Consider the following 176,777-nt stretch of genomic DNA (forward strand, 5'->3'; position numbering starts at 1 on the left):
GACGCCGGATATATGTACGCAATCGACTTCCGTGTCCGTCAACTTCCGTTTGCTATTGGGAGCAGTCCATATATGTAGTAGGTCGCTTCCGAGATGCCGTGCTTGCGGCACAGCTCCGCCGGCTTCAGGCCAGCCTCGGCTTCCTTCAAGATGCCGATGATTTGCTCTTCGGTGAATCGCTTTTTCATTGCCGTTCCTCTCTGGAACGGACTCTACACCGTCACCGTACTAAACGCGGGGAGCAGGTCAGCACGGCATTGTGATCCGCCTCGATCACAAAGCATCGGCCCCTCTCCTGGCCGCTTCCGTCCGGATCTCCTTCCGTAGCGCGCGGGCAACGCCCTGCCCCATATGCTCCGGGTGGACGAATAGCTCACCGGGCGTCGGGAGATCCGAATCTGCCGACAGCCGGATTCAGAACCCGATCACCATCGCTTCGGCTTCGGCGACGTAGTCGATCGATCTTTCTATTGCCTCCGCTGAGATCTCGAGAAACAGGCACGCGACGAAAGTCAGAAAGCAGGTGAGTGCGATCGCCGCCATGCACCATGCGGACGGTCCGGCACCCGCAACCGACTGGCCGGCGGCCGCGATCGCCGTGACGACCGACCAGATGAGCCACGTGAACAGGTGCGGCGGAACGCTGCGCCGGTAGATTGCGCGCGCGTACGGAATGGCTGCCAGCAAGGACGCGGCAGATCCCACGACACCCAGCACTGAAGCGGCACCCTGATCGACAGTCACCATCAACGCCGCCTCGTTCGCATGGCCGGTCAGTATGTGGTCGGGCAGCGCAACGCGCAACTTGGGGCCGGCATGCGGCGTGGTCGATGCTGCGTCGTGTCGTTGGCGCAGCCGGAGGCGATTGAGCACCAACAAACTGCAGAGTGATCACGTGCTCGCAGCCGAATCGATTGCGTGGCCGTCGAATGCGCAGGAATCGCCTCTTGAAGCAAAAGAGAACGGTTCTGCCAGAACTTCCTTTGAAGGCCAACAGCTTGAGCAACCGCACGGCTGCTGAAATTCACAGTGGTCATGCACGTCAGCGTTACCCTTTTGCGCGCTCGCACCGAGTGTGACGCGCGCCCGCGCCGCAATTCAATGCTCCGCCCGCGCCGCATTGACATCCCGCCGAAATGCGCCCGGGCTCGTCCCGGTCCATTTTCGGAACGCGCGATGAAACGCGCTGGGCTCCGTAAAACCGAGTTCCGCCGCGATTTCCGCGACGCTGAGCGTGTGCCCGCGCAGCAGCGACTGGGCCAGTGCACCGCGCAGCTCGTCCTTGATCGACGCGAAGCTCTGCCCCTCGCTGCGCAACCGTCTCCGCAGCGTCGCGGGCGTCGTGCCGAGGCGCACGGCCAGCGTGTCGAAGTCCGGCCATTCGGCGGCCGGTTGCGCCTTGAGATGCGCACGCGTTTTCGCCACCCAGCCGGTGTCGTGCCGATAGCGCACGAGCAGGTTGCCGGGCGCGCCGCGCAGGAAGGGTTTCAGCGCCTGCGCGGAGCGGATCGTCGGCAGCGCGAGGTACGCGGCGTTGAACGCGAGCCGGCTGTCCGGGCGGTCAAAATTCACGGGCACGCCGAAGAACTGGTGGTAGTCGCTGCGCTGGTCGGGGCTCGGGCACGCGAAATCGATGCGCTGTAGCGGAATGCGTCGGCCGATCAGCCAGCAGGCGACGCCGAGCAGGATCAGCCAGAACGTCCGGTACGCGAACGCCGAATACGGTGCGCCCGCCTGCGTGAGGACGATCTGCGCCTGGCCGTCGGCGACCACGAGCTCGCCACGCGGTTCGTCGAGCACCACGCGCAGGAACTGCAGCGCACGCCGCAGCGCCTTCTCGAGCGTGCCCGCGTGCAGCACGGCGTGGCACAGCAGCGTGAAGCTGCCGCGCCGCATCGGGCGGGCCGCGAGCCCGAAGAATTCGTCGTCGATCGCGTTGGCGATCGCCAGCCACAGGCGACCGTACTGTTGTGGCGTGACGGGCTCGCGCACGGTGGCCGGCAGGCCGGCAACGCGCAGCACGGGCTCGGTCGGAATCTGCTGCCGGCGCAGGCTCTCGAGCGCGTCCTCGACGAAATCCGGCGAGATCATCTGCGGCCCCATTTTTTCATGTCCTCCAGACATGGCAAAAGCGATCACGATTCTAGATTCTGTTTGTCATTGATTGCAATGTGACGGCTGTCTACCATCATCGATATACCCCCGGTTCGCCGGCGGACATAACGAACAGGAGACACGCATGCGTGATGGAGCAACCACCCGGGTGGTGCCGGCTTACGCCGACGCCGTTGCCGGCTTCCGTATCGAGACCGCCGCCGCATATCTGCACGGCGACCTGGAGCAGGGCCTGAACGCCTGCGTCGAATGCTGCGACCGGCATGCGGCGGCGGACGCGAATGCGATCGCACTCGACTGGATCGACGTCGGCGGCCGGCACTGCAGCTTCACGTTCGCGCAGATGCAGGCGCTGTCGGCGCGGGTCGCAAACCTGCTGGTCGAGCAGGGCGTGAAGCCGGGTGACGTGGTTGCCGGCCTGTTGCCGCGCACGCCCGAACTCGTCGCGACGATCCTCGGCACGTGGCGCGCGGGCGCCGTCTATCAGCCGCTCTTCACCGCGTTTGGGCCGAAGGCGATCGAGCACCGGTTGCGCATGAGCGATGCGCGGCTGGTCGTCACCAACATCGCGAATCGCGCGAAGCTCGACGAGATCGTCGATTGCCCGCAGGTCGCGACGGTGCGCGATTCGGGCGACGTGCTGCCGGCGCGCGACATCGATTTCCGCGCGGCGCTCGACGCGCAGTGCGACGTATTTGAACCGGTCCCGCGCAAGGGCACCGACCTGTTCATGATGATGTCGACGTCGGGCACGACGGGTTTGCCGAAGGGCGTGCCGGTGCCGTTGCGCGCGCTGCTCGCGTTCGGCGCGTACATGCGCGACGCGGTGGACTTGCGCGCCAGTGACCGCTTCTGGAACATCGCCGATCCGGGCTGGGCATACGGCCTCTATTACGCGATCACGGGCCCGCTGCTGCTCGGCCATGCGACGACGTTGTACGAGGGCGCTTTCACGGTCGACAGTACCTACGACGTGATCGAACGGCTCGGCATCACGAGCCTCGCTGGTTCGCCGACCGCGTTCCGGATGCTGATGGCGGCCGGCACCGAAGCGGCCGCGCGCCTGAAAGGGCAACTGCGGGTTGTCAGCAGCGCGGGAGAACCGCTGAATCCGGAAGTCGTGCGCTGGTTCCACGCGGCGCTCGGCGCGCCGATCTACGACCACTACGGCCAGACCGAACTCGGGATGGTCGTGAACAATCATCACGGGCTCGCGCACGTCGTCCATGCCGGCTCGGCGGGTTTCGCGATGCCCGGCTATCGCGTCGCTGTGCTCGACGAAGCCGGCCGCGAACTCGGCCCCGGCGAGCCCGGCATCCTCGCGATCGACATCGCGCGCTCGCCGCTGCTGTGGTTCGACGGTTACTGGCAGCAAGACACGCCGGCGATCGCGGGCGGCTATTACCGCACCGGCGACAACGTCGAACTCGAGCCGGACGGCACCGTGAGCTTCATCGGCCGCGCGGACGACGTGATCACATCGTCCGGTTACCGGATCGGTCCGTTCGACGTGGAAAGCGCGCTGATCGAGCATCCGGCCGTCAGCGAGGCCGCGGTGATCGGCGTGCCGGACCCGGAGCGCACCGAGATCGTCAAGGCGTTCGTCGTGCTGTCGAAAGACTTCGACGGCACACCGGCGCTGGCCGAAGAACTGAGCCAGCACGTGAAGCGGCGGCTGTCGGCACACGCCTATCCTCGCGCGATCGACTTCGTCGACGCGCTGCCGAAAACCCCGAGCGGCAAGATCCAGCGCTTCATGCTGCGCAAGCTGGAAGCCGAGAAGACCGCTCAATCCTGAATATTGATTATGGACTGCGAATGAACATCAAGGATCGCGTTTTTCTGATTACGGGTGCCGGTTCGGGCCTCGGCGCAGCGGTGGCGCGCATGGTGGTCGCCGAAGGCGGCAAGGCCGTACTGCTGGACGTCAATGAAGACGCCGGTGCGAGCCTCGCGCACGAACTAGGTACGTCCGCACGCTTCGTGAAGACCGACGTGACGAGCGAAGCCGACGGGCAGGCCGCCGTTGCTGCCGCGCGCGACGCGTTCGGCCGCATCGATGCGCTCGTGAACTGCGCGGGCGTCGCGCCGGGCGAGAAGGTCGTCGGCCGCGAAGGCCCGCATTCGCTCGACCGTTTCGCGCGTGCGGTTTCGATCAACCTGGTCGGTACGTTCAACATGATCCGGCTGGCTGCGGAAGCGATGTCGAAGCATGACGCCGACGCGGAAGGCGAACGCGGCGTGATCGTCAACACCGCGTCGGTCGCGGCGTTCGACGGACAGATCGGGCAGGCCGCGTATGCGGCATCGAAGAGCGGCGTGGTGGGCATGACGCTGCCGATCGCGCGCGAACTCGCGCGGTTCGGCATTCGTGTGGTGACGATCGCGCCGGGCATCTTCGCGACGCCGATGATGGCCGGCATGCCGCAGGACGTGCAGGACGCGCTCGGCAAGAGCGTGCCGTTCCCGCCGCGGCTCGGCCGCCCGGAAGAATTTGCGGCGCTGGTGCGCCACGTCGCCGAGAATACGATGCTGAACGGCGAAGTCATCCGTCTCGATGGCGCGCTGCGCATGGCACCGCGCTGACACTGGAGGAATGCAATCATGACGACACAGGATCCGATCGTAATCGTTGGCGCGGCGCGCACGCCGATGGGTGGTTTTCAGGGCGACCTGGCCGCGGCCAGCGCGAGCGAGCTTGGCGCGGCGGCGATTCGTGCGGCGCTCGAACGCGCGAACGTGCCCGCCGAGCGCATCGATGAAATCGTGTTCGGCTGCGTGCTGCCGGCCGGCCAGGGTCAGGCACCGGCGCGGCAGGCCGCGCTGAAGGCGGGCTTGCCGCTGGCGGCGGGCGCGACCACGGTCAACAAGATGTGCGGCTCCGGGATGAAGGCCGCGATGTTCGTGCACGACCTGCTGCTGGCCGGATCGGCGGACGTGGCCGTCGCGGGCGGGATGGAGAGCATGACGAATGCGCCGTACCTGCTGCCGAAGGCGCGCGCTGGGATGCGCATGGGGCATGGCCAGGTGCTCGATCACATGTTCCTCGACGGGCTCGAGGACGCGTACGACAAGGGCCGGCTGATGGGCACGTTCGCGGAGGATTGCGCGCAGGCATATCAGTTCACGCGCGAGGAGCAGGATGCGTTCGCGATCGCATCGCTGACGCGCGCGCAGCGTGCGATTGCAGAAGGACGCTTCGTGTCGGAGATCGCGCCGGTGACCGTGAAGGCCGGCAAGACGGAAGCCGTCGTGTCGATCGACGAGCAACCGGGCAAAGCGAAGCTCGACAAGATTCCGACGCTCAAGCCGGCATTCCGCGAAGGCGGCACGGTGACGGCGGCCAATTCGTCGTCGATTTCCGACGGCGCGGCCGCGCTCGTGATGATGCGTCGCTCGGAAGCGGATCGGCTCGGCCTCGCGCCGAAGGCAGTGATCGTCGGGCATTCGACCTACGCGAACAAGCCGGGCCTGTTCGCGACGGCACCGATCGGCGCGATCCGCAAGCTGTCGGAGAAGACCGGCTGGAACCTGCGCGACGTCGACCTGTTCGAGATCAACGAAGCCTTCGCGGTGGTCGCGATGGCCGCGATGCGCGATCTCGACCTGCCGCACGACAAGGTCAACGTGCACGGCGGCGCGTGTGCGCTCGGCCATCCGATCGGCGCATCGGGCGCACGCGTGATGGTGACGCTGCTGGCCGCGCTCGAAACGTACGGCCTGAAGCGCGGCGTCGCGTCGCTGTGCATCGGCGGCGGCGAGGCGACGGCGATCGCGATCGAGCGGGTCGCGTAACGCGAACGCATTGATGCATCACGCAAGAGACGGCACCCATGCCGTCTCGCGACGCGGGCGGCGGGCATCGTGCCCGTCGCCCGTTTCGCTTTCCGGCGCGCGCGCGATCGCGTTACGCGTTCGCCTCCGGCGACACGGCCCCGCACGCACGAATCACGAGCTGCACGACCTGCTCGGTCTTCTCGGCGAACGCCTTCTGCGTGAACGCACGCTTGCCGCTCAGCGCGCGGATCTGCGCATCGAAATCCGCATAGTGCTGCGTCGTCGCCCAGATCAGGTACATCAACGCGTGTGCGTCGATCGGCGCGAGCAGCCCGCGCGCGATCCAGCCCTCGATCACCTTCACGCGCGTGTCGAACCAGGGCTTCACGCGTTCCGACAGGATGTCCTGCATGTGCGCGGCACCGTGGATGATCTCGTTGGCCCACACTTTCGAGCCGAGCGGGCGCCGTCGCGACAGATCCATCTTCGCGCGCACGTAGCCGCCGATCGCTTCCACCGGATCGTCGCCGGCCTCGAACGAACCTGCCGCGCGATGCCAGTCCTCGAACAGGTCGTCGAGCACGCGACGGTACAGCGCAAGCTTCGTCGGGAAGTAGTAATGCAGGTTCGCCTTCGGCAGGCCCGCACGTTCGGCGATCATCGCCGTGCTCGCGCCGTCGAGCCCGCGCTCCGCGAACACGGCTTCCGCACAGGCCAGCAGATGCGCTTCGTTGGACTCGCGGATATGCGCCTTGCGTCGCCGCAAGGGCATATTCGTTTCGTCGTCGCCGGTGGCTTCGGCGGCCGCTTCGTCATGTTTCATCGTTACCCTCGCGCGGCTTGCATGCCGCGTTGCGCTTCATTCTAGCCGCTGGTTCGCATCGAACGCACGTGCCCGCCCACCTCGGCGCGCGTGATGCTGCAATGCGGTGGCACGTTTCTCGCTCGGTCGATTCACGCAAGAAAGACATTGCGCTGGGCATTTTGATCGTCTAAAACCTGTCCAATCGGACAGGATTTGATGATCGACGGAATGCAGTGCCGGCAATCCGCCGATCGGTCGGACGAATCACACGAACGATGCGCATCTGCACCTTGCCGGTGCGGGCTTGCCCCGACAGCGGCAATGCGTGCACCGGCGGCAACCGGAATGACAACATGACCGACCCCACAGGAGCGATACGAATGAACGCGGTATCGGAAACAGTGAAGCGGGCAGCATTCGACACGTCGATCAAGGTCGACGGCAAGCGGTTGTGGGACAGCCTGATGGAAGTCGCGAAGATCGGCGCGACGCCGAAGGGCGGCGTGTGCCGCCTCGCGCTGACCGATCTCGACAAGGCCGGACGCGACCTGATCGTCGGCTGGGCGAAAGCCGCCGGTTGCACGGTGACGGTCGATACGATGGGCAACGTGTTCATGCGCCGCGCGGGCCGCGTGGCCGACGCGGCGCCGGTCGTTACCGGCTCGCATGCGGATTCGCAGCCGACGGGCGGCCGCTTCGACGGCATCTACGGCGTGCTCGGCGGCCTCGAGGTGATTCGCAGTCTGAACGATCACGGCATCGAGACCGAGCATCCGGTCGAGGTCGTGATCTGGACCAACGAGGAAGGTTCGCGTTTTGCGCCGGCGATGGTCGCGTCGGGCGTGTTCGCGGGTGTGTTCCCGCTCGAGTACGGGCTGTCGCGCAAGGATGTCGACGGCAAGACGATCGGCGAGGAACTCGCGCGCATCGGCTACGCGGGCGACGTACCCTGCGGCGGCCGCAAGCTGCATGCGGCGTTCGAGCTGCATATCGAGCAGGGGCCGATTCTCGAGGCGGAGTGCAAGACGATCGGCGTCGTGACGGACGCGCAGGGGCAGCGGTGGTACGAGATCACGTTCACCGGCCAGGAAGCGCACGCGGGGCCGACGCCGATGCCGCGACGCCGCGATGCGCTGCTCGGCGCATCGCGCGTGGTCGATCTCGTGAACCGGATCGGCCTCGATCACGCGCCGTTCGGCTGCGCGACGGTCGGCATGATGCAGGTTCACCCGAACTCGCGCAACGTGATTCCCGGCCGCGTGTTCTTCACCGTCGATTTCCGTCATCCGGACGACGCGGTGCTCGCGAAGATGGATGCTGCATTGCGCGAAGGTGTGGCGCGCATCGCGGGCGAGATCGGGCTCGAAACCGCGCTCGAGCAGATTTTCTACTACAAGCCCGTCGCGTTCGATCCGGCCTGCGTGGCGGCCGTGCGCGGCGCGGCCGATCGCTTCGGCTACTCACATCGCGACATCGTGTCGGGTGCGGGGCATGACGCGTGCTATCTGGCGCAGGTTGCGCCGACGTCGATGGTGTTCGTTCCCTGCGTCGACGGCATCAGTCACAACGAGATCGAGGACGCGACGCCTGCGTGGATCGAGGCCGGCGCGAACGTGCTGCTGCACGCGATGCTGTCGCGCGCATGCGAGCCGGCTTCATGACGGACCGGATCTAGCGCAGCCGGCAGGCCGCTCATCGCCTGACCGTGGCATTCCCAAGCAGGACCGCCCCGACTGTGCATTCGCAGCCGGCGGGGACGGCTTTGTCTCCACCCAGTCGAAGGAACGCGTATGACCACCAAGCCAACCGGCGATATCGCCGCGCATCGCCTGTCGTCCACGCAACTCTCGTGCGAATTCGCAGATATCGCGCCGCTGCTCGATCCGACTGCCGCCGCGGCCGCCGCCAGCCGCTGCCACTACTGCTACGACGCGCCGTGCGTGCAGGCCTGCCCGACGCAGATCGACATCCCGAGCTTCATTCGCAAGATCGGTAACGGCAACCTGAAGGGTGCCGCGACCGACATCCTGTCCGCGAATCCGCTCGGCGGGATGTGCGCACGCGTTTGCCCGACCGAGATCCTGTGCGAAGGCGCGTGCGTGCGCAATCACCAGGATGCGCAGCCGGTCGCGATCGGCGCGCTGCAGCGGCACGCGACCGACTGGGCGATGGTGAGCGGCGCGGTGCGCTTTACGCGTGCGCCCGATACGGGGCGGCATGTCTCGGTGGTCGGCGCGGGGCCGGCCGGGCTCGCTTGCGCGCACCGGCTCGCGCTCGCCGGGCATCGCGTCACGCTGTTCGACGCGCGGCCGAAGGCGGGCGGCTTGAACGAATACGGGATCGCCGCGTACAAGACGGTCGACGATTTCGCGCAACGCGAAGTCGAGTGGCTGCTGTCGGTCGGTGGCATCGCGTTGCAGACGGGCGTTGCGCTCGGCCGCGACGTGACGCTCGACGCATTGCGCGAGCGGCATGACGCGGTGTTTCTCGCGATGGGCCTGGGCGGCGTGCGCACGCTCGCGATCGACGGCGAGGAATTGAGCGGCGTGATGAACGCGGTCGACTTCATCGAGCAGGTGCGGCAGGCCGACGCGCTGGAGAACGTGCCGGTCGGGCGGCGCGTGGTCGTGATCGGCGGCGGCAATACGGCGATCGACGCGTCCGTGCAGAGCCGCAAGCTCGGTGCGGAGCGCGTGACGATGGTGTACCGGCGCGGCGTGGACGCGATGAGCGCGACCTGGGCCGAACGCGAGTTCGCGCAAAAGAGCGGCGTCACGCTCGTCACGCACGCGAAGCCGGTGCGTATCGCGGGCGCGGACGGACATGTGACGGGTGTCGAATTCGAGGCCGCGTCGGGCGAGCGTTTCACCGTCGACGCGGACATGGTGCTGAAAGCGATCGGCCAGACGCTGGTGCCGGACGGTGTCGCGGCCGCGCTGCTGACGGCGGACGGCACGCGCATCGCGGTCGACGCGGACGGACGCACGGCGTTGCCCGACGTGTGGGCCGGCGGCGATTGCGCGGCGACGGACGGCATCGACCTCACGGTGCAGGCCGTGCAGGACGGCAAGCGCGCGGCGGCGGCGATCGACGCGGCGCTCGCGCGGCGCGCCGCCAAGGCCGCGTGAGCGCGGCATACGCAACGGCATCCCGCGCATCGCGTGCATTGCGCGCGCCACGCGAATCACGATAGACGCCCCATTTTTACGGAGCCGAACATGGCCGACCTTCGCTGCACCATCGCAGGCATCACTTCGCCGAATCCGTTCTGGCTGGCCTCCGCGCCGCCGACCGACAAGGCGTACAACGTCAATCGCGCGTTCGAGGCGGGCTGGGGCGGCGTCGTCTGGAAGACGCTCGGGCTCGATCCGCACGTCGTCAACGTCAGCTCGCGCTACGGCGCGGTGCAGTGGAACGGCCAGCGGATTGCCGGGCTGAACAACATCGAGCTGATCACCGACCGGCCGCTCGACGTGAACCTGAAAGAGATCGCGCAGGTGAAGCGCGACTGGCCCGATCGCGCGCTGATCGTATCGCTGATGGTGCCGTGCAACGAGCGCGACTGGAAATGGATCCTGCCGCTCGTCGAGGATACTGGCGCCGATGCGGTCGAGCTGAACTTCGGCTGCCCGCACGGGATGAGCGAGCGCGGGATGGGCGCGGCGGTCGGACAGGTGCCGGAATACGTCGAGATGGTCACGCGCTGGGTCAAGGAAGGCACGAAGATGCCCTGCCTCGTGAAGCTCACGCCGAACATCAGCGACATCCGGATGGGCTCGCGTGCCGCCTACAAGGGCGGCGCGGACGGCGTGTCGCTGATCAACACGATCAACTCGATCGTCGCGGTGGACCTCGACCAGATGGCGCCGATGCCCACCGTCGACGGCAAGGGCACGCACGGCGGCTACTGCGGCCCGGCGGTCAAGCCGATCGCGCTGAACATGGTCGCGGAGATCGCGCGCGACCCGGAAACGCCGAACCTGCCGATCTCCGGCATCGGCGGGATTTCGTCGTGGCGCGACGCGGCCGAGTTCATGGTGCTCGGCGCCGGCAGCGTGCAGGTGTGCACCGCCGCGATGCATTACGGATTCCGGATCGTGTCGGACCTCGCCGACGGGCTGTCGAACTGGATGGACGAGAAGGGCTACGCGACCCTCGACGACGTGCGCGGCCGCGCGGTGCCGAACGTGACCGACTGGAAATATCTGAACCTGAAGTACGACATCAAGGCGCGTATCGACCAGGACCGCTGCATCCAGTGCGGGCTGTGCCATATCGCGTGCGAGGACACGTCGCACCAGGCGATCACGGCCGAGAAGGACGGCGTGCGGCACTTCGAGGTGGTGGACGCGGAGTGCGTCGGGTGCAATCTTTGCATGCATGTGTGTCCGGTCGAGCAATGCATCACGATGGAGCGGGTCGACGCGGGCGACTACGCGAACTGGACCACGCATCCGAACAACCCGGCGCGTGCCGACGCGGGTGCGAGCCCGGCGGAACCCGCGAAGCATGCGAAGGCGGCCTGACCGGCGGCCGGCGGCGCGGCATCGTCCGCACTGCTGCTTGTGTCCTGTTCTGCCGGCATCGCACGATGCCGGCGCTGACGTTTACGTGGAGCGCGTCCGATGAAACCAGCAGCGATTCCCGCCGATCCCGACAGCGCCGCGGCGCCGGCCGGCAGCCTGTACAACGACGACCTCGCGCCGACGACGGCGTCACAGCGCACGTGGCGCTGGTATCACTTCGCGGCGCTGTGGGTCGGGATGGTGATGAACATCGCGTCGTACATGCTTGCGGCCGGACTGATCCAGGAAGGCATGTCGCCGTGGCAGGCCGTGCTGACCGTTTTGTTCGGCAACCTGATCGTGCTCGTGCCGATGCTGCTGATCGGCCATGCGGGCGCGAAGCACGGGATTCCGTATGCGGTGCTCGTGCGCGCGTCGTTCGGCACGCAGGGCGCGAAGCTGCCCGCGCTGCTGCGCGCGATCGTCGCGTGCGGCTGGTACGGCATCCAGACCTGGCTTGGCGGCAGCGCGATCTATACGCTGCTGAACATCCTGACCGGCAACGCATTGCACGGCGCCGCGCTGCCGCTCGTCGGCATCTCGTTCGGGCAACTTGCGTGCTTCCTCGTGTTCTGGGCGCTGCAGCTGTACTTCATCTGGCACGGCACCGATTCGATCCGCTGGCTCGAGAGCTGGTCCGCGCCGATCAAGGTCGTGATGTGCATCGCGCTCGTGTGGTGGGCGACGTCGCAGGCGGGCGGCTTCGGCACGATGTTGTCTGCGCCGTCGCAGTTCGTCGCGGGCGGCAAGAAGGCGGGACTCTTCTGGGCGACGTTCTGGCCGGGCCTGACCGCGATGGTCGGCTTCTGGGCGACGCTCGCGCTGAACATTCCCGACTTCACGCGCTTCGCGCATTCGCAGCGCGACCAGGTGATCGGGCAGTCGATCGGGCTGCCGCTGCCGATGGCGCTGCTGTCGGTGGTGTCGGTCGTGGTGACGTCGGCCACCGTCGTGATCTACGGCAACGCGATCTGGGATCCGATCGACCTGACGAGCCGGATGACGGGCATCGGCGTCGGCATTGCGCTCGTGATCCTCACGCTCGATACCATGTGCTGCAACCTTGCGGCGAACCTGGTCGGTCCTGCTTACGATTTCTCGAGCCTGTGGCCGAAGGCGATCTCGTACCGCACGGGCGGGCTGATCACCGCGACGCTCGCGATCGTGATGATGCCGTGGAAGATCCTCGCGACGACGGACGGCTACATCTTCACCTGGCTCGTCGGTTATTCGGCGCTGCTCGGGCCGGTCGCGGGCATCCTGATGGTCGACTACTTCCTGATTCGCGGCACGCGGCTCGATACGCGCGCGCTGTTCGACGAGCGCGGCGACTTCAGCTACGCGCGCGGCTGGAACCCGGCCGCGCTGGCGGCGCTCGCGATCGGCGTGCTGCCGAACCTGCCCGGCTTCCTGCACACCGCGTTCCCGGCGTCGTTCCCGAACGTGCCGGCGTTCTTCAACACGCTCTACACGTATGCGTGGTTCGTCGGCCTCGTGCTGGCGTCCGGCGTGTACGGTACCTGGATGAAGTGGCGCGCCGGACAGCGCGCGCAGATCGCGAGCGCTTGATGCGCGAACGCATGCGGCACCCGACAGTCAACGAGGAGGCAACCAAATGGCAATCCTGATTCGCGGCGGCACCGTGGTCGATGCGGACCGCACCTATCGCGCGGACGTACTGTGTGCCGACCCGCAGGACGGCGGCACGATCTTGCAGATCGCGGAGACGATCGACGCGCCGGCCGGCGCGACGGTGGTCGACGCGCACGACCAGTACTTGATGCCGGGCGGCATCGATCCGCATACGCACATGGAGCTGCCGTTCATGGGCACGACGGCGAGCGACGACTTCTACTCGGGCACGGCCGCCGGATTGTCGGGCGGCACGACCAGCATCATCGACTTCGTGATCCCGAGCCCGAAGCAGCCGCTGATGGACGCGTTCCACGAGTGGCGCGGCTGGGCCGAGAAGGCCGCGGCCGACTACGGCTTCCACGTGGCCGTCACGTGGTGGGACGAATCGGTGCACCGCGACATGGGCACGCTCGTGCGCGAGCACGGCGTGTCGAGCTTCAAGCACTTCATGGCGTACAAGAACGCGATCATGGCCGATGACGAGGTCCTCGTGAACAGCTTCTCGCGTTCGCTCGAACTCGGCGCGCTGCCGACGGTGCACGCGGAGAACGGCGAACTCGTGTTCCGGCTGCAGCAGGCGCTGCTCGCGCGCGGGATGACGGGGCCGGAGGCGCATCCGCTGTCGCGACCGCCGGAGGTGGAGGGCGAGGCTGCGAACCGCGCGATCCGCATCGCGCAGGTGCTCGGCGTGCCCGTGTATATCGTGCACGTGTCGGCGAAGGACGCGGTTGACGCGATCACGCGCGCGCGCAGCGAAGGGCTGCGCGTGTTCGGCGAGGTGCTGCCGGGGCACCTGGTGATCGACGAGTCGGTGTATCGCGACCCGGACTGGACGCGTGCGGCCGCGCACGTGATGAGCCCGCCGTTCCGCTCGGCGGAGCATCGCGAAGCGCTGTGGCGTGGGCTGCAGGCGGGGCAGCTGCATACGACGGCGACCGATCACTGCGTGTTCTGCGCGTCGCAGAAGGCGATGGGCCGCGAGGACTTCACGAAGATCCCGAACGGCTGCGGCGGCGTCGAGGATCGCATGTCGGTGCTGTGGCATCACGGCGTGAATCATGGCCGCATCACGCCGAATGAATTCGTACGGATCACGTCGACGAACGCCGCGCAGATCTTCAACCTGTATCCGCGCAAGGGGGCGGTTCAGGTCGGCGCCGATGCCGATCTGGTCGTGTGGGACCCATCCGCGACGAAGACGATCTCGGTGAAGACCCATCACCAGCAGGTCGATTTCAACGTGTTCGAAGGGATGACGGTGCAGGGCGTCGCGACCCACACCCTCACGCGCGGTGCGCTCGCATGGGCCGACGGCGAGCTGCGTGCCGTGCGCGGCGCGGGCCGCTATCTGAAGCGGCCACCCGCGGCCGGCTACTACGAGGCCGCGCGCATCGCGAACCGGCTGCGCGAGCCACATCCGGTCGAACGCGCGGGCTGAGCGGCGTACTGCGTCCGTTGCGCGGGGCGTGTCTGTTCGAACGGCACGCCCCGCGCGCGTTCACGCGGCCGGTCACGTGCATCGCCGGCCCTGCATCCTCTCGGCCCCCCGTCGATTCTCTCAATATATGGGACGAATCGGGCATCGTCACGTCCATCCGATTTCCAGGTACATAGAAGAACTGAGCAAATCGACGACGCAAGCGAGACCGCACGGAGCATGCCATTTTGATTGCGTTGTCGTCATGCATGACGGCGAGTAATATCCACCGACGGCGTCAAACGGGCGTGCCGTTCCGCCTGCCGATCATTCAAATAAACATCGAGAGAAAGGAGTACGAGGTGGATATTCTGCGCAGTCTCCTGGGCATGCTGTTCCTGCTGCTGGTGGCCTATCTGCTGTCGAACAACCGGCGCGCCGTGAGCGGCCGGACCCTGATCGCCGCGCTGCTCACGCAGTTCGCGATCGGCGCGCTGGTGCTGTTTGTGCCGTCGGGCCGCGCGGCGCTGGCGGCGGCCGCGAACGGCGTCAATCGCGTGCTCGACATGGGCAATCACGGCATTGCGTTCGTGTTCGGCGGGCTGGTCGACGCCCGGATGTTCCAGCTGTTCGGCGACGGTGGGTTCGTGTTCGGCCTGCGCGTGCTGCCGATGATCATCTTCGTCACCGCGCTGATCGCAGTGCTGTATTACGTGGGCGTGATGAAGTGGATCGTCGCGATCCTCGGCGCGGGGCTCGCGAAAGTGCTCGGCGTGAGCCGCATCGAGGCGTGCTCGGCCGTCGCGACGATCTTTCTCGGGCAGAGCGAAATGCCCGCACTCGTGAAGCCGTTCGTGCGGCACATGACGGGCGCCGAGATCTTCACGGTGATGGCGAGCGGCATGGCGTCGGTCGCAGGCTCGGTGCTGGTCGGCTACGCCGGTCTCGGCGTGAAGATGGAGTACCTGCTCGCTGCATCGTTCATGGCGGTGCCGGGCGGGCTGCTGTTCGGCAAGCTGCTGTTCCCGACCGTGGAGCCGAGCCGTGTCGTGGTCGACGGGCTCGATTTCGACGACAAGCGGGCCGCCAACGTGATCGAGGCTGCGGCGTCCGGCGCGTCGGTGGGCCTGCGGATCGCGATCAATGTCGGCGCGATGCTGATCGCGTTCGTGGGGCTCATCGCGCTGATGAACCTCATCGTCGGCGGCGTGGCCGCGTTCGCGGGCTTTCCGCAGGTGACGCTGCTGGGCATCATCGGCCACCTGTTCGCGCCGCTGGCGTGGATCATCGGCGTGCCGTGGCACGACGCGGCGCTAGCCGGCAACTTCATCGGCGAGAAGCTGATCTTCAACGAGTTCGTCGCGTACGGCGACCTGTCGCCGTATCTGAAGGGCGGCGCGCACGTCGCGGCGGCCGGCCTGCAGGTGCTCGACCCGAAGACGCTCGCGATCGTGTCGTTCGCGTTGTGCGGCTTCGCGAACTTCTCGTCGATCGCCATTCTCGCGGGCGGCTTCAGCGCGGTCGCGCCGGAGCGCCGCTCGGAAGTCGCGCGGCATGGCTTGCGTGCGCTGACGGCCGCGACGTTGTCGAACCTGATGAGTGCCGCGATTGCCGGCCTGTTCTTTTCGCTGCACTGAGCGAGCAAGGAGACGCAACGATGTTTCTGCCGCAGGAGTTCATTCGCCGCAAGCGCGACCGGCAGCCGCTCGATCGCGACGAGATTGCCGCGTTCGTGCGCGGCGTGACCGACGGCAGCGTGACCGAGGGCCAGGTGGCGGCATTCGCGATGGCTGTGTACTTCAACGACCTGAGCACCGACGAGCGCGTCGCGCTGACGATCGCGCAGCGCGACTCGGGCGACGTGCTCGACTGGCGTGCGCTCGATCTCGGCGGACCGGTGATCGACAAGCATTCGACCGGGGGCGTCGGCGATGTCGTGTCGCTGATGCTCGGGCCGATGGTGGCCGCATGCGGTGGCTATGTGCCGATGATCTCGGGGCGCGGGCTCGGCCATACCGGCGGCACGCTCGACAAGCTCAGTGCGATCCCCGGCTACGACGTGACACCGGACACGGACACGTTTCGTCGTACGGTGCGTGACGTCGGCGTCGCGATCATCGGGCAGACCGCGCGGCTCGCGCCGGCGGACAAGCGCATCTATGCGATTCGCGATGTGACGGCGACCGTCGAGTCGGTCGCGATGATCACCGCGTCGATCCTGTCGAAGAAGCTCGCGGCGGGGCTCGACGGGCTCGTGATGGACGTCAAGGTCGGCTCCGGCGCGTTCATGCCGACCGCCGAGAAGTCGGCCGAGCTGGCACGTAGCATCGTCGACGTCGGAAACGGCGCCGGCATGAAGACGACCGCGATCCTGACCGACATGAACCAGTCGCTCGCGCCGTGCGCGGGCAATGCACTCGAAGTCGCGTGTGCGATCGACTACCTGACGGGCAAGTCGCGACCGGCGCGCCTGCATGACGTCACGATGGCGCTGTCGGCGCAGTTGCTCGTCACCGGCGGGCTGGCGCGCGACGTCGCGCAGGCGCGCACGATGTTGCAGCAGGCGCTCGACTCGGGCGCGGCGGCGGAACGCTTCGCGCGAATGGTGGCGACGCTCGGCGGCCCCGTGGACCTGATCGAAGCGCCCGCGCATCATCTTGCGCGGGCGGATGTGATCGTGCCGGTTCCGTCGCCTGCGAGTGGCGTGGTGAAGCGGGTCGATTGCCGCGCGCTCGGGCTCGCGGTCGTCGCGCTCGGCGGCGGCCGCACGCGCGCGGAGGATGCGATCGACTACCGTGTCGGCCTGACGGCACTCGCGGAGATCGGGCAGCGTGTCGAAGCCGGCCAGCCGCTCGGCTATGTGCATGCCCGCGACGACGTGGCGGCCGCACGTGCGGTGGCCGAGGTGCGGCAAAGCTACGTGCTGGGCGAGACGGGCGAGGCGAACCCGACCATTTACGAGCAGATCGGCTGACCGTGCGCCGATGCCGGCGCGGCGGAACGTGCCGGTGTCGGTGCTCGCCTTACATGACGGGGGAGTATCGTGCCGGCCGGGATGCGTCGTGTCGATGCATCCCCGCACACGACTGGAGGCACCATCGAGATGGAACGAGACGAACTGATCGAACAGGCCAGGGCGGCGCGCGAACGCGCGTATGCGCCGTATTCGCGCTTCAAGGTCGGCGCTGCGCTACAGGCGCGTGACGGAACGGTTTTTCACGGCTGCAACGTCGAGAACGCGTCGTACGGACTGTGCAATTGCGCGGAACGCACGGCGATGTTCGCGGCGATCGCGGCCGGCTATCGTCCGGGGGACTTCACGCGGCTCGCGGTCGTCGGCGATACCGACGGCCCGATCGCGCCGTGCGGCGCGTGCCGTCAGGTGATCATCGAGATCGGCAAGCCCGACATCGAAGTGATCCTGGCCAACCTGAAAGGGGCCGTCGAGGTCACGACGGCCCGCGCGTTGCTGCCGGGCGCGTTCAGTCTGTAACGGACACGCTGCGCGCATCACGCGCCGTCACGCGCGTCCCGGATCGGGATCACGGTGCGCGCGCCGCACTGGCGCAGCAGGTCGCGCAGTTCGTTGATGACCGGAAACACCTCGTGGTTCCAGTCGGCGCCCTGCCGGTCGTGCGCTTCCTGCTCGCGCTCGACGATCCAGCGATCCTCGCGGAAGATCCGCTCGGTGAACCAGACGAGCAGCGGCCACGCGAGATCGAGCGCGAACGGGATGCCGGGCTTGTGGATCGACAGCAGTCCGAACGTGCGGTTGGTACGCTGTTCCGCATCGAGCGGCACGTAGACGATCCACAGGTCCATCACGAGCGTGCCTTCGCTCGAGCGGATCTGCAGCGTCTGGTACGGGTAGCCGGTGCGAACCGTCATCACGCTCTTGTCGGCCTGGTCGCCGGGCTTCTTGCTCGAGCCGAACACGAGCGCCTCGCCGACCGGCTGCTTGCCTTCCATGCGCGCGAACGTGTAATCGACCTCGACCCAGTCGTCGCCGCGGCGCCGGCCGAGTGCGCGCGCCCGCATCTGCCCCATCTGCTTGCGATGCAGGAACTGATGGTTCATGTCCATCAGGTTCTCGTGCATGAACGAGTAGTGGCACTTGACCTCGCGGCCGAAGCGGCGCGTCTTGAATGCGCGGTCGTCCGCCGATTCGAGCGCGGGGAAAGGGCGTTCGTCGGCGAGCGTCGCGTCGCCGGGGAACACGAAGATCAGTCCGTGCGCCTCGCGGCACGGGTACGCCCGCACGCCGTTGGGCAAACGCTCGCGGCCGAGGTAGGGTACGTCGACGCAACGGCCGCTGTCGCACGCATAGGTCCAGCCGTGGTAGCAGCAGCGCAGCGTTTCGCCGCTCACGACGCCCGCATGCAGCGGCACTTGGCGGTGCGCGCAACGATCTTCGAGCGCATACACGGCGCCGGATTCGGTGCGCACGAGCACGATCGGATCGCCGGCGAAGCGCACGCCGAGCGTCTTGCCGCGCTTCAGTTCGCGCGACCACGCGAGCGGATACCAGTGATCGGGATGGATGGGCACGCGGCGCAGGTCGCGCACGACCGCGCCGGTGGACGGTTCTTCGAGGGTGCTGCTGTCAGACAAAGGCACTGCGCGCATGCGTGACGCCTCCTGGCTGGACGGAAGGTCCGGACGCCGCAACAAGCGGCGTGGCTTGGGAGAAGTCTACGCGAAGTTGCACCGCATGTCGGACGCGATGCGGGTTTGCACCGGCACGGCGGGCGCGGTTTGTTTGATGCGGCGCAACCGGGGCGCGGGCGGCGCGGGCGGCGCGCGCGGCATGCGCGGCCGCCCGGCTGCGGCCGGTGGCCGGTCACGAGCGGGCATCGCGCCACAGCACCGGATCGGCGCGGTACAGCGCCGGGAAGTAGTGTTTCAGTCCGGCGACCTTCGGCAGGTCGTTGAACGCGATGTATGGCGCGTCGGGATGCAGCTCGAGGTAGTTCTGGTGATAGGCCTCGGCCGGGTAGAACCCCTTGTAGTCCTCGATACGCGTGACGACCGGCGCCGGAAACACGTGCGCGGAGCCGAGCTGCGCGACGTACGCGGTCGCGACCGCGCGTTGCTGCGCGGTGGTCGGGAAGATTGCCGACCGGTATTGCGACCCTTCGTCTGGGCCTTGCCGGTTGAGTTCGGTCGGATCGTGGGCGACCGAGAAGAACACCTGCAGCAGCCGGCCGTAGGTGATCTGCGTCGGGTCGTAGACGATGCGCACCGATTCCGCGTGCCCCGTCAGCCCGGACCCGACGAGTGCATAGTGCGCGGTTTCGGACGCGCCGCCCGCATAACCGGCCGTGACCTGCTTCACGCCCTTCACATGCTCGAACACGCCCTGCACGCCCCAGAAACAGCCGCCGGCAAGCACGGCCGTCTCGTCGTGCGATGCGCCGGGTGTTTCGTCGAGTGTCGGCGCGGGCACGGTGCGCATCGGCTCGGCAGAGTTGACGATGCGCTGGTAGCCGAACACGGCGGCGGCCGCGACGGCGAGGGCGCCGATGCGGCGCAGCATCGCTGCGCGCCGTCGCGGCGTGGAAGCGCGGGTGGGTGTCGGGTTCATGGTGGGCTCCTTCGGAATGCGTTGGGGAAGACGGCGGTCGGGTGTCGGCCTGGCATGCGTTCAACCGAACGTGAATGCGTACGCATCGACACCCGGATCGAGAAACTCGATCGCGAATGTGCGGTCGGCGATGGCGCCCGGCTGACGGACGAGCTGGTACAGGCGCTGCCCGGTGACCGTGCCGTAGCCCTGCGCGTCGACGTCGGTGCCGTGTGCGGCACCGGGCGCCGCGCCGTCGAGCGTCACGCGAAAGCGCACCGGCTTGCCGTTCGCACCCGGGCCGAGCACGAGGTGCAGGTCGCGCGCATGGAAGCGGTAGACGATCCGGCCGGACGGCGCAGCGAGCGACGCGCGCTCGGCGCCGACCTGCCAGGTGCCGGCGAGGCCCCAGTCGTTCAGGTCGGGGTGGGCGGGCGCGTCGTAGCGGTGTGCCGCGTCGCGCACCACGCCGCCCGGCGACGTGAAGTCGTCCGCGCGCGCATAGCCGACATAGGTTTCGGGCGAGCGGACGTCGGCGCTGTCGGCCGCCGCGAGCGCGCCTTTTGCGGGAGCGCCGGCGAGCCCGAGCGGCACGTTCAGCGCTTCCGGGTGACCTGCCTCGGCGAGCAGCGACTGGATCGCGCGTTCCGACTGCGCGTATTCGCCTTCGCCGAAGTGGTGGCGGCGCACGCGTCCCTGTGCGTCGACGAAGTAGTGCGCGGGCCAGTATTCGTTGCTGAACGCGCGCCAGATCGTGTAGTGGTTGTCGATCGCGACCGGGAAGTCGATGCCGAGGTCGTGCACGGCCTTTTTCACGTTGCCGATGTCGCGCTCGAACGCGAACTCCGGTGCGTGCACGCCGATCACGACGAGACCGTACGGCGCGTACTTGCGTGCCCAGGCCGTGGTGTACGGCAGCGTGCGCAGGCAGTTGATGCACGAGTAGGTCCAGAAGTCGATGAGCACGACCTTGCCGCGCAGGCCGGCCGCGGTCAGCGGCGGCGAATTCAGCCACTGCACGGCGCCGTCGAGCGACGGCAGCGTGCCTTCGACGGGCAGCGCGGCGGGCGCCTTCGGCGCGGGCGTGATCTCCGCCGCGCGCATCATCGCGCCGCCGGACTGCACGGCATCGGCCGTCGCGGCCATCATCGCGCCGCCCGAACCGTTCGCGGTGTGGTCTGCCGAGCCGTTTGCCGGCGAACCCGTCGCGTCCATCGCCGCCGGCGCGCCGTTCGAGCGCCCGCCGAGCCGGTCGACGAGCTTCGTCTCGAGTCCGCCCGTCGTGACGGTCGACAGCTGCGCGAGCGCACCCGTATCGAGGCCGAGCGCGATCGCGCCGACGCTGGCCAGCAGCGCGGCGCCGATCCCGCGCTTGATCCATTCGCCCGCGCCGAGCGAGCGCTTCATCGCGGCGAACACCTTGCCGCCGATCACGAGCGCGACGCCGAGCGACGTCGCCGCGCCGGCCGCATACGCAACGAGCAGCAGCGTCGTGCCGACGCTCGCGCCGCGCAGCGCGGCGCCGGTCAGCACGAGCCCGAGGATCGGGCCGGCGCACGGCGCCCACAGCAGGCCGGTGGCGACGCCGAGCAGCAGCGACGACAGCGGGCCGGCCGGGCGGCCGTCGCGCTGCGCGAGGCCGGTGAGGCGGTTGCCTGCGGCGACGAGCGGGCGCGTCAGGTGTTCGGCGAGGCGCGGCATCAGCAGCGTCAGGCCGAATACCGCGAGCAGCACGATGGCAACCCACCGGCCGGCCTGGTTGGCCTGCGCGACCCAGCCCCCGCCGACGGCGGCGAGCGTCGCGACGACGGCGAACGTGAGCGCCATGCCGGCCAGCAGCGGCAGGCCGGTGCGCACGAACGGCTGGTCGGCGCGCGCGAACACGAACGGCAGCACGGGCAGGATGCACGGGCTCAGGATCGTGAGCACGCCGCCGAGATAGGCAAGGACGATGAGCAGCATGGTGCGTTCTCCAGTCGGTCGAGGATGGGGCCGGATCAGGCGGCGGCCGGGTGGAAGGCGAGCGCGAGCCCGTTCATGCAATAGCGCAGGTGGGTGGGCGGCGGGCCGTCGTCGAACACGTGGCCGAGATGGCCGCCGCAGCGGCGGCAGTGCACCTCGGTGCGGACCATCCCGAACGACGTGTCGGCGTCGGTCGCGACAGCGTGGTCGAGCGGCTTCCAGAAGCTCGGCCAGCCCGTGTGGCTGTCGAACTTGGTGGCCGACGAGAACAGTGCGAGGCCGCAGCCCGCGCACGCGAACGTGCCGGGGCGGTGCTCGTCGTTCAGCGGGCTGCTGTACGGCCGCTCGGTGCCGGCGTCGCGCAGGATCGCGTACTGGGCGGGCGTGAGCCGGCGATGCCATTCGGTGTCGCTGAGGGTGACCTCGTATGGCGCGGCCATCTTCGGCGCGGCCGTCGACGCGGCGAACGCGCGGCTGACCAATGTGCGGCGGCCGGCCGACGACAGCGCCGCGAGCGTGGCGAGGCCGGTGGCGCCGGCGAACAGCAGCAGATGTCTGCGGGTGGGCATGATGGGCTCCTGGAAGCAGGTCCTGAAAACATGCGCCCATCGTAGTCAGCGGCCGGTGTCGAAGTCCTCACGGAAAGTTAAATGAATTGTGATGTTTGCCGGAGGAGGCGGCCGCGTCGACGGGATGGTGTCCGGCCAAGCGCCGGCCGGCCAGGACTCGATAGTCGGCTGCGCCGGGTTCTGCCGTGACCATGAGCAAGAGGCGTCTCCAACTACGGCCATGCATCGAGTATGCGACTGCTTCACGGTGTTCGCTGCGGCAGCAATCAGGCGGGATAAGTCCGGCGGCGGTGTGGCGCAGTCAGGTCCCGGTCGGTTGAAACTGCCGGAGGGTTCGCCGTCATAGGAGGCAAACGCGTTGCAAGGTCACTGTGCGCTGATACACGGCTTTATTGAGCCACGGCACGAACACGTACTCGTCGTATGCGTCGCAGCCGATCAGGATCCAGTGGGACAGGACGTTGGACATGATGGGCCTCCTTGATTTCGCTGGCGTCGTTGTGGCGGGGGCCTATGCATCGCGATCGGCATCCGTCGTGCTCACACCCGGTATACCGGGCGAGCCCGGCGCCTATTCCCGAGGCCGCGCGATGCGCTTCATGCGCAGGATGCCGCGCGTCGCCGGAATAAACGGGACCGCTCGGTGGTATGCCGATCAGGCAGCATCACTCAGCGCACGTTTCGACGGGGAGGTTTCGATGAACGACAAGCCCACGCAAACCCGTGACATCCTGCGCGGAGCGCGGCGCGCTCGCGAGGTTCCCGCGAACGCAGACGAGGCCTCGGCGTCACCATCCTTCCGGGAACACGTCGACATGCGCCCGCCGTCGCACGACCACGCACCGTATCCCGCGCAGCACGCGCACGATGCCGATGCCGGGAAGCCGGCGTCCGCGCATGATGGGCTGCACAAGATAGCGCGGAGGCTGCAACTCGGCTCCGGCATCATGTTGTGGATCTATATTTCCGTTCACATGGTCAATCATGCGCTCGGCATCTGGTCGGTCGACGTTGCCGAGCGTGGCCTGCACCTCGCGATCGGTGTCTGGCAAAGCCTGCCCGGAACGATCCTGCTGTACGGCGCGGCCGGCCTGCATTTCGCGCTGGCGCTCCGCACCGTCTACGGCCGCCGGCACTGGGCGCTGCCGCCGGCCGAATGGCTGCGTCTTTGGGCGGGACTCGGCCTGCCGCTGCTGTTGATCCGCCACGTGGTCGGCACACGCGTCGCAACGTCGTTCTACGGCTTCGAGCCGAACTACGCACGGGTCGTCGTGGCGCTGCTGACGAGCGGCACGCAGGGCCTGCAGATCGCGCTGCTCGCGCCGGGGTGGGTGCATGGCAGCCTCGGGTTGTGGTTTCATTTGCGCCGGCGTGCGTTTTTCCATCGCGCGAGGTTTGTGCTGCTGGGGGTGCTCGTACTATTGCCCGTGCTGTCGGCGGCCGGATTCGTGCAGATGACGCGGGCGGTGGTGCCGGGCAGTCTCGCCGTCGCGGCCCCCGACGCGACGCTGGTGGCCCATCGTGCCGCGCTCGACAGCTGGCGGCATCTTCTCGTCACCGGCTACCTGTCGCTGATCGTCGCTGCGTTCGCCGGCGGGCAGTGGCGAAACCGGTTCGCTGGCGGCGTTTCGCGCGGCGCGCCCCGGGAGCAGTAAGCGGGTGCGCGAACCTGCCGCGTCCGCGCCTGGCAGGCGATCCGCACGAGTCGGCTGCGTCTGCTCGAAGCTCGCGCGGCCGAACATGGCACGCGGCATCTCGACACCGGCCTGCCGCCGGTCACGCCCGTCCCATGATCCGCGTGCCGAGCGAGATGCCGAGTTCGGACAGCGAAGCGTTGTTCGCGAGCTGGGCGGCCTCCCAGCGCGACAGCGCGGCGTCGAATGCGCTTGTGCGCACACCGCCGCGCAGCGCTTCGGCGAGACCAACCGCGTTCTCCGCCGCCTTCGCGACACCGGCGGCCGTATGCGGTCGCACGAGGCAGGCCGCGTCGCCGAGCAGCACCGCGCGGCCGAACGCCATGCGCTCGACCGCGAGATCGAGGATCGCCTGCGCGAACGGCGCCTGGGTCGCCTCGACGAGCGCGGCGAGCGTTGGCGCGAGCAACCGGCGGCCTGTGTCCACGAGTTCGAGCCGGTTGTCGTCGCGCATTGCGCCGGGCGGCAGCGAGCCGTCGCGCTGCGTGCCGTCCTGCGCGAGAAACAGCGACGGCACGCGATCCTGCTCGAGCCGCCGGTACCAGACCCAGTTCACGCGCCGCTTGCCCGGCTCGATCGCACCGTCGCGGCCGGGCACGAGGTAGGTCAGGAACAGATGCGCGTTGCCTTGCTGGAACGTGAACCGATCGCGCAGCACTTGCAGCACCGTGTCGGGAAGCGTGTGCTCGTCGGCGAGCCCGCGCCATGCGACGTAGCCCGCATACGCGGGCCGCGCGTCGGGCAGCAGCTGGGCGCGCACGGCCGAGCGGCCGCCGTCCGCGCCGACCAGCAGGTCGGCATGCTCGACGCGCCCGTCCGCGAAATGCGCGATCACGCGCGCGCCGTCCTGTTCGAACCGCTCGAACGATACGCCAGCGTGCACGACGCCGGCGGGCAGCGCGCGCTTCAGCGCGGTGTAGATCACGTTCCACGCGGTCTGCGTTTGCGGCATGTAAAGGCGCTGCACGATCCGGTCGTGCTCGTCGAGATAGATCCGGTCGACCGAATCGACGCCCGCATCGCGCGGCACCGGCACGCCGCCGAATGCGAACGCGCGCTCGATCGGCGGCTGCAGCACGATGCCGCCGCCGCGGCTGTCGAGGTCGTTGGGCGACTCTTCGAATACCTTGACGCGCCATCCGGCCGCGCGCAGCGCGGTCGCCGTGAACAGCCCGCCCACCGATCCGCCGATGACGATCGCCGACGGGCCCGAAACGTCGCTCATGATTCCCTTCCCGCGATGATTTGTCGCGCGCGGCGAATCACCCATTCCCAATGCTTCAGGAAATCGACCGGCAACGCGTTCACGCGCTCCGGCTGTTCTTCGCGCGCCATCTTGCGCTTGTCGTGGCCGGCGGCCGGCCCGCTGCCGGCGTCGATGTAGTGCTGGCGCCGATCGTTCGCGGTGACGGTGCGATGAGTGATCGAAGACGTGTCGGTGGTCATGTGACGGTCCCAGTGCGGTTCGGTCCGCGGGCGCCCGGACGCGGGCGCAAGTGCCTTTCGAGGATAGGCGAAGCGACCGGCACACCGGATGAATTGTTCTGAATTCGTCGGGCGGCGCGCGGGGCCGCGCTACACGCGGCGGCGTCGCCGCGCGGCCGCGCCGGACGCGAGCTGCTTCAGCGTCGCGGGCGTGCCGTGGAGAAACGCGTCGACCAGCCGTTCGATTTCGGTGTCGAGATCGTCGGGCACCGGCAACCCGTACACCCACTTGCGAACGCCGAAATAGAAGATGCTCGCGTGCAGGCTCCAGACGAGCTCGATTTCCGCGTTGCGCTGGGCCTCCGTCGCCGGCGTGGCGATGTCGTATTCGTGGCGCAGTTCGCGCAGCACCGGCAGGAACACGCGTTCGCGCAGCCGCGACAGATAGCGCGTGTTGAAGCCCTCGCGGCTGAGCCCCGCGAAGATGAAGGTGCGGATCCATTCGCGCCGCAGGATGGTTTGCGCGTACGCGCGGTAGAACGCGACCAGCCGCTCCTGCAGCGGGACCGTGCGATCCGCGATCATTTTTTCCCAGTCCGGGTTCCACGTGTAGACCTCGTCGTACACGCGATCGATCAGCGCTTCCTTGCTCGGAAAGTACCGGTACAGCAGCGGCTGGGTGACGCCGATCTGCCGCGCCAGCTCGCGCGTGCTGCCGGAAAAGCCGTGCGTCGCGAAGTGCTCGATCGCCTTCTCGACGATTTGCCGCTCGCGCGCTTCCGGCGCGAGGCGCCGGCCCGGTGTGACGGCGTTGCCGTCGGCATCCGTCCCGCGCTCGCGGGCTGGCGTGCTGCGTTTTCTTTCGGTCATGCATCGGCTCCTGATCGCGTGCGCTCTTAAGCTATCGATCGAAAAATAACACGATCGGGCCGCGAGGGCCGCTCGGGGCGTGCCTGCCGACGCGATGCGCGAACCGTTGCGCACGTGCCGCGCGTCGCGTCGACCGCGCCGTCCGTCCGGGCGTCCGGGCAGCCAATTCAGGAAAATTCAGGCCCATCGCCATGACATTAAGACGCGCCTTAACTAGTCTTGCTTCCGAACAGCCGTTTGGACCGGACGCCAGTCGGCACCGCCGGGCCGTTCGGCACAACCGGAGCGGAACATGCGTGATCTGATCTCGCCGGACGCAGGCATCGCGTGCGCCGGCGCAACCGTCGCCATCCAGGAGGCCGGGGCATGCCGACGCAGCCGGTAACCGCGGCCGCGGCACCCGATCACGTGCGTGGCGAGGACGTCTTTCTTGCGTCGATCGCCGGCTACGTCGACACACTCGGCTTCGTCGCGCTGTTCGGCCTGTTTACCGCGCACGTCACCGGCAACTTCATCCTGATCGGCTCGGGGCTGGCCGGCGTCGGGCAAGGGCTCGCGATCAAATGGCTCGCGTTTCCGGCCTTCATCGCCGGTATCGTCGGCGCGCGCGTGCTCGATCACCGGATGCGTTCGCTGGGCCACGGCCCGCGCGCGCGTTCGCTCTATGCGCTTCAGGCCGTGCTGCTGGCAGGGTTCATGCTGGCCGGCGTGATGGCGTCGCCGATCGCCGACGCCGATGCGCCGCGCACGATCCTGTGCGGTCTGCTCGGCGCTGCGGCAATGGGTGTCCAGAATGCGCACGGCCGGCTGACGGCCCGCTCGGTCGTCGCCAACACGGTGATGACGGGCAACGTCACGCAGGCGGTGATCGATGCGTTCGACTGGCTCGTGCCGCTTGCCGCGCCGGCCGAACGCGACGCCGCGCGCGCGCGACTGCGGCGCACGCTGCCGCCGGTCGCGGCCTTCGCGCTCGGTGCGGGCGCGGGGGCCGCGGCATACGTATTCGCCGCCTTCTGGGCGCTGGCGCTGCCGCTCGCGACCTTGTGCTTCCTCGCCTACCGATCCGGCCGGCCCGACGACGGTCCGGCATCACGCTGAATCCGCGCGCGACGCACGGCAGCGCTTACCACTTTCAAGGAGAATTTCGATGATTGCACTGAAGTTGCGACAGGTATTGCGGATGACGGCCGCGTCGACGGCCGTGCTCGGCGCATTGCTGGCGACCGCGCCGGCCCATGCGGACGAGACGCGTCTGCTCGAGACCTCGTCCGCGAAGGTGCCGGCCGTCTCGGTCGGCCCGCAATACGACACGACGCACGTGTGCGTCGCGCCGGAAGACTTCGACCGCTTCACCGACAGCTTCGTCGCCACGTTCGGCGGCAAGAAGTCGCAGCAGGGCGTATTCCAGGTCACGCCGACGCCGAGCCAGACGATGTCGCAGCTCGTGTTCACGCCGTCCGGCACGATCTCGGTGTTCGGCTTCAAGACGCCGATCCCATACCCGTTCTGCGAGGAGCGCACCGGCTACCTCGTCACCGACATGGACGTCGCGATGAAGTCGGCGCGCGCGCATGGCGCGGACGTGGTCGTCGACACGTTCCCCGATCCGATCGGCCGCGACGCGATCATTCGCTGGCCGGGCGGCGTGAACATGCAGCTGTACTGGCACACCCAGGCGCCGCACTACGATCCGCTGCAGACCGTGCCGGAAAATCGCGTGTACGTGTCGCCGGAAAGCGCGAGCAAGCTGGTGCACGACTTCGTCGCGTTCTCGCGCGGCAAGGTCGTGTCCGACGTGCGCAAGGCGCCGGGCATCGAGATCGGCCGGCCGAACGACACGTACCGCCGTATCCGCATCGAGTCGGGCTTCGGCAAGATGACCGTGCTCGCCACCGACGGCCATCTGCCTTATCCGTTCGGGCGCGAGATGACCGGCTACGAAGTGGCGGACCTTGCCGCCACGCTGGAGAAGGCCAAGGCCGCCGGCGTGACCGTTCTGGTACCGACCTTCACGTCGGACGGGCGCGATGCGGCGCTCGTGCAGTTCCCGGGCGGCTATGTCGCCGAGATTCACGCGCGGTCGAAGTGATGGACCGGCGGTCGATGAGGCGGTCGATGAAGCGGGCGTGGCGTGGCGCGTTGCCGGCGGCCATGCTGGTGGGCGGCGTCGCGACGCACGCCGGGACGGCCGCTGGCGCCGAGGAAACCGCGGCGCCGGCATCGACCGCCGCCGCGACGTGCACCGCGACGCGTCCTGTGGTGCTGTTCAACCGCTGGCAGGAAGACTGGTCGGTGCTCGCGAATCCATGCGTGCCGCGCAAGCCGCTCGACGGGCTGAAGTACATCCCGCTCGGCGCCGACCCGTCGACCTACCTGTCGCTCGGCGCGAACCTGCGCGAGCGCTTCGAGCTGAACAACGCGCCGCTGTTCGGGCTCGGCGCCGCCCACGACGACAACTACGTGATCCAGCGCGCGACGGTGCATGCGGATCTGCGCTATGCCGGACATTTCCAGGCGTTCGTCCAGTTCGTCGATGCGCGGCCGTTCGGCAAGGATACGGTCGGCCCGGTCGACAAGGATCAGCTCGACATCGAGCAGGCGTTCGTCGCGTATGTCGACCAGTTGGGCGGCGGCACGTTCAAGGCGCGCATCGGCCGGCAGGAGATGGCGTTCGACTTGCAACGGTTCGTGTCGGTGCGCGACGGCCCGAACGTGCGCCAGGCGTTCGATGCGCTGTGGGCCGATTACGAAATCGGCAAGTGGCGGCTGATCGGCTATGTGACGCGTCCTGTGCAGTATCGCAACGACGCGGTATTCGACGACGTGTCGAACCGGCACCTCAGATTCGACGGCGTGCGCGTCGAGCGCAACGATGTGGGGCCCGGTGACCTGTCGGGCTACTGGTCGCGCTATACGCGCGACAACGCGCGCTATCTGGGCGGGGCCGGCACCGAGCGGCGCGACGTGTTCGACATGCGCTACGCGGGCAAGTCTTCCGGGTTCGACTGGGACGCCGAGGCGATGCTGCAGACCGGGCACATCGGGCAGGACACGATCGGTGCGTGGGCGTTCGGCGCGCTGGGCGGCTACACGTTCGCGAAGACGCCGGGCACGCCGCGCATCGGCATCCAGGTCGACGGCGCGTCGGGCGACAAGCATCCCGGCGACGGACGCATGGGCACCTTCAACCCGCTGTTCCCGAACGGCTCTTACTTCACGCTCGCCGGCTATACGGGCTACACCAACCTGATTCACGTGAAGCCGTCGCTGACGTTCAAGCCGGCCGGCAACGTGACAGTGCTGACCGCGGTCGGTTTCCAGTGGCGCGAGACGACGGCCGACGCGATCTACGGGCAAGGGATGCAGGCCGTGCCCGGCACGGCCGGCAAGGGCGGCGCGTGGACGGGCATGTACGCGCAGGCCCGCGTGGACTGGCTCGTCAATGCGAACACGGCGCTGGCGGTCGAGGCGGTGCACTTCCAGCTCGCCGATTCGATTCGTGCGCTGGGCGCGCGCAATGCCGACTATGTCGGCGTGGAGGCGAAGTTCGGCTGGTGACGCGACGTGCCGCGCGGCTCAGTGCTGCGCGCCGGCGAGCGTCTCGACGAAATCGATGAACGCCGTGACGCGCTTCGAGCCGCGCTGATTCGGCAGGTACAGCGCGGTGACGACCGAGCGCGCCGCATCGGGCATGACGTCGTACTGTTCGAAGAGCCTGCGCAAGCGGCCCGACTGGACGTCGGCATCGACCAGCCAGTCGGGCAGCAGTGCGATGCCGGCACCGTCGAGCACGGCATCGCGCAACACTTCGCTGTGGTTCGATTTCAGGCGCCCGGTGACGAGCACTTTCGTCGTGCCGTGCGCATCCGCAAACGTCCACGCCTGCTGGTCGCCGCCGAAATGAAAGCGCAGGCAGCCGTGATCGACCAGCTCGCCCGGCGCCGATGGCGTGCCGTGTGCATCAAGGTAGTCGTGGCTCGCGACGACATAGCGTTGGAACGTGCCGAGCTGTCGCGCGACGACTTCCGCGGACGGGGCCGCTTCGCCGAGCCGGATCGCGACATCGATCCGGCCGGTTACGAGATCGACGCGTTCGTCGGTGAGCTGCAGGTCGAGATCGAGCTTCGGATAGCGCGCGAGGAAGGCCGCGACGTGCGGCGCGATGCGGCGCATGCCGTACGCGACCGGCACCGACACGCGCAGCGGCCCGGACGGCTCGTCGCCGCGATCGGCGACCAGTGCGTCGGCTTCCGCGAGTTCCTCGAGCAGCCGCTTCGCGCGTGCGTAGTACACGGAACCGGCATCGGACAGCGTGACCTGTCGCGTCGTGCGGTTCAGCAGCACGGTGCCGAGCGACGCCTCGAGCGCATCCACCGCGCGCACCACCGACGAGGCCGCGAGATCGAGACGTCGTCCCGCGCTCGAGAAGCCGCCGGCTTCCGCTACTTCCACGAACGCGCGCAGCGCGGAGAACTTGTCCATGTCGTCGCCCTTGTAACTTCGTGACTTCGTGCCTTTGTGCGTATCGTAACGATGCGTTGCGTGCCGTTCGCATTCTATCGCCGGCCCGCAAGCGCTATCTTCAGGACTGGCAATGTACAGGAAGGAGCGTGCGATGAAACCCCTCGAAGTAACGGTGACCTACGATCTCATCTGCCCGTGGTGCTGGATCGCGGAGCACAGGCTCGCGGAAGCGATCGACGAAGCAGGCCTGGCCGGCAACGTGAGCGTCCGGTTCGTGCCGTTCGAACTGAACCCGACGATGCCGGCCGGCGGCATCGACCGCAAGGCGTACCGGAGCGCGAAGTTCGGCAGCTGGGCGCGCTCGCAGGCACTCGACGCGCATGTGGCCGAAGCCGGCCGCGCGGCGGGCCTCGTGTTCGATCATGCGCGGATCGCGCGCACGCCGAACACGCGGCTTGCACACCGGCTCGTCTGGTTCGCCCAGCAACGCGGCAGCGCCGTCGCGCTCGTCGATGCGCTGTTCGCCGCGTATTTCCGCGACGGCCGCGATATCGGCGACGCGGACGTGCTGGTCGAGATTGCGACGGGCGCCGGTTTGCCGGGCGACGCGGTGCGTGCGTTCCTCGCGTCCGGCGAAGGGCTCGACGCGGTGGTCGCGCTCGAAGCGGAGGCGGTGCGTGAAGGCGTCGCTTCGGTGCCGTCGACGCGCATCGGCCTGTCGGTCGTCAGTGGCGCGCAGCCGGCTGCCGTCTTTCGCGATGCATTGATTGACGCGCAGCGCGCGCTCGACCAGATCGCCTGAATCTTGGCCGGCCCGCCGAGGCACGGCTTTCAGAACGATTCATGTCCCGCTCAGGATTATTGCGAACCGGGCCGGTAAGCTCGGTGTCGTGCGCACGTCGCCGGCCGGGCCGGCAAGCCGGCGCGCAATGTCGCAACGTCGATATGCAACCGGGAAACGGACATGAAGAACCTGAATTGGCGCACGCGCGCGGGCGGGATGCTGCTCGTCGCGTGGTGCTTCGGCATCCTCGCATCGGTCGCGTTCGCCGCAGAGCCGGGCGGCGGCGACCAGGCCCCCGGCTTCTATCGGCAGAAGCTCGGCGATCTGCAGATCGTCGCGCTGTCTGACGGCACGCATCCGTTTCCGATCGATACGGTCTTCCGCGATGTGTCGAAGGCCGAAATCCGGCGCGATCTCGATCGCGCGTTTCTCGAACCGCCGGTACAGGGGTCGATCAATGCGTTCCTGGTCGATACGGGAACGAAGCGGATTCTCGTCGATACCGGCGCCGGCGTGCTGTACGGCGACTGCTGCGGCAAGCTGCTCGCCAACTTGCGTGCGGCAGGCTATGCGCCCGAGCAGATCGACGAAGTGTTGCTCACGCACCTGCACAAGGATCACGTCGGCGGCATCGTGTCGAACGGCAGGATGACCTTTCCGAATGCGGTCGTCCGCGTGAACGAGGTCGAGGCGAATTATTGGCTCGATCCGGACAACAAGGCACAGGCGCCGGCGTTCCTCGCGTCGTTTTTCGATGCGGCGGCCGCGTCGGTCGCGCCGTACGTCGCGGCCGGGCGCTTCAAGACGTTTCGCGGCGAAGCGACGCTCGCCCCCGGCATTCGCGCGGTGCCGATGCCCGGTCATACGCCGGGCCATACGGCCTATCTGATCGAGAGCGGTAACGCCGGGCTGCTCGCGTGGGGCGACATCGTGCACGTCGCGGCGATCCAGTTGCAGGATCCGGACGCGACCGTCCAGTACGACAGCGATGCCGACACGGCGCGCCGCACCCGGCGCGATACGCTGAAGCGCGTCGCGGACAAGCGTTATCTGGTCGGTGCCGCGCACATCGCGTTTCCCGGGCTCGGGCATTTGCGCAGGGATGGGGAGCAGTATGACTGGGTGCCGGTCAACTACGACACGACACCGCTTCGATGACGCGAAGGCGCGCGGCAGCAGTGGCCGCGCGTGACGGAATCAGCGCGACAGTTCGCGCCGCCATGCGCCGGGCGGATGGCCGACGATCCGCGCGAACACGCGGTTCAGGTGGCTCTGGTCCGAGAAGCCGCAGGCGACCGCGATTTCCGCGAGCGTCATGTCGGTCGTCTCGATCAGTTGCCGGGCGCGGATCACGCGCTGTTCGAGCAGCCATTGATGCGGCGTGCGTCCCGTCGTTCGCGAGAACGCACGGATGAAATAGCCGCGCGACAGGTCGCATTCACTCGCGACCTCCTCGATCGACACGCCGAGATCCGCCTTTTCCATCAGCAGCTCCTTGGCGAGCGCGGCTTTGGCCGGCGAGAGTACGCCCTTGCGCTGCAGGTCGCGCGTGCGCGTATTGCCGTAGCGGCATGCCAGATGCGTGCCGATCGCGAGGCCCATCTGCTCGACGAACAGCGTATTCAGCGCGCCGGGCGCGTCGAGGCTGTCGGCGACGGCGTGCGCGAGATGGCCCAGCACCGCGTCCTGCACGTCGGGCGCGCAGGTCAGCCCGCCGATTTCCGTGCCGTCGTGCTCGCGGCCGAGGCGGTCGAGGTAGCTGTGCGACAGCTCGACGAGCACGAAGTCGAACTTGCCGTACAGGTCGGCGCGGAAATTCCGGGAAAAGTCGCGAATGTAGATCGAGTTGTGCTGAAACCGCCGCTCGGATTTGCCGGCCCCGCCGTAGATCGTGCGCCGGTGCCCGCCATTGAGCGACACGCCGATCAGGAAACCGCGATCGCTGGCCGCCATCTCGATGCGCTCGAATTGCTCGTCGCGCATGCATTTGCGATGGAGCTTCAGGCCGCCGACCGACCTTTCGATATCCTTGGACAGCAGGCTCGACAGACATCCGAGCGTGTCTTTCGGCGGCGCCGCGGGTGGCGCGACGAGGGGGACTTGCATGGCGGAACAATCCTTCGGTTGGGTACGGCGCGCGGGCATTTTTACGCGCAGTTTATACGGTGCGTCCGGCAGCCCCCAAGATAACTTGAATAAATGTCCGCTGGCTGACGAAATGCTTGCGGCGAACCGATTCGTGCCGCGCCGGCCCGGCAGGCGCGCGAAGGCGCTATTCCGGTCGATGTTGCCCCATTTGTATTTGCGCGACGCGGGTTCGGGGGCGTGCCCATGCGGAGGTCGCCAGTGCATTTTCCTTCAAGATTTTTATTTATACGGCGTTTACACTCGGCCCACTTTTTGAGATATCGCGCCCGGCCTGCAGGGCTGGCCGGGTGCGCACTCCCGCCCCGGTGAACTGCCGTGTTCACATGGCGGTCATCGTGGGGAACCTGGAGGCGGCCATGATCCAGATCGGGACGTTGTCGGTGGATTTCGAGCAGCGAGACATTCGCTGCCACGGCGCGTCGTTGCGTATCGGCGCACGCGCGCTTGACATACTGGAAGTACTGCATCGCGCCAACGGTTCCGTCGTGTCGAAGGACGACATCATGGATGCCGTGTGGCCGGGCCTGATCGTCGAGGAGAACCGGCTGCAGGTCCATGTCGCGACGTTGCGCAAGGCGCTGGGCGCGAACCGCGACCTGATCAAGACGGTGCCGGGCCGCGGTTACCTGCTGATCGCGAATCCCGCCGTCGCGCACGAGGCGCCGCCGCGCGCGACCGCGTTGCCGCAGGACGCCGTCGTCGCTGCCCGTCCGGCTCCGCTGGTCGGACGTCAGGCCGAGATCGAGCAGATCGTCGACATGATCGAACGTGCGCCGGTCGTCACGCTGGTCGGTGCGGGCGGCATCGGCAAGACGAGCCTGGCCGACCGGGTCGCGCACGAACTGCGCAGCCGGTCCGGCGAGCGCGTCTTGTTCGTGGCGCTGGCGAGTGCCGCGACGCGCGACGACGTGCTGCTCGCGATTGCCGCGGAACTGGGACTCGAGACGGACGGCTTGCCGGGCATCGACCGGATCGGCGATGCGTTCGCCGCGTCGCCAGGCCTGCTTGTGCTCGACAACGCGGAGCACGTCGTCGATCTGGTTGCCGACCTCGTCGATACGCTGACGTCGCGCGCCACATCGCTGCGTGTGCTCGTGACGAGTCGCGAACCGCTTCATATCTCGGTCGAAGCCGTGTTTCGCGTGAGTCCGCTGGCGGTGCCGGACGGCGGTGCATCCGTCGACGAGATCGAGCGCTATTCGGCCGTCGAGCTGTTCCTGGCGCGGATCCGTGCCGCCACGCCCGATTGCGCGGTCGATCCGGCCGGCATCCGGCTGATCGGCGACATCTGCCGGCGTCTCGACGGGCTGCCGCTTGCCATCGAGCTGGCTGCCGCGCGCGTCGCGACGCTCGGGCTCGAGATCGTCGCGTCCCGTCTCGACGACAGGCTGAACCTGCTGACGGGCGGGCTGCGCTCGGCGCTGCCGCGCCACCAGACGTTGCGGGCGACGTTCGACTGGAGCTATGTGCTGCTGGATGCGGCCACGCGGTCGCTGTTTCGCCGGATGGCGTGCTTCATCGGCCCGTTTACGTTCGATGCCGCCCGCGAGGTTGCGATGGAGCCCGGCATGTCGGCCGCCGAGATGATCGCGGTGCTCGGCGAACTGGTCGCGAAGTCGCTGGTGACCGTCGAGTTCGACGGCGCGCAGGCGCGCTACCGGTTGACGGAATCGACGCGCGCGTATGCGCTCGAAAAGCTGCACAACGAGGGCGAATTCGACGCCATCGCCGAGCGTCATGCGCGCTACGAGCGCGAGCAGGCGGAAGCACGGATGCAGACGCAGGCACAAGCCGCGGACCTCGCGAGCCTGCGTCCGGCCGCCGGTGCGCCGGCACCGCGCGAGCCTGTGGCGGCCGAGCCGCAGGCGCTGGAGCTGGAGGCGGACGCGTTGGCGCTCGCGTTGCTGGCGCCGGCGCGGATGCGCGAATGTTCGATACCGGCGCGGCGAGCGCTCGACGCGATCGAGGCCGGGGGGGCCGCGTCCGTCGACGCGACGCGCGAGATGCGCTTGCGCGCGGCCTATGCGGCGGCGCTGCTGCATACCGATGGCGATACGCACACGGCGGCCGCGATGTGGGACCGGACGCTCGCGCTCGCGGGCCGGATCGGCGACGAGGCATTCGACGCGCGTGCGCTGGTCGGGCTGTGGAACACGATGCTGACGCGCTCCGACATCCACGAATCGTTGCGCTACGCGACGCGCTTCGAGCGCGCCGCCGAGCGGCGGGGCGACCGGTCGCAGCGGGTGCTGGCGAACGCGATGGTCGCGACCTCGCTGCATTACTTCGGCGAACACGCGCAGGCGCGCGAGCGGCTGGAGGCGGCGACGGACGAGCTGGCCGAGGCCGGCGAACCGTCGTGCGTGGAGGCAGCGCTGGGGATCGACGTCGCGACGCTCGGCCGGACGATGCTGACGCGGCTCGTGTGGATGCAGGGCGATCCGGAATATGCGATGCGACTGGCGGCGCAGGCGGTCGAATGCGCGCGCCGCGCCGGGGCGGGGCTGGCGTTGTGCGTCGTGCTCGGCGCCGCGGCCGTGCCGATTGCATTGCACTATGGCGATCACGACGTGATTTCCGACTATCTCGGCACGCTGCGATCGACCGCCGAGGCGAACGGATTCGACATCTGGCTCAGTCACGCGGAATGTCTGGCCGGGCAGTTCGACATGCAGACCGGGCACCCCGGTGCCGGTCTCGCGCGGCTCGAGCCTGCGCTGCGGCGCATCGAAACGAGCGGATTCCGGCGCGTGCTCGCACCGCTGACCGTCGCGTACGCGGAAGGCCTGACGCGCACCGGCCGCGCGGCCGAGGCATGCACGAAGCTCGATGCGACGCTCGCGCGCTGCCGCGCGCACGGCGAGCATCTGTTCGTGCCCGAACTGTTGCGCGCCCGGGGGCTCGCGATGCTCGAACAGGCCCGCACCGCCGATGCGGACCTCGCGATCGCCTGTGAAGCCGACGGGCACCGTCATCTGCTGATGGGGATCCATACCGCGAACGGGCAAGGGGCAGCCATGTGGGCGCTGCGCGGCATGCTGGATCTCGCCGATCACCTGATCGAGCGTGGGCGTACCGCGCAGGCTTCGTCGCTGGTGGCCAATCTGCCAGGGCATTTCGATCCGCAATCGCGCGCGTTCGATGTTCGCCGGTTGGCGCGCGTGCAGAACTTCGTTCGCCCGGAGACGACGCCGTCGACGGCCCGTACGCGCATGCGGCACGAGGCGGCGGATGCGATGCAGCAGGTGGCGTAACGGCGCGCCGGGCCCGCGCAAGACGCCGCCGCGCCATCGCGCCGCAGCCTGCCGGTCCGATCGTTCAATGTTCAAGGGGGAGTGGATGGTCCGTGTATCGTCAGTCCGGGTGCCTGCCGCGTGCGGCCGTATGCCGGCTTTGGGCGCAAGCAGGAGGCAGGACGGTGCTTAAGGCGACGGAACCCGCGGAATCGGCGGACCTCATCGTATACAACGGCAAGATCGCGACGCAGGACGACCGGCAGTCGTTCGTGACCGCGCTCGCGGTGAAGGACGGCCGGATCCTCGCGGCCGGCAGCGGGCCCGACGTAATGCGCCACGCGCGCGCCGACACGCTTCGCATCGACCTGAACGGCCGCACCGTGATCCCGGGGCTGAACGATTCGCACCTGCACGTGATTCGCGGCGGCCTGAATTTCAACCTGGAACTGCGCTGGGACGGCGTGCCGACGCTGGCCGATGCGCTCGCCATGCTGCGCCGCCAGGTGCTGCGCACGCCGGCGCCGCAGTGGGTGCGCGTCGTCGGCGGCTGGACCGAATTCCAGTTCGCGGAGAAGCGCGGGCCGACCGTGGCCGAACTCAACGCGATCGCGCCCGACACGCCGGTCTTCATCATGCACCTGGGCGACAGCGCGCTCCTGAACGCGGCCGCGTTGCGCGCGATCGGCTATGGCCGCGACACGTCCGATCCGCCCGGCGGCGAAATCCAGCGCGATCGCCTCGGCAGGCCGACCGGCATGCTGATCGCGCGACCGGACATGGCCGTCCTGCACACCGCGCTCGAGAAGGGCCCGAAGCTCGGTCACGACGACCAGATGAATTCGATGCGGCACTTCATGCGCGAACTGAACCGCCTCGGCGTGACGAGCGCGATCGACGCCGGCGGTGATTTCCAGGCCTTTCCGGACGACTACGGCGCGATCCTGGCGCTCGCGAAACGCGGCGAACTGACGGTGCGCATCGCATACAGCCTGTTCGTGCAGCATCCCGGACGGGAACTCGACGACTACGCGCGCTGGGTGACGCTGGCGAAGCCCGGCGACGGCGACGCGTTCCTGCGGATGAACGGCGCGGGCGAACTGCTGGTGTACTCCGCGGCCGACTTCGGGAATTTTCTCGAACCGCGCCCCGATCTGCCCGACGTGCTCGAGGCCGAACTGGCCTCGGTGGTGCGGCTGCTGGTGCGGCACCGCTGGCCGTTCCGGCTGCACGCGACCTACGACGAATCGATCGGCCGCTTCCTGAACGTGCTCGAAGCCGTGAACCGCGACATGCCGTTCGACGGGCTGCGCTGGTTCTTCGACCACTGCGAGACGATTTCGGATGCGAACATCGCGCGCATCGCCGCGCTCGGCGGCGGCGTGACGGTTCAGCACCGGATGGCGTTCCAGGGCGAGTACTTCATTGCGCGCTACGGCGCGGAAGCGGCCACGCGCACGCCGCCGATCCGCGCGATGCTGGCGGCCGGGCTGCCGGTCGGCGCGGGCACCGATGCGACGCGCATCGCGAGCTACAACCCGTTCGTGTCGCTGTACTGGATGGTGTCCGGGCGCACCGTCGGCGGCACGGCGCTCTATCCCGAACACAACCGGCTCAGCCGGATGGAAGCGCTGCGCCGTTACACGGTCGGCAGTGCATGGTTCTCGAACGAGGACGATCGCAAGGGCGCGTTGGTGCCCGGCCAGTACGCGGATTTCGCGGTGCTGACGGACGACTACTTCACGATCGACGAACCGCGGATCAAGTTGCTGTCGTCGGTGCTGACGGTCGTCGACGGCAAGGTCGTGCATGCGGACGACGAGTTCGCGCCGCTCGCGCCGCCGCCGCTGCCGGTCAGCCCCGCGTGGTCGCCGGTGGCCGAATTCGGCGGCGCCGGCGGAATCGGCCAACGTCGTCCGGCCGCTTCGGCGCAGCCGCGCGCGGCGGCCGGCGACGGCCCGGAGGTCGGTTTCGCGCGCGGTCGCGGGCGTCGTTTCGCGCAGCGTCTTCATGTCGCCGCGATGGAAACTGTCGAGCAGTGCGAAGCATTCGGTCAACCCGGTCTCGCATTTTAGGATGGCGTCGGTCAGCGGGCAGGCCGGCTACCCTGGCACGTGTCGCGCGATGAATGAGTGATTATTCGCCCCCGGCGCGGGGCAGAAGGAGACGAGATGAGTTCTGCGCACACCTGCGCACGGGCCGATGACGAAGTCGCCGGCGTCCGCATTCCCCGGACGCCGATGGCGATCGACGCCGCCGAAGCGGCATGCGCGTCGCTACCGCAGGTGATCACCGATCACGCTTGCCGGGTGTTCGTCCTCGCGTCGCTGGCTGCGCGCCGGGCAGGCGAGACACTCGATGCGGATGCGCTGTACGTGGCCGCGATGTACGCGAACATGGGACTGAGCACCGCGTATGGCCGCTCGACCGAGCGCTACGAGCTCGACAGCGCCGATGCCGCGCAGGCGTTCCTGCTGCGCCATCAGACGTCGCAGCGCATGCGCGACGACGTGTGGCGCGCGATCGCACTGCATACGACGCCCGGCGTGGCCGCGCGCATGTCGCCGCTCGCGCGTGCGCTGGCGTCCGCCGTAGCGACCGACCTGATGGCAACCGACTTCGACGCGTATTCGGCCGACGAGCGGCGGGCGTTGCTCGCCGCGTATCCGCGCGGCGACGGGTTCGGTGACGCGTTTCTCGACGCGATCGCACGCGGGGTCGCGCACCGGCCGGCGACGACGTTCGGCACGTGGAGCGCGGATGTGCTCGAGCGGGCCGATCCGGATTTTCACCGGCCGAATTTCTGCGGACGCGTGCTGGGCGCGCGCTGGAAAGACGCCTGAAGGGTTTGTTCCGGACGATCCGGCCGGCTTCGTCGGCCGTCGGGGCGGCCCGGCGATTGTCGCGCCGGGCGGCCGCCGGTGCGGTCGCCGCCATACCAGCCGACTCCAATAACGCAAAGCAGTTTCTACGAGTTCTGCGGATGCAACTCGAGAAGGAAACGAAGCAACTGGAGTTGCTCGGCGTAGCGCGACATGCGGGCGCAAGACGTTGACGATGGCAGTCGCATTGCCGGTCGCTTCAAGTACCACATGATCGGTGGCACGCAGTTTTACCGCAAAGCGTTCCAGTTCATTGCGTCGTAACCCGGTGCGGCCGCTTGCGTGCAGGGTGCCATCCTCCAGGTATGCGGTCTCTGCAACGGAGCGCCCATCTAGCCCAAACCCGGCACAATCCCATCGATCCATCCATCCAGCAAGCCAGGCGATGCGATGCCGCGGGAAATCACGCGCCTGTCGCGTCGGGGTTCCATCGTCCGAGGAAATCCCGGACGGGTAAACACCGATTCGCGATCCGCGCCGGAGACATGTCCTGCCGGCTATAATTTATCAACCGATAAGTATCGAGGAGGAGGAACGTGAGACGTTTCCGTCTCGAAGCTATCGGGAACGTTCCTGTTCGTGATCACGGGTGAACCGGCGAGACGCCGGGAGTCTCGCCGGCGTCCATGGCATCGAAGTTCGGCTTCCATCATCGACTGCCTTGATGCCGGCTGAGGCAGGTGGTCCAGTGACACGTCAGCAATACAAGGCGTCTGTCGCATAAGCGATATTGTTCGGATTACGTATAAATAACAGAAAGCATCCGTTCGCTTTCGACTGAGTCTGGATCGGTCTGTCTAATTTTTCAGTCAAACAAGAGAGGGGATATGTCGATCGCGAGAACAGCATGGATAGTCGCGGCCGTTTTGCCGCTCGGATGGGCGTGTGGCGCGTCTGCGCAAAGCAGCGTGACGTTGTACGGGATCGTCAATCCCGACGTGGTATTCGTCAGCAACGCGCAGTCCGGCAGAGTGGCGGGGGCGCTTCGCGGCGACCGGCAGGTATCGCTTCAGGACGCCACGACGTCGGCCTACGTCGGCAGCAGATTCGGTATTCGCGGACGGGAAGACCTCGGCGCCGGAACCTTTGCGGTGTTCACGCTGGAGAACGGCTTCAGTGTCGCAAATGGTTCGCTCGGGCAGGGCGGCGCACTGTTCGGCCGCCAGGCGTTCGTCGGCGTGTCGAACGAGCGGCTCGGCAGCGTTACGCTCGGCCGTCAGTATTCGCCGGTGATCGACTATCTCGCGCCGCTCACGACGGTCACGCAGTGGGGCGGATTCATCACCGCGCATCCGGACGACATCGACGATCTGGGCCTGACGGTGCGGCAGAACAATGCGGTCAAGATCGCGACGCCCGTCTGGCACGGATTGTCGGCCGCCGCGATGTATGAGTTCGGCGGTGTCGCGGGTCACACGGGCCAGAATCAGGTCATTGCGGCCGGGGCGGGCTATGTGGGCGGTCCGCTGCGGATCGGCGTCGGTTATCTCAACGCGTCCGCGCCGAACGTGTCGATGTGGGGCGGACAGCCGAACGGCGGCGGCAGCGCGGTGAACAATATCGGTTCGTTCGGGTCGGCAACGGCGCCGCAGCGCAACCCCGTGATGGCCGGTTACGCGTCGGCGAGTCGAGAGGAAACGATCGGCGCGGGCGCGAGCTATGCGCTCGGCAATGCGACAATCGGCGCGGCCTATACGAACACTCGCTTCGTCGGGCTGGGTTCGGACTCGGGGCCCAATCCGCGCGGTTATGCAGGCAGCGCGAGCTTCAATACGGTCGAACTCAACGGCAGCTATCGTATCGGCGCTGCCGTATCGCTCGGCGCATCGTATTCGTACACGCTCGCACGCGGGCCGGACGCGATCGGCGCGCATTACAACCAGGTCAACGCCGGTGTGCATTATGCGCTGTCGAAACGTACGGACGTCTACATGATCGCGGTCTATCAGCGTGCGTCCGGCACCGATTCGCTCGGGCAGCCTGCGGTTGCATCGATCAACGGAATGACGCCGTCTGCTTCGCGCCAACAGTTCGTGGATGCCGTAGGGATGGCGCACCGCTTTTGATATACGTGCCACCCACGCCCGCCGGTTCCGCAGCGACGTTTAAGAACATTTCAGGCGGGGTGCGGCGCCGGTGCGGCTAACATCGGATCGTACGCGCCGGCGAACAGTGTGCATGCGGCCGCCGAGCGTTTTCGACACGAACGAGAGTCACATCATGCATATCGATCTTTCCGGCAAGCTCGCCGTCGTCAGCGGCTCGACGGCCGGCATCGGGCTCGCGATCGCGACGGGGCTGGCCGCGTCGGGGGCGAAGACGATCGTCAACGGCCGGACGCCGGCAAGCGTCGATGCGGCGCTCGCCACGATTCGCGCAAGCGTCGCGAATGCTCAGGTCGACGGCCACGTTGGCGATCTCGGTACGCGTGCGGCATGCGATGCCCTCGTCACGACGTTTCCCGCGGTGAACATTCTGGTCAACAACGTCGGCTTCTATGCGCCGGGCACGATCTTCAGCACGGACGACGACGCATGGGAACGCTACTTCCTCGTCAACGTAATGTCCGGCGTGCGGATTACGCGCGGTTATCTGAAAGGCATGATGGCGCGCGGCTGGGGGCGTGTGGTGTTCGTGTCGTCGGAGTCGGCGTTGAACGTTCCGCCGGACATGCTGGCCTACGGCTTCTCGAAGACCGCGCAGCTGAGCATCGCACGCGGCATCGCGAAGCAGGCGGCCGGCAGCGGCGTGACCGTGAACGCGGTCCTGCCGGGGCCGACGCTGTCGGACGGCTTCCGCTCGATGGTCGAGGCGACGGCGGCGCGACAGGGCAAGTCGGTCGAGCAGTTCGGCATCGATTTCGTGCGCGCGCATCGGGGCAGTTCGATTCTCCGGCGGCCGATCACGCCGGAGGAGGTGGCGAACCTGGTCGTCTACGTGTGCTCTCCGCAGGCGTCGGCGACCACGGGCGCCGCGTTGCGGGTCGACGGCGGCGTGGTGGAGAGCATTGCGTGATCGAACGATGCGGCGCGCGCGGCCGGTGGCCGGTCACGCGCGTCCCATGATCCGGGTGCCGAGCGAGATGCCGAGTTCGGACAGCGAAGCGTTGGTCGTGAGCTGAAGCCCTTCCCAGCGCAGCAGCGCGGCGTCGAACGCGGGACCGCGCGCGACGCCGCGCAGCGCCACCGCAAGACCGACCGCGTTCTCCGCCGCTTTCGCGACGCCGGCGGCCGTGTGCGGCCGCACGAGGCAGGCCGCGTCGCCGAGCAGCACCGCGCGGCCGAACGCCATGCGCTCGACCTCAAGATCGAGGATCGCCTGCGCGAACGGTGCCTGCGTCGCGTCGACGAGCGCGGCGAGCGTCGGCGCAAGCAACCGCTCGCCGTCCTCCACGAGTTCGAGCCGGTTGTCGTCGCGCATTGCGCCGGGCGGCAGCGAGCCATCGCGCTGTGTGCCGTCCTGCGCGAGAAACAGCGACGGCACGCGATCCGCTGCGAGCCGCCGGTACCAGACCCAGTTCACGCGCCGTCTGCCCGGTTCGATCGCGCCGTCGCGGCCGGGCACGAGGTAGGTCAGGAACAGATGCGCGTCGCCTTGCTGGAACGTGAACCGATCGCGCAGCACCTGCAGCACCGAGTCGGGAAGCAGGTGCTCGTCGACGAGCCCGCGCCACGCGACATAGCCCGCATACGCGGGCCGTGCATCGGGCAGCAGTTGCGCGCGGACGCTCGAGCGACCGCCGTCCGCGCCGACCAGCAGGTCGGCATGCTCGACGCGCCCGTCCGCGAAATGCGCGATCACGCCGTCGCCGTCCTGTTCGAACCGCTCGAACGATACGCCGGCGTGCACGACGCCGGCGGGCAGCGCGCGCTTCAGGGCCGTGTAGATCACGTTCCATGCGGTCTGCGTTTGCGGCATGTAAAGGCGTTGCACGACCCGGTCGTGTTCGTCGAGATAGATCCGGTCGCCGGAATCGACGCCCGCATCGCGCGGCACGGGCACGCCGCCGAATGCGAACGCGCGCTCGATCGGCGCTTGCAGCACGATGCCGCCGCCGCGGCTGTCGAGGTCGTTCGGCGATTGCTCGAAGACCTTGACGCGCCATCCGGCCGCGCGCAGCGCGGTCGCCGTGAAAAGGCCGCCCACCGATCCGCCGATGACGAGCGCCAACGGGCCTGAAACGTCGCTCATGATGCCTTCCTCCGATGAGCCGTGATGGGTGCGGCGATTCAACCTTCCCAGTGCTTCAGGAAGTCGAGCAGCAGCGCATTCACGCGCTCCGGCTGCTCTTCCTGCGGCAGGTGCCCGCACTGCGCGATCGGTTCGGCACGCAGGTTCGTCGCCATGCCTTCCCACACGGATTTCATGTCGAACATCTTGCCGACCGCATAGAAATCCTCGCCCCAGAGCGCCATGGTCGGGCACGCGATCCTGACGTCCGCGTCGACGAGATCCTGCTTCACGTCCTCCGCGTTCGCACGATAGTCGGCCAATGCGCCGCGCACCGCGCCCGGGCGCCGATACGCACGCACGTAGGTGTCGAATGCGTCACCGGAGATCGCATGCGGGTTGTAGCACCAGTCGGAGAAGAAGTGGCTGAGCCACTCGGCTTCCTTGCCGGCGATCAGCGCTTCGGGCAGGTCCGGCACCTGGTGGAACAGGAAGAACCAGTACGCGCGCGCCGTTTGCGCGGTCATGTTCTGCGCGACGATGCGCGTCGGCACGTTGTCCATCACGACGAGCCGATCGACACGCTCGGGGAAGTCCTTCGAGAAACGCGTCGCGACGCGCGCGCCGCGATCGTGCCCGACGAGTGCGATGCGGCCGATGCCCAGTGTGTCGAGCAGCCCGGCGATGTCGCGCGCCATGTTGCGTTTGTCGTAACCGGCGGCCGGCTTGTCGGTTTCGCCGTAGCCGCGCAGATCGGGCGCGATCACGCGGTAGCGCTGCGCCAGCGCGGGGATCTGGAAACGCCACGCGAAGCTGGTTTCCGGGAAACCGTGCAGCAGGACGACGACGGGCCCGCTGCCGGCATCGACGTAGTGCTGGCGAATGCCGTTTGCGGTGACGGTGTGATGGGTGATCGAAGGCGTGACGGTGGTCATGTTGGGGGGCCTGTTCGGGTTGAGCTGCGCGCAGCGGGGGCATGCGTAAATGCCTTTCGAGGATAGGTGAAGCACCCGGCGCGACGGATGAATTGTTCTGAATTTGTCTTGTGCTGCCGCGCGCACGGCCGATATCGATCGCTTCACGACGACTTCACAACGATTAAGTTGTCGCCGGGGTGCCGGCGACCTCTAATCCACGTGTGAATCGCGCCGCATGCGGCGTACAAGGAGCCCGAGCGTGAAAATGCCAGATGTCGATTCGACTGTCGTCGAGCGGCGCGCGACGATCGCCCGCGATCTACGTGCGATCGTCGGGGACGAATGGGTGCTCGACAGCGAAGCGGAGCGGCGCCCGTACGAGTGCGACGGCCTCACCGCATACAGCGCATTGCCGCTGCTGGTCGTGCTGCCCGAAACGACTGCACAGGTGAGCCGCGTGCTCGCCTATTGCCATGCGGTACACGTCAAGGTCGTGCCGCGCGGATCGGGTACGTCGCTGTCCGGCGGCGCGCTGCCGCTCGAGGATGCCGTCCTGCTCGGCACGGCCCGGATGAACGGGATCCTAGAAGTCGACGCGGCGAATCGCGTGGCGCGTGTGCAGCCGGGCGTGCAGAACGTCCGGGTGACCGAGGCCGTGCGTTCGCTCGGGCTGTGCTACATGCCGGACCCATCGAGCCAGGCGATTTCGACGATCGGCGGCAACGTGGCCGAGAATTCGGGCGGCGTGCATTGCCTGAAATACGGCGTCACGTCGAATCACGTCACCGGGATGGAAATCGTGCTGATGACGGGCGAGGTGCTCACGCTGGGCGGCGCGTTCGTCGGCGGCGCCGACGGCGAGTTCGATCTGTGCGGCGCGCTGATCGGCTCCGAAGGCCTGCTCGCGGTCGTGACCGAGATCGTGGTGCGCCTGACGCCGGAGCCGCCGCTGGCGCGCGTGCTGTCGCTTGGTTTTGCCGACGTCGAGCCGGCGAGCCGCTGCGTCGGCGCGATCATCGCTCACGGGATCGTGCCGGCCGGGCTTGAATTCGTCGATCGCAAGGTGATCGGCGCGGTCGCGTCGCTGCTCGGCGAGCTGCCGCCGCCGGGCGTCGAGGCATTGCTGCTGTGCGAACTGGACGGCACCGAAAGCGAAGTGGACGCGCTGGCTGCGGAGGTTGAGCGCATCGCGCGCGACGCCGGCGTCGTGGACCTGCGGATCAGCCGCACCGAGGCCGAGCGCGAGCAGCTGTGGCGTGCGCGCAAGCTCGCCTTCGGCGCGATGGGCAAGGTGGCGCGCGATATCTACGTGACCGACGGCACGATTCCCCGCGGCCGGCTCGCCGAAATCCTGAGCCGCATCGACAGCCTGTCGAAGCGGCACGGTCTCGACTACGCGAACTGCTTTCATGCCGGCGATGGCAACTTGCATCCGATGGTGCTGTTCGATTCGGCGAAACCCGGTGACCTCGAGAAAGCCGAGGCATTCGGCGCCGACATCCTGCGCGCGTGCGTCGATCTCGGCGGGGTGCTGAGCGGTGAGCACGGCATCGGCGTCGAGAAGCGCGACCTGATGCCTTACCAGTTCGAGCCAAACGACCTCGAGCAGCAGCAGCGGCTCAAGTGTGCGTTCGATCCCGACGAGTTGCTCAATCCGGGCAAGGTGTTTCCGACGCCGTGCCGTTGCGTCGAACTCGGCCGTCTGCGGATGCGCGACGGCAATATGCGGTTCGCCGATGTTCCCCGCTTCTAGGAGGAAGACATGCACGTGACCGACGATCGCACGACGCAGGTGCGCATCTGCCCGCGCGACGCGGCGCAACTCGTCGACGCCGTCGCCGATGCCAACCGTGATGGCCACTCGTTCGAAATCGTTGGTGGCGGCACCAAGCGCGGGTTCGGCGAGCCGGTGCACGCGCACGCGCTGCTCGATCTGTCTGACCTGTCCGGCATCGACTTCTACGAACCCGAGGAACTCGTGATCAAGGTGCGCGCCGGCACGCCGGTCGAGACGGTGCGCGCGGCGCTGGCCGAACATCGGCAGCAGCTCGCATTCGAGCCGCCGGACTACGGCCCGTTGTTCGGCGGCGAACCGGCGCGTGGCACGATCGGCGGCGTCGTCGCCTGCAATCTGGCCGGGCCGCGGCGCGTGCTGTCGGGCGCCGTGCGCGACGCGGTGCTCGGCGTGGAAGGGGTGAACGGTCGAGGAGAGGCGTTCAAGGCCGGCGGACGCACCGTGAAGAATGTGACCGGCTACGACGTGCCGCGCCTGATCACGGGGTCGTTCGGCACGCTGGCCGCGCTGACGGCGGTCACGCTGAAGCTGCAGCCCGCGTGGCCGGACGAAGTCACGCTGCTGGTCGACGGGCTCGACGACGGCGCGGCGACCGGCCTGCTCGCGGACGCGTTGCGGTTGCCGTTCGAGGTCAGCGCCGCCGCGCATGTCGGCGGCCTGCGGCGCGATACGTCGACCACGTCGACGACGGCGTTGCGGCTGGAAGGCCCCGGCGCATCGGTGGCGGCGCGCGGGGCGGAACTCGCGAAGCGGGTCGGCCGCTCGCTGGCGATCCGCACGATCGACGGCGACGCGAGTCGTGCGTTCTGGCGCGCGTTGCGCGACCTGCGGGCGTTCGCGGACGATCGCGACGCATGTATCTGGCGCCTGATGCTGCCTGGCACGCAGGCCGCACGCGTGGTCGCGGCGGTGGGCGGCGATGCAATCTACGACTGGGGCGGCAGCCTCGTCTTCGTGCGCACCGACGCGGCCGCCGTCGCGGCCCAGGCGGCGTCGCTCAGGCAGGCCGTCGCGGCGGCCGGTGGGCACGCGTGCCTGTTTCGGGCGCCGGCGGCGCTGCGGCGCACGGTCGGTGCGTTCCATCCACGTCCGGCCAACCTGCGCGCACTCGGCGAACGCGTGCGCGGCATGTTCGATCCGAACCGCGTGCTCAATCCGGGCCGGCTCGACCCCATCGACACGGGAGCAGCGTGACATGAGAACCCGCATTGGCGACGCGGCACTGGCCGACCCCGACATCGCACTGTCCAACGACATTATCCGCACCTGCGTGCATTGCGGCACGTGCCTGTCGCATTGCCCGACCTATCAGGTCCGTCACGACGAGAACGACAGCCCGCGCGGCCGCATCGTGCTGATGCGCAACATGTATGAGTCGGGCGGCGCACCGGACCCGAAGACGGTCGAGCATCTCGATCGCTGCCTGACGTGCCTCGCGTGCGAGGCGATCTGCCCGTCGGACGTCCAGTATTCGAAGCTGATCGCGCACGGTCGCGAATACGTCGAGACCCATTTCCGCCGGCCGCCGGTGCAGCGCACGATCCGTCGTGCGCTGACCGTGCTGATTCCGAGCCAGCGGTTGTTTCGCGCCGCGCTCGTCGCCGGCCGGCTGTTCCGCCCGCTGCGTTCGGCATTCGGCGGCACGTTGCGCGCGATGCTGGAGATGGCGCCCGCGGTGCCGTTGCCGGTGGAGAGCCCGGTCGACCGCCCGCAGGTGTTTCCGGCACAGGGACCGCGTCGCGCACGGGTCAGCCTGCTGAACGGCTGTGTGCAGACGGTGCTCGACCCCGCGATCAACGAAGCGACCATCCGGTTGTTGCAGCGGCACGGCGTCGAAGTCGTCATCGCGCGCGGTGCGGGATGCTGCGGTGCGCCGGCGGAGCACATGGGGCGCGAGGCGCAGGCGCTGCCGCTGGTGAAGGCGAACATCGATGCGTGGCTGCGCGAGGCAGACCGGCCGGCGGGGCTCGACGCGATCATCGTCAACACGTCGGGATGCGGGACGTCGCTCAAGGCGTACGGTCACGCGCTGCGGCTCGATTCGGCCTGGAAAGACAAGGCGGCGCGCGTCAGCGCGCTCGCGAAGGACATTTCCGAATTCATGGTCCAGCTCGGCTTGCAGGCACCGGTCATCCGGCCGGGGCTGCGGGTCGTCTATCACGCGGCGTGCTCGATGCAGCACGGTCAGCGGATCGTGCATCCGCCGCTCGACCTGCTGCGCGACGCGGGGTTCGACGTCGTCCAGCCGTCGGACAGCTTCATGTGCTGCGGATCGGCCGGTGTCTACAACCTGCTGCAGCCCGAGATCGCGGGCGAGCTGAAGCGGCGCAAGGTCGCGGCGATGCGTGCGACGGTCGCCGAGGTTGCAGCGGCCGGCAATATCGGTTGCATGACGCAACTGGCCGGCGCGGTCGGCATCCCGTTCGTGCACACCGTGCAATTGCTCGACTGGGCAACGGGCGGGCCGGTGCCCGACGCGTTGCGCGACATCGTCGCGGCGCGCCGCACGCGCGATGCCGAGTAACGGCTGCCCGACAGCGTGACGAAAGAGGGCGCGCCGCCGCTTCCGGCGGCGGCCTGCCCGACTCGAATATTGACGAGTAACCGACGTCGTCCTGGACGTCGAACAAGGAGCGTGCCATGCGATTTGCAGTGTATGAACAAGGCGGACGCCGCGGCCTGGCCGTGGAGCACAACGGGCACTGGGCCGGGCTGACCGCCGGGGACACCGCCTATCCGGGCGATCTGGATGCGTTGCTCGCGCAGGGCGCTGATCTTGCCGAGGTGGGCGCGTGTCTCGCGCGCGGCGCGCCGGTCGATCTCGAGGCGGTGCGCGTGTTGCCGCCGTTCGGACGGCCCGGAAAGATCATCTGTGTCGGATTGAACTACCTCGACCACTCGACCGAGACCGGGTTTGCGAAGCAGACCTATCCGACCGTGTTCGCGCGTTTTGCGTCGAGCCTGATCGGCCACGGCGACCCGATCGCGCTGCCGGTGCAGTCGTCGCAGCTCGACTACGAGGGCGAGCTGGTGGCGGTGATCGGCAAGGGTGGACGCGGCATCGAGCGCAAGCGGGCGCTCGATCACGTCGCCGGCTATTCGCTATTCAACGACGCGACGCTGCGGGATTACCAGTTCCGCACGCCGCAGTGGACGATGGGCAAGAACTTCGACGGGACCGGCGCATTCGGGCCATGGTTCGTCACGGCCGATGAACTGCCGCGCGGCTGCAAGGGGCTGAAGATCCAGACGCGCCTGAATGGCGTGATCGTGCAGGAGGCGTCGACGTCGGACATGATTTTCGATGTCGAGACGCTGGTCGCGTTGGTGAGCGACGTGATGACGCTGCAGGCCGGCGACGTGATCGTCACGGGCACGCCCGCTGGTATCGGGATGGCGCGCGAACCGCAGCTCTGGATGAAGGCCGGCGACGTGTGCGAAGTCGAGATCGAGCGGCTCGGCGTGTTGCGCAATCCCGTCGCGCCCGCGGCTGCGGTGCGACGCGACGCGTAGCAGTCGCGCGTGACGCGCCCGCCGCGAGCTGCTTCAGCGCGGCGGGCGTGCCGTGCAGAAACGCGTCGATCAGCCGCTCGATTTCGGTGTCGAGATCGTCGGGCACCGCCGCGGCGCCCGATCACGTGCATGCTGGGGGCGCGCTGGAACGACGCCTGAAGGTGTCGCCCCAGCGCGCCGCCGCTCAGGCGGTCCGGCCCGCCACGTCGTGACGCGCATAGTCGACGTATCCCGCGCGGTCGCCGCCATACCAGCCGACCGTCTTCGGCGTCGCGAGCGGCGCATTCGCCGCGAGGCGTTCGACGAGATCCGGGTTGGCGATGTACGCGCGCGCGAAGGCGACGAGATCGGCGTCGCCCGCATCGATCAGCGCATTCGCGGCATCCGGCGCGATGCCGCCGTTGACGATCAGCGTGCCGCCGAAGTGCTTGCGCGTGTTCTCGACGATGCGCGGCAGGTCGGGCTCGCCGCTCCAGCCGTTGGTGTCTGCCGCGTGCACGTAGGCGACGCCGGCTTCGTCGAGCATGCGGCCGACGTACGCATACGTCGCATCCGGATTGGCGTCGCGCACGTTGTTGTACTTCGCGTACGGTGAGATGCGCACGCCCACCCGGTCGAGCGGCATCACGCCGCCGACCGCATCGACGATTTCCTCGAGAAAGCGCGCGCGGTTCGCGACCGAGCCGCCGTAACGATCGTCGCGGCGGTTCAGCGTCGACGACAGGAACTGGTGCGGCAGGTAGCCGTTGGCCGCGTGGATCTCGACGCCGTCGAAGCCGGCTGCCATCGCGCGGACGGCTGCCTGGCGGAATTCGCCGACCGTCGCGGCGACTTCGTCCGTCGTCATCGCGCGCGACGGCGTCGCGTGAATCTTCGTGTAATAGCCGTTCTGCAATTGCGCCCACACCTGCAAGTGCTCGAGATCGTCGTTGACGCCGGACGGCGACAGCGGCGCATCGCCGCCGAGCAGCGTCAGCGAACTGACCCGGCCGCCGTGCCACAGCTGCGCGAAGATGCGGCCGCCGTTCGCATGGACCGCGTCCGTGATCTGCTTCCAGCCGGCCGCCTGCTCGTCGGTGACGAGCCCCGGCGTCAGTTCGAACGCCGCGGAGGCCGGGCTGACGTTGGTCGCTTCGGTCACGATCAGGCCGGCGGACGCGCGTTGCGCGTAGTATTCGGCCATGAGTCCGGTCGGCTGGCCGCGCGACGGCGCGCGCGAGCGCGTCATCGGGCCCATCACGACACGATTGGGAAGCGGCAGGCCGCGCAGATCGTAGTGGCTGAGCAGGGAAGACATGATGGATTCCTTTTGCGTGGAGCAGGGCGGCGGTGCGTATCGTCCGACGGGCCCTGCGGAAAGTTCGGTTGGGATGCCGGTGACGTGCCGGCAGCGTTCCGGCGCGCGAACGGCCCGGGCGGGATTCGCGCGTGAACCGGTGCCGGCGCTGGTTCAGGCTTGTGCGTGGCGTTCGGCGTGCGGACGCCCGATCACGAGGTAGTGAGCAAGCGCAATGATCGGGAACGCGCCGGCGACGGCGGCGACGAGCGGCCAGCCGCCATGCTCGTACAGCGGGCTCGCGAGCGCGGAGCCGACCGCGCCGCCGACGAAGATGCTCGTCATGTACAGCGCGTTCAGGCGGTTGCGGCTCGCCGCATGCAGCGCGTAGATCTCGCGCTGGCCGAGCACCATGTTCATCTGCACTGCGAAATCGAGCACGATGCCCGTGACGACGAGGCCATACAGGCCGGCGCCGTGGATCAGCGCAACCGCGTACGACAGCGTGCCGGCGACCAGCGCGATCAGCGTTGCCCGCACGGTATGACCGGCATCCGCGAGGCGGCCCGCGACCGGCGCCGACGTCGCGCCGATCGCACCGACGAGCGCGAACAGGCCGATGGCCGATTGGGACAGCCCGTAGTGACGCGTCAGCTCGACGGGCACGGCGGTCCAGAACAGGCTGAACGACGCGAACATCAGGCCCTGGTAGAACGCGCGATGGCGCAGCACCGGCATCGTGCGGACCAGATGCAGCAGCGAGCCGATCAGTTCGAAGTAGGTTGCGCGATGATCGGGCTGGCGCGACGGGATCGTCAGCGCGAGCACGGCCGTCACGAGCGTCATCAGCACGGCGGCGGCCGCGAACACGAAGCGCCAGCCGAACGCATCGGCCACCACGCTCGACAGCGGGCGCGCGAGCAGGATGCCGAGCAGCAGCCCGCTCATGATCGTGCCGACCACGCGGCCGCGCGAATGGTCCGGCGCGAGGTGCGCGGCGAGCGGCACCAGGATCTGGACGGCAACCGAGCTGAAGCCGACCAGCAGCGAAATCGCGAGGAACAGCCCGGGCGTCTGGACGACCGCGGCGGCCGCGAGGCTCGCGATCGACACGACGGCCGTGACGATCATCAGCTTGCGGTTCTCGAGCAGGTCGCCGAGCGGCACGATGAAGAACAGGCCGAGCGCGTAGCCGATCTGCGTCAGCGACACGATGAGGCTCGCGGTTCCGCCGGACATGTGCAGGCTCGGCGCGATGAGTTCGGTGATCGGCTGCGCGTAGTACAGGTTCGCGACGATCGCGCCGCAACTGAACGCGAACAGCAGGATGAGGCCCTGCGTGAGCTTGGTCGCGTGCCCGTGGGCCGCAACCGGGGTGGATTCTGCTGACATGGTCGACTCCTTGAAAAGTGAGGTCGGGTGCCCGTTCATCGGGCGGCGCTACGATTGCCGTCGCGGCGAAACGGACGCCGCTGCATTGCCGTCAAGATTATTGATCGATCGATAACAAGGGAATACGTCCGGGGCGCAATCGAGCATTGCGCGCCACGCAAAGGGGGCAGATCGTGGGCGGGTTCATGCGCGGGCGCCGAGGCCGAGATCGGTCGCGAACCGCACGCCGGCGTCGGCGAGACCGCCGCCGGGGTCGGGCAACGGCCGGTCGCGGCACTCGTGGACGACGACATCGTGGCCGATGCAATTCAGCGTGACGGCGGCGGCCAGGCCGGCGATGGAACCGCCGGCGATCGCGATCTTCATGATGCGCCTCTCGAAACGGGCCTCCGGCGCGGATGTCGCGGATCGCGAAGCCCGATGAGAGCAGTCTGGATCGAGCGGACTGAATAGTCCTAAACCGCGTCTTAATTCACTTGATTCATGCGGTGCGCGCGGCGGCGCGGACGATCGGTTTCAACGGCGGGTTTCGACGACCGGCTTCAACCGCGCTTGCCCTGCAGCGTCGGAATCTGCGCGAACAGCCCCGCGAGCCAGTCGACGAAGACCTTGAGCTTGACCGGCGTATGCCGATTGGGCGGATACAGGATCGAGATCGGCCGGGGTGGCGTGTTGAAATCGGTCAGCACCTCGCGCAGGCGCCCCGATTGCAGATACGGCTCGACCAGGTAGAGCGAGGTCTTGATCAGGCCGATGCCCGCGACGCCGGCTGCGATGTAGGTGTCGGCGTCGTTGACCGCGACCGTGCCGCACATCTGGATGATCCGCGTTTCGCCGTCGACGACGTAGTCCCAGGACCGCGGGCGGCCCGTATCGGCCGAGATGTGGCTGACCGCGACGTGCTGCGCGAGATCGTCCACCGTCTCGGGTGCGCCGCATCGCTCGAGATACGCGGGGGCCGCGCACGTGCAGGTCGTCAGGCTGCCGATCCGTTTCGCAACCAACCCCGAATCGTCGAGCGCGCCGATCCGCACGACGCAATCGACACCCTCGCCGACGAGATCGATCTGGCGATCGGTCACGCCGAGTTCGATCGAGATGCCGGGATGGGCGGCGAGAAACTCGGGCAGGGCGGGCACCATGATCTGCTTGGCCATGGCCGGCGGCAGGTTCACTTTCAGCCGGCCGCGCGGCACGTTGCGCGCCTGCGAGACGGCCGCTTCCATGTCGTCGATCTCGCGCAGCACGCCGACGCAGCGTTCGTAATAGGCCTGCCCGTCCTCGGTCAGCGAAATCCGGCGCGTCGTCCGGTTCAGCAGCCGGCAGCCGAGATGCTGTTCGAGCGTGCTCAGCAGCGCGGACACGCGCGGCGTCGTGAGTCCGGTCGTGTCCGACGCGCGCGTGAAGCTGCCCGTCTCGACGATGCGCGTAAACACGCGCATCGAAAGCAAGGTATCCATCGTTCAGAAATCTCCAGCCTGTTTGTCGCCCGCGCCGGTTCGTGCCGGCGCGATTTGTTGTGGTCGTGTGATGCCGCTACGCGTCGATGCGTTTCCTGAGCCCTTCACCGGCAAACGGCATTTCGCGCAGGCGCTGGCCGGTCGCGTCGAAGATCGCGTTGGCCAGCGCGCCCGCGGTCGGCCCCATCGACGCCTCGGCCGCGCCGAGGAACGGTGCGCCCGGACGATTGACCAGATGCACCTTGATGCTTTGCGGTGCGGCGTCGAAGCGGAGAATCGGATAGCTGCTCCAGTCGAAGCTGCGCACGCGTTGCGTATCGTATTTCAATGCCTCGTACAGCGTCCAGCTCGCGGACTGGATGATGCCACCCTCGATCTGGTTGCGAATGCCGTCGGGCGATACGATCTGGCCGGCGTCGACGGCCGCTTCCGCACGTTCGAGCGTCACCTGGCCGGTTTCCGGGACGACCGACACCTCGACCGCGATCGCCACGTAGGCCATCAGGTTCTTGTATTTGCCGAACGCAAAGCCGACGCCGCGATTGCGTGCACGCGGCGGCCGCGGCCAGCCGAATTTGGTGGCGGCGAGCTGGATCACCTGGCTCGCGCGGTGATCCTGCATGTGGCGCAGCCTGAATTCGACCGGATCGACGCCGGCGGCGTGCGCCAGCTCGTCCATGAAGCTTTCGATCGCCCAGACGTTCGTGTGCGCGCCGAGCGAGCGCATCGCCGACGTCTGCAGGGGCATCGTCGGCGAGAAGTTGTTGACGATGTGCATGTTCGGCAGTGCGTACAGCGGAATCGCGTTGCGATCGCCGCCGCCCTCGGGCTGCAGCATCGGCGTCGACGGCGCGGAGACGAACGGCGGCTCGAGCATGCGTGCGGGCAGCAGCCGGCCGGCATTGACGATGCGCTCGTTGTGCGAGCTGCTCCACAGCGCGTAGTTCCAGTCGACGATGCGGCCGCTCGCGTCGAGCGACGCGCTGAGCTCGGTGACCATCGCCGGCGTGAAGTGGTCCCACGTATGTTCCTGCTCGCGCATCCACTGGACGCGAATCGGCTTGCCGGGCATCGCGGCCGCGATCAGCGCCGCATGCGCGGCCGCGTCGTCCGCACCGTTGTGTCCGTAGCAGCCGGAGCCCTCGGTGTGGATGCAGCGCACGTTCGCCTTCGGCATCGACAGCATCTCGGCGAGCGCGTCGCGCAGCGGATAAACGCCCTGCGAGTGGGTCCACACGGTCAGTGTGCCGTTCTCGAGATGGGCGACCGAGCAGGACGGCCCGATCGAGCCGTGCAGCAGATAGTTCTTCAGGAACGTGGCGGAGAGCGTCTTCGTCGCCGGCGCGGCTTGCGCATGCGTGTTGGCGATCTCGATGCGCTGTGTCGCGATCCGCTTCAGGTCCGCGTGGACCGTCGCGCGATCGGGCAGCGCCCGGCCGGGCGACCAGCGGCAGCCGGCGGACAGCGCGCGCTGCGCGACGACCGCCTGCCATTCGCCCTGCGCGACGACCGCGAGCATGCTGCCGTTGCGCACGATCCGCACGACACCGGGCATCTTCAGGATCGCGGCTTCGTCGAACGACAGCAGTTTCGCGTCGTACACCGGCGGCATCACGACGCGTGCATGCAGCATGCCGGGCAGGTCCATGTCCTGCACGTAGCTGACGCCGCCCGTGACCTTGTTCGGAATGTCCACGCGCGGCAGCGACGTGCCGATCACGGCGAACGTGGCCGGCGGTTTCAGCGGCGACGTCGGCGTGGCGTTGCGGTGCAGGTCGACGGTGCGCACCGCGTCGGCGTAGCGCATCGTGCGGCCGTCCGGCGCCTTGATGACGGCATCGGCGACGGTCAGCGTGCGCGGATCGACGCCGAACTGTTTCGCGGCGCCGTCGACCAGCAGCCCGCGCACCTGCGCGGCGGCGTTCAGCAACGCGGAGCCGCTGTCCGCCATCGTGTGGCTGCCGGCCGTCAGGCCTTCGTCGGGCGACGCGCCGGTGTCGGCGGTCAGGAACGTGATCAGCGAGGGCTTCATGTTCAGCTCCTCGGCGGCCACCTGCAGCAATGCGGTGCGCACGCCGGTGCCGAGCTCGACCTTGCCGGTAAACACGGTGACCTTGCCGTCGGGCGCGATCTTGATCCACGCGTCCAGCAGCGGGTTGGTCTTCAGGCTGCCGGCCAGCGTTTCGGTGGCCTTGGCGACGTGGACGGCGGCGCCTTCGTCCGCGATCACGACCTCGGCGAGCGCGCGCGCGGCCGGCGCGAGGGTGAACGCGACGAAGAGCGCACCGGAAACCATGAAGTGCCGGCGGCCTTCGTCGATGTCGTCGGGTGCGTTCATCAGATTTCCTTGTTGATCATGACGGGCGCCGCAGACGGTTCCGGCTCCGGCAGCCCGGCGACCTGGCGCACGGCCGCCAGGATCCGCATGTGGGTGCCGCAACGGCACAGGTTCGGTTCCATGTGCGTGCGCAGCTCGCGTTCGGTCGGCTTCGGGTTGCGTTCGAGCAGCGCCTGCGCGCGCATGATCATGCCCGCGATGCAATAACCGCACTGCGCCGCCTGATGATCGATGAACGCCTGCTGAAGCTTGCCCGGATGCTCTGCGGTGCCGAGGCTTTCGATGGTCCTGACGCGGCGCTCGCCGATCGCGGCGACCGGGATCAGGCACGAGAACATCGGCTTGTCGTCGACGATCACGGTGCACGCGCCGCATTGCCCGAGGCCGCAGCCGAACTTCGCGCCGTGCAGGTGCAGGTCGTTGCGCAGCGCGTAAAGCAGCGGCGTGGATGGATCGATGTCGAGCGTGTGCCGAACGCCATTCACGGTGAGGGTGATCATTGCGTGCGGTCCTCCTTTCTGAGCTTCGCGGCGAGGGTATCGATGCCGCTCCACGCGGGGCGATCGGAGTACGTCTCGCGGATGTATGCGGCGAGGTCCGCGATCTGCGCGTCGTCGTACTGGTCGATGTAGGACGGCATGTAGTTCAGCGTGTCCTCGCCATGCCAGCCGATCCCGTTGAACATCATCTGGATCGCGTTGCGCGGCGTGTCGGCGGCGATCGCCGTGCTGAACGCGAGCGTCGGCCGCTCGCCGATCGACTGCATCGGCGATGCCGGCCCGTGGCACTGCGCGCACGACGCCTGGAACAGCACCGCGCCGCGCTGGCCGGCAGGTGTCGTCGCATGGCGTTCGGCGGCGGTCGTCGCGGGCCGTGCGGCGGCCGGCTTCTGGATCGACAGGATATAGGCCGCGATGGCCTCGACATCCTCGACCGGCACCGTCGCGAGATCGCGCGTGACGGGCAGCATCGGTCCGGCGGCTGCGCCATGCTCGCTCGCGCGGCCGGTGCGCAGGTACGTGACCAGTTGCGCTTGCGTCCACGGGTGGACCGCGTTGCCGAGCGTATTGAGCGGCGGGGCTTCCCAGCCGTCGACGATGCCGCCGTCGAACGCCTTGCCTGCTTCCTCGCCACCGATCGCGTTGAGCGGCGAATGGCACGACGCGCAGTGTCCGAGGCCGTCGACGAGCAGCTTGCCGCGATTCCATTGCGCGGATTGCGACGGGTCCGGCTGGTACGTGCCTTCGCGCAGGAACAGGATGTTCCAGAACGCGACCAGCGGCCGGAAGTTGAGCGGGAAGATCAGGTCGTTCGCTGGCGACTTCGCTTGAACCGGTTCGCGTGTCATCAGGTACGCGTATGCGGCCGCGATGTCCTGGTCGGACATCCGCGTGAAGTGAATGTACGGAAAGGCCGGGTAGAGCGGATGGCCGTCGCGGGCGATGCCGCTGCGCAGCGCGCGCGCGAAGGCGGCCTGCGACCAGCGGCCGATGCCCGTGTCGGCATCCGGCGTGATGTTGGTCGCGTAGATCGTGCCGAACGGCGTCGCGAGCGGCAGCCCGCCGGCGAACGGCTTGCCGTCCTTCGCGGTGTGGCAGACGACGCAGTCGCCCAGCGCGACCACGCGTGCGCCGGCCTTGATCAGTTGCGGATCGAACGACGCGCGGGCCGGCGGATCGATCGGCGCGATCGACGGCCGATACATGATGCCGATCGCGGCCGCCAGGCCGATGATCGCGATGCCTGCCGCGCTGAACCAGAGTCGTTTGTGCTTCATGCGCGCTCCATGCGGACCGGTTCATCCGGCGTCATTCGACAGGCGGGGCAATGGACGGCGCGTCGGCCGCGTGCGTTCTCGTGACGATTGCACGCGGTACCGCAGATCCGGTTGCCGAGTCGGACGGACCCACATGTGCGGCCCGGCGTGCGTGCGCTCGCGACGTGCGGTCCGGTCGGCGCCGCCGGCTGGCGGTGCGGCATCGCCGATCGATTCGGCCATGTCGGGCCTGCTCGGCGGCAGCGATTCGCGGCGGAGATCATGTCGTTACTCCAGGGATGGGGGCCGCGCGCGGGCCGTGGCCGGCGCGCTCGTTGGTGGAGGCAGTCTACGCGGGCGCCGACGCCATTTCCTGAAGCTGCGCTGAAACGTTCTGAACGGGCGCACGAACCGTTCCGGCGGTTGCGTTCATGCGTCAGCGCGACGTGCCGAGACCGAACGCCGCGGCAAGTTGCGGACCCTTGTCGAGCAACGACGTCACCTCCTCGCGCCGCCGCGTCGACCATTGCGCGAGGCGCTCGACGACGTCGGTCGCGTCCGCCGGCAGCGCTTCGGCGAGCGACACGGCATCGCTCGCCGCCTTCGACGTGCCGGACGCCGTATGGGGGCGCACGGTACAGGCCGCGTCGCCGATCAGCGCGACGCGGCCGTCGACGAAGCCGGGGCTCAATGCGTCGAAAATCGCCTGGTTGAATGGCGCGCGCGTCGCGAGCACCAGTTGTGACAGGGAGGCAGGCAGCCGTTCGACGGCGAGTTGCCGCAGCGTCGCGACGGTGTCGTCGGCAAGCTGCCCCGGATGCACGGACGCGTGATGAACGTTGCCGTTCCGATCGGTCAGGTGGCGGCGCAGCGCGTCGGGATCGGCTTCGTTGCGATACCACAGCCAGTTGAAGCGGCGCGCGCCTGGCGCGAGTGAGCCGTCGAGCGCGGGAATCAGGAACGCCATGAACAGCTCGCCCGGCGCCTTGTGCAGCGTCATGTTCTCGACCAGCGATGCGATCGCGGCGGCGTCGAAATCGGCTTCGTCGACGATGCCGCGCCACGCGAGGTAACCGGCAAACGATGGCGTATAGCCGGGGAAGATGCGCGCGCGCAGGTTCGAACCGGAACCGTCGGCGGCAATCAGCACGTCCGCGCGAATGCGTTCGTCGTCAACGTGCACGTCGACACCGTCCGCGTCCTGGTCGAAACCGGTGACCGTGCGGCCGTAGTGGATGCGCCCGCGCGGCAGCGTCTCGCACAGGGAGCGATAGACGGCGTCCCACGACGAGAACGGCAGCATCTCAGGTTCGTCGCGCGTGACGATGCCGTCGCGATCGATCCAGCGCCGCCGATGCGCCGGCACGCTGATCATCTGGCGGCAATGGCGTCCATGCTGTTCGAGAAACGACATCATGCGTCGCAGCACGGCGACGCCGCCGCCCTGGCCGCGCAGCGGCGTGCGCGAACGCTCGCAGACCGTGACGTCGTGCCCGATGCAATCGAGCGTCAGCGCGGCCGCGAGGCCGGCGATCGAACCGCCTGCAATGACTATCTTCATCGTGCGTGACTCCCGTGTTCGAAACGCGGTGTGCGTTGCAGGCCGGCTTTCGTGATGCGTGGCGTCGCACGCCAGTCCTCACGGTTCGCCGGATGATGCCATGTCCGGCAACGGGCTGCGCCGAGCGTGCAGGCGTCGTCCGACGCCCACGCAACGCCGGTCGGAACGTTCGCGCTAGATTCTCAGCAGCTTGCCCGCGTTGCCGCCGAGGATCATCGAACGCTGTTCCGCCGTCAGGTCGAGGCGGTCGAGAAAGCGGACCGGCTGCTCGTAACCCATGTCGAAACAGTAGTCGCTGCCGAGCACGAGCCGGTCGACCCCGACGTTCTCCATCAGGAAGTTCAGCACGGGGCCCGAATGAGACACCGTGTCGTAGCTGAAGCGCCGCAGATAGCTGCTGGGCTTTTGCGCGAGCCGGCGCGTTTCGGGGCGGGCGGTCCAGCCCGCGTCGAGGCGTCCGAAGAGGATCGGCAACGCGCCGCCCGCGTGCGGCAGCGTGACGTGCAGGGTCGGGTGGCGGTCGAGCACGCCGCCCAGGATCAGGTGCGAGCCCGCGATCGCCGTATCGAACGGATTGCCGAGCAGGTTGCTCAGGTAAAAATCGCCGAGCCGCGCGCCGCCGACCGTTTGCTGCGGATGCAGGAACACGGGCAGGCCCAGTTGCTCGATACGCGCGAACACCGGCGCGAACAGCGGATCGTCGAGATCGCGGTTGTCGATGTTGGTGCCCATGTACACCCCGCGCACGCCCGGCAACTGCGCCGCGCGCTCGAGTTCGTCGATCGCGTCGGTGGCGTTCAGCATCGGCAGCGTCGCGAGGACGACGAAACGCGTCGGGTGCCGTTGGTAGACGCGCGACGCGGCCGAATTCCAGTCGCGCGCGAGCTTCGCGTTGAACGGCCGGTCGCCCCAGTAGGCCATCGGCACGCTGAGCGACAGCGCCTGGACGTCGACGCCGGATGCGTCCATGTCCTTGAGCCGCTGGTCGACGTCGATGAACTTCATCGGCAGCGGCCCGAGGCCGCCGGCGGGCGTCCGGAACGTGAACGACGCATCGTCGCACGTGAACGCGCCGCCGAAGCGCTTGCCTTCGCCGCCGACCAGGTCGCAAAAGCTCTCCGGGTAGTAGTGCGCGTGGATGTCGATCGAACGGGGCCGGTGCGGCGGCACGGCGGCAGGTGCGCTCGCGGTGTCGGCCGCCGATGCGGGGCGTCCGGCGACGGCCGTACCGGCGAGCGCGGCAAACGCGCCGAGCAGGCGGCGCCGCGCCGGCGACATGCAGCAGGTGCAATTCAACATGGTGTCTCTCATGGGATGTCGATTTTTCGGTGCGTGCGGATCAGCCGCGTTGCGTCGCGCCCATTTCGCATGTGACGAGCTGCGTGTCGAACTGCGCGCGTTCTCGTTGCGCACGGGCCGAGCGATCGGTGACGGAGAACAGGACGACGCCGGCGAACGCCGCCGCCATCGAGAACAGTGCCGGATATTCGTACGGATAGACCGCATGCGCATGACCGAGCACCTGCACCCAGACGGTCGGGCTCAGCACGGTCAGCGTGACGGCGGTCGCGAGCCCGGTCAGGCCGCCCAGCACCGCGCCGCGCGTCGTCAGGCCGCGCCAGTAGATCGAGAGCAGCAGCACGGGAAAATTCGAGCTTGCCGCGATCGAGAACGTGAGGCTGACGATGAACGCGATGTTCTGCTTCTCGAACGCGATGCCGAGCAGGATCGCGAGCACGCCGAGTACCAGGGTCGTCCCGCGGGCCACGCGCATTTCCTCACGATCGGACGCCTGACCGCGACGCAGCACGTTCGCATAGAGGTCGTGCGAGATCGCCGACGAACCTGCGAGCGTCAGTCCGGCGACCACGGCCAGAATGGTCGAGAACGCGACCGCGCAGATGAAGCCGAGGAACACGTTGCCGCCGACCGCATGCGCGAGATGGATCGCCACCATGTTCGCGCCGCCCGTGATCGCGCCGGACGCGTCGTGGTATTGCGGGTCCGACGCCACGAGCGCGATGGTGCCGAAGCCGATGATGAGGATCAGCACGTAACCCGCGCCGACGATGCCGGTCGCATAGAGGATGCTCTTGCGGGCCGCCTTGACGTCGCCGACCGTGAAGAAGCGCATCAGGATGTGCGGCAGGCCCGCCGTGCCGAAGATCAGCGCGAGGCCGAGCGACACGGCCGAGACCGGATCGGATACCAGGCCGCCGGGGCGCATGATCGCCGCGTGTTTCGGATGGACGAGAATCGCCTGCGCGAACAGCGCATCGAGGCTGAAGCCGAAACGGCTCAGCACCATGATCGCCATGAAGGCCGCACCGGCGAGCAGCAGCACGGCCTTGATGATCTGGATCCAGGTCGTCGCCAGCATCCCGCCGAAGAACACGTAGACGACCATCAGCACGCCGACGAACAGCACCGCGACCGTGTAGTTCAGGCCGAACAGCAGCTCGACCAGCTTGCCCGCGCCGACCATCTGCGACACGAGATACAGCAGCACGATGACGATCGAGCTCGAGGCCGCGAACGCGCGGATCGGCCGTTGCCGGAGGCGATAGGACACGACGTCGGCGAGCGTGTACTTGCCGAGGTTGCGCAGCGGCTCGGCGATCAGGAACAGGATGATCGGCCAGCTCGCGAGGAAGCCGACCGAATAGATCAGGCCGTCGTAGCCGCTCGTGAACACCAGCGCGGAGATGCCGAGCAGCGACGCCGCCGACATGTAGTCGCCGGCGATCGCCCAGCCGTTCTGGAACGCGGTGATCTTGCCGCCCGCGGCGTAGTGGTCGGCCACGCTGTGGTTCTTGCGCGCGGCCCAGCGCGTGATGAAAAGCGTCGACGCGACGAACAGCAGGAACATGCCGATCGCGACGGGATTGTGCCCGTGCGCCAGCGTCGCGGGGCCGGCCGCGAATGCCGACGCCGTGCCGGCGGCGACGACGAAGAAGATCGATGCGAGGAGCAGGCGTTTCATTGATCGCCTCCGTGACGAATGGACGCGACGATCGTGTCGTATTCCGAATTGGCCCGATACACGTAAAGCGCGACCAGTGCGAACGTGACGACGAACATGCCGAACCCGATCGGGATGCCCCATGGCGTAGGCCGGCCCGGCACGATCGGCTGTCCGAGCAGCGTCGGCGAAAACGCCAGCGTCAGGATGAACGCGAAATAGAGGGTGAGCATGACGAGGGTCAGCGACCAGGCGAACAGCCTTCTGCGCCTGACGAGATCGCGAAAGCGGGCATCGCGCAGCAGCGGATGCGTGGCCTGCGCCGGCGCGTCCAGGTCGGGCGCGGTGCCGGCGGCAGCCGGAATGGGGTGGTTCACGGTGTCTCCTTTTGGTTTGGGTATCCGGGCCGGGCAACGGGCAGAGGGCGCCGCGCGTCGCGCACGCCGCGCCCGTGCCCGTGCCCGCTCAGAAATGCGGCGGAACGGCGGTTTCCCGCATCACGACTTCCGGCGTGCGATAGCGCTCGGCCATTGCGCGTTCGGTGTCGTTCTTCAGTTGCGCCTGCATGTAGGCGCCGAGGTGGCGCGCGTGCTGCACGATCGCGGCACCGAATGCCGTGCGCGTTTCGCTGTATTCGCACAGCGCGTCGAGTGTGTCGGTGCGCGTGGCGAGCGCCGTGACGAGCGCGAGCGCATCGCCGGCTGCCTTCGTGACACCCATTCCGCAATGCGGCCGAGCGACGAACGCGGCGTCGCCGAGCAGCGCGATCCGGCCGAACGCCATATTCGGCACTTCGAGGTCGTAGATCGGCTGGAACAGCGGTTGCGTCGCGCGCGCCACGACCTCGGCGAACTGCGGCGCAAGCAGCGCGTGCGCCGCGTCTTCCAGCTCGGCGAGGACATCGCGCCGGATCAGCGTCGGTGGAATGCCGCCCGCCCACAGCTTGCCGGTCTCGTCGGTCAGCAGGTTCGGCAGGTCGGACGCTTCGCGAGTCGCGCGATACCAGACGAAGTTGTAGCGGCGCTCGCCGGGTTTCGTGCTGTTGCCCTGGCCGGCGACCGGATAGCCGAGGATCTGCTCGTGCGGCGGCAGGCCGAACGCGAATTTATCGAACAGCGTCGCGTGGGTCGCGTCCGACAGGTCGGCTTCGTCGACCAGCCCGCGCCAGGCGACGTAGCCCGCGTACTGCAATTGCGCATCCGGCAGGAATTTCTCGCGGATCGCGGAGCGGAATCCGTCGGCCGCGATCACGAGATCGGCATGCACGATCGAGCCGTCGGACAGCGTGACCGATGCGCGATCCGGTCCGTCCGCGACATCGGTGACGACGCCGCCCGAGTGGTAATGCTGGTCGGGCAGCGCGGCGCGCAGCACGTGGTACATCTTGCTCCACGCGGTGAGCGTCTGCGGCAGCCTGCGTTCCGACTCCACGGTGCCGTCTGCGGCCAGCGTGATGCGCGATTCGACCTTCACGCCGATCGATGCGTCGATGCGCACGCCCGCGGCGAGCATCACGTCGAACAGTTCCGGGTGCGTGACGATGCCGGCGCCGCGGCCCGAGAGCGCCTCGGGCACGCGTTCGAACACATCCACGTCCCAGCCGTTGCGCAGCAGCAGATTCGCGGCAAACAGCCCGCCCAGCGAACCGCCGATGATGGCGGCCTTGCGATTCGTCGAAGTGCTGTTGTTCATGTCAGTCTCCACGGGAGTTGCCGGCCGATGCAGCGGCGGCGGGAAGTGTCAGGCCCGCGACTTCGGCGGCAGGGAAGTTGAGCTCGATCGTCACGCCGGACGGATCCTCGATGAAGACCTGGTGCAGCCCGAGGCCCGGCACCGTGCGGTCGCGCCACGCGACGTTTTCGGCACGCAGCGTGTCCCACATCGCCTCGACGCCGGTCGCGAGGAACGCGATGTGGTCGACGGTTCCGGTGCCCGTTGCGGGAAGATCCTTGTCGCCGAGATAGGCCGCGAGTCCGTCGGGGTTCGCCGGATCGACGCCGATGATGTGGACCGTGCCGAAATCGGCTTCGTCGCCGCCCTTGTAGAGCCATGCGCCGGGAAAGTCGAACGGCGGGCGATAGCCGCGTTTGAAGCCGAGCACACGTTCGTAGAAGCGGCACGATTTCTCGAGATCGAGCGTGCGGATCGAGTAGTGCGCGAGTCGGGATACTGGCATGGCGAACCTCTTGTTTATCGATAGATAAGTTATCGTTCGATAAATACTAGTCGAAAAAAGCGGTGAGAAGAAGCCGCAATCGAACCGTGTTAACCCTAGGCCAGAAACGGTGCCGGATGCCGGTGCACGGTGCGCTACGACGCGATCTCGCCGGCCATGACGTCGTCGGCATAGCACCAGACCCAGCGCTCGCCGGGTTCGATCGAACGCGCCAGTGGGTGAGTCGTTTCGTGGAAATGCCGGCTGGCGTGGCGATTCGGCGACGAGTCGCAACAGCCGACGTGCCCGCAAGTCAGGCACAGGCGCAAATGCACCCACCCGCTGCCCGACTTCACGCATTCCTCGCAGTAGTCCTTGTCGGTGGTCAGGATGCGTGCTTCACCGAGATGGGTGCAGGTCGTGGCCATCTTCCGCTCCAATGCCGGCGCCGGAGATCGCTCGCGGCGCGGCCGGCGCGAAGCTGCGAGCGGGGTTGGATACGGTTCATTGTGGACGGTCGCGTCGCGAGCGGACCTTAATTCTTGTTAAGCGTGTCGGCCGGAGGGCAGGGAGGACGTACAGTCACGAGTGCGGCCGGTGCGACATCCGGCCGGGATCCGACATGGCGATCTTCGGGAGGCGCTTATGACTCAGTCGCAGCATGTCAAGGTAATCGGCTTGCCGAACAGCAAGGAGGCCTACGCAATCCGCGACTTCCTGAAGCGCGGCGTGGTCGAGTACGAATGGTGCGAGTTGACGTCCGACACCGATTGCGTGCGCGAACTGGGCATCGCGCCGCTGCGCGACATCCGGTTGCCGGCCGTCATTTTTCCGGACGGCTCGTGCATCTTCCAGCCGACGCTGCCGGAGATAGCCGCCAAGCTCGGCTGGGTCACCCGGCCGCGTTTCATCGAGTACGACGTATCGATTTACGGCGCCGGTCCGGCTGGCCTGTCGGCGGCCGTCTACGCGGCGTCGGAAGGGCTGCGGGCCGTCGTGATCGAACGCGATGCGATCGGCGGGCAGGCGGGCACGAGTTCGCTGATCGAGAATTACATGGGGTTCCCGGAGGGCATTCCGGGCGCCGAGCTGGCCGAGCGCGCGCGCCAGCAGGCGGTGAAGTTCGGCGTCGAACTGCTGATGATGCGCGAGGGCGTGCACGCGACGTTCGTCGACGGAAAAATTCGCGTCGACCTGGCCGATGGCTCGATCCTGACCGCGCGCTCGAACATCTGCGCGACCGGGATCGAATACCGCAGTCTCGGCCTGCCCGACGAACAGAAGTTTCTCAACGCCGGGCTGTTCTACGGCGCGGGGTCGAGCGAAGCGCCGATGTGCGAAGGCAAGCACGTGTTCATCGTCGGCGGCGGCAATTCGGCGGGGCAGGCCGCGATGAACTTCGCGCGGCACGCGCGCGAAGTCACGATGATCGTCAGGGGCGCGTCGCTGGCGGCGACGCTGTCGCGCTACCTGATCGACCGGATCGAGCGCATGCCGAACGTGACGGTGCGGTACGGCTCGACCGTCGACGCGCTGCACGGCGACGGCCGCCTCGAAGCGATCGTGATTCGTTCGGAAGACGGTGCGAGCGAAGTGCTGCCGGCGACGCACCTGTTCGTCTGCATCGGCGGTGCACCGAACACCGAATGGGCCCGGGATACGAACATCATCCGCAATCCGGGCGGCTATCTGGTGACCGGCAGCGACCTGTACGACTGCCCGGCATTCGAGCGCGTGTGGCCGCTCGAACGCCGGCCTTATTATCTGGAAACGAGTGTGCCCGGTTCGTTCGCGGCGGGCGATGTGCGCTCGGGTTCGGTCAAGCGGGTGGCGTCGGCGGTCGGCGAAGGGGCGATGGCCGTGACGTTCGTGCACCGGTTCCTCGGCGAAGACGCGCATCGGCCGAGTGGCACTTGAGCCCGAGCCGCGCGGCGCCGGTTCCGCCGCGTGCTCGGCCCCTGCGTCAGCGCGTCGTTGAAACCGGCAGCCGGAACGTCAGTACGGTGCCGTTCCCGTCGCGCGGCGCGGCTTCGAGCGTGCCGCCATGCGCTTCGACGATCGATCGGCAGATCGCGAGGCCCATTCCCATGCCGTGCGATTTCGTCGTGAAGAACGGATCGAAGATCCGGTTCGCGATCTCGGCATCGATACCGGCGCCGCGGTCGGCGACGGAGACGACCGCGTAACCGTCGCCGACGTGCGACGCGATCTCGAGTTCGCACGTTGTGGCCAGTCCGTCCATCGCGTCGAGCGCGTTGGTGACCAGGTTCAGGATCACCTGCTGGATCTGGGTGCGATCCGCCATCACGCGGATGTCGTTGCAATGCAGGTCGACGCACAGCGCGACCTGCTTCGCGTCGATTTCGGTCGCGGTGAGGTGCAGCATGTCGCGAATCAGGTCGTCGATCGCGAGCGGCGCCAGCGCGGGCGGTGCCTGGCGTGCGAGCGATCGCAGCGCGCGGACGATGTCGGCCGCCCGCACGCCGGATGCACGAATGTCCTCGAGGCTCGCGAGCGCTTCGCCGAGATCGGGCTGCGTGCCGCGCAGCCAGCGCATGCACGCGCCGACGCTCGACACGATGCTCGTCAGCGGCTGATTGATCTCGTGCGCGATCGATGCGGCCAGCTCGCCCATCACCGTCATGTGCGCGGTGCGCGCGAGCTCGGTCCGCGCATGCCGCAGCGCGGCCTCGGTCTCGAGCCGGCGCGCGTTCTCGTCGATCAGTTCCGCATAGAGCCGGGCGGATTCGAGCGCATTGGCCGCTTGCGGCGCGAGCACTTCCAGCATCGCGATGCGTCGCGGCGAAAACACGCCGTTGGTCAACGCATTCTCGAGATACAGCACGCCGATCAGCGCACCCTGCTTCAACAGCGGCAGGCAGAACAGCGAGCGCGTCGGATGCGCGCGCAGGCTGTCGGCGTGGTCGGGCATGCCTTCGCGCTGCGCGTTCGCGAGCACGACCGGCTTGCGGGTCCGGGCGACGGTGTTCAGGATCGACAGCGGGACATCCTGCTCGGTCGGTTCGCCGCGGGCAATATCGACGATCACGTCGCTGCCGACGACGCGCGCGGTCGCCTCGATCGTCAGCCGGTCGTGCCGGGCGAGCAGCAGCAGGCCATAGCGTGCGCCGGCGTACACGATCATGTTGCGCATCAGTGTCTGGATCAGGCGCTCCAGCACGATTTCTTCGGATAGCGAATGGGCCGCGCGCATCGCGAGCGCGAAATCGAGATCTTCGCGCGCGGGCAGGGCAGGGCCGCCCGGCGACGGGTCCATCACGAGGAACGGATGCTGCGCTTCCATCGCCTGCGCCTTGCCGGTCGCGCCCCAGCGCCGGTAGCACGCATGGGCGAGCCGCAATTGGTGGCGCGCGGGGCCGGCGAGCCCGAGCGACGTGGCGTGATGCGCGGCCAGTTCGTGCGCGAGCGCCTGTTCGTGCACGAAACCGTGTTCCGCCGCGACGCTGGCCGACGCCTCGTACTGCTGCATCGCGACGATATGGTCGCCGCGCACGCGCGCGAATTCGGCGTCGATCAGCGCGAGCTTGTTGCGGAACGTCGCCGGATTGCGTTCGCTCCACGCGGCGAAGCGGGCGCGTTGCGGCGCATGGCGTTCGAGCAGCCGCTCGGGCGGCGTGGCGCCGCGGTCGCTCGCGATGCCGGCCAGTACGCCGAACAGGTGGAAGTCGGACAGCATGATGTGCGCGGGCGTCGACCACGCGCTCGAAGCGGCTGCCTCGAGCGACGCACGCGCCGCGTCCGCATCGCCGAAAATGAAGGCCGCCTGGCCGGCGAGCACGTCGGTCCAGAACTGCAGGACCGACATCGGTGTCTTCGTCGACGGCCGGGCACGCCAGGAGCCGATCGGCCGGTGGTAGCCGAGCTGCAGCGCGTCGATGAATTCGGACTGGGTGGACACGAGATCGACGATGTCGTCGTAACGCGCGCCGCGTGCGATCTGCAGCAGCGGATCGATCTCGTCGCGGATCGCCGGCAGTGCTTCGCCCATCGAGAGCAGATCGCTGACGATATGGTTGCAGCTGTAGCACATCCAGCGCAGCTCGGCGCTCGCATTGCCCGCCGCTTTCGCATCGCGTGCGCGTTCGAGTGCGTAGGACAGCGGCTGGGTCCAGACGCTCACCTGGTCGAGCGCGATCAGCGTCGCGGAGCGGTAGCGCTCGAAGCCGTGGCGATCGACCAGTGCGAGCGCGACCTTCGCGAATTCGAAGCCGTCTTCATACGCGTCGTGATGCCCGACGATGCTGACGCCGTACCACGCAAGCCCCTGCACCGACGCGGCGGTGATGCCGTGGCGCAGGGTCAGCCGGACCATCGTCGCGAAATGCAGCAACATCAGCCCGCCGCTCGGATAGAACATTGCGGCTTCGAGTGCGGTCAGCAGCGCCATCGTGGCTTCGACGCGCGTATCGGTCATCACGGGCAGGTCGACGAGGTCGCGGATGGCACGGCCGTCGAGGGCTTCCCGCACGGCGTCGCAGGCTGCCGCGAGATCGGCTTCGGCCGGCTCGGGCGGCAGTTCCACGCCGAGCAGCGCCAGCCCGGCCAGCGCGACGTCGACGGCCTGCCGGTAGCGCGACTCCACCGTGAGTTGCGCGGCCTTCAGCCGGTGCGCCTCGGCACGATCGGCCGGCGTGCGCGTACGCGCCATGAGCTCGTCGATCGCGTCGGATGCCTGCGCGGTTTCGCCGATCGCGAGCAGCAGGCCGCTGCGCAGGATGCCGATCCGGCTTGCGAGACCGTAGTGCTGCGACCACGCATGAGGACCGAGCAGCGCTTGCGCGGACGCGAGAAACGACAGCGCGCGATCGCGCGCGGCGGCCGGGGCCGCCGCCTCGGCGGCGGCGACCAGGGCATCCGCGAAAGCGAGCGCGAGCACGCTGTCGAGCGGCGCGGTTTTCGCCTGCTCGATCTGGGTGGCGAGTTCCAGCAGGGATTCGGTCGACCGCGCGTTCGCGCGGCCGAGCATCGCGGCGGCGATCCGGGCGTGGGACTGCGCGCGCTCCGCGCGCCCGGCAAGTGCGTGGACGGCTTCGAGGATGCGGTCGTGAACGAAGCGCCAGCGGTTGCCGGAGAGCGACACGAGGCCCGCCTGGCGCGCGGGGTCCAGCCAGAAACGGAGTTCGGCCCACGTCTTGCCGGCGGCGGCGCACAACAGCGCGTCGTCGGCATCGGTGCCGATATAGGCCAGCAGCGACAGCAGCGTTCTCGATTCAGGCGGCAGCCGCTGCATCCGGATCGCGAGCAGGCTCACGACGTTCTCGGTCGGGTGGTGCGCGTCGATGTCCGACGAACGCCACTGCCACGTTTGCTGCATCGGGTCGTAGCCGAGGAGCTGCTCGTCGATCAGCGTGCGCAGCAGGTGCTGGATGTGGAACGGATTGCCGCCCGTCCTGCGGTGAACGATGTCGCCGAGCCCCGACAGCCGGGCCGGCGCCTCCCCGAGCATGCCGGCCAGCATGTGCGTGACGTCGGGTGCGTCGAGCGGCGCCAGCGTCAAGGCCGACAGGCGGACGGGGTCGAGCTGTTGCAGGAAGCGGCGGAACGCCGGTGTGTGATCGTGTTGCGGCCCGCTTCGATAACCGGCCACGATGCAGAAATTGGCCGGCGGATCGACCGCGATCGACGCAAGAAACGCGAGCGTCGCGTCGTCTGCCCACTGGATGTCGTCCAGCGCCATGACCAGCGGTTCGGCCGGCGCCGCGAACGCACGGAAGGCATTCACGACGATCTGGCACAGATGAAATTCCGGAATCGCATCGGTATGGTCGAACGCGACGGGCTCGACATCGAGCAGCCACGCAATCTCCGGGAGGATGCCGGACAGCAGGCTTGCCTGACGGCCCACACAGTCGCGCAGCCGCGCGGCGATCGCCGCGATTTCGTCGTCGGGCCTGGCCAGCGCGCTGCCGAACAGCGCGCGCAATGCCTGCAGCACGGGCGCGTAGGGCCGTGCGGGCTGGAATTGATCGACCTTCGCCGACGTGCACCAGGCCGTGCGCCGCGCCGCTCGCGCATGGCGCATGAAGTCCTCCGCCAGTGCGGTCTTGCCGACGCCGGCCGGCCCGTCGATCAGGACAATGGCCGTTTCGCCGGTTCGCGATACGGCCGCCAGCACCGCCTCGAGCCGGCGGGATTCGGCTTCGCGGCCGACCAGCTGATCGGGCGCGCGCAAGCCGGCGAGCGGATCGCTGCCGCCGAGCGCGAACGGCTCGACGCGGCCTGCGGCCAGCCAGTCGCGCCGGATACGTTCGAGATCGTGCTGCACCGTTTCGCAGGACGGGTAGCGATCGGCGGGCTCCTTGGCGATCAGTTTCAGGATCAGGTCGCTCAGGACGGCAGGCAGGTCGTCGCGAAAGGTGGTGGCCGTCGCCGGCTGCATGGCGACATGCGCGTGGACCCATTCGGACGTCGACGTGGCCTTGTAAGGCATCGCGCCCGTCAGCAGTCGGAACAGCGTGATGCCGAACGCGTACAGGTCGGAACGCTCGTCGACGCATGAGCCGTCGGAGACTTCGGGCGCCGCGTAGGCCGCGAAATCGGTGCGCATCGTACTCGCCACGGCGCGTTCCGTCCGACGGTCCCACGCATGGGCGAACGAGCGGAGCATCACCGTGCCGTCCGGTGCGATGACGAAACTGGCCGGTTGCAGATCGCCATGCAGCCAGCCGCGCCGATGAAGCTCCCCGAGCGTGCGCGCGGCCTGGATCGCCGCGTCGAGAAAGACGTCGAGCGGCAGCCGCCCGTCCGCCAGCGTGTCGAAGCCGCGCACGTCCGGGCGGGGATAGACGAGCACCGGGCCGTCCGCGGCGCGGATCAGCGCAACCGGCATGAGCGCCCACGCCGGCTCCAGCGCTTCGTTCAATGCGTATTCGTGCTCGAATTGCCGGCAGCGCTGGTCGGATTCCCACCCGGTCTGGCACGCGGACCACACCTGGCCCGTTGCTGCGTCGGTCAGGTCGAACCACAGCACGTCGCCCGATCGGACGGCATTCGACAGGCGGGCGCGCGCCAGCCAGTCGGCATCCATTCGCTTCGTGTCGTCCGGGGCGCGCAAGGGTTGGTTCACGGTAGGGGCAGGTTCGGTGGAGCAGGGTGTAACCGGCGCGTCATACGAAATCGGCCGGGCTGGATTGCGCACGTTCGGGCGGCGGCCCGTGCATTGTCCATCAGCCCGACGAACTCTGCAGGACCCCCCCGCGCACCATTCCCGACGACCGAGCCGGCCGGTACCCGACTAAACCTATAGATAATGGCCGGCGCGCCTGCCACGCCATACGATAGGTTCAAGCCTCCCGACACGCATCGATGCGTGTCCGGCGGGCCGAACAGGGGGTGTCGCCTCGCGAGGCGGCGCAAGGTGCGGAGCAGCATAAGCGAGTGCGGATCATGTACACGTTCGGGCGGGTGACGGTTTCCCTTGAGTGCCGCGAAGTCTGCGTCGACGGGCAGCCCCGGTATATCGGCGCCCGGGCATTCGAGATTCTCGAGCTGCTGGTGAAGGCGGCCGGCAGGCTCGTGTCGAAGGACGAGATCATGCAAGCGGTGTGGCCGAACACGATCGTGGTCGAGAACAACATCCAGGTGCACGTCTCGACGCTGCGCAAGCTGTTCGGCGGCAAGCACGGGTGGATACGAACCGAATCGGGCCGCGGCTATCGGCTCGCGCCGCCGGCCGACCTGGCCTATGCGGACCGTCAGCCGGACCGGGTCGAGCCGGCGCGCGGCGCCCGCGCGGGCACCGCGCCGCGCAAATGTCCGCTGATCGGCCGCGAGCAGGAAGCGGCCGAACTGCACGCGCTGCTCGAGCGCGAGGCGCTCGTGACGCTGGTCGGCCCCGGCGGCGTCGGCAAGACGCATCTCGCGCTGGAGGTGGCGACGGCCTGGTCGGCAGTGCGCGGCATCGAGATGGTCCGGATCGATCTTGCCGGCTGGCAGGGCGGCGCGACGCTGGAGTCCGCGGTGCTGGACGCGCTCGACCTGCCGCTCGGCCCGGCCGCCGGGCCGGCCGACGTCGTGCGCGCGATCGCCGCGCAGCGCGTCATGCTGGTGCTCGATAACGCCGAGCAGCACGTCGACGAACTGGCGGACCTCTGCGAAGCGATCGCGGAGGCGAATGCCGGCACGATACTCGTCGTGACCAGCCGCGAACCGCTGCGTGTCGCCGGCGAGCGCGTTTATCGCGTCGGGCCGCTGCCCGTGCCGCCGGCCGGCGCGAACGACGGCGAGATCGTCGCGTGCGGTGCGGTGCGCATGTTTCTGGCCCGGGCGCGCGCGATGGGCACCGACATCCCCGCGGATGCGAAGACGCTGGACGCGATCGCGACCATCTGCCGCCGCCTGAGCGGCCTGCCGCTCGCGCTCGAGCTCGGCGCGGCCCGCGTCGCGTTGCTCGGGATCCAGGGGCTGGCAGCCGATCTCGACAAGTCTGTCCTGTCGTTGTCAGGCGGTCTGCGTACGGCGCATCCGCGCCAGCAGAACCTCAGGGCCACCATCGAATGGAGCTATCGGCTGCTCGACGATGCGGAGCGCACCGTGCTGTGCCGCCTCGCGGTATTTCCGGATGCGTTCCGGCTCGATGCGGCGTGCGCGCTGGCCGCCTGCGACGAACTGGGCGCCGCCCGCGTGCTCGACTGCCTGGTCAGCCTTGCATCGAAATCGCTGCTGGTCGTCCATTCGGTCGGACTCTCGAAGCATTATTCGCTGCTCGAGGTCGTGCGCGCGTATGCGCTCGAGAAGCTGGCGGAGTCGGGCGAAGCCGGTCGCCTGCATGCGCGGTGTGCGTCCTTCGTCGGCGAGGCGCGCGCGGAGACGCTGCCGCCGGCGCAGGCGACGTCCGTGCAACCGCTGCTGGCGGCACGGTCGTGGGCGTGACACACGGGTTGTGCGCGCGTGGCGCGCAGCGGTAACGCCGTCCGACGCGGCGTAAGCTGCATGGCGATGTTCTGGATTGACAAAATTTTCAGGTTCTCATTTCATGGCCATTGTTTGCATCATCGATGACGATGCGTCGGTCCGTAAGAGTCTTGCCAGCCTGCTGAAATCGGCTGGCCATACCGCATTGCCGTTCGCGTCGGGCGAGGAATTCCTCGCGGCCGGCCCGCTGGACGACGTGGTTTGCGTGCTGGTCGATCTGAAGATGAAGGGGATGAGCGGTCTCGACGTCCAGCGTCTGCTGGTCCAGCGCAAGGCGACGCTTCCGGTCATCTTCATGTCGGCGCACGGCGACGACGAGTCGGTCCGTCGCGCGCTTGCGCAAGGCGCGGTCGCGTTCTTGCGCAAGCCGTTTCCATCGGACGATATGCTCAACCTGATCGATCACATCGCATCCGGCGCGCCGCCTGCGTGAGCGGTGGCCCGTCGACCGGCCGCGCCGCAGGCGGCGCGGCGGTTCCGGTCGGCCTTTTCTTAGTTTATCATTCGATAATGAAGCGGATGCCTACACAGGGAATGCAATGGCGAGCACGCCGGATATGACGTCGATCGGCAACCGGGGCGGGGGCGACTCCGCCCCGATCGTCTATGTGGTCGACGACGACGAAACGCTGCGGCGCGCGTTGAGCTCGCTGTTGCGTTCGGCGGGATGGCGTGTCGAGACGTTCGCGTCGTCGCGGGCGTTTCTCGCGTTCGAGCGGCCTGCCGTGCCGAGTTGCCTGATCCTCGACGTGCGTCTTGCCGACGAGAGCGGGCTGGCCCTTCAGGAGGAAGCGGTGCGAGCGGGCCTGAACGTGCCGATCCTGTTCATGACGGGTTACGGCGACGTGGCCACGACGGTAAAGGCGATGAAAGGCGGCGCGCTCGACTTCCTGACGAAGCCGTTCGACGACGATGCGATGCTCGATGCCGTCGGCCACGCACTGGCCCGCGATGGCGAACGCCTCGCGCGCGACCGTGCGCTGGACGCGGTGCGCGCGGCCTATGCGTCGTTGACGCCACGCGAACGCGAAGTGATGAGCCTGGTGGTCGCTGGCCTGATGAACAAGCAGATCGCAGCGAATCTCGGCCTGCAGGAAATCACGGTGAAGGTGCATCGGGCCCAGGTCATGAAGAAGATGCAGGTCCGCACGCTGCCGGATCTCGTGCGGCAAGCCGAGGCGCTGGGCGTGGGCCCGGCTGGCGTGCGCGACTGAGCGGGAGCGCTGGATCGTTCGACGCAACGGCGCCGGCTTCGACGCGGTGCGCCGGGCCGGGACGATGCGGACGACGGCATTCATGCGGCCACTTCGCTGTCGGCATCCGCAGTGTGCGTGACAGCGTGCGCGTCGTGTCGCGCTGCCGGCCCGGCATCGGGGTTGTCGTCGAACGCGGCGACGAGATGTTCGGCGAGCGTTCTGATGCGCGCGGGCAGGTTCCGGCGCGAGTGATAGAGCAGCGATGCGTCGAGGTCACCGACCTGCCAGTCGGGCAACAGGCGAACGAGTGCGCCGTCGCGCTCGAGCGGCCGCGCGAGATGCTCTGGAAGCACCGCGAAGCCGGTGCCGCGGGCTGTCGCGAGAATCAGCGCATCGAGGCAGTTCGAGCGGATCGCGCCGGCCAGCCGTATCTCGGCGCTCGCGCCGGTACGTCGGTGCCGCAGCGGCCATACCGAGCCGCTACCCGGTTTGCCGCCGCGCGCATCCATGCGTTCGAGCGCCTGTGGCGAGTCGGTTACCCCACCCGCGGCTCGATACACCGGGCTCGCGTAAAGGCCCATCGGGATGCGGCCAAGGCGCCGCTCGATGCACGTCAGGCTCGACGTGCGTTCGGTGACGATCGAGAGATCCGTTTCGCCGCTCAGGGCCGCGCTCGGGTGGTCGACCCAGTCGACCCGGATTCGCACGAGCGGATGCTGCCGATTGAAATCGGCCAGCACCGGCACCAGGCGATCGACGCCGAACAGGTTCGACACCTCGATCGAGATGTCGCCTTCCATCTCGCTGGCATTGGCGTGACAGCAATCCGAAAAGTGCTCGTATTGCTCCAGCAACGCGCGCGCCTGCTCGAGCACGTCCTGGCCGACGCGCGTCAGCGTCACCTTGCGCGTCGTACGGTGAAACAGCAGCACGCCGAGCGACGTTTCCAGGCACCGGATCGCGCGGCTGATGCAGGGAACGCCGAGCCGATGGGCTTCGGCGGCTTTCGTGAAGCTGCCTTGTTCGGCAACCGTCTTGAGTATCTCGAGCGTTTTCAGGCGATCCATGACACGTCTCGCTTCAGTGGATTCGGACATGACCAATTTATGCGGCACGCCGGCGCCAGGCAACGCAAAAAACGTTAGGTTAGCTTAAGAGCGATATGAAAATACGTGAGGCCGTTTGAACCGAGGCCGAGGGCGCGTTGATGTTTTTTCAGAACCGGTCTTCGCGATTCGCGACGTTCGCCGGTTTCGCTGCAGGCGGCGCCCATCCGCCGCCCAGCGCGCGCACGAGATCGACCGTCGCGATGGCGAGTGCCTGGCGGCTATGAATCAGCTGGCGTTGCGCGGTCAGTGCGTCCCGGTCCGCGTCGATGACCTCGAGATAACTGACGTAGCCGTGCCCGTAACGGTTCAGCGACAACCGCGCCGCTGCTTCGGTGGCGCGGGCCGCGCTGTCGTAGCGCACGATCCGCTCCTTCTGCGCGGCGATGTCGTTGAGCGCATCCTGGACTTCGCGCAACGCGCCCAGCGCGGTGGCGCGATAGTTCGCGTCGGCGAGTGCCGCGCCGGCCGTCGCGGCGGCCACCGCGGCCTCGCGCTTGCCGCCGTCGAACACCGTTTCGGCCACGCTCGCGCCGAGGCCCCATAGCGAACTGTTGCGATCGAGAAACGTGTGGAGGTCGCGGCTGGCGAATCCGCCCTGGGCGGTCAGCGTCAAGGTCGGAAGCCACGCGGTGCGCGCGACGCCGATTTCGAGTGACGCCGCGTCGACGCGGCGTGCCGCCGCATAGACGTCCGGGCGTTGCGCGAGCAGCGCGGACGGCAGACCGGGCGGCACGTCCGGCACGCGCATGGCGGACGCCGTCGGCGCGACCGTGAAGGCGGTCGGCGACACACCCGTCAGCACGGCGAGCGCATCGACGAGGTTTTCGCGCAGCCGCCGGCTGTCAGCGAAATCGGCGCGAGCCGTATCGAGATCGGCCGCCGCACGCAGCGCGTCGAGATCGCTTGCCGCGCCGGCCCGCACGCGCGCGGCGATCACGTCGAGCGCGGTGCGTCGCAGCTCGATCGCGCGGGCGAGCGTCGCGAGATCCTGCTCGACGAAATGGAGCGTCAGGTAGTCGCTCGCGACATCCGTCGCGACGCGTAGTCGAACGGCTGCACGATCCGCGTCGGCCTGCAGCACGTTCTGCCTGCCGATCTCCGCATCGCCACGCAGGCGCCCCCACAGATCGACTTCATAGCTGGCGTTGAACGGCACCGACCAGTTGTGCATCGTGCGTTTCGGCAATGCGTTGTCGACCGTGCCGGATACGCGCGAGCGGCTGAACGACGGATCGACGCTGACGGTCGGCGCCAGTGCGGCTTCGCGCACACCGAGCAGCGCCTGCGCCTGGTCGACGCGCGCCGCGGCGGCGCGGATGTCCTGATTGCCGGCGAGCGCGGCATCGACGAGCGCGACGAGTGGCGGATCGCCGAACGATGCGGGCCATTCGACGAGCGAGGGTGCGAGTTCGCCAGGCGCGTCAGCATGGCGGAACCGGTCGGAGCCGACCGCGACGGGAGCGAGCGGCTGCGGCGCGATCGTGCATGCGCTCAACAGGCCGGCGGCGAGCAGGGCGGCGAGGCGGGTCATGGCTGCGTGCGGCTGCGTTGCAGCGAGACGATGACCGACAGGCCGGGCCGAATACGCGGCTCGGTCGAGGCCGGGCCGTCCAGCAGGATCTTGACGGGCACCCGCTGCGTGACCTTCGTGAAGTTGCCGGTCGCGTTGTCGGGCGGCAACAGCGAGAATTGCCCGCCGGTCGCGGGCGACAGGCTGTCGACGTGTCCGCTGAAGGTCCGGTCCGGCAGCGCGTCGAAGCGCAACTGCACGACGTCGCCGGTGCGCACATGGCGAAGCTGGGTTTCACGGAAGTTCGCAACCACCCACGGGTGCGGTTCGACGACCGTGAGCAGCGCCTGACCGGGGGCGACATGCTCGCCGGTCTCGACCGTCTTCTTGCCGACGTAGCCGTCCGACGGCGCCACGACGGTCGTGTACTGACGCTGCAGCTCCGCATCGCGCAACTCGGCGTCGTTCTGGTTCGACACGGCATCGGCGGCCTGCCGCGCGGCCTGTGCGCTGCGCTGCTGCGCTTCGGCCGCGTCGATGCGCGCGCGGGCGGACTTGCGCGCCGCGTTGGCGGCATCGAATTCCTGCTGCGACAATCCGCGCGGGGTTTCGCGGGTCAGTTCGCGTGCCCGTGCGTAGTCGAGCTCGGCCTTCTCGGCGTCCGCGCGTGCCGACACGAGCGCCGCGTCGGCTTGCTCGACCAGCGCCTTCGCACGGCTCGCATCGGAGTGCGCTTGTGCGACGCGGGCGCGCTGCAGCGCGACGCGCACGTCGAAATCGCGCGGATCGAGCTGCACGAGCGGGTCGCCCGCATGCACGAACCGGTTGTCGTCCACCAGCACGCGCTCGACCGTGCCGGCCACGCGCGGCGAGATCACGTGCAGGTGGCTTGTCACGTACGCGTCGTCGGTGCCGCGGTCATGCGCGTCGAATTCATAGACCAGCAGCGCGACGAGCAGCAGCGCGCATCCGGCGATCAATACGACCGGCCACTTGCGCGAGCGCGCGGGGGAGGTGGGCGGCACGTCCGGCGAGTTCGGGGTCACGATCGGGATACTCCATGGAACAGACGGGATTCGTCACATCGCGCTATGCTTGCGCGAGCCTTTTGTGCGGGAGCCGCTCGACGATGAACACCACGTTCGCCCCCGGTGGCACGACACCGGCGCCGGCCGCAGCGCCGGCCTCCGACATACCGACGTTTCGTTCGATCGCCGCGATCGCGGCGGTGCTGCTCGGCGCGATCATTTCGACCTTGACGTCGCGCATCACGTCGCTCGGGCTCGCCGACGTGCGCGGCGCGCTCGGCGTCGGTTTCGACGAGGGCGCGTGGATCAACACCGCGTTCATCGCATCGCAGATGTTCGTCGGGCCGCTCGCGATCGCGGCGGCCTTCGTGTTCGGCACGCGTCGCGTGCTGCTGGCGGGTGCCGCGGTATTCCTGGTCGTCGAAAGCGTGCTGCCGCTGTGCACGAATTTCGGCACGTTCATCGTGTTCCAGAGCGTGGCCGGTTTCGCGTCCGGCGTGTTCGTGCCGCTGACCGTCGGGTTCGTCGTCCGCACGCTGCCGCCACGGCTGATTCCGTTCGGCATCGCCGCGTATGCGATGAACCTCGAGATGTCGCTCAACCTCTCGGCGACGCTCGAAGGGTGGTACAGCGAACACCTGAGCTGGCGCTGGCTGTTCTGGCAGAACGCGCTGCTGACCGTGCCGTTCATCGTCTGCCTGATGCTGTCGCTGTCCACCGAGCCGATCAAGCGCCTCGCGTCCGGCATCGACGCGCGCGGCATGCTGCTCGGCGCCGGCGGGTTCGCGTGCCTGTGCATCGCGCTCGATCAGGGCGAGCGGCTGTTCTGGTTCCAGTCGCCGCTGATCGTCGCGCTGCTGTGCATCGGCATCGTGATGGTGGCCGCGTTCCTGATCCACGAACTGGCATCGCGACGGGCCGGGCTCGATCTCGGCTACCTCGCGCTGCCCAACGTCGCGTTGCTGATCCTGCTCGTCGGCCTCGTGCGCTTTACCGTGCTCAACACGAGCTTCATTCCGTCGGCATTTCTCGCGAGCACCTACGGGCTGCGCCCGCTGCAGATCGGCGACACGCTGCGCTGGATCGCGATGCCGCAACTGCTGTTCGCGCCGTGCGTGGCGTGGCTGCTGCAACGCGTCGATCCGCGCCGGCTGATCGTGTCTGGCTTTGCGATGGTGGCGGTCGCGTTCGCGCTCGGCGCGCAACTCACGCCCGTCTGGGCCGAACCCGACTTCATCCCGTCGCAACTGCTTCAGGCATTGGGTCAGACGATGGCGCTCACGTCGGTCGTGTTCTTCTTCGGCAAGCACGTGACGGCCGAGCACGCGCTGACGTTCGGCGCCGTCGTGCAGACGACGCGCCTGCTGAGCGGGCAACTCGGCACGACGTCGATCGCGGTGATCCAGCGCATCATGGAGGCTACCCATTCGAATCTCGTCGGTCTGCATGTCACACTGTCGGATCCGCAAACGCTGGAGCGCTTGCGAGCCGGCGCGGCGGCGCTCGTGTCGCACGGCGCGACCTTCGCGACCGGCGACCAGGCGGCCTATGTGTTGCTCGATCGGGCCGTCCGCGTCCAGGCGACGACGCTCGCACTCGCAGACAATTTCCGTGTCGCGATGACGTTCGCGGTCGCGGGGGCGCTGATCGGCATGCTGCTCAGGCCGGCGCGTGCGCCGTAAGCGCCCGACGCCGGACCGGCGGATATCCCGCATCGACGATCCTGGCGATCGTGCACGCCGCAACGGAATCGCGACGACCTGAAAAATCCTGAAACTTGCTGAACGACGCGCCGGCCTGGTGGCCGGGCGCGCCGTACGGTGACGCGTGCGCTTAGGCTTTCAGAAACGCGAGCAGTTCGGCATTGATCCGGTCTGCGTCGACGACGCACATCCCGTGCGCGCCGCCGGGGATGATCTTGAGCTCCGCGTGCTTCACGATCTTCGCGGACAGGCGAGCCGAATCGTCGATCGGCACGATCTGGTCGTCGTCGCCGTGCAGGATCAGCGTCGGGACGTCGATCTTCTTCAGGTCGTCGGTGTAGTCGACCTCGGAGAATTCCTTGACGCACAGATACTGGCCATGGATGCCGCCCATCATGCCCTGCGCCCAGAACGCGTCGATCGTGCCCTGCGACACCTTGGCATTCGGACGGTTGAAGCCGAAGAACGGCACGGCGAGATCCTTGTAGAACTGCGAACGGTTCTCGGCGACGTTTTTGCGGATCCCGTCGAACACGTCCATCGGCAGGCCGCCGGGATTGGACGCCGATTTCACCATCTGCGGCGGCACGGCGCCGATCAGCACGGCCTTCGACACACGCTTCGTGCCGTGGCGCCCGATGTAGTGCGCGACTTCGCCGCCGCCGGTGGAGTGGCCGACGAGCGTGGCTTCGCGCAGGTCGAGCGCATTCATCAGCGCCGCGAGATCGTCGGCATACGTGTCCATGTCGTTGCCTTGCGACGGCTGGCTCGAGCGGCCGTGACCGCGGCGATCGTGCGCGATCACGCGGTAGCCGTGCTGCACGAGGAACAGCATCTGCGAGTCCCACGCGTCGGCGCACAGCGGCCAGCCGTGCGAGAAGACGACCGGGCGGCCGCTGCCCCAGTCCTTGAAGTAAATCTGCGTACCGTCTTTGGTGGTGATCGTGTTCATCGCATGGGCTCCTTGATGGGCGGAAGCGGCGTGTTTGGGGGCGGCGGCGGCGGCGGCCGGCAGCGCGGCGGCTGCAACGGCGGTCGCGCCGGCAAGCAGCATGTCTCGGCGACGCGCCGAGGGAACGGCGTCGATGTCTGCTGGACGCATGGGAACTCCTTGAACGTGCGGTGGAACGATGCCGCGTTGGATGGATGGTTCGGATCTGCCCGCATGCGGCCATCGCGCCGGCAGCCGGCGTGCGTTCGCGGTCGCGGGCCGGCAGGCGCGCGAAGGCAGCGAACGAACGTCGACAGGAGCCTATCCCGCGGTCATCCGCCATGTACTGAAATCGGGCTGAATTTTCATGAAGCCGGTCGCGGCGCATGCCGCGCAAACGCACCGGCCAGAAAATTTAAGCCCGGAATAAAGACTCTTCAGCGGCGGCTCGCTATCGTCAGCATCAGGTCATCCCGTCGCGGGTCGGTGCCGGTCCGCGTCGGCGGATGGCGATCGCGACGCGGGCGGGTGTGCAACATCCGGACCGCTCGCCACTTGCCTGGGTACGCCGCCATGGACGAATTCAATCGCTGGGAGCACGTGATGACGCTGCTCGACCCGTCGCCGGCCGCGAGTCGGTGTGCGCCGTCGCATCTTCGCGACCCGGACCCCGTGCGCCGTCGCCATCGTGACGACGCGCCGCCCGCGTCGAGCGGCGGCGCGCGCCGCCGGTGCGCGATCGTCGCCGCCGAGCGGCAGACCGATTCGTCGGTGTTGATCTCGTGGAGCGACCCGACGCGCTGCCGCTACGACGAGCAGCGCTGGATCAGCGCAAAGTCTCGCGCCCTCGGGCGCTGCGCGCTGACCGGCATCACGATTCACACGGGCGATGCGATCTACAAGCCGCAATGGCGCGGCGCGAAGCGCCCCGCGAACTACCGGGAGGTGATCCTCGCGTCCGAACTGGAGCGGTTCATCGCCAGGCTGTCCCGTTCATGATCCGTCCGTCGGCCCTGGCTGGCGGCCGCCACTTTTTCACCGCTGAGGAAGAAATCCGCATGAGCACGTTCACGACACGCGACGGCGTTTCGATTCACTACAAGGACTGGGGAGCAGGGCGACCGGTCGTGTTCATTCACGGCTGGCCGTTGAATGCGGACATGTGGGACGTCCAGATGCATCATCTCGCGTCGAACGGCTTTCGCTGCATCGCCTACGACCGGCGCGGCTTCGGCCGGTCCGGCCAGCCGTGGACGGGCTACGACTACGATACGCTGGCGGACGACCTCGCGACGCTGATCGAGACGCTCGGGCTGCGCGACGTGACGCTCGTCGGCTTTTCGATGGGCGGCGGCGAAGTGGCCCGCTACATCGGCCGGCACGGCACGCGACACATCGCGAAGGCCGTCCTGATCGGATCGGTGACGCCGCTGGTCGCGCGGCGCGACGACCATCCGGACGGTGTCGACGTGGCCGTGTTCGACGGTATCCGCGCGGGCATCATGGCCGACCGCGCGGCATTCTTCGAGCACTTCTGGCCGCTGTTCACCGGTTCGAACCGGGCCGCTTCGACGATCTCGCGCGCCGCGCTCGACTGGACGTCCTTCATGGCGCTGCAGGGCGGCTTGAAGGGCACGCTCGATTGCGTCGGCGCGTTTTCCGAGACCGATTTCAGGGCGGATCTCGACAAGTTCGACGTGCCGACGCTCGTGATTCACGGCGACGACGACCAGACGGTGCCGCTCGCGCTCACGGGCGCCGCCGCGGCGAAGCGCGTGCCGCACGCGATGCTGAGCGTCTACGAGGGCGGGCCGCATGCGTTGTATCTGACGCACGCGCGACGATTGAATGACGAGCTGCTGGCGTTCGCCCGCGCATGACTCGACGGCGGTTGCTGCCGTGACGTGGCGGAGCGGGCCCGGCCGACCGGCCGGCTCACTCCGTCCATTTCGACCCGAGCACGAGGCCGCAGAAATTCGTCCGGCGATAATCCGGGTCGCACCGGTCGAGCACGTCGGCGCAGACGTTGCCGAACGCAGTCGCGGGGCGATGCGCGGTGCCCGCGGCGAGCGCCTCGAGGAACAGTTCCTTGAAACACGGGCCGCGTGGCCACGCGTTGAGGATCTCGTCACGTTCGGACCGGCTCACTTCGTCGAAATGGCGTGCAAAGAGATCCGTCTCGATGCCCGCGCCGAGCAGCGCCGTCAACGGCGTCATGTACGGGTGAATGCCAAAGGTCGTGTGCAGCGCGATTGCACGCCACACCTCAGTCGCATCGTCGGCAGCGACGCCGTATCCGCCGAGGAATGCATGCGCGGCATTCGCACCGTCGATTTCGTAGCGCCGGCGCGAATGCCGGTAGCGCTCCGTCAGTCCGAAGTCATGGAACAGCGCCGCGACGTACAGCAGCTCGGCGTCGAATGCGATGCCGCGACGCAGCCCGATGATCGACGCGAACGCGAACACGCGCATCGCGTGCCGGAACAGGAGTTCCGGCTTGCCGGCGCGCACGGCCGCGGCGGCCTCCCGTGCGATCGGGCCATCGGGAATCCGGATGCCGGCGATACGGTTGCCCATGGTCGTGTTCCTCGCGGCGTGACGGCAGTCGCTCGACGCTGGCGCCGTGGAACCATCGTCGCGCGTCGCGCCGCTGAATGTCCTGAGCGGCGCCTGAATCGTTCTGAACGGAAAATCCGACCGGCCGTCACGGCCGGAATCGATTTCGCTGCGCCTTGCACGTCGTTGTTACCGGCTTTTTTCTCGGGAGCCATCCGAACCGCCATCTCAATTCACGAGACTACGAAATCAAGTTCGGTCAATCGGCCGTTTTATCCTACGAAACAGGTTCATGAGTAAACGGCTATTTCACGCATTGAAAATGCAGGTTGCCGTGGTGCGTCGTGCCTTGCCAGTTGGGGCGGGGCACGTCGTCGTGGCGATCGCGGCATTCATCTATTCAAAAAATTTGCTGTTTGAGTTCTGATAATTTGAATCATTTGACCGGACAAATGCCGTAGCATTGCCGTCAGACCGGTGTCATTTCTGACAGGGCATCGATGAATGCAATCGATTAAAAATTCCCATGATCCGGATTGGAACACTTCACGTTTTTCTCGACAGACGTGAAATTCGCTCGAACGGCAAGCTGCTGCGTATCGGCAGTCGCGCATTCGAAATTCTCGAACTCCTGATTCGTGCGAACGGCGCACTGGTATCGAAAGACGAAATCATGCAGCGCGTGTGGCCGCACACGATCGTGGAGGAAAACAACCTGCAGGTGCATATCGCCGCGTTGCGCAAGGCGCTCGCCGACGACCGGAACCTGATCGTCACGGTGCCGGGGCGCGGCTATCGGCTGGTTGGCGGCCACGCCGAAGGCGCGGCGCCCGCACCTCCCGCAACGTCGCGGCTGACGGCCGCGCCGACGGCGCTCGTCGGCCGCGAGCAGACCGTCGCCGACGTCCTTGCGGCGCTCGACACTGCGCGCGTCGTGACGCTGGTCGGGGCGGGCGGCATCGGCAAGACGCGGGTCGCGCTCGAAGCGGCGATGCGGGCCGAGGCGCGCTTTCCGGATGGCGCCGCGTTCGTGTCGCTGGCCACGGTGGCGAGTCCGCGATTCGTGCCCGACGCACTGGCGGGTGCGTTCGGCATCGTGGAGCCGACCGGATCGCTGACGCTCGAAGCGGTGCTGGCGAGCGTGGCGAACCGCCGGATGTTGCTGGTGCTCGACAATTGCGAGCATCTGCTCGACGCCGCCGCGCAGATCGCGACCGCATTGACCGAATCCGATGCCGGATTGCGCGTCCTCGCGACCAGCCGCGAGGCGCTGCGTATCCAGGGCGAGCGGCTGTGTCCGATTCCGCCGCTCGATGTCCCTGGCGAAGGCGCCGACGATGCTCAGACCCTGAGCGCCAGCGCGGTGCAACTGTTCTCGGCGCGCGCGCGTGCCGCCGATCCCCGCTTTCCGCTCGACGAACGCAGTGTGGCGCTGATGGCGTCGGTGTGCCGTCGTCTCGACGGTCTCCCGCTCGCCATCGAACTGGCAGCGGCACGCGCGGCCGTGCTCGGCATCGATGTGCTGGCCGCGCATCTCGACGACCATTTCAGGTTGCTGACCGGCGGTTTTCGTACGGCCTTGCCGCGTCATCAGACGCTGCAGGCGATGTACGACTGGAGCTACCGCTTGCTCGGGGACGCGGAGCGCCTGCTGTTGCGGTGGCTCGGCGTGTTCCGCGACAGCTTCTCGATCGACGCGGTGCGGGATATCGTCGGAACGAAGGGGTTGGCCGATGCGGACCTGCTCGACACGATCGCCGGCCTCGTCTCGAAGTCGCTGCTGAGCCTCGAGAGCGCGCACGGCGCACCGCGCTACCGGCTGCTGACTACGACGCGTGCGTATGCGCTGCAGCAGCTCGAGAACAACGGCGAATGCGCGGCCGCGGCACGCGCGCATGCGAACTACTTCCATACGTTGTTCAGGCTTGCGCCCGGCGGTGGCGGCGACGGGCCGCGGACCGAATCGCGGCTCGACCTGATCCGGCGCGAACTCGGCAATCTGCGCGCGGCGCTCGACTGGGCATTTTCGCAGAATGGCGATGCGGACATCGGCGTCGCGCTGGCGGCTGTCGCGGTCCCATGCCTGTTCGACCTGTCGCTGGTGGACGAATGTCGCGAACGGGCGCGCGCGGCGCTCGATGCAATGCGGAACATGGACGAGACACGTGCGCGCGAGAATGCGCGCGTGCGCCTGCTGGCCGCCTATGCCGCCGCGCTCGCCCATACCTCGGGGCCGACGCACGTCGTACACGACGCGTGGTCCGAAGTGCACGCGTTCGGGTTCGAAGCGGGCGAGGCCGAGTTGCCGCCGCGCGAATCGTAACGGCGCGCGCCGCCGGCGAATTCAGAACGTTTCAGCCTGAACTCAGGACCGGGCCGGCCGGTGCGTCTACATTGCATGTACGGAGACCGTCGGCGATTCGCAGGCGTGCGCGCAGCAGGCCGGCTCGCACCGCAGCATCGATGTCGCGACGCCACTGAATGCCAGCGCGGGGCGGCAGCGGCACATGCGTTGCCGCCGCGACTTCGCGCGTCATCGAACGACTACCGCATGAAACCTGTCCAGTCCGCCTTTTCTCGCCACGATTCGCTGCCGGCGGCCGCTCGCCGGATCGGGTAGTGCGCGCCATGCGATCGCGCGGATTCCCCGCCCGTCGCGCAACGCGCACGCGGCCTGTTCCGGCATGCTGAACCTGTCGGTCACGGTCGCTTACGGCGCGCCGATCGTCGTTGCCGACCTCGTTGCATGGCGGTTGCTCGGGCCAGGCCGTTCGACGACGAAAGCGGTCTGGCGCTGTGCGTCGTTCGCCGCGCTGACCTATGTGCTGTTCGCAACCGGCGTGAGCCCGCTCGCGGTGCCAGCGTCGCCCGACCGGTTCGACCGGCTGGCGATCCAGGCGATCGGTGTCGCGTGGTGGCTGCAGTGCGCGCTGGTGTTCAGCCTGATGCTCGACCATCTGCTGCTGCCGCGCGCGTGGCGCAACCAGCGGCTGTTTCATGACATCGCCGCAGGCGCCGTGTTCGGTGCGGCCGCGGTGGCCGCGCTGGGCTATGTCCTGGGTTTGCCGCTGAGCGGCCTGGTCGCGACTTCGGGCGCGGTGGCCGTGATCCTGGGCCTGGCCGTCCAGAACACGCTGAACGACGTGTTCTCGGGCCTCGTCCTGAATACCACCCAGCCGTTTCGCCTGGGCGATACGGTGGCCATCGGCGAGCTGGAAGGGCGGATCGTCGAAAGCAACTGGCGCGCGACCAAGATGATCAATAGCCTCGGCAACCTGGTCGTCGTGCCGAACAGCACCGCGGCGAAGGCGACGATCGTCAACCTGAGCGAACCGCCGAGCGTGCACGGCGTGACGCTGACGATCGAGATCGATCCGGAAGTGCGGCCGGCCATCGTCGTCGATGCACTCGACCGGGCTGCCTCCAGTTCGCTCGACGTGCTGGCCAGCCCCGCGCCGGTCGCGGTCGTCAAGGCATTCAGGACCAACTCCGTCGAATACGAACTCGTCTGTTACGTCGACGCGCTGCAAAAAAAGGTGGCGGTGCGTAACCGGCTTTACGATCTGGCCCATCGGCATCTGGCCGCCGCGGACATCGCGTTGCGCCCGCTTGGCGGAGCGGCCGCGGCGCACCGGCCGGCGTCGCGCGGTCAACGGCTGCTGCGCGCGGTCGAACTCTTCCGGCAACTCGGTGACGAGGATCTGGCGGTGCTGGCCGACGCGCTGGCGTCACGCGTATTCCACAAAGGGGAGGTGATTTACGCGTCGAACTCCGATACGCGCCTGCTGACGATCGTCGGGTCCGGCGTCGCATCGGTGTTCGTGCCGGGCGCGACGGGCGACATGGAGGTCAGGCGGATGGCGCCCGGCGACGCGATCGGCCAGTCCGTCGTGCTGGCCGGCACGCAACTTCATGCGAGTGTCTATGCCGTGACCGCGGTGACGGCCTATCAGTTGAGCAGCCGCGACCTGACGCCGCTGATCGCGAGGAAGCCGGAACTCGGACGATTGATGTGCGAATCCCTGACCGAACACATCGCGACCGAGGAAAAGATGATGATCCCGCCGGCCGCGAAGGCGCACGCGTCGTTCAACCTGATCGAATGGCTCGAGAAGGAGATGAAGCGCCTGCACGATTCGTTCGGCTGATGCGGCGGGAGATCTTGGGAAAACGTTCGACCGAGGGGCGCGGCCGACGGGCGGCGGAATCAGGCGAGCGCGGTGAAGCGGTCGACGAGATCGGGGTGGGCGAGCTGATCGACCCACCAGTGCAACGCGCGTCCGGCCTCGTCGCCGCGCCACGCGATATAGCAATGCGTCGTGTCGCGCATGCCGGTCACCTTGCGTGCGACGAGCTTGCCTTGCGCGATCGCGCGTGCCGCGATGCAATCCGGCAGCGTGCCCACCGCGAGTCCTTCGCACTGCGCGGCCAGCTTTGCGGCGAGCGTGGGGACCGCGAGATACGGCTGCCCGGCGTCGACGGCGACCGAGCGTGGCTGCAGTTCGCGAGAGGTATCGCTGATGACGGCGCCGCGATGCTCGACGACCGACGCCATCGACAGCGGTTCGGGCAGCGCCGCGAGCGGATGGGTCGGGGCGACGGCGAACACATGCCTGAGCGTGCCGATCGGCCGCGCGACGATGTCCGGCAGTTCCGGTGGCTCGCCCGCCGCGCCGACGACGAGATCCGCGCGGCGCGAAATCAGCGCATCCCAGGTGCCGCCGAGGACTTCGGTGGACAGGCGCAGCCGCGTGTTCATTTCGAGTCCGTAGAACGTATGCACGTAGGGCCACAACGCCTCGAACGGCAGGATCTCGTCGATGCAGATGCGAACCTCGGTTTCCCAGCCTTGCTGGGCACGCAGCGCCTTGAGCTCGAGCTGTTCGGCGGCATGCAGCAGCCGGCGGCCCTCTTCGACGACCACGCGACCCGCGTGCGTGAGCTTCGCGCGGCGCCCGCTCCGGTCGAACAGTGCGAGGTCGAGGTCGCTTTCGAGCTTTTGTACGAGATAAGTCAGCGCGGACGGTACGCGGTGCAGGAGCTCCGCGGCTTCGGCGAACGTGCCGGTGCGGTCGATCGCGTCCAGTGCCTCGAGCGCTTCGAATGACAGCTTCATGATGAATTCCACGGGGGCGTCGGCCTGCCATGTTATCGCCAAGCACCGCCGAGTCCAATACGATTCGGAACAATTCGTCCGTGAATCGCAGCCGGGGCACCATCCTGTCCGCGCAGGATTGCCGCTCGCGGTTGCGGCGTCCGATCGGTATTGGTGGTGTGTGCCGTTTCCGGAGCGTCGGCACACGGGGGGAGCCGTGCCGACCGGGGCCGCGCTTCGCGTGTGCTGCACGCTTTGGCGTACCCGCGTGCCGTCGGCGTCGGCAGATCGGTGGGCCTGCCAATCTGCCTGCGCGAATCCGGTCGATCAGCTTGGGGTACGACGGTGTCTATTGAGGTTTCTTCGCGGCGGCATCGGATGCCTGGGCGCCGGGCAGCGCGCCGAACATGTGCTGGCTGCACTTCGCCTCGTTCCACGCGGTTTTCAGATGAATCCCTCCGAGCATCCGGCGTGCGACCGGCAGGATCTGTTCGCCGGCAAGAATGCCCAGCAGGCCGGCCAGCGCGATCGTGGGCGGAGCAGGCGACGGCACGCCGATCAGGTAGTAGACAGCGCCGGCGAGAATTCCGGCAAGCAGCGATGAAATGTACGGCTTCATGATTCAGAGACAAGTGAATGACAACCGTGTGAAAAATACGGATAACTACCGATCCGGAGACGAGCATGAATTCATTCGATAGCCTAGCAGGTCTTTTCTGATGTGACCGTTGAATTCTGCGGTTTTTAAGATCTTTTAAGGCCTGAATTTAGGGATTTTATTAATAGAATTGATTAAGTGGCATTACCATCGATTCGCGTGTTGAATGACAACGGCTGGCAGGCGAACCTTCCGGCACAGCGCATTGGGCGCCTCCCGCTTGCCGGCGAGGCAGGCAAATTTTTCTCCGCGTCAAAGGACATGACCGCCATGAGCAATCCGAAGCTTGAAGTACTCACCCCCCATAACAGCCAGCTGATCTTCATCGACCAGCAGCCGCAGATGGCATTCGGCGTGCAGTCGATCGATCGTCAGGCGCTGAAGAACAACGTCGTCGGGCTCGCGAAGGCCGCGAAGGTATTCAACATCCCGACCACGATCACGACCGTCGAAAGCGACAGCTTCTCGGGTCACACCTATCCCGAACTGCTCGACGTGTTCCCGAACCAGAAGACGCTCGAACGCACGTCGATGAACTCGTGGGATGACCAGAAGGTGCGCGACGCGCTGGCCGCGAACGGTCGCAAGAAGGTGGTCGTCTCGGGCCTGTGGACCGAAGTCTGCAATACGACGTTCGCGCTCTGCGCGATGCTCGAAGGCGACTACGAGATCTACATGGTGGCCGATGCATCGGGCGGCACGTCGAAGGACGCGCACGACTTCGCGATGCAACGGATGATCCAGGCCGGCGTGGTGCCGGTGACGTGGCAGCAGGTCCTGCTCGAGTGGCAGCGCGACTGGGCACACCGCGAGACGTATGACGCCGTGATGGCAATCGCCAAGGAACATTCGGGTGCGTACGGCATGGGCGTCGACTACGCGTACACGATGGTCCACAAGGCCGCGCCGCGCACCGCGACGCCGCACGAGTCGATCCCGGCCGTGCCGGCGAAGTAAGCGCGGACAGTCAGCGACTGTCGATGCCGAAGCGGCGTGTTCGATCCGGACGCGCCGCCTCGGCGATGCGTCGACGCGGACGGTGGAACGTGACGATTCACGATGCCGTCCGCCAGGCGTTTGTCAGGACCTAGGGCCTGCATTCCAACCTGTCCGAGAAATTGATCGTATGGAACCTTATCTGGTTTCCCTTGGTGCGGGCTTGCTGATCGGTGTCATTTACAGCGCAATCAAGGTCCGCTCTCCGGCACCGCCGCTGATTGCCCTGGTCGGGCTGCTCGGCATGGTGATCGGCGTGCAGGTTATCCCCACCCTCAAACAGCTCTTTGGCTTCTGACCGAAACGAGGTGATGTATATGACCGCAACCGAGTCCCAACCGGATCTGATCCTTCACAACGGAAGGTTCACGACTCTCGACCGCGCAAACCCCACCGCGACGGCGGTGGCGATCGCCGCGGGCCGCTTCGTCGCGGTCGGCAACGAGGCGGACGTCATGCCGCTGGCCGGCCGTGCGACCAAGGTCGTCGACCTCGGGGGCCGCGCCGTGCTGCCGGGCCTGATCGATAACCACTGCCATGTGATTCGTGGCGGCCTGAATTACAACATGGAGCTGCGCTGGGACGGCGTGCCTTCGCTCGCGGTCGCGATGGACATGCTCAAGCGGCAGGTCGCGATCACGCCCGCGCCGCAGTGGGTGCGCGTGGTCGGCGGCTTCACCGAACATCAGTTCGTCGAGAAGCGCCTGCCGACGATCGACGAACTCAACGCAGCTGCGCCCGATACGCCGGTGTTCATCCTGCACCTGTACGACCGCGCGCTGCTGAACGCGGCCGCGCTGCGCGTGGTCGGCTATACGAAGGACACACCCGAGCCGCCGGGCGGCACGATCCTGCGCGATGCCGCGGGCAACCCGACGGGCCTGCTGCTCGCGAACCCGAACGCGACGATCCTCTACGCGACGCTCGCGAAGGGGCCGAAGCTGCCGTTCGAATACCAGTACAACTCGACGCGCCATTTCATGCGCGAACTGAACCGTCTCGGCGTGACGGGCGTGATCGACGCAGGCGGCGGTTCGCAGAACTACCCCGACGATTACGAAGTGATCCGCAAGCTGCACGATGCGGGCGAGATGACGATCCGGATCGCGTACAACCTGTTCACGCAGAAGCCGAACGCCGAGAAGGAAGACTTCGTGAACTGGACGAAGAGCACCAAGTATCACGACGGCACCGACTATTTCCGCAACAACGGCGCGGGCGAAATGCTGGTGTTCTCGGCGGCGGATTTCGAGGACTTCCGCGTCGCGCGTCCGGACCTGCCGGCGCAGATGGAAGACGATCTCGAAGGCGTCGTGCGCGTGCTCGCGCAGAACCGCTGGCCGTGGCGCATGCACGCGACCTACGACGAAACCATCAGCCGCGCGCTCGACGTGTTCGAGAAGGTCAACAAGGACATCCCGCTGGAAGGGCTGAACTGGTTCTTCGATCACGCGGAGACGATCACCGAAAAATCGATGGATCGTATTGCGGCGCTGGGCGGGGGCATCGCGGTGCAGCACCGGATGGCGTACCAGGGCGAATACTTCGTCGAGCGCTACGGTGCGCAGGCGGCTGAAGCAACGCCGCCCGTCGCGAAGATGCTCGGCAAGGGGCTCAAGGTTTCGGCCGGCACCGACGCGACGCGTGTTGCCTCGTACAACCCGTGGGTGTCGCTCGCGTGGCTCGTGACGGGCAAGACGGTCGGCGGCCTGCGCATGTATCCGCAGCGCAACCTGCTCGATCGCGAGACCGCGCTGCGCATGTGGACCGAATACGTGACGTGGTTCTCGAACGAGGAAGGGAAGAAAGGGCGTGTGGCCGTCGGGCAGCTTGCCGACCTGGTGGTCCCGGATCGCGATTTCTTCGCGTGCGCCGAGGACGACATCGCGGGCACGACCGCATTGCTGACCGTGGTCGGCGGAAAGATCGTATGGGGCGCAGGGCCGTTCGCGTCGCACGACGCGCCGATTCCGCCCGCGATGCCGGACTGGTCGCCCGTGCGCGAGTACGGCGGCTATGGCGGCTGGGGCGCGACGCAGCGCAACGGCGCACCGCTGCAACGGGCGGCGGCCGCAGCGATGTGCGGTTGCGCGAATGCCTGCAACGTGCACCAGCATGCGCACGGGGGTGCATGGGCAAGCGCATTGCCGACGTCCGACGCGAAGGGCTTCTGGGGCGCGTTCGGCTGTTCGTGCTGGGCGATCTGACATGTCGACGCGCACCTTCTACGGCAACCCGGCATGGGTCCGCGTGCTGCTCGCGCAGCCGTGGATCGGTGCGCTGGTACGGCTTGCACTCGTCTCCGCGTTTCTGATCGGCGGGATCAACAAGGCGATGCATTTCGACGAAGCGGTGGCCGAGCAGGCGCATTTCGGCCTGCACCCGGCCGCGCTTTGGGCGGTGCTGGCGATTGTCGTCGAGATCGGTGGTTCGCTCTGCGTGGTGTTTCGCCGCTTCACGTGGCTCGGCGCCGGCAGCCTCGGCATGTTGACGCTCGTCGCGATGGTCGTGGCGAACGATTTCTGGAACCGCTCGGGCGTCGAACATTTCATGGCGCTCAACAGCTTCTTCGAGCACTTGGGCCTGATTGCCGCGCTGGTTCTCGTCACGATGGTCGGCGACGTCCCACGTGTGGACGGGGGCGGTCGCGCCTGAGCGCCAGGGCGGCATGGCGCATCAGGAAGGTTGTTCGATCATGGCGCCCGTTCGCGGCGCCATGACTTGCACTGAGGATCGCGCACGGTTTCGTGGTCGTCGCCCGACCCGACGACCGGCGCGACGACGATGCGTGCCGCGCGCCGGCCGTGGCGCCGTGACTTCACGCCTCCCGGTACGTCCCCTTGGCCTTGGCCGTATGCGTCGCCAGAATGTCCATCAGCGCCGGGCTCAGGCAATCGTAGGGCTCCAGTCCCTTGCCGCGCAGCGTGTCGCGCACGTCCGCCATCAACGACGGCGGCGTGCCGCTCTCGATGATCGACGATACGATCGCGGCGAAGCCTGGGCCGTCCCAGCCGACATCCTGCGACAGTTCGGTATGGATGAAGTCCAGGCCGTATATGGTATCTCCGCCAATCCTACCGATTGCCGTCAACCATAGATTGGGCTGATGGGTCGACCTCAGTCACGCCGCGCGCGTGGCACATGCACGAGTTCGCGGCAGACCCGCGGCCTTGGCACAAGTTGCCGTTTCGGCGCGCAAATTGCACGATGTCGTACACGGTCAGGAAATAGGCTTCGTAGCGCAGTTCCGCGATCAGCTGCAGCTTGTGCTCCATCTGTGCCTGCACGGCGACCGGGATGCAGGCAGGGAAGCGCCGACGCACGCCGATGTAGAGAGTCGGTCGACCTGCTTCATTGGTGTCCGAGCAGGCTGCGACGTACGAACGGTGCACACGGGAAGCAAGTGGACAGGCGGTGGCGCGAAAGCCGGACGACGGCAGGGCGCCTCGGAGCAAGTGGAGGAACTGGGTTACTTGGCCGAGAGGCTCTGCATCCATGAAACGCGACACCAGTGTTGATGTCCACGCAGAAAGGACCCGTCAGGCAGCTTTGGACCTGCGCCTTGTTGACGCGCCTTCTTCGATTCTCGCCAGTACACGCTTGCCCGAATCCACCACTGTCGAATCATGTGTCACCTGATAGCGCACAATCATGCCTTCCACGCAGATCATCGCATCTGCGGCGACGGTAGCAGGCGACTGGAGCCCGAGGCGGCCAGCGAGTTCAGAAATGTACTGCTCAAGCGCGTGCTTATGGGATACGGCCTGCTGAAGATGCCCTGGGTCTCCCGTCGATCCAGCTTCGGCGACCACATTGATAAAGGCGCAACCACGGAAGTCTTCCTGCGCGAACCATTCACCTAGGGCTTCCGCGACGACGGACAACTCGGCACGCTGAGCAAAACGAGCCTCCACCTCGTCGACAAACCAGCGCATCCAGAACTCATGACGACGGTCCAGGAACGCTGCAATAAGTTCGCTCTTGGAGGCGAAGTGCCGGTAAAGCGACATTTTTGCGACGCCTGACTCGGCGATGATCTTGTCGATGCCCGTGGCACGGAACCCGTCCTGATAGAACAGGCGCGCCGCGGTTTCCAATATCCGGTCGCGTGCGGAGGGTTGTGACATTTCGGCCCCTTTTTTGCCAAATCATGCCTCCATTATGGCAGACAGACCTGTCTCTGCACAGGCGCCGAGAGGCGCAGAAATTTCTTGACAGACAGACCTGTCTACACCAATATTGAGACAGACCTGTCTCAATCACTCGAGGTCGGTACGTCAAGGAGACTGTCATGTGCCCCTCAGATTGCGAAGTCACTGCCCTTCATCAGGCTCTGCAGGCCGATAAGTCGAATCCGGCCACATGGCGCTGGTACAGCGACCTGGTCGACAACCAACGACTCGCGCTTCGCCTCAAAGAAGACCAGTGGGTCGTCGCGATTGACGGCAGCGACTTTGCATGCGCCGAGGGGCTGTACGCGGCCGTTCGTTGGGCGCACATCATGACGCACTCGGGCGGTTACATCACGTTCGTGGTGTAAGCGAGCGAAGTCCGCCCTGCACACGGGCTAATCGCCAGACTAAGCGATCGAGAACACGCAGCACTGCTCTTATCCACCCTTCGGCCCGGTATCGGGTCTTCATCCACCAGCCACTGAGGTAACACCATGTCGACCAACACTGAACTCCGTCCGCCGCTTCCTCCTTTCACACGCGAATCCGCCATCGAGAAAGTCCGTCTCGCGGAAGATGGCTGGAATTCGCGCGACGCCGCCAAGGTCGCGCTCGCCTATTCGCTCGACACGAAATGGCGCAATCGCGCAGAGTTCGCGAACAATCGAGCGGAAGCGCAGGCGTTCCTCGAGCGCAAGTGGAAGAAGGAGCACGAGTATCGTCTGATCAAGGAACTGTGGGCATTCGGCGGCAATCGCATTGCTGTGCGCTACGCCTACGAATGGCACGACGACTCGGGCAACTGGTTCCGCTCCTACGGCAACGAGAACTGGGAGTTTGGCGAGGATGGCCTCATGCAGCGCCGCTATGCGTGCATCAACGATATGCCGATCAAGGAATCCGAGCGCAAGTATCACTGGCCCCTGGGCCGTCGGCCGGATGATCATCCCGGCTTGTCGGAGCTCGGCCTCTAATAGCTGGGCTGATCGTATCCTTTCGATTGGAAGTACGCGGGGAAACGAAGGCAACGGTGAGGCAGTCCCTGTGACGACGGCCTCCCGAAGTTTGGTATGACGGAGCAACCCCACCCAGCTTGGGAACTCCAGGGTCTCTCGCTGTCCTTCTCACCTAGTCTACCCTCTAGCGATTACTGCCCACTCCATGTGGGCAGTAAGCCTTGCAGCCCTTGCTTCTGGAATCCACTGCGTCTCCTCGGGTGGATAACATACGGACTGAATGGCATCCTGTTTGCATTCGGAACGGAGAACCTTGGTGGGAAGGAGCTTCCGCAAACGCTAGGCTTCGGCAGCGGGATGGCTCGTGGTGCAGGCCGTGCGAGTGGCAAGGCACCGGATGCGGGATACAGGTGAATGCACGCCCATAGACCCCACTCGCTCTCTCACTCGAATCCAAGGGTGGACCAAAGAGGGCGCAACGGGGCTTTTCGCACGTCTCCACAACAGCCGATCAATGTCGCGCGTAGCTTTTGCAGACATCGCAAAACAGCAGGATAACGAAATAACGCCGCACAGCGACATTATGGTTTGTGCGTCCAAACTCGTGCAATACGGGTCGCGCCTTGCTTGCGCGGCGCGCTCCGCTTCCGAGTCGGTAGAGTTGGTGCCGATCGACTCAGTTATGTCAAACGAAAATATTGAATCACCGCTCGACCACTTCCTTGGCTGGTACTCTTCACTGCCGACGGAACAGCAAGAAGTCATCGCCTTGAGTGCGCATTTCATTCCAGGTTTCAACATTGACGTCGCAGAAGCGATCGAAAAGAACAACGCAGCAGTTCTCTTTGCTGATCGTGTTGTGTCATATAGAGACCGTTCATCGAGCGAACGCTGTGCAGCAACGGTCCTTCACATGTGCCTCGAACATATCGCGTTTGCTAACCAAGGTACCGGCAATTGGCGTGAGCGACAGGCAGCCCTTCGCGAGTATGCCGACGACTTTGGATATCCGGCGCTTCACGATGCAGCACACGCTGCACAATTTAAGCACGCGCAGTGGGTGCAAACTCGCAAGAAGTGGAATCAGCTGAAAGCTGGTCCGTTCTCCATTGATGCCATCTCCAACTTTCGCGTCTTCGGTCCAAGTGGAGCAGCCTCCTGAAACGCCGGACACGGTCACCCATCTACGATAACGGGCAGGCATACGACTGTGGTTTTGACCAACACTGTTGTAAGACTCGGGCAACACATCGCCCGGCGTTTCGCCGCCGAGCAAACGAACGGTCGAAGGTACGCGCGACCGCACGACACAGAGCGGGAGGTCGATGGCAAGCAGAAAAGGCGGACACGATGGTCGCTCGAACGAAGATCATTAGGAAAGTCTACGAACCAAAATAATTTCCCTCAGCGCGAGCGTACTAATGGCCCGGTTCAGCGTATCCGCAACCCATCGACGACCTCCCTCATGATCGGCTTGGATGCGTGCCTTGATTCGATGGATGAAGGATGGACGCGAATTTCAATAGCGTCCAAGACTGGCTTGCGATAGATTCGATAGGGATAGCCAATAGGTGAGGGAATTCCCGTGCTGCTACGTCATATCCGTTACTTCCTTGCAGTAGCAGAACAGAAGAACTTCACGCGCGCTGCCGAGGCGCTTCATGTATCGCAGCCCACCTTGTCGCAGCAGATCCGGCAGCTCGAGGACACCCTGGGAACACTGCTGTTCGACCGTTCCGGCAGAACTGTGCACCTGACCGACGCGGGCGAAGCGTGGATGCGTTATGCCAAGCTCGCGCTACAGGACCTTGACGCAGGGGTGAGGGCGATACACGACGTGGCGGAATTGAGTCGGGGCAGCCTGCGTTTCGCAGTAACGCCGACCTTTACGGCTTCCTTGGTCGGGCCGGTCGTCGATGGCTTCCACCAGCTGCATCCTGGCATCAGGATCGACATCCGCGAACTCACACAGGATCAGATGGAGGCGCAGCTTGCAGACGACAGGCTTGATATCGGTGTCGCATTCCATCCGGCCTTTTCGGTCGACATCGAAAGCCAACCCCTCTTCGCGGAAACGCTGAGCCTGGTGGTAGGCCGCAACCACCCGCGTGCCGCACGCCGCAAGGCACTCGCGGGGCCTGACTTTGGCAAGGAGCCGCTGGTCTTGCTGAACGACACATTCGCGACGCGCCGGTTCATCGATGAGCATTTTGCGCGTCACGCTATTCGACCGCTTGTCGCAATCGAAGTGGATACGGTCGGTGCAATCGTCGAGATCGTGCGTCGCGGGCAGCTGGCGACGGTTCTCCCTGATCACATCGCACGCGTGCAAGAGGGCCTACATCCCGTGCCGATCGATCCCCCTCTGCCAACGCGTACGGCTGCCGTCTTAGAGCGCAAGGGTGCGTATCGTACTGCGGCAAGCAGGGCGTTCTTACAACTGCTGACTGAGCAGTTTGGAAAGCCGACGTGACCACCACCGACATCGCCGGCGTTGCGTAGTTGAGTAACTTGCTTTGAAGCTGATGCCGCGCGAGGGGATTGGCCCGCAATAGCGCGTTTTGCCGAGATCATCGACAGGAAGCCCGCTTTTTCTGACTCGTCGCCGCCTCGGCAACGATCCGACATTTGGGTCCACTGCTGGGCGCTTGGTCAAACCGTCAGCCGAGTGTTTGCTGGCCGTAGATTCGGCGGTATCGGCAATGCCGATGTGGGCTGCGATCGAGGCAGCGTTCACGATCGAATTCGGTGTGATCCTTGCCGCATTGGATGCTGCAACTGACGATCCGCCGGACATAAACACATCGAGGCGACTCGCCCTTTGTGAGGCGGCGTACGACTCGCTTCGTCGCAGCCGCTTGGTCTGGCGTCACGAGCCGTGGAAAACCGTATCGTTCAGGCGTTGCAGCGTACCGTCCTGCTCGGCCTGGATCAGCTCGTTGATCACGTCGCGGCGGGTCAGTGCGCGCTGGGCTTCCGGCGCCGCGTTCCACTGGATCAACGGTGCAGCGGAGTGGTAACCCGGTGCAGCCGCTTCTGCGGAAGAGGCAGCAAACGCAGTCGTGGTGGAAGCAGCCAGCGTCAGTGCCGACAGGACGTAAGAAATGTGACGGATGCTCTTGTTCATGATGTTTCCCTTTCCTTGTTTCGATATAAATTAAGTGGTACTAACTGTAATGATGTTGCGGTTCATAGTTTCTGCAAGCCGAATCACCGGACGAGATTCGCGCACCGCCCGACAAAACTAGCAGTACCAGTGAACTTCAATACACGCCCAACAATCCGTCATTCTTCGCAACCGGATCGTTGGGCGCTAATCGCTCACCGCGGCTGTAGCGATCCGGGCTTCAAAGCCCCAACTCGCTCAGCCCCGGATGATCGTCCGGCCGACGGCCCAGGGGCCAGTGATACTTGCGCTCGGATTCCTTGATCGGCATATCGTTGATGCACGCATAGCGGCGCTGCATAAGGCCATCCTCGCCGAACTCCCAGTTCTCGTTGCCGTAGGAGCGGAACCAGTTGCCCGAGTCGTCGTGCCATTCGTAGGCGTAGCGTACGGCAATGCGATTGCCGCCGAACGCCCACAGTTCCTTGATCAGACGATACTCGTGCTCCTTCTTCCACTTGCGCTCGAGGAACGCCTGCGCTTGCGCTCGATTGTTCGCGAACTCGGCGCGATTGCGCCATTTCGTGTCGAGCGAATAGGCGAGCGCGACCTTGGCGGCGTCGCGCGTATTCCAGCCGTCTTCCGCGAGACGGACTTTCTCGATGGCCGTCTCCAGCGTGAACGGCGGAAGCGGCGGACGAACTGCTGCGGGTGAAGTCATTTCGGATCTCCTTGTGGGGGACAGCGCGTTGTTGGTGCTCGACGTGGAGCGCGGCCCCGTCATCGTGCAACCCGAGAGCGCAAGGCCGCCCGAAGCAAGCGCGGCACCGGTGCTCAGTAAGAATTTTCGTCTTTGCATCATGGGTTCAGAACGGCTTGGTCGGCAGATACTTGCCGTTGAGCGTGATGACGGCACGCTCGCCACCTTCCGGGTCCGAAACCTTCTGGATATCGAGTTTGAAGTTGATCGCGCTGATGATGCCGTCGCCGAATTTCTCGTGAACCAGCGCCTTCAACGTCGAGCCGTACACCTGCACCATTTCGTAGAAGCGGTAGACGGTCGGATCGGTCGGCACGCCACCCGGAATGCTGCCCCGCACGGGAATGGTTTGCAGCAGGCGCACGGCGTCGGCGTCGAGCCCGAGGCGTTCGGCGACGAGCTTCGCGGCATTCTCCGGCAGCGCATGCTGACCGAGCAGCGCGGCTGTCGTGTATGCGAGGCTCAGGCCCGTGCCTTCGTTGATGGCTTCGAACGTGAGGTTCTTGCGCACCTTCGCGTCGACGATCATTTCCGTCAGAGCTTCGCGTGCGTTCGGTGTGACTTGCGATTGGGTCATGATGTTGCTCCTTGAGTAAATCAACCTAGTGAGATCGGCAGTCGGTGTGACGAGCCGGGAATCAGAGCGCAGGCACGCACTCGGCGGGCGTCGCGGTGACATCGGGATGCGCGGCGAGCGGCACGAACCGGCGAGTCGCGGCGTCGAGCGCGTCGATCGAGCCGGATTCGATGTCGTAGACCCATCCGTGCAAATTGAGGCGGCCTTGCGCGAGTCCCAGTGCAACGGAGGGATGGGTCTTGAGGTTGTCGAGCTGTGCGATGACGTTCTCGCGCACCATCGAGTCGACGCGCTCGCGCTCGCCTGCATGTTCACGCGCCTCGTTGACGAGCTTCGCCGAGTCGGCGTAGCGCAGCCAGTTCGCGACGGCGGGCATATGGTCGAGGCACTTGCACGTTGCGACGGCCGTCATCGCGCCGCAGTCCGAGTGGCCGCAGATCACCACATCCGTCACGCCGAGCGCGGCCACTGCATATTCGACGGTAGCCGACACACCGCCCGGCTCGGGACCGAACGAAGGCACGATGTTGCCGGCGTTGCGGATCACGAACAGATCGCCCGGTTCGCGCTGCGTGACCAGTTCGGGAACCATGCGGCTATCGGAACAGGAAATGAACAGGGTGCGCGGCGTCTGGCTGGTCGCCAGCTTGCGGAACAACTCCCTGCGTGCGGGCATGATGTCCCGTTGAAACTTCAGAAAACCGTCGATGATCTCTTGCATGGTCAGCTCCATTCAGTCTGGCGTTCGTCGCCGCGTCGGTCAGTGCGATGCGTTGAACAGAGAATGGACCTGCTCCGTCATAGTGTCCAAGACGGGTTTGTGATGCTAACCATAGGCAAGACCAATTGTTGTCGGACACGAGGAAATTCGCCGTGCTGTCGTGTGATGTCCGTTACTTCCTGGCCGTCACGGAACACCGCAATTTCACGTGCGCCGCCGAGGCACTGCACGTTTCGCAGCCCACGCTGTCGCAGCGGATACGTCAACTGGAAGACATGCTACCCACTCAGCGGCTAGACGGTTCGGGGCGGAACGTCCAACTCATGGATGCCGGCGCGGCGTGGATGCGCTACGCGAAAGCCGGATAAGTGGCGGAAGCCGTGAGTGCTGCGACAGGTTCCGTGGGTACGTGCACTCAGCTGGATAGCTATTGCGATGCATTGCTGGGTACAGAACTGCATTCGGGCTCGCCGTTACTTTCGACGCGAAAGGACTGCGGCTCGGCCCTCAAGCGCTCGAATGAAACGGATCGACGCGCCGACGTGACTGAAGATCAGCAGTGCCTCGCTGTGGTTCAGGATCGGGTTGTCGTGTGCCAGGCTCTTGTTGTTGCGCACGTCGTTGAATGCCTCAAAGACGCTGATACTGCTGCGTAGAATGCGGTCCGTCATCTCCGACTCGAGCAGTCCAGCTGCGCGAACTGCTTTGACGTATTCGCCCATGAGGCTGTGCAGCGGCTTGTCGCGATTGACCTCAACGCCGCGGTGCTCGCAGTGCGTGCGAAGGAACTTAATCGTGAACACGTGAAGGCGATCGAGTGCCGTGGCCGGCTCATTCTGATCAATTGCGGTGCGGATATGCTTCGCCGCTGCCTCAAAGTCCAGATCGTTGACGCTGGCCGTGAAGGCATCGATCTCGGGAACGGGGCTCGACGAGTTCTGCTGGAGCCGACCGATGATCTTCTCTACCTCGGCGAGCAAGGCCGCGTCTACCTCCGGTGGAAAGCATTGATATTCGTTGGCGTGCTCGATCATCGCGAGCAGCACCTTGGCTACGATGTGGTCGGGCTCGATCGTCCAGAAGCCACGCATCCGGTTTGCTTTTGAGCCAGAGCTACGGTTGGCTCTGTATTTGGCGTCGTTAATGTCTAGGCTGTTGAACGACGGTTCGGATCGACTTTCCTGCCTGCACCAGATCGGGTGCGTCTTTGCGCCGAGGCTCCATCATCGACCCTTTGAGCGCGCCATGCACGGCTGCAATCCGCTGAAGAATCGATCCGCCTTTCATCGCAACGCACGGATGCGGGAGCCCGCATCCGTGCTCCGGCCGCATGTTGGCTCTCACGCGCTGGCATTAAACTGGGGGGGGAGTATGTGCGGATACTGGTGGGGAGTATACCGGGCGATCAACCGAGGGCGGTGATCGTCGAGACGGGGCACGCCGAACGGGTGCCACACGGACGCCACGCTCGGGCGTCGCCCAATTTCGTCCGGAACGCCTGAGCGCGCCTCCGGCAGGTCGAACGTTCGGGGCGGGCCCGGCGCTGCCGGGCCTCGACGACGGTCCCGCTATTTCACTGGCGTGAGGATGGGGGCGCCCTTGTTCTTGATCAGGAACACGACGAATTTTGCCGGCTTCGTGCTGCTGGCGTTTCGTCCAACCGTGTGCACGTCCTCCGGGCCCTCGTGGAACGTGTCGCCGGCATGGAGCGTGACCGTCTTGCCGCCGTTCAGGCCCATCACGATGCTGCCGTCGATCACATAGACGAATGCGTGTGCGTCGTGGCGATGGATGGGGTCGACGCTGCCTGGCGGATAATCCACGACGATCATCTCGACTTCCTTGCCCGGATACTCGGGCAACGGTTCCGTTGTCAGTTGCGTGACCTTGGCTTGCGGTGCGGCGGCGACCGGCTGAACGGGCATCAGCAGCGACAGCGCAAGCGGTGCAAGTGCGAGCACGATGCGTTTCATGTCGTTACTCCAGGTTGGCCTTGTCGAGCCCGAACATCTTGTCGAACGAGCCGGGCACGACGCGGAACGCGACGTTCAGCCGGTTCCAGCAGTTGATCGCACCCACGAGGACGGTGAGATCCGACAGTTCCTTCTCGGAATAATGGGCCCGCACGCGTTCGTAGAGATCGTCCGGCACGCCATGCGACGAGAGATGCGTCAGTGCCTCGGTCCATTCGAGCGCGGCGCGCTCGCGCGGCGAAAACAGCGGCGACTCGCGCCAGATCGCGACGTGATGCACGCGCAGTTCACGCTCGCCATGAATCTTCGCCATCTTGATGTGCATGTCGACACAGAACGCGCAGCCGTTGAGCTGCGACGCGCGAATCTCGACGAGCTCGCGCACCGGAACCTCGATCGTCGTCTTCTGAAACAACCCGTCGAGTTCGACGAGTTTCCTGGTCAGATCCGGCGATTGCTGAAAATAATTGATACGTTGCGTCATGATCCGTTCTCCTGATTGGTGAAAGTGGCACGAGTGGCCGTGCGCATGGCGATGCATCGCACGACCTGCCTGTCAACCATCGTAATGGCGGGTCCAGCGGGCCGGTAGAACCGGGAACGTGCGCACTCTGTTGCCGCTTCGGCACCAATCATGTCGACACGGCGACGACATTGCAGATTCCCTGCCGCGCCATCTTCGAATAGGGGCACAGGCGCTCCGTGTCCCGAACGAGACGCTCCGCGACATGCCGGTTCACGCCCGGCATGCGGATGGTGACGTTGGCGGTCAGCGCATATCCGCCATCGACCGGATCGCGACCGAACGTCACTTCGACAGCGACGGTCGCTTCCCGGATGTCGATCCGGTCGCGTTGCGCGAGCAGGCTCAGCGCGCCGTGAAAGCACGCGGCGTAGCCGGCAGCGAGAAGTTGTTCGGGGTTGGTCCCGCCGCCCGGGCCGCCGAGTTCGGTCGGCAATCGCAGATCGAGGGCGAGACAGCCGTCGTCGGATCGTGCGACGCCCGATGCACGGCCATGACCGGACTGGCCGCCGGATACGGTGACCGTGGTCGTGTAGAGCGCCGCGAATTCTCGTCCGCGGTATTTGTCCAGCAGCGTCAGCGGCGGAGGTCGCAACCTCTCGTTCTCCATATTCCTCCCGGTTGCTTGTATTGATCGGCGCGAGTGTTCCGAGCCCTGCGGATCGGTGCGGCGCGTCGTTTCCCGAAGCGAATCGGCGCAATGGTGCAACGCTTGCCTGCAGGCCGTTCCCCACGACCGCCATCCGAACGATGGCCCCAGCGCTCTTGCATGCTAGGCAAAGACGGATCGTCGGACCAGATCGTTCAGGGATGCATGGTGTTTCCCGCTTCGCACCAATGCGGCGCGAGCGGCGGATGTCGCTCGCATCGAGCGTTCCACGACCGCGGGGACGCGGCCGATTGGTGCCGATGAGGAACGGGAAAGTGTTCCGATGCGGGTCTACCTGCGCGTGAGTGCGGATCCTAGTATGACGGCACGGGAATGCGGGCCGATCTTCGGTTCGCGCATGCAGGCAACCCATCGGTGACGCGACATGCGGCACACCTACGCAATCGGAGGCTCGCGATGGACACTTTGAATATCGATTGGCCGACACTTTCGCACGTACCGATTCGTACGGAACCCAACATCGACGCTGGCGCGCATCTCGTCAGCGAGCGCGACGGGTATGTGCATCACGGCATCTACGTGGGAGACGGCCTGGTTGTTCACTACGGCGGCTTCGATCGTTCCGCGAGGCGGTGTCCGGTGGAATGCATCCCGTTGCGTCGCTTCGCGGCGGGAAACGGCATCCGTGTCCAGGCGGATCCGGACGCCATCTATACCGGAATCGCTGTCGTCGAGCGGGCCTGGTCGCGCCTCGGCGAGGACCACTATCGGCTCCTGACGAACAACTGCGAGCACTTCTGCAGCTGGTGCGTGTGCGGTGTCGGTCACAGCGGGCAGGTACGCCGCGGCTTGCTGAATCCATGGATCGGCGTCCGGACATTGATCGCGCTCGTGAAGGGACGCGCGACGACCATGCTTTCGACCGCGCGGCGGTATGGATCGCGCGTGTCCCGAGCCGGCGTGCCGGTGATCGTCGCATCGGCGTTGTCGGCATGCGCGAACTACGCCGGCATTCATGGCGATGCGGCGATGAGCGATCCACAGCATTACGCAACGCAATGGAGCCTGCCGTTCGAGCAAGGACATTGGCCGACCGCGGATTGGGCCGATCAGTTCGGTGACGGCCAGTTGAAGTCCTTGATCGACGAGGCACTCAACAGCAGCCCGACGCTCGATCAGGCGCGTGCACGCGTGGCGGCCGCGCAGGCGTACAGCGAATCCGCGCGAGCGGGGACGATGCCGCGCGTCGACGCCAGCTACGCGCTCACGCGTCAGCAGTTTTCCGGAACGGCGCTCGTGCCGCCGCCGTACGGCGGGTCATGGCAGACGGAGAACCGCGGCATCCTGGGCGCTTCGTACGAGCTCGACCTCTGGGGCAAGAAACGCGAGGCGCTGCGCGAGTCGGTGTCCGATCTGCAGGCGAGCCGCGCCGACGCGGAAGCGGTCAGGCTGACGCTCACGACCGCGATCGCGCGTACCTACAACGAATTTGCACGCCTGTTCCTGTTGCACGACATCGCGCAGCGGGAGATCGCCCGGCGCGAGCAGATCGATCGCATCGCCGCGGGCCGAATCGCGACCGGGCTCGATACGCAGGTCGAGCGAGAGACCGCCCGTGCGAATCTCGCGACCAGCCGTGCGTTGCTGAAATCGCTCGACGGCCGGATCCTCGCGGCGCGCTACCAGATTGCCGCGCTGGTCGGCGCCGGTCCCGATCGCGGCCTGGGGATCGCGCGACCGACGCTCGGCACCGGCAACGAGGTACGCCTGCCCGACAATCTGCCTGCGGATCTCGTGAGCCGGCGCCCCGACATCGTGGCTGCCCGATGGCGTGTCGATGCGCTCGCGCACGGCGTGAAGGAAGCGAAGGCCGAGTTCTATCCGGACATCAACCTGAGCGCCGCGATCGGACTCGATGCGTTCGGCTTCGGCCGTTTCCTGACGGCGGCGAGCCGCACCGCGTCGGTCGGACCGGCCATCCACCTGCCGATCTTCGACGCTGGCGCACTCCGTGCGCAACTGAAGGGGCGCTATGCGGACTTCGATCTCGCCGTCGCGACCTATAACCAGGCGCTCGTCACCGCGCTGAGCGAAGTCGCGACGCAAGTCGCCGACGTGCGTTCGACGGACGCACAGCTGGTCGATGCGCAGACCGCGCAGCAAGCCGCGCTGAAGGCGGCCGCGCTGGCGCTCGTGCAGTACAAGGCCGGTCTCACGAATCAATTGACCGTGTTGAACGCCGACGTCAACGCACTTTCCGCCGATCAGCGCGTCGCGAATCTGCGCATGGACCGCCGCGATCGTCAGATTGCGCTCGCGTCCGCGCTGGGCGGCGGCTTCGTCGACGCGTCATTCGCAGGCGCGGGCACCGCGGCACATGCCGATGCGCGCGTATCGGCCGTGCCCGCTGTCGCCGCGCGCTGAGCGGCGATCCATCGAATCTGCCTGGAGAATTGAAATGAGCGAAATCGATCCGCCGGTACGCAAGCCGGTCGACACACCCCGCGTGAATCGTGATACGTCGCCGTCGGGAGGCGACGATGTCGCAAGCGAAGACGCGCCGCGCCGCCGCCGGCTGCTGCTGGCGCTGCTCGGCGTGACGGTCGTGGCGGCGTCGGTTGCCTACACCGCGTACTACCTGACGTTCGCGCGCTACCACGAATCCACCGACGATGCGTACGTCAGCGGCAATCTCGTGCAGCTGACGCCGCAGGTGGCGGGTACCGTCGTTGCCGTGAACGCCGACGATACGCAGATCGTGAAGGCGGGGGAACCCGTCGTCACGCTTGACGCCGCCGATGCGAAAGTCGCGCTCGGCAACGCCGAAGCGGCGCTGGGTCAGACCGTGCGGCAAGTGAGCAGTCTCTACGTGAACGACGATCTGTATGCCGCGAACGTCGCGCAGAAGCAGTCCGATCTCGTGCGAGCCCAGGAGGACCTGCGTCGTCGCGTGGCCGTCGCCGATACGGGAGCCGTGTCGGCCGAGGACATCGCGCACGCGCGCGACACCGTGGCGGCCGCGCGGGCGGCGCTCGACGCCGCGCGTCGACAGGCGGAGGCCAACCGCGCAATGACCGACCGCACGACGATCGATCAGCACCCGAACGTGCAGGCGGCCGCGTCGAAGGTGCGCGACGCGTATCTGGCGTACGCGCGCAACGTGCTGCCCGCGCCCGTCACCGGCTATGTCGCGAAGCGCTCGGTTCAGGTCGGCCAGCGCGTGTCGCCCGGCATGCCATTGATGGCGATCGTGCCGCTCGACGGCGTGTGGGTCGACGCGAACTGCAAGGAAAGCCAGTTGCGCAACATGCGCATCGGTCAACCCGTCACGCTGACGGCCGACGTGTACGGCGGAAAGGTCAGGTATCACGGCCGCGTGGTCGGCTTCTCGGCGGGCACGGGCAGCGCATTCGCGAGCCTGCCCGCGCAGAACGCGACAGGTAACTGGATCAAGATCGTTCAGCGCCTGCCCGCGCGCATCCAGCTCGACCCGAAGGAACTCGACGCGCATCCGCTGCGCATCGGACTGTCGATGGACGTCGACGTGGATACGCGCGACGACACGGGCCCGCAGCTCGGCGCGGCGACGAACACGTCATATCGCACGGACGTGTTTGCCGAATACGGCGCACAGGCGGACGCCGAGATCGAGAAGATCATCGCGCGCAACATCGTCATCGGGCGTGCGGGTACGACGGCGCGTGGCGGCGAGCCGACGGCTTCCGCCACGCGCGATGCAAAGGACCCGCGCGACACGACGCGGCGCGCGAGTTGAACCGTCGACCCGGATACGCGTTGCAGTCGCGTTCCGGTCGATTCAATCATCCGACTGGCCGGAACGATGTGCCGGCGCGGTCGACCTTCGGAGTGTGAGCAAGATGAATTCCTCGACTCAACCCGCGCCGCCACCGCTGACGGGCGGAAAGCTGGTGCTGGCGACGCTCGCCGTCGCGCTCGCGACGTTCATGAACGTGCTCGATTCGTCGATCGCCAACGTCGCGATTCCGACCATCTCCGGAAACCTCGGCGTATCCGTCGACGAAGGCACGTGGGTGATCACGCTGTTCTCGGCGGCCAATGCCGTCGCGATTCCGCTGACCGGATGGCTCACGCAGCGCGTCGGGCAGATCAGGTTGTTCGTGGCCGCGATCGTGCTGTTCGTGTTTTCGTCGTGGCTGTGCGGCATCGCGCCGAACCTGCTCGTGCTGCTCGCCGCGCGCGTATTGCAGGGCGCCGTCGCGGGGCCGCTGATTCCGCTTTCGCAGGCGATCCTGCTGGGTTCGTATTCGAAGGAGAAGAGCTCGACCGCGCTCGCGCTCTGGTCGATGACCGCGACGGTCGGCCCGATCGCCGGTCCCGCGCTGGGCGGCTGGATCACCGACAGCTACAGCTGGTCGTGGATCTTCTACATCAACATTCCGGTCGGCCTGTTCGCGGCCGGCGTGACGTGGATGATCTATCGCGACCGTGAGACGCAGGTGCGCAAGCTGCCCATCGACAAAGTCGGCCTGATGTCGCTGGTCGTATGGGTCGCGACGCTGCAGATCATGCTCGACAAGGGCAAGGATCTCGACTGGTTCAGCTCGCCCGTGATCTGCTCGCTTGCCGTGATTGCGGCCGTCAGCTTCCTGTTCTTCCTGATCTGGGAGTTCACGGCGCGCAACCCGATCGTGGACATTCGCCTGTTCGCGGTGCGCAATTTCCGCGGCGGCACGATCGCGATCTCGGTCGCATACGCGGTATTCTTCTCGAACCTCGTGATCCTGCCGCAATGGATTCAGGGCTATCTCGGCTATCGATCGGTGGACGCCGGACTCGTGACGGCGCCGCTCGGGATCTTCGCCGTGCTGCTCGCACCGTTGATGGCGAAGATCATGCCGAAGTCCGACGCGCGGGTGCTCGCGACGCTGGCCTTCGTGGGTTTCGCGGGCGTGTTCTTCATGCGCTCGCGTTACACGACGGGCGTCGACCCCTACACGCTGGTGCTGCCGACCCTGTTGCAGGGTATTCCGATGGCGCTCTTCTTCACGCCGCTTACCGCGATCATTCTGTCGGGCCTCGCGCCCGACCGGATTCCGGCCGCCGCCGGGCTGTCGAATTTCGTGCGTGTGTTCGCGGGCGGCGTCGGCACCTCGCTGATCGCGACCGGATGGAACGACCGGACGATCCTGCATCATGCGCGGCTCGCCGAGCAATCCAGCGTGAACAACCCCGCTTACACGAGTGCCGTCACGCAGCTCCAGGCGACGCTCGGCGGCGGCGTCGATCAGGCGTCGGCGTTTTTTGAACGCACGCTGAATGCACAGGCTGCGATGCTCGCGCTGAACGACATCTTCTGGTTGTCGTCGATCATCTTCATCGTGATCATTCCGCTGGTCTGGCTCACCCGGCCGGGCAAGGGCGGCGGCGGGATCGCCGCAGGCGGTCACTGAACGAGGCCGCTGGCGTCGCGTGGCGGCGATCGCTCGCACGCCGCCGAGCCGGGATGCGCCAAACCCTTGAGGATCGATGTCGGCATGGTGCCCGTCAAAATGATGGACACCATGCGGTCGCATTCGGCGGACCGGGCGGGTCGTTGCGGGAAGCGGCCACACCTTGCATCAAACGCTTCGTCAAACTGATCAAGCCGTCCGGGGCCAACCAGTGCCTTCGTCGTCACGGAAACGCGCCGGATGGCGTTCCAAGCGTGCTGACGTCGAACGTCCGTTACGCCGATCTCACTGTCTGTGTCGGGGAATGTGCCCGCCAGGCGCGCAACGGCGGAAGGAACGCTTTATCCGTGACGCGACCGACAGATCGTCTTGCCCCGGGTTCGAGACAAGCGGCGCAGTCGCCGCATGGCGCAACTGTGGTCGGGAGAGGGTGTCAGGTCCGCCGACGATATGACCAAGAAGAGGCGTGAAACCCGGCTAGCGGGGGTCGCGATGCCGAGGTCCTGCACTCGCTGCGTGCGCCGATGGAGGCGCCATGGAGGTGTTGTCCGTCGCCAGGCGAATCGGCGGCCCGACAGGCCGCCAACGGTGCGATACCGCGCTGCCCGGGAACCCGGGCGCGCCACGGCGTCAATACGTGAAGGCTTTCCGCTCTTCCGGGGCGATTGCCGCGTCGTTCATCGCGACCATCGGCTCCACGTCGAAGCCCGCGACGCGCCATGCATCGATACCGCCGGTGAGCGGTAACGCGAGCTTGACACCGGACAGGCGCAACTGCCTGGCCACCGACACGGCAGACGTTTCGTGCGGGCACGCACAATAGATGACGAGCGTCCGGTTCGTGCCATAGCGCTCCATGATCTGGCGCGGCTTGCGTTCATCGCCGATCAGCGCGCCCGGGATGACGAACGGATCGAGCATTCTTCGCTCGGCGGAACGGATATCGATCACGGCCGGCCGCGGATTGCTCGCGAGCAACGCATGCAGTTCACCCGCGCTGATCCGCGCTTTCCCGAGCGCGCTTGCCAGCATCCGTCGGCGGCAGTGGCGATACGGAAGATACAACGCCGGTGCGATGCCGATCACGATGAGCACGTGCCAGCCAAGACGAGTGACGAGGGCGAAGACCGCGTCGATCTGCGCGGCGAACAGTGTGCCGACGGCCAGACCGATCGACGCCCACAGCGCAATGCCGACGCAGTCATGCAAGATAAAGGCGCGCAACCTGACGGCCATCGCGCCGCATAGCGGAACGGCCACGAGTGACAGGCCGGGTACGAACCGCGCGATCACGAGCACGCGAACGCCCCAACGCCCGAAGAAGCGCTCCGTCGTCCTGACGCACGCGTCGCGCGACGGTGTCAGTTTGCAGACGGTGTGAAGCGTGCGCTTGCCGTACCGTTTTCCACCCTGGTACCAGACCAGGTCGCCGAGCAGGCCGCCAACCACGGCGGCGGCCAGTATCGTCGAGAAATGCAGCAGCGTCGACGACGCGACATGGGTCACGAGCGCGATGCCTGCGCCTACCGTGACCAAGGTCGGAATGGCGGGCAGCGGCAGGCCGAGCGACGACCCGAGAACGTTCAGGAATACGATCAACGTGCCGTACCGCGCGATCATTTCGTGCGACATCATGGTGCTCTCCTTGAGGCGGGCGCATGCGCGATCTCGACGATCGGTCATGGCTCCACCTGAAGCGGTCCTGCAAGGGCGGTTCCGCGAGTCGGGAACAGAGCAGGCGGGCCGCCGGTCACGCGTCGCCGGCACGCGGCCGACCGCCCGGCTCACCCGCGGCTGGCGTCGATACGGGTTACCCGGCGACGGAGGATTCCTTCTCAGGCGGCAGTTGTTCCGCGGGAGAAGCATGCTTGCCGAGGCTGCCGGCTTCGTCCACGTCGTGCCGATAGCGGTGCACGTCTCGCGTGACGAAGCCGATTTCCCGGCTCGGAATCTCGAACCACTCCGGGTGTCCGAACGAACGGCGAATATCCTCGAGACCGCTCGCCCAATGCTCGCGCATCGTGTCCTTGCTGAACTCATAGTCCTTGTAGTGCCCCTCGAACGTCTTGTTCTTGTAGATCAGGTGCACCACGTTCACGGCACTGCCATCCGCCGTTTTCTGAGCTTCCCGCAGCAGCGGGTGGGCAAGCCGCACGTGTTCCGGAATGTGTTCGAGCAGCGCCTTGATCATCTGCGCATGTTTCTGGTTCTGCGACATGAACGCGGTGATCGCGCGCGTGCGGCTCGAATACTGAATGTCCTTGGTGCGTTCGCTGACATCGAGGAAGTTGCCCGGCAACTTGCCGCGCGAGCTCCACAGATCGAGCTGGAAGACGAGCGTGTCCTTGTGCTGGCTTTCGCGGATGATCTCGGTGAGCGGCGTATTGGAAACGAGGCCACCGTCCCAGTAGAACTCGCCATCGATCTCGACGGCCGGAAAGCCCGGCGGCAGCGCGCCGGACGCGATGAAATGCTCCGGCGCCAGGCGCATTTTCGTATTGTCGAAATAGACGAGATTGCCCGTTCGCACATTGACCGCTCCGACGGAAACGCGAATGTTTCCGTCGTTGATGCGGTCGAAGTTGGCGTACCGCAGGAGCGTTTCACGCAACGCCGACGTGTCGTAGTAGCTGACCTGATCGGGACGCTTTGCGCCGAATCCGGCGAAAGGCACGTGCGTGCGCGGCGAGAAGAATCCGTTCTGGCCTTCCATCAGCGTTCGCGTGGCGGCCCATGCGCTCGACCACCTGCGCCCCACGTCGGCAAGCCCGGGCCACGCCGACATGCACGCGCCGACGTGAGCGAGCGGATCGCCCGGCTGACTGATGGTGTTCCAGAAGCCGCGGAGCGCGTCCGTGCGGTCCGCCGGCGCATTGCCGGCGATGATCGCCGTATTCAGCGCGCCGATCGATATGCCGGCGATTCGCGTCGGCTCCACGCCGACTTCGGCCATGCCTTCATACACGCCGGCCTGATAGGAGCCGAGTGCGCCGCCACCCTGCAGCACGAGTCCGATTTCGTCATACGCGGGCAGCTTGATGCGATGGGGCTGCATGAGCTTGTTACGCTGGCTCGAATACATGGTGTCCTCCTTACTGCATGAACCAGCCGTGGCTGACGACGATCGATTGTCCGGTGAGCGCGTTCGACTCGAAGCCGGCCAGGAACGCAACCGTGTGCGCGACATCGGCCGCCGACGTGAATTCGCCGTCGACGGTCTCTCTCAACATCACGTCCTTGACGACCTGCTGTTCGGAGATGCCCAGCGCTTTCGCCTGCTCCGGAATCTGCTTGTCGACCAGCGGCGTCCTGACGAAGCCCGGGCACACGACATTGGCGCGTACGCCGCGTGGCCCGCCTTCCTTCGCGACGACGCGCGCGAGACCGAGCAGCCCGTGCTTCGCGGTCACGTAGGCGGACTTCAGCGGCGAGGCCTCGTGCGAATGCACCGAGCCCATGTAGATCACCGTGCCGCCCTTGTTCGACGCGTACATGTGCCTGATGACGGCACGCGTCGTCAGGAATGCACCGTCCAGGTGAATGGCCAGCATCTTCTTCCAGTCGGAAAATGCGTAGTCCTCGATCCGGTTGACGATCTGGATGCCGGCGTTCGACACGAGCACGTCGATTCCGCCCAGCCGGTTCACCGTTTCGGCCATGCCCGCATCGACGGCTTCCTCGCTGGTGACGTCCATCGCGATCGCCAACGCCTTCCCTCCGCTCGCGACGATATCGTCCGCAACCTTGCGCGCGGCCGCGAGGTTCAGATCGGCGATCACGACCGTGGCGCCGTCCGCTGCTAGCTTGCGTGCGCACAGATCGCCGATACCGCTTGCCGCGCCCGTCACGAGCGCGACCTTGTCATTCAGTGCCATACGTCCTCCGGAGGTTTACTGGTTGACCGCGAGCTTCAGCGACGCGGCGGGGGCGAGGTAGTCATGGGCCACTTCGCCGATATCGAGCGTGAGATGTGCGATGACGTGGCGCGCGCCGATCACCTTGCGAACCGGCAGGTCGGCAACCGACGCGAGCGCATGCGGATACAGTTCGAGCGCGGCAGGCCCCTCCCATGCGCCGATCACGTCGACATCGCGCAGGAAGAAGCGCACCAGTTCGCAGATGCGCGCGGTGCCGTCGACGTGCGGAATGACCTTGAGCAGATAGTTGGGCGTGCCGGCGAGCTTGCGGCGCTCGGCTTCCGTGTCGAGCGCGCGGTACTTGTAACCCATCGTTCCGGTGGCGATGCGCTGCGTGCCGTAGTCGAGCGTGCCGAGCAGCGTGTCCTTGCCGTCGACGCAGAGCCGCGGCGACGCCAGTTTCTTGGGAAATCCCCAGATTTCCCGTCCGGCGGCGATGGGGCCTTCGTCGTCGAGGTACATCGCATGCGTGAAATTGGCTCGCGTGCCGTCCTCGTCCAGAACGGAGATCACCTGACCACTTTCGGTGTAGTCACCGAATCCCGACGAATCGGGCATCCGGATGAACTCGTAGTGGACGACGGCCTGGTCGACCGTCAGAGGTTCCGGGACAACGGCCCGGAGGGCGTCCATGTCCGTCTCGTACGAGATGATGAAATACTCCCGATTGACGAAGCGGAAGGGCGGACGCGGATACGCCGGGTTGTGCACGGGCATCGCGAATGCGTTGCTGCGGATATCTTCTTCTGTCACGGATCGTTCCTCGGTTGATGAGGTGCTGGGTCACACCCATGGCAACAGCCTTGGCTGCCGCGGCCAATGACGCGCGACGACGCGACGCGGCGCAGACGGCCGCGCGGGTCGCACGTTGCACTTGCGGTGTCGTGTCCGTTTCCCGGAGGGGATCGGGCATGCATGCACGGCCACCGTCATCGCCAAGCGTAGGCGATGTGCTCGTGCGGCAGTAGCGTCGCGACGGACCTCATCATGTTGTCTCGGCGACAACAATCGACGAACGGAGGATGGCGAAACGAAAGACGCGTGACGCGCTACAGCGCGATGATCGTGCGGCTCGACGGATCGCGCGCATGTTCACCGAGCATCGCTTTCAGATCGCGCTCGATCGTGCTGCACAGCGTTGAAATGGGCACGTCGTTGGCGCCGCCTTCGAACGGGTTCTCCGTGCTTTCGCCAACCTGCTCGAGCGAGGTGTACATCCAGGAAACGGCGACGCTGCACGGCACGACCAGCCAGACCATGTTGCCGTGCATGAAACCGCTGACGCTATCGTTCAACCGGTTGAATTCGTTCAGAAGACCGAACGGAAGCGACAGGCAGAAAAACCGGACGAACAGGGAGCTGACGGTCGCATACTGACGCGGGTAGGGAAAGTTCTTGAAGCGTTCCGATCTTGCCTGGAGATCGATGAAATCGCCGACGGTTTTCTGAAGCTCCATGTAAAAGTTCGAATTCAGATGCCCGGCCATGTGAAGCGTCCGGAGCGAAGTACCCTGCAGGCTCAGCACGAACGTTGCGATGCAAGCCGAGGAGAGCGACTGTTCCGTTTCGGTCGAGGAGAGGTACTTCGGCAACAATTCGCTGATGTCCTTTTCCCACTCCGGAACACGATAGAACCGGCGGTACTCTGCGTTGTAGCGTTTGTTCGTGCTTTCCCAGATGCGCGGGCGGCGCAGGTCATAGCGCAGCGCGGTCAGCCACGCCAGGTGGCGATCGACGAGTGTTCGGGCGATCTCGTCATCGGTGACGAAGTCGCGGACGAATTGGCCCCAGCGCCGGCTCTTGCTCAGGATATCCGTCCAGATCTCCAGCGCGTCCATTGCGCGGTTGTAGGTTTGAACGTTCTTGAAGCCGACGATGAACGATGTCGCAGTTCCGAGCAGAACCACGATCGTCAGGGGGATCGACAGCCACGTAACGGAGAAAAACTTGTACAGGACAACCGGAACGGAACCGAAAATGAGCAGCTCGTAAATTTTCCAGCGCGTCCAGATCAGGAACTCCGACAGTTTGTACGATTTCCCCATGTGCATTTTATTTGCCTCATCGTTGAGTCAGGTGGGTGACGAAGACGGCGTTCGAGTCGCGTGCGATCGTTCGTCGACATCATGCCCGCGATCGATCAGTGCGGCGTGTGATGGATTGGTGCCGAAGCGGCAACATCGTGAGCACGACTGCGGATCTACTGCGCAATGCCGTGTCGACCTAGGATGACTTCGCGCGGCGAGTTGCCGCCATCGACATCAACCGAGGGCAATGATCATGTCGCAGAAGATCCTGATAGTGGGTGCCGGTTTTGCCGGCGTGTGGGGCGCACTGGGCGCGGCGCGCGTGCTGGATGGTGCCGGTGTGACGAGCGGCGACGTCGAGATCACGTTGATCTCCCCGAAACCGGAACTGCAGATCCGGCCGCGGCTGTACGAAAGCGAGCCGCAGCGGATGGCCGCACCGTTGCTGCCGCTGCTCGATGCGGTCGGCGTGAAGTTTCTCGAAGGTAGCGTCGATGAGATTTCCGTCCGCGAGAAGACGGTCAGTGTCGCGTGCGCAAACGGCCAGCGACGTCTGCTCGCGTATGACAGGCTGTTGTTGACCAGCGGCAGCAGGTTGAGCAAGCCGCCGGTGCCGGGGCTCGCGGAACACGCGTTTTCGGTCGATCGTATCGAGGACGCCGTCGCGCTCGACGACCACTTCGCGGCGCTCGCGAAACTGCCGGAATCGCCGGCACGCAATACGGTCGCGGTGGTCGGCTGCGGCTTTACGGGTATCGAGGTTGCCACCGAGTTGCCCAAGCGTTTGCGCGAGTGGTTTGGCCCGCAGACGAAAGGGCGTGTCGTCGTGATCGGCGCGCAGGACGACATCGGTCCCGATCTCGGCCCGAATCCTCGGCCGTATGTCGCCGAAGCATTCGCGTCGCTCGGCGTCGAGGCCGTGCTCGGATCGCGCGTCGTGTCGGTCGCGGCCGACGGCGTTCGTACCGCGTCGGGCATGCACATCGAGGCGATGACCGTGATCTGGGCGGGCGGAATGCTTGCGAGCCCGCTGACGTCGCAAGTCTCGTCGCACCTGGATCCGCTCGGGCGCGTCGAGGTCACACCGGATCTTCGCGTGGCGGAAGCGCCGCACGTATTCGTCGCGGGAGACGTGGCGCGGGCACGCAGCGACGATGACGGGCACTATGCATTGATGTCATGCCAGCACGCGATCGTGATGGGGCAATTCGGCGGGCACAACGTCGCGGCGGATCTGATCGGCGTGCCGACACTGGAATACCGGCAGCCGTTCTATGCGACATGCGTCGACCTGGGCGATTGGGGCGCCGTGTACTCGGAAGGCTGGGATCGGCAGATCAAACTGACGCATGCCGAAGGAAAGGCGCGCAAGCAGATGATCAACACGCAATGGATCTATCCGCCGGCACCGAATCGTGCCGAGGCACTGGCGGCCGGTAACCCGCAGGCGTCGTTCGATTGACCGGTCGCCCCCCGCGCGTGTCGCGAGATGCGCCGCGGGGGGAGGAGCACGCCGCTGCGGCAACGAACGCCGTCGGCGGACGACGCGCTGTCGCGCCGCGACAGGCGCCGGTCAGTCGACGACGGTCACGATATTGACGGTGCCTTGCCGGGCCATCTTCGCATACGGGCACAAGCGTTCCGCGGTTCGAACCATTTCTTCCGCGACGTTTCGATCGACGCCCGGCATCCGCACCCGAACGTCGATGAGCAACGCATAGCCGCCGTCCATGGGATCGCGGCCGAATGAAACCTGCACTTCCACGGCGGTATCGGGGGTTTCCATATCGGCGCGTTTCTCGAGCAGATTGAGCGCGCCGTGGAAGCACGCGGCGAAGCCGGCCGCGAACAATTGCTCCGGATTGGTCCCGTTGCCGGGCCCGCCAAACTCGGTGGGCAGGCGCAAGTCGACGGCGAGATTTCCGTCGTCCGAGCGGACGACGCCGGATGCGCGGCCGTGTCCCGTCTCGCCGCCGGACACGGTGACGGTCGTGGTGTAAAGCGGTTGAAAATCCCGGCCTCGATACCTGTCGAGGAGGGAAAGCGGCGGGGCTTGCAGCTTGTTGTCATCCATGATGCGTGCTCGAATTCAGCGACACGCTTCGACCTCGGTCATTCGATCGTCGAAACGTCTTGCGAAGGGGCCGGAACGCCCGGGCAAGTAGCGTCGTCAAGGAATGACGGGCACGGAGGATCGTCCGAGGAATGCGGCAATCTTCCGGTGCAGCCCGATTCCCGGTTCGTCTACGGGAGAAAGACGCTTCCATGCTAGAGGCGCGCGCGGGATGGCGGTATGGCCGTTCCGGGCGATTGTATGTTTCCCGTTGGACACCAATCGGGAACGCGCCACGCATTTCAAACAGGCGCCCGGCGGCAGCGATTGCCGGCACGCAAGGCCGCACGCGATTGGTGCACGCCGCGCGTCAGCGGCCCAGGCACGCGCGCAGCGCTCGCGCGTGACGTTGCGCTTCGTCCGCGTCGGCGATGTTCGCGAACCCGATGATGAGGCCGCGTGGCGTTTGCTGCGTGTGGCTGTTCGTGTACCAGATCGACAGCGGCAGGACCGCGAGCCCGGCTTCGCGGGCGCGCGCGGCGACGGTGACATCGTCGACCGGCCCCTCGGGCCCAACCGTGAACCGCACCGCGAACTGGATGCCGCCAGGCGGCAGGTCGACGATCAGCCGCTTGCCGAACGCCTGCCGCAATGCGTGCACGATCAGCGTGCGGCGCTCGCCATACAGCGTGCGCATGCGCTTCAGGTGCCGGGCGAAGTGACCCTGTTCGATGAAATCCGCCAGGGCCGCCTGCAGGAGCGCCGGCGAGCCTGCGTTCATGCTGCAGGCCACGCGTTCGACACGCTCCACCGCACGCTCCGGCACGACTGCGTACGCGAGCCGCAAGCCGGGATACATCGCCTTGCTGAAGGTACTGCAATAGATCACGCGATCGCGCCGGTCGAGACTCTTCAGCGCCTGCAGCGGGCGGCCCAGATAGCGGAACTCGCTGTCGTAGTCGTCCTCGACGATCCACCCGGACGTCTTTTCGGCCCAGTCCAGCAGCGCGATGCGGCGGGACAGCGACAGCGTATGCCCGAGGGGGCTCTGATGCGACGGCGTCACGAGCGCGAAGCGCGCATGCGCGTCCAGCTGCAGGCCGCGCTCGACGTCGATTCCCTCGGCATCCACCGGCACCGGGACGAGGTGCACGCCCGTCTCGGAGAGGAAACTGCGTGCGAGCAGATAGCCGGGGTCCTCGAACCAGACGCGGTCGTTCGGACGCGCGAGGCTGCGCAGCACGAGTTCCAGCGTGGCGCGGTAGCCGCTGGTGATGAACACCTGTTCCGGCACGCAGGTGACGCCGCGCGACAGCCCCAGATAGGTGGCGATGTGTTCGCGCAGCGGCCTGTAACCGGCCGGATTCGGGTAGCCCAGCAGCGCACGATCCCCGCTGCGCGCGCGCAGCGACACGAGGCGGTGCCAGACCTTGCGCGGAAAGGCGTCGAGGGCAGGGACCCCGGGCTGCAACGGGCGCGGCTCGCCGCTCATCGCGACGGCGATCGGTTGCGCGCGCCGCGGAGGCGGGCTGTCGCGCGACATGCCCGGTACCTGAAGCACGTCGGCGCTGTCGACGTGCGCCGCCGATTCGTCGTCATGCGCGGGGGTCGCCCGCAGCAGCGATTTCGGCAAGGACGGCGAGACGAACGTGCCTGCCGCGCCACGCATTTGCAGATATCCCTCGTCGACCAGGATCGTGTAAGCCTGTTCGACGGTGCCGCGCGCCGTGTTCAATTGCGTCGCCAGACCGCGTAACGCCGGCACGCGATCGCCCGGACGCAGGTGGCCCGCGGCGATCGCGGTTCTGAACCGCTCGCAGATCTGCAGATAGATCGGCAACTGATGCTGCCGGTCGATTTCGATGGTCAGCATGGAGGATTGCGCAGACATGACGGCCTCGTGGGTAACGGAACAGACACGGCATGGACCAGTCCGATCGACGATTCTTGGCACTGATGGATAGGACATGATTCTTCCACAATTGCTCCACGCGATGCGACGGTCATCACCGCCTTCACCGGATCCGGCACCCGTCATGTCCCCTCGCATTCACATGCAATCCATTCGTCAGGAGATTTTGCGATGAAGATCGTTGTCATCGGCGGTTCGGGCCTGATCGGCTCGCGTGTCGTCACGCTGCTCGAGGAAGCGGGCCATCGGGCGGTTGCCGCATCGCCGCGCACCGGTGTCAATACCATCACGGGCGAGGGCCTGACCGACGCATTGACGGACGCGGACGTGGTCGTGGACGTGGCGAACGCACCGTCATGGGAACCGCAGGCGGTCCTGGACTTCTTCCGCACGTCGGCACGCAATCTCGGCAAGGCCGAAGTGGCCGCGGGCGTGCGCCATCACGTCGCGCTGTCGATCGTCGGTTGCGACCGGATGCCGGAGAACGGCTATTTCGCGGCCAAGGTCGCGCAGGAGCAGGCGATCGAGGCGGCGGGCGTACCGTACACGATCGCGCGCGCGACGCAATTCATGGAATTCATCGGCGGCATCGCGGATTTCGGCACGGTTGACGGCACCGTGCGCATCGGCGACGGACTGTTCCAGCCGATCGCCGCGGAAGACGTGTCGGCACTCGTCGCGCAGGCCGCGCTCGCCGGGCCGCAGAACGGCACGATCGAGATCGCGGGTCCGGATCGCGCGCCGTTCGCGGAGATCGTCGCGCGCTACCTGAAGTCGGTCGGCGACACGCGCGCGGTGGTGACCGATCGCGACGCCCGCTACTACGGCGGCCGCGTCGAGGAAACGTCGCTGGTGCCGCTCGGGGACGCGCGGCTGGGCCGCATCGGTCTCGACCAGTGGCTGGCAAGAAGCTGATTCACGTTCGCACGTATGCGATACGCCGGCGCATGCCGGCGACGAGTCGATCCGTGTGAGCAGCACGAGTGGGGGCAGCGGAAATGAATCATTCGGAACCATCGGAACACGGCGCGCGTCGCGACCTGGCCAGTCGCGCCGATGCACTGTCGGCGAGCTTCGGTGCGAGCTATGCAGGCATCCTTGCATTCGTTGCCGTGGCGAGCGAGGGGAGTTTCACCAAGGCCGCCGAACTGCTCGGCGTCGGGCGGCCGGCCGTGAGCCGGAACGTCCAGAAGCTGGAGGCGCAGCTGAGCACGCGGCTGTTCCAGCGGACCACGCGCACGACCGAGCTGACTTGCGAGGGCCGGCGCTTCTTCGAGAATTGCCATCAGGGCGTGGCGCAGATCGTCGAAGCCATGAACGACATGCTGGAATTGCGGCAGGGGCCGCCGCGCGGCCTCATCCGCATCAGCTCGGCAGTGGGATTCGGCAGGAAGATCGTGGCGCCGCTGCTGGAAAAATTCGCCCACGCCTATCCGGACATCATCATCGATCTGCTGCTCGACGACCGGCCCGTCGATCTGGTGTCCGAGCGGATCGACGTGTCGTTCCGTAACGGCCGCATCGAGGACTCCAGCATCATCGCCCGGCAACTGATTCCGATGCAGATGGCGCTCTGCGCGGCGCCGTCGTATGTGGCGAGGCACGGTCTCCCGCAGAGCGTCGAGGACCTCGACCGGCACGAGTGCATCAATTTCCGGTTTGCGAGCGGGCGCCTGTTCGAATGGGAGTTCAACGTGGACGGCCGCGTGCAGAAGTACCTGCCGACGTCGCGCCTCACGTTCAACGACGCTGATCTGGTGTTACGTTCGGTGCTGAACGGATCGGGCATCGCGCAGATGGCGGGCTACCAGATCCGCGACCATCTCGCGTCGAACGAACTCGTCGTCGCGCTGGCGAAGCACGTGCCGGAGGATCGCGGTCACTACATCTGCTATCTGAGCCGGCAACACCTTCCGACGCGCATCCGGATCTTCGTCGACTTCATGACCGAGCAGATTCGCGCGCTCGATCTGAACTGCATGACGCGGTTCAATCCGGAAGTGCCGGTGTTGTCGTCGGCCGCGTCGGCCGCGTCGGCGGGGCTGGCGGCTTGACGCAGCTCCACGCGCGTTCGTCCGCAATCCAGTCGCCGAACAGCTGGATCTTTTGTTGCTGTTCGGTTCCGCCCGGATACACGAAGTAATAGCCCATCCCCGTCGGCAACGAGATGTCGAACGGCATCACGAGCCGGTGTGCCGCCACGCTCTCGTCCACCAGCGTCCTGTCGCCCCCAGGGGGCGTCGACGTCGTCTCCAAGGACGCACGCCCCCTGTTCGGACTGAATTCCGCTACCGGCCGCATTTGCGTCGCGCGTTCTCGTCCAGGCGTCGCTTCAGTAGCTTCGGCACGCGGACCTGATGCGATGCCAGGCCCACGTCCCGCTGATTCGATCGGTCATGCGTGCGCGCGGATATCCCGCGTTGCCGAACCAGACCAGCCGCCGGTATGCCCGGCTCGGCCTGCAAGCGAGCCCGCGACGGTCAATGCAGCTCGCTGAAGCGCGGATCGATATACGCGTCGACGTCCTGCGACTGTTTGTACACGGCATTGCGCACGTTGAACGCATTCGCGTTGCGGGTCGACCCGTAGATCGAGTCGAGCCCGTCGCCCTTGCGGAACGCTTGCTTCGCGGCCGCCGCGTCGAGCAGGTGCGTGCCTTTCAGCAGCGGGAGATATTGCGCGGGCGTGAGGCCCACGCGTGCCGACATGATCTTCACCGCATCGGCCTGCGTCTTCGGGTCGTTGATATAGGCGACGCAGCGATACCAGACCTTGACCACCTTCGCCCAGTCGGCCCGACGCGCGGCGAGGCTCGCCGGCGCGACCGTGATCGCATCGTAGATCAGCCCCGGCGCATCCGCCGACGTGAAGATTGCCCGTGCGCCGGGTGCGCGCTTCAACGCCTCGCCCGCGTTCGGCTGCCATGCGGCCACTGCGGCGATGTCGGTCGACGAACCGAGCACCTGCGGCAGTTCGTTCGTCTTCGCATTCACGAGCGTGACGTCGCCGTCCTTGAGCCCGTGCTTCTGCAGCGCGGTTTCGAGCAGCAGGTGATCGACGAGGCCGAGCTCGACGCCGACCTTCTTGCCCTTCAGGCCTTCGATGGTGCGCAGCGGCGGCTTCGCGACAATCATGTCGTTGCCGGCCGAATAGTCGGTCAACAGGATCATGACGTTCTTCGCGCCGGCCGCGCCGGTGACGAGCGCATCGCCGTTGGTCGCCGCGACCGCGTCGAGCTTGCCGGCGGAAAACGCGTCGAGCGAGGCCGAATAATCGAACCATTCGAAGTCGACGTCGACGCCGGCTTCCTTGAACCAGCCCTTGTCGAGCGCGACCTGGAACGCGACCCAGCCCGGCCAGTCGCTGTAGCCGATTTTCAGCGGCGCCGCCGCGTGCACGGCGGGCGCTGCCAGCAGCGCGGCTGCCGCGACGGTGGCGCCGAGTGCGTGACGGATGGAACGGAAGAAACGGAAGAAACGGAGGGACGGCAGGCGGCGGAACGCCAGGGCGGGACGGGTCATCGTTGTTCTCCAGGAGACCGGGATCGGGATCGTCGATTCGGACCGTGCCTGTGCGCGGTCCGGCCGCGTGGCCGGTTCCTGCCGATGCGGAACGAGAAGCGGCCACGGAGAGGCGCGACGGCCGTTGCCATCGCCAATCTCCCGGGCTTTTGTCCCGCCGTGTAGCGCGCGTGCATCCGGTCTCGCGATCGGACGAACCCGCGCCGGGCTGCTCTCGGACCAGACGTTCGATGAACCGGAACCCTAGCACCCCTAAGATGCGACGCCGCCGCACCTCTCGGCATCATGCCGAGCGAGAAGCGTGCCAATGGCGCGCGGCAACGCGATTCACCGGCGGCGGACGGCGCGCTGAAGTTCGATGAAGCGGGCGGAGAACAGCGCGCTCAATGCGCGCCGGAGCAGGTCGAGCTTGTTCATGAAGAGTGGGGTATCGAGTGAGGATGCACCTGTTCAGCAATGCCCATGCCATCGCGGACCGCGCGGTGCGCGCGTGCGCGATGCGCACTGCGACGGTGCGCGATCGCGTGCGCATGGTGCGTCGCACGCCCGCCGCGAGGGCAGGCCGCCGCCGCCGATGCGTGCATGCCGTGCGTCATCGGACCGTCGTGCCGCGTCGTGCGGTGATTGCGCGGCGGCTGGCACGCAACTCGCTTTATCGACACCCGAGAGGTGCGAAGCAATTTGCATCATCTTCAGGATCGCTAGGGTTCCGGTCGTGCGGCGTTCGCGCCGCGCGATGACTGGTCCGAGAGCAATCCGGTCTTGCCTTTGCCTCGATTCGAGGAAACGGCGAGGCTCCACGGAGGGATAAAAGCCCGGGAGGTCGCGATGTCGTTCGGTCGCCCTCTCACGCCTTTTGTCCAACCGACCACGGAGCCGCCATGTCGCCGAGCCCCCAAGCCGTCCCCGTCCTTGAGCCACCGCCACACGTCGCGTGGGAAACGCTGATTCCCGCAGGAACCCACTGGTCCGGTATCCTGCGCCGCGGCCTCGCACTGCGCATCGTCGATGTCGACGGCGGCGCGAACCTGTCCGCCGTCTTTCATCGCCAGGAAGACCCGCTCGAACGCTACAACATGGCCGACACGCTGAAGGCGCAGCACACCGCGCACCTCACGCGCGGCCATGCGCTGTATACGGACATGGGGCGCGTGATCGCGTCGATCACGGCCGACACGCTCGGCTGGCACGACCCGCTCGGCGGTGTCGGCGATGCGCGGTTGTTCGCGCACAAGTACGGCACGACCTCGTACCAGGCCGATCGCAACGCGATGATCCGCAACGGTCGCGACAGCCTCGTGCTCGAGCTCGCGAAATACGGACTGTCGGCACGCGATCTCGCCGCGAACGTCAACTTCTTCAGCAGGCTCGACGCGCGCGACGACGGCACGCTCGATTTCATCGCCGGCCACTCGCCGGCCGGCAGCGCGCTCGACCTGCGCTTCGAGATGAACACGCTCGCGGCGTTCTCGACCGCGCCGCATCCGCTCGATCCGCGTGCGGACTACGCACCGAAGCCCGTGAAGTTGATCGCGTACCGCGCGTATCCGGCGGACGGCGCCGCGCCCGAGGACGACCCGTGCCGCCGCGCATGCGCGGAGAACATGCGCGGCTTCGCCAACACCGACCGCCTGTTCGCGTAAGGAGCCCTTCAATGCCGATCATCGAAAGCCGTCTCCACCCGCGCGACGCGATCCACGACACCACGCTGAAAGCAGGCGAACCGTGGCTGCACGACCTGAAACGCGGACAGGTCTTCCGCATCCTCGACCTGGAAGGCAACCAGGCGGTCGACACGTTGTTCTATCGCACCGACGACATCGAGGAGCGCTACAGCGCGCAGGACACGATTCGCGCGCAGCGCAACCTGTACCTGAGCGCGGGCAGCGTGCTGCTGTCCAGCCGGGGCAACCCAATGGTGACGATCGTCGCCGATACCTGCGGCCGCCACGACACGCTCGGCGGCGCGTGTGCGGCCGAGAGCAACACCGTGCGCTATGCGCTCGACAAGCGTTACATGCACAACTGCCGCGACAGCTTCCTCAACGCGATTGCGCACTGCACGTGCGGCGCGGGCGCGCGTCTCGGCAAGCGCGACCTCGTCGGCAACGTCAACTTCTTCATGAACGTGCCTGTGACGCCGCTCGGCGGGCTCACGTTCGAGGACGGCATTTCCGCGCCCGGCAAGTACGTGGAGATGCGCGCGGAGATGGACGTCACCGTGCTGATCTCGAACTGCCCGCAACTCAACAATCCGTGCAACGGCTACAACCCGACGCCCGTGCGCCTCACGATCTGGGAGGCTGAATGAACTACACCCACGCTCACTCTCGTTCGCGGGAGGCAACATGAGGTTCGCCAAGGTCCTCGTCGCGAACCGCGGCGAAATCGCGTGCCGCGTGATCCGCACGCTCAAGCGGCTCGGCATCGCGTCGGTCGCGATTTATTCGGATGCCGATCGCGACGCGCGTCACGTGGCGCTCGCCGACGAAGCGGTGCGTGTCGGGCCCGCGCCGGCGGCCGACAGCTACCTGAACGTCGCGGCGATCCTCGCTGCCGCACGCGAGACCGGCGCGCAGGCCGTGCATCCCGGCTACGGCTTCCTGTCCGAGCATGCCGGTTTCGCCGATGCATGCGAGGCAGCGGGCCTGCGCTTCATCGGGCCGCGCGGCGATCACATGCGTGCGTTCGGTCTCAAGCACACCGCGCGCGCGCTCGCCGCTGCGCAGGGCGTCGCGCTGCTGCCGGGCACGGGCCTGCTCGACGACGTGGCGACGGCGCTCGCCGAAGCCGACGCAATCGGTTATCCGGTGATGCTGAAAAGCACCGCCGGTGGCGGCGGGATCGGCATGTCGCTCTGCCGCGATGCCGCGCAGCTCGAGGCGGCCTTCGAATCCGTCGTGCGGCTCGGTAACGCGAACTTCGCGCATGCGGGGGTCTATCTCGAGAAGTTCGTCGAACACGCGCGGCACATCGAAGTGCAGATCTTCGGCGACGGGCTGGGCGGCGCGATCGCGCTCGGCGAACGCGATTGCTCCGTGCAGCGCCGCAACCAGAAGGTGATCGAGGAAACGCCCGCGCCGGACCTCAGCGGCGCCGAGCGCGATGCGCTGCATGCGAGCGCGGTGCGACTCGCCCGCGCGGTCGGCTACGCGTCGGCCGGCACCGTCGAATTCGTGTTCGACGCGAACGCGCGGCAGTTCTATTTCCTCGAGGTGAATACGCGACTGCAGGTCGAACATTGCGTGACCGAAGCGGTGACGGGCGTCGATCTCGTGGAATGGATGATCCTGCAGGCCGAAGGCGACCTGCCGCCGCTCGACACGCTCGCCGTCGCGCCGCGTGGCGCGAGCATCCAGGTGCGGCTCTATGCGGAGGATCCGCACAAGCAGTTCCAGCCGAGCGCGGGGTTGCTCACGCACGTCGCGTTTCCGGACGACGTGCGCGTCGACGGCTGGATCGAAGCGGGCACCGAGATCAGCGCGCATTACGATCCGCTGCTCGCGAAGCTGATCGTGCGCGGCGATACGCGGCGCGACGCGCTGGCCGCATTGCAGGCCGCGCTCGCCCGTACCGAGCTGTACGGGATCGAGACCAACCTCGACTACCTGCGCGCCGTCGTCGGCTCGGACACGTTCGCGCGCGGCGCGCCGACGACGGCATTCCTGTCGCGCTTCGCGTTCGCGCCGCACACGATCGACGTGCTCGACGGCGGCGTGCAGACCACCGTGCAGCAGGCCCCCGGTCGCGTCGGCTACTGGAGCGTCGGTGTGCCGCCGTCCGGTCCGATGGACGATCGCGCGTTCGATCTCGCGAACGCGCTGCTCGGCAACGCGCGCGACGCGGCGGGGCTGGAATTCACGATGGTCGGCGCGACGCTGCGCTTCAACACGGCGACGCTGTTCGTGCTCGGCGGCGCGCCGCTCGCGGCCACGCTCGATGGCGAGCCCGCGCCGTTCTGGCAGGTGCTGCGCGCGCGGCCCGGCGCGGTGCTGAAGCTCGGCGGCGTGATGGGCGCGGGCGTGCGCGCATGTCTTGCCGTGAAGGGCGGGCTGCAAGTGCCCGACTATCTCGGCAGCAAGGCGACCTTCACGCTCGGCCAGTTCGGCGGCCACGCGGGGCGCGCGCTGCGCAAGGGCGACGTGCTGCATCTGCACGCGGACGCGGGGCGCGGCGACGCGGGCGCGACGCTGGCCGCGGCCGACGTTCCCGCGCTGACGCATGCCTGGACGCTCGGCGTGCTCGACGGGCCGCACGGCGCGCCTGATTTCTTTACGCCCGACGACATCGCGATGCTCTACGGCACGCAGTGGACGGTCCATTACAACTCCAGCCGCACCGGCGTGCGGCTGATCGGCCCGAAGCCGCAATGGGCCCGCGTGGACGGCGGCGAGGCAGGCCTGCATCCGTCGAACATCCACGACAACGCGTATGCGATCGGTGCGGTCGATTTCACCGGCGACATGCCGGTGATCCTGGGCCCCGACGGTCCGAGCCTCGGCGGCTTCGTGTGCCCGGTGACGGTCGTGCGCGACGAGTTGTGGAAGCTCGGGCAGTTGCGCCCGGGCGATACCGTGCAGTTCGTGCGCGCCCGCGTATCGCCCGCGCCTGCCGCCGCCTCGATCGCGATCGCGCCCGCGGCATCCGCTGGCGCGCCGGACGATTGCGTGCTGCATCGCGACCCGTTGGCCGGCGGCGGCATCGGCGTGGTGTACCGGCGCTCGGGCGATCGCAACGTGCTGGTCGAATACGGACCGCTCGTGCTCGACCTGAACCTGCGCTTTCGCGTGCACGCGCTGATGTGCTGGCTCGACGCGCACCGGCTGCCCGGCATGCTCGACCTGACGCCGGGGATACGTTCGCTGCAGGTGCAGTTCGACGCGCGGACGCTGCCGCTCGCCACGCTGCTCGCGCATCTGCAGGCCGCCGAGCGCGAATTGCCCGACGTGGCCGACATGCGCGTGCCGAACCGCATCGTGCATCTGCCGCTGTCATGGGACGACCCGTCGACGCGCGTCGCGATCGAGCGCTACATGCAGTCGGTGCGGCCCGATGCGCCGTGGTGCCCGAGCAATATCGAGTTCATCCGGCGCATCAACGGCCTGGCGAGTATCGACGACGTGAAGCGCATCGTGTTCGACGCGCGCTATCTGGTGATGGGGCTCGGCGACGTCTACCTCGGTGCGCCGGTCGCGACGCCGATCGATCCGCGGCACCGGCTCGTGACCACGAAGTACAACCCCGCGCGCACCTGGACGCCGGAGAACGCGGTCGGCATCGGCGGCGCGTACCTGTGCGTGTACGGGATGGAAGGGCCCGGCGGCTACCAGTTCGTCGGCCGGACGGTGCAGATGTGGAACCGCCACCGCACCACGCGCGAATTCGAGGCCGGCAAGCCCTGGCTGCTGCGCTTCTTCGACGAGATCCGCTTTTACGAAGTCAGCGAGGCGGAGCTGACCGCGCTGCGCGCGGATTTCATCGCGGGCCGCGCGGCGCTGAGGATCGAGGAGTCCGTGTTCGATCTGGGCGCATACAACCGCTTTTTGCGCGACGAGGCGGATTCGATCGCGACGTTCAAGGCCGCGCAGCAAACCGCGTTCGAAGCCGAGCGTGAGCGATGGCGGGCGGCCGGGCACGCGGAATACGTCGGCGACGCGGAGCAGGGCGACGCGCAGGCGGCGCGGGCAGCGGGCGCGCTCGACGACACGCAGCGGGCGATTGCCGCGGACGTGTCGGGCAGCGTGTGGAAGGTGCTGGTCGAGGCGGGCGAGCGCGTGACCGAAGGGCAGGTCGTCGCGATCGTCGAGTCGATGAAGATGGAGGTGGCGGTGACGGCAACGGAAGACGGCACGATCGAGACGATCGATTGTGCGCCGGGCGCGGCGGTGGTGGCCGGCCAGCGGCTGATGGTGATGAAGGCGGGCGCCGCCGAGGAGGTCGCATGAGCACGGCGGAACGTTCCATCCTGCCCGGGCTGCGCTCGATTGCCGCGCTGCGCGCGCGCTACGTGGCGGGCGACCTGACGCCGCATGCGCTCGTCGACGCGATCGCCGCGCATTTCGACGCCGGCGACCCGCATCATGCGTGGATCCGTCCGCTGACGCGCGCGGAGATGACGCGATATGCCGACGCGCTCGCCGGGCGCGACGTCGCGTCGTTGCCGCTTTACGGCGTGCCGTTCGCGATCAAGGACAACATCGACCTCGCCGGCATACCGACGACGGCGGCCTGCCCGGCGTATGCGTATACGCCGGCGCGCAGCGCGCCCGTCGTCGAGCGGCTGATCGCGGCCGGTGCGATTCCGGTCGGCAAGACCAATCTCGACCAGTTCGCGACCGGGCTCTCGGGACAGCGCTCGCCTTACGGCGCGTGCCGCAACGCGCTCGATCCGCGCTATGCATCGGGCGGGTCGAGTTCCGGGTCGGCGGTGGCGGTCGCACTCGGCGTCGCGACGTTCTCGCTCGGCACCGACACGGCCGGTTCCGGGCGCGTGCCGGCCGCGTTTCACGGCCTCGTCGGGCTCAAGCCGACCCGTGGTGTGGTGAGTACGCTCGGCGTCGTGCCGGCCTGCCGGTCGCTCGATTGCGTGTCGGTGTTCGCGCAGTCGCCGGCCGATGCGCGGGCGGTGTTCGACGTCGCGCATGGCGTGATCGAAGGCGATCCTTACGGGCGCGCATGGCAGCCGCCGGCGGGCGCGGGCGGACTGCGCGTGCATCCGGCGCGGCCGCTCGCGCAGGTGCGCTTCGGCGCGCCGCGCGCCGACCGGCTCGAATTCTTCGGCGACGAATCGTATCGCGCGGCCTGGGGCGCGGCGCTCGAACGCCTGCGCGCGACCGGCGCGGAAGTCGTCGAGATCGATTTCAGCCCGTTCCTGGCGGCCGCGCGGCTGCTGTACGACGGCCCGTGGGTTGCCGAGCGGCTCGCCGCGATCGGCGCATTCGCCGCGCGGGAACCCGATGCGCTGCATCCGGTGATCCGCGAAATCGTCGGCGGCGCGTCGCGCTTCAGCGCAGCCGACGCGTTCGCGGCATTCGACCGGCTCGCGACGCTGCGCGTCGAGGCGGCGCGCGCATGGGGCGGGCTCGACGCGATCGTGATGCCGACCTCGGCGACCACCGCGACCGTCGACGCGCTCGAAGCCGATCCGATCGGCGTCAACTCGCGCTTCGGCTACTACACGAATTTCGTCAACCTGCTCGACCTGTCGGCGATCGCCGTGCCGGCCGGCACGTGCGAAAGCGGGCGGCATGCGGGTTTGCCGTTCGGGATCACGTTCGTCGGCCGCGCAAACGACGATGCGCGGCTGCTCGATCTCGCCCAGGCGTGGACCGGCGGCGCCGTCGCTGCCGGCGATGCGGCCGTCGGGGATGCCGGGTCGCTAGCGCCGGCGGCATCAGCCTCCGACGCGTCGTCCGCTGTCGTGCGCGTGGCCGTCGTCGGCGCGCATCTGCGTGGCGAGCCGTTGAACGGGCAGCTCACGCAGCGGGGCGCGCACTTCGTCGCCGCGACGACGACGGCTGCCGCCTATCGACTCTATGCGTTGTCCGCGGCGGCCTGCGGTGGCGTCGCCAAGCCTGGCCTCGTGCGCGTGCCGGACGGCGGCGCGCCGATCGCGGTCGAGATCTGGGAGATGCCCGTCGACGCATACGGCAGCTTCGTCGCCGGGATTGCGGCGCCGCTCGGCATCGGCACGCTGACGCTCGCGGACGGCTCGCGGGTGCAGGGCTTCCTGTGTGAAAGCGCGGCGCTCGACGATGCGCAGGACATCACGCGCTTCGGCGGCTGGCGCGCATACCGCGCTCAGGCCGCCAGCGGCGCGTTGCAGTGAATGCCCGGTCGCGCGTTGCTCCGGCACCCGCGCGACCGGCACCCGAAACGATACGGAGATTCCCATGTCAACGACCCGTAACCCAACCGGCTGGCTCGCCGTTCGCCGCGAGCTGACGGCGCGCGGCAAATGGACGCTCGGGCTGGCGTCCTTTCTGCTGCCGTTCGCCGTCTGGTGCCTGATCAGCTATGTGCCGTTCGTCTGGCATCCGCAAATGCGCATCACGAATCCGGGAAGCGTCGACTATTTCCAGACCGGCATGCAGATCGACCGCGACGTGTTCGACGACGAGCTCGCGCATGCGCGTGCGACGCACGCGGCCGTGCCCGAGGGCGTGCGCGCGAACCCGGTATACCTGCCTGCGCCGCACCAGGTGCTGCGTGCGTTCTACACGGCGTTCACGACGCCGCCTGCATCGCGCGATGGCGTGTGGCTGCACGAGAGCCTCTGGCACAGCATCCGGATCATCTTCTGGGGCTTCGTGATCTCGTCCGCGATCGGCGTGCCGCTCGGCATCGTCTGCGGCACTTTCAGCGCGCTCGCGCGGCTGCAGGAGCCATTCCTGGAGTTCTTCCGCTATCTGCCTGCGCCCGCATTCGGCGCGCTGATGGTCGCGATCCTCGGCATTTACGACGCGCCGAAGGTCGCGATCATCGTGATCGGCACGCTGTTCCAGCAGGTGCTGATCATCGCGAACACGACGCGCAAGCTCGAATACGGGCTGTTCGAGGCCGCGATGACGCTCGGCACGAAGAAGCTCCAGCTGCTCACGCACGTCGTGATTCCGGGTGTGCTGCCGGATCTGTATCGCGACCAGCGGATCCTGCTCGGCTGGGCGTGGACCTACCTGATCGTGGCCGAACTCGTCGGCACGAGCTCGGGCATCACGTGGTACATCAGCCAGCAGGCGCGCTACCAGCATTTCGACAACGTATACGCGGCGATCCTGATGATCGGGATCATCGGCCTCGGCACCGACATCGCGCTCGGACTGCTCGGCCGCAAGCTGTTTCCATGGGACCGCACGCTGAGGGCGTGACGCCCGTCGACGCGCATCCATCGACCGATTTCCGTAGAGGGCATCATGCAGAATCCGCAAGCCGTTCCCGATTACCTGATTCAATCCGACGCGGTGCGCGAGCGCTTCGCGCGACTCAAAGCCCGCGACGTGATTCTCGACGTGCGGCATGTCGGCAAGCGTTTCGCGACGCCGCAGGGCGAGTGCGTCGCACTCGACGACATCAGCTTCCGTACCCACCGGCGCGAGTTCGTGTGCGTGATCGGTCCGTCCGGCTGCGGCAAGTCGACGCTGATTCGCATCCTGGCGGGGCTCGAGGCGCAGACGAGCGGCGAGGTGCTGCTGGACGGCAAGCCCGTGCGGGGGCCGGGCGCCGATCGCGGGATGGTATTCCAGGGCTATACGCTGTTTCCGTGGCTCACCGTGAAGAAGAACGTGATGTTCGGCCTCCGAATGAATGGCAGCAGCGGCGGCGAAGCCGAGCGCGAGGCGCTGCAGTGGCTCGACCTGGTCGGACTGACGCGTTTCGCCGACGTGTATCCGCATCAGTTGTCGGGTGGCATGAAGCAGCGCGTGGCGATCGCCCGCGCGCTCGCGAACCGTCCGCGCATCCTGCTGATGGACGAGCCGTTCGGCGCGCTCGACGCGCAGACGCGTGCGCGGATGCAGACACACCTGCTCGACATCTGGCGCAATATCGACGTGACGATCCTGTTCATCACGCACGATCTCGACGAGGCGATCTTCCTCGCGGACCGGATTCTCGTGCTCAAGGCGAACCCGGGCGGCGTGCAGGAACTGATCGAGGTGCCGGTGGCGCGGCCGCGGGACTATTCGCAGGTCAATACGCCCGAATTCATCGCGACGAAGGCGCGGCTCGAAGCACTGATCCATCCGAAGGAGGAGGCGGCGGACGATGAGGGGGTGAAGCCGCACATGATCCGGATGACGGACGTTTCGGACAATGTCGAGTAACGGGAGTGGTGATGGTTCGGATTTTTTATTAATCGTGTCTGGTGGCGTGCGGGGCGAAATAATGCGCGTTGCGCGCGCGATCATTTTTGTTTTGATTTGGTGTGGAATTCGGGATTCAATTCACATATTTGCGTATCAAGTGAATGAGGTTTTTTTAGGAAAGGGCGGTGTTAATAGAAATACTGCTGAAACGGTGGAGTGTTCCTCTTGGTCTGCGCGTCGCCAGCCTGGCGGCCGCGCTTGCCCCGTCCACTTTGCTTTATCGCGGACTGCATGAAGTATTGAGACAATTGATAATATTGTTTTATTAAATAACGGTCTCTATAAAATCAGGTGGGAGCTGTCAGCGTTTACAGGTTTATCGGATTGCTGATCGATGTAAATTTAAATCGCGTTGGCAAATTGAATTTTCAAGGTTTCATGCGATTCTTCATTCGATCGGCGATCGGAAGTCGTATGGAACGGTCCGCGCACCGGCAGCCCCATTTACCTGAACGGGAGTTTCTATGTCACGCGTTACCGATGTGCTCGTCTCGATCGATACCGAAACGATTCTCCAGAAATATCCGAACCCCAGCCGGGATCCGAAAACCCCGACGCTGATCGACTGGAAGCACGTGTACATGGTCACGAACCAGGACAACGTCGTTTCCGGCCAGGCGGGCGGCGAACTCGACCTGAAAGCCCAGGTGGGCGACCTGATCCGATGGCGCGAAACGAGCTTGTCCCTGGGCTTCGAGAAGCAGGTGGTCTTCTACGGCTTCATCGCCAACCAGGGCAAGGACCTGATTTCGACGCCGACGCCGCGCAAGGCCACCGCATCGATCCCGATTCCGAATCCGAGCTCACCGTCGACGCCGACCTGCCAGAAGGTGGACAACTACTACTGGTCGTCGGAAACGCTGTCGGAAGGCCGCGTCACCTACCACTTCTACTTCCAGATCATCGACCGCAACTGCCAGTCGCTGGGTTGCTATCAGTGGGATCCGTTCATCTCGATCCACAACTGATCTCGGCCGGCGGGCGGCCGCGTGGCGGTCGCCCGCGTCATATTCCCGTTCCGGAGGACGTGCCATGTCTGGTCTTCGTTGCGATGTGCTTGCGATCGTCGATGCCGTCACGCTGCTGTCGACCTATCCCGATGCGAGCCGGAACGCCGATATGCCGACCGTGATCGACGGCCGGCACATCTACGTGGTGAGCCCCGGCGACACCGGGCCGCTCGGTCGCAACGACAGCCGGCTCTTTGCCGGCCTGTCGCCGGGCGACCAGCTCCGCCTGCGCGAAACGGCGCTGGCGCTGCGTGCCGAAGCGAGCGTTCTGTTCATCCGGTTCGCGTTGAAGGATGCCGGCATCGTCGCGCCGATCGAACCGGAGGTGCGCGATGCCGCGACACCGGTGCCGTCCGACGACGACCTGCTCCATCCGCAGTGCCGGCCGATGCCGGACCACTACTGGCGCAGCGATGTGCTGGCCGCGGGCGCCACCACGTGTACGGCCGATTTCGCCGTACTGGACCGCGATGGTGCCGTGTCCGGCTATTTCCGCTGGGAGACGTCGATCGAGATCGCCGGAGGCGGGGCGGATTCTTAGCAGCCCGATTTCAGGCCGTCGTCGGGCCGCGACGGCAACGTCAACCTGGCGCCCGATACCGGTTTCCCGGCGATCTTCCGCGCGAATGCCGCGTTCAAGCAGGATGCCGAACCGTTTGGTTCGCGGGCCGCACGCGTTTCATGGACGGCCCGCCAGCGTTAGTTTCGCTCCTGTTCCAGCCAGCGTCGTTGCGATGCATAGAGATGCGTGCGCATGGCCGCCTGGGCCATCAGCACCTCGCCGTTTTCCAGCGCGTGAAGAATGGACTCGTGTTCGTCGAACGCCTTGGCCCATGTCTGCCTGCTTTCGGTGCGCGCGCTGACGCGCGACGAGATCGGACTGTGGCGTCCGTCGAACAGTTCGCCCACCAGCCTGACCAGCACCGAATTGCCGGTCATCGCTGCAATCGCGACGTGAAATTCGCGATCGTGCTGCAGCGGGGAACGGCCTTCCGCGATGGCGGACCGCATTGCATCGACCGCGCGGCGCACGGGCGCCAGCCGTTCGGGCGTCGCGTGTGCGCATGCGAGTTCGACGACGCTGCCTTCGAGTGCGGCGCGGGCGCTTGTCAGTTCGATCGGGTTTTCGCCCAGCGGTGTCGCCGCGGTATTCGACGCCTTCGCTGGAGGGCACACGAACACGCCGGAGCCCATCCGGACTTCGACGATGCCTTCGATTTCCAGCGCGATGAGCGCCTCTCGAACCGACGGGCGTGACACGCCCAGCTGCTGAGCCAGATCCCGCTCGGGCGGCAGGCGTTCTCCGTCGGCGAACCGCCCCGCATCGATGAGCGAACGAATCTGGTCGGCGATGCGCTGATACAGGCGGCGTGTATCCACCTGTTTGAACTGGTCCAGCAACGCTCCCCCTTGCCGCATACCGCGGATGTCTGTTCCGAAGCGATCAGTCTACTGCACTTTGAATGGCCTGACCAATTCAGACGAAGTCGATGGCGCCTTCCGATGTCGCAGGGAGCTGGATGGATAAATTGGCCTTACCAAGTTTTCAATCCAGTCGGTTCTTGCCGATTCCGCTTTGCGCCCAATGAAAAAGCGGCAAGGTGAGCGTATTCGAGCCACCCGATGCGCGCTTTGTCACCATGCCTTTTAGGGATTTCCCCAAATTCCCGGTGATTGGCTTGACCAATGGTGGCCAGACCAATAGCATGTGTTTGGTCAGGCCAATTTGGTGGTGCCGCGCGCCACATCGTCCTGTTTCACCCATTACAGAGATACCGATGAGAACCGTCATTTGTGAAGAACCCGGTCGTCTGGTCGTTGCCGAGCGCCCGGTGCCGGCCGTGGGCCCCGACGATGTCCTGATCCGCGTGAAGCGGGTTGGTGTATGCGGCACCGACATGCATATCTTCACCGGCAACCAGCCGTACCTCGCCTATCCCAGGGTGATGGGGCACGAGCTGGCCGGCGTCGTCGAGACGGCGCCGGCGGGCGCACGCGTCAAGGCCGGCGACCAGGTCTACGTGATGCCGTATCTGTCGTGCGGAACGTGTGTCGCGTGCCGTGCGGGCAAGACCAATTGCTGCACCCGGATCCAGGTGCTGGGCGTGCACGCCGACGGCGGCATGGTCGAATACCTCGCCGTTCCGCAGGCCTTCGTGTTCGCGGCCAACGGCGTCACGCTCGACCAGGCCGCGATGATCGAATTCCTCGCGATCGGCGCGCACGCGGTCGCGCGTGCCGAGGTCCGGGCCGGGCAACGCGTGCTGGTTGTCGGCGCGGGCCCGATCGGCATGGCCGCGCTGATCTTCGCCATGCTGCGCGGCGCGCAGGTCAGCGTGCTCGACGGCCGCGCGGACCGGCTGGCGGTCTGCGCGGCGGCGCTGGGCGCGCACGCCACCGTGCCGCTCGACACGAGCGGGGCCGGCGCCGATGTCGAGCGCCTCGCGGCGCTCACCGACGGCGAATTCTTCGATGTCGTGTTCGACGCCACCGGCAATCTCGTCGCAATGGAGCGCGGCCTGGACTTCGTCGCGCACGGCGGGAAGTACGTGCTGATCTCGCTCGTGAAGGGCCGCATTTCGTTCTCCGACCCGGAATTCCACAAGCGCGAGACGACGCTGCTCGCGAGCCGCAACGCGACGCCGGCCGATTTCGAAACCGTGCTCGACGCAATGCGTGCGGGGCGGGTGCCGACCGACGCGCTGAAGACGCACGCGCTGACGCTCGCGGACTTGCCCGACCGGTTCGCGGAACTCCTCGAACCGGACGCCGGCGTGATCAAGGCACTCGTCGAATGCTGAACGCGGAGCGCGAACCGATGGGCAACCCGATCCTGCAGTTCGGCACCAGCCGCTTCCTCCAGGCGCACGTCGACCTGTTCGTGTCGGAAGCGCTGGCAGCCAGCCGCGCACTCGGTGCGATCACCGTGGTGCAGACGACGTCGAGCGCGGAAAGCCGTGCCCGCATCGATGCGTTGCGCGCGACCGGGCGCTACCCGGTGCGGATTCGCGGCCGGCGGCACGGCGAGACGATCGATCGCGAGGTCGACTGCACGGCGATCACGGAAGCGTTGCATGCGGCGGACGACTGGGCGCGGTTGCGCGAGCGCGTCGCATGCGAGGTCCGGGCCATCGTGTCCAACACCGGCGACAGCGGCTATGCACCGTTCGACGACGACGGGGCCGATCTGCTTGCCGGCCACCGCGCGCCGCGCGGTTTCGCGGCGAAGCTCGCGGTGCTGCTGCACGAGCGTTTCCGCGCGGGCGGGGCACCCGTCACGCTGCTGCCGTGCGAGCTCGTCGCGCGCAACGGCGACACGCTGCGCGACCTGGTGGTTGCCGTCGCGCGGGGCTGGCGCGCGGACGCGGCTTTCGTCGATTACCTGATCGACGGCTGCGTGTGGGTCAACTCGCTCGTCGACCGGATCGTGTCGGAGCCGATTCACCCGGTCGGCGCGATCGCCGAACCGTATGCGTTGTGGGCGGTGCGGCGCACGGCGGGGATGACGCTGCCGTGCGAGCACCCTGACATCGTCGTGACCGACGATCTCGAACGCTACGAGCGCCTGAAGCTACTGCTGCTCAATCTCGGGCATACGGTACTCGCCGAACAATGGCGCACGCGCGGCGGCTCGCCTGACATGACGGTGGGCGCGGCGATGGGCGATCCCGCGTACCGCGCACCGCTCGAGGCGGTATGGAGCGAAGAGGTGATGCCGGTGTTCGATGCGCTCGGCGAGCGCGACGCGGCGCTGGCCTACCTCGATGACGTGCGCGAACGCTTCCTGAACCCGTTCCTCGCGCATCGGCTGGCCGATATCGCGGGCAATCACGACATGAAGAAGACACGGCGCTTGCGCCCGGTGGTCGAGATGGCGCGCATGCTGAAGCTATCGGTCGCGCAGCCGTACCTGATCGCGGCGCTCGGGTGAGCGGGCGTCCGGGCCGGCATCCAGCGAAGTGAAATCAAATGAAATGGAATGGAGACACGCAACGATGACGACACGCATTATCGATGTGCTGGTACGTGACATTCGCTTTCCAACGTCCAGGAGCATGGACGGCTCGGATGCAATGAACGGCAACTCCGACTATTCGGCAACCTACGTGACGCTCGTCACCGATGCCGGTGACGGCCTTAGCGGGCACGGGCTCACGTTTACGATCGGCCGCGGCAACGACCTGTGTGTCGACGCGGCGCACGCGCTCGCGAAGCTGTTCGTGATCGGCCGGTCGCTCGACGAGATCACGGCCGATTTCGGCGCGTACTGGCACGAAATGGTCGCGGGCGACTGCCAGTTGCGCTGGGTCGGCCCGGAGAAGGGCGTGGTGCATCTCGCGACGGCCGCGCTGATCAACGCGATCTGGGATCTCTGGGCGAAAACGGCGCGCAAGCCGGTCTGGAAATTCCTGGTCGACATGCCGCCCGAACAACTCGTGAACTGCATCGACTTCACGTACATCGACGACGTGCTGACGCGCGACGAGGCCGTCGCGTTGCTGCGCCGGGCCGCACCCGGCAAGGTGCAGCGCGAGCGGGAGATGCGCGAGCACGGCTTTCCCGGCTACACGACCGCTGCCGGCTGGCTCGGTTATTCGGAGGAGAAGATGCGTGCGCTCGCACGCGCCGCCGTGGCCGACGGATGGACCCACCTGAAGCAGAAGGTCGGCGCGGATCTCGAGCAGGACGTGCGGCGTGCGCGCATCCTGCGCGAAGAACTCGGTTGGGAGCGCAAGCTGATGATGGATGCGAACCAGAACTGGGGCGTCGACGAGGCGATCGCGAACATGCGGGTGCTCGCGCGGTTCGATCCGTGGTGGATCGAGGAGCCCACCAGCCCGGACGACATTCTTGGTCATGCGGCGATCCGGCAGCGGATCGGGCCGATCGGTGTCGCGACCGGCGAGCATGCGCACAACCGCGTGATGTTCAAGCAGTTCTTCCAGGCCGGCGCGCTCGATTTCTGCCAGCTCGATCCCGCGCGGCTCGGCGGGCTCAACGAAGTGCTCGCCGTCGTGCTGATGGCGGCGAAGTTCGGCGTGCCGGTGTGCCCGCACGGCGGCGGCGTTGGCCTGTGCCAGTACTCGCAGAACATCGTGATGTTCGACTATATCGCGGTGTCGGGCTCGCTGGAGCGGCGTGTGCTCGAATACGTCGACCATCTTCACGAGCATTTCGAGGCGCCGATCGTGATTCGCCGCGGGCGCTACATGCCTCAGGAGGCGCCTGGTTACGGCGTCACGATGAAGCCGGCTTCGCTCGATGCATTCGCGTACCCGGACGGGCCCGAATGGCGAGCGTAGTCGAACGGGCATCACGACAAGAACCATATCGGAGACAACGATGAACCACGATTCGCAGCAATCGCAGCACCTTGCCAGGGCGGTCAGGAAGGCCGCCGTCCGGCTCTTGCCGTTCCTCACGCTGATGTACGCGCTCGCCTTCATCGATCGCGCGAACGTCGGCTTCGCGAAGCTCGCCTATCAGGCCGACACGGGCTTGAGCGATGCGGCATTCGCATTCGGCGCCGGCATTTTCTTCATCGGTTATGCATTGTTCGAGGTGCCGAGCAATCTCATCATGAATCGCATCGGCGCGCGCGTGTGGATGAGCCGGATCATGGTGACGTGGGGCTTCGTCTCGGCGTCGATGATGTTCGCGCATACGCCGACGCAGTTCTATACGATCCGCTTCCTGCTCGGCGCGGCGGAGGCCGGGTTCTTTCCCGGCATCATCCTGTACCTGACCTACTGGTTTCCTGCGAAGGGGCGCGCCCGCGCGCTCGGACTGTTCTACTTCGGCGTGCCCGTCGCGATGCTGATCGGCAATCCGCTGTCGGGCTTCCTGCTGCAGATGCATGACATGTTCGGTCTGCGGAACTGGCAATGGATGTATCTGGTCGAGGGGCTGATGGCGACCGTGGTTGGCGTGATCGCGTTCTTCTACCTGACGAGCCGGCCGAAAGACGCGCGCTGGCTGACCGACGACGAGAAGCGCGCATTGTGCGACACGCTCGACGCGGAAGAGCGCGCGAAATCGCGGCACCTGTCCGCGGCCGTATTCGGCGTGCTGAAGGACCGTCGCGTGCTGACCTTCATTGCCGCGTACTTCTGTATCCAGATCGGCAATGCGCCGCTCGCGTTCTACCTGCCGTCGAAATTCGCCGCGACGATGGGCACCCAGATCGATGGAAAGATCGGGTTGCTGCTGATGATTCCGTGGCTGTGCACGATTGCGGCGATGATCGTCGCGACGCGATTCGCGGATCGCCACGACAACCATCTGCAGGTCGCGACCGGCATGCTGACGGTCGGGATTCTCGCATTCGCATCGATATCCGTGATCAACACGCCGGTGCTGGCGCTGCTCGCCTTCTGCATCGCGATCCCCGGGCTGGTTGCGTGCCAGCCGGTGTTCTGGTGCCTGCCGACACGTTATCTCGGCGGGACGGGCGCGGCGAGCGGCATTGCGTTCATCGTGTCGATCGGCAATCTCGGCGGCTTCGTGTCGCCGCAGATCAAGGCGTTCGCGGACGCGGCGTCGCACGATTCGCGCACGGGCTTCGTGGTGGTTGCGGCGTTGTGCTTCGTCAGCGTGCTGCTGCTGCGCTCGCTGCGCGGCATGGGGCACGCGGGCGCGGAAAGCGGGACGGGCGGCGTGCAGGCCGGTTCGCATCGCTGAAGCGTTCGCCGGCGCCGCAAGGCGGCCTGCCGGCGCGGAACCACCCATCTTGAATCCAGGATTACCGTCATGTCTTTTTTCCCTACCGGGCCGGTTGCGATCCGACTCCATCCGAACGACGATGTCGTGATCGCGACGCGCCAGCTCGTGTCCGGCGACCTGATCGCGTCCGAGGCGCTCGCCGTGTCCGGCCTGATTCCGCCGGGCCACAAGGTGGCCGTGCGCGACATCGCGAAGGGCGAGCCGGTCAGGCGCTACAACCAGATCATCGGCGTCGCGCGCGAGACGATCGCGCGCGGTCAGCATGTGCACGTGCACAATCTCGGCATGGCCGAGTTTGCGCGCGAGCACGCGTTCGGCGCTGCCGCGAGTCCGACGCGTCTCGACGACACACCGGCGACCTTCCTGGGTATTCGTCGTGACGACGGACGGATCGCGACGCGCAACTACATCGGCATACTGACTAGCGTCAATTGCTCCGCCACGGTGGCGCGTGCGATCGCCGATCATTTTCGGCGAGAGGTGAACCCGCGGGCGCTGGCCGACTATCCGGACATCGACGGCGTGATCGCGCTCACGCACGGGCTCGGCTGCGGGATCGATTCGCGGGGAGACGGAATCGCGATCCTTCGGCGCACGCTGGCGGGCTACGCCGCGCATCCGAATTTCCACTCGGTGCTGTTCATCGGTCTCGGTTGCGAGACCAACCAGATCGGCGACGTGCTGCGCGAAGGCGGGCATGCGGATGCCGCGCGCCTGCACCACTTCACGATCCAGGAGAGCGGCGGCACGCGCAGGACGATCGAGCGCGGCATCGCGATGGTCACGGACATGCTCGCGGACGCGAACCGTGCGGTGCGGGTCGCGATGCCGGCGGCGCATCTCGTGGTGGGGCTGCAGTGCGGCGGCTCGGACGGCTACTCGGGCATCTCGGCGAATCCCGCGCTGGGGGCGGCCGTCGACCGGCTGGTACGGCAGGGCGGCACGGCGATCCTTTCCGAGACGCCCGAAATCTACGGCGCCGAGCATCTGCTCACCCGGCGTGCCGTCAGCCGCGACGTCGGCGAAAAGCTGCTCGCGCGCATCGCGTGGTGGGAAGCCTATTGCGCACGTCACGGCGCCGCGCTGGACAACAATCCGTCGGCCGGCAACAAGGCGGGCGGGCTCACGACGATCCTCGAGAAATCGCTCGGCGCGATCGCGAAGGCCGGAACCACGAATCTCGTCGACGTATACGAATATGCGCAGCGTATCGATGCGCGTGGCCTCGTTTTCATGGATTCGCCCGGCTACGACCCGATGTCGGCGACGGGGCAAGTCGCGTCGGGCGCGAACCTGATTTGCTTCACGACGGGGCGGGGTTCGGCTTACGGCTGTGCGCCGGCGCCGTCGTTGAAACTTGCAACGAATACCGCGCTGTGGGTGCGTCAGGAAGACGACATCGATATCGATTGCGGCGGGGTGATCGACGGTACGTCGAGTGTCGACCAGCTCGGCGCCGCGATCTTCCAGCACATGCTCGACTGCGCGTCCGGCAATCGCTCGAAAAGCGAGCTGCACGGTTACGGCCAGAACGAATTCGTGCCCTGGCAGGTTGGCGTGATCACCTGATCGCGTTTTGCTCGTTGCGGTGTGGCCCGGATGACGGTGTCGCGCGCGCTGCGAGAACTGACGGCCGAACGCGTGCTGACCCTCACCCTGTCGGCACATACGATCACGCTCGCGGCCCTGATTCCCGGCAGGGAGTGGCGCATAATGTTTTAAGGTCGACCCTTGGCTGGAAGAGGGTTTTATGCGCTGCACAATATGCGGGTCCGAGAATCCTCCCGGTGCGAGGTTCTGCCAGGAATGCCAGGCCGTGCTGTCCCGCACGTGTCCGCAATGCGGGCATGAGGCGGCGCCGGCGGCCCGCTTCTGCAGCCATTGCGGAACGTCGCTGACACCGCCCGCCGCGCCGTCGTTTTCCCGACCGTCGGGCCGCGAACCGCCACCCACCCCGATTCATTACACACCAGATCATCTTGCCGAGCGCATCCGTGCCGAACACGCGGCCATGGAAGCGCGCGGCGAGCCCGCCGGCGAGCGCAAGACCGTTACCGCGCTGTTCGCCGACATGGCCGGGTCGACCGCGCTGATTCACGATCTCGATCCCGAAGTGGCGCATCGCCTGATCGTCCCCGTGGTCGAGCTGATGATGGAAGCGGTCCACTACTACGAGGGATACGTCGCGAAATCGCTCGGCGACGGCATCCTCGCGTTGTTCGGCGCACCGATCGCCCACGAAGACCATGCGCAGCGCGCGCTGTTCGCCGCATTGCGCATGCAGCAGGCGATGCGGCAGCATGGCGACCGCATTCGTCTGCAGGAAGGCATTCCTCTGCAGATTCGCGTCGGCGTTCATACGGGCGAAGTCGTCGTCCGTTCCATCCGCACCGTCGACCTGCACACCGAATACGATCCGCTCGGGCATACGATCCACATCGCGTCGCGGATCGAGGGCATCGCCACGCCCACGTCGATTCTCGTCAGCGAGTCCACCCATAAGCTCGCTGAAGGCTATTTCGAGTTCAAGGCGCTGGGCGCGACACAACTCAAGGGCATTCCCGCGCCGCTGTGCGTATACGAGGTGCTTGGCCTGGGCGCATTGCGCACGCGCCTGCAACTGGCAGCCCATCGCGGTCTCGCGCGGTTCGTCGGTCGTGAGACGGAAATGGAGCATCTGAACCGTGCGCTGGAGGCCATGAGGTCGGGGCACGGGCGCATCGTCGGCGTCGTGGGGGAGGCAGGCGTCGGGAAGTCTCGTCTGTTCCACGAGTTCAAGGAGCGCTCGCGACGTGGCGCGCTGGTGCTGGAGACGTTCTCGGTCTCGCACGGCAAGGCGTTTCCCAATTTACCGCTCATCGAACTCCTGAAGAACTATTTCCAGATCACGACGCAGGACGACGAGCGGCGCTGCCGGGAGAAGGTCATCGGCAAGGCGCTCGCGCTCGAGCGCAGTTTCGAGGACCTCGTGCCCTACGTCCTCTATCTGCTTGGAATCGGCGACGGCGGGTCGGTACTCGTCGACATGGATCCGCAGATCCGGCGCGACCGCACCTTCGACGCGATCAGGCAGCTTCTCGTGCGAGAGAGCTGGAATCAGCCGGTCCATTTGCTGTTCGAGGATCTGCAATGGCTCGACCGCGAAACGGAAGCGTTTCTCACCTACCTGGTCGACCACGTGCCCGACGCACGCATCCTGCTTCTCGTGAACTACCGGCCCGAATATCAGCCCGCATGGGCCGGCGCGGATCATTGCAGCAGGATCCGGCTCGAACCGCTTGGCCCGTCCGATGCGCAAGGACTGCTCGCGGTGCTGCTCGGCGAGGATCGCACGCTCGTGCCGCTCAAGCAGCTCATTCTGGAGAAGACGGAGGGCAACCCGTTCTTCATGGAGGAAGTGGTCCAGACGCTCGTGGAAGAGCAATCGCTGCTCGGCGATGCCGGGCGTTATCACATCGTCGAGACCCCGACGACGCTGCACATTCCCACCACCGTGCAGGGCGTGCTGGCCGCGCGTATCGACCGGCTTCCCATCGAGGAAAAGGAGCTGCTGCAGGCGCTCGCGGTGATTGGCCACGAATTCCCGTTCAGTCTGATCCGGCAAATTTGCGGTGAGGCGCCGGCGCGCGACGACGAACTGCGTCGTCTGCTCGCCCACCTGGAAGAAGCGGAGTTCATCTTCGAGCGCCCGGCCTTTCCCGAAGTCAATTACTCGTTCAAGCACGCGCTGACCCAGGAAGTGGCCGGACGCTCGTTGCTTACGGAGCGGCGCACCACGCTGCACGAGCGCACCGCGCAGGCGATCGAGATGCTGTTCCCGACACGCATCGCCGATTACTGCAGCGAACTTGCGCACCACTACGGTCAGAGCGGAAACATTCCCAAGGCAGTCGAATATCTGCATCGCGCGGCACAGCAGGCGCTGCGCCATGCCGCCCATCACGATGCGATGAATCACCTTGGGGCGGCGCTTGCGTTGCTGAAGGGCTTACCGGACACGCCCATGCGTGCGCATTGGGAACTGACGGTGCTGCTTTCCCTCGGGCCCGTCCTGATGGACGTGCGCGGGTATGGCGCGACTGAGGTTGGCACGACTTATACGCGCGCGCTCGAATTGTGCGAGCGCACGGGCGAGGCATCGCAGCGCTTTGCGACGCAGTTGGGATTGCGGATGTACCACCTGGTGCGCGGCGAGTACGCTCTCGCGACCGATCTCGGCAAGCAGATGCTCGTAACCGCAAGGAATGCGAATGATCCGGGTCTCCTCGTCGAGGCGCACAGTGCATTGGGCTCGTGCTTTTTCCTGCAGGGCGATTTCGGCACGGCTCGCACACACCTGGAACAGGCCCTTGCGATCTACGATCCGGAGCAGCATCAGGCGCACGTCTTCGCACACGGAGTGGATCCCGGTATCCGGGCGCTCAGTTTCCTGGTGCTGACCTTGTGGATTCAGGGGTATCCCGACCAGGCGCTCAAGCGCAGCGTTGAGGCACTTGCGCTCGCACGGCATCTTTCTTATGGGCCGTCTCTGGCGTTCAGTCTGACCTACACGGCGCACTTGCATCAACTGAGGCGGGAGCCGATGCTTGCCGCCGAGCGCGCGGAAGCGGTCATTGCCGTATCGACCGAGCACGGATTGCCGTACTGGCTCGCGTGGGGGACGCTTCTGCGAGGCTGGGCGATGAGCGTGCAAGGAGACATCCAGGGCGGCATCGCGCAGATGCGGCTGGGCCTCGACGCGCAGCGGGCAGCGGGCGGCGAAGATCAGCGGCCTTATGGTCTTGCGTTGCTCGCCGACAGTTACTGGCGCGCGGGTGACGAGCGGGCCGCCCTGAACATGCTGGAAGAGGCGACGACGATCGTCGAGCACTCCGGCGAGCATTGCTACGAGGCCGAGCTGTACCGGCTCACGGGAATCTATCTGGCCAGCGCGGCGAGCAAGGCGGGGGCTGCCGCCACACGCGATGACGAAGCGGTCGACTGTTTTCATCGGGCGATCGCGCGCGCGCGCCGGCAGGGTGCCAGAGCGCTGGAATTGCGAGCAGCATCGGACCTCGCTCGGCTACTGCAACGACAGGGGAAGATTGTCGAGGCAAGGCAGGCGCTGTCCGAGGTGTACGCCTGGTTCACGGAAGGATTCGACACGTGCGATCTGCGAGAGGCGAAAGCGCTGCTGGATGCCTTGGACGGGCGCGCAGAATGAATGGGCCTGCGACGCACGACGACGTATCGCGTGACGACGTACCGTCCATGACCGGCCGTTGTTCCGTATAGCGAAGAACTGGGGAGACGGACATGACGATTACGCACACACGACGCCGCAACGATCTGCCGCGCAAACAGATCGCGCTGGCCTTGCAGGGGGGCGGGATGCACGGCGCCTTCACCTGGGGCGTGCTTGACCGGCTGCTCGAAGACGGCAGGCTCGAAATAGAGGGTGTCAGTGCAACCAGTGCCGGCGCGATGAACGCCACCGTGTTCGCGTACGGGCTGCAACAAGGCGGCGAAGACGGCGCGCGTCAGGCACTGCACGACTTCTGGCAGGCGGTCGCGCGATCGGCGGAGCACTACAACCCGCTGCGCTGGGTGCCGTGGCTGAAGGGTACGCACAGCTTCGGGCTCGATCATTCGCCGCTCTATGCGTTTGCCGACATGATGCTGCGCGTCTTTTCGCCGTATCAGTTCAATCCGAACAACCTGAATCCGCTGCGCGAAGTGCTCGAAAGCCACGTCGATTTCGACGCACTGCGCAAGCACTGTCCGATCCGGTTGTACCTGTGCGCCACCAACGTCGAGACGGGGAAGATACGCATCTTCACGGGCGAGGACGTCAGTGCGGACGCGGTGCTGGCCTCGGCATGCGTGCCGACACTGTTCCAGGCGGTCTCGATCGATGGCGAATATTTCTGGGACGGCGGCTACATGGGCAATCCGGCCATCTATCCGCTCATCTACAATTGCGCGACGCGCGACGTCGTGATCGTGCACATCAATCCGCTCGTGCGACGCGGCGTGCCGATCACGGCGGCGGAAATCCTCAATCGCATCAGCGAGATCAGTTTCAATTCGTCGCTGATGCGCGAGATGCGGGCGATCGCGTTCGTCACCGACCTGATCCAGCAGGGCACGATCGATCGCGGCGAGATGAAGGAAATGCTGATCCATTCGATTCGCGCCGACGACGCCATGTGCGCGTTGAGCGTATCGAGCAAGTACAACGCGGATTGGGCATTTCTCAGCGAACTGCATGACCACGGTCGGCGCGAAGCCGACGCATGGCTTGCGCATCACTACGGAAACATCGGGCAGCGGTCGAGTATCGACATCCGCAGGGAGTTTCTCTGAACGCATCGCGGTAATGTCGGCATGGGGCGATCATGCGCAGACGCCCCGGGCCAAGGAGCGAACGTGAGCCGGATGCAGGAGCGATTCGTCGCGTTGTGGTCGTGCAGCGGCGGGACAGATGCCGAGGGTGTCTATCGGATGCTGGCGCGATGCTATGCGGAGCCGGCGCGCCATTACCACACGCTCGTCCACGTGCGGCGATGCTTGCGCCAGTTCGACCTGGCACGCGAGTCGATTCCCGAACCGGACGCCGTCGAACTCGCGCTCTGGTTCCATGACGTGATCTTCGTGCCCGGCGCGAAGGACAACGAGCAGAACAGCGCGGACTGGTTCCGGCGTCGGGCGGACGAGCGAATCCGCGCCTGCGACCACATTTGCGCGATGATTCTCGCGACGACCCACTCGGGTATTGCCGCAGGACTGGATGCCCGTTTCGTCTGCGACATCGACCTGGCCGTGCTCGGCGCTTCCCGCAGCCGGTTTCGCGAAGACGGCCGGCGTCTGCGGGCGGAGCGTCCCGATCTTGACGACCGGGCCTACGACCTTCATGAGCGAACCATTCTGCGCGCGCTGCTCGTGCGTCCGCGCATCTATCTGACGGACTTCTTCTACACGCGTTGCGAGATGCAGGCGCGCAGGAATTTGAGTTGGCGGCTCGGCTTGCCGGTTTCTGAATCGGCATGACGAACGGCTGCGCCGGCGTGATGATCGATCGAAGCGGTGCTCGGGCCCGGGCGATTGCCGTCTGAAATTTTGGGGGCCGGAATGAAACGTCGCGCCGGTGTTGCCTCTGCGCACGCTCGCTACCCAAACTTAAACGAAATGTGACCCCTTCCCGCTGCAAAATTTTGCACAATGGCGGCAGCGCGGCGTTGCTGCCGCGATTCGCCCTCGCTGGCCGGTCTTTCGGCCCTGGGCAGACCAGAACCGTCTTTCGACTTCCGGAACCACTACGACGTGCCGCCGCCGACCGCCATGGACCACCCCAAACGCATCCTGATCGTCGAGGACGATGCCGACATCGCCGACGTGCTGAGCCTGCACCTGCGCGACGAGCGCTACGAAGTGGTTCACAGCGCGGACGGCACGGAAGGGCTGCGCCTGCTCGAACAGGGCAACTGGGACGCACTGATCCTCGACCTGATGCTGCCCGGCGTCGACGGCCTGGAAATCTGCCGACGCGCGCGCGCGATGGCGCGCTACACGCCGATCATCATCACGAGCGCACGCTCGAGTGAGGTGCACCGAATCCTCGGCCTCGAACTCGGCGCCGACGACTACCTCGCGAAGCCGTTCTCGGTGCTCGAACTCGTCGCGCGGGTCAAGGCGTTGCTGCGGCGCGTCGACGCGCTCGCGCGCGATTCGCGGATCGACGCGGGCACGCTCGACGTGGCCGGGCTGTCGGTCGACCCGATCGCGCGCGAAGCTGCCGTCAATGGCGCGCGCATCGACCTCACGCCGCGCGAGTTCGACCTGCTGTATTTCTTCGCGCGGCATCCGGGCAAGGTGTTCTCGCGGATGGACCTGCTCAATGCCGTGTGGGGCTACCAGCACGAAGGCTATGAACACACGGTGAACACCCACATCAACCGGTTGCGCGCGAAGATCGAGGCCGATCCGGCCGAACCCGTGCGCATCCTCACCGTGTGGGGACGCGGCTACAAGCTCGCCGCGCCGGATCAGCGGGACACGTGATGAAGCTGACCCTCACCCAGCGGCTGTCGCTCGTGTTCTCGGTCCTGCTGCTCGCGTGCTCGGGGGCGTCGGCATGGCTGCAGATCCGCGCGAACGACATGCGCGAGAAGGAAGTCGTGCAGGGCCTGTCGCGCGATCTCGCCGCGCATATCGCGAGTAGCACGCCGCTGATGGACGCGAACGGGCTGCGCCCGGACGCCGTGCGCTCGTTGTTCGGCCAGCTGATGGGCGTGAATCCGAGCGTCGAGGTGTACCTGCTCGACAACGCGGGGCACATCCAGGGCGACGACGCGCCGCCCGGCCACGTGAAGCGCGACCGCGTCGATCTGGCGCCGGTGCAGCGCTTCATCGCGGGCGATCCGCTGCCGATCCTCGGCGACGATCCGCGCAGCCCCGACGCGCGCAAGGTGTTCAGCGCCGCGCCGCTGCAGCGTGCGGGACAGCCGCCGTCCGGCTACATCTACGTGGTGCTGCTCGGCGAAGCGCACGACCGGCTGGCCGCGCGCGTCGACGCCGGCAACGTGCTGCGCACGACGCTGTGGTCGATGGCGGTTGTCGCGCTGCTCGGCCTGCTCGCGGGCCTGACCGCCTTCAGTTTCATCACGAGCCCGCTGCGCCGGCTGACCGATGCGATGCGCCGCTTCGACGCGAACGCCGCGCCCGACACGCAGCCGCCGGTGCCACGTTCGCCGCCCGGGCGGCGCGGCGACGACATCGCGGTGCTCGAATCCGCGTTCGCGCAGATGGCCGACCGGATCGGCGACCAGTGGCGCGCGCTGACGCGTCAGGACCAGCAGCGGCGCGAACTGATCACGAACATCTCGCACGACCTGCGCACGCCGCTGACGTCGCTGCACGGTTATCTCGAAACGCTGTCGCTGAAGTCCGACGCGCTCGCGGAGTCCGAGCGCCGCCGCTACCTGTCGATCGCGCTCGCGCAGAGCACGAAGGTCGGCCGCCTCGCGCAGGCGCTGTTCGAGCTCGCGCGGCTCGAATCGGGCGGCGTGCAGGCCGAGCGCGAGCCGTTTTCGCTCGTCGATCTCGTGCAGGACGTATTCGAGAAGTTCGAACTCGCCGCGCAGTCGCGCGGCGTCACGCTGCATGCGCGCATCCCGCCGCGCGTGCCGGTCGTGTCGGCCGATCTCGGGATGATCGAGCGCGTGCTGACCAACCTGCTCGACAACGCATTGCGGCACACGCCGCAGCATGGCGAAGTCGAAGTGGCGCTGACGCCGCAGGAAGACCGCGTGGTGGTGACCGTGTCGGATACCGGCGAAGGGATTCCGCCGGCGCGGCGCGAAGGGCTGTTCCAGCGGCCGCAACGGCCGATGAGCGGCGGTGCGGCGACGAGCGGCGGGCTCGGGCTGCTGATCGTGCACCGGATGCTCGCGCTCAACGGCAGCGGGATCCGGCTCGTCGACCGGGAGGGGCGTGGCGCGGTGTTCGAGTTCGCGCTGGCGGTCGCGCAGCCGGCGGCCGGAGAGGCGCGCTGAAACCGACCGGCGCCGTCGTCGCGATTTCCGCCGATCTGCATGCGTGGAATGCCGGACGGCCGACGCTGGCCCATCGGCCGTCCAACGCAGTTGGCGCCGCGTGCGGCGTGGCAGGAGGCGCTACGTATCGATGCCCGGGCCGGTCTGGCCGATCGTGCAGACGCGTTTGAACCACGCGACTTGCGACCGGCCGAACGCGAGATTTGCGCGAACGATGGCCGACGGATGCCGATGTGATGGATACGGCAGGTTCACTTGTTGTTCGGGGCCGCGCCCGCTCGTGCGTAGCGTCTACGCGCCGCGCTTGCGCCGCACGTCGCTCGGCGTCGTGCCGGTCCAGCGCTTGAACGCGTGGCGGAATCCCACCGCGTCGCTGAAGCCGAGCGTCAGCGCGATGTCCTCGGTGCTGAGCGTGGTGGTGCTCAGGTAGTCGATCGCGAGCGCCTTGCGCACGCTCGTCAGCAACTCGCTGTACGACGTGCCTTCGGCGTCGAGCTTGCGGCGCAATGTGCGCGACGTCATGCACAGCGTGTCGGCGATCGCGTCGATGTCCGGAAACTGCCCGGGCGTGCGCGTGAGTTCATGGTAGACGCGCCGCGTGACGCCCGCCTGGCTGCGCAATTCGTCGAGCAGGCGCGCGCAGTGCGACGACACCTGCGCGGCGGTGATCGGATTCGCGAGCTGCGGCGCGCGCGTGAGCCACGCGGCCGGGTAGCTCAACACATGGTGCGGCTGGTCGAACGCGATCGGGCATTCGAGCGCATCGGACAGCAGCGCCGCATGCGGCGGTCGCGGCTGCGCGAACTGCGCGCGGGCCGGCACGCACCACGCGCCCATCACGTCCTTGATGATCGTCACGTGCAGCGCGAATTGCATGTCGATCAGGAAGCGGTAGAGGGGCAGGTCCGGCTCGGGCAGTGCGGTTTCATGCGGATCCGGGAACAGCCACGACGCGGTGTCGCCCTGTTCGACCCACCGGATCGCGAGCATCCCGTTCGCGAGCTGGTGATATTTGACTGCCGAATCGAACGCATGCGCGAGCGATTCCGAACACAGCATCGCGTAGCCGTACATTCCGTAGCTCGACGCATGCAGCCGGCGGCCGACGCGCACGCCGAGATCGGTGCCGTCATAGCGGCCGATCGCGTTGCGCGCGGCGGTCAGGAACTGCAGTTGCGATGTGAGCGTGAACGGGTCGGTGACGGCGTCCGGCGACAGGCCGGTGCCGTCGAGCACGGCGGTCGGGTCGAGGCCGAGTTCCTGGGCGACACCGACCAGCACGGCCAGCTTGGCCGGCGAGAAGCGCTTCTCGCGCAACGCGTGGGCGAGCGGGGCGTCCGGCAGCGGGGCAGCGCCGGCGGCCGTCGGGGTCAAGAGCGCACTGCGCGGCATGGCTGGTTCTGCGTCCGATTCGATACCGTTCCGGGTTCGCGATTTTGCGCCGGAACGCGCGGGCGCGCCATAGGGTTCACCCTGATGCACATGGCCTTGCACGGCCCGACAACGGCAAACCGACGCGCGAGCGCTAGCCGTGGCTGGCGGTGCGCCGCGCGTCCGCGTGTCCGTTTCGATCATCTTTTCGACCGCCCGGATCATTTTCAAAGCACCGTTGGCGGGCGATAGTCGTCGGTCAGGCGACGGCCCATGCGCATCCGGTGCGCGGGCCGCCGTGCGAACGGCGCTGCCTGGCGCCGTCCCCCGAGGAGCAGGACATGACGAAGAGACACTGGATCGGCTCGTACGGCTCGATCCCCGCCGAGATCGATGCCGATCGCCATCCTTCCGTAACCGCGCTGCTGGACGAAGCGATGCGCCGCTTTGCCGATCGCCCCGCGTTCCGTGCATTCGGCCGCACGCTGACCTACGCCGACGTCGACCGCCTGTCCGCCGCGCTCGCCGCATACCTGCAGCAGGTCGTGGGCGTGCGCAAGGGCGACCGCGTGGCCGTGATGCTGCCCAACGTGCTCGCGTTTCCGGTGACGTTCGTCGCGCTCGCGCGGATCGGCGCGATCCAGGTCAACGTGAACCCGTTCTACACCGCGCACGAGCTCGAACACCAGCTGAACGACGCGGGCGTCGAGGTGGCCGTGGTGTGCGGCGGATCGATGGGCACGTTCGCCGACGTGGTCGGCAAGACGCGCATGCGAACCGTGCTGAGCGTCGGGCGCGGCGATCTCGGCGTCGTCGATGCGCCGGCCGGCGCGTGCGACGCGCTGCCGCCCGGCTCGATCCCGCTCGCGGACGCGATCGCCGCCGGCGAATCGCTCGCCTTCGAGCCGGTCGCGCTCGGCAGCGCCGATCTGCTGCTGCTGCAGTACACGGGCGGCACGACCGGGCTGTCGAAGGGTGCCGCGCTGTCGCACCGCAACCTCGTCGCGAACATCGAGCAGTTCGCGGCGATCGTGCCTGCCGCGCGTCAGCCGGGCGAGGAGGTCGTCGTCACGGCGATCCCGCTGTATCACATCTTCGCGCTGACCGTGAACTTCCTGTCCTACTTCGCGATCGGCGCGGAGAACTGGCTCGTCGCGAACCCGCGCGACATGGACGGCTTCATCGACGTGCTGAAGGCGGCGCGGCCGTCGGTGTTCGTCGGCGTCAACACGCTGTATGCGGGGCTCGCGGGCCATCCGCGGCTGAAGGAGGTCGACTGGTCGCGGCTGAAGCTGTCGGCCGGCGGCGGCGCGGCGGTGATCGACGTGATCTCCGCGCGCTGGAAGGCGGTGACGGGCAACTTCATCCGCGAAGGGTATGGGCTGTCGGAAACGTCGCCGGTGGTCACGTTCAACCCGCAGTCGATCGACGCGTTCACCGGCACGACGGGCCTGCCGCTGCCGTCGACCGACGTGAAGCTGCTCGACGACCAGGATCGCGAGGTGGCGATCGGCGAAGCGGGCGAGATCTGCGTGCAGGGGCCGCAGGTGATGGGCGGCTACTGGCAGAAGCCGGAAGCGAACGCGGCCGCGTTCACCGCGGACGGCTACTTCCGCACCGGCGACATCGGCGTGTTCGACGCGGCCGGCTTCCTGAAGATCGTCGACCGCAAGAAGGACATGATCATCGTGTCCGGCTTCAACGTGTACCCGAACGAGGTGGAAGCCGCGGCCACGTCGCTGGCGGGCGTGGCCGAATGTGCATGCATCGGCGTGCCGGACGAGCGCACGGGCGAGGCCGTCAAGCTGTTCGTGGTGCTTGCGCCGGATGCGGCCGTCACCGAAGCGGAGATCGTCGCGCATTGCCGCGCGAACCTCGCGGCCTACAAGGTGCCGAAGCTGATCCGCCTGGTCGATCGGCTGCCGAAGTCGACGGTCGGCAAGATCCTGCGCCGGGAACTCAGCCGCGCCGACTGATGGCGCCGAAGCGCCGCGCGCCCGTCGGCGCGCGGGCCGGCACGCCGAAAGCCCCGAAGGCCCCGAAGGCCCGGTCCGGGCCGCTCAAGTACAATGCGAGCGGTTCGACCGACGGGGACGCGATGACCGGTTCAGACTCACCTTCCGCCCGGCCCGGGCAGGCGCTACCGTCGCCGAGCGCGACGGTGCCGATCTCGCTCGTCAACGGTTTTCTGGCGAGCGCCGGCGCGCGCCGCGACGTGGTCGAGCGCTACCTGCGCGGGGCCGGCATCCCGCTCGAGCTGCTCGGCGAGCCGCATGCGCGCGTGACGGAAGAGCAGTTCTCGACGCTGTACCGCACGCTCGCGATCGACCTCGACGACGAGATGCCCGGCATCTTCTCGCGCCCGCTGCGCGGCGGCACGCTGAAGTACCTGTGCCTGAGCCTGCTCGATGCGCGCAACCTCGAAACGGCGCTGCATCGTTTCGGCCAGTTCTTCCATATCCTGCTCGACGACTTCTTCGTCGAATCGAAGCGCGACGGCCTCGTCGCGCAGGTGCTGCTGCGGCCGAACCCGGCCGTCGGCCCGATCGGCGCTCTCGGCCAGGAATTGATGCTCAAGCTCGTGCACGGCGTGTGTTCCTGGCTGATCGGGCAGAAGATCCCGCTGCTGAAGATCGAGTTCGCGTGCCCGCGGCCGCGCCATGCGGTCGAGCACCTGTACTTCTTCACCGGTTCCGTGCAGTTCGACTGCGAACGCACGCTGATGCGCTTCAGCGCCGACTACCTCGACGCGCCGATCCGGCAAAGCAAGCGCAACCTGCGCAAGTTCCTCGCGCGCGCGCCCGGCGACTGGATCTTCGAATCGTTCAGCGAACAGCTCGTGTGCCATCGCGTGCGGCAATACCTGTCGGCGGCGCTGCCCGACCTGCCGGTGATCGACCAGGCGGCCGAGCATCTGCATTGTTCGGTGCGCACGCTGAGCCGCCACCTGGCCTCGGAAGGCACGACGTTCCAGGCGCTCAAGGATGAACTGCGGCGCGACATCGCGATCCAGCGGCTCACCGATACGCTCGACACGATCGCCGCGATCGGCGCTGATATCGGCTTCGACGATCCGAGCGCGTTCCATCGCGCGTTCCGCCACTGGACGGGCAGCACGCCGGGGACTTACCGGCGGCGCACGTAGTGCGGTTTTTTCGAACCCGATTTCAATCCCGCTCCCATAACCGGCATCCTTCGCGCGCTCCCATGGACGGCTCCCCGTCGTCACGTGTCATCATGTGTGCGGCATGCAGTTGCGTTTTGCGTATCGGGAATGGCGCATTGCGAAGATCGTCCACATTGCGTCGTTCGCCGTCACGAGCGAGCGGCGTCGCGTCGCGCTCGACGAATTCGACGGACAGGGCGAGCGCGTGAGGATGGCAAGGGCATCGCGAATGCCGTAGCTGTAATGCGTCCATGCCCCGGCGTTGATCAGCACCGCATCCTGCCGTTCCTCGAAAGCGCGATGAATGCGCTCGCACATCGCGCCTTCGCCGTTCGTCTGGAACGATTCCACCTGTACACCCAGTTCCTCCGCCAGCCCTTGCAGCCGTGCATCGATCTGCGCGAGCGTGATCGTCCCGTACTGTGCGGGGTCGCGCTTGCCGAACATGTTGTGATTGATGCCGTGCAGCATCAGGATCTTCTTCATGCGAATCTCCATCGCGTGTTCAATCAAAGGGCACGGCCAGCCGATCGATCACCGAACTGGTCTCGGGGCGTACGCCGCGCCACCATGCGAACGCTTCGGCCGCCTGCTCGACCAGCATGCCGACACCATCCGCAATGCCGTGTACGCCTGCGTTTTTCGCGAGCCGCAGAAACGGCGTCAGACGCTTGCCGTATGCAAGTTCGTAGGCGGTGCCGGCCGGACTGAACACGCTCGGCGGGACCGGCGGCAGGTCGCCGGTCAGGCTCGCCGACGTCGCATTGACGACCAGGTCGAAACGCCCCATCCGTGCGAGGTCCGCGTAGCCGCCGGCAACGAGCGGACCGCGTCCGGCAACCTGCGCGACCAGGGCGCGCGCCTTGTCGACGTCGCGATTCGCGATGACGAGTTCCGCCGGTCCGGCTTCGAGAAACGGCAAAAGCGCGCCGCGTGCCGCGCCGCCCGCACCGAGCATCAGGACACGCTTGCCGGCCATCGGCAGATTGAGGTTCGCCTCGATATCGCGAACCAGGCCGATGCCGTCGAAGTTGTCGGCCAGGATGCGGCCGCCGTCGAACTTGAGCGCGTTGGCCGCGCCCGCGAGCTGCGCCCGCTCGCTGCGTTCGTCCGACATCGCGAACGCGTCGAGCTTGAACGGCGCAGTGACGTTGATGCCCTTGCCGCCGCCTTCGAAAAAGGCACGAACCGCGGCTGCGAAAGCGCCTGCCGGCTCGACGGGCCCCTCGATGGGCGTATAGCTGATGTCCTGACGCGTCTGCTGCGCGAAGAGGCCGTGTATCAGTGGGGATTTCGTGTGCCCGATCGGATTGCCGATCACCGCGTATGGGTCGGTCATCATTGGCTCGCTTTTGAATAGAGGACGCCGTCGGCCTGCATTGCGTCGATTTCGGCCGGATCGAACCCGAGGGAGTGCGCGACTTCCGCGTTGTGCTGCCCGAGATCGGGCGCGACGTCGCGAATCGTCGTATCGCAATCGGAAAACCGGAACGGCAGGTTGGGCAGGCGCAGCGTCCCGTAGCGCGGATGCTGTTGCTCGACGACCATGCCTCTCGCCTGGATCTGCGGATCGTTCAATACCTCGTCGATGCGCTGCACCTTCGCGCACGGAACGTCGATGCCGTCGAGCAGTTCGAGCACCGACGCGACGGAACGCGCGGCCACCCACGGCTCGACCACCGACAGAATCTCCGCGCGGTGCGCGTTGCGCCCGGTGCTGTCGTGAAACCGTGTGTCGGCGCCGAAGTCCGACGGGCCGCCGTGCGTCGCGATCAGCCCGGCGAAGCGTTTCCACGCGTCGTCGACTTGTGCGGCGATCACGAGATCGCCGTCCGCGGCACGGAACACGCCATAGAGCGTCGAGGTCGGCATGTCGTGCCCGGTCTGCTCGGGCAGCACGCCCTGCAGCGTGTAGCACTGCACCGCATATTCGTGCATCGATACCAGCGTGTCGTACAGCGCCATGTCGATGTGTTGCCCGCGGCCGCTCTTCACGCGCCCCAGCAGCGCGGCGTTGATGGCCGCGACCGCATGAATGCCGGTGTACATGTCGCCGAGCGAGATGCGCAGCAGCGGCGGCCGCTCGCCCGGCGTGCCCACCATCTGCATGATTCCGCTCTTGGCTTCCGCGATCAGCCCGAAGCCCGCGCGATGCGCGTCCGGACCGGTGTGCCCGTACGCCGAAATCGAACAGTAGACGAGGCCCGGATTGCGCGCCGACAATTCGGCATAGCCGAGCCCGAGCTTGTCCAGTGCACCCGGCCGATAGTTCTCGATGAACACGTCGGCGGAGTCGCACAGCCGTTGCATGAACGCCTTGCCGCGCGCGTCCTTCATGTTGACGCTCACGCCGCGCTTGCCCATGTTGAGCTGCAGGAAGTAGCCGCTTTGCTGGTCGTCGAGCACGGTCGCGTGCTGGCGTCCGGCGTCGCCGGATCCGGGGCGCTCGACCTTGATGACTTCGGCGCCGAGCGCCGCGAGACAGCGCCCGACATACGGACCGGCAAGGAAGTGGCTGTAGTCGACGACGCGAATACCTTCGAGTGGGCGAGCCTGCATTACAGTGCCTCCGGGCGGCGCGGCACCATCAGGCGATGCTCGCCGCGTTGAACGACCTGATCGTCCTGATTGATCAGCTCCGACGGCAGCACGACGATGCCCCAATCCGGGCGGCTCTTGCTGGCCCGCATCGAGCCGACGCGGAACTTCACGTGCAGCACGTCGCCGACCTTGATCGGCAGCAGGAAATCCCAGCTCCAGCCGAGCGACATGCCTGGCAGAAAGCGATAGTCGCTCTGCGTCTTCAGGCCGTCGGCGATGGACAAGCCGAACAGCCCGTGCGCGACGAGGCACCCGAAATGGCTCGCATTGGCGTATTCCTCGTCCACGTGGACGGGCGTATGGTCGCCGGTGAGGTCGGCGTACGCGAGAATGCGTTCCTTGGTCACGATGTAGCTCGGGCTCGTGCACGTGTCACCCTCGCGGGCGTCGTCCCAGTATTTCTCGACGATCGTCATGGTCATGCCTCCGCGCGCGGGTTGATCGCCAGTGCCTGCGCCACGCAGGAAGCCGGCCGGGCCTGGATCAGTTCGACGGCGAGCCCGTCGGGCAGGCGCAGCCAGTTCCGCCCTTGCGGCATTTCCGACACGCCGAACCGTTGTGCCTCGGCCAGTGCGGCTTCCAGGTCTTCGCACATCACGCCGAGATGCGCGAGCCGGCCTTCCGGGCCATCGTGGTCCGGCGCGTGGATGAACTGCAGGCCGCCGAGCGTCCAGTACTGCCGCGGCGCGTCGAGCGTGCCGTCCACTTCGCGCAGGGTCATGCCGAGCACTTCCTCGAAGAAGCGGATGTGCCAGCGGATGTCCTTCACCCAGATCGCGACGTGTTCGAGATAGGCTTTCGTGGCATTCATGCGACGGCCTCCTGCCGTTGGCGATCGGCCATCGCGCGTTCCAGCCCCTTGATGCAGGCGACGAGCGTTGCATTGACCGGGGTCGGCACGCCGTAGCGCTGCCCCCAGCGCACGACCGAACCGTTGATGAAGTCGATTTCGGTGATCGAGCCTTTCTCCAGGCTTTGCAGCATCGACGTCTTGAAGGTCGCGGGGAGCCCCTCGGCGGCGAGCGTCCAGGCCTGTTCCGGATCGGTCATCGACAGCTTGACGCCGGCCGCCTGCGCCGCCGAGATCGCCTCGGCCACGGCTGCGAGCGACGTCGCCTTCAGCAGCGGCTCATCGTAAAGCTGCCCGTAGGTGAGGCCCGTAAGGCCGGTCAGCGCACCCGTCGCGACATTCACCAGCAGCTTGTCCCACATCGTGCCGACGATGTTGTCGCTGATCGTCGTGGCGAGGCCGGCGGCATCGAACGCGGCGGCGATTGCCTGCACGCGCGCCGTGATGCGGCCGTCGAGTTCGCCGATATAGGTGTACTTGCCGATCACGCCGGATTCGATATGGCCCGCGCCGCGCAGCACGCCGCCGACGTAGGTCTTGCCCGCGAGCACGCGCTCGCGGCCGACGACGTCGATCAGGATGTCCTCGTGTCCGAGGCCGTTCTGCAGCGACAGCACGGCGGTATCCGGACCCACCAGCGATTGGGCGCCGCGGATGGCCGCGTCGGTGTGGAACGACTTGACCAGCACCACCACCAGGTCGGCTACGCCGACATCGGCAGCCTGAGTCGTCGCGTGGACGCGTACGTGGCGGGTGCCGCCCGCGTCGTCGACGCGCAGGCCGTCACGGCGCATCGCATCGACGTGTGCGGGCGAGCGGTCGATCAGCCAGGTCTCGTGGCCGCCTTGGGTAAGGGTGGCGCCGATCGCGCAGCCCAGCGCGCCAGCGCCCAGAATTGCTATTTTCAATGGCTTCTCCTTGACGTATGGCATCACGATAGGAGTCGCCGCTCATGCCGACAATGCAATGGATACAATGGCATCATTGCCAAGGACAATAACGCCACGATGCCCGCCGATCTGCCCGACCTGAAGCTGCTTCAGCTTTTCGATCTCCTGTACGACGTGCGCAGCGTCACGCGCGTCGCCGAGCAACTGGGCCAGAGCCAGCCGACGGTCAGCATCTGGCTCGGCCACTTGAGGGAACACCTGCACGATCCGCTCTTCATCCGGACACCCGGCGGCATGGCGCCGACACCGCAAGCCGACGCGCTGATCGGGCCATGCCGGGAAATTCTCGAATCGCTTCGGCGCTTCACCGCATGGGAGATCGCGTTCGACCCAGCGACGGCCCAGCGACGCTTTCGTATCTGCGTGACCGACGCGAGCCACATCACGCTGCTTCCAAGGCTGCTGGCCCATGTCCGGGCGCAGGCGCCCGGCGTCCGGCTGGAAGTCGCACGGATCGACGGCAATACGGAACGCGCGCTCGAATCCGGCGAAGCCGATCTCGCGATCGGGTATGTGCCGTGGCTGGGTGGCGGCATCTATCAGCAGAAGCTGTACGACCAGGACTGGGTATGTCTGGCCAACCGGCATCATCCGAGGATTCGCGGCCGCCTCGGGGCCAAGCAGTATCGTTCCGAAGGACATGTCGCCATCACCGCGGGAACCGGGGCGCAACTCCTCGAACAGGCGCTGCGGCAGGCGCGCATCGAGCGAGACGTGGTGCTGGAATTGCCGGGTTTTCTGGGTCTGGGTGCGATCGTCCAGACGACCGACCTGATCACGACGCTACCCCGTCATATCGGCCAGACACTGGCTCAGGCGAGTGATCTGGCGGTTCATGCGTGTCCGATCGCGGTCGACGGGTTTGCGGTACGGCAGCATTGGCATGCGCGATATCACCATGAGGCAGGCAACCGGTGGCTGCGCGGCGTCGTGATTCAACTGTTCGGTGCGTCGCAGTGACCTGCGGCTCTGGCGTTCGCGAGGGACGCCGGACTGGCCGGCGTCTGGCTTGATGCGAAACGTCCGTCAAGCGGTGTTTTTCGACGTTTTGCGTCGATGTTCGATGCGGTTGAGATTTTTTTAGTCGCATCGAGGCGATATGATTTCTCCAGCCCCAACATCGTCGGCCAAACCATGAAGCGCGCCAGCATCGCTGCGACGCGGCCCCGCAAGCACGAGAGAGTTGTATGCCGGACACGCCAATCGTCATCGTTGAACACGCCCGCAGGCGAACCGCTCAAGTCCGGGCCGGCGACGTCCCCGCCGCCTTGCAGGATGGTCCCAAGTGGGTGTGCAGGATCGTCCCGGAGCACGCGCAGCAGTCCCGCGAAGGGCACCGGTCCGCTGCAAGCGCGGCTGAAGTGCTCGGCCGACTGAAGCCCGCGAACGTCGTGTTGACGGACCCTGTCCCGAGCGCCGGCGGCTGGCTGGCGCGTGCTTCGACCGACGGGGCCGGCCGGTGTCGCGCCTATGCGCATCTCGGTGCGGACCGGATCCTCGAGATGGTCGGCATGCCGGGCGTCGGCCCGTGGCTCGACGAGCACGACACATGGTGGCCCGGCGCGTACGAGTTGCCGCTGCTCGAACAGTTGTGCGCGAACGCGTCACCTCTGCGCGACTTGCTCGGTGCGACCGCATCCGCCCATCTGATGATGAGCCTGACCGAAGTCGACGGCACTGCACTCGTGACCGAATCGGACGATGGCATCGAGCGTCCGTTCCGAATTCCTGCGGGCGTGGATACGATCCATTTCGCACCGGTACGTATCTGCGGGCCGGCGGCGCAGTGGCGCGAAACGCTCGTCACCGCGTTCGACCGTGTCCGGCATCTGGTCGGGCTCAGATCGGCGCGCCCTTTTTATCTTTGACACAAGCACCCGTTCTCCGGCAGGCCACGCCATGACCGACGCACTCGACTCCTTCGACCGCAAGATCCTGAATATCGTCCAGCGCGATTGCACCGCGACTGCGGATGCGATTGCCGAACGAATCGGCCTGTCCACGTCGGCCGTACAAAAGCGGCTGAAGCGCATGCGCACCGAAAAGATCATTTCGGCGGAAATCGCGGTGGTCGATCGCGCGGCGGTCGGCAGGCCGATGACGTTCATCGCGGCAATCGAGATCGAACGCGAAAACTACGAGACGGTCGCCAGGTTCCGCGAGTGGTCGAAGGCGCATGACGAAATCCAGCAGATCTACTACGTGACCGGCTCCGTCGACCTGATCGCGATCATCACCGCGCACGATGTCGAGGCGTACGACCGGCTGTCCGCGCGGATCATGCAGAGCAATCCGATGATCCGCCGGATCAACACGAATGTCGTGCTGAGCGCGGTCAAGGTCGGGCTGTTCGTGCCGGTCGACAAGGACGGCGACGACGAACCGTCGGCCACCTGACGTACTTGTTTCGCGCGGGACGGGCGATCCGTCCGTCCCGCATGACAAACCGCAACGGATGATGACTTGAATCGGGCGAAACGCCTAATTTGAAAATCGATTCGCATAACTAACCTGTGTCGTGTCGTCAATGAACAGGAGAAGATCAAGATGAAACTCAAACTGGCACTGGTCGGTTTCGGCGGAGTCAATCAGGGACTGGTCGATTTGCTCAAAAAGAAGCGTGCGATGCTGGGTGCGGCGGGACTCGACGTATCGGTGACGATGGTTGCCGACCTGCGGCTCGGGATCGCGACGAATCCTCGCGGTATCGCGCTGGACGTCCTCGACGAAACCGCTCGGCGGGGCGTCGATGCCGAAGCGCTGCGTCGCGATCCCGGCACGCTGGTGTCGCCGGACGTCGGCCTTGGCGCGGTGCTGAAGGCCATCGCGTCGGAACACGTGGATGTCGTCATCGAGGCGACCTTCACCGATCCGAACACCGGTGAGCCCGCGCTGTCGCATTGCCGGACCGCACTCGAATGCGGCAAGCACGTGATCACGACCAACAAGGGGCCGATCGCGCTCGCGCAGCCGGCACTGGCGCGGATCGCCGCGCAATCGGGTGCTTGTGTGATGTACGAGGGCACGGTGATGAGCGGCACGCCGGTGTTGCGGCAGCTCGCGACCTCGCTGCGCGGCTGCGACATCCACGGCTTCGCCGGCATCCTGAACGGCACGTCGAATTACGTGCTCGGTGAGGTCGAGGCCGGCGCGAGCTTCGATGCGGCGATCCGGGATGCGCAGCAGCGCGGCTATGCGGAGGCGAACCCGGCGGCTGACGTCAACGGTTCGGACGTACAGCTGAAGGTCGTCATTCTGGCGAACGCATTGTGGAATGCCGGCCTCAAGCGTGGCGACGTGACGTGCCGCGGCATCGTGGAACTGACGGAGCACGACGTGCGCGCAGCGGCGGCGGAGCGCACGTCCTGGCGGTTGATCGGATCCGCCATCCGCCATCCGGACGGCACCGTTACCGCGAGCGTCGAACCGCGCAAGCTGCCGGCCGGCCATCCGCTGCTTGCCGCGAGCGGCGTGACGAATGCGATCACGTTCGACACCGACGTGCTCGGCGGCGTGACGATCAGCGGGCCGGGTGCAGGCCGCGAGGAAACGGCGTTCGCGATCCTCTCCGACCTGATCGAACTGGCGGACAGGATTGGTGCAGCCTCGCACGAGGTGACGGCATGAGCGCGCGCGATGCGGTGATGAGCGACTGCACGGCAGCCGGCGTAGCCGATGTTCGGTCGCCGTATGACGGCTCGATCGTCGGCCAGGTTCGTCTGTCGCGAGCCGATGCGGCGCCGGTCCTCGTCGAGCGCGCGCTCGACGGCGCGCGCGCGGCCGCAACCATGCCGCGCAGCCAGCGGGCCGACATCCTGTTTCGCGCAGCCGCGAGCGTCGAGGCACAAGCGGAGACGTTCGCACGCACGATCGCGCTCGAAGCGGGCAAGCCGCTGCGGCAGGCCCGCAAGGAAGTCGCGCGCTGCGTGAACACGCTGCGCCTGTCGGGCGAGGAAGCGAAACGACTCAACGGCGAGACGATCCCGTTCGACGGGTATCCCGGCTCGGAGGATCGGAGCGGCTACTACACGCTGGAGCCGCTGGGCGTGATTCTCGCGATCACGCCCTTCAACGACCCGTTGAACCTCGTCGCACACAAGCTCGGGCCGGCGATCGCGACCGGCAATGCGGTCATCCTGAAGCCCTCGCTGCTCGCGCCGCTGTCCGCACAGGCGCTCGTCGAGGTCCTGTGGGATGCCGGTGCGCCGCGCGCCGCGCTGCAGATCGTGCATGGCGGCGCGGATATCGCGTCCGCTCTGGTGCGCGACCGGCGGATCCGGATGGTGACCTTTACCGGTGGCCCGCAGACCGGCGAAGCCATCACGCGCGACGCGGGGCTCAAGAAGATCGCGATGGACCTGGGCGGAAATGCGCCGGTGATCGTCATGGCCGACTGCGACCTGAAGGATGCCGCCGAATCGTGCGTGTCGGGCGCGTTCTGGGCGGCGGGACAGAACTGCATCGGCACGCAGCGGATCTTCGTCGCCGAGGCCGCGTACGAGCCGTTCGTGCGTTATTTCGTCGAACTGACCGGCAGGATGGTCGTCGGCGATCCGCTGGACGATGCGACCGACATGGGGCCGATGATCGGCGAGGAGCAGGCGATCCGCATCGCGCGCTGGGTCGACGAAGCAGTCGCGGGCGGTGCGACGGTGCTGACCGGCCATCGGCGGCGCGGGGCGCTGTATGAACCGACGGTGCTCGCGGATGTGCCGCACGACGCGCGTGTATGGACCGACGAGGTATTCGCGCCGGTCGTGACCATCGAGAAATTCACCGACCTGCAGCAGGCGCTCGACGCGGCCAACGCGTCGGAGAGCTGCCTGCATGCAGGCGTGTTCACCAACCGCCTGGAGGTGGCGCTCGGCGCGGCCGAGCGCCTGCAGGCGGGCGGCGTGATGATCAACGATTCGTCCGATTACCGCTTCGACGGCATGCCGTTCGGCGGATTCAAGCATGGGTCGCTGGGTCGCGAAGGCGTTCGATTCGCGATGACGGAAATGACGCAGCCGAAGGTGGTCTGCTTCAGGCGCAACCGGCGGCTGTCGAGCTGATGCGCAAGCGCGGGCCCCTCGCGGGCCGGCACGGCGCGAACCGGAGCGGTGTGAGCAACGTATCGAAGAAGGAGTCGAGGATGCCAGCAGCAATTCCTGCATGCAAACCGGCGGCGGACGCGCTGGTGGTCGAGGATATTCACAAGTCGTTCGGCGGTGTCGAGGTGCTGAAGGGCATCTCGCTGACCGCGAAGAATCATGAGGTCGTGTCGATCCTCGGCAGCAGCGGGTCGGGAAAAAGTACGTTCCTCAGGTGCATCAACTTGCTGGAAATGCCCGACCGTGGCCGGATCTGCGTGAATGGCGAAACGCTCGCGCTGAAACGGGCAGGCCGCGACGGCGCGCTCGTCGCGGCCGACGCACGGCAGGTGATGCGCGTGCGCCGCAAGCTTGCGATGGTGTTCCAGCAGTTCAACCTCTGGGCGCACATGACCGTGCTGCAGAACGTGATGTTCGTGCCGGTGCGCGTGCTCGGCGTGCCGAAGCGCGACGCCCGCGACAAGGCGATTGCGATGCTCGAACGGGTCGGGCTCGCCGGCAAGTGCGAACACTATCCGAACCAGCTGTCGGGCGGCCAGCAGCAGCGCGTCGCGATTGCACGAGCGCTCGCGACCGACCCCGACGTGATGCTGTTCGACGAGCCGACGTCGGCGCTCGATCCGGAGCTCGTCGGCGAAGTATTGAAGGTGATGCGCTCGCTGGCGGACGAGGGACGCACGATGCTCGTCGTCACGCACGAGATGGGATTTGCGCGCGAAGTCGCGAACCGCGTCGTGTTCGTCCACCAGGGACGAATCGAGGAAGACGGCAGTCCCGACGAGGTATTCGCGAGCCAGAAATCGCCGCGTTTCCAGAAGTTTCTGTCCAGCATCATCTGATGCGGATTCAACGTCAACCGGAGGGGAAATCATGAAAAAGCTGCTTCAGTCGCTGTGCGTGGGCGCGGCATTGCTCGGTTCGGTCGCGCATGCCGAGCAGGTCGTGCGGGTCGGCACGCTCGCCGATTACGCGCCGTTCGAATACAAGGATGCATCCGGCAAGCTGCAGGGCATGGAGATCGACATCGGCAAGAAGATGTGCGACACGATGAAGGTCAAGTGCCAGTGGGTGACGATGGATTTCGACGCGCTGATTCCTGCACTCAAGGCGAAGCAGATCGATGCGGTGCTCGCGCAAATGTCGAAGACGCCGGAGCGTGAGCAGTCGGTGGACTTCACGCGCATTTTCACGACGGCGCCCGTGCAGCTCGTCGCGAAGCAGGGCTCGGGCATCACGGACAACGCCGCCACGCTGCGTGGCAAGACGATCGGGGTTCAGACGGCATCGACGCACGAATCCTATTTGCGCCGCCGCCTGCCGGCGAGCAAGTCGGGCATCAACGTGAAGGTCTATCAGACGCTCGACGAGGCGTGGCTCGATCTCGAGGCCGGGCGCGTCGATGCGGTGTTTGCCGACAACACGGTCGCGTACGACTGGCTGACGAAGGCCGGCAGGAAGGAGGGCTTCGACTTCGTCGGCAAGCCGATCGCCGATGCGGAGATCTTCGGCGACGGCACCGCGATCGCGGTACGCAAGGGCGACGCGCCGTTGAAGGCGCTGTTCGACAAGGGCATCGCGCAGGTGCAGGCGGATGGCACGTTCGCCGCGGCCAACAAGCGCTATTTCCCGTTCAGCATCGCGCCGCAATAACCGCGCATCGGCACCGCGCGGGCGCCGGACGGCGGCCTGCGCGATCCGCGTCTTACACGGAGCGACATGACGATGGACATCTTGATGAACTACGGCGCGCAGATCGCGGCTGGCGCGCTCGTCACGCTGGAGCTTGCGGTCGCCGCGCTGTGCGTCGGCATGCTGCTCGGCATCGCCGGTGCGTCGGCAAAACTGTCGAGCCTGGGGTGGCTCAGGCATGCGACCTATGCGCTGACCAATTTCCTGCGCGGCATTCCCGAGTTCCTGATCCTGTTGATCTGCTACTTCGGGCTGTCGCATCTGCTCAACGCGCAATTCGATGGCGCCCTTGTCATCAGTCCGTTCTCCGCCGGCGTGATCGCGCTCGCCGTGGTGTTCGGCGCCTACTCGTCGGAGATGTTCCGCGGCGCGTTCATCGCGGTGCCGGCCGGACAGATCGAGGCCGCGCGCGCGTACGGGATGACACGCCTGCAGACACTGTGGTACGTGCGGCTGCCGCAGGCATGGCGCATCTGCCTGCCGAGCCTGAACAACATGTGGCAGAACCTGCTGAAGGACACGTCGCTGGTGTCGATCGTCGGGCTCGAGGACATGTTGCGCAAGGCCAACATCGCCGCGCAGTTCACCAAGCAGCCGTTCGTCTTCTACGTGACGGTCGGAATCGTCTATTTCGGCTTTCTCGCCGCATCCAACCCCGTGTTCGCGTGGCTCGAGCGCATCGCGGGCCGCGGTTACGCAAAACGCACCTGAAGAGGGCCATGTGATGAACGACTTTCTTTCCCTTATCGAGCAGTCCGGCCCGGACGTCGCGCGCAGCATATGGACCACGCTCGAGCTGCTGGTGCTGTCATGCACCCTTGCGTTCGCGCTCGCGGTGCCGCTGGCTGTCGCGCGCACGTCGGCGTGCCGGTGGTTGTCGACACCGAGCCGCCTGTTCATGTCGGTGTTTCGCGGCACGCCGCTGCTGGTGCAGATTTTCGTGCTGTATTACGGGCTCGCGCAGTTCTCGATCGTGCGTGCGTCGCCTCTGTGGCTGCTGGTCGGCGGATCGTTCTCGTGTGCATTGTGCGCGCTGACGCTCAATCTCGCGGCCTACATGGCGGAAGACATCCGGGGCGGGATCGCCGGCGTCCCCGCCGGCGAGAAGGAAGCCGCGCTCGCGTTCGGGATGAGCCGCTTCATGCTCACCTGGTTCGTGATCGTGCCGCGCGCGATCGGCATCGTCGCACCGACGCTCGGCAACGAGATCGTGCTGCAGCTGAAGTCGACCGCGCTTGCCAGCACGATCACCGTGCTCGACCTGACCGGTGTCGCGCGACGCATCTCCATCGAAACCTATACGACCGACGCGCTGATGCTGGCCGGCATCGTGTACGTCGGTATCACGGCTGTGCTTTCGACCGCGCTCAAACGCGTCGAAGGTCTGCTGAATCGCCATCTGGGCAGCGTGCGTGCCTGACCGGCGCCGCATGAACGCGACACAACGAACGATCCGAGGACGACATGGGATACAAACTTGAAACGCTGGCTCTCGCTGCGGACCGCGACGTGACCGACGAGAAGTCGGTCGCGCCGGCGATCCACTATTCGGCGGTATTCAAGGCAGCCGGCAGCGAGGAATTCGCGGAGATGTCGAGCGTGCCGCAGCATCCGCGCAACTACACCCGCTACGGCAATCCGGTTCACGAGCGCGTGAAGGCGATCATGGCGGAGCTCGAGGGCACCGAGACCGCGCTCGTCACGGCATCCGGAATGGGCGCGATCGCGACCGCGATCCTCAGTGTCGTGAAGGCCGGCGATCACGTCGTCGGCCAGACGCGTCATTACATGAGCACCACGAAGCTGCTCGACGACATGCTGCGCCGGTTCGGCGTCGAGGTGACGTTCGTCGACCAGACGGACGTGTCCGCGTTCGATCGCGCGATCCGGCCGAACACACGGCTGATCGTGCTCGAGTCGCCGGTCAATCCGCTGCTGCTCGTGACCGACATCGCCGCGGTGACCGAAATCGCAAGAGCCCGCGGCATCCTCACGCTTGCGGACAACACGTTCGCGTCGCCGATCAATCAGCAACCGCACCGGCTCGGTGTCGACATCGTCGTGCACAGCGCGACCAAGTATCTGGGCGGCCATCACGACCTGACGGGCGGCGTGATCTGCACGAGCCGCGTGCTCGCCGAGCAGATCTGGCATACGCACATCACGCTCGGGGCGGTGCTGTCGCCGATGGACGCGTGGCTGCTGCTGCGCGGGCTGCGCACGCTGCCGATGCGCGTCGAGCGGATCAACGCGAACGCTCAGGCGCTCGCCGAATTCCTCGAAGCGCACGCGAAGATCGAGCGCGTGTTCTATCCGGGCCTGCGCAGCCATCCGCAGCATGGGCTCGCATGCCGGCAGATGCGCGGTTTCGGCGGCGTGGTCGCGTTCGGTGTGCGGGGAAGCTACGGCGAAGCGCAGCGCTTTGTCGAGGCGCTGCGCTTGCCGCTGAATGCAGGCAATCTCGGCGGCGTCGATTCGCTCGCGATCCATACGGCGTCCATGTGGGCGGGCACGATGTCGGCGGAGCAGATGCGCGCTGCCGACATCCCGCTCAATTTCATCCGCTATTCGGTTGGCATCGAGCACATCGACGACCTGAAAAGCGATATCGCGCAGGCATTGGAGCAGATCTGACACGGACTCGCGCGCACGCTCGATCGACGCCCGACGCGCGTCGCGCCGACCTTTGAATCGATTCGCGTACGAGATGCGTGAATTGCAACGACGGAGCACGGACTATGCATGACATCACGGTACTCGACGGCGGCATGGGCCGCGAACTGGCGCGGATGGGCGCGCCGTTCAGACAGCCGGAATGGTCGGCGCTCGCACTGATGGAAGCGCCGCATTACGTCGGCCTCGCGCACGACGCATTCATCGCGGCGGGTGCCGACGTGATCACCGCGAACAGCTATGCGGTCGTGCCGTTCCATATCGGCGAGGAGCGGTTCCGTCGCGACGGTGTCGCGCTCGCGGCACTTGCCGGGCAACTCGCGCGGCAAGCGGCAGACCGCGCGGGGCGGCCCGTGCGCGTTGCAGGATCGCTTCCGCCGACCGGCGGTTCCTACCGACCCGACCTGTTCGACGCAGCGCGCGCGGATGCGATCCTGGCGACGCTCGTCGATGGGCTAGATCCATATGTCGACCTGTGGCTGGCCGAGACGCAGAGCCTGACCGACGAGATCGGCGCGGTCCGGCGTGCGCTCGATGCGAATCCGAAGCCGCTGTGGGTCTCGTTCACGCTGCGCGACGACGTCGATGCGGGCGCCACGCCGGTATTGCGATCGGGACAGACGCTCGACGAAGCGATCGACGCCGCCGTGTCCGCGCGCGCGGCCGCGCTGCTGTTCAACTGCAGCCAGCCGGAAGTGATGGGTGCGGCGATCGAGACGGCGCAGCGCACGCTCGAGAGAGCGGGAACGTCGCTCGTGATCGGCGCGTATGCGAACGCGTTTCCGCCTCAGCGCGCCGATGCGCGCGCTAACGAGGAACTCGACGGCCTGCGCGGCGACATCGATCCGCCCGGCTATGCAGGATGGGCAGAGCAGTGGCTTGCGCTGGGCGCACGGATTGTCGGCGGGTGTTGCGGAATCGGCCCCGGCCACATCGCGGCATTGCGCGACGCGGTCGATGCGCGCGGCGCCGGGTACACCGGATTCGGACAATGAAGATCGACGGCCTGGACCAGAAGATAATCGACGCGTTGTGTGCCGATGCGCGGATTCCGCTCGCGGTATTGGCCGACAGGATCGGTCTGTCCAGGCAGGCGGTCCGGAACCGGATCGACCGGCTCGAAGCGCTGAACATCATTGCCGGCTATACGGTGCGGCTCGCAGTGCCCGACGATGTCGTGCCGGTACGCGCCGTGATGCTGGTGTATCGCAAGGACCGGATGCGCGGCGCCGACGTGCTCGCCGCGCTCGAGCGGATCGCCGAGGTGCGCGATTGCGCGGTCCTCAGCGGCGAGGTCGATTTGCTGGTGCAGATCGAGGCGGCCACACACGAGCGCATCAGCGACATCTGGGCAACGATCAGCGCGCTGGACGGCGTGCAAAACATGACGACCAGTTTCGTGCTCGACTCCGTTGTCCACAAGCGCTGACTAAACCGGCGCAATGGGAAAAGGGCAGGTGGGGAGCTGCTCGTTGCCCGGTTCGGCGTGCGTGTCGGCGTATCGAAGCCACGCGGCGCTGGAGCGGCTTGCTGCCCGCTCCACGCGCGTGGCCGTACTCAGGCTTTCAGTGCACCGAAGATTTCATTGAGCATCGACTTCGCATCGCCGAACAACATGCGGTTGTTGTCCTTGTAGAACAGCGGATTGTCGACGCCCGCATAGCCGGACGCCATGCTGCGCTTCATCACGATCGACGTCTTCGCCTTCCACACTTCCAGCACCGGCATGCCGGCGATCGGGCTCGACGGATCGTCCTGCGCGGCCGGGTTCACGATGTCGTTCGCGCCGATCACCATCGACACGTCGGCCTCGGGGAAGTCGCCGTTGATCTCGTCCATCTCCAGCACGATGTCGTACGGCACCTTCGCTTCCGCCAGCAGCACGTTCATGTGCCCCGGCATGCGGCCCGCAACCGGGTGGATTGCAAAACGCACGTCGACGCCCTTCTCGCGCAGCAGCTTCGTCAGCTCGAACACCGTGTGCTGGGCCTGTGCAACGGCCATCCCATAGCCGGGTACGATGATCACGCGCTTCGCTTCGCGCAGCAGCTCGGCCGTCTCCGCCGCGCTCACCGCGACCGCCTCGCCGGCCGGCTGCGCCGCGCCGCCGCCGGCTGCCGCCGGTGCGCCCGCGCCGCTGCCGAAGCCGCCCGCGATCACGCTGATGAAGTTGCGGTTCATCGCGCGGCACATGATGTACGACAGGATCGCACCGGACGAGCCCACCAGCGCGCCGATCACGATCAGCAGGTCGTTGCCGAGCATGAAGCCGGTGGCCGCCGCCGCCCACCCCGAGTAGCTGTTGAGCATCGACACCACGACCGGCATGTCCGCGCCGCCGATCGCCATCACCATGTGCACGCCGAACAGCAGCGAGATCACGGTCATCACGACGAGCGGCAGCATGCCGTCCTGGATCGTCTCGGCATGCAGGAACGCGCGGCCGTAGTAGATCACGATCAGCAGCGCGGCCAGGTTCATCCAGTGCCGCGCCGGCAGCAGCAGCGGCTTGCCGCCGATCTTGCCCGACAGCTTGCCGAACGCGATGATCGAGCCCGCGAAGGTGACGGCACCGATCAGGATGCCGACATAAATCTCGACCTCATGAATGGCCTTCTCCGCGCCGGTGAATTGCAGCGACGTGTCGATATAGCTCGCGAAACCGACCAGGCAGGCCGCGAGGCCGACCAGGCTGTGCATCAGCGCGACCAGTTCCGGCATCTGCGTCATCTGCACTTTCTTCGCGGCGTACAGGCCGACCGCGCCGCCGACGACGAGCGCGGCGATCACGTACGGAATGCCCGCGGCCGACACGCGCGGACCGGCCACGGTGGCCAGGACGGCGATCAGCATGCCGATCATGCCGAGCAGGTTGCCTCGGCGCGCGGTTTCGGGGTTCGCGAGGCCGCCGAGGCTCAGGATGAACAGGATCGCGGCGCCGATATAGGAGACGGTAGTCAGGTTGGAAGTCATTGTTGTCGTCCCCTTATTTGCGGAACATCGCCAGCATGCGCCGCGTGACCGCGAAGCCGCCGAACATGTTGACGGCCGTGAGCGTGAGCGCGCCCACCGCCAGGCCGAGGATCAGCCCGGACGGGCGGTCGCCCGCGTTGGCCAGTTCGCCCAGCGGCGGCGCGACCTGCACGAGCGCGCCGATCGCGATGATCGACGAGATCGCGTTGGTCACGCTCATCAGCGGCGTGTGCAGCGACGGCGTGACGTTCCAGATCACCATGTAGCCGACGAAGCACGCGAGCACGAACACCGTGAAGTGCGACAGGAAGCTGGCCGGCGCGAACTGGCCGACCAGCAGGAATGCCAGCGCGCCGATCGCGAATACGATCGCGAGCGCCTTGGCCGACATCGGCTCGCCGCTGTGGCCGTGGCCTTTCGACTTCGCCGGGGCGGCCGCCGCGGGTGCGGCTGCCGGGGGCTTGGGCGCGACGGCTGCCTGCTTGATCGGCGGCGGCGGCCAGGTGACGTTGCCTTCCTTGATCACGGTGAGGCCTCGGATCGCGTCGTCGTCGAAGTCGACGTTGATCGTGCCGTCCTTGGCCTTGCACAGCTCCTCGATCACGCGCAGCAGGTTCGTCGCATACAGCGTCGACGACTGCCGCGACAGGCGCGACGCGAGATCGGTATAGCCAACGATCGTCACACCGTGGCGCACGACCGCCTCGCCGGGCACGGTGAGCTCGCAGTTGCCGCCTTGCTCGGCGGCCATGTCGACGATCACGCTGCCGGGCTTCATCGACTGCACCATCTCGGCGGTGATGAGCTTCGGCGCCGGCTTGCCGGGGATCAGCGCGGTGGTGATGATGATGTCGGCATCCTTCGCCTGCTGCGCGTACATCGCGCGCTGCGCCTGCTGGAAGCCCTCGCTCATCACCTTCGCGTAGCCGCCGCCGCCCGAGCCTTCCTCTTCGTAGTCGACCTTGACGAACTCGCCGCCCAGCGACTTGACCTGATCGGCCACCTCGGCGCGCGTGTCGTTCGCGCGCACGATCGCGCCGAGACTCGCGGCGGTACCGATCGCGGCCAGCCCGGCCACGCCGGCGCCGGCGATGAACACTTTGGCCGGCGGGATCTTGCCGGCTGCCGTGACCTGGCCGTTCAGGAAGCGGCCGAACGCATGCGCGGCCTCGATCACGGCGCGATAGCCGCTGATGCTGGCCATCGACGTGAGCGCGTCCATCTTCTGCGCGCGCGACAGCGTGCGCGGCAGCGAATCGATCGCCAGCACCGTGGCGCGCTTCGCGGCCAGCTGCTGCATCAACTCGGGGTTCTGCGCGGGCCACACGAAGCCGATCAGCGTGCCGCCCTCGCGCATCAGCGCCACTTCGTCGGCGCTCGGCGGGCGGACCTTGAACACGATATCGCTGCCGGACCAGAGTTCGGCGGCGGTGGCGGCGATGCTCGCGCCGGCCGCGCGATATGCGTCGTCGTCAAAGTTCGCGCCGGCCCCGGCGCCGCTTTGAACGGCCACCGTAAAACCCAGCTTGATCAGTTTCTCGACCACTTCGGGGACGGACGCAACGCGCCGCTCCTGAGTGGCTGTCTCCAGAGGAATCCCAATCTGTAATGTCATAGTATGAAAGATGGGTGATAGATCGGTGATGGCCATCGCGAAGCGCTCGGGCCGGTGCGTCAAGGTACCAGAATCATGTGCGTGTTTAGTGGAGTGCGTGACGGTCTGTGTCAAAAATAGAACGACCGTTCGCTGAATGCGGATAGAGTATGCCGCATAACGATGAGGCTATCGGGGACACAAATGCGTCGAACGCGTTTTCCGGTGTTCTGTTGCGTTTTATCCACGCGCGGGCGATATCGCGTCGGCCGAATGGATGTTGACGATGCGATCGGACCACCGCTTCCACGGTGCGGCGCAGCCGCGCGGCGGGACTGCGTGGGCTTCCCATAACCGGCTTCCTGCGCGGGTTCCCATGGCCGGCTCCCCATTGGCGATTCCGACCGACCGGCTGGTCAATGGCCGGCTGCTTGTCGCAGGCGAATCCGTTGGCATCACGCGTCGATCGTCGGATCAATTCAGCAGGCACCAGGTCGCGAGGAACGGCGCGTGGCCGGAGCGCATCGCGTGCAGTGCGCCAGGCGCATTGTGGATCCCGCCGCCGATCCCGGGATCGAACCACGTGCCGTTTCGCTGCCGGAATTCGCCGGCCGTCATGAGCACGTACGCTTCCTCCGGTGCGTGACCGTGATCCGGATATCTGACGTCGGGCATCATCAACGAGAAGCCGAGCTGGATGTCGTCACGGCTTTCGGCGCCGCCGGGCCCGCAGATCATCCCGTTCACGTGCCCGTCGATGTAGTTCGGGCTGCCGTCCTTGCCGGACGTGCGACGCGACCATCCGATCACGGGTTCAAGCGACTTGATCAGCCGTGCGACGGTGGCGAACGTCGGGCTGACGCGCGCGACCGACTCGAGCGCCGGGTCGAGCCATTCGCATGCGGGGTATCGCACCGAGCGCCGCGTTCCGTTGTCCGACGGGGTCTGCAGCCGTGCGAATACTTGCGGCGCGAATGCGCGCGCGGCGGGTGGAAGCTTGTCCGACTCGAACAGATCGCCGGCGACCCGGACGAAATCCGCGATGTCTTTCGGGCGTACACTCATTCTGGTTTCTGCTCCCGCGCTCGCTTGGCCTGATGACACGAAAGTCTACGCAGAAACCTGCCGGCCCGGACAGCGAAAAAGGGCGGCCGATTTGGCACCGGCCGCCATGTGCCCGCCGCGACTTCCGTCCATCCCGAGGCGCCGTCGGCGACTTTCCATGATCAACGCCCGGTCGTCGGCTTCGCCGGCGATTCGAGTCGCCAGCCAACCCATCGGGCCGGCACGCGGATTGCGCGTCGTTTGTGCCGCAATCGGCATCCGAACCCGCCGCCCGGACGCCCGTTTTCGCCATCGCCGCGCGCATCGCGTGGCCGGTTTTGTCACCATGTGGGCCGGATATGACAATGGAAAACCGCCGGCACGGCATTACGATGGGCCACGACGTCGCCTGGCGCTGGCCGGTTTTGCCGCAGCCGCCCGGGCCGCGCGCCTCATTCACTGCCTGATTTGGAACATCGACCATGAGCTATAACGCCCCTGTCAAGGACATGCTGTTCGTGCTGAAGGAACTCGCGGGCATCGACACCGTCGCGCAGTTGCCGGGCTTCGAGGAAGCCGGCTACGACACCGCGCAGGCCGTGCTCGACGAATCCGCGAAATTCTGCGGTGAAGTGCTGGCGCCGCTGAACGTCGAGGGCGACCGCAACCCGAGCAGCTGGAAGGACGGCGTCGTGACGGCGACGCCCGGCTTCGGCGCCGCGTTCCGCCAGTTCGTCGAAGGCGGCTGGCAAGGTTTGCAGCACCCGGCCGAATATGACGGCCAGGGGCTGCCGAAGCTGATCGCGACGCCGTGCATCGAGATGCTGAACGCGTCGAACCTGTCGTTCGCGCTGTGCCCGCTGCTGACCGACGGCGCGATCGAGGCGCTGCTGACGGCCGGCACCGACGAACAGAAGCAACGCTACGTGCCGAAGCTGATCTCGGGCGAATGGACCGGCACGATGAACCTGACCGAGCCGCAGGCCGGCTCGGACCTGGCGCTGGTGCGCTCGCGTGCCGAGCCGCAGGGCGACGGCACGTACAAGGTGTTCGGCACGAAGATCTTCATCACGTGGGGCGAGCACGACATGGCGGACAACATCGTCCACCTGGTGCTGGCGCGCACGCCGAACGCACCGGAAGGCGTGAAGGGCATTTCGCTGTTCATCGTGCCGAAGTTCCTCGTCAACGAAGACGGCTCGCTCGGCGCACGCAACGACGTGCACTGCGTGTCGATCGAGCACAAGCTCGGGATCAAGGCGAGCCCGACCGCGGTGCTGCAATACGGCGACCACGGCGGTGCGGTCGGCTACCTGGTCGGCGAGGAGAATCGCGGCCTCGAATACATGTTCATCATGATGAACGCGGCGCGCTTCGGCGTCGGGATGCAGGGGATCGGCGTGGCCGACCGTGCGTACCAGAAGGCCGCGGCATTCGCGAAGGAGCGTGTGCAGAGCCGCCCGGTCGACGGGTCGGCGAAGCAGTCGGTGACGATCATCCATCACCCGGACGTGCGCCGCATGCTCGGCACGATGCGCGCGCTGACCGAAGGCGCGCGGGCGCTGGCCTACGTGGCAGCCGCGCACAGCGACATTGCCCACCGCCATTCGGACGAGGCGACGCGCACGCGTCATCAGGCAATCTACGAATATCTGGTGCCGGTCGTGAAGGGCTGGAGCACGGAGATGGTGAACGACGTGGCGAGCCTGGGCGTGCAGGTGCATGGCGGGATGGGCTTCATCGAAGAAACCGGCGCCGCGCAGTACTACCGCGACGCGCGAATCCTCGCGATCTACGAAGGCACGACCGCGATCCAGGCGAACGACCTGGTCGGCCGCAAGACGATGCGCGACGGCGGTGCGGTGGCGAAGGCGCTGATCGCGGAGATCGGCGAGACCGTCGCGGCGCTCGGCAAGGTGGACGGCGCTGCGGCCGCGTCGATGAGGGCGCAGCTAGAGAAAGGCGCGCGCTCGCTGTCGACGGTGGTCGACTACGTGGTCGCGAACGTGAAGCAGGACCCGAACGCGGTGTTCGCGGGCAGCGTGCCGTACCTGAAGCTGGCCGGCGTGGTGCTGTGCGGATGGCAGATGGCGCGCGCGCTGCTGGCGGCGCACGCGAACCGCGCGAGCGACACGGCGTTCTTCGATGCGAAGATCGCGATCGCACAATGCTACGCGGAACACGTTCTCGTGCAGGCAGGCGGGCTCGAAGCGTCGATCGTCGGCGCGAAGGGTAGCGAGAGCGTGCTCGCGTTGACGGAAGACCAGTTCTGACCGTAACGGTCGGGGCGCAGGAGGAGACAGGATTTTGACCACACAGGACTTGCTCGCGCAATACGGCCCGCGCGAATCGATGGAATACGACGTCGTGATCGTCGGCGGCGGCCCCGCCGGGCTGTCGGCGGCGATCCGGCTCAAGCAGCTGGCTGCCGAGAAAGGCACCGAGATCGGCGTGTGCGTGCTCGA

Annotated in this window: 151 protein-coding genes, 5 pseudogenes and 2 riboswitches; of the genes and pseudogenes, 86 read left to right on the forward strand and 70 right to left on the reverse strand. The window is 66.7% G+C overall.

Annotated elements, in window-relative coordinates; translation table 11 throughout:
- Positions 1 to 68: 68 nt before the first annotated feature.
- The 3 genes and pseudogenes from DIE08_RS16095 to DIE08_RS16105 all read right to left on the reverse strand — a co-directional run.
- Positions 69 to 188: pseudogene (locus DIE08_RS16095) on the reverse strand (transposase); the annotation flags it as partial.
- A 304-nt stretch (positions 189 to 492) separates the two neighbouring features.
- Positions 493 to 747: pseudogene (locus tag DIE08_RS16100) on the reverse strand (hypothetical protein); the annotation flags it as partial.
- Positions 748 to 1,098: 351 nt separating this feature from the next.
- A complete protein-coding gene (locus DIE08_RS16105; protein ID WP_124902484.1) occupies positions 1,099 to 2,103 on the reverse strand; it encodes an AraC family transcriptional regulator in 1,005 nt (334 codons plus the stop codon).
- Positions 2,104 to 2,239: 136 nt separating this feature from the next.
- Between DIE08_RS16105 and DIE08_RS16115 the strand changes: the two genes are divergently transcribed.
- The 3 genes from DIE08_RS16115 to DIE08_RS16125 are packed head-to-tail and all read left to right on the forward strand — an operon-like array spanning position 2,240 to position 5,910.
- Entirely contained in the window at positions 2,240 to 3,913 is a 1,674-nt protein-coding gene (locus DIE08_RS16115) for an acyl-CoA synthetase (RefSeq protein WP_124902485.1), read from the forward strand.
- Between the two features lie 20 nt (positions 3,914 to 3,933).
- The gene (locus DIE08_RS16120) at positions 3,934 to 4,701 is read left to right on the forward strand and encodes a 3-hydroxyacyl-CoA dehydrogenase (protein ID WP_124902486.1); all 768 of its coding nucleotides are present in this window, start codon (positions 3,934 to 3,936) and stop codon (positions 4,699 to 4,701) included.
- An 18-nt stretch (positions 4,702 to 4,719) separates the two neighbouring features.
- Positions 4,720 to 5,910, forward strand: coding sequence for an acetyl-CoA C-acetyltransferase (locus DIE08_RS16125; protein WP_124902487.1), 1,191 nt, complete (start codon positions 4,720 to 4,722; stop codon positions 5,908 to 5,910).
- A 112-nt stretch (positions 5,911 to 6,022) separates the two neighbouring features.
- On the opposite strand, the gene DIE08_RS16130 is transcribed toward DIE08_RS16125, so the two are convergent.
- Positions 6,023 to 6,715, reverse strand: a complete 693-nt coding sequence (locus DIE08_RS16130; RefSeq protein WP_124627328.1) for a TetR/AcrR family transcriptional regulator — start codon at positions 6,713 to 6,715, stop codon at positions 6,023 to 6,025.
- Positions 6,716 to 7,077: 362 nt separating this feature from the next.
- On the opposite strand from DIE08_RS16130, the gene DIE08_RS16140 reads away from it, so the two are divergent.
- From DIE08_RS16140 to DIE08_RS16175, 8 genes are all read left to right on the forward strand, one after another.
- On the forward strand, positions 7,078 to 8,358 hold the full coding sequence (locus DIE08_RS16140) for a Zn-dependent hydrolase (protein ID WP_059606020.1): 1,281 nt from the start codon (positions 7,078 to 7,080) through the stop codon (positions 8,356 to 8,358).
- 129 nt (positions 8,359 to 8,487) lie between these two features.
- On the forward strand, positions 8,488 to 9,825 hold the full coding sequence (locus tag DIE08_RS16145) for an NAD(P)-dependent oxidoreductase (RefSeq protein WP_124902488.1): 1,338 nt from the start codon (positions 8,488 to 8,490) through the stop codon (positions 9,823 to 9,825).
- A gap of 90 nt (positions 9,826 to 9,915) precedes the next feature.
- Positions 9,916 to 11,223, forward strand: coding sequence for an NAD-dependent dihydropyrimidine dehydrogenase subunit PreA (gene preA, locus DIE08_RS16150; RefSeq protein WP_124902489.1), 1,308 nt, complete (start codon positions 9,916 to 9,918; stop codon positions 11,221 to 11,223).
- Between the two features lie 99 nt (positions 11,224 to 11,322).
- Positions 11,323 to 12,831, forward strand: coding sequence for an NCS1 family nucleobase:cation symporter-1 (locus DIE08_RS16155; protein WP_124627324.1), 1,509 nt, complete (start codon positions 11,323 to 11,325; stop codon positions 12,829 to 12,831).
- A gap of 46 nt (positions 12,832 to 12,877) precedes the next feature.
- Positions 12,878 to 14,335, forward strand: a complete 1,458-nt coding sequence (hydA, locus tag DIE08_RS16160) for a dihydropyrimidinase (RefSeq protein ID WP_124902490.1) — start codon at positions 12,878 to 12,880, stop codon at positions 14,333 to 14,335.
- 341 nt (positions 14,336 to 14,676) lie between these two features.
- A complete protein-coding gene (locus DIE08_RS16165) occupies positions 14,677 to 15,951 on the forward strand; it encodes a NupC/NupG family nucleoside CNT transporter (RefSeq protein ID WP_124627320.1) in 1,275 nt (424 codons plus the stop codon).
- Between the two features lie 20 nt (positions 15,952 to 15,971).
- On the forward strand, positions 15,972 to 17,288 hold the full coding sequence (gene deoA, locus DIE08_RS16170; protein ID WP_124902491.1) for a thymidine phosphorylase: 1,317 nt from the start codon (positions 15,972 to 15,974) through the stop codon (positions 17,286 to 17,288).
- A gap of 129 nt (positions 17,289 to 17,417) precedes the next feature.
- Complete coding sequence (locus DIE08_RS16175; protein ID WP_124902492.1) at positions 17,418 to 17,807, forward strand: cytidine deaminase; 390 nt, start codon at positions 17,418 to 17,420, stop codon at positions 17,805 to 17,807.
- A 17-nt stretch (positions 17,808 to 17,824) separates the two neighbouring features.
- On the opposite strand, the gene DIE08_RS16180 is transcribed toward DIE08_RS16175, so the two are convergent.
- From DIE08_RS16180 to DIE08_RS36215, 5 genes are all read right to left on the reverse strand, one after another.
- On the reverse strand, positions 17,825 to 18,940 hold the full coding sequence (locus tag DIE08_RS16180; RefSeq protein ID WP_059606043.1) for an aromatic ring-hydroxylating dioxygenase subunit alpha: 1,116 nt from the start codon (positions 18,938 to 18,940) through the stop codon (positions 17,825 to 17,827).
- A gap of 214 nt (positions 18,941 to 19,154) precedes the next feature.
- Positions 19,155 to 19,898, reverse strand: coding sequence for a peptide-methionine (S)-S-oxide reductase MsrA (gene msrA, locus DIE08_RS16185; RefSeq protein ID WP_124902493.1), 744 nt, complete (start codon positions 19,896 to 19,898; stop codon positions 19,155 to 19,157).
- Positions 19,899 to 19,958: 60 nt separating this feature from the next.
- Positions 19,959 to 21,839 (reverse strand): cytochrome c biogenesis protein DipZ, encoded by a 1,881-nt coding sequence (locus DIE08_RS16190; RefSeq protein WP_124902494.1) that lies wholly within the window; start codon positions 21,837 to 21,839, stop codon positions 19,959 to 19,961.
- A 35-nt stretch (positions 21,840 to 21,874) separates the two neighbouring features.
- Complete coding sequence (msrB, locus tag DIE08_RS16195; protein ID WP_124902495.1) at positions 21,875 to 22,408, reverse strand: peptide-methionine (R)-S-oxide reductase MsrB; 534 nt, start codon at positions 22,406 to 22,408, stop codon at positions 21,875 to 21,877.
- 340 nt (positions 22,409 to 22,748) lie between these two features.
- Positions 22,749 to 22,877 (reverse strand): hypothetical protein, encoded by a 129-nt coding sequence (locus DIE08_RS36215; RefSeq protein ID WP_257129397.1) that lies wholly within the window; start codon positions 22,875 to 22,877, stop codon positions 22,749 to 22,751.
- Between DIE08_RS36215 and DIE08_RS36560 the strand changes: the two genes are divergently transcribed.
- Positions 22,876 to 24,063, forward strand: coding sequence for a hypothetical protein (locus tag DIE08_RS36560; RefSeq protein WP_311768946.1), 1,188 nt, complete (start codon positions 22,876 to 22,878; stop codon positions 24,061 to 24,063). The two genes, DIE08_RS36215 and DIE08_RS36560, sit on opposite strands and share 2 nt — an antisense overlap.
- A gap of 121 nt (positions 24,064 to 24,184) precedes the next feature.
- On the opposite strand, the gene DIE08_RS16205 is transcribed toward DIE08_RS36560, so the two are convergent.
- The 3 genes from DIE08_RS16205 to DIE08_RS16215 all read right to left on the reverse strand — a co-directional run bounded on the left by DIE08_RS16205 (position 24,185) and on the right by DIE08_RS16215 (position 26,397).
- On the reverse strand, positions 24,185 to 25,327 hold the full coding sequence (locus DIE08_RS16205; RefSeq protein WP_124902496.1) for an FAD binding domain-containing protein: 1,143 nt from the start codon (positions 25,325 to 25,327) through the stop codon (positions 24,185 to 24,187).
- Positions 25,324 to 25,548, reverse strand: coding sequence for a hypothetical protein (locus DIE08_RS16210; protein WP_124902497.1), 225 nt, complete (start codon positions 25,546 to 25,548; stop codon positions 25,324 to 25,326). Before DIE08_RS16210 ends, DIE08_RS16205 begins: the two co-directional genes overlap by 4 nt.
- A 129-nt stretch (positions 25,549 to 25,677) precedes the next feature.
- Positions 25,678 to 26,397, reverse strand: a complete 720-nt coding sequence (locus DIE08_RS16215) for a TetR/AcrR family transcriptional regulator (RefSeq protein ID WP_059606062.1) — start codon at positions 26,395 to 26,397, stop codon at positions 25,678 to 25,680.
- Between the two features lie 366 nt (positions 26,398 to 26,763).
- On the opposite strand from DIE08_RS16215, the gene DIE08_RS16220 reads away from it, so the two are divergent.
- The 3 genes from DIE08_RS16220 to DIE08_RS16230 are packed head-to-tail and all read left to right on the forward strand — an operon-like array spanning position 26,764 to position 29,955.
- Entirely contained in the window at positions 26,764 to 27,495 is a 732-nt protein-coding gene (locus DIE08_RS16220) for a YoaK family protein (RefSeq protein WP_059606064.1), read from the forward strand.
- A 49-nt stretch (positions 27,496 to 27,544) separates the two neighbouring features.
- Positions 27,545 to 28,486: a hypothetical protein gene (locus DIE08_RS16225; protein WP_059534424.1), complete on the forward strand. Its 942-nt coding sequence runs from the start codon at positions 27,545 to 27,547 to the stop codon at positions 28,484 to 28,486.
- 26 nt (positions 28,487 to 28,512) lie between these two features.
- The gene (locus DIE08_RS16230) at positions 28,513 to 29,955 is read left to right on the forward strand and encodes an alginate export family protein (protein WP_124902498.1); all 1,443 of its coding nucleotides are present in this window, start codon (positions 28,513 to 28,515) and stop codon (positions 29,953 to 29,955) included.
- A gap of 18 nt (positions 29,956 to 29,973) precedes the next feature.
- On the opposite strand, the gene DIE08_RS16235 is transcribed toward DIE08_RS16230, so the two are convergent.
- Positions 29,974 to 30,879: a LysR family transcriptional regulator gene (locus DIE08_RS16235; RefSeq protein ID WP_124902499.1), complete on the reverse strand. Its 906-nt coding sequence runs from the start codon at positions 30,877 to 30,879 to the stop codon at positions 29,974 to 29,976.
- Positions 30,880 to 31,012: 133 nt separating this feature from the next.
- On the opposite strand from DIE08_RS16235, the gene DIE08_RS16240 reads away from it, so the two are divergent.
- Positions 31,013 to 31,663 (forward strand): DsbA family oxidoreductase, encoded by a 651-nt coding sequence (locus DIE08_RS16240; RefSeq protein ID WP_124902500.1) that lies wholly within the window; start codon positions 31,013 to 31,015, stop codon positions 31,661 to 31,663.
- A gap of 198 nt (positions 31,664 to 31,861) precedes the next feature.
- Positions 31,862 to 32,803, forward strand: coding sequence for an MBL fold metallo-hydrolase (locus tag DIE08_RS16245; RefSeq protein WP_108064800.1), 942 nt, complete (start codon positions 31,862 to 31,864; stop codon positions 32,801 to 32,803).
- Between the two features lie 39 nt (positions 32,804 to 32,842).
- Here the strand turns inward: DIE08_RS16245 and DIE08_RS16250 are convergent, their stop codons facing one another.
- The gene (locus DIE08_RS16250) at positions 32,843 to 33,751 is read right to left on the reverse strand and encodes an AraC family transcriptional regulator (protein ID WP_124902501.1); all 909 of its coding nucleotides are present in this window, start codon (positions 33,749 to 33,751) and stop codon (positions 32,843 to 32,845) included.
- Positions 33,752 to 34,149: 398 nt separating this feature from the next.
- Between DIE08_RS16250 and DIE08_RS16260 the strand changes: the two genes are divergently transcribed.
- The 5 genes from DIE08_RS16260 (at position 34,150) to DIE08_RS16285 (ending at position 42,923) form a co-directional block, all read left to right on the forward strand.
- Positions 34,150 to 37,047 carry a winged helix-turn-helix domain-containing protein gene (locus tag DIE08_RS16260; RefSeq protein ID WP_124902503.1) on the forward strand — a complete coding sequence of 966 codons (2,898 nt, stop codon included), beginning with the start codon at positions 34,150 to 34,152 and terminating at the stop codon, positions 37,045 to 37,047.
- 164 nt (positions 37,048 to 37,211) lie between these two features.
- Positions 37,212 to 39,101: an amidohydrolase gene (locus tag DIE08_RS16265; RefSeq protein ID WP_124902504.1), complete on the forward strand. Its 1,890-nt coding sequence runs from the start codon at positions 37,212 to 37,214 to the stop codon at positions 39,099 to 39,101.
- A 96-nt stretch (positions 39,102 to 39,197) separates the two neighbouring features.
- A complete protein-coding gene (locus DIE08_RS16270) occupies positions 39,198 to 39,869 on the forward strand; it encodes a phosphohydrolase (RefSeq protein ID WP_124902505.1) in 672 nt (223 codons plus the stop codon).
- A gap of 866 nt (positions 39,870 to 40,735) precedes the next feature.
- Entirely contained in the window at positions 40,736 to 41,974 is a 1,239-nt protein-coding gene (locus DIE08_RS16280) for a porin (RefSeq protein WP_124902506.1), read from the forward strand.
- A 154-nt stretch (positions 41,975 to 42,128) separates the two neighbouring features.
- Positions 42,129 to 42,923: an SDR family NAD(P)-dependent oxidoreductase gene (locus tag DIE08_RS16285; RefSeq protein WP_124902507.1), complete on the forward strand. Its 795-nt coding sequence runs from the start codon at positions 42,129 to 42,131 to the stop codon at positions 42,921 to 42,923.
- Positions 42,924 to 42,956: 33 nt separating this feature from the next.
- Here DIE08_RS16285 and DIE08_RS16290 read toward each other — a convergent pair whose 3' ends face one another.
- Positions 42,957 to 44,099: an FAD binding domain-containing protein gene (locus DIE08_RS16290; RefSeq protein WP_124902508.1), complete on the reverse strand. Its 1,143-nt coding sequence runs from the start codon at positions 44,097 to 44,099 to the stop codon at positions 42,957 to 42,959.
- Between the two features lie 38 nt (positions 44,100 to 44,137).
- A complete protein-coding gene (locus tag DIE08_RS16295) occupies positions 44,138 to 45,013 on the reverse strand; it encodes an alpha/beta fold hydrolase (RefSeq protein ID WP_124902509.1) in 876 nt (291 codons plus the stop codon).
- Positions 45,014 to 45,260: 247 nt separating this feature from the next.
- Here DIE08_RS16295 and DIE08_RS16300 point away from each other — a divergent pair, with 247 nt between their 5' ends.
- The 4 genes from DIE08_RS16300 (at position 45,261) to DIE08_RS16315 (ending at position 50,303) form a co-directional block, all read left to right on the forward strand.
- Positions 45,261 to 46,748, forward strand: a complete 1,488-nt coding sequence (locus tag DIE08_RS16300) for an FAD-linked oxidase C-terminal domain-containing protein (protein WP_124902597.1) — start codon at positions 45,261 to 45,263, stop codon at positions 46,746 to 46,748.
- A gap of 9 nt (positions 46,749 to 46,757) precedes the next feature.
- Positions 46,758 to 47,984, forward strand: coding sequence for a glycolate oxidase subunit GlcE (gene glcE / locus DIE08_RS16305; RefSeq protein ID WP_124902510.1), 1,227 nt, complete (start codon positions 46,758 to 46,760; stop codon positions 47,982 to 47,984).
- Between the two features lies 1 nt (position 47,985).
- A complete protein-coding gene (gene glcF, locus DIE08_RS16310; protein WP_124902511.1) occupies positions 47,986 to 49,314 on the forward strand; it encodes a glycolate oxidase subunit GlcF in 1,329 nt (442 codons plus the stop codon).
- A gap of 116 nt (positions 49,315 to 49,430) precedes the next feature.
- The gene (locus DIE08_RS16315) at positions 49,431 to 50,303 is read left to right on the forward strand and encodes a fumarylacetoacetate hydrolase family protein (protein ID WP_124902512.1); all 873 of its coding nucleotides are present in this window, start codon (positions 49,431 to 49,433) and stop codon (positions 50,301 to 50,303) included.
- Positions 50,304 to 50,487: 184 nt separating this feature from the next.
- Here the strand turns inward: DIE08_RS16315 and DIE08_RS16325 are convergent, their stop codons facing one another.
- The 14 genes from DIE08_RS16325 to DIE08_RS16390 form a co-directional block, all read right to left on the reverse strand.
- The gene (locus DIE08_RS16325; RefSeq protein ID WP_124902513.1) at positions 50,488 to 51,600 is read right to left on the reverse strand and encodes an alkene reductase; all 1,113 of its coding nucleotides are present in this window, start codon (positions 51,598 to 51,600) and stop codon (positions 50,488 to 50,490) included.
- 153 nt (positions 51,601 to 51,753) lie between these two features.
- Complete coding sequence (locus DIE08_RS16330) at positions 51,754 to 52,971, reverse strand: MFS transporter (RefSeq protein WP_124902514.1); 1,218 nt, start codon at positions 52,969 to 52,971, stop codon at positions 51,754 to 51,756.
- Between the two features lie 183 nt (positions 52,972 to 53,154).
- Positions 53,155 to 53,337, reverse strand: coding sequence for a hypothetical protein (locus DIE08_RS16335; RefSeq protein ID WP_124902515.1), 183 nt, complete (start codon positions 53,335 to 53,337; stop codon positions 53,155 to 53,157).
- Between the two features lie 176 nt (positions 53,338 to 53,513).
- A complete protein-coding gene (locus tag DIE08_RS16340) occupies positions 53,514 to 54,431 on the reverse strand; it encodes a LysR family transcriptional regulator (protein WP_059606109.1) in 918 nt (305 codons plus the stop codon).
- Positions 54,432 to 54,507: 76 nt separating this feature from the next.
- A complete protein-coding gene (locus DIE08_RS16345) occupies positions 54,508 to 56,769 on the reverse strand; it encodes a molybdopterin cofactor-binding domain-containing protein (protein WP_124902516.1) in 2,262 nt (753 codons plus the stop codon).
- Positions 56,769 to 57,269, reverse strand: a complete 501-nt coding sequence (locus DIE08_RS16350) for a (2Fe-2S)-binding protein (RefSeq protein ID WP_059606119.1) — start codon at positions 57,267 to 57,269, stop codon at positions 56,769 to 56,771. Before DIE08_RS16350 ends, DIE08_RS16345 begins: the two co-directional genes overlap by 1 nt.
- Complete coding sequence (locus DIE08_RS16355; protein WP_124902517.1) at positions 57,266 to 58,546, reverse strand: cytochrome c; 1,281 nt, start codon at positions 58,544 to 58,546, stop codon at positions 57,266 to 57,268. The genes DIE08_RS16350 and DIE08_RS16355 overlap by 4 nt, the downstream gene beginning before the upstream one ends.
- A 415-nt stretch (positions 58,547 to 58,961) precedes the next feature.
- Positions 58,962 to 60,086: an FAD-dependent monooxygenase gene (locus tag DIE08_RS16360; protein WP_124902518.1), complete on the reverse strand. Its 1,125-nt coding sequence runs from the start codon at positions 60,084 to 60,086 to the stop codon at positions 58,962 to 58,964.
- 174 nt (positions 60,087 to 60,260) lie between these two features.
- Positions 60,261 to 61,385 (reverse strand): amidohydrolase family protein, encoded by a 1,125-nt coding sequence (locus tag DIE08_RS16365; RefSeq protein WP_124902519.1) that lies wholly within the window; start codon positions 61,383 to 61,385, stop codon positions 60,261 to 60,263.
- 40 nt (positions 61,386 to 61,425) lie between these two features.
- Positions 61,426 to 63,069 (reverse strand): cation acetate symporter, encoded by a 1,644-nt coding sequence (locus DIE08_RS16370; protein WP_124902520.1) that lies wholly within the window; start codon positions 63,067 to 63,069, stop codon positions 61,426 to 61,428.
- Positions 63,066 to 63,425: a DUF485 domain-containing protein gene (locus DIE08_RS16375; protein WP_124902521.1), complete on the reverse strand. Its 360-nt coding sequence runs from the start codon at positions 63,423 to 63,425 to the stop codon at positions 63,066 to 63,068. Before DIE08_RS16375 ends, DIE08_RS16370 begins: the two co-directional genes overlap by 4 nt.
- Positions 63,426 to 63,513: 88 nt before the next feature.
- On the reverse strand, positions 63,514 to 64,740 hold the full coding sequence (locus DIE08_RS16380; RefSeq protein ID WP_124902522.1) for an FAD binding domain-containing protein: 1,227 nt from the start codon (positions 64,738 to 64,740) through the stop codon (positions 63,514 to 63,516).
- A 1-nt stretch (position 64,741) separates the two neighbouring features.
- The gene (locus DIE08_RS16385) at positions 64,742 to 65,224 is read right to left on the reverse strand and encodes a VOC family protein (RefSeq protein WP_124902523.1); all 483 of its coding nucleotides are present in this window, start codon (positions 65,222 to 65,224) and stop codon (positions 64,742 to 64,744) included.
- Positions 65,225 to 65,358: 134 nt separating this feature from the next.
- Positions 65,359 to 65,631, reverse strand: a complete 273-nt coding sequence (locus tag DIE08_RS16390; RefSeq protein WP_059681426.1) for a ubiquitin carboxyl-terminal hydrolase 14 — start codon at positions 65,629 to 65,631, stop codon at positions 65,359 to 65,361.
- Between the two features lie 217 nt (positions 65,632 to 65,848).
- Between DIE08_RS16390 and DIE08_RS16395 the strand changes: the two genes are divergently transcribed.
- Positions 65,849 to 67,120 (forward strand): NAD(P)/FAD-dependent oxidoreductase, encoded by a 1,272-nt coding sequence (locus DIE08_RS16395; RefSeq protein ID WP_124902524.1) that lies wholly within the window; start codon positions 65,849 to 65,851, stop codon positions 67,118 to 67,120.
- A 46-nt stretch (positions 67,121 to 67,166) separates the two neighbouring features.
- On the opposite strand, the gene DIE08_RS16400 is transcribed toward DIE08_RS16395, so the two are convergent.
- On the reverse strand, positions 67,167 to 72,251 hold the full coding sequence (locus DIE08_RS16400) for an AAA family ATPase (RefSeq protein ID WP_124902525.1): 5,085 nt from the start codon (positions 72,249 to 72,251) through the stop codon (positions 67,167 to 67,169).
- 359 nt (positions 72,252 to 72,610) lie between these two features.
- Between DIE08_RS16400 and DIE08_RS16405 the strand changes: the two genes are divergently transcribed.
- The 3 genes from DIE08_RS16405 to DIE08_RS16415 all read left to right on the forward strand — a co-directional run bounded on the left by DIE08_RS16405 (position 72,611) and on the right by DIE08_RS16415 (position 75,351).
- Positions 72,611 to 74,095, forward strand: a complete 1,485-nt coding sequence (locus tag DIE08_RS16405; protein ID WP_185715869.1) for a winged helix-turn-helix domain-containing protein — start codon at positions 72,611 to 72,613, stop codon at positions 74,093 to 74,095.
- A 103-nt stretch (positions 74,096 to 74,198) separates the two neighbouring features.
- Positions 74,199 to 74,570, forward strand: a complete 372-nt coding sequence (locus DIE08_RS16410; protein ID WP_124627258.1) for a response regulator transcription factor — start codon at positions 74,199 to 74,201, stop codon at positions 74,568 to 74,570.
- Positions 74,571 to 74,676: 106 nt separating this feature from the next.
- Positions 74,677 to 75,351, forward strand: coding sequence for a response regulator transcription factor (locus DIE08_RS16415; protein ID WP_124902527.1), 675 nt, complete (start codon positions 74,677 to 74,679; stop codon positions 75,349 to 75,351).
- An 80-nt stretch (positions 75,352 to 75,431) separates the two neighbouring features.
- On the opposite strand, the gene DIE08_RS16420 is transcribed toward DIE08_RS16415, so the two are convergent.
- The 3 genes from DIE08_RS16420 to DIE08_RS16430 all read right to left on the reverse strand — a co-directional run bounded on the left by DIE08_RS16420 (position 75,432) and on the right by DIE08_RS16430 (position 78,998).
- The gene (locus DIE08_RS16420) at positions 75,432 to 76,400 is read right to left on the reverse strand and encodes a LysR family transcriptional regulator (RefSeq protein ID WP_185715870.1); all 969 of its coding nucleotides are present in this window, start codon (positions 76,398 to 76,400) and stop codon (positions 75,432 to 75,434) included.
- A gap of 148 nt (positions 76,401 to 76,548) precedes the next feature.
- Positions 76,549 to 77,973 (reverse strand): efflux transporter outer membrane subunit, encoded by a 1,425-nt coding sequence (locus DIE08_RS16425; protein ID WP_124902529.1) that lies wholly within the window; start codon positions 77,971 to 77,973, stop codon positions 76,549 to 76,551.
- Complete coding sequence (locus DIE08_RS16430) at positions 77,970 to 78,998, reverse strand: HlyD family secretion protein (protein WP_124902530.1); 1,029 nt, start codon at positions 78,996 to 78,998, stop codon at positions 77,970 to 77,972. The genes DIE08_RS16425 and DIE08_RS16430 overlap by 4 nt, the downstream gene beginning before the upstream one ends.
- Positions 78,999 to 79,081: 83 nt before the next feature.
- Here DIE08_RS16430 and DIE08_RS16435 point away from each other — a divergent pair, with 83 nt between their 5' ends.
- A complete protein-coding gene (locus tag DIE08_RS16435; RefSeq protein ID WP_124902531.1) occupies positions 79,082 to 80,662 on the forward strand; it encodes an MFS transporter in 1,581 nt (526 codons plus the stop codon).
- A 151-nt stretch (positions 80,663 to 80,813) separates the two neighbouring features.
- Here DIE08_RS16435 and DIE08_RS16440 read toward each other — a convergent pair whose 3' ends face one another.
- Complete coding sequence (locus DIE08_RS16440; RefSeq protein WP_124902532.1) at positions 80,814 to 81,635, reverse strand: alpha/beta fold hydrolase; 822 nt, start codon at positions 81,633 to 81,635, stop codon at positions 80,814 to 80,816.
- A gap of 552 nt (positions 81,636 to 82,187) precedes the next feature.
- On the opposite strand from DIE08_RS16440, the gene DIE08_RS16445 reads away from it, so the two are divergent.
- Together DIE08_RS16445 and DIE08_RS16450 are read left to right on the forward strand one after the other, a co-directional pair.
- Positions 82,188 to 82,613, forward strand: coding sequence for a DUF3331 domain-containing protein (locus DIE08_RS16445; RefSeq protein ID WP_124627248.1), 426 nt, complete (start codon positions 82,188 to 82,190; stop codon positions 82,611 to 82,613).
- A gap of 59 nt (positions 82,614 to 82,672) precedes the next feature.
- Entirely contained in the window at positions 82,673 to 83,494 is an 822-nt protein-coding gene (locus tag DIE08_RS16450) for an alpha/beta fold hydrolase (protein ID WP_124902533.1), read from the forward strand.
- Positions 83,495 to 83,549: 55 nt separating this feature from the next.
- On the opposite strand, the gene DIE08_RS16455 is transcribed toward DIE08_RS16450, so the two are convergent.
- The gene (locus tag DIE08_RS16455) at positions 83,550 to 84,191 is read right to left on the reverse strand and encodes an HD domain-containing protein (RefSeq protein ID WP_124902534.1); all 642 of its coding nucleotides are present in this window, start codon (positions 84,189 to 84,191) and stop codon (positions 83,550 to 83,552) included.
- 271 nt (positions 84,192 to 84,462) lie between these two features.
- Here DIE08_RS16455 and DIE08_RS36220 point away from each other — a divergent pair, with 271 nt between their 5' ends.
- The 3 genes from DIE08_RS36220 (at position 84,463) to DIE08_RS16465 (ending at position 88,318) form a co-directional block, all read left to right on the forward strand.
- Positions 84,463 to 84,597: a hypothetical protein gene (locus DIE08_RS36220; RefSeq protein ID WP_260436532.1), complete on the forward strand. Its 135-nt coding sequence runs from the start codon at positions 84,463 to 84,465 to the stop codon at positions 84,595 to 84,597.
- A gap of 99 nt (positions 84,598 to 84,696) precedes the next feature.
- Entirely contained in the window at positions 84,697 to 86,493 is a 1,797-nt protein-coding gene (locus DIE08_RS16460) for a winged helix-turn-helix domain-containing protein (RefSeq protein WP_124902535.1), read from the forward strand.
- Between the two features lie 361 nt (positions 86,494 to 86,854).
- On the forward strand, positions 86,855 to 88,318 hold the full coding sequence (locus DIE08_RS16465) for a mechanosensitive ion channel family protein (RefSeq protein WP_124902536.1): 1,464 nt from the start codon (positions 86,855 to 86,857) through the stop codon (positions 88,316 to 88,318).
- A gap of 59 nt (positions 88,319 to 88,377) precedes the next feature.
- On the opposite strand, the gene DIE08_RS16470 is transcribed toward DIE08_RS16465, so the two are convergent.
- Together DIE08_RS16470 and DIE08_RS16475 are read right to left on the reverse strand one after the other, a co-directional pair.
- Complete coding sequence (locus tag DIE08_RS16470; RefSeq protein WP_124902537.1) at positions 88,378 to 89,286, reverse strand: LysR family transcriptional regulator; 909 nt, start codon at positions 89,284 to 89,286, stop codon at positions 88,378 to 88,380.
- 328 nt (positions 89,287 to 89,614) lie between these two features.
- Complete coding sequence (locus tag DIE08_RS16475; protein WP_124627238.1) at positions 89,615 to 89,884, reverse strand: XapX domain-containing protein; 270 nt, start codon at positions 89,882 to 89,884, stop codon at positions 89,615 to 89,617.
- 309 nt (positions 89,885 to 90,193) lie between these two features.
- On the opposite strand from DIE08_RS16475, the gene DIE08_RS16480 reads away from it, so the two are divergent.
- The 4 genes from DIE08_RS16480 to DIE08_RS16495 all read left to right on the forward strand — a co-directional run bounded on the left by DIE08_RS16480 (position 90,194) and on the right by DIE08_RS16495 (position 93,574).
- The gene (locus tag DIE08_RS16480; RefSeq protein ID WP_124627236.1) at positions 90,194 to 90,880 is read left to right on the forward strand and encodes a hydrolase; all 687 of its coding nucleotides are present in this window, start codon (positions 90,194 to 90,196) and stop codon (positions 90,878 to 90,880) included.
- A 169-nt stretch (positions 90,881 to 91,049) separates the two neighbouring features.
- Positions 91,050 to 91,217, forward strand: a complete 168-nt coding sequence (locus DIE08_RS16485; RefSeq protein WP_059606194.1) for a DUF1427 family protein — start codon at positions 91,050 to 91,052, stop codon at positions 91,215 to 91,217.
- 19 nt (positions 91,218 to 91,236) lie between these two features.
- Positions 91,237 to 93,126: an amidohydrolase gene (locus DIE08_RS16490; protein WP_124627235.1), complete on the forward strand. Its 1,890-nt coding sequence runs from the start codon at positions 91,237 to 91,239 to the stop codon at positions 93,124 to 93,126.
- 1 nt (position 93,127) lies between these two features.
- Entirely contained in the window at positions 93,128 to 93,574 is a 447-nt protein-coding gene (locus DIE08_RS16495) for a DoxX family protein (RefSeq protein ID WP_124902538.1), read from the forward strand.
- Between the two features lie 163 nt (positions 93,575 to 93,737).
- On the opposite strand, the pseudogene DIE08_RS16500 reads toward DIE08_RS16495, so the two are convergent.
- From DIE08_RS16500 to DIE08_RS16510, 3 genes and pseudogenes are all read right to left on the reverse strand, one after another.
- A pseudogene (locus DIE08_RS16500) lies at positions 93,738 to 93,974 on the reverse strand (glutathione-dependent formaldehyde-activating protein); the annotation flags it as partial.
- A gap of 34 nt (positions 93,975 to 94,008) precedes the next feature.
- Positions 94,009 to 94,263 (reverse strand): annotated as a pseudogene (locus DIE08_RS16505) (hypothetical protein); the annotation flags it as partial.
- 195 nt (positions 94,264 to 94,458) lie between these two features.
- A complete protein-coding gene (locus DIE08_RS16510; RefSeq protein ID WP_011660841.1) occupies positions 94,459 to 95,046 on the reverse strand; it encodes a TetR/AcrR family transcriptional regulator in 588 nt (195 codons plus the stop codon).
- Between the two features lie 164 nt (positions 95,047 to 95,210).
- On the opposite strand from DIE08_RS16510, the gene DIE08_RS16515 reads away from it, so the two are divergent.
- The 4 genes from DIE08_RS16515 (at position 95,211) to cynR (ending at position 98,520) form a co-directional block, all read left to right on the forward strand.
- Positions 95,211 to 95,459, forward strand: a complete 249-nt coding sequence (locus DIE08_RS16515; protein WP_124902539.1) for a hypothetical protein — start codon at positions 95,211 to 95,213, stop codon at positions 95,457 to 95,459.
- A 126-nt stretch (positions 95,460 to 95,585) separates the two neighbouring features.
- Positions 95,586 to 96,065 carry a DUF1348 family protein gene (locus DIE08_RS16520; protein ID WP_012372078.1) on the forward strand — a complete coding sequence of 160 codons (480 nt, stop codon included), beginning with the start codon at positions 95,586 to 95,588 and terminating at the stop codon, positions 96,063 to 96,065.
- Between the two features lie 496 nt (positions 96,066 to 96,561).
- Positions 96,562 to 97,209, forward strand: a complete 648-nt coding sequence (locus DIE08_RS16525; RefSeq protein ID WP_124902540.1) for a hypothetical protein — start codon at positions 96,562 to 96,564, stop codon at positions 97,207 to 97,209.
- A 423-nt stretch (positions 97,210 to 97,632) separates the two neighbouring features.
- Positions 97,633 to 98,520 (forward strand): transcriptional regulator CynR, encoded by an 888-nt coding sequence (cynR, locus tag DIE08_RS16530; RefSeq protein WP_012372076.1) that lies wholly within the window; start codon positions 97,633 to 97,635, stop codon positions 98,518 to 98,520.
- A gap of 396 nt (positions 98,521 to 98,916) precedes the next feature.
- On the opposite strand, the gene DIE08_RS16535 is transcribed toward cynR, so the two are convergent.
- The 4 genes from DIE08_RS16535 to DIE08_RS16550 form a co-directional block, all read right to left on the reverse strand.
- A complete protein-coding gene (locus DIE08_RS16535; RefSeq protein WP_124902541.1) occupies positions 98,917 to 99,174 on the reverse strand; it encodes a DUF4148 domain-containing protein in 258 nt (85 codons plus the stop codon).
- A gap of 220 nt (positions 99,175 to 99,394) precedes the next feature.
- Positions 99,395 to 99,874: a DUF1348 family protein gene (locus tag DIE08_RS16540; protein WP_124902598.1), complete on the reverse strand. Its 480-nt coding sequence runs from the start codon at positions 99,872 to 99,874 to the stop codon at positions 99,395 to 99,397.
- Positions 99,875 to 100,019: 145 nt separating this feature from the next.
- Positions 100,020 to 100,490, reverse strand: coding sequence for a cyanase (gene cynS / locus DIE08_RS16545; RefSeq protein WP_124902542.1), 471 nt, complete (start codon positions 100,488 to 100,490; stop codon positions 100,020 to 100,022).
- Between the two features lie 61 nt (positions 100,491 to 100,551).
- Positions 100,552 to 101,211, reverse strand: a complete 660-nt coding sequence (locus tag DIE08_RS16550; protein ID WP_124902543.1) for a carbonic anhydrase — start codon at positions 101,209 to 101,211, stop codon at positions 100,552 to 100,554.
- Positions 101,212 to 101,363: 152 nt separating this feature from the next.
- Here DIE08_RS16550 and DIE08_RS16555 point away from each other — a divergent pair.
- Positions 101,364 to 101,570, forward strand: a pseudogene (locus tag DIE08_RS16555) (LysR family transcriptional regulator); the annotation flags it as partial.
- Between the two features lie 114 nt (positions 101,571 to 101,684).
- On the opposite strand, the gene DIE08_RS16560 reads toward DIE08_RS16555, so the two are convergent.
- The 4 genes from DIE08_RS16560 to DIE08_RS16575 all read right to left on the reverse strand — a co-directional run bounded on the left by DIE08_RS16560 (position 101,685) and on the right by DIE08_RS16575 (position 104,317).
- Positions 101,685 to 102,302, reverse strand: coding sequence for an abortive infection family protein (locus DIE08_RS16560; RefSeq protein ID WP_124902544.1), 618 nt, complete (start codon positions 102,300 to 102,302; stop codon positions 101,685 to 101,687).
- A gap of 477 nt (positions 102,303 to 102,779) precedes the next feature.
- Positions 102,780 to 103,184, reverse strand: a complete 405-nt coding sequence (locus DIE08_RS16565) for a cupin domain-containing protein (RefSeq protein WP_124902545.1) — start codon at positions 103,182 to 103,184, stop codon at positions 102,780 to 102,782.
- Positions 103,185 to 103,188: 4 nt separating this feature from the next.
- Positions 103,189 to 103,668: a carboxymuconolactone decarboxylase family protein gene (locus DIE08_RS16570; protein ID WP_124627229.1), complete on the reverse strand. Its 480-nt coding sequence runs from the start codon at positions 103,666 to 103,668 to the stop codon at positions 103,189 to 103,191.
- A gap of 148 nt (positions 103,669 to 103,816) precedes the next feature.
- Positions 103,817 to 104,317, reverse strand: coding sequence for an Ohr family peroxiredoxin (locus tag DIE08_RS16575; RefSeq protein ID WP_124902546.1), 501 nt, complete (start codon positions 104,315 to 104,317; stop codon positions 103,817 to 103,819).
- Positions 104,318 to 104,773: 456 nt separating this feature from the next.
- Between DIE08_RS16575 and DIE08_RS16580 the strand changes: the two genes are divergently transcribed.
- The 3 genes from DIE08_RS16580 (at position 104,774) to DIE08_RS16590 (ending at position 109,749) form a co-directional block, all read left to right on the forward strand.
- Positions 104,774 to 106,741, forward strand: a complete 1,968-nt coding sequence (locus tag DIE08_RS16580; RefSeq protein ID WP_124902547.1) for an efflux transporter outer membrane subunit — start codon at positions 104,774 to 104,776, stop codon at positions 106,739 to 106,741.
- Positions 106,742 to 106,775: 34 nt separating this feature from the next.
- Positions 106,776 to 108,092, forward strand: a complete 1,317-nt coding sequence (locus DIE08_RS16585; protein WP_124902548.1) for an HlyD family efflux transporter periplasmic adaptor subunit — start codon at positions 106,776 to 106,778, stop codon at positions 108,090 to 108,092.
- Positions 108,093 to 108,195: 103 nt separating this feature from the next.
- A complete protein-coding gene (locus DIE08_RS16590; RefSeq protein ID WP_124902549.1) occupies positions 108,196 to 109,749 on the forward strand; it encodes a DHA2 family efflux MFS transporter permease subunit in 1,554 nt (517 codons plus the stop codon).
- On the opposite strand, the gene DIE08_RS16595 is transcribed toward DIE08_RS16590, so the two are convergent.
- From DIE08_RS16595 to DIE08_RS16620, 6 genes are all read right to left on the reverse strand, one after another.
- The gene (locus tag DIE08_RS16595) at positions 109,743 to 109,976 is read right to left on the reverse strand and encodes a hypothetical protein (RefSeq protein ID WP_124902550.1); all 234 of its coding nucleotides are present in this window, start codon (positions 109,974 to 109,976) and stop codon (positions 109,743 to 109,745) included. The genes DIE08_RS16590 and DIE08_RS16595 overlap by 7 nt on opposite strands.
- Before the next feature lie 403 nt (positions 109,977 to 110,379).
- Positions 110,380 to 111,384: a VTT domain-containing protein gene (locus DIE08_RS16600; RefSeq protein ID WP_124902599.1), complete on the reverse strand. Its 1,005-nt coding sequence runs from the start codon at positions 111,382 to 111,384 to the stop codon at positions 110,380 to 110,382.
- A 175-nt stretch (positions 111,385 to 111,559) separates the two neighbouring features.
- Positions 111,560 to 112,831, reverse strand: a complete 1,272-nt coding sequence (locus tag DIE08_RS16605) for a patatin-like phospholipase family protein (RefSeq protein ID WP_260436533.1) — start codon at positions 112,829 to 112,831, stop codon at positions 111,560 to 111,562.
- 10 nt (positions 112,832 to 112,841) lie between these two features.
- Positions 112,842 to 113,624: a 3-hydroxybutyrate dehydrogenase gene (locus DIE08_RS16610; protein WP_124902551.1), complete on the reverse strand. Its 783-nt coding sequence runs from the start codon at positions 113,622 to 113,624 to the stop codon at positions 112,842 to 112,844.
- A 15-nt stretch (positions 113,625 to 113,639) separates the two neighbouring features.
- Complete coding sequence (locus tag DIE08_RS16615) at positions 113,640 to 114,419, reverse strand: acetoacetate decarboxylase (protein ID WP_124902552.1); 780 nt, start codon at positions 114,417 to 114,419, stop codon at positions 113,640 to 113,642.
- Between the two features lie 296 nt (positions 114,420 to 114,715).
- Positions 114,716 to 115,717, reverse strand: a complete 1,002-nt coding sequence (locus tag DIE08_RS16620; RefSeq protein WP_124902553.1) for a bestrophin family protein — start codon at positions 115,715 to 115,717, stop codon at positions 114,716 to 114,718.
- A gap of 229 nt (positions 115,718 to 115,946) precedes the next feature.
- Between DIE08_RS16620 and DIE08_RS16625 the strand changes: the two genes are divergently transcribed.
- Complete coding sequence (locus tag DIE08_RS16625) at positions 115,947 to 117,155, forward strand: NAD(P)/FAD-dependent oxidoreductase (RefSeq protein ID WP_124902554.1); 1,209 nt, start codon at positions 115,947 to 115,949, stop codon at positions 117,153 to 117,155.
- 111 nt (positions 117,156 to 117,266) lie between these two features.
- On the opposite strand, the gene DIE08_RS16630 is transcribed toward DIE08_RS16625, so the two are convergent.
- Positions 117,267 to 117,767 (reverse strand): Ohr family peroxiredoxin, encoded by a 501-nt coding sequence (locus DIE08_RS16630; RefSeq protein ID WP_124902555.1) that lies wholly within the window; start codon positions 117,765 to 117,767, stop codon positions 117,267 to 117,269.
- A 349-nt stretch (positions 117,768 to 118,116) separates the two neighbouring features.
- The gene (locus DIE08_RS16635) at positions 118,117 to 119,637 is read right to left on the reverse strand and encodes a PLP-dependent aminotransferase family protein (RefSeq protein ID WP_124902556.1); all 1,521 of its coding nucleotides are present in this window, start codon (positions 119,635 to 119,637) and stop codon (positions 118,117 to 118,119) included.
- A gap of 192 nt (positions 119,638 to 119,829) precedes the next feature.
- Between DIE08_RS16635 and DIE08_RS16640 the strand changes: the two genes are divergently transcribed.
- Together DIE08_RS16640 and DIE08_RS16645 are read left to right on the forward strand one after the other, a co-directional pair.
- The gene (locus tag DIE08_RS16640; protein WP_124902557.1) at positions 119,830 to 120,573 is read left to right on the forward strand and encodes an SDR family oxidoreductase; all 744 of its coding nucleotides are present in this window, start codon (positions 119,830 to 119,832) and stop codon (positions 120,571 to 120,573) included.
- Between the two features lie 83 nt (positions 120,574 to 120,656).
- A complete protein-coding gene (locus DIE08_RS16645) occupies positions 120,657 to 121,712 on the forward strand; it encodes a LysR family transcriptional regulator (RefSeq protein ID WP_059606221.1) in 1,056 nt (351 codons plus the stop codon).
- Between the two features lie 426 nt (positions 121,713 to 122,138).
- On the opposite strand, the gene DIE08_RS16655 is transcribed toward DIE08_RS16645, so the two are convergent.
- Positions 122,139 to 123,179 (reverse strand): ABC transporter substrate-binding protein, encoded by a 1,041-nt coding sequence (locus tag DIE08_RS16655; RefSeq protein ID WP_124902558.1) that lies wholly within the window; start codon positions 123,177 to 123,179, stop codon positions 122,139 to 122,141.
- Positions 123,180 to 123,315: 136 nt separating this feature from the next.
- A riboswitch (guanidine-I (ykkC/yxkD leader) is annotated at positions 123,316 to 123,437 on the reverse strand.
- Positions 123,438 to 123,869: 432 nt separating this feature from the next.
- A riboswitch (guanidine-I (ykkC/yxkD leader) is annotated at positions 123,870 to 124,003 on the forward strand.
- A 57-nt stretch (positions 124,004 to 124,060) separates the two neighbouring features.
- Here DIE08_RS16655 and DIE08_RS16665 point away from each other — a divergent pair.
- The 8 genes from DIE08_RS16665 to DIE08_RS16700 all read left to right on the forward strand — a co-directional run bounded on the left by DIE08_RS16665 (position 124,061) and on the right by DIE08_RS16700 (position 134,593).
- A complete protein-coding gene (locus DIE08_RS16665) occupies positions 124,061 to 124,822 on the forward strand; it encodes an urea amidolyase associated protein UAAP1 (RefSeq protein WP_124902560.1) in 762 nt (253 codons plus the stop codon).
- Positions 124,823 to 124,833: 11 nt separating this feature from the next.
- On the forward strand, positions 124,834 to 125,490 hold the full coding sequence (locus tag DIE08_RS16670) for an urea amidolyase associated protein UAAP2 (RefSeq protein WP_124902561.1): 657 nt from the start codon (positions 124,834 to 124,836) through the stop codon (positions 125,488 to 125,490).
- A 37-nt stretch (positions 125,491 to 125,527) separates the two neighbouring features.
- Positions 125,528 to 129,124, forward strand: a complete 3,597-nt coding sequence (uca, locus tag DIE08_RS16675) for an urea carboxylase (RefSeq protein WP_124902562.1) — start codon at positions 125,528 to 125,530, stop codon at positions 129,122 to 129,124.
- Positions 129,121 to 131,007, forward strand: a complete 1,887-nt coding sequence (gene atzF / locus DIE08_RS16680; protein ID WP_124902563.1) for an allophanate hydrolase — start codon at positions 129,121 to 129,123, stop codon at positions 131,005 to 131,007. Before uca ends, atzF begins: the two co-directional genes overlap by 4 nt.
- 64 nt (positions 131,008 to 131,071) lie before the next feature.
- Entirely contained in the window at positions 131,072 to 132,046 is a 975-nt protein-coding gene (locus DIE08_RS16685) for an ABC transporter permease (protein ID WP_124902564.1), read from the forward strand.
- A 45-nt stretch (positions 132,047 to 132,091) separates the two neighbouring features.
- Positions 132,092 to 133,000 (forward strand): ABC transporter ATP-binding protein, encoded by a 909-nt coding sequence (locus DIE08_RS16690; protein ID WP_124902565.1) that lies wholly within the window; start codon positions 132,092 to 132,094, stop codon positions 132,998 to 133,000.
- Positions 133,001 to 133,506: 506 nt separating this feature from the next.
- Positions 133,507 to 134,010: an inclusion body family protein gene (locus tag DIE08_RS16695; RefSeq protein ID WP_124627176.1), complete on the forward strand. Its 504-nt coding sequence runs from the start codon at positions 133,507 to 133,509 to the stop codon at positions 134,008 to 134,010.
- Positions 134,011 to 134,074: 64 nt separating this feature from the next.
- On the forward strand, positions 134,075 to 134,593 hold the full coding sequence (locus DIE08_RS16700; RefSeq protein WP_124627174.1) for an AidA/PixA family protein: 519 nt from the start codon (positions 134,075 to 134,077) through the stop codon (positions 134,591 to 134,593).
- Between the two features lie 158 nt (positions 134,594 to 134,751).
- Here the strand turns inward: DIE08_RS16700 and DIE08_RS16705 are convergent, their stop codons facing one another.
- Positions 134,752 to 135,453 (reverse strand): FadR/GntR family transcriptional regulator, encoded by a 702-nt coding sequence (locus DIE08_RS16705; protein ID WP_226117223.1) that lies wholly within the window; start codon positions 135,451 to 135,453, stop codon positions 134,752 to 134,754.
- Between the two features lie 145 nt (positions 135,454 to 135,598).
- On the reverse strand, positions 135,599 to 135,844 hold the full coding sequence (locus DIE08_RS16710) for a hypothetical protein (RefSeq protein ID WP_124902566.1): 246 nt from the start codon (positions 135,842 to 135,844) through the stop codon (positions 135,599 to 135,601).
- Here DIE08_RS16710 and DIE08_RS16715 point away from each other — a divergent pair.
- The 10 genes from DIE08_RS16715 (at position 135,831) to DIE08_RS16760 (ending at position 150,308) form a co-directional block, all read left to right on the forward strand.
- Positions 135,831 to 136,853, forward strand: a complete 1,023-nt coding sequence (locus tag DIE08_RS16715; RefSeq protein ID WP_124902567.1) for a zinc-binding alcohol dehydrogenase family protein — start codon at positions 135,831 to 135,833, stop codon at positions 136,851 to 136,853. The two genes, DIE08_RS16710 and DIE08_RS16715, sit on opposite strands and share 14 nt — an antisense overlap.
- A gap of 17 nt (positions 136,854 to 136,870) precedes the next feature.
- Entirely contained in the window at positions 136,871 to 137,983 is a 1,113-nt protein-coding gene (locus DIE08_RS16720) for a mannitol dehydrogenase family protein (RefSeq protein WP_124902568.1), read from the forward strand.
- A gap of 64 nt (positions 137,984 to 138,047) precedes the next feature.
- On the forward strand, positions 138,048 to 139,355 hold the full coding sequence (locus DIE08_RS16725) for an enolase C-terminal domain-like protein (protein WP_124902569.1): 1,308 nt from the start codon (positions 138,048 to 138,050) through the stop codon (positions 139,353 to 139,355).
- 40 nt (positions 139,356 to 139,395) lie between these two features.
- Positions 139,396 to 140,733, forward strand: a complete 1,338-nt coding sequence (locus tag DIE08_RS16730; RefSeq protein WP_124902570.1) for an MFS transporter — start codon at positions 139,396 to 139,398, stop codon at positions 140,731 to 140,733.
- A 69-nt stretch (positions 140,734 to 140,802) separates the two neighbouring features.
- Positions 140,803 to 142,344 (forward strand): UxaA family hydrolase, encoded by a 1,542-nt coding sequence (locus DIE08_RS16735; protein ID WP_124902571.1) that lies wholly within the window; start codon positions 140,803 to 140,805, stop codon positions 142,342 to 142,344.
- 181 nt (positions 142,345 to 142,525) lie between these two features.
- Entirely contained in the window at positions 142,526 to 145,978 is a 3,453-nt protein-coding gene (locus DIE08_RS16740; RefSeq protein ID WP_124902572.1) for an adenylate/guanylate cyclase domain-containing protein, read from the forward strand.
- Between the two features lie 92 nt (positions 145,979 to 146,070).
- Entirely contained in the window at positions 146,071 to 147,120 is a 1,050-nt protein-coding gene (locus tag DIE08_RS16745) for a patatin-like phospholipase family protein (RefSeq protein WP_124902573.1), read from the forward strand.
- Positions 147,121 to 147,258: 138 nt separating this feature from the next.
- Positions 147,259 to 147,804 (forward strand): hypothetical protein, encoded by a 546-nt coding sequence (locus DIE08_RS16750; RefSeq protein ID WP_185715871.1) that lies wholly within the window; start codon positions 147,259 to 147,261, stop codon positions 147,802 to 147,804.
- Positions 147,805 to 148,095: 291 nt separating this feature from the next.
- Entirely contained in the window at positions 148,096 to 148,815 is a 720-nt protein-coding gene (locus tag DIE08_RS16755) for a response regulator transcription factor (RefSeq protein WP_124902575.1), read from the forward strand.
- Positions 148,815 to 150,308, forward strand: coding sequence for a HAMP domain-containing sensor histidine kinase (locus DIE08_RS16760; RefSeq protein ID WP_124902576.1), 1,494 nt, complete (start codon positions 148,815 to 148,817; stop codon positions 150,306 to 150,308). Before DIE08_RS16755 ends, DIE08_RS16760 begins: the two co-directional genes overlap by 1 nt.
- Before the next feature lie 291 nt (positions 150,309 to 150,599).
- Here the strand turns inward: DIE08_RS16760 and DIE08_RS16770 are convergent, their stop codons facing one another.
- The gene (locus DIE08_RS16770) at positions 150,600 to 151,700 is read right to left on the reverse strand and encodes an AraC family transcriptional regulator (RefSeq protein WP_124902577.1); all 1,101 of its coding nucleotides are present in this window, start codon (positions 151,698 to 151,700) and stop codon (positions 150,600 to 150,602) included.
- Between the two features lie 320 nt (positions 151,701 to 152,020).
- Between DIE08_RS16770 and DIE08_RS16775 the strand changes: the two genes are divergently transcribed.
- Together DIE08_RS16775 and DIE08_RS16780 are read left to right on the forward strand one after the other, a co-directional pair.
- Positions 152,021 to 153,655 (forward strand): AMP-binding protein, encoded by a 1,635-nt coding sequence (locus DIE08_RS16775; RefSeq protein ID WP_124902578.1) that lies wholly within the window; start codon positions 152,021 to 152,023, stop codon positions 153,653 to 153,655.
- A complete protein-coding gene (locus DIE08_RS16780; protein WP_124627147.1) occupies positions 153,655 to 154,824 on the forward strand; it encodes an AraC family transcriptional regulator in 1,170 nt (389 codons plus the stop codon). Before DIE08_RS16775 ends, DIE08_RS16780 begins: the two co-directional genes overlap by 1 nt.
- Positions 154,825 to 154,914: 90 nt before the next feature.
- On the opposite strand, the gene DIE08_RS16785 is transcribed toward DIE08_RS16780, so the two are convergent.
- From DIE08_RS16785 to DIE08_RS16810, 6 genes are read right to left on the reverse strand one after another with little or no spacing between them, the layout of a single operon-like run.
- Positions 154,915 to 155,331 carry a type II 3-dehydroquinate dehydratase gene (locus DIE08_RS16785; RefSeq protein ID WP_260436534.1) on the reverse strand — a complete coding sequence of 139 codons (417 nt, stop codon included), beginning with the start codon at positions 155,329 to 155,331 and terminating at the stop codon, positions 154,915 to 154,917.
- Between the two features lie 19 nt (positions 155,332 to 155,350).
- On the reverse strand, positions 155,351 to 156,184 hold the full coding sequence (aroE, locus tag DIE08_RS16790) for a shikimate dehydrogenase (RefSeq protein ID WP_124902579.1): 834 nt from the start codon (positions 156,182 to 156,184) through the stop codon (positions 155,351 to 155,353).
- On the reverse strand, positions 156,184 to 157,404 hold the full coding sequence (locus DIE08_RS16795) for a CaiB/BaiF CoA-transferase family protein (RefSeq protein WP_124902580.1): 1,221 nt from the start codon (positions 157,402 to 157,404) through the stop codon (positions 156,184 to 156,186). Before DIE08_RS16795 ends, aroE begins: the two co-directional genes overlap by 1 nt.
- The gene (locus DIE08_RS16800) at positions 157,404 to 157,862 is read right to left on the reverse strand and encodes a MaoC family dehydratase (RefSeq protein ID WP_124902581.1); all 459 of its coding nucleotides are present in this window, start codon (positions 157,860 to 157,862) and stop codon (positions 157,404 to 157,406) included. Before DIE08_RS16800 ends, DIE08_RS16795 begins: the two co-directional genes overlap by 1 nt.
- 2 nt (positions 157,863 to 157,864) lie before the next feature.
- Positions 157,865 to 158,257 carry a VOC family protein gene (locus DIE08_RS16805; protein WP_124902582.1) on the reverse strand — a complete coding sequence of 131 codons (393 nt, stop codon included), beginning with the start codon at positions 158,255 to 158,257 and terminating at the stop codon, positions 157,865 to 157,867.
- Positions 158,254 to 159,204, reverse strand: a complete 951-nt coding sequence (locus DIE08_RS16810) for a ketopantoate reductase family protein (protein WP_124902583.1) — start codon at positions 159,202 to 159,204, stop codon at positions 158,254 to 158,256. Before DIE08_RS16810 ends, DIE08_RS16805 begins: the two co-directional genes overlap by 4 nt.
- A gap of 99 nt (positions 159,205 to 159,303) precedes the next feature.
- Between DIE08_RS16810 and DIE08_RS16815 the strand changes: the two genes are divergently transcribed.
- From DIE08_RS16815 to DIE08_RS16870, 12 genes are all read left to right on the forward strand, one after another.
- On the forward strand, positions 159,304 to 160,206 hold the full coding sequence (locus tag DIE08_RS16815; protein ID WP_124902584.1) for a LysR family transcriptional regulator: 903 nt from the start codon (positions 159,304 to 159,306) through the stop codon (positions 160,204 to 160,206).
- A gap of 329 nt (positions 160,207 to 160,535) precedes the next feature.
- The gene (locus tag DIE08_RS16820) at positions 160,536 to 161,114 is read left to right on the forward strand and encodes a hypothetical protein (RefSeq protein ID WP_260436535.1); all 579 of its coding nucleotides are present in this window, start codon (positions 160,536 to 160,538) and stop codon (positions 161,112 to 161,114) included.
- A gap of 31 nt (positions 161,115 to 161,145) precedes the next feature.
- The gene (locus tag DIE08_RS16825; protein ID WP_012366581.1) at positions 161,146 to 161,643 is read left to right on the forward strand and encodes an Lrp/AsnC family transcriptional regulator; all 498 of its coding nucleotides are present in this window, start codon (positions 161,146 to 161,148) and stop codon (positions 161,641 to 161,643) included.
- A 150-nt stretch (positions 161,644 to 161,793) separates the two neighbouring features.
- On the forward strand, positions 161,794 to 162,873 hold the full coding sequence (locus DIE08_RS16830) for a homoserine dehydrogenase (RefSeq protein ID WP_124902586.1): 1,080 nt from the start codon (positions 161,794 to 161,796) through the stop codon (positions 162,871 to 162,873).
- The gene (locus DIE08_RS16835; protein ID WP_124902587.1) at positions 162,870 to 164,300 is read left to right on the forward strand and encodes an aldehyde dehydrogenase family protein; all 1,431 of its coding nucleotides are present in this window, start codon (positions 162,870 to 162,872) and stop codon (positions 164,298 to 164,300) included. Before DIE08_RS16830 ends, DIE08_RS16835 begins: the two co-directional genes overlap by 4 nt.
- Positions 164,301 to 164,380: 80 nt before the next feature.
- Positions 164,381 to 165,178: an ABC transporter ATP-binding protein gene (locus tag DIE08_RS16840; protein ID WP_012366578.1), complete on the forward strand. Its 798-nt coding sequence runs from the start codon at positions 164,381 to 164,383 to the stop codon at positions 165,176 to 165,178.
- Positions 165,179 to 165,209: 31 nt separating this feature from the next.
- Positions 165,210 to 165,989: a transporter substrate-binding domain-containing protein gene (locus DIE08_RS16845; RefSeq protein WP_124902588.1), complete on the forward strand. Its 780-nt coding sequence runs from the start codon at positions 165,210 to 165,212 to the stop codon at positions 165,987 to 165,989.
- 66 nt (positions 165,990 to 166,055) lie between these two features.
- Positions 166,056 to 166,739 carry an ABC transporter permease gene (locus tag DIE08_RS16850; protein WP_244111988.1) on the forward strand — a complete coding sequence of 228 codons (684 nt, stop codon included), beginning with the start codon at positions 166,056 to 166,058 and terminating at the stop codon, positions 166,737 to 166,739.
- Positions 166,740 to 166,752: 13 nt separating this feature from the next.
- Positions 166,753 to 167,448, forward strand: coding sequence for an ABC transporter permease (locus tag DIE08_RS16855; protein WP_124902589.1), 696 nt, complete (start codon positions 166,753 to 166,755; stop codon positions 167,446 to 167,448).
- Positions 167,449 to 167,492: 44 nt separating this feature from the next.
- Entirely contained in the window at positions 167,493 to 168,662 is a 1,170-nt protein-coding gene (locus DIE08_RS16860; RefSeq protein ID WP_124902590.1) for a PLP-dependent aspartate aminotransferase family protein, read from the forward strand.
- 104 nt (positions 168,663 to 168,766) lie between these two features.
- Positions 168,767 to 169,696: a homocysteine S-methyltransferase family protein gene (locus DIE08_RS16865; RefSeq protein ID WP_124902591.1), complete on the forward strand. Its 930-nt coding sequence runs from the start codon at positions 168,767 to 168,769 to the stop codon at positions 169,694 to 169,696.
- A complete protein-coding gene (locus DIE08_RS16870) occupies positions 169,693 to 170,130 on the forward strand; it encodes an Lrp/AsnC family transcriptional regulator (RefSeq protein WP_124627122.1) in 438 nt (145 codons plus the stop codon). Before DIE08_RS16865 ends, DIE08_RS16870 begins: the two co-directional genes overlap by 4 nt.
- Positions 170,131 to 170,258: 128 nt before the next feature.
- Here the strand turns inward: DIE08_RS16870 and pntB are convergent, their stop codons facing one another.
- The 3 genes from pntB to DIE08_RS16885 all read right to left on the reverse strand — a co-directional run bounded on the left by pntB (position 170,259) and on the right by DIE08_RS16885 (position 174,333).
- Positions 170,259 to 171,674, reverse strand: coding sequence for a Re/Si-specific NAD(P)(+) transhydrogenase subunit beta (pntB, locus tag DIE08_RS16875; protein ID WP_124627120.1), 1,416 nt, complete (start codon positions 171,672 to 171,674; stop codon positions 170,259 to 170,261).
- A 13-nt stretch (positions 171,675 to 171,687) separates the two neighbouring features.
- On the reverse strand, positions 171,688 to 173,289 hold the full coding sequence (locus DIE08_RS16880) for a Re/Si-specific NAD(P)(+) transhydrogenase subunit alpha (protein ID WP_124902592.1): 1,602 nt from the start codon (positions 173,287 to 173,289) through the stop codon (positions 171,688 to 171,690).
- 453 nt (positions 173,290 to 173,742) lie between these two features.
- On the reverse strand, positions 173,743 to 174,333 hold the full coding sequence (locus DIE08_RS16885; RefSeq protein ID WP_124902593.1) for a dimethylsulfonioproprionate lyase family protein: 591 nt from the start codon (positions 174,331 to 174,333) through the stop codon (positions 173,743 to 173,745).
- Positions 174,334 to 174,490: 157 nt separating this feature from the next.
- Here DIE08_RS16885 and DIE08_RS16890 point away from each other — a divergent pair, with 157 nt between their 5' ends.
- The 3 genes from DIE08_RS16890 to DIE08_RS16900 form a co-directional block, all read left to right on the forward strand.
- Positions 174,491 to 174,805, forward strand: a complete 315-nt coding sequence (locus DIE08_RS16890) for a hypothetical protein (protein WP_124902594.1) — start codon at positions 174,491 to 174,493, stop codon at positions 174,803 to 174,805.
- On the forward strand, positions 174,795 to 176,585 hold the full coding sequence (locus DIE08_RS16895; protein ID WP_124902595.1) for an acyl-CoA dehydrogenase: 1,791 nt from the start codon (positions 174,795 to 174,797) through the stop codon (positions 176,583 to 176,585). Before DIE08_RS16890 ends, DIE08_RS16895 begins: the two co-directional genes overlap by 11 nt.
- Before the next feature lie 34 nt (positions 176,586 to 176,619).
- Positions 176,620 to 176,777 (forward strand): FAD-dependent oxidoreductase (locus DIE08_RS16900; RefSeq protein WP_113048188.1); only part of this gene is annotated, 158 nt, incomplete at its 3' end.

This window comes from Burkholderia sp. Bp9004, assembly GCF_003858025.1.
In the GTDB taxonomy this organism is placed as follows: Bacteria; Pseudomonadota; Gammaproteobacteria; order Burkholderiales; family Burkholderiaceae; genus Burkholderia; species Burkholderia diffusa.

What these genes read in the sequence shown, in the direction of transcription:
- DIE08_RS16105 (WP_124902484.1), bottom strand. Translation starts at nt 2,103, where the DNA reads ATGGGGCCGCAGATGATCTCGCCGGATTTCGTCGAGGACGCGCTCGAG.
- DIE08_RS16115 (WP_124902485.1), top strand. Translation starts at nt 2,240, where the DNA reads ATGCGTGATGGAGCAACCACCCGGGTGGTGCCGGCTTACGCCGACGCC.
- DIE08_RS16120 (WP_124902486.1), top strand. Translation starts at nt 3,934, where the DNA reads ATGAACATCAAGGATCGCGTTTTTCTGATTACGGGTGCCGGTTCGGGC.
- DIE08_RS16125 (WP_124902487.1), top strand. Translation starts at nt 4,720, where the DNA reads ATGACGACACAGGATCCGATCGTAATCGTTGGCGCGGCGCGCACGCCG.
- DIE08_RS16130 (WP_124627328.1), bottom strand. Translation starts at nt 6,715, where the DNA reads ATGAAACATGACGAAGCGGCCGCCGAAGCCACCGGCGACGACGAAACG.
- DIE08_RS16140 (WP_059606020.1), top strand. Translation starts at nt 7,078, where the DNA reads ATGAACGCGGTATCGGAAACAGTGAAGCGGGCAGCATTCGACACGTCG.
- DIE08_RS16145 (WP_124902488.1), top strand. Translation starts at nt 8,488, where the DNA reads ATGACCACCAAGCCAACCGGCGATATCGCCGCGCATCGCCTGTCGTCC.
- preA (WP_124902489.1), top strand. Translation starts at nt 9,916, where the DNA reads ATGGCCGACCTTCGCTGCACCATCGCAGGCATCACTTCGCCGAATCCG.
- DIE08_RS16155 (WP_124627324.1), top strand. Translation starts at nt 11,323, where the DNA reads ATGAAACCAGCAGCGATTCCCGCCGATCCCGACAGCGCCGCGGCGCCG.
- hydA (WP_124902490.1), top strand. Translation starts at nt 12,878, where the DNA reads ATGGCAATCCTGATTCGCGGCGGCACCGTGGTCGATGCGGACCGCACC.
- deoA (WP_124902491.1), top strand. Translation starts at nt 15,972, where the DNA reads ATGTTTCTGCCGCAGGAGTTCATTCGCCGCAAGCGCGACCGGCAGCCG.
- DIE08_RS16175 (WP_124902492.1), top strand. Translation starts at nt 17,418, where the DNA reads ATGGAACGAGACGAACTGATCGAACAGGCCAGGGCGGCGCGCGAACGC.
- DIE08_RS16180 (WP_059606043.1), bottom strand. Translation starts at nt 18,940, where the DNA reads ATGCGCGCAGTGCCTTTGTCTGACAGCAGCACCCTCGAAGAACCGTCC.
- msrA (WP_124902493.1), bottom strand. Translation starts at nt 19,898, where the DNA reads ATGAACCCGACACCCACCCGCGCTTCCACGCCGCGACGGCGCGCAGCG.
- DIE08_RS16190 (WP_124902494.1), bottom strand. Translation starts at nt 21,839, where the DNA reads ATGCTGCTCATCGTCCTTGCCTATCTCGGCGGCGTGCTCACGATCCTG.
- msrB (WP_124902495.1), bottom strand. Translation starts at nt 22,408, where the DNA reads ATGCCCACCCGCAGACATCTGCTGCTGTTCGCCGGCGCCACCGGCCTC.
- DIE08_RS36560 (WP_311768946.1), top strand. Translation starts at nt 22,876, where the DNA reads ATGATGGGCCTCCTTGATTTCGCTGGCGTCGTTGTGGCGGGGGCCTAT.
- DIE08_RS36215 (WP_257129397.1), bottom strand. Translation starts at nt 22,877, where the DNA reads ATGTCCAACGTCCTGTCCCACTGGATCCTGATCGGCTGCGACGCATAC.
- DIE08_RS16205 (WP_124902496.1), bottom strand. Translation starts at nt 25,327, where the DNA reads ATGAGCGACGTTTCGGGCCCGTCGGCGATCGTCATCGGCGGATCGGTG.
- DIE08_RS16210 (WP_124902497.1), bottom strand. Translation starts at nt 25,548, where the DNA reads ATGACCACCGACACGTCTTCGATCACTCATCGCACCGTCACCGCGAAC.
- DIE08_RS16215 (WP_059606062.1), bottom strand. Translation starts at nt 26,397, where the DNA reads ATGACCGAAAGAAAACGCAGCACGCCAGCCCGCGAGCGCGGGACGGAT.
- DIE08_RS16220 (WP_059606064.1), top strand. Translation starts at nt 26,764, where the DNA reads ATGCCGACGCAGCCGGTAACCGCGGCCGCGGCACCCGATCACGTGCGT.
- DIE08_RS16225 (WP_059534424.1), top strand. Translation starts at nt 27,545, where the DNA reads ATGATTGCACTGAAGTTGCGACAGGTATTGCGGATGACGGCCGCGTCG.
- DIE08_RS16230 (WP_124902498.1), top strand. Translation starts at nt 28,513, where the DNA reads ATGAAGCGGGCGTGGCGTGGCGCGTTGCCGGCGGCCATGCTGGTGGGC.
- DIE08_RS16235 (WP_124902499.1), bottom strand. Translation starts at nt 30,879, where the DNA reads ATGGACAAGTTCTCCGCGCTGCGCGCGTTCGTGGAAGTAGCGGAAGCC.
- DIE08_RS16240 (WP_124902500.1), top strand. Translation starts at nt 31,013, where the DNA reads ATGAAACCCCTCGAAGTAACGGTGACCTACGATCTCATCTGCCCGTGG.
- DIE08_RS16245 (WP_108064800.1), top strand. Translation starts at nt 31,862, where the DNA reads ATGCTGCTCGTCGCGTGGTGCTTCGGCATCCTCGCATCGGTCGCGTTC.
- DIE08_RS16250 (WP_124902501.1), bottom strand. Translation starts at nt 33,751, where the DNA reads ATGCAAGTCCCCCTCGTCGCGCCACCCGCGGCGCCGCCGAAAGACACG.
- DIE08_RS16260 (WP_124902503.1), top strand. Translation starts at nt 34,150, where the DNA reads ATGATCCAGATCGGGACGTTGTCGGTGGATTTCGAGCAGCGAGACATT.
- DIE08_RS16270 (WP_124902505.1), top strand. Translation starts at nt 39,198, where the DNA reads ATGAGTTCTGCGCACACCTGCGCACGGGCCGATGACGAAGTCGCCGGC.
- DIE08_RS16280 (WP_124902506.1), top strand. Translation starts at nt 40,736, where the DNA reads ATGTCGATCGCGAGAACAGCATGGATAGTCGCGGCCGTTTTGCCGCTC.
- DIE08_RS16285 (WP_124902507.1), top strand. Translation starts at nt 42,129, where the DNA reads ATGCATATCGATCTTTCCGGCAAGCTCGCCGTCGTCAGCGGCTCGACG.
- DIE08_RS16290 (WP_124902508.1), bottom strand. Translation starts at nt 44,099, where the DNA reads ATGAGCGACGTTTCAGGCCCGTTGGCGCTCGTCATCGGCGGATCGGTG.
- DIE08_RS16295 (WP_124902509.1), bottom strand. Translation starts at nt 45,013, where the DNA reads ATGACCACCGTCACGCCTTCGATCACCCATCACACCGTCACCGCAAAC.
- DIE08_RS16300 (WP_124902597.1), top strand. Translation starts at nt 45,261, where the DNA reads ATGCCAGATGTCGATTCGACTGTCGTCGAGCGGCGCGCGACGATCGCC.
- glcE (WP_124902510.1), top strand. Translation starts at nt 46,758, where the DNA reads ATGCACGTGACCGACGATCGCACGACGCAGGTGCGCATCTGCCCGCGC.
- glcF (WP_124902511.1), top strand. Translation starts at nt 47,986, where the DNA reads ATGAGAACCCGCATTGGCGACGCGGCACTGGCCGACCCCGACATCGCA.
- DIE08_RS16315 (WP_124902512.1), top strand. Translation starts at nt 49,431, where the DNA reads ATGCGATTTGCAGTGTATGAACAAGGCGGACGCCGCGGCCTGGCCGTG.
- DIE08_RS16325 (WP_124902513.1), bottom strand. Translation starts at nt 51,600, where the DNA reads ATGTCTTCCCTGCTCAGCCACTACGATCTGCGCGGCCTGCCGCTTCCC.
- DIE08_RS16330 (WP_124902514.1), bottom strand. Translation starts at nt 52,971, where the DNA reads ATGTCAGCAGAATCCACCCCGGTTGCGGCCCACGGGCACGCGACCAAG.
- DIE08_RS16335 (WP_124902515.1), bottom strand. Translation starts at nt 53,337, where the DNA reads ATGAAGATCGCGATCGCCGGCGGTTCCATCGCCGGCCTGGCCGCCGCC.
- DIE08_RS16340 (WP_059606109.1), bottom strand. Translation starts at nt 54,431, where the DNA reads ATGGATACCTTGCTTTCGATGCGCGTGTTTACGCGCATCGTCGAGACG.
- DIE08_RS16345 (WP_124902516.1), bottom strand. Translation starts at nt 56,769, where the DNA reads ATGAACGCACCCGACGACATCGACGAAGGCCGCCGGCACTTCATGGTT.
- DIE08_RS16350 (WP_059606119.1), bottom strand. Translation starts at nt 57,269, where the DNA reads ATGATCACCCTCACCGTGAATGGCGTTCGGCACACGCTCGACATCGAT.
- DIE08_RS16355 (WP_124902517.1), bottom strand. Translation starts at nt 58,546, where the DNA reads ATGAAGCACAAACGACTCTGGTTCAGCGCGGCAGGCATCGCGATCATC.
- DIE08_RS16360 (WP_124902518.1), bottom strand. Translation starts at nt 60,086, where the DNA reads ATGAAGATAGTCATTGCAGGCGGTTCGATCGCCGGCCTCGCGGCCGCG.
- DIE08_RS16365 (WP_124902519.1), bottom strand. Translation starts at nt 61,385, where the DNA reads ATGTTGAATTGCACCTGCTGCATGTCGCCGGCGCGGCGCCGCCTGCTC.
- DIE08_RS16370 (WP_124902520.1), bottom strand. Translation starts at nt 63,069, where the DNA reads ATGAAACGCCTGCTCCTCGCATCGATCTTCTTCGTCGTCGCCGCCGGC.
- DIE08_RS16380 (WP_124902522.1), bottom strand. Translation starts at nt 64,740, where the DNA reads ATGAACAACAGCACTTCGACGAATCGCAAGGCCGCCATCATCGGCGGT.
- DIE08_RS16385 (WP_124902523.1), bottom strand. Translation starts at nt 65,224, where the DNA reads ATGCCAGTATCCCGACTCGCGCACTACTCGATCCGCACGCTCGATCTC.
- DIE08_RS16390 (WP_059681426.1), bottom strand. Translation starts at nt 65,631, where the DNA reads ATGGCCACGACCTGCACCCATCTCGGTGAAGCACGCATCCTGACCACC.
- DIE08_RS16395 (WP_124902524.1), top strand. Translation starts at nt 65,849, where the DNA reads ATGACTCAGTCGCAGCATGTCAAGGTAATCGGCTTGCCGAACAGCAAG.
- DIE08_RS16400 (WP_124902525.1), bottom strand. Translation starts at nt 72,251, where the DNA reads ATGGATGCCGACTGGCTGGCGCGCGCCCGCCTGTCGAATGCCGTCCGA.
- DIE08_RS16405 (WP_185715869.1), top strand. Translation starts at nt 72,611, where the DNA reads ATGTACACGTTCGGGCGGGTGACGGTTTCCCTTGAGTGCCGCGAAGTC.
- DIE08_RS16410 (WP_124627258.1), top strand. Translation starts at nt 74,199, where the DNA reads ATGGCCATTGTTTGCATCATCGATGACGATGCGTCGGTCCGTAAGAGT.
- DIE08_RS16415 (WP_124902527.1), top strand. Translation starts at nt 74,677, where the DNA reads ATGGCGAGCACGCCGGATATGACGTCGATCGGCAACCGGGGCGGGGGC.
- DIE08_RS16420 (WP_185715870.1), bottom strand. Translation starts at nt 76,400, where the DNA reads ATGGATCGCCTGAAAACGCTCGAGATACTCAAGACGGTTGCCGAACAA.
- DIE08_RS16425 (WP_124902529.1), bottom strand. Translation starts at nt 77,973, where the DNA reads ATGACCCGCCTCGCCGCCCTGCTCGCCGCCGGCCTGTTGAGCGCATGC.
- DIE08_RS16435 (WP_124902531.1), top strand. Translation starts at nt 79,082, where the DNA reads ATGAACACCACGTTCGCCCCCGGTGGCACGACACCGGCGCCGGCCGCA.
- DIE08_RS16440 (WP_124902532.1), bottom strand. Translation starts at nt 81,635, where the DNA reads ATGAACACGATCACCACCAAAGACGGTACGCAGATTTACTTCAAGGAC.
- DIE08_RS16445 (WP_124627248.1), top strand. Translation starts at nt 82,188, where the DNA reads ATGGACGAATTCAATCGCTGGGAGCACGTGATGACGCTGCTCGACCCG.
- DIE08_RS16450 (WP_124902533.1), top strand. Translation starts at nt 82,673, where the DNA reads ATGAGCACGTTCACGACACGCGACGGCGTTTCGATTCACTACAAGGAC.
- DIE08_RS16455 (WP_124902534.1), bottom strand. Translation starts at nt 84,191, where the DNA reads ATGGGCAACCGTATCGCCGGCATCCGGATTCCCGATGGCCCGATCGCA.
- DIE08_RS36220 (WP_260436532.1), top strand. Translation starts at nt 84,463, where the DNA reads ATGAGTAAACGGCTATTTCACGCATTGAAAATGCAGGTTGCCGTGGTG.
- DIE08_RS16460 (WP_124902535.1), top strand. Translation starts at nt 84,697, where the DNA reads ATGATCCGGATTGGAACACTTCACGTTTTTCTCGACAGACGTGAAATT.
- DIE08_RS16465 (WP_124902536.1), top strand. Translation starts at nt 86,855, where the DNA reads ATGCTGAACCTGTCGGTCACGGTCGCTTACGGCGCGCCGATCGTCGTT.
- DIE08_RS16470 (WP_124902537.1), bottom strand. Translation starts at nt 89,286, where the DNA reads ATGAAGCTGTCATTCGAAGCGCTCGAGGCACTGGACGCGATCGACCGC.
- DIE08_RS16475 (WP_124627238.1), bottom strand. Translation starts at nt 89,884, where the DNA reads ATGAAGCCGTACATTTCATCGCTGCTTGCCGGAATTCTCGCCGGCGCT.
- DIE08_RS16480 (WP_124627236.1), top strand. Translation starts at nt 90,194, where the DNA reads ATGAGCAATCCGAAGCTTGAAGTACTCACCCCCCATAACAGCCAGCTG.
- DIE08_RS16485 (WP_059606194.1), top strand. Translation starts at nt 91,050, where the DNA reads ATGGAACCTTATCTGGTTTCCCTTGGTGCGGGCTTGCTGATCGGTGTC.
- DIE08_RS16490 (WP_124627235.1), top strand. Translation starts at nt 91,237, where the DNA reads ATGACCGCAACCGAGTCCCAACCGGATCTGATCCTTCACAACGGAAGG.
- DIE08_RS16495 (WP_124902538.1), top strand. Translation starts at nt 93,128, where the DNA reads ATGTCGACGCGCACCTTCTACGGCAACCCGGCATGGGTCCGCGTGCTG.
- DIE08_RS16510 (WP_011660841.1), bottom strand. Translation starts at nt 95,046, where the DNA reads ATGTCACAACCCTCCGCACGCGACCGGATATTGGAAACCGCGGCGCGC.
- DIE08_RS16515 (WP_124902539.1), top strand. Translation starts at nt 95,211, where the DNA reads ATGTGCCCCTCAGATTGCGAAGTCACTGCCCTTCATCAGGCTCTGCAG.
- DIE08_RS16520 (WP_012372078.1), top strand. Translation starts at nt 95,586, where the DNA reads ATGTCGACCAACACTGAACTCCGTCCGCCGCTTCCTCCTTTCACACGC.
- DIE08_RS16525 (WP_124902540.1), top strand. Translation starts at nt 96,562, where the DNA reads ATGTCGCGCGTAGCTTTTGCAGACATCGCAAAACAGCAGGATAACGAA.
- DIE08_RS16535 (WP_124902541.1), bottom strand. Translation starts at nt 99,174, where the DNA reads ATGAACAAGAGCATCCGTCACATTTCTTACGTCCTGTCGGCACTGACG.
- DIE08_RS16540 (WP_124902598.1), bottom strand. Translation starts at nt 99,874, where the DNA reads ATGACTTCACCCGCAGCAGTTCGTCCGCCGCTTCCGCCGTTCACGCTG.
- cynS (WP_124902542.1), bottom strand. Translation starts at nt 100,490, where the DNA reads ATGACCCAATCGCAAGTCACACCGAACGCACGCGAAGCTCTGACGGAA.
- DIE08_RS16550 (WP_124902543.1), bottom strand. Translation starts at nt 101,211, where the DNA reads ATGCAAGAGATCATCGACGGTTTTCTGAAGTTTCAACGGGACATCATG.
- DIE08_RS16560 (WP_124902544.1), bottom strand. Translation starts at nt 102,302, where the DNA reads ATGCGTGGCTTCTGGACGATCGAGCCCGACCACATCGTAGCCAAGGTG.
- DIE08_RS16565 (WP_124902545.1), bottom strand. Translation starts at nt 103,184, where the DNA reads ATGAAACGCATCGTGCTCGCACTTGCACCGCTTGCGCTGTCGCTGCTG.
- DIE08_RS16570 (WP_124627229.1), bottom strand. Translation starts at nt 103,668, where the DNA reads ATGACGCAACGTATCAATTATTTTCAGCAATCGCCGGATCTGACCAGG.
- DIE08_RS16575 (WP_124902546.1), bottom strand. Translation starts at nt 104,317, where the DNA reads ATGGAGAACGAGAGGTTGCGACCTCCGCCGCTGACGCTGCTGGACAAA.
- DIE08_RS16580 (WP_124902547.1), top strand. Translation starts at nt 104,774, where the DNA reads ATGGACACTTTGAATATCGATTGGCCGACACTTTCGCACGTACCGATT.
- DIE08_RS16585 (WP_124902548.1), top strand. Translation starts at nt 106,776, where the DNA reads ATGAGCGAAATCGATCCGCCGGTACGCAAGCCGGTCGACACACCCCGC.
- DIE08_RS16590 (WP_124902549.1), top strand. Translation starts at nt 108,196, where the DNA reads ATGAATTCCTCGACTCAACCCGCGCCGCCACCGCTGACGGGCGGAAAG.
- DIE08_RS16600 (WP_124902599.1), bottom strand. Translation starts at nt 111,384, where the DNA reads ATGATGTCGCACGAAATGATCGCGCGGTACGGCACGTTGATCGTATTC.
- DIE08_RS16605 (WP_260436533.1), bottom strand. Translation starts at nt 112,831, where the DNA reads ATGTATTCGAGCCAGCGTAACAAGCTCATGCAGCCCCATCGCATCAAG.
- DIE08_RS16610 (WP_124902551.1), bottom strand. Translation starts at nt 113,624, where the DNA reads ATGGCACTGAATGACAAGGTCGCGCTCGTGACGGGCGCGGCAAGCGGT.
- DIE08_RS16620 (WP_124902553.1), bottom strand. Translation starts at nt 115,717, where the DNA reads ATGCACATGGGGAAATCGTACAAACTGTCGGAGTTCCTGATCTGGACG.
- DIE08_RS16625 (WP_124902554.1), top strand. Translation starts at nt 115,947, where the DNA reads ATGTCGCAGAAGATCCTGATAGTGGGTGCCGGTTTTGCCGGCGTGTGG.
- DIE08_RS16630 (WP_124902555.1), bottom strand. Translation starts at nt 117,767, where the DNA reads ATGGATGACAACAAGCTGCAAGCCCCGCCGCTTTCCCTCCTCGACAGG.
- DIE08_RS16635 (WP_124902556.1), bottom strand. Translation starts at nt 119,637, where the DNA reads ATGTCTGCGCAATCCTCCATGCTGACCATCGAAATCGACCGGCAGCAT.
- DIE08_RS16640 (WP_124902557.1), top strand. Translation starts at nt 119,830, where the DNA reads ATGAAGATCGTTGTCATCGGCGGTTCGGGCCTGATCGGCTCGCGTGTC.
- DIE08_RS16645 (WP_059606221.1), top strand. Translation starts at nt 120,657, where the DNA reads ATGAATCATTCGGAACCATCGGAACACGGCGCGCGTCGCGACCTGGCC.
- DIE08_RS16655 (WP_124902558.1), bottom strand. Translation starts at nt 123,179, where the DNA reads ATGACCCGTCCCGCCCTGGCGTTCCGCCGCCTGCCGTCCCTCCGTTTC.
- DIE08_RS16665 (WP_124902560.1), top strand. Translation starts at nt 124,061, where the DNA reads ATGTCGCCGAGCCCCCAAGCCGTCCCCGTCCTTGAGCCACCGCCACAC.
- DIE08_RS16670 (WP_124902561.1), top strand. Translation starts at nt 124,834, where the DNA reads ATGCCGATCATCGAAAGCCGTCTCCACCCGCGCGACGCGATCCACGAC.
- uca (WP_124902562.1), top strand. Translation starts at nt 125,528, where the DNA reads ATGAGGTTCGCCAAGGTCCTCGTCGCGAACCGCGGCGAAATCGCGTGC.
- atzF (WP_124902563.1), top strand. Translation starts at nt 129,121, where the DNA reads ATGAGCACGGCGGAACGTTCCATCCTGCCCGGGCTGCGCTCGATTGCC.
- DIE08_RS16685 (WP_124902564.1), top strand. Translation starts at nt 131,072, where the DNA reads ATGTCAACGACCCGTAACCCAACCGGCTGGCTCGCCGTTCGCCGCGAG.
- DIE08_RS16690 (WP_124902565.1), top strand. Translation starts at nt 132,092, where the DNA reads ATGCAGAATCCGCAAGCCGTTCCCGATTACCTGATTCAATCCGACGCG.
- DIE08_RS16695 (WP_124627176.1), top strand. Translation starts at nt 133,507, where the DNA reads ATGTCACGCGTTACCGATGTGCTCGTCTCGATCGATACCGAAACGATT.
- DIE08_RS16700 (WP_124627174.1), top strand. Translation starts at nt 134,075, where the DNA reads ATGTCTGGTCTTCGTTGCGATGTGCTTGCGATCGTCGATGCCGTCACG.
- DIE08_RS16715 (WP_124902567.1), top strand. Translation starts at nt 135,831, where the DNA reads ATGAGAACCGTCATTTGTGAAGAACCCGGTCGTCTGGTCGTTGCCGAG.
- DIE08_RS16710 (WP_124902566.1), bottom strand. Translation starts at nt 135,844, where the DNA reads ATGACGGTTCTCATCGGTATCTCTGTAATGGGTGAAACAGGACGATGT.
- DIE08_RS16720 (WP_124902568.1), top strand. Translation starts at nt 136,871, where the DNA reads ATGGGCAACCCGATCCTGCAGTTCGGCACCAGCCGCTTCCTCCAGGCG.
- DIE08_RS16725 (WP_124902569.1), top strand. Translation starts at nt 138,048, where the DNA reads ATGACGACACGCATTATCGATGTGCTGGTACGTGACATTCGCTTTCCA.
- DIE08_RS16730 (WP_124902570.1), top strand. Translation starts at nt 139,396, where the DNA reads ATGAACCACGATTCGCAGCAATCGCAGCACCTTGCCAGGGCGGTCAGG.
- DIE08_RS16735 (WP_124902571.1), top strand. Translation starts at nt 140,803, where the DNA reads ATGTCTTTTTTCCCTACCGGGCCGGTTGCGATCCGACTCCATCCGAAC.
- DIE08_RS16740 (WP_124902572.1), top strand. Translation starts at nt 142,526, where the DNA reads ATGCGCTGCACAATATGCGGGTCCGAGAATCCTCCCGGTGCGAGGTTC.
- DIE08_RS16745 (WP_124902573.1), top strand. Translation starts at nt 146,071, where the DNA reads ATGACGATTACGCACACACGACGCCGCAACGATCTGCCGCGCAAACAG.
- DIE08_RS16750 (WP_185715871.1), top strand. Translation starts at nt 147,259, where the DNA reads ATGCTGGCGCGATGCTATGCGGAGCCGGCGCGCCATTACCACACGCTC.
- DIE08_RS16755 (WP_124902575.1), top strand. Translation starts at nt 148,096, where the DNA reads ATGGACCACCCCAAACGCATCCTGATCGTCGAGGACGATGCCGACATC.
- DIE08_RS16760 (WP_124902576.1), top strand. Translation starts at nt 148,815, where the DNA reads ATGAAGCTGACCCTCACCCAGCGGCTGTCGCTCGTGTTCTCGGTCCTG.
- DIE08_RS16770 (WP_124902577.1), bottom strand. Translation starts at nt 151,700, where the DNA reads ATGCCGCGCAGTGCGCTCTTGACCCCGACGGCCGCCGGCGCTGCCCCG.
- DIE08_RS16775 (WP_124902578.1), top strand. Translation starts at nt 152,021, where the DNA reads ATGACGAAGAGACACTGGATCGGCTCGTACGGCTCGATCCCCGCCGAG.
- DIE08_RS16780 (WP_124627147.1), top strand. Translation starts at nt 153,655, where the DNA reads ATGGCGCCGAAGCGCCGCGCGCCCGTCGGCGCGCGGGCCGGCACGCCG.
- DIE08_RS16785 (WP_260436534.1), bottom strand. Translation starts at nt 155,331, where the DNA reads ATGAAGAAGATCCTGATGCTGCACGGCATCAATCACAACATGTTCGGC.
- aroE (WP_124902579.1), bottom strand. Translation starts at nt 156,184, where the DNA reads ATGACCGACCCATACGCGGTGATCGGCAATCCGATCGGGCACACGAAA.
- DIE08_RS16795 (WP_124902580.1), bottom strand. Translation starts at nt 157,404, where the DNA reads ATGCAGGCTCGCCCACTCGAAGGTATTCGCGTCGTCGACTACAGCCAC.
- DIE08_RS16800 (WP_124902581.1), bottom strand. Translation starts at nt 157,862, where the DNA reads ATGACGATCGTCGAGAAATACTGGGACGACGCCCGCGAGGGTGACACG.
- DIE08_RS16805 (WP_124902582.1), bottom strand. Translation starts at nt 158,257, where the DNA reads ATGAATGCCACGAAAGCCTATCTCGAACACGTCGCGATCTGGGTGAAG.
- DIE08_RS16815 (WP_124902584.1), top strand. Translation starts at nt 159,304, where the DNA reads ATGCCCGCCGATCTGCCCGACCTGAAGCTGCTTCAGCTTTTCGATCTC.
- DIE08_RS16825 (WP_012366581.1), top strand. Translation starts at nt 161,146, where the DNA reads ATGACCGACGCACTCGACTCCTTCGACCGCAAGATCCTGAATATCGTC.
- DIE08_RS16830 (WP_124902586.1), top strand. Translation starts at nt 161,794, where the DNA reads ATGAAACTCAAACTGGCACTGGTCGGTTTCGGCGGAGTCAATCAGGGA.
- DIE08_RS16835 (WP_124902587.1), top strand. Translation starts at nt 162,870, where the DNA reads ATGAGCGCGCGCGATGCGGTGATGAGCGACTGCACGGCAGCCGGCGTA.
- DIE08_RS16840 (WP_012366578.1), top strand. Translation starts at nt 164,381, where the DNA reads ATGCCAGCAGCAATTCCTGCATGCAAACCGGCGGCGGACGCGCTGGTG.
- DIE08_RS16845 (WP_124902588.1), top strand. Translation starts at nt 165,210, where the DNA reads ATGAAAAAGCTGCTTCAGTCGCTGTGCGTGGGCGCGGCATTGCTCGGT.
- DIE08_RS16850 (WP_244111988.1), top strand. Translation starts at nt 166,056, where the DNA reads ATGACGATGGACATCTTGATGAACTACGGCGCGCAGATCGCGGCTGGC.
- DIE08_RS16855 (WP_124902589.1), top strand. Translation starts at nt 166,753, where the DNA reads ATGAACGACTTTCTTTCCCTTATCGAGCAGTCCGGCCCGGACGTCGCG.
- DIE08_RS16860 (WP_124902590.1), top strand. Translation starts at nt 167,493, where the DNA reads ATGGGATACAAACTTGAAACGCTGGCTCTCGCTGCGGACCGCGACGTG.
- DIE08_RS16865 (WP_124902591.1), top strand. Translation starts at nt 168,767, where the DNA reads ATGCATGACATCACGGTACTCGACGGCGGCATGGGCCGCGAACTGGCG.
- DIE08_RS16870 (WP_124627122.1), top strand. Translation starts at nt 169,693, where the DNA reads ATGAAGATCGACGGCCTGGACCAGAAGATAATCGACGCGTTGTGTGCC.
- pntB (WP_124627120.1), bottom strand. Translation starts at nt 171,674, where the DNA reads ATGACTTCCAACCTGACTACCGTCTCCTATATCGGCGCCGCGATCCTG.
- DIE08_RS16880 (WP_124902592.1), bottom strand. Translation starts at nt 173,289, where the DNA reads ATGACATTACAGATTGGGATTCCTCTGGAGACAGCCACTCAGGAGCGG.
- DIE08_RS16885 (WP_124902593.1), bottom strand. Translation starts at nt 174,333, where the DNA reads ATGAGTGTACGCCCGAAAGACATCGCGGATTTCGTCCGGGTCGCCGGC.
- DIE08_RS16890 (WP_124902594.1), top strand. Translation starts at nt 174,491, where the DNA reads ATGATCAACGCCCGGTCGTCGGCTTCGCCGGCGATTCGAGTCGCCAGC.
- DIE08_RS16895 (WP_124902595.1), top strand. Translation starts at nt 174,795, where the DNA reads ATGAGCTATAACGCCCCTGTCAAGGACATGCTGTTCGTGCTGAAGGAA.